General features: G+C 68.0%; 187 protein-coding genes, 1 tRNA gene, 2 pseudogenes and 1 riboswitch (2 of these 191 running past the window's edge). Of the genes and pseudogenes, 76 read left to right on the top strand and 114 right to left on the bottom strand.

The window, feature by feature from the left end; translation table 11 throughout:
* Positions 1-1487, bottom strand: the 5' portion of a protein-coding gene (locus JQX13_RS43065) for an acyl-CoA dehydrogenase family protein (RefSeq protein WP_203405211.1). It extends 175 nt beyond the left edge of the window; only the first 1487 of its 1662 coding nucleotides appear in the window; its start codon is at positions 1485-1487; its stop codon lies beyond the left edge, outside the window.
* A gap of 75 nt (positions 1488-1562) precedes the next feature.
* Here JQX13_RS43065 and JQX13_RS43060 point away from each other — a divergent pair, with 75 nt between their 5' ends.
* Positions 1563-3419, top strand: coding sequence for an ATPase (locus tag JQX13_RS43060; RefSeq protein ID WP_203405210.1), 1857 nt, complete (start codon positions 1563-1565; stop codon positions 3417-3419).
* A gap of 48 nt (positions 3420-3467) precedes the next feature.
* On the opposite strand, the gene JQX13_RS43055 is transcribed toward JQX13_RS43060, so the two are convergent.
* Both JQX13_RS43055 and JQX13_RS43050 read right to left on the bottom strand, forming a co-directional pair.
* Entirely contained in the window at positions 3468-4757 is a 1290-nt protein-coding gene (locus tag JQX13_RS43055) for a serpin family protein (RefSeq protein ID WP_203405209.1), read from the bottom strand.
* A 145-nt stretch (positions 4758-4902) separates the two neighbouring features.
* Positions 4903-5676, bottom strand: a complete 774-nt coding sequence (locus JQX13_RS43050) for a WbqC family protein (RefSeq protein WP_203405208.1) — start codon at positions 5674-5676, stop codon at positions 4903-4905.
* A gap of 111 nt (positions 5677-5787) precedes the next feature.
* On the opposite strand from JQX13_RS43050, the gene JQX13_RS43045 reads away from it, so the two are divergent.
* Positions 5788-6222: a hypothetical protein gene (locus tag JQX13_RS43045; protein WP_203405207.1), complete on the top strand. Its 435-nt coding sequence runs from the start codon at positions 5788-5790 to the stop codon at positions 6220-6222.
* Positions 6219-7148, top strand: coding sequence for a tyrosinase family protein (locus JQX13_RS43040; protein ID WP_203405206.1), 930 nt, complete (start codon positions 6219-6221; stop codon positions 7146-7148). The genes JQX13_RS43045 and JQX13_RS43040 overlap by 4 nt, the downstream gene beginning before the upstream one ends.
* A gap of 1 nt (position 7149) precedes the next feature.
* Here JQX13_RS43040 and JQX13_RS43035 read toward each other — a convergent pair whose 3' ends face one another.
* On the bottom strand, positions 7150-8247 hold the full coding sequence (locus JQX13_RS43035; protein ID WP_203405205.1) for an endonuclease/exonuclease/phosphatase family protein: 1098 nt from the start codon (positions 8245-8247) through the stop codon (positions 7150-7152).
* A gap of 378 nt (positions 8248-8625) precedes the next feature.
* Here JQX13_RS43035 and JQX13_RS43030 point away from each other — a divergent pair, with 378 nt between their 5' ends.
* Positions 8626-11022 (top strand): PAS domain S-box protein, encoded by a 2397-nt coding sequence (locus JQX13_RS43030; protein WP_239014202.1) that lies wholly within the window; start codon positions 8626-8628, stop codon positions 11020-11022.
* A 6-nt stretch (positions 11023-11028) separates the two neighbouring features.
* On the opposite strand, the gene JQX13_RS43025 is transcribed toward JQX13_RS43030, so the two are convergent.
* Entirely contained in the window at positions 11029-11820 is a 792-nt protein-coding gene (locus JQX13_RS43025; protein WP_203412477.1) for a phytanoyl-CoA dioxygenase family protein, read from the bottom strand.
* 2 nt (positions 11821-11822) lie between these two features.
* On the bottom strand, positions 11823-12887 hold the full coding sequence (locus tag JQX13_RS43020) for an aldo/keto reductase (protein ID WP_239014201.1): 1065 nt from the start codon (positions 12885-12887) through the stop codon (positions 11823-11825).
* 81 nt (positions 12888-12968) lie between these two features.
* On the opposite strand from JQX13_RS43020, the gene JQX13_RS43015 reads away from it, so the two are divergent.
* The 3 genes from JQX13_RS43015 (at position 12969) to JQX13_RS43005 (ending at position 15596) form a co-directional block, all read left to right on the top strand.
* Positions 12969-13934 carry an alpha/beta fold hydrolase gene (locus JQX13_RS43015; RefSeq protein WP_203405204.1) on the top strand — a complete coding sequence of 322 codons (966 nt, stop codon included), beginning with the start codon at positions 12969-12971 and terminating at the stop codon, positions 13932-13934.
* 69 nt (positions 13935-14003) lie between these two features.
* Positions 14004-14792: an exodeoxyribonuclease III gene (locus tag JQX13_RS43010; RefSeq protein WP_203405203.1), complete on the top strand. Its 789-nt coding sequence runs from the start codon at positions 14004-14006 to the stop codon at positions 14790-14792.
* A gap of 18 nt (positions 14793-14810) precedes the next feature.
* The gene (locus JQX13_RS43005; protein ID WP_203405202.1) at positions 14811-15596 is read left to right on the top strand and encodes a lysophospholipid acyltransferase family protein; all 786 of its coding nucleotides are present in this window, start codon (positions 14811-14813) and stop codon (positions 15594-15596) included.
* On the opposite strand, the gene JQX13_RS43000 is transcribed toward JQX13_RS43005, so the two are convergent.
* The gene (locus JQX13_RS43000; protein WP_203405201.1) at positions 15583-16119 is read right to left on the bottom strand and encodes a polymer-forming cytoskeletal protein; all 537 of its coding nucleotides are present in this window, start codon (positions 16117-16119) and stop codon (positions 15583-15585) included. The two genes, JQX13_RS43005 and JQX13_RS43000, sit on opposite strands and share 14 nt — an antisense overlap.
* 236 nt (positions 16120-16355) lie before the next feature.
* On the opposite strand from JQX13_RS43000, the gene JQX13_RS42995 reads away from it, so the two are divergent.
* Positions 16356-17504: an SAM-dependent methyltransferase gene (locus JQX13_RS42995; RefSeq protein ID WP_203405200.1), complete on the top strand. Its 1149-nt coding sequence runs from the start codon at positions 16356-16358 to the stop codon at positions 17502-17504.
* A gap of 34 nt (positions 17505-17538) precedes the next feature.
* Here the strand turns inward: JQX13_RS42995 and JQX13_RS42990 are convergent, their stop codons facing one another.
* The 3 genes from JQX13_RS42990 to JQX13_RS42980 all read right to left on the bottom strand — a co-directional run bounded on the left by JQX13_RS42990 (position 17539) and on the right by JQX13_RS42980 (position 20257).
* On the bottom strand, positions 17539-18576 hold the full coding sequence (locus JQX13_RS42990) for a threonine aldolase family protein (protein WP_239014200.1): 1038 nt from the start codon (positions 18574-18576) through the stop codon (positions 17539-17541).
* A 161-nt stretch (positions 18577-18737) separates the two neighbouring features.
* Complete coding sequence (locus JQX13_RS42985; RefSeq protein WP_203405198.1) at positions 18738-19196, bottom strand: universal stress protein; 459 nt, start codon at positions 19194-19196, stop codon at positions 18738-18740.
* A gap of 263 nt (positions 19197-19459) precedes the next feature.
* Positions 19460-20257 (bottom strand): trypsin-like serine peptidase, encoded by a 798-nt coding sequence (locus JQX13_RS42980; RefSeq protein WP_203405197.1) that lies wholly within the window; start codon positions 20255-20257, stop codon positions 19460-19462.
* A 381-nt stretch (positions 20258-20638) separates the two neighbouring features.
* Between JQX13_RS42980 and JQX13_RS42975 the strand changes: the two genes are divergently transcribed.
* Together JQX13_RS42975 and JQX13_RS42970 are read left to right on the top strand one after the other, a co-directional pair.
* On the top strand, positions 20639-21514 hold the full coding sequence (locus JQX13_RS42975) for an SDR family NAD(P)-dependent oxidoreductase (RefSeq protein ID WP_239014199.1): 876 nt from the start codon (positions 20639-20641) through the stop codon (positions 21512-21514).
* Positions 21515-21544: 30 nt separating this feature from the next.
* Positions 21545-21919 (top strand): DUF1330 domain-containing protein, encoded by a 375-nt coding sequence (locus tag JQX13_RS42970; RefSeq protein ID WP_203405196.1) that lies wholly within the window; start codon positions 21545-21547, stop codon positions 21917-21919.
* Positions 21920-22002: 83 nt separating this feature from the next.
* Here JQX13_RS42970 and JQX13_RS42965 read toward each other — a convergent pair whose 3' ends face one another.
* From JQX13_RS42965 to truD, 4 genes are all read right to left on the bottom strand, one after another.
* Positions 22003-23424, bottom strand: a complete 1422-nt coding sequence (locus JQX13_RS42965) for a polymer-forming cytoskeletal protein (RefSeq protein WP_203405195.1) — start codon at positions 23422-23424, stop codon at positions 22003-22005.
* Between the two features lie 8 nt (positions 23425-23432).
* Complete coding sequence (locus JQX13_RS42960; protein WP_203405194.1) at positions 23433-23942, bottom strand: hypothetical protein; 510 nt, start codon at positions 23940-23942, stop codon at positions 23433-23435.
* Entirely contained in the window at positions 23939-24511 is a 573-nt protein-coding gene (locus JQX13_RS42955; protein ID WP_203412475.1) for an RNA polymerase sigma factor, read from the bottom strand. Before JQX13_RS42955 ends, JQX13_RS42960 begins: the two co-directional genes overlap by 4 nt.
* A 117-nt stretch (positions 24512-24628) precedes the next feature.
* Complete coding sequence (truD, locus tag JQX13_RS42950; RefSeq protein WP_203405193.1) at positions 24629-26146, bottom strand: tRNA pseudouridine(13) synthase TruD; 1518 nt, start codon at positions 26144-26146, stop codon at positions 24629-24631.
* Positions 26147-26242: 96 nt separating this feature from the next.
* On the opposite strand from truD, the gene JQX13_RS42945 reads away from it, so the two are divergent.
* The 6 genes from JQX13_RS42945 (at position 26243) to JQX13_RS42920 (ending at position 34883) form a co-directional block, all read left to right on the top strand.
* Positions 26243-27202: a hypothetical protein gene (locus JQX13_RS42945; protein WP_203405192.1), complete on the top strand. Its 960-nt coding sequence runs from the start codon at positions 26243-26245 to the stop codon at positions 27200-27202.
* 101 nt (positions 27203-27303) lie between these two features.
* The gene (locus JQX13_RS42940) at positions 27304-28992 is read left to right on the top strand and encodes an adenylate/guanylate cyclase domain-containing protein (protein WP_203405191.1); all 1689 of its coding nucleotides are present in this window, start codon (positions 27304-27306) and stop codon (positions 28990-28992) included.
* 38 nt (positions 28993-29030) lie between these two features.
* Positions 29031-30935 carry a serine/threonine-protein kinase gene (locus JQX13_RS42935; RefSeq protein WP_430384116.1) on the top strand — a complete coding sequence of 635 codons (1905 nt, stop codon included), beginning with the start codon at positions 29031-29033 and terminating at the stop codon, positions 30933-30935.
* 169 nt (positions 30936-31104) lie between these two features.
* Entirely contained in the window at positions 31105-32004 is a 900-nt protein-coding gene (locus JQX13_RS42930; RefSeq protein WP_203405189.1) for a hypothetical protein, read from the top strand.
* A gap of 80 nt (positions 32005-32084) precedes the next feature.
* Positions 32085-33461 carry a pyridoxal-phosphate dependent enzyme gene (locus JQX13_RS42925; protein WP_203405188.1) on the top strand — a complete coding sequence of 459 codons (1377 nt, stop codon included), beginning with the start codon at positions 32085-32087 and terminating at the stop codon, positions 33459-33461.
* 165 nt (positions 33462-33626) lie between these two features.
* Positions 33627-34883 (top strand): M20/M25/M40 family metallo-hydrolase, encoded by a 1257-nt coding sequence (locus JQX13_RS42920; protein ID WP_203405187.1) that lies wholly within the window; start codon positions 33627-33629, stop codon positions 34881-34883.
* Between the two features lie 33 nt (positions 34884-34916).
* Here JQX13_RS42920 and JQX13_RS42915 read toward each other — a convergent pair whose 3' ends face one another.
* A complete protein-coding gene (locus tag JQX13_RS42915; protein WP_239014198.1) occupies positions 34917-35255 on the bottom strand; it encodes an MmcQ/YjbR family DNA-binding protein in 339 nt (112 codons plus the stop codon).
* 86 nt (positions 35256-35341) lie between these two features.
* Complete coding sequence (locus JQX13_RS42910; RefSeq protein ID WP_203405185.1) at positions 35342-36040, bottom strand: EcsC family protein; 699 nt, start codon at positions 36038-36040, stop codon at positions 35342-35344.
* A 791-nt stretch (positions 36041-36831) separates the two neighbouring features.
* Here JQX13_RS42910 and ltrA point away from each other — a divergent pair.
* A complete protein-coding gene (gene ltrA, locus JQX13_RS42905; RefSeq protein WP_203403968.1) occupies positions 36832-38169 on the top strand; it encodes a group II intron reverse transcriptase/maturase in 1338 nt (445 codons plus the stop codon).
* Positions 38170-38253: 84 nt separating this feature from the next.
* On the opposite strand, the pseudogene tnpC reads toward ltrA, so the two are convergent.
* Positions 38254-39585 (bottom strand): annotated as a pseudogene (gene tnpC, locus JQX13_RS42900) (IS66 family transposase); the annotation flags it as partial.
* A 748-nt stretch (positions 39586-40333) separates the two neighbouring features.
* Here tnpC and istA (JQX13_RS42895) point away from each other — a divergent pair.
* Together istA (JQX13_RS42895) and istB (JQX13_RS42890) are read left to right on the top strand one after the other, a co-directional pair.
* A complete protein-coding gene (istA, locus tag JQX13_RS42895) occupies positions 40334-41848 on the top strand; it encodes an IS21 family transposase (protein ID WP_203403355.1) in 1515 nt (504 codons plus the stop codon).
* A complete protein-coding gene (gene istB / locus JQX13_RS42890) occupies positions 41829-42596 on the top strand; it encodes an IS21-like element helper ATPase IstB (protein ID WP_203403356.1) in 768 nt (255 codons plus the stop codon). Before istA (JQX13_RS42895) ends, istB (JQX13_RS42890) begins: the two co-directional genes overlap by 20 nt.
* Before the next feature lie 3 nt (positions 42597-42599).
* Here istB (JQX13_RS42890) and zapB read toward each other — a convergent pair whose 3' ends face one another.
* From zapB to JQX13_RS42825, 13 genes are all read right to left on the bottom strand, one after another.
* A complete protein-coding gene (zapB, locus tag JQX13_RS42885; RefSeq protein ID WP_203405184.1) occupies positions 42600-42842 on the bottom strand; it encodes a cell division protein ZapB in 243 nt (80 codons plus the stop codon).
* Positions 42843-42959: 117 nt separating this feature from the next.
* Entirely contained in the window at positions 42960-43826 is an 867-nt protein-coding gene (locus JQX13_RS42880) for a hypothetical protein (protein WP_203405183.1), read from the bottom strand.
* Between the two features lie 147 nt (positions 43827-43973).
* Positions 43974-44651: a hypothetical protein gene (locus JQX13_RS42875; RefSeq protein ID WP_203405182.1), complete on the bottom strand. Its 678-nt coding sequence runs from the start codon at positions 44649-44651 to the stop codon at positions 43974-43976.
* Between the two features lie 20 nt (positions 44652-44671).
* Complete coding sequence (locus JQX13_RS42870; RefSeq protein WP_203405181.1) at positions 44672-45316, bottom strand: hypothetical protein; 645 nt, start codon at positions 45314-45316, stop codon at positions 44672-44674.
* Positions 45317-45324: 8 nt separating this feature from the next.
* Positions 45325-46335: a DUF4150 domain-containing protein gene (locus JQX13_RS42865; RefSeq protein WP_203405180.1), complete on the bottom strand. Its 1011-nt coding sequence runs from the start codon at positions 46333-46335 to the stop codon at positions 45325-45327.
* Positions 46332-47366, bottom strand: coding sequence for a beta-ketoacyl synthase N-terminal-like domain-containing protein (locus tag JQX13_RS42860; protein ID WP_203405179.1), 1035 nt, complete (start codon positions 47364-47366; stop codon positions 46332-46334). The genes JQX13_RS42865 and JQX13_RS42860 overlap by 4 nt, the downstream gene beginning before the upstream one ends.
* 1 nt (position 47367) lies before the next feature.
* Positions 47368-48480, bottom strand: a complete 1113-nt coding sequence (locus JQX13_RS42855) for a DUF2169 family type VI secretion system accessory protein (RefSeq protein ID WP_203405178.1) — start codon at positions 48478-48480, stop codon at positions 47368-47370.
* Positions 48468-49796, bottom strand: coding sequence for a TIGR02270 family protein (locus tag JQX13_RS42850; protein WP_203405177.1), 1329 nt, complete (start codon positions 49794-49796; stop codon positions 48468-48470). The genes JQX13_RS42855 and JQX13_RS42850 overlap by 13 nt, the downstream gene beginning before the upstream one ends.
* Before the next feature lie 45 nt (positions 49797-49841).
* A complete protein-coding gene (locus tag JQX13_RS42845) occupies positions 49842-50306 on the bottom strand; it encodes a DUF6484 domain-containing protein (RefSeq protein ID WP_203405176.1) in 465 nt (154 codons plus the stop codon).
* A gap of 694 nt (positions 50307-51000) precedes the next feature.
* The gene (locus tag JQX13_RS42840) at positions 51001-52395 is read right to left on the bottom strand and encodes an ISAs1 family transposase (protein ID WP_203405175.1); all 1395 of its coding nucleotides are present in this window, start codon (positions 52393-52395) and stop codon (positions 51001-51003) included.
* 353 nt (positions 52396-52748) lie between these two features.
* Entirely contained in the window at positions 52749-53507 is a 759-nt protein-coding gene (locus tag JQX13_RS42835; RefSeq protein ID WP_203405174.1) for a DUF6602 domain-containing protein, read from the bottom strand.
* 234 nt (positions 53508-53741) lie between these two features.
* Positions 53742-55316, bottom strand: a complete 1575-nt coding sequence (locus JQX13_RS42830; protein ID WP_203405173.1) for a sigma-54-dependent Fis family transcriptional regulator — start codon at positions 55314-55316, stop codon at positions 53742-53744.
* A 13-nt stretch (positions 55317-55329) separates the two neighbouring features.
* A complete protein-coding gene (locus JQX13_RS42825; protein WP_203405172.1) occupies positions 55330-56175 on the bottom strand; it encodes an MBL fold metallo-hydrolase in 846 nt (281 codons plus the stop codon).
* Between the two features lie 279 nt (positions 56176-56454).
* Between JQX13_RS42825 and JQX13_RS42820 the strand changes: the two genes are divergently transcribed.
* From JQX13_RS42820 to JQX13_RS42800, 5 genes are all read left to right on the top strand, one after another.
* Positions 56455-57042, top strand: coding sequence for a hypothetical protein (locus tag JQX13_RS42820; protein WP_203405171.1), 588 nt, complete (start codon positions 56455-56457; stop codon positions 57040-57042).
* Positions 57039-58094 (top strand): SPFH domain-containing protein, encoded by a 1056-nt coding sequence (locus tag JQX13_RS42815; protein WP_203405170.1) that lies wholly within the window; start codon positions 57039-57041, stop codon positions 58092-58094. Before JQX13_RS42820 ends, JQX13_RS42815 begins: the two co-directional genes overlap by 4 nt.
* 4 nt (positions 58095-58098) lie before the next feature.
* Complete coding sequence (locus tag JQX13_RS42810; RefSeq protein WP_203405169.1) at positions 58099-59157, top strand: SPFH domain-containing protein; 1059 nt, start codon at positions 58099-58101, stop codon at positions 59155-59157.
* 61 nt (positions 59158-59218) lie between these two features.
* The gene (locus JQX13_RS42805; RefSeq protein WP_203405168.1) at positions 59219-60295 is read left to right on the top strand and encodes a TIR domain-containing protein; all 1077 of its coding nucleotides are present in this window, start codon (positions 59219-59221) and stop codon (positions 60293-60295) included.
* A gap of 112 nt (positions 60296-60407) precedes the next feature.
* Positions 60408-61895, top strand: a complete 1488-nt coding sequence (locus JQX13_RS42800) for a DUF1570 domain-containing protein (protein ID WP_239014197.1) — start codon at positions 60408-60410, stop codon at positions 61893-61895.
* 15 nt (positions 61896-61910) lie between these two features.
* On the opposite strand, the gene JQX13_RS42795 is transcribed toward JQX13_RS42800, so the two are convergent.
* Genes JQX13_RS42795 through JQX13_RS42785 form a run of 3 tightly spaced genes read right to left on the bottom strand, consistent with a single transcriptional unit; the run spans position 61911 to position 64389 of the window.
* Positions 61911-62924 carry an MlaD family protein gene (locus tag JQX13_RS42795; protein WP_203405167.1) on the bottom strand — a complete coding sequence of 338 codons (1014 nt, stop codon included), beginning with the start codon at positions 62922-62924 and terminating at the stop codon, positions 61911-61913.
* Positions 62917-63639, bottom strand: a complete 723-nt coding sequence (locus JQX13_RS42790) for an ATP-binding cassette domain-containing protein (RefSeq protein ID WP_203405166.1) — start codon at positions 63637-63639, stop codon at positions 62917-62919. The genes JQX13_RS42795 and JQX13_RS42790 overlap by 8 nt, the downstream gene beginning before the upstream one ends.
* A gap of 6 nt (positions 63640-63645) precedes the next feature.
* Positions 63646-64389 carry an MlaE family ABC transporter permease gene (locus JQX13_RS42785; RefSeq protein ID WP_203405165.1) on the bottom strand — a complete coding sequence of 248 codons (744 nt, stop codon included), beginning with the start codon at positions 64387-64389 and terminating at the stop codon, positions 63646-63648.
* 206 nt (positions 64390-64595) lie between these two features.
* On the opposite strand from JQX13_RS42785, the gene JQX13_RS42780 reads away from it, so the two are divergent.
* The gene (locus JQX13_RS42780; protein ID WP_203405164.1) at positions 64596-65762 is read left to right on the top strand and encodes a phage capsid protein; all 1167 of its coding nucleotides are present in this window, start codon (positions 64596-64598) and stop codon (positions 65760-65762) included.
* A gap of 21 nt (positions 65763-65783) precedes the next feature.
* Here the strand turns inward: JQX13_RS42780 and JQX13_RS42775 are convergent, their stop codons facing one another.
* The 3 genes from JQX13_RS42775 to JQX13_RS42765 are packed head-to-tail and all read right to left on the bottom strand — an operon-like array spanning position 65784 to position 69196.
* Positions 65784-66560: an MlaE family ABC transporter permease gene (locus JQX13_RS42775; protein WP_203405163.1), complete on the bottom strand. Its 777-nt coding sequence runs from the start codon at positions 66558-66560 to the stop codon at positions 65784-65786.
* Positions 66557-67255: an ABC transporter ATP-binding protein gene (locus JQX13_RS42770; RefSeq protein WP_203405162.1), complete on the bottom strand. Its 699-nt coding sequence runs from the start codon at positions 67253-67255 to the stop codon at positions 66557-66559. Before JQX13_RS42770 ends, JQX13_RS42775 begins: the two co-directional genes overlap by 4 nt.
* 12 nt (positions 67256-67267) lie before the next feature.
* Positions 67268-69196, bottom strand: a complete 1929-nt coding sequence (locus JQX13_RS42765) for a putative metal-binding motif-containing protein (protein WP_203405161.1) — start codon at positions 69194-69196, stop codon at positions 67268-67270.
* Between the two features lie 175 nt (positions 69197-69371).
* Between JQX13_RS42765 and JQX13_RS42760 the strand changes: the two genes are divergently transcribed.
* Genes JQX13_RS42760 through JQX13_RS42750 form a run of 3 tightly spaced genes read left to right on the top strand, consistent with a single transcriptional unit; the run spans position 69372 to position 75064 of the window.
* The gene (locus JQX13_RS42760) at positions 69372-70724 is read left to right on the top strand and encodes a TolC family protein (protein ID WP_203405160.1); all 1353 of its coding nucleotides are present in this window, start codon (positions 69372-69374) and stop codon (positions 70722-70724) included.
* Between the two features lie 21 nt (positions 70725-70745).
* Positions 70746-71927 (top strand): efflux RND transporter periplasmic adaptor subunit, encoded by a 1182-nt coding sequence (locus JQX13_RS42755; RefSeq protein WP_203412472.1) that lies wholly within the window; start codon positions 70746-70748, stop codon positions 71925-71927.
* Positions 71924-75064, top strand: coding sequence for an efflux RND transporter permease subunit (locus JQX13_RS42750; protein WP_203405159.1), 3141 nt, complete (start codon positions 71924-71926; stop codon positions 75062-75064). The genes JQX13_RS42755 and JQX13_RS42750 overlap by 4 nt, the downstream gene beginning before the upstream one ends.
* Before the next feature lie 69 nt (positions 75065-75133).
* On the opposite strand, the gene JQX13_RS42745 is transcribed toward JQX13_RS42750, so the two are convergent.
* Both JQX13_RS42745 and JQX13_RS54845 read right to left on the bottom strand, forming a co-directional pair.
* The gene (locus JQX13_RS42745; protein WP_203405158.1) at positions 75134-75955 is read right to left on the bottom strand and encodes a PaaX family transcriptional regulator C-terminal domain-containing protein; all 822 of its coding nucleotides are present in this window, start codon (positions 75953-75955) and stop codon (positions 75134-75136) included.
* On the bottom strand, positions 75952-76605 hold the full coding sequence (locus JQX13_RS54845) for a GNAT family N-acetyltransferase (protein WP_239014195.1): 654 nt from the start codon (positions 76603-76605) through the stop codon (positions 75952-75954). Before JQX13_RS54845 ends, JQX13_RS42745 begins: the two co-directional genes overlap by 4 nt.
* Positions 76606-76634: 29 nt before the next feature.
* Here JQX13_RS54845 and JQX13_RS42735 point away from each other — a divergent pair, with 29 nt between their 5' ends.
* The 4 genes from JQX13_RS42735 (at position 76635) to JQX13_RS42725 (ending at position 78811) form a co-directional block, all read left to right on the top strand.
* Positions 76635-77033 (top strand): hypothetical protein, encoded by a 399-nt coding sequence (locus JQX13_RS42735; RefSeq protein ID WP_203405157.1) that lies wholly within the window; start codon positions 76635-76637, stop codon positions 77031-77033.
* 154 nt (positions 77034-77187) lie between these two features.
* A complete protein-coding gene (locus JQX13_RS42730) occupies positions 77188-77499 on the top strand; it encodes a hypothetical protein (RefSeq protein WP_203405156.1) in 312 nt (103 codons plus the stop codon).
* A 146-nt stretch (positions 77500-77645) separates the two neighbouring features.
* Positions 77646-78176 (top strand): alcohol dehydrogenase catalytic domain-containing protein, encoded by a 531-nt coding sequence (locus JQX13_RS54840; RefSeq protein ID WP_239014194.1) that lies wholly within the window; start codon positions 77646-77648, stop codon positions 78174-78176.
* Entirely contained in the window at positions 78125-78811 is a 687-nt protein-coding gene (locus JQX13_RS42725; protein ID WP_239014193.1) for a zinc-binding dehydrogenase, read from the top strand. The genes JQX13_RS54840 and JQX13_RS42725 overlap by 52 nt, the downstream gene beginning before the upstream one ends.
* On the opposite strand, the gene JQX13_RS42720 is transcribed toward JQX13_RS42725, so the two are convergent.
* The 5 genes from JQX13_RS42720 to JQX13_RS42700 form a co-directional block, all read right to left on the bottom strand.
* Entirely contained in the window at positions 78712-79419 is a 708-nt protein-coding gene (locus JQX13_RS42720; RefSeq protein WP_239014192.1) for a Bax inhibitor-1/YccA family protein, read from the bottom strand. The two genes, JQX13_RS42725 and JQX13_RS42720, sit on opposite strands and share 100 nt — an antisense overlap.
* A 17-nt stretch (positions 79420-79436) precedes the next feature.
* Positions 79437-79982, bottom strand: a complete 546-nt coding sequence (locus tag JQX13_RS42715; RefSeq protein WP_203405155.1) for a hypothetical protein — start codon at positions 79980-79982, stop codon at positions 79437-79439.
* 499 nt (positions 79983-80481) lie between these two features.
* On the bottom strand, positions 80482-82224 hold the full coding sequence (locus JQX13_RS42710) for a hypothetical protein (protein WP_203405154.1): 1743 nt from the start codon (positions 82222-82224) through the stop codon (positions 80482-80484).
* Positions 82225-82462: 238 nt separating this feature from the next.
* The gene (locus tag JQX13_RS42705; RefSeq protein ID WP_203405153.1) at positions 82463-84991 is read right to left on the bottom strand and encodes an ABC transporter permease; all 2529 of its coding nucleotides are present in this window, start codon (positions 84989-84991) and stop codon (positions 82463-82465) included.
* On the bottom strand, positions 84988-85701 hold the full coding sequence (locus JQX13_RS42700; RefSeq protein ID WP_239014191.1) for an ABC transporter ATP-binding protein: 714 nt from the start codon (positions 85699-85701) through the stop codon (positions 84988-84990). The genes JQX13_RS42705 and JQX13_RS42700 overlap by 4 nt, the downstream gene beginning before the upstream one ends.
* A gap of 92 nt (positions 85702-85793) precedes the next feature.
* Between JQX13_RS42700 and JQX13_RS42695 the strand changes: the two genes are divergently transcribed.
* Both JQX13_RS42695 and JQX13_RS42690 read left to right on the top strand, forming a co-directional pair.
* Positions 85794-86459: an arylesterase gene (locus tag JQX13_RS42695; protein WP_203405152.1), complete on the top strand. Its 666-nt coding sequence runs from the start codon at positions 85794-85796 to the stop codon at positions 86457-86459.
* Between the two features lie 1755 nt (positions 86460-88214).
* The gene (locus JQX13_RS42690; RefSeq protein WP_203405151.1) at positions 88215-90203 is read left to right on the top strand and encodes a cellulase family glycosylhydrolase; all 1989 of its coding nucleotides are present in this window, start codon (positions 88215-88217) and stop codon (positions 90201-90203) included.
* Between the two features lie 646 nt (positions 90204-90849).
* Here JQX13_RS42690 and JQX13_RS42685 read toward each other — a convergent pair.
* The 6 genes from JQX13_RS42685 to nhaA form a co-directional block, all read right to left on the bottom strand.
* Positions 90850-91059, bottom strand: a complete 210-nt coding sequence (locus tag JQX13_RS42685; protein ID WP_203405150.1) for a hypothetical protein — start codon at positions 91057-91059, stop codon at positions 90850-90852.
* Between the two features lie 104 nt (positions 91060-91163).
* Positions 91164-92027, bottom strand: a complete 864-nt coding sequence (locus tag JQX13_RS42680) for a DUF2381 family protein (protein WP_203405149.1) — start codon at positions 92025-92027, stop codon at positions 91164-91166.
* A gap of 78 nt (positions 92028-92105) precedes the next feature.
* The gene (locus JQX13_RS42675) at positions 92106-93824 is read right to left on the bottom strand and encodes a serine/threonine protein kinase (protein WP_203405148.1); all 1719 of its coding nucleotides are present in this window, start codon (positions 93822-93824) and stop codon (positions 92106-92108) included.
* A gap of 103 nt (positions 93825-93927) precedes the next feature.
* Positions 93928-94164, bottom strand: coding sequence for a hypothetical protein (locus tag JQX13_RS42670; protein ID WP_203405147.1), 237 nt, complete (start codon positions 94162-94164; stop codon positions 93928-93930).
* 119 nt (positions 94165-94283) lie between these two features.
* Entirely contained in the window at positions 94284-95972 is a 1689-nt protein-coding gene (locus tag JQX13_RS42665) for an ABC1 kinase family protein (protein WP_203405146.1), read from the bottom strand.
* A gap of 64 nt (positions 95973-96036) precedes the next feature.
* Positions 96037-97398 carry a Na+/H+ antiporter NhaA gene (gene nhaA / locus JQX13_RS42660; RefSeq protein WP_203405145.1) on the bottom strand — a complete coding sequence of 454 codons (1362 nt, stop codon included), beginning with the start codon at positions 97396-97398 and terminating at the stop codon, positions 96037-96039.
* 305 nt (positions 97399-97703) lie between these two features.
* On the opposite strand from nhaA, the gene mutS reads away from it, so the two are divergent.
* Entirely contained in the window at positions 97704-100322 is a 2619-nt protein-coding gene (mutS, locus tag JQX13_RS42655; protein WP_239015477.1) for a DNA mismatch repair protein MutS, read from the top strand.
* A gap of 387 nt (positions 100323-100709) precedes the next feature.
* On the opposite strand, the gene istB (JQX13_RS42650) is transcribed toward mutS, so the two are convergent.
* From istB (JQX13_RS42650) to JQX13_RS42625, 6 genes are all read right to left on the bottom strand, one after another.
* Positions 100710-101474: an IS21-like element helper ATPase IstB gene (istB, locus tag JQX13_RS42650; RefSeq protein ID WP_239014145.1), complete on the bottom strand. Its 765-nt coding sequence runs from the start codon at positions 101472-101474 to the stop codon at positions 100710-100712.
* Positions 101471-102961, bottom strand: a complete 1491-nt coding sequence (istA, locus tag JQX13_RS42645; RefSeq protein ID WP_203405143.1) for an IS21 family transposase — start codon at positions 102959-102961, stop codon at positions 101471-101473. Before istA (JQX13_RS42645) ends, istB (JQX13_RS42650) begins: the two co-directional genes overlap by 4 nt.
* Before the next feature lie 727 nt (positions 102962-103688).
* The gene (locus JQX13_RS42640; RefSeq protein ID WP_203405142.1) at positions 103689-103841 is read right to left on the bottom strand and encodes a hypothetical protein; all 153 of its coding nucleotides are present in this window, start codon (positions 103839-103841) and stop codon (positions 103689-103691) included.
* Between the two features lie 23 nt (positions 103842-103864).
* Positions 103865-108085, bottom strand: coding sequence for an SIR2 family protein (locus tag JQX13_RS42635; protein ID WP_203405141.1), 4221 nt, complete (start codon positions 108083-108085; stop codon positions 103865-103867).
* Between the two features lie 703 nt (positions 108086-108788).
* A complete protein-coding gene (locus tag JQX13_RS42630) occupies positions 108789-111530 on the bottom strand; it encodes a DEAD/DEAH box helicase (RefSeq protein WP_203405140.1) in 2742 nt (913 codons plus the stop codon).
* Positions 111527-113878 (bottom strand): dynamin family protein, encoded by a 2352-nt coding sequence (locus JQX13_RS42625; protein WP_203405139.1) that lies wholly within the window; start codon positions 113876-113878, stop codon positions 111527-111529. Before JQX13_RS42625 ends, JQX13_RS42630 begins: the two co-directional genes overlap by 4 nt.
* A 675-nt stretch (positions 113879-114553) precedes the next feature.
* Here JQX13_RS42625 and JQX13_RS42620 point away from each other — a divergent pair.
* From JQX13_RS42620 to JQX13_RS42565, 12 genes are all read left to right on the top strand, one after another.
* Positions 114554-114656, top strand: a tRNA-OTHER gene (locus JQX13_RS42620).
* 174 nt (positions 114657-114830) lie between these two features.
* A complete protein-coding gene (locus JQX13_RS42615) occupies positions 114831-116084 on the top strand; it encodes a tyrosine-type recombinase/integrase (RefSeq protein WP_203405138.1) in 1254 nt (417 codons plus the stop codon).
* 68 nt (positions 116085-116152) lie between these two features.
* Positions 116153-116632 (top strand): hypothetical protein, encoded by a 480-nt coding sequence (locus JQX13_RS42610; RefSeq protein ID WP_203405137.1) that lies wholly within the window; start codon positions 116153-116155, stop codon positions 116630-116632.
* 93 nt (positions 116633-116725) lie between these two features.
* The gene (locus JQX13_RS42605) at positions 116726-116917 is read left to right on the top strand and encodes a helix-turn-helix transcriptional regulator (protein WP_203405136.1); all 192 of its coding nucleotides are present in this window, start codon (positions 116726-116728) and stop codon (positions 116915-116917) included.
* Positions 116914-117165 (top strand): hypothetical protein, encoded by a 252-nt coding sequence (locus tag JQX13_RS42600; RefSeq protein WP_203405135.1) that lies wholly within the window; start codon positions 116914-116916, stop codon positions 117163-117165. Before JQX13_RS42605 ends, JQX13_RS42600 begins: the two co-directional genes overlap by 4 nt.
* Before the next feature lie 127 nt (positions 117166-117292).
* The gene (locus JQX13_RS42595) at positions 117293-119707 is read left to right on the top strand and encodes a bifunctional DNA primase/polymerase (protein WP_203405134.1); all 2415 of its coding nucleotides are present in this window, start codon (positions 117293-117295) and stop codon (positions 119705-119707) included.
* Between the two features lie 435 nt (positions 119708-120142).
* Positions 120143-120676: a hypothetical protein gene (locus JQX13_RS42590; protein ID WP_203405133.1), complete on the top strand. Its 534-nt coding sequence runs from the start codon at positions 120143-120145 to the stop codon at positions 120674-120676.
* A complete protein-coding gene (locus JQX13_RS42585; protein ID WP_203405132.1) occupies positions 120669-121196 on the top strand; it encodes a hypothetical protein in 528 nt (175 codons plus the stop codon). The genes JQX13_RS42590 and JQX13_RS42585 overlap by 8 nt, the downstream gene beginning before the upstream one ends.
* 87 nt (positions 121197-121283) lie before the next feature.
* The gene (locus JQX13_RS42580; RefSeq protein WP_203405131.1) at positions 121284-122453 is read left to right on the top strand and encodes a hypothetical protein; all 1170 of its coding nucleotides are present in this window, start codon (positions 121284-121286) and stop codon (positions 122451-122453) included.
* A gap of 328 nt (positions 122454-122781) precedes the next feature.
* A complete protein-coding gene (locus JQX13_RS42575) occupies positions 122782-123000 on the top strand; it encodes a hypothetical protein (protein WP_203405130.1) in 219 nt (72 codons plus the stop codon).
* A complete protein-coding gene (locus JQX13_RS42570) occupies positions 122987-123910 on the top strand; it encodes a hypothetical protein (protein ID WP_203405129.1) in 924 nt (307 codons plus the stop codon). The genes JQX13_RS42575 and JQX13_RS42570 overlap by 14 nt, the downstream gene beginning before the upstream one ends.
* A 111-nt stretch (positions 123911-124021) precedes the next feature.
* A complete protein-coding gene (locus JQX13_RS42565) occupies positions 124022-124231 on the top strand; it encodes a hypothetical protein (RefSeq protein WP_203405128.1) in 210 nt (69 codons plus the stop codon).
* Positions 124232-124631: 400 nt separating this feature from the next.
* Here the strand turns inward: JQX13_RS42565 and JQX13_RS42560 are convergent, their stop codons facing one another.
* The 9 genes from JQX13_RS42560 to JQX13_RS42520 all read right to left on the bottom strand — a co-directional run bounded on the left by JQX13_RS42560 (position 124632) and on the right by JQX13_RS42520 (position 131799).
* Positions 124632-125366 (bottom strand): SMI1/KNR4 family protein, encoded by a 735-nt coding sequence (locus JQX13_RS42560; protein ID WP_203405127.1) that lies wholly within the window; start codon positions 125364-125366, stop codon positions 124632-124634.
* 326 nt (positions 125367-125692) lie between these two features.
* On the bottom strand, positions 125693-125980 hold the full coding sequence (locus JQX13_RS42555; protein WP_203405126.1) for a hypothetical protein: 288 nt from the start codon (positions 125978-125980) through the stop codon (positions 125693-125695).
* 78 nt (positions 125981-126058) lie between these two features.
* On the bottom strand, positions 126059-126646 hold the full coding sequence (locus tag JQX13_RS42550; RefSeq protein WP_239014190.1) for an SMI1/KNR4 family protein: 588 nt from the start codon (positions 126644-126646) through the stop codon (positions 126059-126061).
* A 154-nt stretch (positions 126647-126800) separates the two neighbouring features.
* Complete coding sequence (locus tag JQX13_RS42545; RefSeq protein ID WP_203405125.1) at positions 126801-128036, bottom strand: DUF4150 domain-containing protein; 1236 nt, start codon at positions 128034-128036, stop codon at positions 126801-126803.
* Between the two features lie 14 nt (positions 128037-128050).
* Positions 128051-129100 carry a hypothetical protein gene (locus tag JQX13_RS42540; RefSeq protein ID WP_203405124.1) on the bottom strand — a complete coding sequence of 350 codons (1050 nt, stop codon included), beginning with the start codon at positions 129098-129100 and terminating at the stop codon, positions 128051-128053.
* Positions 129097-129732, bottom strand: coding sequence for a DUF2169 domain-containing protein (locus JQX13_RS42535; protein ID WP_239014189.1), 636 nt, complete (start codon positions 129730-129732; stop codon positions 129097-129099). The genes JQX13_RS42540 and JQX13_RS42535 overlap by 4 nt, the downstream gene beginning before the upstream one ends.
* A gap of 225 nt (positions 129733-129957) precedes the next feature.
* A complete protein-coding gene (locus JQX13_RS42530) occupies positions 129958-131004 on the bottom strand; it encodes an ISAs1 family transposase (RefSeq protein WP_203405123.1) in 1047 nt (348 codons plus the stop codon).
* On the bottom strand, positions 130971-131270 hold the full coding sequence (locus JQX13_RS42525; protein WP_203405122.1) for a hypothetical protein: 300 nt from the start codon (positions 131268-131270) through the stop codon (positions 130971-130973). The genes JQX13_RS42530 and JQX13_RS42525 overlap by 34 nt, the downstream gene beginning before the upstream one ends.
* Positions 131271-131376: 106 nt before the next feature.
* Positions 131377-131799: a DUF2169 domain-containing protein gene (locus JQX13_RS42520; protein WP_203405121.1), complete on the bottom strand. Its 423-nt coding sequence runs from the start codon at positions 131797-131799 to the stop codon at positions 131377-131379.
* Between the two features lie 748 nt (positions 131800-132547).
* Here JQX13_RS42520 and JQX13_RS42515 point away from each other — a divergent pair.
* The 3 genes from JQX13_RS42515 to JQX13_RS42505 all read left to right on the top strand — a co-directional run bounded on the left by JQX13_RS42515 (position 132548) and on the right by JQX13_RS42505 (position 137151).
* Positions 132548-133681, top strand: a complete 1134-nt coding sequence (locus tag JQX13_RS42515; RefSeq protein ID WP_203405120.1) for an ISL3 family transposase — start codon at positions 132548-132550, stop codon at positions 133679-133681.
* A gap of 415 nt (positions 133682-134096) precedes the next feature.
* Positions 134097-136169, top strand: coding sequence for a serine/threonine protein kinase (locus JQX13_RS42510; protein WP_203405119.1), 2073 nt, complete (start codon positions 134097-134099; stop codon positions 136167-136169).
* 28 nt (positions 136170-136197) lie between these two features.
* Complete coding sequence (locus JQX13_RS42505) at positions 136198-137151, top strand: DUF2381 family protein (protein ID WP_203405118.1); 954 nt, start codon at positions 136198-136200, stop codon at positions 137149-137151.
* Between the two features lie 28 nt (positions 137152-137179).
* Here the strand turns inward: JQX13_RS42505 and JQX13_RS42500 are convergent, their stop codons facing one another.
* The gene (locus tag JQX13_RS42500) at positions 137180-137935 is read right to left on the bottom strand and encodes a DUF5953 family protein (RefSeq protein ID WP_203405117.1); all 756 of its coding nucleotides are present in this window, start codon (positions 137933-137935) and stop codon (positions 137180-137182) included.
* Positions 137932-138855 (bottom strand): DUF6310 domain-containing protein, encoded by a 924-nt coding sequence (locus JQX13_RS42495; RefSeq protein WP_203405116.1) that lies wholly within the window; start codon positions 138853-138855, stop codon positions 137932-137934. Before JQX13_RS42495 ends, JQX13_RS42500 begins: the two co-directional genes overlap by 4 nt.
* Before the next feature lie 503 nt (positions 138856-139358).
* Between JQX13_RS42495 and JQX13_RS42490 the strand changes: the two genes are divergently transcribed.
* Entirely contained in the window at positions 139359-141035 is a 1677-nt protein-coding gene (locus tag JQX13_RS42490; protein WP_203405115.1) for a hypothetical protein, read from the top strand.
* Between the two features lie 574 nt (positions 141036-141609).
* On the opposite strand, the pseudogene JQX13_RS42485 reads toward JQX13_RS42490, so the two are convergent.
* Both JQX13_RS42485 and JQX13_RS42475 read right to left on the bottom strand, forming a co-directional pair.
* A pseudogene (locus tag JQX13_RS42485) lies at positions 141610-142008 on the bottom strand (thiamine pyrophosphate-dependent enzyme).
* Between the two features lie 271 nt (positions 142009-142279).
* Positions 142280-143713 (bottom strand): FAD-binding oxidoreductase, encoded by a 1434-nt coding sequence (locus JQX13_RS42475; RefSeq protein ID WP_203405113.1) that lies wholly within the window; start codon positions 143711-143713, stop codon positions 142280-142282.
* Between the two features lie 771 nt (positions 143714-144484).
* Between JQX13_RS42475 and JQX13_RS42470 the strand changes: the two genes are divergently transcribed.
* Both JQX13_RS42470 and JQX13_RS42465 read left to right on the top strand, forming a co-directional pair.
* On the top strand, positions 144485-144802 hold the full coding sequence (locus tag JQX13_RS42470; RefSeq protein ID WP_239014188.1) for a YbhB/YbcL family Raf kinase inhibitor-like protein: 318 nt from the start codon (positions 144485-144487) through the stop codon (positions 144800-144802).
* Between the two features lie 64 nt (positions 144803-144866).
* Positions 144867-148295 carry a choice-of-anchor Q domain-containing protein gene (locus JQX13_RS42465; protein WP_203405111.1) on the top strand — a complete coding sequence of 1143 codons (3429 nt, stop codon included), beginning with the start codon at positions 144867-144869 and terminating at the stop codon, positions 148293-148295.
* Between the two features lie 59 nt (positions 148296-148354).
* Here JQX13_RS42465 and JQX13_RS42460 read toward each other — a convergent pair whose 3' ends face one another.
* Complete coding sequence (locus tag JQX13_RS42460) at positions 148355-149071, bottom strand: hypothetical protein (RefSeq protein ID WP_203405110.1); 717 nt, start codon at positions 149069-149071, stop codon at positions 148355-148357.
* Here JQX13_RS42460 and JQX13_RS42455 point away from each other — a divergent pair.
* The 4 genes from JQX13_RS42455 to JQX13_RS42440 all read left to right on the top strand — a co-directional run bounded on the left by JQX13_RS42455 (position 149070) and on the right by JQX13_RS42440 (position 153090).
* Positions 149070-150743, top strand: coding sequence for a serine/threonine-protein kinase (locus JQX13_RS42455; protein WP_203405109.1), 1674 nt, complete (start codon positions 149070-149072; stop codon positions 150741-150743). The two genes, JQX13_RS42460 and JQX13_RS42455, sit on opposite strands and share 2 nt — an antisense overlap.
* Before the next feature lie 119 nt (positions 150744-150862).
* Entirely contained in the window at positions 150863-151198 is a 336-nt protein-coding gene (locus JQX13_RS42450; RefSeq protein ID WP_203405108.1) for a DUF4180 domain-containing protein, read from the top strand.
* 144 nt (positions 151199-151342) lie between these two features.
* Positions 151343-151837: a GNAT family N-acetyltransferase gene (locus JQX13_RS42445; protein WP_203405107.1), complete on the top strand. Its 495-nt coding sequence runs from the start codon at positions 151343-151345 to the stop codon at positions 151835-151837.
* Between the two features lie 110 nt (positions 151838-151947).
* Positions 151948-153090 carry a hypothetical protein gene (locus tag JQX13_RS42440; protein WP_239014187.1) on the top strand — a complete coding sequence of 381 codons (1143 nt, stop codon included), beginning with the start codon at positions 151948-151950 and terminating at the stop codon, positions 153088-153090.
* Between the two features lie 20 nt (positions 153091-153110).
* Here JQX13_RS42440 and JQX13_RS42435 read toward each other — a convergent pair whose 3' ends face one another.
* The 4 genes from JQX13_RS42435 to JQX13_RS42420 all read right to left on the bottom strand — a co-directional run bounded on the left by JQX13_RS42435 (position 153111) and on the right by JQX13_RS42420 (position 157833).
* Positions 153111-154574, bottom strand: coding sequence for an RtcB family protein (locus tag JQX13_RS42435; RefSeq protein WP_203405106.1), 1464 nt, complete (start codon positions 154572-154574; stop codon positions 153111-153113).
* 33 nt (positions 154575-154607) lie between these two features.
* Entirely contained in the window at positions 154608-155027 is a 420-nt protein-coding gene (locus JQX13_RS42430) for an archease (protein WP_203405105.1), read from the bottom strand.
* A gap of 129 nt (positions 155028-155156) precedes the next feature.
* Positions 155157-156752: an acyl-CoA carboxylase subunit beta gene (locus tag JQX13_RS42425; RefSeq protein WP_203405104.1), complete on the bottom strand. Its 1596-nt coding sequence runs from the start codon at positions 156750-156752 to the stop codon at positions 155157-155159.
* A 52-nt stretch (positions 156753-156804) separates the two neighbouring features.
* The gene (locus JQX13_RS42420; RefSeq protein WP_203405103.1) at positions 156805-157833 is read right to left on the bottom strand and encodes a mannosyltransferase family protein; all 1029 of its coding nucleotides are present in this window, start codon (positions 157831-157833) and stop codon (positions 156805-156807) included.
* A 369-nt stretch (positions 157834-158202) separates the two neighbouring features.
* Here JQX13_RS42420 and JQX13_RS42415 point away from each other — a divergent pair, with 369 nt between their 5' ends.
* The 3 genes from JQX13_RS42415 to JQX13_RS42405 are packed head-to-tail and all read left to right on the top strand — an operon-like array spanning position 158203 to position 161331.
* Positions 158203-158826: a HupE/UreJ family protein gene (locus JQX13_RS42415; RefSeq protein ID WP_203405102.1), complete on the top strand. Its 624-nt coding sequence runs from the start codon at positions 158203-158205 to the stop codon at positions 158824-158826.
* Positions 158827-158864: 38 nt separating this feature from the next.
* The gene (locus JQX13_RS42410; protein ID WP_203405101.1) at positions 158865-159932 is read left to right on the top strand and encodes a WD40 repeat domain-containing protein; all 1068 of its coding nucleotides are present in this window, start codon (positions 158865-158867) and stop codon (positions 159930-159932) included.
* 43 nt (positions 159933-159975) lie between these two features.
* Complete coding sequence (locus tag JQX13_RS42405) at positions 159976-161331, top strand: CobW family GTP-binding protein (protein ID WP_203405100.1); 1356 nt, start codon at positions 159976-159978, stop codon at positions 161329-161331.
* Between the two features lie 40 nt (positions 161332-161371).
* Here the strand turns inward: JQX13_RS42405 and JQX13_RS42400 are convergent, their stop codons facing one another.
* Both JQX13_RS42400 and ppdK read right to left on the bottom strand, forming a co-directional pair.
* Entirely contained in the window at positions 161372-163054 is a 1683-nt protein-coding gene (locus tag JQX13_RS42400) for an isovaleryl-CoA dehydrogenase (protein ID WP_203405099.1), read from the bottom strand.
* 23 nt (positions 163055-163077) lie between these two features.
* Entirely contained in the window at positions 163078-165885 is a 2808-nt protein-coding gene (gene ppdK, locus JQX13_RS42395) for a pyruvate, phosphate dikinase (protein ID WP_203405098.1), read from the bottom strand.
* 422 nt (positions 165886-166307) lie between these two features.
* Between ppdK and JQX13_RS54835 the strand changes: the two genes are divergently transcribed.
* Both JQX13_RS54835 and JQX13_RS55715 read left to right on the top strand, forming a co-directional pair.
* Positions 166308-167894, top strand: a complete 1587-nt coding sequence (locus JQX13_RS54835; RefSeq protein ID WP_239014186.1) for a cellulose binding domain-containing protein — start codon at positions 166308-166310, stop codon at positions 167892-167894.
* Positions 167891-168025, top strand: a complete 135-nt coding sequence (locus JQX13_RS55715; RefSeq protein ID WP_275424914.1) for a hypothetical protein — start codon at positions 167891-167893, stop codon at positions 168023-168025. The genes JQX13_RS54835 and JQX13_RS55715 overlap by 4 nt, the downstream gene beginning before the upstream one ends.
* Before the next feature lie 99 nt (positions 168026-168124).
* Here JQX13_RS55715 and JQX13_RS42385 read toward each other — a convergent pair whose 3' ends face one another.
* The 3 genes from JQX13_RS42385 to JQX13_RS42375 form a co-directional block, all read right to left on the bottom strand.
* A complete protein-coding gene (locus JQX13_RS42385) occupies positions 168125-172615 on the bottom strand; it encodes a discoidin domain-containing protein (RefSeq protein ID WP_203405097.1) in 4491 nt (1496 codons plus the stop codon).
* Positions 172616-172769: 154 nt separating this feature from the next.
* Positions 172770-175370 carry a carbohydrate binding domain-containing protein gene (locus tag JQX13_RS42380; RefSeq protein WP_203405096.1) on the bottom strand — a complete coding sequence of 867 codons (2601 nt, stop codon included), beginning with the start codon at positions 175368-175370 and terminating at the stop codon, positions 172770-172772.
* Between the two features lie 377 nt (positions 175371-175747).
* Positions 175748-176707: a transporter gene (locus tag JQX13_RS42375; RefSeq protein ID WP_203405095.1), complete on the bottom strand. Its 960-nt coding sequence runs from the start codon at positions 176705-176707 to the stop codon at positions 175748-175750.
* A gap of 347 nt (positions 176708-177054) precedes the next feature.
* On the opposite strand from JQX13_RS42375, the gene JQX13_RS42370 reads away from it, so the two are divergent.
* Positions 177055-177939 carry a hypothetical protein gene (locus JQX13_RS42370; protein ID WP_203405094.1) on the top strand — a complete coding sequence of 295 codons (885 nt, stop codon included), beginning with the start codon at positions 177055-177057 and terminating at the stop codon, positions 177937-177939.
* Positions 177940-178128: 189 nt separating this feature from the next.
* The gene (locus tag JQX13_RS42365; RefSeq protein ID WP_239014185.1) at positions 178129-178980 is read left to right on the top strand and encodes an IclR family transcriptional regulator; all 852 of its coding nucleotides are present in this window, start codon (positions 178129-178131) and stop codon (positions 178978-178980) included.
* Between the two features lie 29 nt (positions 178981-179009).
* Here JQX13_RS42365 and JQX13_RS42360 read toward each other — a convergent pair whose 3' ends face one another.
* The 4 genes from JQX13_RS42360 to JQX13_RS42345 form a co-directional block, all read right to left on the bottom strand.
* The gene (locus JQX13_RS42360) at positions 179010-179852 is read right to left on the bottom strand and encodes a hypothetical protein (protein WP_203405093.1); all 843 of its coding nucleotides are present in this window, start codon (positions 179850-179852) and stop codon (positions 179010-179012) included.
* A gap of 111 nt (positions 179853-179963) precedes the next feature.
* The gene (locus JQX13_RS42355) at positions 179964-181544 is read right to left on the bottom strand and encodes a DUF1501 domain-containing protein (RefSeq protein ID WP_203405092.1); all 1581 of its coding nucleotides are present in this window, start codon (positions 181542-181544) and stop codon (positions 179964-179966) included.
* 12 nt (positions 181545-181556) lie between these two features.
* Positions 181557-182585 (bottom strand): hypothetical protein, encoded by a 1029-nt coding sequence (locus tag JQX13_RS42350; protein ID WP_203405091.1) that lies wholly within the window; start codon positions 182583-182585, stop codon positions 181557-181559.
* Positions 182585-184420 carry a hypothetical protein gene (locus tag JQX13_RS42345; RefSeq protein ID WP_203405090.1) on the bottom strand — a complete coding sequence of 612 codons (1836 nt, stop codon included), beginning with the start codon at positions 184418-184420 and terminating at the stop codon, positions 182585-182587. The genes JQX13_RS42350 and JQX13_RS42345 overlap by 1 nt, the downstream gene beginning before the upstream one ends.
* A gap of 178 nt (positions 184421-184598) precedes the next feature.
* Here JQX13_RS42345 and JQX13_RS42340 point away from each other — a divergent pair, with 178 nt between their 5' ends.
* Complete coding sequence (locus JQX13_RS42340; RefSeq protein ID WP_203405089.1) at positions 184599-185396, top strand: ABC transporter ATP-binding protein; 798 nt, start codon at positions 184599-184601, stop codon at positions 185394-185396.
* Between the two features lie 94 nt (positions 185397-185490).
* Here the strand turns inward: JQX13_RS42340 and JQX13_RS42335 are convergent, their stop codons facing one another.
* The 5 genes from JQX13_RS42335 to JQX13_RS42315 all read right to left on the bottom strand — a co-directional run bounded on the left by JQX13_RS42335 (position 185491) and on the right by JQX13_RS42315 (position 190979).
* Complete coding sequence (locus tag JQX13_RS42335; RefSeq protein ID WP_203405088.1) at positions 185491-186684, bottom strand: FAD-dependent oxidoreductase; 1194 nt, start codon at positions 186682-186684, stop codon at positions 185491-185493.
* Positions 186685-186780: 96 nt separating this feature from the next.
* Complete coding sequence (locus JQX13_RS42330; RefSeq protein ID WP_203405087.1) at positions 186781-188049, bottom strand: hypothetical protein; 1269 nt, start codon at positions 188047-188049, stop codon at positions 186781-186783.
* A gap of 97 nt (positions 188050-188146) precedes the next feature.
* The gene (locus tag JQX13_RS42325; protein WP_203405086.1) at positions 188147-189727 is read right to left on the bottom strand and encodes a hypothetical protein; all 1581 of its coding nucleotides are present in this window, start codon (positions 189725-189727) and stop codon (positions 188147-188149) included.
* Positions 189724-190476, bottom strand: coding sequence for a DUF4384 domain-containing protein (locus JQX13_RS42320; protein ID WP_203405085.1), 753 nt, complete (start codon positions 190474-190476; stop codon positions 189724-189726). Before JQX13_RS42320 ends, JQX13_RS42325 begins: the two co-directional genes overlap by 4 nt.
* Positions 190473-190979 (bottom strand): RNA polymerase sigma factor, encoded by a 507-nt coding sequence (locus JQX13_RS42315; RefSeq protein WP_203405084.1) that lies wholly within the window; start codon positions 190977-190979, stop codon positions 190473-190475. The genes JQX13_RS42320 and JQX13_RS42315 overlap by 4 nt, the downstream gene beginning before the upstream one ends.
* 220 nt (positions 190980-191199) lie before the next feature.
* On the opposite strand from JQX13_RS42315, the gene JQX13_RS42310 reads away from it, so the two are divergent.
* Complete coding sequence (locus JQX13_RS42310; RefSeq protein ID WP_239014184.1) at positions 191200-192204, top strand: hypothetical protein; 1005 nt, start codon at positions 191200-191202, stop codon at positions 192202-192204.
* Positions 192205-192220: 16 nt separating this feature from the next.
* Here JQX13_RS42310 and bluB read toward each other — a convergent pair whose 3' ends face one another.
* On the bottom strand, positions 192221-192865 hold the full coding sequence (gene bluB, locus JQX13_RS42305) for a 5,6-dimethylbenzimidazole synthase (RefSeq protein ID WP_203405083.1): 645 nt from the start codon (positions 192863-192865) through the stop codon (positions 192221-192223).
* 81 nt (positions 192866-192946) lie between these two features.
* On the opposite strand from bluB, the gene JQX13_RS42300 reads away from it, so the two are divergent.
* From JQX13_RS42300 to JQX13_RS42260, 9 genes are all read left to right on the top strand, one after another.
* A complete protein-coding gene (locus JQX13_RS42300; protein WP_203405082.1) occupies positions 192947-193747 on the top strand; it encodes a cyclase family protein in 801 nt (266 codons plus the stop codon).
* A gap of 312 nt (positions 193748-194059) precedes the next feature.
* Positions 194060-194839, top strand: a complete 780-nt coding sequence (locus JQX13_RS42295) for a YgaP-like transmembrane domain (protein WP_203405081.1) — start codon at positions 194060-194062, stop codon at positions 194837-194839.
* Between the two features lie 13 nt (positions 194840-194852).
* The gene (locus tag JQX13_RS42290; protein ID WP_203405080.1) at positions 194853-196025 is read left to right on the top strand and encodes a zinc-dependent alcohol dehydrogenase; all 1173 of its coding nucleotides are present in this window, start codon (positions 194853-194855) and stop codon (positions 196023-196025) included.
* A gap of 214 nt (positions 196026-196239) precedes the next feature.
* Positions 196240-199221: a TonB-dependent receptor gene (locus JQX13_RS42285; protein ID WP_203405079.1), complete on the top strand. Its 2982-nt coding sequence runs from the start codon at positions 196240-196242 to the stop codon at positions 199219-199221.
* Between the two features lie 268 nt (positions 199222-199489).
* Positions 199490-199663 carry a hypothetical protein gene (locus JQX13_RS42280; RefSeq protein ID WP_203405078.1) on the top strand — a complete coding sequence of 58 codons (174 nt, stop codon included), beginning with the start codon at positions 199490-199492 and terminating at the stop codon, positions 199661-199663.
* Between the two features lie 64 nt (positions 199664-199727).
* Positions 199728-202637 (top strand): serpin family protein, encoded by a 2910-nt coding sequence (locus tag JQX13_RS55710; protein WP_203405077.1) that lies wholly within the window; start codon positions 199728-199730, stop codon positions 202635-202637.
* Between the two features lie 167 nt (positions 202638-202804).
* Positions 202805-203764: an NAD(P)/FAD-dependent oxidoreductase gene (locus JQX13_RS42270; RefSeq protein WP_203405076.1), complete on the top strand. Its 960-nt coding sequence runs from the start codon at positions 202805-202807 to the stop codon at positions 203762-203764.
* A gap of 551 nt (positions 203765-204315) precedes the next feature.
* Positions 204316-205383: a glycoside hydrolase family 88/105 protein gene (locus tag JQX13_RS42265; RefSeq protein ID WP_203405075.1), complete on the top strand. Its 1068-nt coding sequence runs from the start codon at positions 204316-204318 to the stop codon at positions 205381-205383.
* 140 nt (positions 205384-205523) lie between these two features.
* Positions 205524-206645, top strand: coding sequence for a hypothetical protein (locus tag JQX13_RS42260; RefSeq protein ID WP_203405074.1), 1122 nt, complete (start codon positions 205524-205526; stop codon positions 206643-206645).
* Between the two features lie 64 nt (positions 206646-206709).
* On the opposite strand, the gene JQX13_RS42255 is transcribed toward JQX13_RS42260, so the two are convergent.
* Genes JQX13_RS42255 through JQX13_RS42135 form a run of 25 tightly spaced genes read right to left on the bottom strand, consistent with a single transcriptional unit; the run spans position 206710 to position 228232 of the window.
* A complete protein-coding gene (locus JQX13_RS42255; RefSeq protein WP_203405073.1) occupies positions 206710-207486 on the bottom strand; it encodes an adenosylcobinamide-GDP ribazoletransferase in 777 nt (258 codons plus the stop codon).
* The gene (gene cobT / locus JQX13_RS42250; RefSeq protein ID WP_239014183.1) at positions 207486-208553 is read right to left on the bottom strand and encodes a nicotinate-nucleotide--dimethylbenzimidazole phosphoribosyltransferase; all 1068 of its coding nucleotides are present in this window, start codon (positions 208551-208553) and stop codon (positions 207486-207488) included. The genes JQX13_RS42255 and cobT overlap by 1 nt, the downstream gene beginning before the upstream one ends.
* Positions 208550-210028, bottom strand: coding sequence for a cobyric acid synthase (locus JQX13_RS42245; protein ID WP_203405072.1), 1479 nt, complete (start codon positions 210026-210028; stop codon positions 208550-208552). The genes cobT and JQX13_RS42245 overlap by 4 nt, the downstream gene beginning before the upstream one ends.
* Positions 210025-211077: a pyridoxal phosphate-dependent aminotransferase gene (locus tag JQX13_RS42240; protein ID WP_203405071.1), complete on the bottom strand. Its 1053-nt coding sequence runs from the start codon at positions 211075-211077 to the stop codon at positions 210025-210027. Before JQX13_RS42240 ends, JQX13_RS42245 begins: the two co-directional genes overlap by 4 nt.
* Entirely contained in the window at positions 211055-212011 is a 957-nt protein-coding gene (cbiB, locus tag JQX13_RS42235) for an adenosylcobinamide-phosphate synthase CbiB (RefSeq protein WP_239014182.1), read from the bottom strand. Before cbiB ends, JQX13_RS42240 begins: the two co-directional genes overlap by 23 nt.
* Entirely contained in the window at positions 212008-212553 is a 546-nt protein-coding gene (gene cobU / locus JQX13_RS42230; protein ID WP_203405070.1) for a bifunctional adenosylcobinamide kinase/adenosylcobinamide-phosphate guanylyltransferase, read from the bottom strand. Before cobU ends, cbiB begins: the two co-directional genes overlap by 4 nt.
* Positions 212550-213236: an adenosylcobinamide amidohydrolase gene (locus JQX13_RS42225; RefSeq protein ID WP_203405069.1), complete on the bottom strand. Its 687-nt coding sequence runs from the start codon at positions 213234-213236 to the stop codon at positions 212550-212552. Before JQX13_RS42225 ends, cobU begins: the two co-directional genes overlap by 4 nt.
* Positions 213233-214624 (bottom strand): cobyrinate a,c-diamide synthase, encoded by a 1392-nt coding sequence (locus JQX13_RS42220; RefSeq protein ID WP_203405068.1) that lies wholly within the window; start codon positions 214622-214624, stop codon positions 213233-213235. Before JQX13_RS42220 ends, JQX13_RS42225 begins: the two co-directional genes overlap by 4 nt.
* Positions 214624-215154, bottom strand: coding sequence for a cob(I)yrinic acid a,c-diamide adenosyltransferase (gene cobO, locus JQX13_RS42215; RefSeq protein WP_203405067.1), 531 nt, complete (start codon positions 215152-215154; stop codon positions 214624-214626). Before cobO ends, JQX13_RS42220 begins: the two co-directional genes overlap by 1 nt.
* On the bottom strand, positions 215151-216485 hold the full coding sequence (gene cobA, locus JQX13_RS42210) for a uroporphyrinogen-III C-methyltransferase (protein ID WP_203405066.1): 1335 nt from the start codon (positions 216483-216485) through the stop codon (positions 215151-215153). Before cobA ends, cobO begins: the two co-directional genes overlap by 4 nt.
* Positions 216475-217242, bottom strand: a complete 768-nt coding sequence (gene cobM, locus JQX13_RS42205) for a precorrin-4 C(11)-methyltransferase (protein ID WP_203405065.1) — start codon at positions 217240-217242, stop codon at positions 216475-216477. The genes cobA and cobM overlap by 11 nt, the downstream gene beginning before the upstream one ends.
* Positions 217243-217252: 10 nt before the next feature.
* On the bottom strand, positions 217253-217648 hold the full coding sequence (locus JQX13_RS42200; protein ID WP_203405064.1) for a precorrin-3B C(17)-methyltransferase: 396 nt from the start codon (positions 217646-217648) through the stop codon (positions 217253-217255).
* Positions 217649-217650: 2 nt separating this feature from the next.
* The gene (gene cobJ, locus JQX13_RS42195) at positions 217651-218484 is read right to left on the bottom strand and encodes a precorrin-3B C(17)-methyltransferase (protein WP_203405063.1); all 834 of its coding nucleotides are present in this window, start codon (positions 218482-218484) and stop codon (positions 217651-217653) included.
* Positions 218477-219616 (bottom strand): cobalt-precorrin 5A hydrolase, encoded by a 1140-nt coding sequence (locus JQX13_RS42190; RefSeq protein ID WP_203405062.1) that lies wholly within the window; start codon positions 219614-219616, stop codon positions 218477-218479. The genes cobJ and JQX13_RS42190 overlap by 8 nt, the downstream gene beginning before the upstream one ends.
* Entirely contained in the window at positions 219613-220383 is a 771-nt protein-coding gene (cobI, locus tag JQX13_RS42185; RefSeq protein ID WP_203405061.1) for a precorrin-2 C(20)-methyltransferase, read from the bottom strand. Before cobI ends, JQX13_RS42190 begins: the two co-directional genes overlap by 4 nt.
* A complete protein-coding gene (cbiE, locus tag JQX13_RS42180) occupies positions 220380-221630 on the bottom strand; it encodes a precorrin-6y C5,15-methyltransferase (decarboxylating) subunit CbiE (RefSeq protein ID WP_203405060.1) in 1251 nt (416 codons plus the stop codon). The genes cobI and cbiE overlap by 4 nt, the downstream gene beginning before the upstream one ends.
* Positions 221627-222271 carry a precorrin-8X methylmutase gene (locus tag JQX13_RS42175; protein ID WP_203412461.1) on the bottom strand — a complete coding sequence of 215 codons (645 nt, stop codon included), beginning with the start codon at positions 222269-222271 and terminating at the stop codon, positions 221627-221629. Before JQX13_RS42175 ends, cbiE begins: the two co-directional genes overlap by 4 nt.
* A 5-nt stretch (positions 222272-222276) precedes the next feature.
* Entirely contained in the window at positions 222277-223383 is a 1107-nt protein-coding gene (locus JQX13_RS42170) for a cobalt-precorrin-5B (C(1))-methyltransferase (protein ID WP_203405059.1), read from the bottom strand.
* Positions 223380-224117 carry an FAD-dependent oxidoreductase gene (locus JQX13_RS42165; RefSeq protein WP_203405058.1) on the bottom strand — a complete coding sequence of 246 codons (738 nt, stop codon included), beginning with the start codon at positions 224115-224117 and terminating at the stop codon, positions 223380-223382. Before JQX13_RS42165 ends, JQX13_RS42170 begins: the two co-directional genes overlap by 4 nt.
* 4 nt (positions 224118-224121) lie before the next feature.
* The gene (locus tag JQX13_RS42160) at positions 224122-224496 is read right to left on the bottom strand and encodes a DUF3209 family protein (protein ID WP_203405057.1); all 375 of its coding nucleotides are present in this window, start codon (positions 224494-224496) and stop codon (positions 224122-224124) included.
* A gap of 11 nt (positions 224497-224507) precedes the next feature.
* The gene (locus tag JQX13_RS42155) at positions 224508-225716 is read right to left on the bottom strand and encodes a CbiX/SirB N-terminal domain-containing protein (RefSeq protein ID WP_203405056.1); all 1209 of its coding nucleotides are present in this window, start codon (positions 225714-225716) and stop codon (positions 224508-224510) included.
* Positions 225713-226570 (bottom strand): energy-coupling factor ABC transporter ATP-binding protein, encoded by an 858-nt coding sequence (locus JQX13_RS42150; RefSeq protein ID WP_203405055.1) that lies wholly within the window; start codon positions 226568-226570, stop codon positions 225713-225715. Before JQX13_RS42150 ends, JQX13_RS42155 begins: the two co-directional genes overlap by 4 nt.
* Positions 226567-227202, bottom strand: coding sequence for an energy-coupling factor transporter transmembrane component T family protein (locus JQX13_RS42145; RefSeq protein WP_203405054.1), 636 nt, complete (start codon positions 227200-227202; stop codon positions 226567-226569). Before JQX13_RS42145 ends, JQX13_RS42150 begins: the two co-directional genes overlap by 4 nt.
* A complete protein-coding gene (locus JQX13_RS42140) occupies positions 227199-227417 on the bottom strand; it encodes a hypothetical protein (protein ID WP_203405053.1) in 219 nt (72 codons plus the stop codon). The genes JQX13_RS42145 and JQX13_RS42140 overlap by 4 nt, the downstream gene beginning before the upstream one ends.
* The gene (locus JQX13_RS42135; RefSeq protein ID WP_239014181.1) at positions 227414-228232 is read right to left on the bottom strand and encodes an energy-coupling factor ABC transporter permease; all 819 of its coding nucleotides are present in this window, start codon (positions 228230-228232) and stop codon (positions 227414-227416) included. Before JQX13_RS42135 ends, JQX13_RS42140 begins: the two co-directional genes overlap by 4 nt.
* A gap of 29 nt (positions 228233-228261) precedes the next feature.
* Positions 228262-228469: riboswitch (cobalamin riboswitch) on the bottom strand.
* 429 nt (positions 228470-228898) lie between these two features.
* On the opposite strand from JQX13_RS42135, the gene JQX13_RS42130 reads away from it, so the two are divergent.
* Positions 228899-229657 carry a hypothetical protein gene (locus JQX13_RS42130; protein ID WP_203405052.1) on the top strand — a complete coding sequence of 253 codons (759 nt, stop codon included), beginning with the start codon at positions 228899-228901 and terminating at the stop codon, positions 229655-229657.
* Between the two features lie 25 nt (positions 229658-229682).
* On the opposite strand, the gene JQX13_RS42125 is transcribed toward JQX13_RS42130, so the two are convergent.
* A protein-coding gene (locus JQX13_RS42125; protein ID WP_203405051.1) for a 3-deoxy-7-phosphoheptulonate synthase crosses the window boundary here: on the bottom strand, positions 229683-230686 show its 3' portion. The gene runs 70 nt beyond the window's last position; 1004 of the gene's 1074 nt are visible here — the last part of the coding sequence; the start codon falls outside the window, past its right edge; the stop codon is at positions 229683-229685.

Genomic DNA, 230686 nt, shown 5'->3' with positions numbered 1-230686 from the left:
AACCGTCTCGCCCCGGCCTCCACCGCCGCCGGGTTCTCCATCGCCTTCATCACCCACGTCCGCGCCTTCTCCAGCGCGTCCTGCGCCGCCGTCACGCACGGCCTCAGGCCCGCGTCCTTCGCCGTCCCCAGTCGCCGCTCCGCGTCCGTGTACAGTGCCTCCAGCGCGCCGCCCTTCGCCATCGCCCTCAGCGTGTCCAGCGAGAGCACGTTCGTCGTCCCCTCCCAGATGGACAGCACCTGCGCGTCCGCCAGCACCCTCGGCAGCCCCGTGTCCTCCACGTAGCCCGCTCCCCCGAAGCTCTCCACCGCCTCCGACGTCACGTGCACCGCCTGCCGCCCCGTCGTCAGCTTCGCCAGCGGTGTCACCAGCCGTTGCAGCAGCAGCTCCTCCTCCGTCGCCGTCCTCGCCTCCATCTTCCCCAGCAGCTCCACCGCCCGGAACGCCAGCAGGAAGCCTCCGTGGAACTCGGCCTCCAGACCCGCCAGTGTGTCCACGTGCAGAGGCTTCTCCGATAGTGGCGCTCCGAACTGCACCCGCCGCTTCGCGTAGTCCCTCGAAAGCGCCAGCGCCCGCCTCATGCTCCACGCGGCGCCCATCGCGTTCCACGTCCGCGTCACGTTCAGCATCGACGCCATGTTCCGGATGCCGTCCGTCAGCCCCGCCACCGGCACCGCCAGCGTCCCGTCCAGCGTCAGCTCCGCCGTCGGTACCTTCCTCGTCCCCAGCTTGTCCTTCAGCCGGTTGATCTGGATCCCGTTCAGCTTCCCGTCCGCCCCTCGCGTCTCCACGTAGAAGATCGCCAGTCCCTTGCCCCCGGGTCCGTTCCCCTCCGGCCTCCCCAGCGTCAGCGCCATCTGCGCCGTCGTCGCCGAGGTGAACCACTTCGTTCCGTACAGCCTCCACCCCTCGGGCGACTGCCTCGCCACCGTCTGCGTCAGCCCCACGTCCGAGCCGCCCGTCCGCTCCGTCATCCACTGCCCCGACGTCCAGAACGTCTTCGGGTCCCTCGACGTCAGGTGGGGCAGGGTGCGTTGGATCAGCTCCGGGTTCCCCAATGCGAGCAGCGTCCTCGCCGCCCCGTCCGTCATCGCCAGCGGGCACGAGTAGACGTCCAGCGACGGTTGCACCAGGTAGTTCAGCGCGAACTGGTGGATGCGCGAGCGGTCTCCGTTCTTCTGCTCGTACGCCACCGCCACCAGTCCCCGCTTCGCCGTCAGCGTCTCCGCCTCCTTCCACAGAGGCGACACCTCGATGTGGTCCACCCGGTGGCCCCACGGATCCCACTGGGTCAGCACCGGCTCGTTCAGCCGGTCCCTGAGCTGATACTCGTAGTAGTACCCGCCTCCCAGCTCGCCCAGCTCACGGAGCTCGTCCTCGAGCCCGGTCCGCATGTCCCGTGGAAGCACCCGTTCGAGATAGCTCCGGAGGAGCGCATCGTCGTCGTACTGGTTTCCAAGCCTCGGGGGATCCTGGAAGAAGCTCATACCGGGCAAGCTAGCATCGAGCGGGCTCGGGACGGCACTTGCTGCTAGACTCGGCCGCCCCAACCCGGAGCGAGCATGGCCGAGCAGCGGAGGCCGGGGGCGAATCCCCCTCCATTCGAGTCCCCCGAATTCGAGACCGACAGCGGTCGCACCGTCACACCTCGGGAGATCCCCATCACCCCCCCGGCGAACGTGCTCTCCGCGCCTCCCCGGCCTCGAGTGCCTCCCGGGCAGGCTCCCGGGGGTCCGGCGCGGCCCCCGGCGTCCCCCGAGCGCCGTCCCATCGGTCCCAGCCCGTTCCTCGAGCGTCGCGCCCCGAGCCCTCCGAGCCCCGAGGCCCGCCGCGTCATCTCCAACCTCCCCACGGAGCAGCTGCCTCCCGTTCCCGGGGAGCTGCGTCGCTCGGGTTCGCCCGTGCCTGGCATGGACCTGGCCTCGGTGCCCCTGGAGAAGCGCACGGCCCCACCGGTGCCGACCCTGGACCTGCCGTCCGTGATCGTCGATCAGCGCCGCACGGCCCCGCCGGTGCCCACGTCGGAGCTGCCTCCCGTCTCCGTCGAGCCGCGCCGTCCCACGTCCGGAGTCCCGGTCGCCGAGCGCCGCATGACCGGCACGATGCGCCGCGCCGCCGTGGGCGAGGGTGGGGGAGCGGCCGGCTCCACGGGGTTCTGGCCCCCCCAGCCGCGCACGCTCGCGGACACGGGCCTCACCGCCACCATGGTGGAGGAGCTCGTCCTCAAGGCCATCTTCTTCGCCGGCGAGATGCGGGGCATGGACATCGCCAACCGCCTCAAGCTGCCCTCCGCCATCATCGATGAGGTCGTCGAGGGGCTGCGCCGCCAGAAGTACATCGACATCCGCGGCGGTGGTGGCTCGGGCGTGGGCAAGTCCACGATGATCTACCAGCTCACCACGTTCGCCACGGACGTGCTGCGGCAGATCCTCGATCGCAACCGCTACAACGGCCCCGCCCCCGTTTCGCTCCAGGAGTGGATCGAGGTCGTGAAGAAGCAGACCGTCCGCGGCAACCGCATCACCCGCCAGCGGATGGAGGACAAGTTCGGCGACCTCATCATCCGCGACTACATCTTCGACGGCATCGGCCCGGCCATGAACTCGGGCCGCGCCATCTTCTTCTACGGGCCCCCCGGCAACGGCAAGACGGCCATCTGCCAGGGCATGGTCAACTGCTTCGATGGGGAGATCTTCATCCCCCACGCCATCCTCATCGACGACTTCGTCGTCCGCATCTACGACAGCATCCTGCACAAGCCCATCGAGGATGATGAGGGCACGCAGCCCTATGATCGGCGCTGGGTCCGCTGCCGCCGGCCGCTCGTCGTCGTGGGCGGTGAGCTCACCCTCGAGATGCTCGACCTCGTGTACTCGCCCGAGGTCAAGTACTACGAGGCTCCCTTCCAGATGAAGGCCACCAACGGGATGCTGCTCATCGACGACTTCGGGCGGCAGAAGGTCTCCCCGAAGGATCTGCTCAACCGGTGGATCGTCCCGCTCGAGAGCGACGTGGACATGCTCACGCTCCACACCGGCAAGAAGGTCCAGGTCCCCTTCGACGTCTTCGCCGCCTTCTCCACCAACCTCGAGCCGAGCGACCTCGTCGACGACGCCTTCCTGCGCCGCGTCCGCTACAAGCTCGAGGTCCAGCCTCCCGACGAGGATCTCTTCCATCAGATCTTCGAGGTCATGTGCCGCAAGCGGGGCGTGGCCTACGACGCGGACATGGTGCAGTACCTCATCGACACCCACTACAAGCCCATGGGCCGCCGCTTCGCCGCGTGCCAGCCGCGAGATCTGCTCGATCAGGTGATCGACATGGCGCACTACCGCGGCATGCCTCCGCAGTTGGAGCAGGATCTGATCGACTCGGCGGTGCGCAGCTACTTCGTCCGGTTCGACAAGGAGTCGCGCTGAGCGGGGTGAGGCGAGCCCGTCTTGATGGCGGGCCCGCCCCGGTTCATCTCAGGGGTTCACGACGCGCCCGAGGAAGAGCACGCTCTTCGTCTCCACGTCCTCGATGAGGAAGAGGAACGGGCGGTTCACCGTGGTGGGCTTGGGTGCGGAGGTCGGACCGCCGGAGATCCCGGTGGCGGCGGCGGCCTCGGTCCCCTGCTCGTCCACGGACACGAAGGCCTTATGCATCGCGCCCGTGAGCATGAGGGCCTCCTGCTGCGTCATGCCCGACAGATTGGCGCTCTTGGTGAAGGCGTCCTCCATGCCGAGCGCTTTCATGGACTTGGGGAGGTGGACCTCCTGCCTCACCTCGAACTTCGGAAACCTGAGGATGGTGTAGCTGGGCTGGAGCCCCGCCCGGACGCTGTCCAGGAAGCTCGCCGAGAGCCGTGACTCGATCTCCGAGAACCGGTCCTGGCCGGGAACGATGACGAGCATGCGGAAGGCCTGCCCCACGTAGGGGAGCGCGACGGCCTCGAAGCCATCGCCCGTCATGTGCGGGAACGAGCCCGTGGTGCTCATCATCGGGACCTGCCGCGTGCTTCCGTCCAGCAGGTGGAAGGGGGCGGGCCGGGTCGCATCGGGCAAGAAGGGCTCGCGCCACGCGCCCTTGAAATAGAGGGCGTTGGCGAGCAGCAGGCGCGTGTCGCGGGTCACCATGTCGGGGGGGAACAGCTCATGGATGCGGCCTTCCGTTCGGCGCTGGACCCAGTCATTGACGCTGTCGCGGATGGCGTCGGGCTCGGCGGAGAAGTCCACCACGCGCATCCCGGAGCCATAGTGCTGGGCGAGCACGTCGAGGAACGGAGGTTCGAACGTGAGCCCCTTCTGGCCCCAGGCGCCGTTCACCACGCGGAACGTGGGGGGAGTGCCCTTGTCCTCTCCCGGCTTTCCGGCGTGGGACTGGAGCGACAGGTCCAGTGCGTTCATGGCGGGATGGAGCCGTTCCTGGGGGAGGGTGAAATGGAGCGCCTGGGCCATCTGCGTCTCGGTGTTTCCGCGGGCGCCCGCGTACACCATGGCGAAGGCCTGGGTGATGCTGAACGGCGAGAAGAAGAGGTTCTCTCCCGGCTCGGCGATCTCCCGGTACAGAGAGGCACCGAAGTCGGTGTTCCCGGCGACGAGCGCCGCGAAGTCCTCATCCGGGACGTTCGGTGTCGTCTCCCGCTCCTTGTCCGAGGCGACGAGCTCTCCCGGCGGCTCAAGTTCCTCGTAGCCCGGCGAATTGGGGGAGGAGCAGCCCGTGAGTCCCAACACTGCGGCGAGTGAGGGGGCCAACCAACGATGAAGTGAAGTCATGTCTTGTTCCTCGACTGCGTGTGCGCGCGGCCAGGAAGCAAGGCCCATGCACGCGCCGGCAGTGAGGGACTTCAAGGACTTGGGGTGTCGAGCCCCGGGCGGGGGCCTCGGATTTCCGAGGGCGGTGCTGCGTCTTCCGCGAGGCCTACTTCGCGAAGGGCCCCCACGGGTTGGGCTCGAGCCACCCGCGCACCTCTTCCACCGGGACGTTCGACAGGACATCCACGATGGACAGGCCCACCACGAAGCGCTCCCCCTTGCGGCCCTGGTCGTAGGAGGGGTAGCGGAACTTCTGCCACAGCAGCCGCACCCCCGCGTCCCGGAAGGGGCCCGGCCGGAGGTACAGCGAGCCCACCGCCGAGTAGTACGTGTCCATTCCCAGCTGCGTGCAGTACGACGCCAGCCGCCCCGTCTTGTCCGGGTGAGAGCGGTCCAGCGTCGACGCCAGCACCACCCGCGGCTTCAGTCCCAGCGGCTCGTGGAAGAGCGCCATGCTCGAGAGCAGCGTGCGCAGCAGGGAGCCAGGCCCCCGCTCCTTCGCTGCTTCCTCGTAGAAGCCCTCCAGTCTCGGTAACACCTGGCTGCGGAAGTACGGCCTCCTCCCGTACAACGTCGTCAGCGTGGTCAGGTGCTTGCGCGTCCACGGTTGGCTCGTGTCCACCGCCAGCTCGGAGATCCGCGTGTCCCGGTGCGCTCCTTCCAGTGGAATCGTCAGCCACTGGAAGGCGGGCTCGGACGGAGGGGGCAGGGGAGTGCCCGGAGGCAATGCCACGCGTGCCCTTCGCTGCCAGCCCCGTCTCAGCCACTGCACGTTGTCCAGCACCAACAGCGTGTCCGCCCTCGCCACCTGCTCGTAGAAGTCCAGCCACGGCAGGTAGTGCGGTTGCTCGGCGACCAGGACTCCGGACGGTGCGCTCACGGGGCGTGACTGTAATCAGGGACCACCCATACGGCGTCACAAAACGCGCGAGCCCCCTCTGTCCCACGGGCGCAGAGGGGGAGGGATGACGTTCCGTTGGGAGAGACACCGATGGCGGCCAGGAAGAAGCGACAGGCAGGGCAGGGGAAGCCAGCACGCCGGGGTTCCACGACGGGAGCCGGGGCGTACCGCATCCCCCCGCTCGAGTTCGATCCGTTCACCCCGGGCCTCGAGCATCCGGAGTGGATACGTCAGCAGTATCCCGCCTACGTCGAGCACTCGCACGAGAGGCTCGCGCGCAGCGTGCGCACGCTCGAGCACCAGGGGCGCAGCATCTCCATCACCACCACGTACGAGGTGCGCGTCGATGGGCGCCCCATCACCCTCCACATGATGGTGGATGAGGAGGGACAGCTCTGGTCCCACCTGTGCCCCTACCTGACCTTCGCGTCGGCCCTGGAGCTCGTGCGCCACCTCCTCACGCGCATGCCCCACCTGTTCGAGGGGGCGCCTGAGCATGAGCACACGCACGGAGGTGCGCGATGATTCGCCGGAACATCCTCTCGGACGAGGGCGTCGGGCAGCAGTTCATCGACGGCGTGCTGGCGCTCAAGGATCCGGCCCGCTTCCCCTGGCCGGGGCAGCAGGGGCTCTCCATCTATGACTTCTTCGTGGCGTGGCACCACCAGTCGATGATGCTCTTCACGCCACCCACGCAGCGCGATCGCAACTCGGCCCACTCGGGTCCCTCCTTCCTGCCGTGGCACCGGTACTTCCTGCTGCGGTTCGAGGGGTACATGATCACCGCGCTGGGCGCCCCCGACTTCCGGCTGCCCTACTGGGACTGGTCCGCGGATGCGGCGCTCTCCGCTCCCAGGCTGTCCCCCATCTGGAGCCAGGACGCCATGGGACGCTTCATGATGCCCGACGTCTGGCAGGTCCGCATCGTCCCCTCGGAGCGCGGACTCACGCGATTGGCGCGGCCGCGGCCTCTCGAGCGCTCCCTTGGAACGCTGGGCGGTCCGCTGCCAGCGCGCGACGCGATCCGCACGGTCCTGCGCGATCAGGTCCTGTATGACGCCCCTCCGTACAACAGCTTCTCCTCGGGCTTCCGCAACTACCTGGAGGGATGGGAGGGGCCGGCGCGGATCCACAATGTCGTGCATGTCTGGATTGGCGGCGACATGGTCGACAGCACCTCGCCCAACGATCCCATGTTCTATCTGCACCACTGCAACGTGGACCGCATCTGGCGCGCCTGGCAGCTCCGCTACCCGAACGCCCCCTACGTCCCCGCCCAGAGTGCATCCAACAACCTGGCCTTCCACCGGATCGACGACACCCTCTACTCGGTGTTCCGCGAGCCCACGCCCGTCACCCCGCGCCGGGTGCTCGATCCACTCGCCCTCGGTGCTCCCTTCGGCGCCGCCAACCACTACGACTACGACTCGCTCGCGGACCTGCAGGGCTGAGTCACATCCTCAGGCGCGCCACCACTCCGGCCTGGCTCTTCGGCGCGCCGCCCACTCCATAGGCCTGCACGGGGCCGACCCTTCGGAGCCCCGGTGCGACGGGGTTGCGCACCAGCACCAGGTTGAGGCGCTCCGCCAGCGAGGGCAGCTCGAGCGGCATGTCCGCGCCGGCCCCGAGCGCGCTCCCCGGGCGGCGCGTCCACACGTCCACGTAACCGGCCAGCAGCAGCTCCCGGTAGGTGGGGGCCCCCATCAATCCCAGGTTCGCCGGCGTGTTGAAGTCCCCCACCAGCACCACCGGCAGTGACTCGCCCCGCAGGGCACGAATCAGCTCCTCGGCCTGCGCCAGCTGCACGCGCAGCCCCTCGTCGTCCGGTGCCGGCTCCAGGTGCGTGCTGACGAACCGGTACTTCCGGCCCTCCACCGTCGCCGCCACCGAGGCCCAGCCCCTGCGCAGCTCCACCGGCTCCAGTCCGGGGCGGGACACCTTCCGGTGCGCCAGGTAGTTGCCCCCCCGGACTCCGCTCACCTCCACGTCCGCCCGCGCGAGGATGATGTCGAAGTCCGTCAGCCGCACATCGTCGAACGTGGGCCCGGCGCTGGTGAGCAGGGGCACCTCCTCGTCCGCGTTGCGCACCCGCGCGACCTCCCGGTAGTGCAGCCCGCGCGCCTCCAGCTCGCCCAGCAACACGGGCAGGACGTCCAGGTACACCGTCAGCGCGGGCCGCGTGCCTCCGAAGATGGCGTCCCCCGGGCTCTGCAGCCGCACCTGGGCCACCTGCTGCAGCCCGATGAGGTGTGGCCGGGCGTACTGGATTTCATCCGCCAGCCTCCGCACCCGGGTGGAGACGTCCTCCTGGCGCAGCGCGCCAAATACCTCCGCGGCCCGTGCCGGCAGCTCCGCCGCGGTGGGGGCCTCCAGGATCCGCTCCAGGTTCCTCCCCGGAGAGAGGACCCGCGTCATGACCGTGAGGGCTCCCGGGTCGAGGAGCTCGGAGGTCGAGACCGGCTTCCGCACGTCGGCCACCTGGGGCAACGCCGCCACCTGACAGGCGCCGAGCGCCACCATCCACAGTCCCACCACGATGCCGTACTTCATCTGTGACCTACCCCCCGGCCCATCCCGCCCCGAACACCCCGTGTCTGCCCGCTCACGCACAGACACAACCCGGGTGAAATAATGGTTCTCCGCTCGTATGCCAGGGGCCTCGGCGTGCCCCCTGTTTCCGGCGACCACCATTGAGCACGTGGAGGTCGCACAAACGTTGGACACGTGGCAATAATGGGGGTCGCCCGTAGCCCCCCCGACCAGCCATGGCTCCCCCTTCGCCCCTCCCAGCTCTCCCCCATGAGGCGCGAACGAGAGTAGGCTTGCGTCCAACAGGAGAGGGGTTCCCCCGGAATCGGGTGCTCCTGGTGGACCAGAAGGGCCTCGATCTAGCAATCTTCTGTTTCCTCAGAATCCGATCCAGCCTCCATGCGCTTCCTCCTCCTCAGTCGCGACGGTGACCACCCCATCGGGGCGGAGCTCACCCGGATGGGTCACGAGGTCGTGGTTGCCTCGGGTCCCGAGGTGACGGCCGCCACCATCTCCCTGGTGGACGTGCTGGTCGTCGGGGCCGAGCAGGTCCGCGAGAAATCCGAGTGGTTCAACCGGCTGCGCGCGCAGATTCGCGCCGCCGAGGTGTCCGTGCTCGGCATGGTGGCCAACCTGTCCGATGAGGAGATCGCCCCGCTGATGGAGATCGGCGTGGACGACTACCTGACGGCGCCCTTCAACCCCGTGGACGTGCGCGCCCGTATCGCCCTCTTCGAGCGGCGCTGCTACGCCTTCATGCGCCGGCAGTCGCACGAGGAGTCCGCGCGAGGGGAGATCGAGCGGCTGGCGGCCATCATCCAGACGCAGAACGACATCGCGCTGGCGGGCCTGGACCTCGACGTGGTGATGCGGCTCATCGCCGAGCGGGCGATGATCCTCTGCGGCGCCGGTGGCGCGGCCGTGGGCATCATCGAGGGCGAGGAGATGTACTACCGCATCGCCACGGGCTTCTCGAAGCAGTTCGAGGGCGTGCGCATCCCCATCAACAGCACCATGGCCGGCGCCAGCGTGATGCGTGGCGAGGTGATGCGCACGGACGACACCGAGCGGGATCCGCGCGTCAACCTGAAGGTGGCGCGCAGCCAGAAGGTCCGCTCGATGCTCAACGTGCCCCTCAAGCGCGACAACCAGACGGTGGGCGTGCTGAGCATCGCCTCGCAGGTGCCGTATGCGTTCGTGGACTCGGACGAGCGCACGCTGGAGCTGATGGCCGGGCTGCTCGGGGCCGCCATGGGCAACGCCGCCGAGCACGCGGCGAAGCAGGCGTTGATGACGGAGGTGGCCTCCATCGTCACCGCGCTCCAGGAGAGCCAGCACCTCTTCGACTCCTTCCTCAACAACAACCCGGCCCTGGCGTACATGAAGGACGAGTCGGGCCGGCGCGTCTTCGTCAACGAGCCCTTCCGGCGCTTCTTCGGGCTGTCGCCCGGCGCGGACGTGAGCACCATCCCCGACGCGCAGCTCATGCCCGCGGAGACGGTGGCCCACCTGCAGGAGCAGGACGAGCAGGCCTTCAAGTCCGGTCAGCCCTCGGTCTCCGAGAGCATGATCCCCACGCCGGACGGCGAGCCGCGCCAGTTCCTCACCTACCGGTTCATCGCCCGCGACAGCTCGGGCCGGCGCTTCCTGGGGGGCGTGTCCTTCGACATCACCGAGCGCAAGGCCGCCGAGGAGGCGCTGCGCCGCTCCGAGGAGAGCTTCCGCGCCCTCATCGAGGGCTCGCCCGAGGCCATCTTCGTGCACCGCGGCGGGCCGCTGCTCTACGTCAACCCGTCGGCGTGCTCCTTCCTGCGCCTCAAGGGCAACGAGCTGGTGGGCCGCTCGCTGCTGGACTTCGTGCACCCGGAGGATCGCGCCGCCGCCGTGGGCATGTTGGATGGTCTGCCCGGACGGGGCGCCCACCGCGTCCGGGAGATCCGCTTCCTGCCTCCGGATGGGGGCGTGCTGACGGCGGAGATCAGCAGCCTGCGGCTCGTCTTCGCCGGTCAGCCCGCCACGCTGGTGAGCGCGCGCGACCTGACGGAGCGCAAGCAGATCCAGGCGAGGCTCGTGGTCGCCGACAGGCTGGCCTCGGTGGGTACGCTCGCCGCGGGCGTGGCGCACGAGATCAACAACCCGCTCGCGTTCGTCATCTCCAACCTGTCCTTCCTCACCGAGGAGCTGCACGCGATCGCCGGGCTGCTGCCTCCGGGGCGTCTGGACGAGCTGGAGGAGGTGCTGGAGGAGACGAACGAGGGCGTCAACCGCGTGCGGCTCATCGTCCAGGATCTGAAGACGTTCTCGCGAGGCGACGAGGAGCAGCCCACGGCGGTGGATCTGCGGCGTGTCATCGACTCGGCGCTGGCGCTGGCCCGCGGCGAGCTGCGCCACCGGGCCACCGTGGTGAAGGAGATGTCCGAGGTGCCGCTCGTGGAGGGCAGCGAGGCCCGGTTCGGCCAGGTGGTGCTCAACCTGCTCATCAACGCCGCCCATGCGATCAGCGCCGGGCAGCCGGACAAGAACGAGATCCGCGTCGTCCTGCGCACCGAGAGCAACCACGCCATCATCGAGGTGAGGGACACCGGGTGCGGCATGTCCCCCGAGGTGCTCAGCCGCATCTTCGATCCCTTCTACACGACCAAGCCGGTGGGCGTGGGAACGGGGCTCGGCCTCTCCATCTGCCACGGCATCATCACCGGCTTCGGCGGGGAGATCTCCGCCACCAGTGAGATGGGCAAGGGCAGCGTCTTCCGCATCAGCCTGCCCGCCCTCCGCCAGAAGCTGAAGGCGGTGTAGGGCGCCTCAGAGCGAGGCTCGGCGGAAGAGTGGGAAGAAGTCGCGCGGGGCCTTCTTCTTGCGCACGCAGCGCGTCTCCGCGCTCATGTAGCAGGCGGAGAATCCCCGCCGGCGCTGGCCCGTGTGGCTGGGCTTCGAGCGGTGCCACACGTAATTGTGGAGCAGCAGCACCTCGCCGGCCTCCACCGGCAGCGGCACCGCCAGGCTGTCCGCTCCTCGTGCCGCCACCTGGTCCGGTGGGACCACCCCTCCGAGCGGCGTGGCCAGCCCCCAGCGGTGGCTTCCCGGCACCACCTCCACGCAGCCTCCGTCCAGGGGCGCATCGTCCAGCGCGGTCCACAGCTGCAGCTCGGGATCCTTCGTGAGGCCCCACAGCCGGCCCCCGTCCTGGTGCCAGGGCAGCTCGCTCCCGCCGCGCTGGCCCTTGTGGAAGAGGATGGCCCGGTAGAGGGTGATGTCCCCCGGGATGTTCGCCCGGGCGAGGCGCTCGAAGAGCGGGTTCTCCATCCACGCGAGGAAGCGCGGATCCTTCTCCAGCTTCTCCAGCTTGCGGTAGTCCAGCGACGGCCCCTGCCAGCCCAGGCCCAGCGGCGCGTCCTCGTAGCGGCCCGTGGGCGCGTCCATCTGCCAGAAGAAGCCCGGGTAGCTCACCCGGCCCAGCATCAGATCATCCGCGCGCTCGCGCAGCGCCTCCAGGCCCTCCACGCTGAGCAGCCGGCCCAGGCGGGCGTAGCCGTGCTCGGCGTAGTGCGCCAGTGGCCCGGCGATATCGAAGGTCTCCGCGTCCACCGTCAGCATGCTCACCTCGCGTACGTGGCGTCCGTTCCGAGCCACTCCCGATACACCTCGTCCACGCGCGTGGCGACCGCGGGAGGCAGGGGCTTCGCGCAGGCGTCCAGCGCCGCGTCCAGGTGCTCCACCGAGCCCGGGCCCGCCAGCACCGAGTCCACCCCGGGGCGGCTCGCCAGCCAACCGTAGGCGAGCTCCACCAGCGTGAGGCCCGCCGCCTCCGCCACGTCGCGCAGGCGCCCGGCCAGCTCGAAGAGGCGCTCGGACCAGTAGCGGCGCTGGTAGAGGCGGTTGCCGTCGAAGCGCGAGCCCGGGGGGATGGGGCCGCCCGGGGTGTGGCGCCCGGAGAGCAGTCCTCCGGCCAGCGGGTTGTAGACGGTGGTGTGGATGGGGTAGCGCCTCGTGAAGGGCAGGTACTCCACCTCTATCTGGCGCACCAGCGGGTTGTAGAGCACCTGGGACAGCTTCGGGTGGGGCATGCCGCGCGCGTCACACAGGCCTCGCAGCTCCAACAACTGCCAGGCCGCGTGGTTGGACACGCCCCAGTGCCGCGCCTTGCCGGCTCGCAGCAGCCCGTGCACGGCCTCGAGGGTCTCCTCCATCGGCGTGGAGGCGTCCGGCGCGTGCAGGTAGAGCACGTCCACGTACTCCGTCCCGAGCCGCTTCAGGCTGTCCTCCACTGCCCGGGTCACCTGGGCTCCGGACAGGCCCTCGGGTTTCCCCCGGATGCGCGCCAGCCCCACCTTGGTGGCGATGCCCACCCCGGCCCGCCGCCCGCGCAGCGCCTGGCCGAGGAGACGCTCGGCCTCACCGTTGCCGTACGAGTTGGCCGTATCGAAGAAGAGCACACCGCGCTCCAGGGCCCGGGCCACGAGTCGCGAGGCCTCGGGCGCCGGGGTACGTGCCCCGAAGTTCATCGTGCCCAGGGCCACCGCCGCGGGAGGCGTTCCTGGTTCCGAGGGGCGCGGGTCCAGCCAGCGTGAGAGGGAAGGGGAGGAGTCCGAGAGGGTCATGGGGAGGAGGAGGATGCGCCAGGGCGACGCCGCGCCCGGAAGAAATCGGACAGGGAACAACACCGGAGGCACGGACCTCGTTGGCACCAAATGGTCAACATTTGAGCTTGCAACAGCCAGCGGGCATCCGAATGGTGGGCGGGTATGCCCTACCGCCGGCTCACCCGCTTCGTCACCGCTCCCGATGGCACCCGCATCGCGTACCACACGCATGTGGGCCATGCCCCGGAGGGTGAGGCGGAGCCGGAGCTCGCCTCCCGCCCGGCGGTGCTGCTCACCAACGGGATCGGCACGTCGGAGAACTTCTGGCGATACATCATCGCGGACCTGGAGCAGGACCACCGGGTGGTGCACTGGGACTACCGCGGTCACGGCCGGAGCGGGCTGTCCGCCAGGGGGGACTACGCCCTGCGCGCCCACGTGGATGATCTCGAGCGGGTCACCGAGCAGATGATGGCTCGCGGAAACGGACAGCCGCCCCACCATGTGGGCTTCTCCATGGGCGTCCGGGTGGTGCTGGAGCTCTACCGGCGCAGGCCGGAGCTGGTACCCGCCATGACGTTCATCGCCGGGAGCCCTGCTTCTCCGGATCCGAGCGCCTGGATCATCCCCGTGCCGGGTGCGCATGCAACCCTGGCCCGCGCGTTCCGGACCCTGACACCGCTGGTGCCCCGGGTGGCGCCGCTCGTCCACGAGTTCCTCTCGTCGCGGCTGGCATATCCGTTCGGGCGTGTCACGGGATTGTTACGAGCCCGTGCTCCGCGCGCGGACATCCTGGAGTTCATGCTGGCCCTGCGCCGGATGGATCCGCTGGCCTTCTGGATGATGATGCGCGGCCTGATGGAGGCCCCACCGTCCTGGGACGTGCTGCCCACCATCCGGGTGCCCACGCAGATCATCGCCGCGAAGAACGATCTCCTGGTGACGCTGCGCGAGATGGAGCGGATGCGCGAGCGGCTCCCGGCCGCGGAGTGGATGCTGGTGGAGGACGCGGGCCACGCGGGACTGGTGGAGGCGGGCACGGAGATCGCCGAGGCGGTACGTGCCTTCCGTCAGCGCTGCGGCGTCGGCCCGGCGTACCCGGCGACGTCTGGCTCCTCCGAGTCGTGAAGCGGGCGGGCGGCCGGTGCGTGTCAGGACTGGACCCCCGCGCGCCGGTCAGGCAATGAGAGCGGTACCGTGCGGATCGTCTCCTGGAACGTGAACGGACTGAGGTCGGCCCACAAGAAGGGCTTCCTGGACTGGCTGGCGGCCGAGAAGGCCGACGTGGTGGGCGTGCAGGAGGTGCGGGCCCGCGAGGAGCAGCTCCCGGAAGAGGTGCGTGCGCCCGAGGGCTGGCGCGCCACCCACTTCGTGTCCGCGGTGCGCCCCGGCTACAGCGGGGTGGGCCTCTTCGCGCGCAAGGCCCCGGACGACGTGGAGACGGCGCTGGGCGTGAAGGACATGGACGACGAGGGCCGGTTGCAGGTGGCCCGCTTCGGGCGCCTCACGGTGGTCAACTGCTACTTCCCCAACGGCAATGGCAAGGAGCGGGACAACAGCCGCGTGCCCTTCAAGCTGGACTTCTACCGTCGCCTTTTCGACAGACTGGAGAAGGGCCTGCGCGACGGTGAGCGCCTCCTGGTGATGGGGGACTTCAACACCGCCCACCAGGAGATCGACCTGGCACGGCCCAGGGACAACCGGGAGACGAGCGGCTTCCTCGCCGAGGAGCGCGAGGAGTTCGACCGGTGGATCCGCGCCGGCTGGGTGGACACCTTCCGCCACTTCGAGAAGGGGACGGGGCACTACAGCTGGTGGAGCCAGCGCTTCGGGGTGCGCGAGCGCAACGTGGGCTGGCGGCTCGACTACGTGCTGGCCTCGCCCGGGGCCATGCCCTACGTGAAACGCGCGGCCATCCACCCGCACATTCTCGGCTCGGATCACTGTCCGGTGAGCGTGGATCTGGACCCCAGGGTCCGCCGCTGATAGGCCGGGAGGGACCTCATGAACGCACTGCTCTCCATGTACGCGTGGTTGGAAACCGGTGTGGTGGCCCTGACGGGCTTCTGCATCCAGGTTCCCCTGGTCGTCACCTGGCCCTTCGACAAGCGCAAGGTGGTGACGGGGCGCGCCTTCCGGCTCATCGGCGTCACCGCGGCGAAGCTCAACCCCTTCTGGAAGTTCGGCGTGCACGGCAAGCCGGTGCGCCCCGCGGGACGCACGGTGGTGGTGAGCAACCACGAATCCAACGCGGACCCGTTCCTCATCTCCTTCCTCCCCTGGGAGATGAAGTGGCTGGGCAAGGCCTCGCTCTTCAAGATTCCCGTGGTGGGCTGGAGCATGTGGCTGGCCGGGGACATCCCCGTGCGCCGGGGCGAGAAGGACTCCGCCCAGGAGGCCATGGCCGCCTGCGCCCGCTGGCTCGACAAGGGCATGCCGGTGATGATCTTCCCCGAGGGCACGCGCTCGAAGACGGACGAGCTGCTGCCTTTCAAGGATGGTGCCTTCCGCCTGGCCATCGAGACGGGGGCGGACGTGCTGCCCGTGGCGGTGAGCGGGACGCGCCGGGCGCTGCCCAAGCACTCGTGGCGCTTCGCCACGGCGCGCGCGCTGGTGACGGTGGGCACGCCCATCTCCACCCAGGGCATGACGCTCGCGGACGTGGAGCGGCTCAAGACGATGGCCCGGGAGCAGATCCTCGCGCTCCGGGCCTCGCTGATGCCGCACACGAGCGCCGCCGGCACGGCCCCCTCCGAGCAGGAGCAGGAGCGCGAAGTCAGTTCTCGCTGAGCCTCACCTGGCAGTGGGTGGTGCCCTTGCCAGTGATGATGTGACCCACCAGATTCCGGAACAGGTCCTCCCCATTGATGTTGAGGGAGAGCTCGTTCTTGTCGCCGGCGATGGAGGCTCCCTCGTCGGCCCGGATCCGGCCCCCGATGGCGCTCACGTCTCCCGCGATGGTGGCTCCCTTCTGGATGTGGACGTCCCCGCCGATGGCGCTCACGTCTCCCGCCACCCGGGCGCCGGACTCGACCGTCACCTTGCCGCGCAGGGACACCACGTCATTGACCGAGGTGCCCGCGCGGACCACCACGTCCCCGTCGATGGCCACCGCGTCCCGGACCGCGTCCTTGCCCTCGACGATCAGGTCCTTGCCCTGGGCGACCAGGTCTCCCTTCTTGACGCTGATGGTGCACGTGGGCCGCTCGGCCTTGTCCGCCTTCGTGGCGTCGTCCTCCGCGCGGGCGGTGGTGGGCACGGCGGCGAGCAGACTGAGAATGGCGAGCGCGGCGGACAGCAGGGACTTGGACATGTTCGTGGACCCCAGGAGAGCGGCCGCTCGGAGCGGCGCATCCGGGTCTACGAAGGTCCGCCGGGACGATTGCCGGGCTCCATTCACACCCGAGACCGGGTGTCGAGCCCGATTCATGGTGCGGTGCGTCGCAATTCTCGGACTCCGTGGTATCGGAGTCGCGTTCCCGCACATAGAGTGTCCGCCCCTCGCGCCCGGCCGTAACCGATAGGACGCGAGCCTTTCAAGGAGGATGCATGGACGCTGTCACGTCGTTCCGTCTGAACCCGAAGGACCCTTCCATCAGCGCCCGCTACGGCGCCGGCAAGGTTCCCATGGCGACCCTCATCGAGGATTACATCCACCAGCGGCTCGACATCGAAGGTGACTTCCTCGCGTTCATTCGCGAGCGGCAGAAGGTCGTCGACTACAAGCCGGTGGCCGAGCACTTCAAGTTCCTGTTCACCCGCTTCCTGCCCGAGGTGGTGATCCACTCGCAGGAGCAGGATGTCCGCATCGCGCGCGAGCACTACGATCGCGGCAACGACTTCTTCGGCTGGTTCCTCGGGCCGAGGATGATCTACACCTCGGGCTTCTTCACCTCGCCCAACCAGACGCTCGAGGAGGCGCAGGACCAGAAGATGAAGCTGGTCGCCGAGAAGCTGCAGCTCAAGAAGGGCGAGCGCTACCTGGACATCGGCTGTGGCTGGGGAACGCTCGTGGCGACCGTCGCGAAGGACTACGGCGTCGATTCGACGGGCGTCACCATCGCGCAGAAGGGCGCCGCGTACGCCACGGAGCAGATCGCGCGCATGGGCGTGAGCGACCGCGCTCGCATCCTCACCGTGGACTACCGCGACATTCCCCGGGGCCCGTACGACAAGATCTCCTGCCTGGAGATGGCCGAGCACGTGGGCGTGAAGAACTTCCAGGGCTTCATGCGGCAGGTCCACGACATGCTCACGGATGACGGCCTCTTCTACCTGCAGATCGCCGGGTTGCGCGCCAAGCAGGGCCTGCTGGGCTACCACCTGGAGGATCTGGTGTGGGGCCTGTTCATGAACAAGTACATCTTCCCGGGCGCGGATGCCTCCATGCCGCTCTCGTTCGTGGTGAGCAACCTGGAGAGCGCCGGGTTCGAGATCCACAGCGTGGAGAACGTGGGCATCCACTACTCGCTGACCATCTCGCGCTGGTACGACAACTGGATGGCCAACCGCGCCGAGGTGGTGAAGACCTACGGCGAGTGGTGGTTCCGGCTGTGGCAGATGTTCCTCGGCTGGTCCGTGGAGATCGCCGCCCAGGGCTCGTCGACCTGCTTCCAGATCGTCGCCAACAAGAACCTCGACAAGTTCAACCGCATGCGGTGGGTCGGGGCGAAGAACCTCGGCGAGCGCGACCTCTAGGCGCCCGCCCGAGGTGTGACGGGACGGGCGCGGCTCAGCCGCCCACCAGCTCGCGCAGCCGGTGGGCGAAGCCGCGCACGTCCTCCTCGGTGGTGTCGAAGGATGTCATCCAACGTACCTCCGAGGTGGGCTCGTCCCAGACGTAGAAGAACGCGTGCTCCTGCAGCCGGGGGATGAGCTCGGCTGGCAGGGCCGCGAAGACGCCGTTGGCCTGGGTGGGCCGGGTGAGGCGCACCTTGGGGATGGAGGAGACCTCCCGGGCCAGCAGCGCCGCCATGGCGTTGGCGTGGCGGGCGATCTTCAGCCAGAGCTCATCGGTGAGGAGCGCCTCGAACTGGGCGGCCACGAAGCGCATCTTCGAGGCGAGCTGCATGCCCTGCTTGCGCAGGAACTTGAAGTCGGGCGCCAGCTTCGGATCGAAGACGACGACGGCCTCGCCCACCATCATTCCAATCTTGGTGCCGCCGAACGAGAGGATGTCCACGCCGCAGTCGGTGGTGATGGCGCGCAGCGGGACGCCGAGCGCGGCGGCGGCGTTGGAGATGCGGGCGCCGTCCATGTGCAGGTACATGCCGTGGCGGTGCGCCAGGTCCGCGAGCGCGCGGATCTCCTCGGGGGTGTAGACGGTGCCCAGCTCGGTGGACTGGGAGATGGAGATGACGCGGGGCTGGACGTGGTGCTGATCCCCCAGGCCGCGGATGCGCGGCTCCACCAGCGCCGGGGTCAGCTTGCCGTCCGGGGTGGGGATGTCCACGAGCTTGCTGCCGCCGGTGAGCTTCTCCGGCGCGCCGCACTCGTCCACGTTGATGTGGGCGGTCTCGGCGCAGAGGATGGCGTGGTAGGGCCGCAGGAGTGAGCTCAGGCCCAGCACGTTGGCGCCGGTGCCGTTGAAGACGAAGTGCACGTCCACGTGGGAGCCCAGGTGCTCGCGGAACTTCGCCACCGCGCGCTCGGTCCACGCGTCGTTTCCGTAGGCCTGGGAGTGGCCCACGTTGGCCCGGGCGATGGCCTCGAGCAGGGTGGGGTGGATTCCCGCGTTGTTGTCGCTGGCAAAGCCTCGCTTCGGATTCATGGGGCGCATCGCTCCTGGATCGCTGCGTTGGAGAGCGCCTCCTCTACTCGTGATTCCACCGGCTTGTCGAATGCTCTCTTGGGAGTGACCCTTCCGTGTCCTGCCCTGACAGGAGAGGGGGCGGCGAGGGCGGCTCGTGGCCCCCCCCGCGTCCGCCGCGGTTACTTCTCCTCGGTGACGTGCAGGGTGAGGACGGGGCAGCTCGCCCGGGCGATGACCTTCTGGGCCACGCTGCCCAGCAGCAGCCTGGGCAGGCCCCGGCGGCCATGGGTGCCCATGACGATCAGATCGAACCCGTCCGTCTCGGCGACACGGAGGATGGCCGAGGCCGGCTCACCCACCTCCAGCCGCTGGGTGAGGGGACCGGCGCCCTTGAACGAGCCGATGAGCGTCTCCAGCTCCTTGCGCGCCGCACCGAGCGCCGTCTTCTCCAGCGACTGGGGATTCCATCCCGGCGCGGCCACCAGGAGATCCGGCGCCACGTACTGGGGCGGCTCCCAGGTGTGGAGCACCTCGATGGACGCGTTGAACGGCTTGGCGAGCTGGACCGCGTAATCGATGATGGCTCGGGACCCTTCCATCAGGTCCACGGGCACGAGGATGCGAGTAGGCATGGGCATCGCTGTTCCCTCCGTTACCGCCCGGCTCCTGGAGTGGAGCGGGCTTCTCCACCCTTCATCGCTGGAAGAAGCGTGCCAGGGGAGTCTCCTGGGAGGAGGGATGTCCGCGTGCAAACTCTTGCGTGTGGCGGCGGGGCGGGCGCAAGCCTTGCGCCGGGTGGGGGCGCGCGAAAAACAAACGGCGGCCCCGTGAGGAGCCGCCGTCTGAGTGGGGGTGGGGGTGATGCAGGGGTGATGCGGGGGGGAAGTGGGAATGCCCGGGATTACAGGCCGATGCTCGACAGGCGCGCCTTGATGGCGGAGGCCTCGACGCCCCGGTTGTAGGCGCTGGAGCTGTAGTTGGAGCCGACGCCCACGTGGTGCAGGCCGATCACCTGGTGCGCGTACGTGGTGCCCGCGCCGCCCAGCACCGGCGAGCCCGACGAGCCGCCCAGCGTGTCCGCGTTGTACGACAGCTCGTTGCTGGTCGCGTTGGTGTTGAGCACCTTGCCGGGCGAGTACTTCTTCGTCGGCACGCAGCCCGGGGTCGCGTTGTAGTCGCAGTTCTGGTGGACGATGTACATCGCGGAGTTGTTCGCGGCGTTGCCGCTGGCCACGGTGAGCTTCCCGTACACCTGGCCGGGGAGATAGCCGTTGAGCGGCTTGCACTGGATGACCGTCATGTCCTCGGCCGTCCAGGTCCGCACGAACGTGGAGCAGTCGTACCAGATGCGGCTGGTGGAGGAGACGCCGTCCTCATAGTTGAAGGACACCCTGGCGCCCACCGCGTCCGCGCTGCTGCCGATGCAGTGGTTGTTGGTGATGACCTTGTCATCGGCCACGAGCCACGCGGTGCAGCGGCTGCCCACGGCGGGGATCGACAGGTAGCCCACCGCCTTGGACCGGGCCCGCTCGGTGCTGGTGGAGCTCAGCGAGGTGGCGGCGGTCCAGTTCACTGAACCGACGATCACGTTGGACTCGTTGGAGCCCAGCTCCGCGTCCGGAACGTCCATCGGCAGCTCGGAGGCACCGCAGCCCGTCAGACCGACCACCAGAAACGCACGAACAATCTTCAGGTTCATAGGGAGGAGGGGTTTTCCTTCGCGCGGGAGTGCGCTGGCCATGCCGGATGGCACATGTCGTGCCAACGGCTCCGCCCGCCGTTCTCCCTCTGAGGCCGCTCCCGTGACGCGCCGCGAATGGAGCACGGACGCACCTGTCTCTGGATTGCAGATGTAAAGGGACTGCACAAACCCGGGCAAAACCCGAGTCCGTTCCAGCGCTTGCCGGAGGACGTTCCCTGTCCTGGATTAGAGCACTGGATTTCTTGAATTCGTAGCCAAACGGGACGATGGGGGGGAGAACCCATGGGGGGGTGGCCCGGAGGGCGTCCGACCCGGCGCGTCATGTGGGGGACGGAGCGTGTACCTAGCTTCCCGTGTTGTCGAGGCAAGGAGGAGTGCATGCGTCCACCCATCGATTCCGGCACCATCCTCATCACGGGGGCTTCCTCGGGGATTGGCCGGGAGCTCGCACGCCAGCTTGCCCGGCGGGCCCGGACGCTGGTGCTGGTGGCACGCCGGGAAGAGCGTCTGGAGGCCCTGCGCGACGAGCTACTCGAGCGCAACCCGACCCTGGGGGTGCTGGTGGAGCGGTGCGATCTGGCCCACCCGGACGATGTGGATTCGCTGCTGGACTCGTTGTCCCGGCACCTCGTCCGGGTGGACGTGCTGGTGAACAACGCGGGCCTGGGGGACTACAGCCTCTATGAGCAGGAGAGCTGGTCGCGCATCCACCAGATGGTGCAGGTGAACGTGACGGCGCCGTTGCTGCTCACCCACCGGTTGCTGCGACACATGGTGGAGCGCAAGCGCGGTGGCATTCTCAACATCAGCTCCGGAGGGGCGCGGACGTTCGTCCCGGGGCTGGCCGTCTACGCCGCCACCAAGCACTTCCTGGATGGCTTCACGGAATCGTTACGGTTGGAGCTGCTCGGGACGGGGGTGGTGGTGACACAGGTGGCGCCCGGGCCGGTGGACACCGAATTCAGCGAGGCGGCGGGCACGCGGGAGCGCGTCGGCGGAGCTCCGGCGTGGATGCGCATCAGCGCGGCCCAGTGCGCCCGCGAGGCCATCGAGGGCTTCGATCGCTCCGAGCCCCTCGTGCACCCGGGTTTCATCTACCGGTGGATGATGCGGCTGTCGTCGCTCCTGCCGCGCGGGGTGCTGAGGGCCGCGGGTCTGCATGCCGCGAAACAGCTCCGCTACGGCACCTCGCTGCTGGAGCCCGCGCACCCGGACACCAGACAACACGTGCTGCTGGCGGGTGGACCCGAGTAACCTCGGGCCTTTCCATTCCAGGGAGGCCCCATGGCCGTCGATCCACGTGGTTCGGACCTCAAGAGCTACCTCCAGGAGGATCCGGGAGGCCCGGTCGTCATGTTGAACCTGCTGCGCTTCAAGGAGGGCGGCAGGAAGTCCTATGCGGAGTACGGACGCGCCATCCAGCCGTTCCTCGAGAAGGTGGGCGGAGAGGTGGTGTACGCGGGGGATGGCTCGACCGCGTTGGTGGCCGAGCCCGGGCAGGCCTGGGACGCGGTGTTGCTGGTGCGCTACCCGAGCCGTGCCGCCTTCAGCCAGATGGTGGCCGATCCGGGCTACCAGGCCATCACCCACCTGCGCACCGACGCGCTGCAGGAGGCGGTGCTGCAGGCCACGACGCCGTGGCCGGGCCGCCGCGGTTGAAACGACTTCGGGGGGCGACCGAAGCGCCCCGCGCCTCGTGCCGTCCCCCCGAAGGGTACTTTTTGTTTCTGGGGTGCCGCCGCTCAGGCCGGCATGTGGTCGGAGATGATGGGCTCCGGCATGCCCCGTGGGCGGTGGCCGAAGCGGGTGCGGATGACCGCGCCCAGGGCCACCAGCGTCGCCAGCGTCAGCACGATGCCCCCCAGCACCGGGATGTGGCCCACCACCAGGAGGATCAACAGCCCCAGGGCCAGCACCGTCGCCTGCGTCTTGCGCCTGCTCGGTACCGGCAGCCGGGTGCCGATCTCACTCGCCACCGCCGCGAAGCCCATGGCCGTCACCAGGGGCACCACGACGAGGAGGGCGAGCACCAGCGGGATGCCGATGATCGTCACCGTCAGCACCAGCAGGGTGGGAATCAGCGCCAGCGCCCCCAGCAGTCCCACCACGCCGTTCTTCACCGGCTGCGCCCGGACTTCCGCGCCCAGTTCCTTCATCCGCGCCGGGAAGAAGAGCTGTCCCAGGAAGCCCATGCCGAAGAGCATGGCGAACGTCAGCAGGAAGCCCGCGAAGCTGTTGCCGCCCCGCTCCTCGCGCTCCTCATCGTGGTCCTCGTCCGAGGAGGCATTCCGCCGGGACTGCTTGATGTTCTCCTTGATCTCACCGGCCACCATCCGGCCGATGTTGGCGCCGCCGAAGGACTCGGTGCTGCCCTCCACCCTGGCTCCGTCCTGCTTGATGACCTGGCCACCAAAGGACGATACGTCGCCTTCCACCGTGGCGCCCGGGCCGAGCACCACGTTGCCACCGAAGGCGTGCACGTCACCCTCCACGTGGCCGGTGACCTCCAGGTTGCCGCCGAAGACGACCGCGTCGTCGTCCACGTTGCCCCTCACCACCAGGTTGCCGCCGTAGACGACCGCGCTGTCCACCGTCTCGCCCTCCTTCACCTCCAGCGAGCGGCCGCGGGCCACCACGTCGCGCGAGCCCCGGCTGGAGCGCCGCACCTGCTTCATCTTCTCGCGCACGCGCTCCTTCACCTCGTCCTCGTCCAGCGCGCTCCGGGCCACCTCGTCGGCCACGTCCGGTGGTACCGGCGGCACGGGCACGACCGCGGGCGCGCTCGGGAGCGGCGGGGCGGGCGGCATCGATGCCGCGCTGCCCTGGGCCTTCTCGTCGGCCGTCATCGGGCGCAGGGTGTAGATGCCGCTGTCCTGATCGATTTTCAGCGAGTAGGCGCGGGCCACCGTGCGCAGGGCCTGCTCGGCGCTGACGTTCTTCAGGCGGACCTCGGCGGGGGAGTCCAGGTCGCCGGTGACGACCACGTTGAGGCCGCCCTCCTCGGCGATCTTCTGGATCGCGTCCCGCAGGGAGCCGCGGAACTGGACGTTGATGGTGTCCTGGGCGCGGGCCTCGGCGTTGGGAGTGGGGGCCGGCGTCTGCGCGAGAGCGAGGGGCGATGCGAGCAGGAGGGTGGGGAGCAACAGGCGCTTGGAGATCTTCATGGCGACACTCACGCTTCAGAAGGGGTGGGGCCGTCTCCGGCCAGCCGCTTGATTCCGAACAGGGAGGTGAACAGGAGGAAGGCGAGCACGCCCGCGACGGGAGCCGCCGCGGTACTCCACAGGGCGCGCGCTCCACTCATCAGCGCCTCGAGGCAGGCCTTGCCGTCCACCAGGAAGCGGGCCAGGCCGGTGCCGGCTCCGATCAGGGCCGCGTCGTTGGAGAGCAGCACCCCGAGTCCCGCCAGGAGCGAGGCGGCCAGGATGGACAGGCCCGTCCACAACTCGCTGCGCACGGGAGGGGGCTCGGCGGCCACCCGCGCCATCACCTTGTGCACCAGGTCCGGTGGAGGGAGCGGATCCGCCATCCGGTACAGATCCTTCTCCAGCAGCCGGTGCTCCTCGATGATGGCGGTGCACAGCGGGCAGTCCCTGGCGTGCTCCAGGGCGGGGCCCTCGCCGGCCTCCAACTCGGTGAAGAGCACCTCGAGGTCCGGGCACTCACAGGTCGTGGGGGTCATGTGGGTTCCTCCGGGCTCATCTTCTTGCGGAGCTTCTCCCGGGCGCGGAACAGGCGCGCCATGATGGTGCCGGGCGCGCAGCCCAGGACCTGGGCGATCTCCTTCGTGGTGCGCTTCTGCACGTAGTAGAGCGCGAGCACCTCCCGGTCGTCGGCGGACAAGGTGGCGAGCGCCGCCTCCAGGGACTGGCGCTCCTGGCGGGCGATGGCGCCCTCCTCGAGCGAGGCCTCGCCGCTGGGGAGGAACTCCTTCATCGGCTCGAGCTCCTCCGTCTTCACCTTGGTGCGCCGGCGCAGCAGGTCCAGGCACAGGTTGCGGGTGATGGCCATCACCCAGAGATCGAAGGGGCGCGACTCGTCGTACTTGTGCAGGTTCTGGTAGGCGCGCAGGAAGGCCTCCTGGGCGATCTCGGAAGCCTCGGCTTCGTTGCCGAGCAGGCGCAGCGCCAGGCCATACACCGGGCGCTGCACACTGCGGACGAGCGACTCGAAGGCCGAGGGATCCCCCCGCCGGGCGGCCACCACATCGGCCTTCCAGGGGGGGGCGGCGGCGTCATCGGCCGTCAGCATACCGATGGCTCGGGCGAGGTCCGCGACGTCTGCTGCGTTGAGGGCGAGAGCGTTCACGCCCTGGTCTACGGAGCATGGGGCCCCCGATTGCACCGCCGGGGAAATCGGCGGGCAAGGTCACTTCTTCTTCCGTGATTCCGGGCGCTTGGCCGCCTGCTCGCTGCGCGCCTTTTCCTTGGCGGCCTTTTTCTGGCGCTGGCGCTCGCGGAAGCTGGGCGAGGGCTGGGAGGGGCGGGTGTCGACCGCCTCGCGGCTCTGGGGACGCCTGCCCGGGGTGGGGGCGGCACCTGCGGCCGGGGAGCGGCGGGCGGCCCTGGCGGCTGGCCGGGCATCAGGGAGGGGAGGCGTGGGCGCGGGGGCCCTCCGGGGACCTCGGGGGGCATAGGCCGTGTCCGCGGTCGCTCCGTCCCGGTCCTCCACGGGGGTCCGCCAGGAGTCGCGGATCTGCTGGGGGCTCTCCTCCTGGTAGGCGAAGTGGAAGAGCCGCTTGATGACGAGCGTGGCGTAGGCACCCGGGGGCAGGGTGAAGGCGATGTTGACCTTGAGGAAGCCCCGGTTCAGGTCGTCGTTCTGGACGCGGCCGATGACGAGCTTGTGGGGGACGACGATCGTGGGACGCTCCTCGTGCTTGAAGTAGAGCATCCGCGGGGCCTCCTCGACGCGGAGGTCCGACAGGGACAGCTTCTCCCGGCCGAGCACCCAGTCCACGGCCTGCTTCACCTTCGGATCCTCGAAGTGGCTGTCCGGGGCGAGCAGGGGGAAGGTGGACTCGCGCAGGGGGTGGAGCACCTCGGGGTCCGCGTCGCGGTGGAAGAGCAGGGTGCCCGCCTGGTACTTCATGGGGAAGAGGTTCTCGCGCGGCAGCAGCAGCTGGAGGTAGCGCCGCACGCCCTCGTTCCACAGGTAGCTCTGGTAGGTGAAGAGCAGCATCGCGCGGTAGGACGCGTCGATCTGCAGGAAGGCGCGCAGGTAGTCGCCGGGGTGCTCGCGCAGGGATTTGAGGATGCGGTGGTACTTCCGGGTGCCCTCGAAGGGCACGCGCGCGTCCCACCGGCCCCAGTTCTCGCGCCAGAAGGCCTTCACCTTGGCGTCCTCGGTCCGGTCCAGCTCCGAGGGTTGGGCCAGGTAGTTGCGCAGCGCGGCCTCGAAGTCGCCGCGGATGAGATCCTTGGCGATGAAGCCCTGGCCGTGCTTGAGCGAGCCGAAGCGCTGGCTGTCGAAGTAGTTCACCACGCCCAGCCGGTTGATCTCCGCGGCGGCCTGGTTGAGGGGGCCGATCGACGCCTCCGTCAGCATGCGCACGGTGACGGCGAAGCGGTTGGAGGTGATGTTGGCGGCCGACAGGGGCTTGTCCGTGCGCCCCAGGTACTTCAGGCGCAGGTCGGGGTCCTGCATATCCACGTCCGCGCCGTCCACCGCGATGAGCTGCTCGGTACGGCCCTGCTTGTCCTTCAATCCGCAATACGAGATGGAGCCCGGCTTGAGACCGAACGCCTCGCGGATGCGGTCCGCCGCGTCAAAGGTGGACAGCTTCTGCTTGTCCATCAGGTAGACGCGGTGGCGACCGCTCGCCACCTCGTCGAAGCGGTAGGACTCCTTGACGGAGAAATCCTCGGGTTTCTGCTTGATTCGCACCAGGCTCCCTTAACAGCCAGAGCGGCCTCAGAGGAAGGAACGAATGGCCGGGGGCCTGACAACCGGACATCCGGCGGCGTAACGTTCCGTCCCGTCATGAGATTCTTCCTCCTGCTCGCCCTGCTGGCCACGACGGGCTGTGCCTCCACGCTCTCCACCCTGCAGACGGCGAAGCCGCTCGCCCGGGGCCAGTTCCAGGTGTCCGGCGCCGTGGGCGTCTTCGCCCCGGTGGGCCAGCTCGGCACGTTGATCGACGAGGGCATCGACCAGGGCGGGGCCATCAAGGAGCGCATCGAGGAGGGCCAGCCCTATGATCTGCCCGAGGCGGAGGCCCAGCGGCTGCTCGGTGTGGGCATGGCGCTCGCGGTGGCCCCGCCGGGCCCCGCCAACGAGCTGATGATCCGCGCCGGCCTGCTGGAGGCCAGCACCCTGGACGTGGGCCTGCGTCTGAGCACCACCTCCGTCCGGTTCGACGGCAAGCTGCGTCTGGCGCACGGCGGCGATGCCGAGGACTCGCTCCTGCCCGACTACCGGCGCAAGTCCTATGATCTGGCGCTCGGCCTGGGCTTCTCCCGGCACGTCTTCAAGAGCCCCGTGCTGGACGCCCTGGAGATCGTGAAGATCGACGAGTTCTCCCGGTGGGATCTCGAGGTCCCCGTCTACCTGAGCATGGACCTGGGGGACATCTTCAAGCTGTACGCGGCGCCCAAGTACATCTTCAGCCGCACCTCACTGGACGCGAAGCTGGTGGACTACTCGCAGTCCGGCAAGGACGTGACGGGCTTCGACCTGGGGCTGCCGGCCCGGGTGTCCAGCCACTTCTATGGCGCCAGCCTGGGCTTCGCCCTGGGCTACCGGTACGTCCACCTCTTCGCCGAGCTCACCGCCGGCTATACCGACTGCCGTCCGGTCATCTTCGGCCAGCAGCGCGATCTGGGAGGGGTCACCCTGTACCCCTCTGTGGGTCTCGCCATCAAGAACCCCCTGCCCCTGGGCCCCCGGACACATTCGCCGGATTCTCCGTCAAACCCGGGAAAGCGGATGCCGAGAACCTGAGCCCGCTCTCCAGGCAGGCGTCCCTGGCGGTTCCGGGACTCCCTCGGCTTTGGTAGTGTCCCGCCGGTGATGTCGGTGTTCGGACCTTCGAGGTCTCGCGCGTGAGTCAAGGCCCCACCCAATCCTCAAAATCCGCTGGTCCTCGGGGGCCGCACCTCAAGGGGCGGTTCCCGGATGGGACGACGGGAGAGTTCCAGCTCGGGGAGCTGACGACCCTGGGCCGGCATCCCTCCAACACGCTGCGGTTGGTGGACCGAGAGGTCTCCAAGGAGCACGCCACCATCGAGCGCATGGGGCGGGACTTCATCCTGCGCGACCTGGGCTCCTCCAACGGCACGTTCGTCAACGGACGGCGCGTGGCGGAGCTGCGGCTGCGCGACGGGGATGAGATCAGCCTGGGAGCCTCCAAGCTCGTCTTCTACACCGGGGAGACGGTGGTCGGGGCCTCGGCCCAGGCGACCGCTCCGGTGGGGCCGGGAGCGAACCCGGGGCGCGCCGCTCCTCGGGTGACGGTGGTGGCGCAGTCGCACTCCATCCCCGCGTTCCTCGCGCAGATGGATCAGCAGGTGCCGCAGAACTTCCGGCCCGCCGAGCAGATCCAGGAGCTCGCCACCCTCAAGCGCGAGTACGAGAAGCTGCGCATCGCCTACGAGTTCCACCGTCAGGTGAGCCAGCAGGGAAAGCAGGCGGATCTCTTCGAGCAGATCCTCTCGGTGGCCTTCCAGCTGCTGGCGGCGGACCACGGCGTGGTGCTCAAGCCGGGCGCGGACGGCCAGTTCACCCCGGTGGCCATGAAGCACCGGCAGGGCAGCCCGCCCAACGTGATGGTGTCCGACACCGTGCTGCAGAAGGTGGCCGAGACGCGCAAGGCGGTGCTCACCGCGGACGCCATCATCGACGAGCGCTTCTCCTCCTCGGAGAGCATCGTGGCGCAGGGCATCCGCTCGGCCATGGCGGTGCCGCTGATGTGCAAGGGCCAGCTGGAGGCGGTGCTGTTCCTGGACTCGCGCCAGCAGACCAACGCCTTCTCGGAGAAGGACCTGACCATCCTCTCGGGCATCGCGGCGCAGGCGGCGATCGCCCTGGAGAACGCGGCGCTGGCGGCGCAGATCCAGGCCGAGGCCGTCACCCGCGCCGAGCTCAGCCGCTTCCTGTCGCGGGCGGTGGCCGAGGCGGTGATCCGCGGCGAGACCGAGGACCTGCGGCAGAGCCGGCTGGCGGAAGTGACGTGCCTGTTCGCGGACATCCGCGGCTTCACCACCCTGTCGGAGAGCGAGTCTCCGCAGGAGGTGGTGTCGATGCTCAACGAGTTCTTCACCCTGATGGCGGGCGTGGTGTTCCGCCACGAGGGGAACCTGGACAAGTTCATCGGCGACTGCGTGATGGCCGTGTGGGGGCCGCCGCTGTCGCACCCGGATGATCCGGCGCGGGCGCTGCGCGCGGCGCTGGAGATGCAGGACGCGGTGGAGGTCCTCAACGGCTCGCGCATGGCCGCGGGCAAGCCGCCCATCGAGGTGGGCATCGGCGTGAACACCGGCCAGGCCGTCGTGGGCTACATGGGCAGCACCGAGCGCCATGAGTTCACCGCCATTGGCGACACGGTGAACACGGCCTCGCGCCTGTGTGGGCTGGCCAGGGGCGGCGAGGTGGTGGCCAACCAGAGCACCATCCAGAAGGCCGGGAGCGGCTTCGACGCGGAGCCCCTGCCCGTCACCCAGGTGAAGGGCAAGGAGAAGGGCGTTCGGGCGTATCGGGTGCACGGGCTGGAGATCACCAACTCGCGGCGATGAACACCTTGAACTGCCCCAGCTGTGCGCGTGCGCACGACGTGAGCGCTCTTCCGGACGGTCACCAGGTGACGTGTGCCTGCGGGGCCCGCTTCCCGGTGCGGATGGGGCCGGCCTCCTTCCAGGAGGATCCCGAGTTGTCCGCGCCCACGCTGGTGCGCCCCTCGTTGCCCTCGGCGGGGACGGCGCTGGAGCAGCGGGTGCTCGAAGGGGAGGGCGCGGCCGGCACGCCGGTGGAGTTGCCGGGCTACGCGCTGGAGCGCGTGCTGGGCCGGGGCGGGATGGGCGAGGTGTGGCTGGCGCGGCAGAAGTCCCTGGGCCGCAGGGTGGCGGTGAAGGTGCTGCCGCCGCGGCTGGCGAAGGATCCCGAGTTCGTCACGCGCTTCGACAAGGAGGCCACGGCGCTCGCGGCGCTCAACCACCCCAACATCGTCCAGATCATCGACCGCGGGGTGGCCGGGGAGCACTACTACTTCGTGATGGAGTACGTGGAGGGCCGCTCGCTGCGCGAGGTGATGCGCGAGCTGTCGCCTCCCGAGGCCCTGCGCATGGCGCTGCAGGTGGCGCGGGCCATCGAGTGCGCGCACGACAAGGACATCATCCACCGCGACCTGAAGCCGGAGAACATCCTGCTGGATGGGCGCGGGCACGTGAAGGTGGCGGACTTCGGGCTGGCGGGCATCCGCCGTCCGGACTCGCGGCTGCAGCTCACCGCCACTGCGGTGGCCATGGGGACGCTCAACTACATGGCCCCGGAGCAGCGCCGGGACGCGAAGAGCGTGGACGGGCGCGCGGACCTGTTCTCCTTCGGCGTGGTGCTCTACGAGATGCTCACCGGCGAGCTGCCGGTGGGGCGCTTCAAGCTGCCATCCGAGCGCGTGCCGGGGCTGGACTCGCGGGTGGACGAGATCGTGGCGCGGCTGCTGGAGAACGAGCCCGAGGCGCGCTATGCGCGGGCCGCCGAGGTGTGCCAGGCGCTCGAGGCGCTCGTGTCGAGCATCTCGCTGCCGCCGGCTCTGGCGCGGGCCGAGTCGCTCAGCCCGGTGCGCCGCCGGCTGCGGTCGGGCTGGCGCACGATGCGGGTGGCGCTGACGGTGTTGGGTGGGATGGTGGTGATCTTCGCCGGGGCGAGAAGGGTGCTGGGCCCGGCGACGCTTCTCCAGTGGGGCGACAAGAAGGTGGTGCTCGGCTCGTGGGGTCCGCGGCTGGTTGCGGTGCCGGTGGACAAACCGTGGCCGGCCAACACCGATGCGGACCTCTTCGTGACCTCGACGCTGGAGGACCTGCCGGATGGACGGGTGCGCCTGGGCGTGGACTTCGTGGTGGGCCATGCGGAGCTGAGCGCCCATGCGGGGACGTGGACGCTGGAGAACGGCCAGCTCCATGCGATCCAGGGGGGCAATGAAGCGAGCGGCGGACAGTTGATCCCCCGCGCGTACCTGTCCGACTACTACTTCTCCAGCGACGACTTCTCCGCCGAGGCGTGGATGAGCACGAGCCCGCTGGGCAAGGGCTACGCCGAGGAGCCGGACGCGCAGCACTTCGCCGAGCTGTCCTACCGGGTCAAGGGCGTGCAGGTGTCCGTCTTCGCCATCCCGGGGACGGGCATGCGGCTGGGCTGGAAGTACACCACCGCGGATGGCCAGGAGGTGGCGGGCAACAGCTCGCAGGACGTGGAGAGCCTGGTTCAGGACGAGACACCGGTGCCCCAGGGTCCCTTCCGCGTGAAGCTTCAGCTGAAGAAGAAGAAGAACGGCGTGGAGGTGAGTGCCTACCTCAACGGCGGTAACGAGCCCTTCGTGCAAAAGTTCCTGGAGGGCCTCCAGGGGCGCTCGGCGAAGGTGGCGCTGGGCTGCCGCAACCTCGTCTGCACCTTCGATGACGTGGTGGTGCGCGGCATCCAGACCGAGAAGTCCAACAGGGTGGCGGATACCCAACAGGAGTGACGGGAGCTCCTGCCCGAAAGCGGGTGAGCGTCCGGTAGTCCACGGGCGCACGGCCCTGGTGTGCCCTTGCGGCCGCGCGGAGGTGAGCGCACCTTTGCCGGGCTGGGGCCCGTCCCGAAGGAGGCGAAGGAGGGCATGGGCCTGGGTTGGATTTCGGGCAGGGGGAGCCATGGACTTGCGGTGGGCATTTGCCCCTCTGTACGCGGCGGGCCTTGGGGCGCTGGTGATCGCGGCGTTCTCCTTTGGACGCAAGGACGCCCGTACCTTCATGCCTCAATGGCCGCTGGCCTGGTTCGGGCTGCTGACGGTGCTCTTCGCGATTGTCGCGCTGCGTTACCGGGCCGGCCCCTTCACGTGGTTGTCGCCGGGAGCGATGGGCGACGGGGTGGGCTTCGCGCTGTTGGTGGCGGCGGCGGGGCTGGCGGTGGCGGGCTCGAGGGTGCGAGTGCGCGCGGATGCGCTGCGGGCCCAGGCACCTCGGAGCATCGACGAAGGCGTGGCGGCGCTGCGCCAGGGACGCTCGCCGGGGTGGGGTGTGTACCGGGGCCGGCTGGCGTCGAGTGATCAGGTGACGTCGCCGGGCGGCGTGGTGTGTGCCTTCTACGAGGCGGAGCTGCGCGGCGTGATGCCGGATGGGAGCAAGGGGCCCCTGCTGTCGATGGAGCGGGGCTACGCGCCGGTGCTGCAGGTGCGCGGGGAGCATGCGGAGGCCGCGGTGAGCTTCTCGCCGAAGCTGCTGCTGGCGCCGATGCATATCCGCCGCTGCCACATGGGCAAGCCGCTGGCGGAGACGGGGACGGGCGTACCGGCGCAGGGCTCGGTGGTGGAGGAGGCGCTGTCGTACGAGCGGGTGGGAAAGCTCGGCGAGGAGTGCCTGGTGGTGGGGGAGCTGAAGAAGGGGCCGGTGCCGGGGGTCTACGAGCTGCGCGGCAAGCAGGGGGGGCCGGCGATGGTGATCCTGGGCAACGCGGGCGAGGGGACGGGCACGGTGCTGGCGCGCCGGGCATGGAGGATGTTCGCGGTGGCCGGGGGACTCACGGTGGCCGCGGCCTGGGTGCTCGCGGGCTGAACACTCCCCCTCGCCCCCTGGGAGAGGGACGGGGTGAGGGTATCGGGGTCCCGGGTTCGGATCGTGTACCGTGCGTGGCCATGCGCACCGCTCCACTCCCCGTCGATCTCCTTGGCCTCATCGGCAACACCCCCATGGTGAAGGTGACCCAGCTCGACACCGGCCCGTGCGAGCTGTTCCTCAAGCTCGAGAACCACAACCCGGGCGGCTCCATCAAGGATCGCATCGGCCTGTCGATGATCACGGCGGCGGAGCAGTCGGGCCAGCTCGGACCGCACCAGATGCACCTCGTGGAGGCGACGGCGGGCAACACGGGCCTGGGCCTGGCGCTCGTCGCGGCGCAGAAGGGCTACCGGCTCACGCTCGTCATCCCGGACAAGATGAGCCAGGAGAAGGTCCTGCACCTCAAGGCGCTCGGCGCCGAGGTGGTGATGACGCGCTCGGACGTGGAGAAGGGCCACCCGGACTACTACCAGGACATGGCCGAGCGCATCGCCCGTGAGCTGGGGGCCTTCTACGTCAACCAGTTCGCCAACCCGGCGAACCCGCTCGCGCACGAGACCACCACGGGCCCGGAGATCGCCGCCCAGCTCGACCACCGGCTGGACGCGATGGTGTGCGGCGTCGGCTCGGGAGGAACGCTCGCGGGGCTGTCGCGCTACTTCGCCAATGCCATTCCCGGGTGCGAGATGGTGCTCGCGGACCCCGCGGGCTCGGTGCTCGCGGACTACGTGAAGACGGGCACGATGGGCAAGGCGGGCTCCTGGGTCGTCGAGGGCATCGGCGAGGACTTCCTGCCGCCCAACGCGGACCTCTCCCGGGTGAAGAAGGCCTACTCGATTCCCGATGCGGAGAGCCTCGAGACGGCGCGCATGCTGCTCAAGAAGGCGGGGATCCTCGGGGGCTCGTCCACGGGGACGCTCCTGGCGGCGGCGCTGCGCTACTGCCGCGAGCAGACCACGCCCAGGCGCGTGTGCACACTCGTGTGCGACAGCGGCAACAAGTACCTGTCGAAGATGTTCAACGAGTTCTGGATGGCGGATCAGGGCTTCCTGCCGCGCCAGGCCCATGGAGACCTGCGCGACGTCATCACCCGCCGCTACGCGGACCGGGCGGTCGTGACGCTGTCGCCCACGGACGCGCTGCTCGTCGCCTACGCGCGGATGAAGCTCTACGACGTCTCCCAGCTCCCGGTGCTCGAGGGCAACAAGGTGGTGGGGATGATCGACGAGTCGGACCTGCTGCTCGCGGCCATCAACGACGAGACGCGCCTGCGCCTGCCGGTGCGCGACTTCATGTCCACGCGGCTCCAGACCGTGGATGTGCGCACCCCGTTGCCCGAGCTGCTCACGCTGCTCGACAAGGGCTTCGTGCCCATCGTCATGGCGGGGGAGGAGTTCATCGGTCTCATCACCCGCATCGATCTGCTCAACCACCTGCGGCGCAAGCTGCGCTGAGCCACCTGCGAGTTGTTCGAAAGGCCACACCCCAAGTCATTCTCATGCATACGGAAAGTGGAATTGCTTCTTCGAGTGGGGGATAAGCCGCATTCCCAGCGAGACGGGGAATGTCCGTCCCGTGGGAATCCACTCGAGGAAGTACCCACCGCCGAGGAGCACTGTATGGGAACGACGAAGTTCGCCGCAGTTGCGTTGTGGTTGGCGTGCGCCACGCCCGCGTTCGCGGGAACACAGGACAAGGAGGTGTGGATCACCATCGGCACGGACGCGCTGGAGCCGGTGCGTGCCTCGTTCCGGGGGCGGGGACAGGAGCTGGCCGCTCCGGTGCGCGAGAAGGACGGCGTGGCGATGTTGCGCGTGCGCGAGTCCCAGCTGGATCAGCTGGCCGAGGTGATGCACTCCAAGCTCAACCGGTGCGCGGGCTTCATCGCCCATGAAACCGAGGAGCAGGCGCTGACGGCGGTGGAGACCCACAACACCGTGCAGGCCGCCCAGCCCCGGATCAGCTACACCCTCGACAACGCCACGACGGCGAACGCGCTGCTGTCCGGAGTTCAGGAGTCGTACATCCGGAGCACCATCACCTCGCTGTCCACGAAGTGGACCTCGCGCCGCCACAACCTGCAGTCGGGCATCGACGCGGCCAACTGGCTGAAGACCCAGTGGACGACGCTCGCTGGCGGGCGCAGCGACGTCACGGTGTCGCTCTTCACGCACTCCAGCACCGTCACCCCGCAGCCGTCCGTCATCCTCACCATCAAGGGCACCACGCTGCCCAACGAGGTGGTGGTGCTCGGCGGACACCTGGACTCCATCAACGGCAGCGGCTCCTCCTACAGCGCGCCCGGCGCGGACGATGACGCCTCGGGCGTGGCCTCGCTCACCGAGGTCATCCGCGTGGCCATGGCCAAGGGCTACAAGCCGGCGAGGACGGTGAAGTTCATGGCCTACGCCGCCGAGGAGATCGGGCTCAGGGGCTCGGGGGCGATCGCCGCCCAGCACAAGAGCAGCGGCATCAACGTGGTGGGCGTGCTGCAGCTGGACATGACCAACTACCGGGGCTCCAGCTACGACATCGTCCTGGTGTCCGATTACACCAACGCCGCCCAGAACACCTTCCTCACGAACCTCATCAAGCAGTACCTGCCGGGAGTGACCTCGACCACCACGCGCTGCGGCTATGGGTGCTCGGACCACGCCTCCTGGCACAACCAGGGCTATCCGGCCTCCATCCCCTTCGAGGCGCTGATGGGCCAGGACAACCCGTACATCCACACCTCGAACGACACCCTGACGCAGTCGGCCGGGAGCGCGCAGAACTCGGTCAAGTTCGCGAAGCTCGCCGCGGCCTATGTGGCCGAGCTGGCCAAGGGTACGGCCACCAGCCTGCAGCCCGCGGACGCCGACACCGGCCGGTGAGCCGGCGTTGACCTCGAGGGGAGGGGCCCTCGTTCAGGCCCCTTCCTTCCTGGAGGCGAGGAGCCGCTTCGGGGCGAGGCTCCGCCAGGCCGTTTCGAGCAGACCTCTCAGCGGCTCGCGCTGGACGGTCGCGAGCCGCACGAGCATGTACGGATGGTCCTGGTAGTGCTCCGTGATGAAGAAGGTGTCCGGGTCGGCCACCAGGAGGGAGTCGCGCACGAGGAGGTCCACCTTGAGGACGAGCGTCTCACCGTCCTCGTGCATGCGGGCCAGGAGCTTCTTGCCGACCCGGAACGCGGGCGTCCCATACGAGAACCCTTCCTCCACGCCGGGCAGCGCCAGCGCGAGCTCGCGCACCGTGTCGAGGGTCACCGCGCTGCTCCGGCGGGGGCTTCTCCGCACGGGAGATCTGCTGGACTTTCCGCTCATGGGGAAATCATCGCCGGGGCGCTGCTGATTCAGGCTGCTTCGGCTTCGTCGGGTCCCGCTTCCGGCATTTCACGGTCGATGATGAACCACTCCTTGGCTTGTGCTCCCACGTACTTCGTAAGGGCGTAGTTGGCGCTGCTGCCAATGAAGACCCCAACGCCGAATGGCAAGGCCCTTTCCAGTGCCTTTCGTGTGAAAACAATCCCTATGCGCCTGAAGAATGCCTTGACGGCCTGAAGTGCTGCCCCCTTGAGATATTGGCGTAAGAGGCGAACACCCGCTTTTGAGGCGATTTTCACTCCCAGTTCTTCGCCCGCCTTTTCCAATGCACCTCCGGCCGCGATGAGGAAGGTGAGTTCACGAGCGTCTTGCCGGTTGAGATCATAGCCGAATGCTTCGGCAAGGCAGCAGGTCATGTCGACTTGCAGCTTCATGCAAATCGCTGTGTCGGCGAGCCCACCGCCCAATGCGGCAAGTGCTGTTCCCAATCCTGGGATGATGCCAGTAAGGGCCGTTGCCCCTCCAGACATCGCAGAGAGCTTCGCATACCGGGCGATGATCTTGTCGGATACCCGCTCCTGATGCTTGGCTGCGGAGTCATTTGGGTATTTGGACTCGGACTGTTGCCTGTACTTCCGAGAGATCTCTTTGGCGTCTTCTGGGGTAATTGCCCACTTTTCGATGAACTTCAGGAGCGTCGAGCCTTCATCCTTCTCTTCATCCGCCATGTCTGTCCCCCTTCGTTGAATGCAGAGGTGTTCGCAGCATAGCCGTGTTGTCTGAAGGTTGGGGCGTGCCAGGAAGAGGACAGGAGCTCGGTTCGGTGGTCAACAGTCGATCCTTGTCGACGATGCCGCACTCATTGAGCTTCCGGCCCAGCGTGTTGTGGCCGCTCTGAAGCACCTTCGCCGCCGGTAACCGTTCAGTGCGCCAGGCGAAGCCTGGGTGAGGAGGAAACGATGCAGTAGCGACAAGCGGAGTGGAAACCTCACGAGGGACCCAGCAGGTTCAACCCCTGTCCGGTAAAGGAGGCCACCAGCCGGAAGCGAGTCTTGCGTGGTATCGGGGAAACCCGAACTGCGAAGCGTAGACAGCGAGTGCGCGGGCCGCGTGATTGAGCCTCGAAAGTTACACTCGTGCGAGAGCCGACGCCGTTGAACGAGCGGAAGGCAGCACCGTGAGGCCGCGAAGGTCTGGCCCCTCGGTCTCGCCGGGGTCGAAGAGCGGGGCACGTGTACAGAGGGTCCCCCAGGAACCTGGGAGGCCCTGACGACTCCACGTCGGAAGCCGGTTGGGGAAGCCGGTCAACAACCCTGGCCCGTGGGAGGTGGGCGCCCGAGACCCACGGGAGCGAAAGACGGGTGGCGGTGGTACCGCCGCGGCGAAGGAGAACGAAGCCGGGCGGAAGGGTCGTCAGGGAGTCGGAGCGCCTCGTAGTACCGAGGAAGCAGGGGAACGGACCCGTCCGGACCCTGTGGAGGGAAGGGGGCGCCGGAACATGGAGCCGTAGGAGGGAAAGATGGCGGGGACACCGAGCCCTACAACCGTATCAACGAAACTCCAGCGGATAGCGACGTTGGCGAGGCAGGCGCCGGACACGGCGTTCACCACGCTGGCTCACCACATCGACTTGGAGTGGCTACGAGAGGCATATCGGCGCACACGCAAGGACGGTGCAGTCGGAGCGGACGGGCAGACGGCGGAGCAATATGCGGAGAACCTGGAAGTCAACCTCCAGGGGCTTCTCAACCGCGCGAAGTCCGGCCTCTACCGGGCACCGCCCGTCAGGCGTGTGCATATTCCCAAAGGGGATGGGAAGACGACCCGTCCTCTGGGCATCCCGACCTTTGAAGACAAGGTACTGCAAAGGGCGGTGGCCATGGTGCTGGAGGCAGTCTACGAGCAGGACTTCCTGCCCTGCTCGTTCGGCTTCCGCCCAGGGAGAAGTGCGCATCAGGCACTGCAACGCCTCTGGGAGTCGCTGACGAGAACGAGAGGTGGATGGGTCCTCGAGGTGGACATCCGAAAGTTCTTCGACACCCTGGAACATGACCGGCTCCAGCAGCTCGTCCAGCGAAGGGTGCGAGATGGGGTGCTGCTCCGTCTCATCGGGAAATGGCTGAATGCAGGGGTTCTGGACGGGAAGGAAGTAACGCATCCCGACCAGGGGACCCCACAAGGTGGTGTCATCTCGCCCTTGCTGGCGAACATCTACCTCCACGAGGTTCTGGACGTGTGGTTCGAGCGTGAAGTCAAACCGCGCCTGAAGGGTAGCGCGGAACTCATCCGCTATGCGGACGACTTCGTGATATGTTTCACCATTGAGGAAGATGCTCGCCGCGTCATGGCGGTACTCCCCAAGAGGTTCGGGAAGTATGGCCTGACGCTCCACCCGGAAAAGACCCGGTTGGTGGAGTTCCGATCCAACCGCCCCAAGCCTCCACGTGAGGCAGAGGGCGGTCGGAGCTTCGACCTGCTGGGATTCACGCACTACTGGGGAAGATCTCGGCGGGGCGCCTGGGTGGTGAAACGCAAGACAGCCTCCAACCGGTTGAGCCGAGCGCTGAAACAGGTGACGCAATGGTGTCGTCTCAATCGGCACCGGCCGTTAACCGAGCAGCACCGCGTCCTCACGCAGAAGCTACGGGGGCACTATGGGTACTTCGGTATCACCGGGAACTCAAAGGCACTCGTGGCGTTTGCATGGGAGGTACGCAAGAGGTGGCACAAATGGCTATCGCGACGAACGCGGCAGGCTCGGACGACATGGGAGAAGTTCGACCAAATCGTTCGACGCTTTCCGTTACCAAAACCGCGTGTAGTTCATAGCCTCTACCGACGCGCAGCGAATCCATGAACCGAGGAGCCGGATGCGGTAGTTCCGCACGTCCGGATCTGTGGGAGCCCCGGGACGGCAACTCCCGGGGCCACCCGACCCAACTCAGGCGGTGAGAGCGAGCTGAGGTACGGGGGCGGAGGGGAGGAGAGAAGGCCCGCGCAGGCCGCGGCGGTGTGCGGCGAGGGTATCGGTCAGGAATGAGAGCACGTCACGGCCCTGCAGCTTGAGGGTGGTGGTGGCGGTGAAGATGCGCTCCACGAAACGGCTGCCCTCCTCACTCCGCGTGCCGAAGGACGTCTTCCTGTACATGACGGCGTGCCGGATGCAGCGCTCGCCGAAGTTGTTGGTGGGCTCCAGGCCAGGCACATCGACAAACGTCCAGAGGCACTTCTCCCACTTCAGGATTTCCCGGGCCATGCCGGCCGTCTTCTTCTCCGCCCGCCGCGCTGCCTTGCGCAGCAGTTGGCCGACTCTGCGTTCCACACCGCGCATGCGCTTTTCGAAATCCTCGCGTGCCAGGGTGCCGTCGCGCACGCGGTGGTACCACTTGAAGAAGCGGTTGCGCTCGCGCATGAGCTCTCGGCCTATCTTCCCGCCCCTTCCTCCCCTGTCGATGAAGCCCTGGAAGTCGCGTGTGAGGTGAGCCTGGCACAGCTGCCGCAGCCCCGCGTCCACCCACTCGTAGGCGCTCCACCTGTCAGTGGAGAGGAAGCCAGAGAAGTCCGCGCCGAGCAACTGGCGGGCCACCTTGCCGCCGCGGCTTGTGGCGATGTGGAACACCACCACCAGCGCCGTGGCCACCACCCACAGCCAGGCGCGAGCGGCCCGGCCACCCTCTCGTCCCTGCGTGAATCCCGTCTCGTCGGCGTTGACCGCCTCCGAGGCGCGTACGGAGGCAAGGGCTTCGGCCGTCGCTGGCGCGAGCGCCTGCGAGATTTCACCCTCCAGGTTGCTGACGCTGCCCACCGACAACTCCACACCCAGCATGTCCGACAAGGCGTCCTTCACCAGTCTTTTGGACAGGCGGTACTTCCCCACCAGCAACGAGGCGAGCGCCGCGAGCCGGTCGCCGAAGACGCTGCGCGCATGCGCGGGCACCTCCCCTCGAGTCACTACCCCGCAGTCAGGGCACTGCAGTGCATGGCAGCGGTACTCGGTGACAATGGCCGACAGGGGCGGCACCTCCACCACCTGATGCCGCCGGGGCGCGCTGTCCTGCCCCCGCAGCCGTCGCTTGCAACCCCTGCACTCCTGGGGCACCAACTCCACGACGTGCTGCACCTGCTCGGGCGGCAGCAGCGCGCGCTCATGCTTCTTGTGTCCAGGCTGGCCCCCGGGACGCCGGCCCGTGGGCCTCTTGCGCTGGCGCCGGGTGCCGGGTGCATCCGAGGAGGGTGGCTTGGAGGAGTTGCTCGAGTTGAGCCCCAGCTGTTGATGGTCACCAGGAAGCGCGGGTTCCTGGTCATGTGTCGCCGGGGGTTGCCTGACTTCAAGACTACTCCCAGCGATGGGTTCAGCCGAGAAGTTGAGGGGGGGTGAGTGCGTCGGTGAAGTCCACGACCGCGCGCGCCCAGAAAGACGGAAGGCCCACCAGAGGCAACTGGAGGGCCGTCCTGGAGGCGCGCCCTGGTGTGCGAGTCGGGCGGGCCGATGAGCAAGAGGTAGCGCACTCCGGGGCGCGGCGCCAGAAGCAGGCGCGTGCGAGGAGCCCCCGTTGGAGGCGCTGCGCTTCGTGGTGTGCGGCCGGCCCGAGTGTCGGCAGGTGTTCTTCCTCTGCTCCGCGTGCGACCGTGGCCAGCGCTACTGCGGGCCGCCGTGCAGTCGAAGGGCGCGAGCGGAGTCAATGCGCGCTGCTGGTGCGCGCTACCAGCGCACCCGGGACGGACGGCACGCGCATGCCGCGCGGCAGGCGGCCTGGCGGGAGCGGCGGCGAGAGAAAGTGACGCATCAGTCTCCCGCCGCCGTGGCGCCGACAGCCAGTGTGCCTGTCGCGCCAGCCCCGGCCGCCACGCAGGTGGCCGCGGAGCCGAGCGCAGCGAGGCCACTGCCGTATGCACCGCCACCATCCATCCCCGCCTGCACCTCGTGCGGGCGTCAGAGTCCCTTCCTGCGCCACACCACGCTTGCGCGCACCCACGTGGGCCGGCGCTTCAGGGCTGCCCGTCCGCCGTGAGGTGGGCCCATGATTTCCCCCGAGCTCGCCGCCCGCATCCGCCGACTGCACTTCGCCGAGCACTGGAAGGTGGGCACCATCTGCTCCGAGCTGGGCGTGCACCACGACACCGTCCGGCGCGCCCTGACGCTCGAGCGCGTCAGCGGCACGGGGGTGAAGTCCGTCAGGCCCACGCTGCTGGATGCCTACAAGGACTTCATCCAAGCCACCCTGGAGGCCCACCCACGCCTCACCGCCATGCGCCTCTTCCACATGGTGAAGGCGCGCGGCTACGTGGGTGGCCCGCTCCAGGTGCGCCGTTACGTGCGCACGGTGCGTCCCACCTCTCGCGCCGAGGCCTTCCTGCGCCGCAGCACGCTTCCGGGCGAGGAGGCCCAGGTGGATTGGGGGCACTTCGGCACGCTGCCCGTGGGTAACACGCGCCGCCCTCTGTGCTGCTTCGTCCTGGTGCTGGGCCACAGCCGCGCCCTCTACGCGCGCTTCTTCCTCGACATGACGCTGGAGAGCTTCCTCAAAGGCCACGTGCTGGCCTTCCAGGCGCTGGGGGGCGTGCCGCGCGCGCTGCTGTACGACAACTTGAAGTCCGTGGTGCTCGAGCGCGCCGGCGACGCCATCCGCTTCCACCCGCGCCTGCTGGAATTGGCCGGCCACTACCACTTCGCCCCCAAGCCCTGTGCCCCCTACCGCGGCAACGAGAAGGGCAAGGTGGAACGCACCATCCGCTACCTGCGCGACTCCTTCTTCGCCGCGCGCACCTTCAGCGGCGTGGATGACCTCAACGCGCAAGCGGCGCGGTGGGCGGCCGAGGTGGCCCACGCGCGCCACTTGCCCGGCGACGTCACCGGGCGCACCGTCGCCACGGCCCTCGAGGAGGAACGCCCGCGGCTGCTGCCCCTGCCCGCACACCCGTTTCCCACGGACGTGGTGCGCCCCGTCGCCTCTGGCAAGACGCCCTACGTGCGCTTTGACTCCAACGACTACTCCATTCCACACACCCTGGTGAAGAAGCCCCTCACCCTGGTGGCCTCCGAGACACGCGTACGCGTGCTGGACGGCTCCGAGGAGGTGGCCTCCCACCCGCGCTCCTTCGAGAAGGGCCGCACTCTGGAGCAGCCCGGCCACCTCGCCGCCCTCGCCGACGCCAAGGCCCGCGCGCACGAGCTGCGCGGCCGAGACTTGCTGCGCGCCTCCTGCCCGCAGGCAGAGGGCTTCCTCGCGGCCCTCGCCCAGCGCGACCTCTCGCTGTCACACCACACTGCTCAATTGCTGAAGTTACTGGAGCTCCACGGCGCACGCGCCCTGGATGAGGCCCTCGCCGAGGCCCTGCGCAAGGGGGCGGTGAGCGCCCCCGCCGTGGCCCACCTCCTGGACCAGCGCGCTCGCCGCCAGCGTCAACCTCCACCACTCAGCGTGGTGCTGCCGGATGACCCGCGCATCGCCGCCTCACGTACCCGCCCCCACTCCCTCGCCGACTACGACCGCCTCCTCGACAAGGACTCCACCGATGACGACTCCGCTCGCTGACCGCCTCGCCTCCCTCGGGCTGCACGCCACCTCCCAGGGCCTCGCCGACCTCATCGCCCGCGCCACGAAGGCCAGGTGGGGCGCCACCGAGCTGCTGGAGCACCTCGCCGACGAGGAGCACAAGGAGCGCGGCCGCAGAAGTCTCGAGCGGCGCCTGTCTCGCAGCCGCCTTGGCCGCTTCAAGCCCATGGCGGACTACGACTGGGGATGGCCCAAGAAGATTGACCGCGAGGCCATCGAGTCCGCCTTGCGCCTGGATTTCCTGGAGCGCACGCGCAACGTCGTCATAGTGGCCCCTCAGGGACTGGGCAAGACGATGATTGCGCAGAACATCGCCCACCAGGCCGTCCTCAAGGGGCACTCCGCTCTCTTCGTCACCGCCTCCCAGTTGCTGCTCGACCTGGGCGCTCAGGACACCAGCCGCGCACTGGACCGCCGCCTGCGCCACTACACCAGCCGCACGAGCCTGCTCGTCATCGACGAGATGGGCTACCTCGCCTACGACGCGCGCAACGCGGACCTCCTCTTTCAAGTCGTGGCGCGCAGGTATGAACAACGCTCGTTGGTGATGACCACGAATCTGGCGTTTTCGGACTGGCCGACCATCTTTCCCAACGCCGCGTGTGCCACCGCTCTGATTGACCGCGTCATCCACCACGCGGACGTCCTCGCTATTGAAGGCGAGAGCTACCGCCGCCGCGAGGCCGAGGAGGCCGCGACGACCAGGAAGGCGAAGTCCAAGCGCTGAGCCTCACCTCGGACCGGGAGGCCGGACCCCGGGCACACCTCCGGCTTCCCGGTCCAAATTTCCGCGCTTCCTCGTGAACGCCAACACCAGCCGCTCCTCAAGCTGTCGATTCTCCTCGCGCAGCTTCGCATTCTCCTCGCGCAGCTTCGCATTCTCTTCCTCCAGCTGCGCGATACGCTCCAGCGCTGCTTCCAGCCTCTTCTCCAGCTGCGCTATCTGCACGTCTCGGGCATCCACCTGCACCATGCCCTGGCTACACCACGCCAGACGTCCTCTTGTCCAGCACCACGTCTCCGGTCACCTCGTGCCCGGCTCCTCTTCAACCAGGCCAAGGCGGTGAACGGTTACAGACGCGACAGCCCCTCACCGGCTGATGGAAAGGCCTCCTCCCACTGCGACACGCGTCACGTCCCGTACTGCCGGGGCACACCTCGTGAGAATGCGCTTCCACCCATTCCTCGCCGCCGCGGCCTCACGGACGAGCTCCACCACCTCGGCCACCGACACGCGCTCGTCGGCCGGCGCCGCGCAGGCCGCATACTCCTCGGCGAGCGCCATGCGCTCTCGGGGGCTGCGGCCGGCCTCGAGGATGCGGCTGTACGCCTCGCACGCGTAGGCGAAGGTTTCGCGCTTCCGGAAGTCGATATCGAGGAGCCACTCGCGCCTGCGCGTCCCGGGCAGCCCCACCGTGCGGCGCTTGCAGTTGTGGAAGACGTGGGCCGCCTCGTGGACGAGGAAGTCGGCGAAGGGGGACTCCTCTTCGAAGTAGGCGAGGGAGACGTAGCACGTGGTGTGCTCGCTGAGGCCGAGGAGGCGGGGCGCGTCCTCTCCCAGCAGCTCGGCGCCGACGCTGAGGAGGTACAGGTTGGCCAAGTCCCAGGCGGTGCTCAGCCAGGACGACTCCGCCAGCACCTGGGACATGTTGGCCGGGGTGAGAAAGACGACGGAGCGCTCCAGGACGGCGAGGACGGCCTCCTGCTCCGCGCGAGGGAAGAGGCCGCGCACCATGGGCTCCACCTTGCGGCGGGTGAGGGCGACGACGTCGAGGCCTTGGAGCTTCTCCGGAACGTCGAGGCCCGCGGTGCGCCGCTGCACCTCCATGACGAGGGCCTGGCGGAGCTCACCGTGGGCCCGCCTCTCCCTTTCGAGGACGTCGCCCGGCCAGGCCGTGCAGTGGACGTCGTAGTCGCCGGTGCGGAGGAAATGCTCAACCTCGCTGGGAATGCTCATGATCGGCTGAAGTCCGGCCCAGCGTAGGGATGGCGGCAAGGGGGACTGCGGCCGGCGAGGAGAACGCCGGCCGGCCCGCATTCGAGGGAACTGTCGAGTCCTCTCCTCATGAGGCCTACACGAAGAGCATGCGTAGACAGAGTTGGGCTACGGCAGTTCGTACGGAACTCCGTCGAAGTAAAGCTTCCGCATGTCACTAGGAGAGCGAAGGAATGGATTCGCCTTGTAGTCCAGCTTCTTCAAAAACGCCCCGATGAGCGCAGGCGCCATTTCGAGCCTGAAATCGAAGTCCGGGTCGAGAGCTTCGCGAGGCACTGGCTCTCCGCGAGTGTCCTGTGGATTCAGTGGGTACAGGCGCTCCAGTCGAGCCACAATGCGCTCGTGCCACTCATGAAATGGCGTCGGGTCAGTCAAGACGTGGGCTGCCAAGCTGGCCAGAGACAGCGCGCCGATGTCAGGATGGTCATCGTTCTCAACGCGGACAATGGTGTCCACCAGAAGCATCACTGCGACCGCAAGCGGCTTGCGGTCAGGTCCTTGCCATTCCTCCCCGCCCGGCTCCAGGTAGTAATTAGCGTATCGCGCATCGACGACCACAGCCCATGCGGCTTCAGCATAGTCATCCAGAAGAGGGGCTTCCGACACGAGCTTGAACCGGTGGAATATCCACTCTGCACAGGAGATTGCGAGCGCAAGGATGGCTCGTTGCGAAAGCTTCTCCAGCCGAGCACGAGCCGCCCTATCGAGCGGCGTGTACACCTTTTCGTACTGCTGGTCATCCCACCTGAACCGCAGAGTCCGGTCCTGGATGCCTGCTCGCTGCATATAGGGTTGCGCAGGGAGTGTCATGGAATTGCAGAGGAGATGAGATATGGATTTCCGGACGATGCGACCTTCCGAATGCGTTGAGCAATCAAATCTCGGGCCTGCTCTGGCTTGAAGTCGAAATCCGGATCAAGCGCCTCACGCGGGACTGGGTCGCCCATTCCATCGCCCGCATAGTAGGTCCCAAGGCGACCTATCGCAGAGTCGAGCCACTTCATGAAAGGTTTCCGGTCAGGCAGCACGTGGAGCGCCATGAAATGGAGATAGACTGCCCATTCAGCGGGGTATCCGCCTTCGCTTGCCATCTCAAGAGCCTCCTTGAGAGTGCGAATTGTTACAAAAAGCGGGTTTCGAACAGGCCCCGTCCAGTCCTTTATCTTGGCTCCGTGCTTGATGTTGATGTAATTCCAGTCAGAAAGCCCTACCCATGCCGCCTCAACGTAACGGAACGGCATCGGGTCATCCGAGAGCGCGCTGAATCTGTAAACAACCCATTCGGCGCAGCCGATGCAGAGTGCGGCCATTCCACGTGAAGTGGTGACGCCGATTCGTTTGGCGAGTCGCGCGTCTTCCAGGAAAACGTTCGTTTCATCGTCCCATTCAAAACTGATGGGCGCCGAAGGGGAGACTGCGTTTCGAATATAGTTCGGAAAATCAAGAGTCATGCGAGTCGCTAGCCTTGGAATTCTGGGAATTCATCACACCAGTCCGGCGTCTTGGCCTTCCCGGTATCGTCGCAGAGTTCAATTTCGAGCCCCTTGTTCATTGCGGCACAGATGATGCGCCGACACTCCGGGCATGCCTTGCACGACATGGAGCCCTTTGCTTTTTGATGCCACTGAATGCGCAGGCGTGCCTTCCCCTTGGGATTGCCGTTTGTTGCGGCAAAGATGTCTTCAATGATTCGAGCCTCCGTGTGACTCGAGAAGGGCATGTTTGATGTCTTCTTGTATTTAAATCCAGGAATATTTGACTCGTAGGACGTGATAACTCTCTTTCGGGTGGCGATTTCTGAATACTGGAGCGTCCCAACACCCTGAGCCCAACCGTCTTTGTCGACCTGTCGGCTAAAGGCTCGCATGTTGTATCTGGTCGAATCGCCCGAATTGAAGTATTGGGCGGTAGTAAGCGTGGTGGCCTCCTCCAGCTGTCCCTCGCTGGGGCCGTTGCTCGGGTCGGCGGTCTTCCGGAGTTCCCCATTCTCGGCTTGCAGCTCATTGCAAGACTTTTCAGGCGCTTCGCCACCGCCGAGGAACATGCTGCCGGTATTGAGGGTGATAGCACCGTTCGTCGGGTTCTGGTGGTTGTGTGTCGTCAGGTCCATGTGGCGGACGATGTTCTGCCCCTCCACCTTGACGTCGAAGGACCAGGCCGCGAACTTCGTCTTCCCCGTAATGGTGTGACTGACGACGCCACCGCCAAAGTTGCGCGTGGCGGCCTCGTCGCCTTTGCTCGTCTTGTAGACGGACTGGTTCTTGAGCCCCACTTCCTTCCCATTCACGAAGACCGTCTTGCTGCCATCGCCCGTGTCCGACGACTGCGCGGTGTTGGGGTAGGGAATGGGAATGGGGCCGGCGGGCGGGCCTGGTGGGGAGAGGCACACGTCCGGCATGGCGGCCACTGACTTGTTGCCCGAGGCCTTGCCGGAGATTTCACGCCCGTTGGCGTACACCTTCGTGCTCATCGCGGACTGCTCCTCTCCTCGTACTTCATCACCAGCGCCGCCCTTTCGCCTTCGTCACTTCCAAAATGACACAGGGCCACCTCGCCGGGCGCGTAGCGTTTCTGGCCGGCATGGAGGGCCCAGGCAAGGGCGCAGGGGCCAATGGCGGCGCCCACCTCACCCACGTACTCGATGGGGTGCCACAAGTCGAAGGGGACGTCCTTCGGCTTGCGTTGCAGACGCGCGGCGACGAAGGCCGCCTCCTTGAATTTGTAGTGCTCGCCATTCAAGTCGGTGATGCGCCAGGCCACGTCGAAGAGGGTGAGGCCCGCCGCCTTGAGGGCATGCTTGACGGCTACTGTCAGCCCGTCGCCTCGGAGTGGTTCCTCGGAATGGATGGTGGCCTTCTCCTGTGCCATGCCAAGGCCCATCAGGCGCAACTCGGCCCCCGGTTGGCGGCCTGCGGGCACCACCAGCACCGCTCCACCAGCCTCGCCAGGGATGAAGCCGTTGGAGTTGTCCGGGGCGAGCACGCGCCTGCGGCGGGCGTACTCCTTCACCGTCTTGGGATTCAGCAAGCTGTCCACCCCGGCGATGATGCAGCAGGCCACTCGCTGCGTGGAGAGAATGCGCTGGGCGTCCTGGAGCGCCAATGCAACGGAGGCCTGTCCACGCGCTATTACCCGGGAGGCAGGGTGGAAGCGAAGTTCCAGGCGACTCTCTACCTCCGCCACCAGGAACTGCTCCAACCCTTCCGTCCTGAAGGGACGCGAGGGCTCCGCGACGCAAAGAAGGAGGGGGACGCTGTCCGCGGGCGCAGGAGCTGCAGCCTCCAGGCACTCACCAATGGCCGGGGCCACCAGCTCCGCCAGATTGCCGAGCCCCTCCCACCATTGCGGCAACGCCACCTTGGCCGCTTTGAGGTACTTCCCCGAAGGGGCATGCCACAGCTGGGACTCCTTCACGCCGCTGAGACCGGCGCGAATGGCGGCCAGTGAAGCAGGGGCGTTGAAGCCGACGGCCGTCACCAGGCCAGACGCCTTGATGGCCACGCTAACCATCGCGGCCCGCCTTCCGCGCGCCCCGCGCTCGCGCGAGAGCATCGAGGTTGGGGTAGTACGTCTTGCCAACGGCGTGCGCGCGCAGCCAGCCGCGGGAGCGCCCTCCCACCACCACCTGCTTCATCTCGAAGGCATCCCGCCGCAAGGGCCACGTGAGGCGCCACGTGAGAAGGAGGCGCTCGGCATCAGGCTCCACCAGCACGGTGTCCAGCGTTGCGTCCACCTGCTTCGCCGGGCCCTGGTGGGGGATGAAGGCCACAGGCACCTGGAGGCGTGGAAGGCGGAAGCGCAACGTCCCACGGGCGCAGAGGTTGATGAGGGTGACGGTTTCTCCTCCGCGCGGGTAGGGCACCTGCTGGTCCTCGGGGGCGGCCTGGAAGTACCTGTCGTCGAAGTCCTTGGGGAAGAAGGGGAGTCCCTCACTCAGCCATTGTTCGTCGTAGGTGCCCGCGTAGGCGGCACGAGGCTGCCAATTGCGGCCCAGAGCACCGAAGGCCATGGGCCGGTATGGGCCGCGTGGGGAAGTGACTGGCGTGCGAATCTCCTCCGTATCGGGCATGGGGACGCCGTCCACCTCTTCGAGGTGGTGCCGGAAGCCCCGCCCCACGGGGTTGGGGAGGAAGGCCTTGTGCCTGGAGACGTCCTTCTGGCTGGTGTCCACTCCGCCGAAGGCATTGTCGTAGCTGATGGGCAGGGAGGTGAAGGGTTGTGCCTCCGACGGACGCGGGCCTGCCACCAGGCCCTTCCGCCAGACACGTGGGCCATGCACCGCGAAGGCCTTCGTCATGCCCCCCAGGGAGAAGGAGACGGGCACCACCTTGGCGGGCTTGCCGCCGGGCGCCCATGCATTCCCGTTGAGGAGCACGTCGCACCGGGGTTTCCGGTGGGCGAAGTCGGCCTCATGCAGCGGCGCGGAGAAACCCGGCTCCCCGGTGAAGGTGTCAGCCTCTACCAGTGGAACCTGCTCGGGTGCGAGTGAGGCTTCTTCCTCACTCGCTGGCAGGCTGAAGGTGCCCTTCGCCACCACCACCAGCACCTCCCTCCCGTCTGGCTGGAAGCCCACCGTCCACCCAGCCGCCAGGGGCGTCTCATTCACGAAGTCCATGTGGCCAGCCTCCGTGCCTGGGCGGCGCCTGGCGCTCGTACTTCGAAGAGAGGCGCCTGAGGCTTGCGCAGTCCCCATTCCAGCGCTGCGGCCGCACGCTGCCGCTGCGTGCCCTGCCGCAACACGTCTCGCAGGTGGGTGTCCGAAATGGGCTTCCCCGCCAGGTAACGTGTGCCCCGCTGGAAGTCGCGCTGGTGCTGGTGCCACCACGCGGCCACCTTCTCCGCATCGGGCCAGGGCAGGTCCTCCGACTCCTTCGCGGCCGCTTCATCCTCCACGGCCACTTCTTCCCGCGGAGCCTCGCCGTCGAGGTTGTCCCACGCCAGGTCGACGCCGGTGAGCAGGGTGAAGGCCTCGCCCGCTTCACGCGCGACGGCTGGTTCTGACATCCACGCCAGCAAATCTCCCACGTGCTCGACGTCACCCAGCACGCCCGCGGCAATGGCCGCGAGCCGGCGGGTGTGAGGCGCTTCACGGAGCCTCGCATACCAGGCCTGGGCCTGGGCCGGCTGCATGCAGCGCAAGGCCGTGGAAAGGGCGCGCCTGGAGAGAGGGCCCGCTGAATCGCCAAAGGCCTGCAGCAACGAGAGGGTGGGCCCCGTGCGCTGCCCAAGGCGTACCAGCGTCCATGCGGCGGCGAAGCGGCACGCCTCGTCCCCGTGCGTCAGCGCGCGCTGCACTTTCGGCAGCAAGTCCGTTCGCGCCAGCAGCCCCACGGCTTCCAGCGCACAGGCCCGCACGGGTGCGGCCTCGTCGCCGAGGGCCGGGCCTAAGTGCGGCCCCAAGTCCCAGCGCTGCGCGGCGGCACCGGCGACGCCGAGACGGCGCACCTCCGGGGCCCTCTCCTCCAACAAGGCCTCCAGCACGGGGACGGCGTCCGCAAACGACAGCCAGCCCAGGGCGGACACCCAGGCGCGCTCCCACTCGCGGGTCTCAAGCGCCAACTTCACCACCGTGCCAATACGACTGCCGTCGCGGCTCTCGCATGCCACCACCCCCGCCGCGAACACCTCTCCGGGCCCTGGTACGTCCAGGGCCGCCACGCACTTCTCCCACCCCTTCTCGCCCGCGGTCCTCAATCCATCCAGGTGCGCCTCCAACCTCCCATCCAGCCGGACGAGGTCCTTCAGTCGGTAGTGGGGGGCATCCACGGCCCGGGCTCGCTGCGTCCAGAGGAAGGCGGCCTCCCCGGCATGCAGCGCCACCATCTCCTCGTTGCAGAGGGCCGAAATCTCTCGCGGCGCGAAACCTCTCCAGCGCCGCAGGGGCATGCTGCCCCCCTCCGGGTGGAGTCCCCCTTGCCGAATGCTGCTCACGTGTTGCCTCGTCGTATCCTGGCCCGTCGTGCGCGAGAGGCGCTCTCAGCCAATGTCCACCGTACCGCCCTTGATGCGATTGAGGCCCTCGGCGCATGTCTCGACGTAGGTGCCCTTGAGGAAGACTCGCCCGTCCTGCATCAGTCGCAGGCTGGCTTTCCCCACGCGCAGCGTGACGCCGTCCTCGTCTTCGAGGACCTCCAGGCGGGTGCCGCCGGCGCCATGCAGGCGACGGGGCACGTCCCCCTGTCGTGTCTCGTGTGAAAGGCCGACGATGACGGGACGGCGAATGTCGCCGTCCTGGAAGCGCAGTTGCACGCGCTGGCGCGACGTAACGGCCGCTTCAAGCGCGGCTCCTGCCATGGGCACCGTGGTGAGAGCGACCCGAGGGCCCGCTGGGTTCCCCTCGAAGTCGACCACCGGCCTGCCTTCTCCATCCGTCCCCGCGACATAGCCCTCGCGTGCGTCCCATACCTGCTCCGCACCGTGCTGCTCTTCGGTCTTCGTCATGCTGCGTGTCCCCCGACCAGGCGTACCTTCCGGCGTTTGGTGCCATGAGGCACATGTACATGGCCCCACGGTGCTCCGCGTACCTCTGAAGCCCAGGTCCAATGCCGACGCCGTGCACTCAGGTCAGCAGGTTTCAGGTCAGCCCGTCAATCCCCTTCGCTCGCGCCCCACTGCAAATGTGGGGGGATGGCAGACTACCTTGAGGCATGTCGAGCACACACTCAACCTGGCAGGTCCTCAGGGAGCGCCTGCAACCGGAATGCACTGAGGGAGTTGCGGCGAGCAGATGGGAAGAGAGGTTGTCGGTAGGTTGGCACACCCCCTGCTCTCCGTCTTGGGCCATGGACATGACGAAGCGGAGGGCGCTCGCGAAGCGCCTGGGGCGGGTAGAGGCGGAGCTGCAGGCGGCGTACGCGGGGCTGGACGGGAGTGCCGAATCCCGGATGCGCCTGGCACGGGCGAAGGCGGCGTGGCGTGCGGCGGAGTCAGCTGCGATGGCTGCACTGGGAGTCAGCGATGCGCTGGCGCTCACGGAGTGCCAGCTCACGGATGGCATGGTGAGTGCCGCAGAGCGCCTGCCTTCGGAGACGTACGCCTCGGGTGGACTCAGCCCGGGAGAGCAGGGTAGCCAGGGGTGTGGTTCTCACGCTGAGCACGCCCCGAGGAAGCCTCGAGTACCCTCTCGGAGAGCAGCCTACCTGCCCTTTAAGCGGGTGTTGCGTAAGCATTCGGAGTCACGATGGAATTTCGATTTCCCGGGCAGTAGGCAGGATTGATCCAAAGTCCGTAGGAGAGGTTTTGAAGAGGCGGAGAGCAAGTCCAGACATTCACAGGCAAAGAGGGAGCATCCCTCCGGACGGCGCCCGAAAGAGGGGCGCCGTGGAAGGACAGGAGTGAAGGTACACAGGCCGAACAGCCAGGGGAGAAGAGGCGCGGGAAGGCCGGAGCGGGAGCAGCTGGCGGGCGCGCAGGCAAGTGTGGCCAGACTCTCGGGCAGCACGGCCAGACCCAACAGGCCCTGGTAGAGCACCTCCATGGTGCGTGCGAAGCTTTGGGGCCGTTTGTCGCGAGTCGGCAGGTGCGTGCGCACCAGGGCCAGCAGGTTGTAGGCCAGCAAACGCAGCCAGCTGAGCACCAGGGGTGCATTGCCTCGCAGGCTGGGCGAGGCGCTGTCCTCCTCCAGCACCACGTCCGCTGTCCAGTTGGGCCCGTTCTCAATCCCCCAGTGCCGGCGTACCAACGTCAGCATCCGCTCCGGGGACAGTTGCCCTGTGGGAATGGAGGTGAGGAACAGCCGCGTCTCCACCTTCGGCAGCTCGCCGTCTCTGGTTCGCGTCTGCCTCACCCATACCCATTGCTGGGCGCCGGGAAAGTCCTCCTCTGGCGGCTTGTCCACCACCCTCAACTCCCTCTCCACCCACTCCCCCTTCGCCCTCTCGCGCACTCGCACCTTCACTGGCGCCACCGCCAGCGCCACCCACGCCTTGTCATGCAGCCGGTGGAAGTTCTCCTTGAGCGCCATCAGGTAGTGCTTGCCCGCCTCCCTCACCACCCGCGCATTGGCCGCGCTCGTCATTCCCGCGTCCACCGTCACGTACTCGAAGTGGCGCCCGAACTTCTCCACCACCCGCTTGAATAGCTCGGGGAACGCCGTCGCCTCTCCCTGCTTGCCTTCCAGCAACTTCTGGTCGAGCACCGGCTGGGCCGTGCTGCTGGTGAGACTGGCGCGCAGTGCGTACGGGTACCAGTACTCCCGTCCCTGCTCATCCTTCGTCGTGTGGCTCGGCTCGCACGGCGCCTGCCCCGGCGTGCTCTCCCCCGCCTTCCCGTCGATGCTGACGACGCCACGGGCGAAGAGCTCATGGCGTATCAACCCCTTGTCCAACCCACGCCGCACCAGCTGCTCCACCTCCTGCTCCAACCCCTCTGGCTCCAACTTCCCCAGCAGTCTGTCCAACGTCGTGTCGGACACCGGCCGCTTCAGCCCCTCGGGTGCCGTGCCTTCGCGCAGCATGTCCTCCCCCAGCGCCTCGGCATGCCTCAACACCCGCCGCCCCACCGCCAGCGCCTGCACCAGCAGCATCAACATCGCCGCCAGCGGGTGCCTCTGTCCCCGGCGTGCTCTCGGGTCCTTTACTCCCTTGAATGTCAGCCCCAGGCTCGCCATCATCCTCTGCACGCGGGAGGGGGTTTCCTGCTCGTCCTTCTTCCCCTTCCCGTTTCCCGCTTGGGGTGTGGAGGGCCCGCCAGTCCTCCCGCCCCGGTTTTTCTTCCCACTCATCCTTCTTCTCCCCGGACCTGTCCGGCCCGTCTCCGGCTCTGTGCTGGCGCTCCCCCTCTCGCGATCAGCCCGCGGCTGCTCGCCTCCGGTGGGCGCCTGTAGGCGGGACTATACTTCAGCCGTAGGCCCGGGTGGGATGACCTCTCCCGTGGGACTTTGAATCAAGCCTGGGCAGTGCTCAGTACGAGAGCCACACCCCTTGCTGCTGTGGTCAAGAATAGAAAGAGTAGTAGCAAATTGTCCGTCGCGGTATCTGCAAAGACCCATTTGGCATCGGGATGCTGTGTGCGTTTATCGTCTCTGATAAACCCAAAGGGGACGTTGTCGTAGTACATGAATCCTTTCCCGAGAACGATGACGCCATCGAGCGCAGTACTTGCTGTGGATACTCTGGCAATGGGGTCAGTCGGTAGCGCCGTGTCGGGGATGCCGTGTCTCCGATAGGTTGGACCGACCCATCCATGAACAGTCGAGATCGATGCGGGACCGTCGTATGCCACGATGAAACTGAGGATGTCTGGCGGGATATAGCCAGAACTAAAGCTCCGAATTGTATTGCGTTTTAGTGACTTCAGATAGTGTGCTGTTTTGGCGGATTGTTCAAATCCAGCCTGATCCAGAATGGACTTCACTTCGATTGTAGCAACTACAGACTCCGCAAGAAACCCGTGGATACCTCCCCCAAAAGAAAGGCGAGGGTATTCTCTTTTATATAATACTATATCAATCTGTGGGCGCGGCTGCCCAGGCTGGGAATTGGCATCGATGATTTCTCCGCTGCCGATGGCCAATCGCTCGCTCAGGTGATTCTGGAGATACTCGCGAACAAAAGTTTCGCGCGGGGTACCTTTATGAATCGAGTGACCAGTCGATGCTGGAATTCTACCGCTTGCGATTAAATGTCTCTCCATTTCTGCCATGTGTGTTCGAAGCATTGGTGTTTTCTTTTCGGAGTCTTGCGTTGAGAGTCTATCTTGCTGCGCGATGCCTGGATGCCGTCCATGGAACCACAGGAGCCTTCGTCTTTCTCTTCTTTCTCTTCGTCCTCCATTTATAACCCCTCGTTAAATGCCGAGGTGTTCGCAGCATAGCCGTGTTGTCCAATGCTGGGGCGTGTCTGGATGAGAACCGGGACTCGGTTCGATGGCGAACAATCATCCCTCGTCCGCGATACCGTACTCCTTGAGCTTCCGGCCCAGCGTGTTGCGGCCGATCTGCAACACCTTCGCCGCCGCTGTCCGGTTTCCCTTCACCGAGTCCAGCACTCTCAAGATGTGCCGCTTCTCCACCTCGGCGAGCGGTAGCAGCTCGCCCGTGGGGCCCTCGGGTATCGCCGTGTCTCCGCTCTGCGCCGGGGCGGGTGTCGTGCCCACCACCTTCGGCAACGGCAGGTGCTCCTCGAGGATCTCCCCCTCGCTCAACACCACCGCGCTCTCGATGCAGTTCTCCAGCTCTCGCACGTTGCCCGGCCACCGGTAGCGCTTCAGCCGCTCCAGCGCTCCCGCGCTCAGCTTCGGCAACGGCAGACGGTGCCGCTTCGCCGCCGCCGCGATGAAGTGCGACGTCAGCCGCTCGATGTCCTCTCCACCGCGCTCCCTCAGCGGCGGCAGCACCAGCTCCACCACCTTGATGCGGTAGTACAGATCCTCCCGGAACTTCCCCTCCGCCACCATCCTCGTCAGATCCCGGTTCGTCGCCGCCACGATCCGCACGTCCACCTTCAGCGTCTGCGTGCCGCCCACCCGCTCGAACTCACGGTCCTGCAGCACCCGCAGCAGCTTGCCCTGCACCGGCAGCGGCAACTCTCCAATCTCGTCGATGAACACCGTGCCGCCATCCGCCGCCTCGAACTTGCCCGGCACCCGGTGGTCCGCCCCCGTGAAGGCTCCCTTCTCGTGCCCGAACAGCTCGTTCTCGATCAGCGTCGCCGGCAGCGCCGCGCAGTCCACCTTCACGAATGGCTTGTCCCGCCTCGGACCGTTGACGTGCACCGCCCTGGCGAACAGCTCCTTGCCGCACCCGCTCTCGCCCCGCAGCAGCACCGTCGCGTCCGTGGGCGCCGCCTTCTGGATGAGCCGGTAGATGACCTTGAGCGGCTCGGACTCGCCGATGATCCGGTTGAAGAAGTAGCCCACCGGCGCGTGCGGCTGATCCTTCGCGCGCTGGAGCTCCTGGTACAGGCTCGTGCTCTGCAACGCCTGGCTCACCTGCGCCGCGATGGCCATCAGCCGCTCCACGTCGTCGTCCGTGAAGCGTCCACCCCCGCGCCGGTTGAGCACCTGCAACACACCGTAGAGCGCTCCGCCCGCGTCTCGCAGCGGCACCGCGAGGATCGTCGACGTGCGGTAGCCCGTCATTCGATCGATGTCCGCGAAGAAGCGGCTCTCACCCCTCGGGTCCGGCATGTTGACGGGCTCGCCGTGCTCGGCCACGTAGCCGGCCACGCCCTGTCCCAGCTTCACCCGGATCTGCGAGACCTCCGGCAGGTGCGCCGCGCGCGAGAACAGCTCGCCCCGCGCCGGATCCAACAACCACAGCGTGCCCCGATCCGCCTGCATCGTCACCGCGATGCGATCCATCAACGTCTGCAGGAACGCATCGAGCTCGACCTCGCGTCCGACGAGCCCGCCGATGGGCAGCAGCACCTGACTGACATCCGAGGAAGTAGCCATGAAGGGCAGGGGAGGAAGCGTGAAGTCCGGGGGAAGACTATCGCAGTGTGGGCCCATACGCCCCTCCCCATCACGCGCAGGCGGCACCGAGTACGATCCGCTTGCCCTCGCGCGCCGGCTCGGTGGCGGCGAAGTGGTTGCGAGCCTCCTCGGCCATGTTCTCCACCATGTCGTCGTTGTGCGCGGGATCGTGGTGGAACAGGAACAGCCGCCGCGCGTTCACCGCCGAGGCCACCTGCGCCGCATCCACCATGGTGGAGTGCCCCCATCCCTTCTTCGGGATGCCCTTCTTCCCGGTGTACTCGTCCGGGGTGTACTGCGCATCCAGGCACAGCGCGTCCGCCCCCTCCATCAGTCGCGCCACGCGGGGCTCCAACGTGGCCACGGAGATCTCCATGTCCGTGGCGTAGACGAACGAGTGGCCATCCGCCTCCACGCGGTAGGCCAGGCACCCCTGAGGATGCGGCGCGTCGAAGGGCGTCACCCGGAAGGGGCCCACCTCCACCGTCCGCCCGTGTAGCGCCGACTCGAACGTCATCCGCGAGCGCATGGTGGACAGCGGCACCGGGAAGTTCGGGGGTTCCATCTGCCGCGCGAGCACCGACCGCAGCGCCTGGGCCCCGTCCGGCCCCGGGCCATACAGCGTCAGCTCCGTCGTGGGCAGGTAGCCCGGCGTGAAGAAGGGGTAGCCCTGCACGTGATCCCAGTGCAGGTGCGAGAAGAAGAGCGTGGCCTTCCGCGGCTCGCCCTCGCGCATCATCGCCTCGCCCAGCGCGCGGATGCCCGTGCCGGCGTCCAGGATGAGCCGGTGCCCCTGGCTCGTCACCTCCACGCACGAGGTGTTGCCCCCGATCCGCGCCGCGTGCGCTCCCGACACCGCGATGCTCCCCCTCACTCCGTAGAAACGCACTTCCATGGCCGCTCCTCCTCGAAGGCTGGGGCGGTCCAGGTCGGGTCCGCCCTTCATGCCCCAGCGGTAAAGCAAGGACGTTGCCAACGCCAAATGGCCGGATTCGCTGGGATTCCGGGACGATAGAGGCGGTCGGCTGCCCCATTCCGGCGCACAGGGATGGAGCGCCCGGTCCGATCCGGATCGCCCGGGAGCGCGTGGAGTGGCCGGGCATTGTGGGGGAATGGGCGCACATGGAAGACTCGGCGCGCCGCCATCGCCGCGGCATGGAGGGGGAATCCCAGCGTGTATCCCGATCGTTTCCGGCTGCCCCAGGTCACCGAGCATGTTCTGGCGTGGCTCGAGCGGCGCCGGCCCGGTTTCGGAGAGTGGGACGCGGAGGTCGAGGCCCAGCTGTCGGCCGAGGCGCGGCTGGCCCTGGCCGACGTGTCCCGGCGCTTCGCCGAGGTGGCGGAGGATCCCGGTTATTGGGAGCGCCTGGCACACGGCATCTTCACGGTGGCGCTGCCGCGTTACTTCCAGCTGGCCCGCGAGCACCACGCGCTGCAGCGCCGCAAGTACGGCCTGTGGCGCGGGGGAGATCTGATCTCGCGTGCGGTCTACACGGGAGCGGGCATCGTCGTGGCGGTGGTGATCGCGCTGTCGCGGGTGCCGAACTGGCTCGAGCCGCTGCCGCTGGCATTCGTCCTCTTCGGCCCCTTCCTGCCGGACATGCAGGAGTCCTTCTACGAGCGCCGCTACCGGCGGCAGCTCGCCACGCTGGTGCGGGAGATGGGCGTGGAGCAGCAGCAGCTCGAGACCTACCGGCCGCTGGACGAGTCCGTCCCGCCGGCGCTCGAGTCCACTTCGAGGAATTCCAAGGAGAAGGTATGAGCAAGACGAGAGAGCGGATCCTCGCGGCCCTGAAGCAGCCGCGGACACGGGCGCTCTGGCCGGTCGGTGTGGCGCTCTTCGCGGGCCTCTTCGCGTACAACGCGTGCACCGTCTACGTGCGGCCGTACGAGATGGGGGTGAAGCAGGTCATCCTCGGAGGGGAGAAGGGCATCCGGGAGACGGTGTACGGGCCGGGCCTGCACTGGGTGACGCCGGGGGCGGAGCGGATGCACCTGTTCCCCGCGGATCTGCAGGTGCTGGAGATGGCGGACAACCCCGCCGAGGTGGGCGAGGGCGCGGATCACCGCGTGGTGCGAGCCATCAAGATCCAGACGTCCGAGGGCTACACCGTGTCGGCGGACGTCACGGTGCTCTACCGCATCGAGAACCCCTACAAGGTGATCACGCAGATCGGACCGGGGCGGCTGTACGAGGACTCGGCGGTGATTCCGCGCGCGGAGCAGGTGCTGCGGCGGACGCTGGGCGTGCTGGACTCGGACGACTTCTACAAGGGCGACCAGCGCGACAAGGCGATGGAGCAGGCGCAGAAGCTGCTGGTCACGGAGCTGGAGCCCCGGGGCATCCAGGTGACGCACGTGCTGCTGCGCCAGTACCGGTACGACACGCGCTACCAGCAGGCCATCGAGCAGCGGAAGATCCAGGACCAGTCGGTCTTCAAGAACATGGCGGAGGCCGCGGCGGCGCAGGCCGAGGCGGAGAAGAACCGGATCATCGCCGAGGGCCAAGCCACGGTGCAGGTGGAGCTGTCGCGCGGAGACGCGGAGGTGGCCAAGCTGCGCTCGGAGGCGGAGCTGTACCGGCGCACCAAGGCGGCCGAGGGCGATCTGGTGGTGAAGCTGGCCCGGGCCAAGGGGATCGAACTGGAGAACGTGGCGCTGCGTGGCTCGGGCAGCGAGAACATGGTGGGCCTGAAGATGGCGGACGTGCTCGGGGGCACGCAGGTCATCGTGGTGCCCACGGACGGGGAGGGTGGGGTGAACCCGTTGGATTTGAACGCGGCGCTCAAGCGCTTCGACGTGAAGGGGATGTGAAGCCATGAAGCGCATGGACTTGCGGATGCTGGGGCTGTTCGTGGTGCTGGCGTTGTCAGTGGTGCAGGGGTGCGCGTGCCACTCGACGGACGCGAACGAGGTGGGCGTGCTCACGCGGAAGTTCACGCTGGTGGGCTCGCGGGGCGTGCAGCCGGAGACGTACGCGCCGGGCGCGACGCACTTCTTCTTCCCGCCGTTCTCCACGGACTGGACCACCTTCGAGACGAAGCTGCAGAACCTGCGGATGCGTGCGAAGGCCGAGAACGAGAAGGGCCGCACGGACGACATCGAGTTCAAGACGGTGGACGGCAACGACATCGCCGTGGACGTGACGGTGGCGTGGCGGATCGATCCCTCGAAGGCGCCGCACCTGGTGCAGAAGGTGGCGCGCTCCACTCAGGACGTGGAGAACCGGCTGGTGAGGCCGGCGACGCGGGCACTGGTGCGCGACGCGCTGAACGTGCTGCGCTCGGAGGACTTCTACACGGCGGACAAGCGCTTCGCGGCGGCGGAGAACGCGCGCAAGCTGCTGGAGGACGCGCTCAAGCCCGAGGGCGTCATCGTGGAGCAGGTGATCCTGCAGGAGCACCGCTTCAACCCCGAGTACGAGAAGGTCATCCGCGAGAAGAAGCTGGCGGAGCAGATGGCGGAGAAGCTGCGCTCGGAGGCGCAGGCGGCGGCGGAGGAGTCCAAGCGGAACCTGGAGTCGGCCAAGGGCACGGTGTCGCAGAAGATCGCCCAGGCGATGGGCGAGCTGGAGCAGACGAAGCTGGCGGCGGACGCGGAGCTGGTGCGCGCCACCAACGAGGCGACGGCGATCCTCAAGGAGGCCGAGGCGAAGTCGAAGGGCATCGCCAAGGAGAATGAAGCGCTGGCGGGAGCGGGTGGCCGGACGATGGTGAAGCTGCGGATCGCCGAGGCGTTGCAAGGCAAGCAGATCATCTTCATCCCCAGCGGGCGCAGCGGGGCCACGCTCCAGACGATGGACATGAACCAGATCCTCACCCAGTACTCGGCGGCCAAGGTCACGCAGAACGCGAGCGCGGCGAACAGCGGACAGTGACTCTTACGTCTGCAGCACCGATTCGAAGCCATTCGTCAACTGAGGAAAACTGGGAACGTCAATGTCCAAGCCACGCATATTTATTGGATCCTCGGTGGAAGGACTGCCTATTGCTGAGTCCATTCAGCTAGGGCTGGATTACGATGCTGAATGCACGATCTGGTCTCAAGGCGTGTTCGGTTTGTCCGGAGGTACGCTCGAGAGCCTCTCGCGTGCAGTGGAGGAGTTTGATTTCGCGGTGTTGGTGCTGACGCCGGACGATCTCGTTCAGAAGAGAGGGAAAACCAGGAGCAGCCCGCGAGATAATGTTCTCTTCGAGCTGGGTCTTTTCATGGGAGCGCTTGGACGAGAGCGCACATACATCGTCTACTGCCGGGATGTGCCCATCGACCTGCCGACCGATCTGGCTGGAGTGACGGTCGCGTCTTTTGGAAAGAGAACCGACAACAACCTGCACGCCGCTCTTGGGTCCGTCTGTACTCAAATCAAGTCAGCTATTCAGAATGTGCAGCGCAGTACGCCCGCTGCTCATGCGAATTTGACGTCGGAGTCGGGGGAGCGGCTCTCCGCTGAGATTGCTGTTCTAAAGAAGGAGCTTGCAGCCCAGGCGGAGAGTATGCGCCAGATTTTGAGATCTTTGACTTCTGGAAAAGGGAGCGCGGGGGCGGCTGAAAAAGGATATTTCGGTCGCGATGCCGAGAGTCTCGATTTTATGCAAGGCGCATGGAGGGAGTTGGAGTCGGGGACGGTTGGTTATGCGCGGATTGTCAATGGCGAGATGAGGTATGTCTATTCTTTTGGTGGGATTCTCGATGCGGCAACAGGCGAGTATTATAATTTCCGACTGGTTGGGCAGTCCCTGTTGGGGCGCTTTAGATGGTTTGATGGTTCATTTGAAGGGTACACCTATCTCAAGATTGTAACGAAAGATCGATTCGAGGGGGGGTGGTGGATTTCTGATGATGAGCCTGAGCGCGCCTTGAAGCGTCTTCCTCATGAAAAGAACATGACTTCCTCTCAATGGGTTCGGGATGTCGGTGTGGCTAGGTTTCCGGATTGGGCGGAGGAGTATTTTGCGCGAATTGAAAGTCAGCAAAGGGGTCGAAAGAACGTGGGCGCGGCGAACAGCGGGCAGTGAGCTGGAGCCGAAATGACGAGCGTCGTGCCCTTCCTCCGGCCTCAATGCGTGTGTGCAGCGACATTGACGTGTCGGCTCTACCGCGCCCCCCAGTCGTAGCAGAACTCAGCGTATGAATCCTGTTCATGGTGTGTTGTTGGTGGTCATGATCTTCGGAGTGGGGTGTGCGGGGATGCGGGCGACGTGTCCCGCGGAGGGCGGTCATCCCTGGCGTGAGGTGAGGTCGACGCACTTCCGTGTGCAGACGAACCTGAATGCCGAAGCCGCGGAGAAGACGGCCCTGGAGCTGGAGAAGTTCCGGCGTGCCCTGCTGCTCGCCTGGGACAACGAGTTCGACCCGCCGGGCGAGGTCGAGGCCATCATCCTGCGCAGCCCCGATCAGCTCGAGGAGTTCACGGATGCCAAGATCGCCGGCTTCGCGGGCAGGGGGGAGAACGGCCCGCTGTTGGTCATGAGCGGGGACAGCTTCCTGATGGGCGAATCGTCCGCGGACCAGCGAATCCAGGCGCACGAGCTGGCTCACTACCTCAGCAGCTTCGTGCTGCTGCGCCAGCCCCGGTGGATCGCAGAGGGATTCGCCTCCTACCTCGAAACCCTCTACTTCAAGGGCGCCTCGGCGGAGGTCATCCTCGGCAGGCCCGACCGGTGGAAGCTCGGCTACGTGCGGGAACACGGCTGGTTGGGCCTGGAGGATCTCTGGGCCTGGCGGGCCATCAACGGCATGAGTGAGATCGAGCTGACGCGCTACTACGCGTCCTCCTGGCTGTGGGTGCATTACCTGATGAACGTGCACGGGGAGCAGTTCGCGGACTTCCAGGGGCGGCTCGCGCGCGCCGAGGAGCCACGCCGGGCCTTCGAGGCGTCCTTCCAGGGCGTGAAGGATCTCTCGGGGGGCCTGCGGACCTATGTCGATACCGGCCGCTACTCCATTCTCACCATCCTGCTGCCCGAGGTGCCCTCGAAGGTGGAGACGCGGGAGCTCGACGGCGCGGAGGTGCATGCCATTCGCGCGCGGCTGCACTTGATGGCCCCGGGGTCCGCGACGCAGGAGCAGCGCCGACAGCATTCCGCGCAGGAGATCGCCCAGGCGCTCCGCGAGGATCCGACGAATGTCAGCGCCGTCTTCCTCCAGGCGATGCTCAGCGAAGACGCGTCCCAGAGGCTCGCGCTCGCGCGGGAGCTGGTGAAGGCACGGCCCGACAGTGGGAAGGCGTGGGCGATGTTGGGGGACGCACTCAGACAGTCGGGCGGTCCGGCGGAGGAGCAGGAGCAGGCATTGCGGCGCGCGGTGGAGCTCCAGCCCCAGAACGCGACCGTGCTCAACAACCTCGCCTGGTTCTACGTGGGCTCGGAGAACCCTCAGAAGGCTTTCGAGCTGGCGAAGCGGGCCGTCGCGCTGGCGCCCGCGGATGCGTCCATCCTCGATACCTACGCGGCGGTGCTCTTCCAGTCCGGCAACTGTCCCGACAGTCTCCGGCTCCAGCGGCGTGCCCTGGACGTGTTGCACGAGAGCACGCCGGAGTCGCAGCGGCGGATCCTCCAGGACAGGCTCGACAAGTACGAGCGGGCCTGTCAGCAGTCGTCGAGCCAGAAGCCCTGAGTGCCCCTGGAGTCCTCAGTCCTTCCAGAGCACCTTCCACGGGTGCTTGCGCAGGTCGGACAGGAGGCTACGCAGATCCTCGTAGACCTGTTTGTCCTTCTGCAACGCGCCCACCGTGCCCTCTCCAGCCTCGATGCGCGTGAGCAGCCGGTCCGCTCGCGCGGCCATCTGGTCGAGCTTCTCGCCCGCCGCCGTGTAGTGCTCCAGCGCCAGCTTCAGCCGTTCGCCATCCTTCGCGTCGAGCCCGGCCGTCATCATTGACAAGCCATTGAGCGTCTTCGCCGCCGAGCCGGAGATGCCGGGTAGCTCCCGCTTCATCAGCGCCGCCGTCTCCGCCGCGTCGCCCAGCAACTGCGCCCCCTTGCCTCCGGGCTGCAGGGTCTCCCGCGCGAGCTTCGCCAGGGCCCGCAGGTCCTTCGACGCCGCGGTCAGCTCCGCCGTCAGCGTCTTCAGGTCTCCCCGGTTCTCGTTCAGCACGCCGTCCAGCGTTCCCGTCAGCCGTGACACGTTGCTCGCCAGTGTCTGGAGCCCCTGCGGATCCTCCGCGAGCGCGCCGCTCGCCACGTCCAGGAAGGCGGAGAGCTGTTGCGCCACCAGGTCCAGCCGCGGTGCATCCGTGCCTCGCAGCGCGCCGCCTGCGGGGAGGGGAGGGGCGGACGCGGAGCCCGGGTTCAGCTCCAGGTAGGGCTCGCCCAGCGGCCCCACCGTGGCCACCGTCACCCGCGTGTCCTCCCGCAGCGCCGCCAGCGCCTCGGGCTTCACCGACAGCCCCATCCGGACTGGCAGCGGCTGGCCCCGCGTGTCCCTCCGGTCCGGCTCCAGGTGGATCTCCTCCACCCGGCCCACCACCACGCCGCCCAGCTTCACCGGCGCGCCCTTCACCACGTTGCCCGTGTGGCTGAAGTCCACCGAGAGCACCGTGTCGCGGCCCACCCGAAGCTCGCCCATCAGCCACAGCAGCCCGAGCACCCCCGCCAGCGCCACGAGCACGAGCCCGCCCACCTTCATCTCCAAGCGACGCTCATCCATCCGATGCGGCCTCCAGAAAGGGCGCCGTCAGGGCCCGCAGCTCCGGCTCGGAGGATGCCAGGAACGCCTCGGGTGTGCCCAGGAAGGCGCAGCGCCCCCCGCCCACCACCAGCACCTTGTCCGCCAGCCTCCTCAGCAGCCGGTAGTCGTGGGACACCACCAGTGCGCCCAGCCCTCTCGCCTTCAGCGAGGCGAGCACCTCCTCCACCTGCGCCGCCGCTCTTCGATCCAGGCCCGTGGTGGGCTCGTCCAGCAACAGGTACTCCGGCCGCAGCGCCAGCGCCCGGGCGATGGCCGCCCGCTTCTTCGCCCCGGGTCCCAACTCGGTGGGCAGCCGCTCGGCCACCGCTTCCAATCCCACCTGTGCCAGCGCCTCGTGCACCGCGTCCGGTGAGAGACCCGGAGCCGCCATCGCCACGTTCTCCCGCAGCGTCCGCCAGTCGAGCAGCGCCGGGCCCTGCACCAGGTAGGGCGCACGCCGACGCAGGGGACGCAGGGCCCGCTCGGGCAGCGTGTCCACCCGCGCGCCGAAGAGCTCCACCCGGCCCGCCTCCGGCCGCAGCAGTCCCACCGCCAACCGGCACAACACGCTCTTGCCCGCACCGCTCGCCCCGGCCACGAAGGTCAGCTCGTGCGTGGACAGGTCCGCGCTCAGCCCCGCCAGCACCCGCCGGCCGGACTCGAAGGTCACCTCCACCTCCGAGAAGCGCAGCATCCCCGCTCACACCCCCATCGCCTGGAAGCCGAGCGCGACCACGAAGTCGATCAGCAGGCAGCCGAAGCACGCCGCCACCACCCCGCGCGTGGTGGCCTCGCCCACGGCCTCGGCGCCTCCGCGCGCGGACAGGCCCGCCACCGCCGCGGCCAGGGGAATGTAGAGGCCGCAACCCGCTCCCTTCGCGAGCCCCGCCAGCAGATCCCACCCGTCCACGTACCGCGCGTCCATGAAGGCCGTCCCGTCCACCCCGAACACCCAGCTCGCCGTGGCCACCGCCGACAGCGTCGCCGCCATCGTTCCCACCACGCACAAGAGCGGCACCCCCAGCAGCCCCGCCACCACCCTCGGCGCCACCAGGTCCGCGTACGGGTCTCCCGCCGACATCTCCAGCGCCTCCACCTGCTCGTTCACGCTCATGGTGGACAGCTCGGCGCTGTGGCTCGCCCCCGCGCGCGCCGCCGCGAGCAGCGCCGACACCACCGGGCCGAACTCGCGCACCAGCAGCTCGAAGTAGGGCGGGCCCACCACCGGCAGGTTCCCCGTCACCTTGCGTGCCTGGCTGTCCGCGAACGTCACCAGCACCGCCCCGAAGAAGGCCATGCCCGACGCCACCAGCCACGTGCTGCGCGCGCCCAGCTCATGCAACTGGTTCACGCACTCGCGCCAGGACAGCCCGTCGCGCACGCTCGCCCTCACCGCGCGCGCGAGCATCAACGTCGGGGCTCCGAGGAAGGCGAGGAGGTTCATGGGGGCGCTGGGATGCTACCAGCCATGCGCAACCCCTCGGAAGCACGGTGCCGATGGGGCTGGCTGGCTCCGTCTCCTCGCCGTCTCCCCGGCCTGGGAAGAGCTTTTTTCTTGGGACGGCGGAGGGCAGGGGCCGTCCTTTCCCTGGAACCGCCAGCGGTCCATTCGTCTCCTCGGCCCCCGCGGCGACCCAGAAGGCAGGCATCATGAACCAGAGACTTGGAGCAGTGGCTGCGTCCCTCCTCTTCACCGCGTTCCTCTCCGCGTGCGGCTCCGACGGGGACGCTGGTGGCGCCCACGAACCCGCCGTACGGAGCGAAGAAGCACTGACGGGGGCGGGCTGGACCGTCCTCCAGGCAAGCGGTCCAGCGCCCATCCGCAGCATCGTCCGCCGCTCCGACGGGTGGCTGATCGGCCCGCGCAGCTCTGGACACGAGATCGAGGTCTGGGCCAGTAGCAACGAGGGCGCGAGCTGGTTCCGCCACGGCTCCGTGGCCAAGAACGCGGCCGTCGATTTCGGCGATGTGACGATGCTCCGCATCCCCGGCACGGCCACCATCTTCTGTGCCTTCCGCGAGCATGCCAACGGGCAGTTCCGCGTCACCGTCACCCGGAGCGACAACGACGGCAACAGCTGGGTCTACGACAGCACCGTCGTGGGACCCGTCTCCCGCTTCGTCGGCGCGCCGTTCCTCTTCCTCCGGGCCAACGGCGACCTCCAGGTCTATTACGACTCCGAGGAGCTGGCCGCGGCCAGGGGCTATCCCGGCCACCAGTGGATCGCGATGCAGGGCCGCAACGGGAGGACCGGCCCCTGGACCGCGTACGGCGTCGTCACTGTCTCGCGGGAGAAGGCGGCTGGAGCACTGTCCCGCGAGGGAATGCCCACCGTCGTGCGGCTCGGCGGAGATCGCCTCATGGTGGTCGCCGAGGGCGTCGAGCCCTTCCCGACGGGTGGAGTCCGCGCCAACGTCATTCATTCCACCCAGTCGTGGGACGGCGGGAGGACCTGGGACGACTCGATGCGCCGAACCGTCTACCAGTCGCGAATCCATTCGGGCACCGGGCGGCGCTACAACGCCTACGCGCCCTACGCCATCCGGGTGGGCAATGGTCCCGTGGGCGTCGCCTTCTGCACCGACGAGGACAAGACCACGGCGCCCGATCTCTCGAGCACGTCCCCGGCGCAACGGCAGTGCCACGTCGGGTACGTCAGCACGACCACGAACTTCGAGACCTGGTCGGGCACGAGCGCGATCTGGACCGGCAGCACCCAGAACTACACGCCAGGCCTCTTCGAGCGGAGCTCGAATAACGTCATCGTGACCATCGATGCGTTCTCCGGAAACCAGCGCGTGATGCGCAGGCCGTGAGCTCACGCGGGCCAGGGGGGCTCAGCTCAGCCACATCGCCAGCGTGGTGGTGAGCACGAAGTCCAACAGGAAGATGGCCGCGCACCCCATCACCACCGCGCCCGCCGCCGCCTGGCCCACCGCCCTCGCGCCTCCCCGGGCCCTCAGTCCCACCGCCGTCGACACCAGCGCGATCGCCAGCCCGAAGGCGCTCGCCTTCACCACGCCGCCCAGGATGTCCGTCACGTGCAGCATGTGCTCGAAGCTGTCGAAGAAGGCCCGCACCGGCAGCCCCATGGTGAAGAAGGCCGCCATCGATTCGAAGAGCACCGCCACCAGGAAGGTGAGGGCGGACAGGGCCGACACGCTCGCCGTCATCGCCACCACGCGCGGGGCCACCAGCACCGCGAAGGGATCCAACCCGATGCCCCGCAGGCCCTCGAGCTGCCCGCCCACCTGCATCGTCGCCAGCTCCGCCGCGTTGCGCGCACCCAGCCGCGCCGCCATCACCAATCCCAGCAGCAGCGGGCCGAACTCCCACAGCACCGCGTAGCCCGCCGCCCACCCGAGCACCCCTCGCGCCCCGAAGCGCTGCACGTACAGCGACGTCTGCACCACCACCGTCGCCCCCGTCAGCGCCCCCGTCGCCAGCGCCAGCGGCAGCGAGCCCCAGCCGAACTCCTCCAGCCCTCGCAGCAACTCGCGGCGCTCCATCCGCGCCAGCGCCAGCACCGTCCTCGCCAGCACCAGCGCCAGCGCTCCCACGGCCCGCACCGCGCCCAGCGTCTCCTGTCCGACCCAGGCCAGCGCCGCGCTCATGCGAGCGCCTCGTCCGTCAGCGTCTCCACCTCCGGAGCCGGGGGGCCGTCGTACAGCAGCGCTCCGTCCCGCAGGTACAGCCAGCGCGCGAGCGGCAGCTCCGGGGGCACATCGGGCGCGGCGACGATCAGCGAGCCGCTCCCGGCCACCTCCAGCAGCACCCGCGCCACCTGCCGCGCCGTGCCCGGATCCAACCCCGCGAAGGGGTCATCCGCCAGCAGCACCGAGGGCCTCGCCGCCAGCGCCCGCGCGATGCCGGCCCGCTTGCGCATGCCTCCGGACAGCCGCTCGGGCAGGGCGTCCGCCGCTTCCGTGAGGCCCACCGCGCGCAGCACCTCGTCCGCGCGTGCCTCCGCCTCCTCGCGGGGCACTCGCCGGCGCTCCAGCGGCAGCAGCACGTTCTGGCGCACCGTCAGCGAGTCGAAGAGGGCATCCGTCTGGAACACCATGCCGAACGCCGCCTGCCGCGCGCGCTTCTCCGTGGGCGCCATCCGGGCCACGTCCTCGCCATTCCAGAGCACCTGCCCACTGGACGGTGTCACCAGCCCCGCGAGCGCCTTGAACAGCGTCGTCTTGCCCGCGCCCGAGTGTCCCAGCATGAGCACGCGGCTGCCGGGCGGAAGCGTGCAGCTCGAGTTCCGGAGGACGGGCCTCTCGCCTCGTAGCACCGACAGCCTGTCCGCGCGCAGCTCCATGTCACTCCGGGCTCAAGGGGAGCTCCAGCGCACCAGCGTGCCGCCCTCTCCGGCGGCCCACTGCTCCTGGGGCGCGATCGCATCCAGCGACAGGAGCGCCTGGGCCTGGGGGGCGGGCTCGCTCCAGTTCGAGCCATCGAACTGGTGGAGGTACGTGCCGCCCTTGTTGGAGAGGACGAGCACGACGGTGGGGTGGAAGGCGACCACGTCCAGCAGATCCGGCGCCGCCGCGTCATCGGGGGCCGGCAGCTTCCGCCAGGAGCCGTCGTGTCGCTCGAGCACCAGGCCCCGATCACCCACCGCGTAGGCCAGTCCGCCACCGACTCCGAACACGCCCTGGAGAGAGCCCGTGCCCACGTCTCCCGGCAGGCTCTCGCGCACCCAGCGCCCCGAGTCCGTGTCGAGCCGGAAGATCCGTGGCAGGACCTGATCGGGCCGGTAGTCCTCGGCGCCCACGGCGAACAGTGAGTCCGGGCCCTGACCGTGAATGCTCCGCAGCTTCGCCGCCACCTGCTCCATCACCACCGGAGGGGTGGGCGTCACCGGTGCGTCCGTCCACTCCCAGCGCAGCACATGGCCACCGCTCGTCACCGCGTACACCGTGGTGACGCCGTTCCGCTCGAAGCCCACCATGCCGGTGATGACGCTCGTCATGCCCTCGGCGGAGGTCGTGGCGCACTCCGCTCCCGATGCGCTGGTGGTGGTGGCGATCTTCCCCCGCGTCGAGCCGAGGAAGACACGCCCGTCGCTCGGCCTCGCCCAGGCCGCCTTCCAGTCGTCGTCCGCGCCGCAGGCGGAGATGTCCGTGACCGCGGAGCCGCTCACGTGCGCGAGCCGGCCCCCGGCGCCCGCGAGCCAGGCACTACCCGTCGTGTAGGTCGTCACCGCCTCCCAGGCCGAGCCACCGCCGACGGTCCGCGCCGTCCAGTCCTGGGTGAGGCAGGCATCCTCGTCCACGCTGCCATCGCAGTCGTTGTCCAGCCGATCGCACTCCTCTGAACCGCCGATGAAGCGCGAGGTGTCATCGCAGTCGTCCGAGGTGGGCTTCGAGCCGGGAGGCCCCTCGCAGTAGAAGGTCGCGAACGAGCCGGCGCGCCCATCTCCGTCCGTGTCCACGTACCACGTCGTCGGAGACTCGGAACTGGAGCACCGCACCCCGAAGCCATCCGCCGAGCACACCCGGACGCCCGAGCAGCCGAACTCCGTCTTGCACGCGGAGCCCAACAGGAAGTCCTCGTCCGCCGTGCCGTCGCAGTCCTGGTCCCGCCCGTCACAGAGCAACTCGGCCTGTCCCGGGTGGACGGTGGCGTCCGTGTCGTCGCAATCCCCGGCCTCCATCACCCTGCCCGCGGGCGCCACGCAGGCCCGCACCACCGGGCGTGTGGCGTCGCCGTAACCATCCCCGTCCGCGTCCACGTAGTAGCCGCGTGGGTCCGTGGCGTCGCTCTCGTCACCGGAGCAGTTGCTGTCCTTGCCGTCGCACGTCTCCGGGGCTCCGGGGTACACGGTGGCATCCGTGTCGTCGCAGTCCGTGCCCCTCCCGGGCGCCAGCGCCGAGACGAAGCCGTCTCCGTCCAGATCCTCCGCGCGCAGGTCCAGGTACACCACCGTGGAACCCTTCTCGGGAACCTGGATCCGCTGCGTGCTCGTGGCCACCTCCGGCCCCGTGCACGAGGCCTCGTGCGCGCTCGCCGTCACCCGCAGGTCGCGGCTCCAGTCCGACTTGCGGAACACCGCCACCGTTTTGCTGTCGCTGTGCCGGTCTTCCACTGTGAGTTGCTGCGTTTCGGAGTGGCTCGGGTCCGCCGCGTCCACGGCCGTCACGGTGAGACACCCGGGACGGAAGGTCGCGTAGAAGATCTCCACGCGCACGGCGCCCGCGTCCGCGCTTCGACAACCCGCCATCACCCACATTCCCATCAACAGCAGGAATAAACGCATCGCTCGATCATTCCCGGGCGCGCCGCGCCCGACGTGAAAAGTCTCCGTCCGTTTCCCAGTTAGCCCGATGTGCGATGCAGCGTCCAGACAGGCGGGTTCCCATGGCCGTGCCTGGCTGGGTCCTATATATGAGCCAGCCGTCCTCCCCCCGGATCGCCATCCCTCCCGCTCGACCATGCACCTGATCCGCTCCGCCGTTGTCGTCTCCGTGTGTGCCTGGCTGGCTCTATGTGTGCCCGATGCGCGCGCGCAGGAGCAGCAGCCCGCGTCCGGGCCGGGGCAGCCCACGCAGGAGCCACTGACGCTGGAGCGCGCGGTGTCGCTCGCGAGTGAGCGCAACGAGACCACGCTGTCGGCCCAGGCCCGCGCCGAGGCGGCCGAGGCCCGCGTGGCCCAGGCTCGCGCCTTCTTCTTTCCGAGGCTCGTCGTCAACGGCGGCTACACCCGCCGCCCCCAGGAGTCGACGCGGCAGGTGGGAGATCAGACGGTGGTGCTCCAGCGCTTCAATGCCCTGGGCGGCAATGCCATCGCCAGCATCACCCTCTTCGATGCGCGCGGCTTTCCGCTCTACCAGGCGGCGAAGCGGGACAGCGAGGCCACGGCACTGGATGCCAGGGAGGTGCGCCGTCAGGTGGCCTTCCAGGCGGCCACGGCCTTCCTCTCCACGCTGGGCCTGCAGCAGGTGGCCGAGGCCGCCGAGCGCCGGCTCGCCTACGCCCGGCAGTCGCTCGAGGAGGCCCGGGCCCGGGCCCAGGCGGGACTGGCCAGCACCAATGACGTGACGCGCGCGGAACTGGACGTGGCCACCGCGGAGGCGGAGCTGGTTGACGCGGTGGGTCAGGCCGAGACGAGCCGCCTGCAGCTGGGCTACCTGCTGGTGGTGCCCGAGGTGGGAGCATTGGCCCCGCCCGAGACGCTGCTCGGCGAGGCCTCGCGTCCCGTGGACTCCTTCGCGGGGCTGGCCGACAAGGCCCTGGAGCGCCGCCCGGACATCCTCTCCGCGAAGCTGAGGGTGGAGCAGCAGCGGGCCCTCGCGCGCGAGCCCCTCGCCCGGCTATTCCCCTCGCTGACGGCCTCCGCGCAGGGCAGCGTCACCAACGAGTCGGGCCTGAACGGCCAGACCTTCAATGGCTTCCTGGGGTTGGATCTCACCTGGACCCTCTTCGATGGCGGGGCGCGTTACGCCGAGCGCCGTGAGCGGCTGGCCCTGACGCGGGCCCTGGACCTGGACACGGCGGCGAGGGTCCGGGGGGTGGACGTATCCGTGGAGCGCGCGCACGTGTCGCTGCGCACCGCCCAGGCCGCCCTGAGCCGCAGCCAGGTGGCCATGGAGGCCGCCCGCCAGAACGCCGAGGAGACGACCATCCTGTACCGTCAGGGGCTCGCCTCGTCCCTGGCATTGAGTGATGCGCAGGTGAGGCAGTTCGAGGCCGAGGTGTCGCTCGCCCAGGCTCACTATGCATTGGGAACCGCTCTGCTGGAGCTGCGGTCCGCCGTGGGTCTCGATCCGCTGGGGAAGGAGCCGTAAGTGAAGATCCGTGTGGTGACAATGGCACTGGGCGCCGCGCTCGCCCTGGGGACGGGGTGTGGCAAGGGCTCGGGCGGCACCGGCGCGCAGGCGGAGCAGGGTGGGAAGGGGGGGAGGGGAGGAGGCCCGGGTGGCCGGGGGCCCATCCAGTTCCCGGTGGAGGTGGCGCCGGTGGAGGCGCGGGACGTGGAGTACGTCATCTCCGCGGTGGGCTCGGTGGAGGCCTTCGAGCAGGTGCAGATCACCGCGCGCGTGGCGGGCGTGGTGGAGCAGGTGCGCTTCATGGAAGGCCAGACGGTGAAGAAGGGCGAGGTGCTCGCGGAGATCGAGCCCACGCGCTACAGCATCGCGGTGCGCTCGGCGCAGGCGGCGCTGGAGAAGGCGCAGGCGGCGAAGGCGGAGGCGGAGTCGGCGGCGGGGCGGCGCACGGCGGCCAACGAGCTGAAGCCAGGGCTGCTGCCGGCCGAGCAGATCGACACCGCCGAGGCCCGGGCGCGCAGTGCCGCGGCGGACGCGAGCGCGGCGAAGGCGGCGTTGGATCAAGCCGAGCTGAACCTGCGCGACGCGTACGTGAGGGCGCCCATGGAGGGCGTGCTGCAGACGCGCACGGTGCAGACGGGGCAGTACGTGCAGCCGGGCACGGTGCTGGCCACGCTGCTGCGGCGCGATCCGCTGCTCCTGCGCTTCACCGTGGCCGAGTCGGACGTGGGCCGGCTGAAGACGGGCATGCCGGCGCGCTTCACGGTGCGCTCGGACGGGCGCACGTACACGGGCCGCATCAGCTACGTGGCGGACGCGGCGGATCCCGCCAGCCGCATGGTGAAGGTGACGGCGGAGGTGAGCGGCCCGGAGGCCAAGGCGCTGCGGCCGGGGGCGTTCGCCACGGTGTCGGTCCCGGTGGAGACGGCCCGGGGAGCTCCGGTCATCCCCCAGACGGCGGTGCGCCCCAGCGAGCGCGGCTTCCTGACCTTCGTGGTGCGGGACGGCAAGGCGCGCGAGCGCGTGGTGGAGCTCGGCCTGCGCACGGCGGACGGGCTCGTGGAGGTGCGCGAGGGGCTCGAGCCCGGCGAGCAACTGGTGGTGCGTGGCGGGGAGGCGCTCAAGGACGGTGCCGCGGTGCGCATCGCCGAGGGCCCCAAGCCCTCCTTCACCGGAGAGCCGCGCCGTGAGACGGACGGCGGCAATGGAGGCGCGGCGCGATGAACATCACCGATGTCTGCATCAAGAAGCCCGTCTTCGCCTGGATGCTGATGGCGGCCACCATCGTCTTCGGACTGGTGGCCGCCCAGCGCATCGGCATCAGCCAGTTCCCGGACGTGGACTACCCCGTCATCGGCATCAGCGTGACGTGGGAGGGGGCCTCGCCGGAGGCCGTGGAGAACGACGTCATCGAGCCGCTCGAGGAAGCGGCGATGCAGGTGGAGGGCGTCAAGTCCATCACCTCCAAGTCGAGCCAGGGCGGTGGCAGCATCTCCGTGGAGTTGGATCTGTCGCGCGACGTGGACCAGGCGCTGCAGGACGTGACGTCCAAGGTGAGCCAGGCCCAGCGGCGGCTCCCGCAGGACATCGATCCGCCGGTCATCTCCAAGAGCAACCCGGAGGATCAGCCCATCATGTGGCTGGGGGTGTCCGGGCCCTTCTCGCAGCAGTTCCTCGCCGACTTCACCCGCTACCGCGTGAAGGAGGTGCTGCAGACGGTGCCGGGAGTGGGCGAGGTGACGCTGGGCGGCTCGCTGGAGCGCAACGTGCGCATCTGGGTGGACGCGCAGAAGCTGGACGCGCGCGGGCTCACCGTCACCGACGTCATCTCCGCGCTGCAGCGCGAGCACGTGGAGCTGCCCGCGGGCCGCATCGAGACGGAGGGCCGCGAGGTCAACGTCCGTGTCATGGGCGAGGCGCTGAACCTGGAGACGCTGCGCCACCTGGTGGTGCGCGAGGGCAACGGCTCCCCCGTCTACCTGTCCGACGTGGCGCTGGTGGAGGACGGCTTCGAGGACGTGCGCCGCCTGGCCCGTGTCGACGGCCAGCCGGCCCAGGGACTCGGCATCCGCAAGCAGCGCGGCGCCAACGCGGTGGCCGTGGCGCAGGGCGTGCGCGCGAAGCTCGCCGAGCTGCAGAAGGACGCGCCCGAGGGCCTGGACCTGGGCGTCAACTTCGACTCCACCCGGTTCATCGAGGAGAGCGTCCACGAGATCGAGTTCGAGCTGCTGCTGGCCTGCCTGCTGACGGCGCTGGTGTGCTGGGCGTTCCTCGGCTCGCTCTCCAGCACGTTCAACGTGATCCTCGCCATTCCCATGTCGCTGCTGGGCACGGTGGCGGTCATCTACTTCCTGGGCTTCACCCTCAACACCTTCACGCTGCTGGGCCTGTCCCTGGCGGTGGGTATCGTGGTGGATGACGCCATCATGGTGATGGAGAACATCTTCCGTCACGCGGAAGAGGGGAAGGACCGGGTGAGCGCGGCGCGCGAGGGCACGCACGAAATCACCTTCGCGGCCCTGGCGGCCACGCTGGCCGTGGTGGCCATCTTCCTCCCCGTCGTCTTCATGAGCGGGGTCATCGGCAAGTTCTTCCTCCAGTTCGGCGTGACGCTGTGCGTGGCGGTGCTGCTGTCCTACGTGGAGGCCATCACCCTGGCGCCGGCGCGGTGCGCGCAACTGCTCAAGACGGGCCGCGAGGGCCGCAGCAAGGTGGGGGTGCTCGTGGACCGGGCCTTCACCTGGCTGGAGCACCACTACGGGAGGGTGCTGGCCCAGGGGCTGAAGCGGCCCTGGTGGGTGCTGGGGGGCGCGGTGGTGCTGCTGGCGCTGTCCGGCTTCGCCTTCAAGAGCCTGTCGAGCGAGTTCGTCCCCTCGCAGGATCAGGGCCGCGTCATGGTGCGGCTGCAGACGGCGGTGGGCAGCACCGTGGAGGAGACGGACCGGCTCTTCCTCAGGGCCGAGGAGTACCTGAGCAACCGGCCCGAGGTGACCCGCCTGTTCTCGGTGGTGGGCGGCGGTGGCAGCGGGGTGAACGGCGGCATGCTGTTCATCACCCTGGTGCCGCCGGAGCAGCGCATGCCGATGTCGGACTTCAACCAGATGGTGCGCAAGGAGCTCAACTCGTACCCGGGCCTGCGCGCGGTGGTGATGGATCTGTCTCAGAGCGGCTTCACGGCCTCGCGCGGCTTCCCGGTGGAGTTCAGCGTGCGCGGCTCGGACTGGGAGCGGCTCATCGAGTCCAGCACGGAGATGCGCGACAAGCTCCAGGCGAGCGGCACGGTGGTGGACGTGGACACGGACTACCAGCTCGGCATGCCGGAGCTGCGGATTACGCCGGATCGGGCGCGCGCCGCGGACCTGGGCGTGTCCATGCAGGACGTGGGCTCCACCCTCAACGCCCTGGTGGGCGGGGTGCGCGTGGGCAGGTACAGCACCGGCGGGCGCCGCATCGACGTGCGGCTGCGCCTGCTCAAGGATCAGCGCTCGCGGCCGGAGGACCTGGCGATGCTGAAGGTGCGCACCGGCACGGGCGAACTGGTGCCGTTGGCCTCGCTGGTGACGCAGGAGGAGCGTCCGGCGCTCCAGGCCATCACCCGCAAGGATCGTGAGCGGGCCATCAGTATCTTCGCCAACGTGGCGCCCGGGGCCACCCAGCAGCAGGCGCTGGAGACGGTGGAGCGGCTGGCCCGGGAGCTGCCCGGTGGCACGCGCGTGGTGTTCGGCGGCTCCAGCGTGGCCTTCCAGGAGTCCATGAGCAGCCTCCTGTTCGCCCTCATCCTGGGCATCGGGGTGGCCTACATGGTGCTCGCCTCGCAGTTCAACTCGTTCCTGCACCCCGTCACGGTGCTCACCATCCTCCCTCTATCGGTGGCGGGAGCGGCCTTCGCGATGTGGGCCACCGGCACGACGCTCAACATCTTCAGCATGATTGGCCTGCTGCTGTTGATGGGCATCGTGAAGAAGAACTCCATCATCCTGGTGGATTATGCGCTGCTGCAGCGTGAGCAGGGAGCGGACGCGGTGGAGGCGATGCAGCGGGCGGGCCCGGTGCGCTTGAGGCCCATCCTCATGACGTCGCTGGCCACGATGATGGCGGCGGTGCCGGCGGTGCTGGCGCTGGGGGCGGGCAGCGAGACGCGTGCCCCCATGTCGGTGGCCGTGCTGGGAGGCCTCTCCGTCTCCACCGTGCTCAGCCTCCTGGTGGTGCCCGCCTTCTACGTGGTGGCGGATCGGATGAAGACGCGGTTGGACCGGCGGCTCCACCGCCGCTCCGGTGGCCCTGGCGAGCATGGCTCGGGCCCCGGTGGCCACGGCGCTCCCGTCGCCGAGGGAGAGAAGCCCCGGCTCGCCGGCAGCTGACGCCAGGGCTTCGGGGAGAAGCCCTCCATGGAGAGGCGCGCTAGAGCACGCACTCAGGTGGGGCGGGCCTCAGTACCGGGTGAACAAGCGCGCCGGTCCGGCATCGGCCGCCAAGGTCTCCCAGGTGGCGCGGAAACGGGCGCGGATCTCGGTCGGCGGCCACGGGACGGGCCGCAGCTCGGGGGGCAACAGTGGATCCGTGAGCAGGGCATGGTCGAACGCCACGGCCAGGTGCAGGGCCAGCGCGATCCGCTCGGGCTCGTCGGCGCCCCCGGTGTCCGCGCCCCCGGCTGCCACGTCGTCGAGTTGCGTGGCCAGGGGACGGTAGGCGGCCAGAACGGGCTTGGCCGGCCACAGGCGCGCGGCGATCGCGCGTGGGTCGCGCAGGTCGCCGATGCGCAGGTCGGCCGTCGTCGCACGGGTGAGCAGACCGGAGCCGTCGATGTCCGCCGTCTCCGCGTCGATCAGGGCATCCCAGTCGTGTGCGCTCACGTACAGCCCCGGCCCGAGTGCCGCACCGCCGAGCCGGACGAGGGTCGCGCGCAGCGCGTCGCGGGTGGGCCGGCGGGCCTCGGGAACGGAGAACGCGCACAGCCGCCAGAGCCCATCCCAAGGCGCCTCGCCGGCGTCCTGCCGATACGCGTGGTGCACGAAGGCGACGTCGTGCCGATCGCGCACCCGGGCCGCCGGACTCAGGCGCAGCGTGCCGCGTCTCCCGCGTCCGTGCTGCTCGGCGTCCCCGGCCGCGACCATGCGACGGATCACCAGCCGCACCGGCTGCTCGCCGAGCCCGAGGGCGACGGCCACGTCGTAGACCCTGCCGAGATCGGCCACGCCGTCGGCATCGACGAGCGCCTCGATGACGAAACGCGGGGTGACCTCCGCGCTCACGTGCCCTCTCCCTGCTCGGAGACCTCGAGCGTCATCTCGGTGACGCTCCGGAAACCGTAGAGCGTCCCGAGCAGCGACACGTCCTGCGTCCGCCCCGCGACGAACCCGCAACGCTCGTACAGCGCCCGAGCGCGGGGGTTGGTGTCCACGACGCTGAGTCGTACCCGTCGCAGCCCGGCTCGGCGCGCCAGATGGGCGGCATGCGCCAGCAGTCGGGTGCCGATGCCCCGGCCACGCGCCGCCGCGTCGACCGCGATTCCGTCCAGCAGCAGTTCATCTGGCCGGGCTTCGCGGTGCAGCGGCATCAGGAGCAGGGCCCGCCAGGGCGCGCTCCACGGAGAGAAGTGCCGCAGCAACGTCTGGAAGCGCAGGTCGATGGCCCCGCGAGCGGCCAGGTGGTGCCCGAGGACCCCGAGGACGGTGCCATCGGGCCCGACGGCGCAGCTGAGCCGGTCCGAGGCGAGGGCCTCGCGGAGGGCGGGGACGCCGTGCTCGGCATCGCCGAGGCCGGGGCGGAACTTGTGGGCGAACGCGGTCCAGTACAGCCGGGCAACCGTTTCCGCCGCCCCAGCGGGCACGCCGTCGAGCACGCGGACGTCCGGCGGAGGCACGGCACTGCCGCGGGGGTCGGGTCGGGTCGGTGTCGTCATGACTCGAATCTATCATATATAATACGGTCGTGAATGAATCGATAGATGCTGACACCGTGAGGCCGGCTCACTCCCCACGCCGCCACGTTGTCCGGTGGGTACTCACGGCGCTGGTCGTCGTCGGCGCGCTGCTCGCGGCCGTCGCGGGGATCGCGGTCATGGGTCACACGTATGACCTGGACGAGCGGCGGATCGCGATCCCCGGCCCGGCCGGCGACCTCGACGGCGTGCTCGCGCTGCCGCCGGGCACCACGCGACCGGTCGGGCTCGTCGTGTTCGTACACGGCGACGGCCCGGTGGACGCGACGAGCGACGGGTTCTACCGACCCATCTGGGAGGCGTTCGCCCGCGCCGGCTACGCACCACGGCAGGTGTTCGTGCCTGGGTACCTCGACGTGCAGCGGGCCTTCCTGGCGGCTTTGCCCTGACATTTGCCTCCGCGAGCGTCCAAAGGGGGAGCTCCTGGAGAAGCGGTGGCGGATTCAGGAAGAGTGCTTTGGAGGGAAGCCCGACCTGAGCCACGAGAACGCAATCACCGAAGTAGATGTCCATGACGAGCTGGAGCCCACCCCCGAGGGCTTCATGGCGTATCTCCGCGACCCGCCGCAGGTCCGCCACTGGAAGGAGAAGATGCGGGTGCAGGGCGTCCCGCTGCCTGTCAGCAAAGCCCCGGGCGTCCTCTTCGCGGACCTGCTTCAGCAGATTCTCCGCCGGATCGCTGGAAAGCTTCGGGGGCTGTGCGTCAGCGGCCTGGTCCGAAGCCCTGCAAGGTGGCGACGTCACGGTAGACGGTGCGCCGAGGCCTTCCTGCAACTTCTCGAGCCGGAGTCCGCCCACATCCAGTTCGGCACGGTGCTGGGCTCGCGAGGAGACGGCAGGCGGAGCGCGGCCTGATTGCCGCCGCCTCCTCGCGTGTCAGGTCCCCATGACTGCTCGAGGGCTCACGGCCTCCACGTGTACGGAGGCGGCGCCGTCACTTCGACCACGGGCGCGGTCCGATTGGCCCCGTGAACTCCGTTCCCACGCGAGCCGAGCCCGGCGTGACCGTCGATCCGGGCATTCCCGCTCACCGTCCCGCCGAGCACCTGCGCGTGGGGACCGACAGGCGTCCTTGCAACGTGCACTGCGCACCCGCGCAATTCTTCCTCCGTGGCTTCTACCGGCCAGAGGCACCGACCCGCTTCTTGAAGTCGACCATGAGCCTGATGAACTGCTCGGGCTTCTCCGAGTGGAAGGAGTGGCCCGTGTCGACCTTGTGGAACTCGACGCCCTTGATCAGCGAGCGCGCACGGTCGGCGTCCTCGCCACTCATAATCACCGGGGAGATCATCGAGAAAGGCAAGGACGTCGAGTACCTGGAGCTGGGCGATCTCGTCACGGTGCCCTTCAACGTTGCCTGCGGACGCTGCCGCACGTGCCGGGAGCAGCAGACGGGCGTGTGTCTCAACGTCAACGCGTCACGTCCCGGCGGCGCCTATGGCTATGTGGACATGGGCGGCTGGGTGGGCGGGCAGGCCCAGTGGGGCTCGCCGCCGCGGCTTCGGCCCACCTGCTCGGGGCAGCGGTGGTGATGATCGGCGACATCAACCCGGAGCGGTTGAAGCACGCGAAGTCCGTCGGGTTCGAGCCCATCGATCTCACGAAGAGCGACAAGCTGGAGGAGTTGATCGCCGCGGTTACCGGTGTGCCCGAGGTCGATGCCTCCATCGACGCGGTCGGTTTCGAGGCGCGCGGCCACGGTGCCCAGCATGGGACGGAGGCACCCGCCACGGTGCTCAACTCGCTCATGGCCATCACCCGGGCGGGTGGATCCATCGGCATCCCGGGGCTCTACGTCACGGAGGATCCGGGCGCGAAGGACGAGGCCTCGCAGCAGGGTAACCTGCGCATGCGCTTCGGGCTCGGTTGGGCGAGGTCGCATCGGTTTCTTCACCGGGCAGACGCCGGTGCTTCGTTACAACCGCCAGCTCATGCAGGGGCTGCTCGAAGAGCAGCCGTTGGAGCAGAGCGGCAGCTGTGCGCCATACGGCGCCCGCGGACGGAAGGAGGGCCCGGTGCCGCACGAACGCGGCCCCGAGCCCTCCTGAAACCAGGCTTCCGCTCGCTTCAGCGCCGGTCCGTGAAGATCCGGAGGATGTACCAGAACAGGAGGGCCACGGCCGAGAACAGGGCCAGCGCCGCCGCGACGTGGGAGCCCACCGGGTAGTGATGAAGGACGTTGGACGTGTAATAGAGGATGTACCCGGCGGCGACCACGACCATCACGGCCGCGAAGATCGTCCCCAGGGTGAAGCCGAAGAGCAGCGAGACGACGATCAAGCCGAGGGCCGCGAACCCGGCGATCGTCAGCGCCGGACGGAGCCACGAGAAGTCGCGCCGGGTGAGGAGGACCGTTCCCGTCAACCCCACGAAGACGAGCCCGGTGAGCACCCCCGCCTTGGCGATGATGTTCGGGTCCCTGGAGAAGTAGGCCGCCACGTACAGGAGCGGGAGCATGATGATGGCTTCCGCCACCACGTAGAGACCCAGCCCGAGGTACTGCATGGCGGGGGAGCTCGCGGACTGGGCCCATCGATCAGCCACCCACCCCACGGCCATGAAGGCGGCCAGGACGATGAGCCAGCTCATGCGCCCACCGAGCATCGTCTGCACGATCGGCTGTGCGAGCGGTGAGTTGAGGAGCGCCGCCTCCAACGCGATGAAGGCCAGCACCGCGCCCCCCAGGTGGAGGTACGTCTTCCGGATGAAGGCCACCCGCTCCGAGACCGGAGCTTCGGCGGCGATCATCCCCCCAGTAGCAGTGTTCCAAGCCATGTCTCGTCCCCTATCGGTCACAAGTCGAAGTCGCCCAGGTCATCCCCGTAGCCAGCGTCGTCTTCCGCGGCCACGTCCTCCGTCTGGGCGGAGTCCAGCCCGGCCTCATCCTCCCAGGATCCGCCGTCGAAGTCGCTCAGGAACTGGTGGGCGATCGCCGAGCCAATCACCGTCCCGGCGATGCTGCCCAATAGGCTCCCAGCGAACATTCCGCCGAGGCTCATCCCCCCGAAGGAGCGCTCCAGCGTCCCGGGCCGACGCATCTCGGCCCGTGTCGCCATTCGCGCCAACGCTCGGGGCTCCGGGTCATTCGAGGCCGCGGCCCTCCGTTCCGCCGGAGGCAGGTCCTCGCTCAACTCCCGCAGGGCCCGCGCTCGTTGCGCGGGCGTCAGTTGCGCGAAGGCTTCCGCATGCGCCTGCTCGATGGCTTCCGGCGGCGCCGTCCGCAGCAGATACCGGTAGCGGGCAAGCGCCTGCTCGTCGGCGGAGGGAACCGCCCCTCCTCCCCGGTTCGGCTGCATGGAGCGGGAACCCCCACCGAGGATGCGGTCTAGAAGTCCCATGGTCGTCACACAGTGGAGATGGGGCGTCCGCTTTGCTCGGCAGCATGGCCGCCCCTCGGGCAATGCCCCAGCCCCTGGGGCTTCCCATGGGGCAAGGGCCTGGAGCGCCGCTTGCTGGTAGCGGCATGCTCCACGCCAGCACCGGCTGCCCGGCACCATTCATCGCCAGCACCGGGATGAACAGCAACCGGGGACTTGTCACCGGGCGTCCCGCATGTCCCTCCACCGCCTTGGCCCCGGCCAGAAAACCTCTCAGGTCCAACGCCTCCACCGCCGCCGCCACTACCCGCACCGGGTGCTCCGGCTCCACCAACTGCTCCGGCATCTGCTTGAACAGCCAGCCTTGCGACCTGTCCGGCTCTTTCGTCCGGACTCTTCCCTCTGCTGCCCGCGCTTTCTTCTGGCTCACTCCCCCTGCCTACTTCACATGGTACCTCTTGCACCCGAACCCCAGGGGTGGGGCTTTGCCTTCCCCACCCACCTTTGGATCACCCAGCTTTCACTTCCTGGGATTTATCGAGCGCTCTTGAGCGGCCGAGCGGCTCGTCGTATCGGGCGTCGAGAAGGCCACGGCGCTGGCATCGAGCACGTTTCCATTCGAATCAACCCGTGCTCCGTAGAAGGTGGAGCTGGAGTTCTCCTGCTGTGGCCACACCACCAGGAAGTCATTCGCACTGGCGCTGGCGGCGATTGAAGCGTTGTCCACCAGGGCCGCGGGGCCGGTGGCGATGGGAATTCCCAAGGCATCGAGCACCTGCCCATCCCCGGCACGCACCCGTGCGCCATAGACGTCGCCGGAGGCATCCGTGCGCCGATCGTTCCATGCCACGAGGAACTGGCCCGCGGTGAAGGCCACGGCGGGGGCGAGCTGGGCGCCCGTGGCGGTGGAAATGGAGAGGGGGGTGGTATCGAGGACCTGTCCATCCGACGCCCTCACGCGCGCGCCGTAGATGTTGGAATCCCCGGTTTGTTGTGGATCGGCCTGCCAGGCCACCAGGAAGTGGCTTCCACCAAAGGCCAGCGAGGGCTTTCTGGGCACCCCCTCCATGGAGGATATGGGAATCTCCGTGGTGTCGAGAACCTGTCCATCCGACGCCCTCACGCGCCTGCCTCTGAGGACCGAGGTTTCGTACACCTTATCCCCCACGATCTTTCTCTCGACACGGCTCCACGCCACGAGGAATTGGCTTCCGTCGAAGGCGACGACGGGCTCTTCATGGCTTCCCGGAGTGGAGGAGGACAGGGTGCCAACGGATTGCACCTGCTTCGTCGCGCCTCGCACGAGTACGGCCTGGATGGACGCGTGGAAGCCTGGACGAGCACCCGAGAAGGCCACCAGGAAGTCGTTCCCCACCGAGGCCACGGAGAGCTTGCTGACCCGCTGCTCCGAGCCCTGCACGATGAAACCATTCGGGTCGAGGAGAACCCCGTCCACGGCTCGTACACGGGTGGCATGGATCATGTCCGTGTCGCCGAAACTTCTCAGCCACGTCACCAGGTAGATGCCTTCACCCGAGGCGACAGCACCCGAGTTCGTAGGGGTTCCCGGTGGAGCGGGTACGGGCTCATCCGCGCTGATTTCCGGGGAGATGATCGGAGCCAGCACCGCCGGCCAGGTTGAATCCTCCAGGACGCGCGCGGGCACGCGCATCACCAGGACGCCCTCTTCGCGGACGGTCTGTACGGGAGTCCGCACGCCTCTCGCGTCCACCCACGTGGCCTGTCCGTAGCGCACCCCGAGCCGCGTCTGGGGATCTACGTAGTGGTGCCCCTGGGACGTCTTGCCCACGTACTCGAGCCCGGCCAGTTCCACTCGCACGTCCAGATCGCCCGTGCCCTCGGGGCGGATGGCCATCTCCCAGCGTTGCGCAAGGACTCCGTCGCCGTTTCGCAGCACCTCCACCACGGGACCCCGCTGCACGGCCAACGCGCCGTCCTCGCGCACCGACACGCGCGGCGCCTGGGCCAGGGGACGCTCGCCCCGGGAGATCGACACCGTGCGCACCTCCAAGGGAGCTCCCTGCACCGCGGTAGGGGAGGGGGTGGCGGACGCGTGCGCTTCCCGCCAGGCGCGCGGCGAGAAGCGGATCGTGCCGTCCTCTCCCACGCGAACCGCGTAGGTGTCCTGGTCACCCGTGAAGAAGCCTTCCTGGGAACGGAAGGATTGTTCCACGCGGCGGATGACGGCGTGGACGTCGAAGGGGGGCGAGACGTCGACGGCGGCGGAGGGCGCTCCGACCACCGGAATCTCCTTCGCCTCTTGCGCGGGTGCGCAGGCCATGACGAGCAGGAGCCCACGGACGAGCCAGTGGGAGAACGAGGAGCTTCGTGAAGGATGTGTCATGAGTGGAGTGGCGCGGCGGACCCCCCGCCAGCCGCCAGCGCTCACCATAGCCCAGGAGGAGAGCGTGACATGACGAGCATGAGTGGCCCTCGTCGCGCATCGGCTCCACCTCGCTCGTCTCGAGGTGCTCTCGGGCTCAGCCCTGCAACTCCCGCAGCGTCACCGAGGGTGGCGCGTCCAGCACGCGCCGGGTGGCGAACATTCCCGCGCTCACCGCCGCCAGCACCCCCAGCCCGCCACCCACCCCCACCAGCCGCCAGTCCGCCTGCCATGGCAGTTCGAACACCTGCGTGGCGATGACCCCGGCCAGGATGGAGGCGGCGAACGCCGCGGTGAGGCCCGACAGCAGGCCAATGGCCGCGAACTCCGAGGCCTGCGCGAGCCGCAACTGCCGGCGGCTGCCGCCCAGCACCCGCATCACGCCACCTTCCAGCAGGCGCTCGTCCTGACTGGCACTGACCGCGGCCATCAGCACCAGCAGGCCCGCGAGCAGCGAGAAGTAGAACACCACTTCCACCACGGTGGAGACCTGGTCCGCGGTGCCGCGCGCCTGCTCGAGCAGCGCATCCACATCCACCACCGAGAGGTTGGGGAAGCGGGACACCAGCTCCGCGGTGAAGCGCGTGCGCTCGGGGGGCACGTGCATCGCGGTGATGTAGCTGGCCGCATAGCCCGCGAGCGAGCCCGGCGACACCAGCACGATGAAGTTCGGCCGGAAGCTCTCCCACTCCACCTCGCGCAGGCTGGTGACGGTGGCCTCGAGCCGCTGGCCCGCGATGTCGAAGGCCACGCGGTCTCCGAGCTTCCAGCCCATCGCGGAGGCGAAGTCCTCCTCCACGGAGAGCTCCGGCTTCTCCGGGCGCCGCTGTCCCCAGAACGTGCCCGCGGTGATGCGGTTGTCGTCGCGAAGCGTGGTGACGCTGGAGAGGTTGTACTCGCGGTCCCTCCGTCGCCGCCCGCGACGCTCCTCCTCGGTGTTGGCGGCACCCTCGGCGGGCGTGGCCTTCACCGGCTCGCCGTTGTGCGCCACCAGGCGGCCACGCACCATGGGGAAGAGGTCCGGCGCGGGCAACCCCTGCTCGGCCATGAACGCACGCACCAGCTCGAGCTGATCCTCCTGCACGTTGACGATGAAGCGGTTGGGGGCCTCCCTGGCGAGCGCCACCTGCCAGCGGTCGAGCAGGTCGGTGCGCACGAAGGTGAGCAGCAGCAGCGCCATCAGCCCCAGGCCGAGCGCCGACACCTGCGCGACGCTGGTGGCCGCGCGCCGGCTCACGTTGGCCAGCCCGTAGCGTAGGCTCCCGCGCAGCCGCGAGCGCAGCCGCCGCACGACGGAGATGAGCCCCCACGCAAGGGCGGCCAGCACGCCCAGCGTGGCGACGATGCCGAGGAGCATCGCGGACGCCAGCCCCGCCGAGCCGGCCTTCCACCACAGCAGCGCGGCCAGCCCCGCCACGCCCGCGAGCCCCACCAGCCAGGAGCTCGGCTCGGTCCGGTCGAGGTCCCTCCGCAACACGCGCAGCGCGGGCACCCGGCGCAGCGCGAGGATGGGGGGTGCACCGAAGGTCAGCAGTACCACCAGCCCCACCCCATACCCCTGCACCGCCGGCACCCAGCCGGCCGCCGGGATGTCCAGCTTCAGCGCCTCGGAGAGCCACCTTCCCACCAGCCACTGCATGAGGAAGGCGAGCAGGACGCCGATGGAGCTCGCGATGAGGCCGGCGAGGAGCAGCTCGCCACCGTGGGTGGCCACCAGCGTGCGCTGGCTCGCGCCCAGACACCGCATGACCGCGGTGCTCGACAGGTGCCGCTCGCTGTGCCGGCGCGCCGCCATGGCCACGGCCACCGCCGCCAGCACCACCGACACCAACGCCGCCAGGCTCAAGAAGCGGTCGGCCCTGTCGAGCGCGGAGCGCATCTCCGGACGCGCGTCCTTCACCGTCTCCAGGCGCTGGCCACGCGCGAGCCCCTCACGCGCGGTGCGCACGAAGCGCTCCACCGCGTCCGGCTCTCCGGCGACCACCAGGCGGTAGCGCAGCCGGCTGCCCTCCTGCACCAGCCCCGTCGCGGGCAGGTCGGCGAGGTTGAGGAACACCCGGGGCGCGATGTTGAAGTAGTCGATCGCCGCGTCCGGTTCCCTCACCACCAGCGCGGAGAGCCGCAGCCGCGACTCGCCAATGCCAATCATGTCCCCCAGCCTGGCATCCAGCGCGTCCGCGCCCGCGCGGCTCAGCCACACGCTGCCCCGCTCGGGAATGCCCGTGGCGTCGCGCTCGGGGCCGTCCACTGAGTCCACGATGCGGAAGCGGCCTCGCAGGGGAAAACCCTCTCCGAGCGCCCGGAGCTCTCCGAGCTTGAGCCGCTCATCGTCCGCGTCGCCGACCCGGATCATGCTGGGCAGCTCCTGCGTCTCGGTGCTTCGCAGCCCGGGCGCCTTCGCCGCCTCGCGCACCACCCCATCGAAGGGCGTGTCGCCGAGCACCACCGCGTCTCCGCCGAGCAGCCGGTTGGCCTCGAGGGCCAGCGCGCGCTCGGCGCGGTCGGTGACGAAGCCGATGGACGTCACGGCCAACACCGCGAGCACCAGGGCGGCGAGGAGGATGCGGAGCTCTCCGGCGGCGAAGTCACGGCGCAGCTGGCGCCAGGCCATCCCGAGCAGTCTCATGACGCTTGCCGCTCCTCGGAGACCAGGCGGCCCCCGTCGAGCCGCAGCCGCCGCCCGCAGCGCGCCGCGAGGTGCTCGTCATGGGTGACGAGTACCAGGGTGGTGCCGGCCTCCGCGTTGAGCGAGAACAACAGCTCGACGATGGCCTGGCCGGTGCGGGTGTCGAGGTTGCCGGTGGGCTCGTCGGCGAAGAGCACCGCCGGCCGGGTGACGAAGGCGCGCGCCAGGGCGACACGCTGCTGCTCTCCGCCGGACAGCTGGCGCGGGTAGTGGCCCAGCCGCTCCCCCAGCCCCACCTTCCCGAGGATGGCCCGGGCGGGCGTCTCCACGTCCGCGTCTCCGCGCAGCTCGAGCGGCAGCATCACGTTCTCCAGCGCCGTCAGCGAGGGCAGCAACTGGAAGCTCTGGAAGACGAAACCCACCTTCTCGCCGCGCACGCGCGCACGGCCGTCCTCGTCCAGGGCGGACAGCGGCTCGCCGTCCAACAGCACGCTCCCGCTGCTGGGCGTGTCCAGCCCGGCCATCAGCGACAGCAGCGTGCTCTTTCCCGAGCCGGAGGCCCCGACGATGGCCACGGTGTCGCCATGGGAGATGGAGAAGCCCACCCCCTCCAGGATGGTGAGCGCGCCGGACGGCAGGGACACGCGTTTGCCCAGTTCCGACACCTGGAGGGCCCACCGCCGCGGGTCTGGCTGGACTTTGGTGTGCATCGCGAGGTCGTGGGGCATATTTGGGTTCTTCGTCAGGGGAGCGCCTGTTCGCGGAGCAGGCTTGTAACGGCGGCCCGGAGGAGTTGCAGCGGATGAGCCAAGGATACAAGAGGGATCACACCCGGACCGCCGGTGTGCTCGGTTGCCTGGTAGTGGCACTGGCCGTGGGGCTGGCCACGCTGGGAGCATCGGTCGCGGAGGCCGGGCCCGTGCGGACGGTGCTGGTGATGGGGGACTCGCTGTCCGCCGCCTACGGGCTCGCGCCGGAGGAGGGCTGGGTGGCGCTGACGGCCGAGCGGATGGCCAAGGAGACGCCTGGATGGCGGGTGGTGAACGCCAGCGTCAGTGGAGAAACCACCGCGGGCGGAGCCGCGCGAATCGAACGAGAGCTCGCGCGCAACCAGCCAGCGGTGGTGGTCATCGCCCTGGGCGGCAACGACGGGCTGCGGGGCCTGTCGCTCAAGCAGACCCGGACCCACCTGGAGAAGATGGTGAGCGCGGCCAAGGCCTCTGGCGCCCGGGTGTTGCTGGTGGGCATGCGCATGCCGCCCAACCTGGGGAAGGCCTACACGGAGGGCTTCGCGGCCAACTACCGAGCCGTGGCCGAGGCGCACAAGGTGTCCCTGCTCCCATTCCTGCTGGAGCCCATTGCCATGGACCGCGCCTCCTTCCAGGCCGACAACATCCACCCCGTCGCCGCCGTGCAGCCCAAGCTGCGCGACCATGTCTGGCCCGCGCTGGCTCCGCTGCTGAAGTGAGGCCCCTGGCGCATCGAGCCCGGGGCTCCACACGCGGAGCCCGCACCGGTTGGGGATGACGGCGGTGAAGTACACGCCGTGAGCCGTGACCCTGGGTCCCGCGTGCTCAGGGCGTCGCCGTCAGTGTCAGTTCCTGGAGCCGGGCCACCTCCGGGTCCAGGACGGCCGAGAGTCCCTGGAGGTATGCCTCGGGCCCGCTGCAGGTCCACCCGGGCGGCGGATCCGCTGAAGTCGGGCAGGCCCATGCGGACGAGCGGGTTCCACGACCGCACGGCCTCCTGGCCCAGCGCGTCGAAGGGAGCCTTGCGTTCCGCGAGCGGAAGATCGACGAGCGGCATGACCTCCCCCGCGAGGCGCATGAACTCGACGAGGGCGTGGTGCATCAAGGCGGGGGTGAAGAAGGGGATGTCCACCAGGTCGGCCTGGCCTTGCCCCAAGAGGGCCCGCGCTCCGGCCGGAAGGGCATGGAGTTGCTCGGGGGCGAGCACCTGGCCGAATGCGCTCAGCGGCAAGAAGAGGCGCTCGGTGCGCATGGCGGACGAGAGGGGGCTCAGACCCTCACGGATGCGCCGCAGGGCCACCGTGGCCTGCTTCAGGCTCGCGGGCGAGGCGTGCTGGAGCACATCCGCACAGGGCCGGAAGAGGATTGTGTTCCCGGCCACGGAGATCATGGCCCCGATCAGGCCAGTGCCGTGCCCCATGTCTCGCGACAGCGCGAGCCCATCGATGCAGTGCTCCAGGGCGGCGTCGGCCTGTCCGCTCTCGAGCTGGAAGCGGATCTCGAGCGCGGTGAGCTTGAGGACGTGCTGGAGCGCGATGAACCCCCGCTGCTGGTAGGGGTGGTTGGGGTCATCGAGGGCATGGAAGCCCTCGGGCAGTCCGCCTTCTTCGGTACGCGAGGCCCGCAGCGCGCGCTGCATCAGTGGACGGCCCCGCTCGAGGGACTCGCGGCACACCCCGGGCAGCTCCGTGAGGGGGCGCTTTCCATCGCGGACCTCCCGGCACCGGACGTTGACCGGCTCCTCCAGCCTGGGCTCGGCCTTCTGGAGAATGAGGAGCTCCTGCATCAGGGGCCCGAGCGTCTGGGCGAGCGAGCCGGGAGTGGGCGCGTCCGTATGCGCGGGGCGCACCACGCGGAGGGTCTCGAGGGCCTGGACCTCCGCGATCAGCTCATCCCCCGCCTTCCGGGCGCGCTGGTCCAGGCGCCAGAACGCACCCGCGGCGAGTGCCAGCAGGAGCAGCAGGGAGCCCGCTACGATGGTGAGAATGGTCCGGGCCCTGCTCGTCGCCGTGTCGCTCATGCCCGGCATTGTGTGGAGGTGGTAGGTCCGGCCGCAAGGCCACGGACCACTTCACGGTGCTACCGCTTCCTCGGCCAGGGAAGCACGGTGGAGCGGCTCGAGGAAAGCGGGCGCATTTGGCTCCGGCGCTGCTCTACAATCCCTGACATCGCCCGGCCGACTTCGAGCTTCGCGTCGGAATGAGCCAACCACGAGCAGACTCGCCAGCAATGTGAGTACCTGCCCGTGGTTGGCTTTGCTTTTTTATCAAACTCCAATAGCGATATGTCCGCGCTGGGGGGCGCTTTTAATAACATGGAATTCATGTTATAGCGGCGCAACCGCCTTCTGTTGGATTTCTGGTGGACGCCTCGAGGAGTCCCTGGCGACGGGCTCCGGATCGCTTCACGCATGAGGCACGCGGTGTCGCCATGTGTCCTGCGCGTCAGTGCGCCTGAGATGGAGAGGTGTAACGTTGCATCTGCGTGCCATTCATTGGGTTCTTCTCTCGTCGATTCTCTTCCTCGTGGGCACGCCGCTGCCGGCCAGTGCCCTTACCTTCGTGAACCGGGGCGCCCAGGCCGGGCCGAGGGACGTCCCCCCGGGACAAAGCGTTGGCTTCTTCATCGGCATTCAGTCGCCGGAAGCCGTGTCGAACGTCACCATCACCTTCGAGATCCGGCCGTACACGACCTCGGGTGGCATCTCTCCTTCCGCGGTCCACAAGCAGATCGTGACGGGGCAGAACTTCATCGCCGGGGAGACGAAGCAGTACACCCGTACGAGTCCCTCCAACCTCGTCCCCGGTGACTACCTCTGGATGACGAAGGCGACCAACGTCGCGGGCACCGTCGTCTACTTCGAGGCCGGGAGGGTGGTGGACAACTACACGTTCCACGTGAACAGCGGGCCCCTGCGCTACCGGCGGGGCATCAACCTCATGGACCTGGGTAATGCCGGCCACGTGCTCCCCGGAATCCCCGGGACCACGTATTCGGCACCGAGCCTCGAGTCCCTGCGATACCTGAAGAACCGCGGCCACGACGTCGTGCGCATCCCCTTCATCTGGGAGCGCATCCAGCCCGACCTGAACAAGGGGCTGAACACGGACTACAAGAACCTGCTGCTGCAGACGCTCCGCTACGCGAACTCGGTGGGCCTCAAGGTCATCGTCGACATGCACAACTACGGCCGCTACACGTCCGGCGGGGTGACGCGTGCCTTCGGGGAGGCGGGCGGGCCCACCAGCACCCAGTACGCGAACGTCTGGAGCCTGATCGCCGCCGCCATCAAGGCGGACGCCCCGGCGTACTCGGCCGTCTACGCGTACGACATCATGAACGAGCCCCATGACCTGCCCGCCGTCGAGGGCACGCTGTCGAGTGCCGTCTCCATCTCGAGCTTCGAGTCGGGCCTCGATGGCTGGGTGGCCCAGGGCACGGAGGGCGTCATCCGGGAGGCCCGCGGTGGCCAGGGCTCGATGAAGATCTCCGGCGTCGCCACGGCGAAGGAAGGCAAGAGCAATATCTTCGGCGCGCGGTTGTACTCGAGCACGAAGTCCACCTCCATCACCCACGGGAGGACCTTCCAGGCGAAGGTCTTCGTGCCCACGTCGACGCCCGGCTCGGTTCGTGCCCGGATGGTGATGTCCTCCATGGACTGGATGACGAACTACTTCAGCGATGAGTTCCCCATCACCAAGGGCATCGAGAACCGGGTGTACTTCAACCCCGACGAGGCACTGTGGGCCAGCTACAAGGTCATCGGCATCCAGTTCATCGTGGACGGGACGACTGCCGGCACCTCTCACGTCTTCTACGTCGACCAGGTGAGCCAGGGCACCCGGACCGGTGAAATCAAGCCTCCACGGCAGTGGGAGATCTACTCGCAGGCGGTGGTGGACAAGCTCCGCTATACGAACAACGACAGCACGCTCCTCATGGTGGAGGGCTATTCGTGGAGCTCGGCGGAGAAGTGGCCGAGGAACCACCCGCGCAAGTGGATTACCGACCGCTACAACAACATCATGTATCACGCGCACATCTACATGGACGCCCTCGACTTCCCCGAGTACGAGGGGGACGGCGGCGGGAAGTACAAGTCACATCACGACGTGTATCTGGCGGAGGCCCGGCTCAAGGGTCATGCATCGGTGGGCGCGTACACCATCGCGCGGGTGAAGCCCTTCACCGACTGGGTGGCGGCCCAGGGCACCCAGGGCTTCATCGGTGAGTACGGCTGGCCCAGCACGCAGATGCACCCGAACGACAAGGGCGCCTGGGAAGCGGACGGTGAGGAGTTCCTCGCGTTCCTGGACGGCATCGGCATGGGCGCGACGATGTGGGCCTCCGGGAGCTGGGAGAAGCTGCCCGCCTGCAACATCCTGAACGCCTACGAATTGGATCCGGTGTTCAAGCCGCTGTCGCAGGCCGCCGTCCTCGAGCGGCACCGCGGGAATCCCTGAGCGGAATTCGCCGTGTGGCGGCTCCGGGCCTCATGCCCTGGAGCCGCCCGCTGTTGATGAGGGGGCGTCATTGACACGTCATTGAAGTGCCAACGGCGCCCCGTGACACATCATCCGGGTTGGGGCGAGGGTTCCGCCTCCTCCTCCCGGATGAACGGGAACGTGGTGTGCAAGACAGGGCATCCTCCTTTCGAATCATCAGGAGCGCTCATGTCCGATACAGCCGTTCCCCCGGACGGCATCCGCTACCGGGGTCGAAGCCGCCGTGTCTGGAGGGAGGGACGTTCCTCCCGGAAGCTCGCGCTGCTTCTCTGTCTCATGCTCACTGGCGCCTGCGCGAACTCGGAGCCACCGGCCGAGGAGGAGCCGGACGCGCCGGGTGAAGAACAGCCGGATCCCGATTTTGGCGACCTCGAGTGGGAGCCCCATTTCGAGCCGGACTACAACACCCTACAGCCACGACCCGGGGTGGAGGTCGCCACCGAGACACAGGCGCGAACGGTCGTCGTCAAGCCGGACAGGTTGCTCTTCCCGAAGGCCGACAACCCGGAGGTGCTCCAATGGGACGCCGGCAAGATCGTGGTGTCGGCGCCCAGTGATGGGCCGGGCGCCAATCCCCTGGGCTTCGCCCGCCGGGTGGTGTCTGTCACCGAGCCCTGGGAGCGGCCGCCAGGGCGGTGGCCGAAGCGGCGACGGCGAGCGGGAGCACCTGCTCGCTGGGTTCGGGGGTCCGGACGGGATTCTGGGCGAACACGAGCGCGCGAGGCGCGGGCGCCTTGGAGGCAATGGCCCCCGTCGGGTGCGCCGTCACGACAACAACGCCGAGCGCGTGGAGAGAAGAGCTCACCAAGGTCATGCGTTTGGACCCGCCCCGGGCTTTGGAACGTCCCGCGCTCATCGCCTGCATCATCATCTGGTACCATGAAGGCCCCGGGAGGAGTTCGCCCGGGGCCCTTCGGCTCAATTGTGGATTTCGCGTACTGTCTTCTCGAGCTCCGGGAACACCACTCCTGGAATGGTGACGGTACGCGATCTCTGATCCCAGAGTTTCAGCACCATGGTGCCTTGTGCCTGCCAGGCCGAAACTCCGGCTTCCACATAGACGGGTCGGCTCTCCGAGGGCTGAATGGGCGCATCGTGTCGAAGGATCAATCCCGGCAATTCCTCACCTCGAGAATCAATGAGCGACGCCCCCGTTGCCATCCACGGCGTTGTGGTGGTGTTGTTGATCGACACCCACACGACCACGAACAGCTTCGCCCGGAGGAATGTGGCTTTCGTGTAGGAGATCGTATCTGGCGCTGGGCCGCCATCCTTCTGAGCAGGCGTGCCCCGGATTCCCCTTTCGTCCACGAGCCCGCTGGCAAGAAGGCTTCGCAATCCATGCTTCTCTTCGAGCTGGGTCCATAACCGCTGGAGCTCCTCGCGGAGTTTCTGGTTGTTGGCGCGCTCCTGCTCCGCCTCCTGATAATAGGATTCCCGGGTTCTCCTGTCGCGGTACACCTCCACCTGCCGCGTGGCGAGTCCCCGGTGGGCTACGAGCGTGAAGGTGACGATTTCCTCGGACGACCCATCTCCGGAGCGAGCCGTGAGCCGGAGGCGCTCTCCGATCGCCATGTCCCGTGGAGGCATGAAGCTGATGCCACTCCGTCCACGCAGCACTTCCACGAAGCGCATTTCGTCCTGCAACTCCAGGAAGACACGCGTGTCGAAGAGAAAGCCCGTCATGATTCCCGGGCTGACACAAATCTCCCGGGTTGCTGCCGTGGCGGGTGATGACAATTCGATGCGCCGTGAATCCTCGCAAGCCGAAGCCGCTTCCACAACGGTGGTGATTTGAAGAAGAACCAGGGCCAGGAGGGTGGGGGTAGGGGGGCACGGGAATGTGTCTCCAGCGCGGCTCTAGAAGCCGAATCTGTGCACCACGCTGGCACGGAGGAGTCCCCGCACGATGGCTTTCTCCGGGGTGCTACCCGGATGCACCGACACGCCGGTCGCGGTGCCGATGTTCATATTCAACCTCCTGTCGGTGACGATCTCGTCGAGCTCGATGCAGATCGGAAGGAACTCCTCGCTCCCCTTCAATTGGAGCTTCGTGAAACGGCCGTAGACACGGTTGTCTCCGAACAACAGCTTTCCGTGGAGCATGCTCCTGTAGGGGAGGAGCCTTTCCGGCAGTATCTCCTCGAGCCAGACGCTGATGCCTCCCTCGGAAACGGGCACCATCCCCTGAATGGGTAGCTGGAGGCTGAGGTACATGCTCTGCCCCACGAGAATCCCGAATCGCTTGAGGGTCTCCTCCGATCCGGGGGGGCACGCCTCCTCCGGCGGTGGCTGACGCCGCTGGACGCTCGCGCAGCCGGGGCCCACGCAGGTAATCAGGGTGGCCGCGGCCAGGGATCGAGCCTTCTTGGATGTCATCATCTGGGTTTCCTCGTTGGACGTCGCCGGGGCGACGGGCGCGGGGGTGGGTGACTTCTGAGGTCCCGCGTCAGGGACAACTTCTCCCGTCACCTGGGTGGAGGCCAATTCCTGGCGAGTACTGGCCTGCTGCGGTGGGGGCGGGGAGGGTGACTCCGGAGGTTGGGTCGGCGTTGTCGCCAGCAAGGCCAGGGCCATGGTGAGGACGGAGCTGGCGGCCAGCCACTGTCTCCTGGGAGGCTGTCGCTCGGGCCTCGCCAGGGATGGGGCGGGGCGCTCCTCGTGCCCGGCTCCCGGGAACAGCGGCACGAGCCAGGATCTATCGGCCCGGGCCCACTCCGTCGCCAGGGCCTCCGCGAGCTCCCGGGCACTGGCGAACCGGGCGCCGGGCTCCTTCTCCAGCATCCGCAGGCACAGCTCGCTCAGGGCCAGGGGTACGCTCGGGTTGAGCGCATGCGGGGCCGGGGGGGGTTCATGGAGGATGGCCCGCACCATCCCCGGGTCACGCCGGTCCCCGAAGGGCAGTCTGCGCGTCAGCACCGCGTAGGTGACGACGCCCAGCGCCCACAGGTCATCCCCGGGCCCGGCCGGGTACGGTTCGCCCTCCCACTCCCGGGCGAAGCGCCACGCCTCGGGGCCGCGGTACTCCGGGGTGCCCGGGGGCAGCCGCAGCGTCAGGCGCGGGGTGTCCTCGAGCCCCGCCGCGCCGAAGTCCACCAGGACCGGGAGCCCGTCTGCCTCGCGCATGACGATATTGGGCTCCTTGATGTCCCGGTGCACCACGCCCGCGGCGTGCACGTCCGCCAGCGTGAGCGCGAGCGGCAGCAGCACCTGGCTCACCAGCTCGAGCGCGGAGGGGTTCTCCTCCCGCGCCCAGACGTCCAGCGGGCGGCCGTCGACGAGCTCCAGGGCCAGCACCAGGGCACGCGGCTCGTCGTCCGGCCAGAAGCCATACCCATGGAAGCCCACCACGTTCGGGTGGCGCATCCGGCGCAGGGCGTCCACCTCCCGGTCTCCCCGCGGGTTCCTGGGCACCAGCTTGATGGCGAAGAGCTGTTCCCCCCGTCTCGCCCGGTACACGGCCCCGGAGCTACCGGTGGAGATCAGTCCTTCGATGGTGAACCCTGCTACCACCGTGCCAGGGGTGAAGCCCGGCCAGTCACTTCCATTCCTACCGTTTCCACCGCTTTCGTCGCGCATCCCGTCGCCTCCGAAAGCGGCGCAGGTTACCAGAGCGGTAGGTCATCTTCCCGAACGTGACAGGTAGGGTGGGTGATGGGTGAACAGGAGGGGGCCCGCGGGCTCACCTGGAGGAGTGGAGCTCCTTCGCGTACTGCACCAGGCCCTCCTCCGCCTCGGAGCCGGTCCACCCGAGCGGCACCATGCGCTCCAGCTTCTTTCCGTTCACCGAGACGATGAAGTAGCGATCGCAGCGGTCACCTTCGCCATAGGCGATGCCCAGGCGCATGCCGAGCTGCCGCGCCCGGGTCTCGAGCCGGGCCGTGGTGGATGTCGAATAGAAGCGTGGGAGGATGAGCACGGAGCGAAGGGGGGAATGTCCGCTCCCGGTTTCAACCAGAACGAGCCGCCCCTTTGAAGGACCACCTGGGGTGTCACCCGGGTGGACCACCCGCCACGGTGGGCCCTCGACGCAGGCGCCTACCGGGGGCGCCTCTTCGCCAGCCAACGGCTCACGCGCACCTTCCCGAAGCGCTTGCCGAACAGGTACCAGGTGAGGCTCGCCCCGAAGAGCGCCGCCGACAGCGCCACGCCCAGGATCCCCAGCACCGGCACCCCGTGGTACTGCCACTGCGTCTGCGCGAACGAGATGAACGCCCCCACGATGAACCCGCAGGCGCACAGGCCCAGGAACATCACGATCGCCGCGCTGCGCAGGTTCTCGTTCAGCTTCTCGAACTGCTCCGCCCGCACCGTCACGCTGAACTTCCCCGACTCCAGGTCCAGCAAGATCTGCGACAGCTGCGTGGGCAGATCCTGCGCCAGCGATTGGAAGCGCAGCAGCGTCCGCATCAGCCCCCCCTGCAGCTGGCTCGGATCATACCGGTCCGCCAGCAGCTCCTTGGCGTACGGCATGGCCACCTCGAGGATGTTCAGATCCGGGTACAGGCTGCGCATCATGCCCTCGGTGGACACCGAGGCCCGGCTCAGCAGCGCGTACTCCTTGGGAATGCGGATCCGGTACTTCACCGCCAGATCCAACAGCTCGCGCATGAGGCTGCGCGCGTCCACCTCGCCCAGCGTCGTCGGCAGGTGGCGCCCGAGCAGGCCCTCGATGTCGTTGCGGAAGCCCATCAGGTTGGCCCGCGCGTCCGGCACGCCCACCCGGTAGAGGATGCGCGCCACCGAGTCGCTGTCCTTCAGCGCCACCGCCAGCACCAGCATCACCAGCGTCTCCTGCATGGCGCGCGACAGCCGGCCCACCACCCCGAAGTCCAGCAGCGCCAGCCGGTTGCCCTCCAGCACCAGGATGTTCCCCGGGTGCGGATCTCCATGGAACAGCCCGTCCTCGAAGAGCTGCCGGAAGCTCGCGTCCAGGATGTGGCCCGCCACCTCGCGCCGGTCCTCCTGCGACAGCTCCGCCTGGCTGATCTTCACCCCCCGGATGAACTCCATCGTCAGCACCGTCCGGCTGCTGAGCCCGGCGTACACCCGCGGAATCTTCATGTACGGCCGGTTGCGGTGGTTCTCGAGGAAGGCCCGGATGTTCGCGGCCTCGTGCACGAAGTCCAGCTCCTCGTGGATGGCCCGGTCGAACTCGTCGATGATGCCGGTGGGCGAGTAGATGCCCGTCTCCTCCACCACCGCCTCCAGCAGCCTCGCCAGCGAGCGCAGCACCACCAGATCCGAGTCGATCCGCTCGCTGATCCCCGGCCGCTGCACCTTCACCACCACCTCGTCCCCCTCCAGCGTCACCGCCCGGTGCACCTGGGCGATCGACGCCGCCGCCAGCGGCTGGGGATCGATCTCCTTGAAGAGCTCCGTCGCCTCCCGGCCCAGCGACTCGCGGATGCGCGCGTACACGTCCTCCAGGGGGATGGGCTCCACCTGATCCTGCAGGGTGGCCAGCTCCTCGACGAACTCGGCCGGCAGCAGGTCCGCGCGCGTGGAGAGGATCTGCCCCAGCTTCACGAAGGTGGGGCCCAGATCGTTGAGCAGCATCCGGAAGCGGTGCGCGGTGGAGGCCCGCTGGGACTCGGGTGAGACCTCCACCTTCTCCCGCCGCCCGAGCAGACGCCACACCCCCGCCCGCTCGAGCCACTCGCCGAAGCCGTGGCGCGCTGCGATGACCCCAATCTGCCGGACGCGGTTCAAATCCTGGAGGAGCACGGGGCCGGCACCTTTCCACGGGCCCGCGCGGCCCGCAAACCCCAAGAACGGCTCCTGGGTCCGGTCAGGCCGCCCCGGAAGCGGGCTCGGCGGACGGCTGCGTCCCGGGCCGGGGCATGGGTCCAAAACGCAACACCAGGTAGCCCACCACCGCGGACAACAGGGAGCCGAGCAGGATGCCCAGCTTCGCCTCCGCCAGCAGCAGCGGCTCGTTGGCGAAGGCCAGCCCCGCCACGAACAGCGCCACCGTGAAGCCGATGCCGGCCACCACCGCCACCCCGTGCAGCTGCAGCGCCCGCGCCCGGCCCGGCATATCCGACAGCCCCGCCTTCACCGCCACCCAGGTGAAGAGGAAGATGCCCACCTGCTTGCCCAGGAAGAGGCCGAGCATCACCCCGAGCGGCAGCGGCTCCAGCAGATCCGACAGGTGCATCCCCTTCACGGAGATGCCCGAGTTGGCCAGCGCGAACAGCGGGACGATCGCGTACGCGGACCACCCGTGCCACAGGTGCACGAAGCGGGTGAGCGGCGGCTCGATGTCCTCCAGCTGCTCCTCGATGTGCAGCAACTGGCCGGTGCGCACGGCCTCGTCCTCGGGCTCGCGCAGGAGCTGGCCGATGTAGCCGTGCAGCTCATCCAGGACGTCCCGGCCCCGGCGCGAGGGCTTGGCGGGGATCATCATGCCCACCACCACGCCCGCGATGGTGGCGTGCACGCCGCCGTGGTGCATGGCGTACCAGAGCGCCCCGGCGAGCACCGCGTACACCAGCCCGTTGCGCACGTAGTACTTGTTGCAGGCCGCCAGCACCAAGGTGATGGCCAGCGCCCCCAGCAGCCAATCCACGTGCAGCCCCGTGCCATAGAACATGGCGATGACGAGGATGCCTCCGATGTCGTCGAAGATGGCCAGCGCGGTGAGGAACACCACCAGCCCATGGCTCACCCGCCCCTTGAGCAGGGTGAGACACCCGATCGCGAAGGCGATGTCCGTGGCCATGGGGATGGCCCACCCCTTGAGCGCTGGCGTCCCCGCGTTGAGCGCCGCGTAGATGCCCGCCGGCACCACCATGCCGCCCACCGCCGCCACGAGCGGCAGCAGCGCCTTGGACAGGCTGCGCAGCTCCCCGGCCGCCAGCTCGCGTTTGATCTCCATTCCCACCAGGAAGAAGAAGATCGTCATCAACCCGTCGTTGATGAATTCACGGAAGGTGAAGTGGAAGAGGGTGCCCCCCAGCCCGAGCGCCAGGGGCGCGTCGAAGAGGGCCACGTAGCTGTCGGCCCAGGGGGAGTTGGCCCAGATCATGGCCACCACGGCGCAGAGCGCCAGGAGGATGCCGCTGCCCGCCTCCAGACGGAAGAACGCCTGGACGGGCGCGACTGCGACCTTGAAGAGCTTGGGAACGGGAGGGACGGTTCGAGTCTCCATGGCGCGCGACAGGTTGCACGTCAAAGCGGCTTCGGACCACCGTTTTCGGCTGGGAGGTGACGATTTTCCGGGCCCACGACGGCTGGATGTCAGGGGGGCGTGCTAGCCATCGGCGGAGTAGGAGCGGACGGGTGGACTGCGGAAGTCATGTGTTCTGTTGATCCAGGACCGGACGCATGACACAAGGGGCGGCGATGGGCGCGACGCAAGCGAAGGCAGGCAAGGGACACGGGGACGAGGCCGAGACGCCGGCGGAGACGGCGGGCGAGCCGTCCGGGGCGCGGGAGATTGGCGCGCTCACCCCGATGATGCGGCAGTACCTCGAGACGAAGGCGCTCAACCCGGACGCCATCCTCTTCTTCCGGCTCGGGGACTTCTACGAGATGTTCTTCGAGGACGCGGTGCGCGCCTCGGAGATCCTCGGAATCACCCTCACCGCGCGGGCGAAGAACGCGGAGAAGGTGCCCATGGCCGGGGTGCCGTACCACTCGGCGCGCCGGTACATCGCCAAGCTCGTGGAGCACGGGCTGAAGGTGGCCATCTGCGAGCAGGTGGAGGACGCGGGCAGCGGGCCGGGGCTCGTCAAGCGCGAGGTGACGCGCATCATCACCCCCGGCATGGTGCTGGACGAGGAGGCGCTCGAGCCGCGGGCGAGCAACTTCCTGGCCGCCATGTACCCGGGGGCGGAGGGCTTCGGGGCGGCGCTGCTGGAGGCCTCCACGGGGGAGTTCTTCACCCTGGAGGCGGAGACGACGCAGGAGCTGGTGGAGGCGCTGGCCCGGGTGGAGCCCCGCGAGCTGCTGGTGCCCGAGGGGGAGAAGGACTCCCCGGACGTCTCCTTCGTGTTGACGCGGCTGGCGAGGCCTCCGGCGGTGGCGGAGCTGGAGAAGGCCGCCTTCGAGCCCTCGCGGGCCTCGCTCTACCTGCGCAACCACTTCGCGGTGCAGTCGCTGGAGGCCTTCGGGCTGCAGGACGCGCCCCTGGCCACCGGAGCGGCGGGCGCGGCGCTGCGCTACCTCAAGGACACCCAGAAGACGCCCGCGGCCCACGTGGACAGGCTCAGCCGCCAGCAGCGCGGCGGCCACCTCCTCATGGACGAGGCCTCCCGCTCCAACCTGGAGGTGTTGCGCACCCTGCGGGACGGGGGCCGGCGGGGCTCGCTATTGGGCGTGCTGGACAGGACGGCCACCGGCCTGGGCGCGCGCAAGCTGGCCCGGTGGTTGGCCGCGCCCCTGTGCTCGCTGCCGGAGATCAACGCCCGCCTGGACGCGGTGGAGGAGTTGTCCCAGCGCAGCGTATGGCGCGAGGAGATGACCGGGCTCCTCAAGGAGGTGGGGGATATTGAACGGCTGTGCGGCCGGCTGTCGCTGGGCGCGGGCAACGCGAGGGACTTGAGGGCGCTGGGGCTGTCGCTGGCACAGCTGCCGAGGCTGGGGGCGGTGCTCGCGCGCTGCGAGTCCGTGCTGCTCAAGTCCTTGGCGGGGCCGCTCGGGGCGCTGCCGGAGCTGACGCAGCTGCTCTTGAGCGCGGTGGTGGACGATCCGCCCACGAGCCTCAAGGAAGGTGGCTTCATCCGCGCGGGCTTCCACGCCGAGCTGGACAAGCTGGTGGAGCTGTCCACGTCGGGCAAGGACTTCCTGCTCAAGATCGAGACGCGCGAGCGGGAGCGCACGGGCATCGGCTCGCTGAAGATCCGCTACAACAAGGTATTCGGGTACTACCTGGAGGTGACGAAGGCGAACCTGCACCTGGTGCCCTCGGACTACATCCGCAAGCAGACGATGGTGGGCGCCGAGCGCTTCATCACCCCGGAGCTCAAGGAGTACGAGGAGAAGGTGCTCACGGCGGAGGAGCGGCGGAGCACGCTGGAGCTGGAGCTCTTCGAGCAGTTGCGGGCCCAGGTGGTGAAGGAGGCGCCGCGGCTGCGCTCGGCGGCGGAGGCGGTGGCCACGGCGGACGCGCTGCTGTCGTTCGCGCGGTGCGCGGCCGAGTACGGCTACGTGCGGCCCGTGGTGGACGAGTCCGAGGTGCTGTCCATCACTGGCGGGCGCCACCCGGTGGTGGAGCGCATGCTGGGGGCGGGGGAGGCCTTCGTTCCCAACGACGTGCGGATGGACTCGGGGGACGAGCAGATTCTCGTCATCACCGGACCCAACATGGCGGGCAAGAGCACGGTGATGAGGCAGGTGGCGCTCACGGTGCTGATGGCGCAGGCGGGCAGCTTCGTCCCGGCGTCCTCGGTGCGCGTGGGCCTGTGCGACAGGATCTTCACGCGCGTGGGCGCGGCGGACAACCTGGCGCGAGGGCAGTCCACCTTCATGGTGGAGATGACGGAGACGAGCCACATCCTCCACCACGCCACGCGGCGCAGCCTGGTGGTGCTGGATGAGATCGGCCGCGGTACGTCCACCTATGACGGACTCTCCATCGCCTGGGCGGTGGCCGAGCACATCCACGACAAGGTGGGAGCGCGGACGCTCTTCGCCACGCACTACCACGAGCTGGTGGATCTCTCCCGGGAGAAGCCCCGGGTGAAGAACATGTGCATCGCGGTGCGGGAGCAGGGGGGCAAGGTGCTCTTCCTGCGCAAGCTGGTGCCGGGTGGGGCCAACCGCTCCTACGGCATCGAGGTGGCGAGGCTGGCCGGCCTGCCACCAGAGGTGGTGACGCGGGCAAGGGACATCCTGCAGAACCTGGAGTCCGGCGAGTTCGATGACAGTGGCCGGCCGAGGCTGGCACGGCGGACGTCGCGTGCGCCGTCTCCGGGGCAGCTCGGGCTGTTCGGCGGAGTGGCCGAGCCCGGGCCGAAGCTGGAGCCGAGCCACCAGAAGGTGGTGGAGGCGCTGAAGACGCTGAAGGTGGACGAGATGACGCCGCTGGAGGCGCTCAACCTCCTGGCGAAGCTGCAGCGCGAGCTGAAGTAGGGAAGGGCGGATGGGGGGGGGGCGGACGCGGGTTCGATTCCCGCCGCCTCCGCTCTTCAGGGCCCCAGGTTCTCCGGAACCTGGGGCCTTTTGTTTTTCCGGGGAGCATCGGTGCCCAAGGGGCCGTTCAAGTCCTTTGGCACCTTCTCTGGGATGCTTCCTGGTCTTTCAGTATAGGTGCGTGTGCACGCCCCCATGCGCGAAGCCGATGATGTCGGCGTGGCCGTCGCCATTGTGTCGCTGAACATGAAGAAGCGCGGGAAAATGAACCAGCCGGTTTGGGGGCGAGGAGCGGCGGGGCTCGCGCTCCGAGGAGGCCCGCACCGCAGTTGGGGGCGGGCCGGAGCGGAGCCACAGGGGGACTGGGGGATGTAGTCCCCCAGGGCGTCAGCCGGAGCGGCGGGAGCGGCGAGACTCCAGAGAGGCTTCGGCTTCGCGGCGGCGGTAGCTGTCGCCCTCTATGGAGACGATGTCGCAGTGGTGGATGACGCGGTCGATGAGGGCGGTGGCGCAGCTGGCGTTGGGGAAGATGGTAGGCCAGTCGCTGAAGGCCTGATTGGTGGTGAGGACGAGGCTGCGTTTCTCATAGCGCAAGTTGACGAGTTGGAAGAGGAGGTCGGCGTTGCGCGCGTCGTAGGAGAGGTAGCCCAGCTCGTCGATGATGAGCAGGCCCACGCGAGCGTAGTGGCGCAGGCGGGACTCCAAGGCGCGGGAAGAGTCGCGCGAGCCGAGGTCGAGTAGCAGCTGGGAGGCGGTGGTGAAGAGGACGGAGTGGCCGGAGCGCAGGGCCTCGTGAGCGAGGTTCTGGGCAATCATCGTCTTGCCCAGGCCCTGGGCGGCGAGCAGCACGACGTTGCGAGCGTCCTGGAGGAAGTCCAGACGCAGCAGGCTCTCCACCAGGGGCCTGTCTATGGACTTGGGCCAGCTCCAGTCGAAGTCGGCCATGGGCTTGAAGCGGCCCAGGCGGCTGCGCAGGGTGCGGCGCTCCAGGGAGCGGCGGGCGCGCTCGTCGGACTCCAGTTGGACAATCTGCTCCAGCAGCTGGGTGGGAGAGAGGCGGGCCTTGGTGGCGCGAGCGACGAGGTCATCGAGCTCGGCGCTGGTGCGGTGCAGGCCGAGCCCGGAGAGGGAATGAGCCAGGGAGGAAGTCACGGGGAGTCCTTTCGCAAGAGGGCGTCGTAGTCGGAGAGGGAGTGGGGCTGGACGCGGGCAGAGCGCACGCGGGGGTCGTCGGGGAGGGAGACTGAGAGGACGGGAGGCAGGTGCTGCTGGCGGCGGGAGTGCTCCAGGAGGTGGGCGACGGACTCGGCGCCGATGGCACCGCGAGAGAGCGCGGTGGACAGGGCGGACTCGAGGGCCTCGGGGCCATGGGCGTCGAGCAGCTTGAGCAGGCGCGAGGTATGGCCTGCGAGGTGGGCGTTACGCGAGGCGAGCGCGGCGATGAAGGCGTCGGCGCTGGGGCAGGACTGGCGCAGCCTGTCGCGTCCGCGCAGCTCGTGGGCGTGGCGCTTGTGGGCGGCGAGGGCGGCCAGGTGCTCCTCGCATTCGAGAGTCTTGCCCTTGTCCCAGCAGCGCGTGTGGCGGGCCACCTCCCGGGTGCCATCCAGCAGGCGCACCAGCGAGTCACTGGCCACCAGGGTGAGAGGCTTTGTCACCAGGGTGTGGGGAATGGAGTAGTCGTTGCCGTCGAAGCGGACGTAGGGCGTCTTGCCGCTGTGGAGGGTGCGCACCACGTCGCAGCTGAAGGCATTCCCTGGCAGGGGAAGCAGTCGGGGCCGCTCCTCCTCCAGGGCCTGGTGCACGCGGCGAGAGGTGTCCTGTGGGAGGGGGCGTGCGTGGGCGGTGTCCTCAATCCAGCGCGACAACTGGGAGTTGAGGTCATCCAGAGAGGAGTAGGTACGTGCGGCGAAGAAGGAGTGGCGCAGGTAGTGGATGGAGCGCTCCACCTTGCCCTTCTCGTTGCCGCGGTAGGGAGCGCAGGGCTTGGGAGCGAAGTGGTAGTGGCCGGCGAATTCCAGCAGCTTGGGGTGGAAGCGGATGTGGTCGCCCACCCGCTCCAACACCACGCTCTTCAAATTGTCATACAGCAGGGAGCGCGGCACCCCGCCCAGCGCCTGGAAGGCCAGGGTGTGGCAGCGCAGGAAGCTCTCCAGGGACTGCTCCAGGACGAAGCGCGCGTAGAGAGCGCGCGACCAGGAGAGCACCAGGACGAAGGCGCACAGGGGGCGCTCGGCCCCGCCAATGCGCAGCCGGCCGAAGTGGGCCCAGTCCACCTGGGCCTGCTCACCCGGCAGCGTGGACAGCCGCAAGTAGGCCTCGGCCGAGGACACCGGCCGGTGCCGGGCCACGTAGCGCCGCACCTGGAGGGCGCTGCCCTGGTAGCCGCGAGCACGGAGCATCTCGTACAAGCGCGTGGCGCGCAGCTTGGGGTGCTGCGCCAGTGTCTGGGCAATCAAATCCCGGTAGGGGTCAAGCATGGTGGGCCTCACCCGGGCGGTGGTGCGCACGAAGCGCTCCACCTCCAGGGCTCCCCTCACGGTGTCGTGGTGCACGCCCAGCTCGGCGGCGATGGTGCCCACCTTCCAGTGCTCGGCGAAGTAGAGGCGGCGGATGCGGGCGCGCTGCTCGTCAGTCACCATGGCGCCCTCCTGGCCCGGGGCCCGGGGCGTGGCTCCCAGGGCCCATGACGGACGAAGTCCGCACGGCATCCGCACACCGCGCAGCGTGCACCGCTCCCGGCACTGGCAGGGGCTCGCACGCTCGCCACAGCGCCCTCGCCAGCCCGTCCCTCGTCCGCCTCGGCACCGGGCACTCGCCCGGTGTCCTTCTCTTCCCGTCTGTCCGCATCAGTCGGCTCCTGGCCGACGCGAAAAGTGGTGGCCTCCAGGGCGACCTCTGGCGTCGGCGGCGCCAAGGTGCCCGCGCCCTCCAGTGGCGGGCTACCCTGATGCGTGACTTTCCGTGCTCGCCGCTCACGGCTCCGGGCCTGGCGCCTGGCCGCGGCCCACCGGCCCGCGAAGCCGCGAGCGTAGCGTCGCCCCGACTCCCTCTGGCTCTGGCGCCGCGCCTGCGCACTACACTCACGCGAGCAGTAGCGCTGGCCCCGGTCGTGCCGACGGCACAGGTAGAAGAGTGCCCGGCAGGTGCCGAGCGCGCACTGCGCCATCCGCAGTGAATCCACGCGTCCCCAGGCTCGAGACGCCTGGAAACTGGACCGCCTCACGGCCTCGTGCGAGCGTGCTCCTCCCGCATCGCGTCCCCGTGATTCGGCCTGAGGGTCCGGAGGTACCAGCTCCGGGCCCTCTTCTTTTTGGCGCCCTCGTCCCGGCTCTCTGCGCTACCTCCTCCTACCTCTGCCCGCCAGTTTCAGGCCGCCACGCTCGGCTCGTCCAAATTCCCGCGCTTCTCGGTGATCATCGACACATTGACGTCCGCCGCGGTGCGCGGGTGGTACTCCACGCGCCAGCCCTGGTTGTAGCCAAACCCCCGGTTCGACAGCGCGTCACCATAGAGTTGCACGACGCCCGCGATATCCGTCGCGCTCAGTTGCCCGTTCCCGTCGTGGCGGCATGGCTGAGTCCGTCGAGAATCTGGGGAAGCAGTGCATGGTCGTCATAGGGGAGCACTTGGACGTTGTAGTCGTTCAGGTAGCGCTCCCACTCTCGCTGGTCTCTCACCGGGTCGTCGGACTTCTTTATGAGGGCGTAGTGCATCCGGGCCGCGGTCTTGAAGGCGGCCGCGTTTCCTTCCAGCGCCAGATCGAGGTCCAACGGATCATTCATCCCATAGCCAATGAACAGAAAGGCGTGCGTCTGGAGCAGAAGACCTAGCACTTTCTGGTACGAGTCGTTGGAGTGCGCCCGCATGTACTCGCCCTCCGTCATGACAATGGACTCGTGATGCTCTGCTGAGCCGTGCACCTTGAGGAGGAACCTGCGGCTCCCATCCAGCTCCCCGAGGGCCTTGGGCGCGTCCAGCCAGGTATAGGGCTGTCGGCGAGGCTTCTCCGGGAGAGACTCGATGAGCTGGTCATAGTTGGTGGTCAAGATGGTCTGGACCCCTAGCTTGGCCACGGCTTTGTGCGCCTCGCCGGGCTCTGATTCGTCATGGGGGCGAAAGATTTCGTTGAGCACCTGTTGGTACTGCTGACCCAGGATTGTTCGGAGCGTGCCCAGTTCCGCGAGCATCTCCTTGAGCGACATGCTTTCCTCGAACATCTCACGCTTCAGTTTGAGCCTTGGGCCGGAGAGCTTCCCGAGTTTTTCACAGGCGTCGAGCAGACGCTGAGGGAGCTGGGTCCATGATGGGAATTTGCCTTTGACATCCTTTCCCATTGAGAGACCGGACCCGATGAACAGAGCAAGCTTCTTGGATTGACAGGCGCTGACGAGCGGCTTGGGAAACGAGAGGCTCAAGGGGGCTCCTGGCGGAGAAATGGGCTTGTTGTCTTGTTTTGTCATGGGTGCACCGAGCTTAGGCTCCATGAACCAAATGTTCCCGAGCGCATCACCTGCACAGATGAGCGTCGATGTGACGACGATCGCGGAAAAACCGCCATACCCATAGAGCGTGTGTAGGCACTCACCGGAGCTCAGGTCCCATACCTTGAGCGTGTTGTCGTCGGAGTAAGACACCACCAAGAGGCCGTCCAATGTCATCGCGCATCCGGCCACGGTCCATGGGTGACCCTGGAGTGTGGCCACTTCCCGCCCAGTTTCTAGCTCCCACACCCTAAGCGTCCTGTCCGACGAGGATGACACAACAAGGCGGCCGTCCGGCGTCACCGCATATCCATTCACATACAAGCGGTGGCCCTTGAGCGTGGCCAGATGCCGCTTGGTCTCCAACTCCCACACCTTGAGCGTGTTACCCTCAGAGGAGGACACTACGCGGCGCCCGTCCGGCGTCACCACTAACCTGGACCCAAATGAGCGGTCGCCGTGGAGCGTGGTCAACTCCCGCCCTGTTTCCAGCTCCCACACCTTGAGCGTGTCATCTCCAGAGGAGGACACTACATGGCGCCCGTCCAGAGTCACTGCGCACCCGGTCACGGTCCACGGATGGCCCCGAAGCGTGGCTAACTCCCGCCCCGTTTCCAGCTCCCACACCTTGAGCGTGTTGTCGTCAGAGGAGGACACCACGCGGCGCCCGTCCGGCGTTACCGCGCATCCGGTCACCCGCCTGCTGTGGCCCTCAAGCGTGGCCAACTCCCGCCCCGTCTCCAGCTCCCACACCTTGAGCGTGTTGTCGTCAGAAGAGGACACCATGCGGCGCCCGTCCGGCGTCACTACGCACCCAGTCACACTCCCCCCATGACTTTGGGGCGTGACCAGTGTCCGCCCCGTCTCCAGCTCCCACACCTTGAGCGTGTTGTCCCAGGAGGAAGACACCATGCGGCGCCCGTCCGGCGTCACTGCGCACCCAGTCACCCGCCCGCTGTGGCCCTCGAGTGTGGCTAGCTCCCGCCCCGTTTCCAGCTCCCACACCTTGAGCGTGTTGTCCCAGGAGGAGGACACCACGCAGTGTCCGTCCGGCGTTACCGCGCACCCGGTCACACTCCAGAGATGGCCCTGGAGCGTGGCCAGTTCCCGCCCCGTCTCCAGCTCCCACACCTTGAGCGTGTTGTCCTCGCAAGAAGACACCACGCGTCGTCCATCTTGCGTCACTACGCACCCGGTCACATTCCAGGGGTGGCCCGCAAGCGTTGCCAGCTCCCGTGCCGTCTCCAGCTCCCATACTTTGAGCGTGTTGTCCCAAGAGGAGGACACCATGCGGCGCCCGTCCGGCGTCACCGCGCACCCGGTCACATACGAGTGGTGACCCCGGAGCGTGACCAATTCCTGCCTCGTTTCCAGCTCCCATACCTTGAGTGTGTTGTCTCCGGAAGAGGACACCACGCAGCGCCCGTCCGGCGTCACTACGCACTGGGTCACCCGTCCGCTGTGGCCCTGGAGCGTGGCCAGTTCCCTTCCCGTCTCCAGCTCCCATACCTTGAGCGTGTTGTCGTCTGAGGAGGACACCACGCGGCGCCCGTCCGGTGTCACTGCGCACCCGGTTACCGGCCCGCTATGGCCCTGGAGCGTGGCCAGTTCTCTTCCCGTCTCCAGCTCCCATACCTTGAGCGTGTTGTCGTCTGCGGAGGACACTACGCGGCGCCCATCCGGCGTCACTGCGCACCCGGTTACCCGCCCGCTGTGGCCCTGGAGTGTGCGAGTGCTGCCGTCTGTCCTTATCGGTCTTCTCAATCGCAGTGCGGGAAGTCCCGTTGGAAAGCACAGCACCCCCGCAACCTCCTCCGCACTCCAACCCATACACAAGAGCCGATTATGAAGGCTCCTCGCCAGCACCGTGGGATCCTTCCTCAAGACGTGGGATTCCGCCTGAATGGCTCGCCGCAGGTCTCGTGGAATGTCTCTCTCCGCTTGAGGAACCCGCTCTGCGGCTTGGCCCAGATCCTCCTCCAGCACGAGCACTCCTGCCACTTGGCACTGCGCGGTCAGGTAGTCCACATTGGTGTAAAGCTTCCGAGCCGTCTGCCACCGGCCAGCGTTCAGCCAATGTGTTACCCCATGCCTCAACGCATAGCTTCGCCGCCAGTCATCATCCCCCTCGTCCCCAGGCCACCTGCACAAATGCTCCGCCAGCCGCTGGTGCAGCTCCTTTTCCCTCTCCCGCCCCAGCATTCTCAACACGTAGCTTCGCAAAGAGTCATGGTGAGGCCGCCACGCCACCTCGCCCCCACCTGAAATGGGCTTCTCCAGCAAATAGGGGCGTGCCTCCCGCAGGAATTGAAGCTCATCCCCATACTGACTCCAGCCCGCCACCCTGGCGATCACAGACAGCGGCAAGGCCTCGCGCGCCGCCGCGACAATCCACAGCCCATCCATCACGACTCGTCGCAACTCCTGGGGCAACCGCAACAGCCGCGCCCACATCTCATCCAGCAGCTTCTCCAGACCCTGCGGTAGCACCTCCGGCCCACGTTCAAGCAACCGGGCTCGCCACTGCGCGGCGTCAGGGCCTGTCAACCGCGCCGCCAGCTTCACCGTGTACAGTGCGTTCCCCTCCGAGCGCTTCACCAGCCCATCGAGAAAGGCCTGTGAGCATAGCGCCGTGTCGCCCCGCGCCGCTCGCATCCAGCACTTGCGGACCACCGACGCATTCGAGCCTTGCCAGACCTCTCCATCCAGGTCGAGCGTGCGAGCCTGCGCGAGCCCCTCCAGCCAGCTCAGGTACGGATACGTGGGCCTCGATGCACACAGCACCAGCACGCCCGGAGGCAGGAAGTCCGGGAGAAAGCGTGGCAGAGGATTTGAGCCGTCCGGGCCGACCTCGGCCTCGTCGAGCCCGTCCACGACCAGCACCAGCCGCTCCCCACTTGGCTCCAGCACCTGCCGGGAAACACGTTGGAGTAGCTCGCGCAGGCGAGACTCGGGCCGAGCCTCCGGGTCGGCCTCCGAGGGGTAAAGCCTCTCCACCTGCGCCGCCAGGTTGCGCCTTACCACCTCCGGCCGCTCCCATTGCTCCTCCCCGCGCCGCAGGAAGTGCTCCGCCATACCCAGGCCCGCGCGCCCCGCGTTGCGCTTCCTCCACTCCACCAGCAGCGCGCTCTTGCCCAGGCCTGGCCCTCCCTTCACCAGCACCCAGCCCCGTGCCCCATCCCCCAGCAGAAGCTCGTTCAACTTCGACAGGATGTCCTCTCGGCCAAGGAGATCCTCGTGCCGCTGCACCTCCGAGTCGAAGTCGATGATTTCGCCGACCATGCGCGGCTCCAAATCCTACTGCGCTCTGAAAGGGCGCACCATGTCCGGTCTGAAGGTGGGCGCCACCGGGTGCTGCGCCTGGAGCATAGGAAGGATTGAAGGCCTATTGAGAGGTGGCGGACTGGAGCGGAGGGGCTGAGGAGGGCCGCTGACGGGGGTCGCCCGAGAAGTGCGCAGTGCTCCAGGGCGGTGCACAAGCCGCGCAGCCCCTTTGGGGTACACGCCGGCCCTGGCCGCCCTCCCACGAGGTGTGCGGCAGGGGCAGGGGCTCTCTTGACTGGGGCGGCTTGAGCCTCAACACCACGCGGCCTTATGTGGCCCTCGCGCCGGGGCCAGGCTCGCACCTGCCGTGGGCAGGCCCAGGTGCTCCAAAATCGCGCGCCCCCCTCCCCCTTCCTTCACATACGCCAACACACTCCGCCTGCCTCCACTCCTCACGCAGACGAACACGTCGAAGTCGAACGTCCTCCTGAGCACCGCCGCCCAGTCCACTCCCGATGTCCTCTCCTTCATCGGCTCCTTCCTGGCCGCTGTCTCAGGCGCCACGCTCGCCCCCTCGTCTCCTGCTTGGGGGAGCCGGGATGCCCCGCCCACTCCCGGGAGAGGGGGCGGGGGGGATGTTTCCTCAGCGCACCACGTGCTCGCGGTGCTCGCCGAAGACGTCGCGCATGGCGTCCGAGATTTCGCCCAGCGCCGCTTTTGGTTAGGCCACGAGCACTGCAGCGAGGATGGGCCAGACAACGTGGCGGATTCCGTTATGGAGGTCGGTGTCACTCGGCTGCCGGAGTTCGCGTGAACGCTGCGACTCGACACCCTTGATGGCGCCAGCCAGTCCGGCATCGACGGTGGGGTCCTTGACCGCGACGGTGCCGCGCAGTTGCCGCAGGAGTTCCGCCAGCTCGGCCGTCGGGAGTTGATGGGCACCATCGGGGTGGATGAGGCTCCCCTCCAGCTCGAGCCGGTGCTCGACCCACGCGCCTTGCTGCTGCCGGAGCGACTGTCTGACCAGGACCACGAGCCCGAAGGCGCCGGTTCTGGCGGGGAGCGGTCGGCCCGTGGGCCAGCGCAGGACGGCGGCACCGCTCGGGCGCTCGGGGAAGGCGAGGCGCCGGAGCATGGCGGAGAACTCCGGGCTGTTGATGCCGATGGGCTCGGCTGAAGCCCCGCTCCTCCCAGTGACGGGCATGCCGGAATAGTCGCCGCAAGCGCGGGGGCGGCCGGCTATCTCGAAGACCCTCGCGGCTTCGGAGGCTTCGACGACCTCTTCCTCGCTCGTGCGGAAGCGAAGGACCTCGAAGTCGGGCAGTGGGCAGGCCTGCAACTCTTGGGTGAGCAGCGATTCGAGATCACTCCAGCGGGCCTGACCGGGATCGAGCGCTCTGACGTTGCGCTGGTTCCCCGCGTACTGGTCATGAAACCTGCGCCATTGCTCGAAACCCTCGGTGACGAGCGCGTTGAGCCGATCGGTTTCGTTCCGGTCGAGAGGACCCAGGGGACGCTCTCCCATCAGGTCCTGGAGTTCCTCCGGAGGGACGAGCGCCATTACCCGGGAATAGAGTTCCTCGAAGCGCTCGGGGGCCACGACCGTGCGGGCGATGCTGCGCAGCTTCTCTCGCGCCACCCGGTAGGTATCTACCTCGCGGCTGTCCTTCACCACGAGCGTATCCACGAGGATGGTGCGCCTGGACTTGAATCGATGGACGCGACCGACCCGCTGCTCCATCTCCATCGGGTTCCAGGGCACGTCCACGTGGACGAGGCGCCTGGCCACCTGCAGGTTGAGGCCCTCGCCGCCGGCCCGGGATGACACCAGGAACTGCGGCCCATCGGGGCGCCAGAAGGATTCGATCTGCTCGGTACGCAGGTGCTCGCTCTGCGCGCCGATGATCTTCGCCGGACGCTGGCCCGTCTTCCGCTCGATGTAGCCGCACAGCGCCGTGACGGTCTCGATGGGCTGGGCGAAGAGGACCACCTTCTCTTCACTGAGATCATGGAGGACCTGCTCGAAGAGGATTTCCCACTTCTTGTCGGGATTCTGTTCGAGAAGGGCGCAGCCTTCTTCGAGGAGGCTCGAGAGCTGGTCGAGGTGCACCACGGCGGGGTGCTCGGGGTCGAGTGCTTCGAGATCCTCCAGCGAACACGTCTGCTCTTGACGAACGAGATCGCGCTTCATCCGTTCGAACAGGCGCGAGATGGGCTCGTCGGGCTCTCCATCCCGATAGGGACGGAGCAGCTCCAGGGCTCGCCGGAGCCCCCGCATCTTCTGGGTCGCGCCGCTGCGGAGGGCTTGGCGCACCAGGAACCCGAGGCCCGCCTGGATACTGGAGGTGGCCCACTGCAGGGCGAGCCCGCAGCGCCACGTCGCGGCCCGCTGTCTGGCATCTTCCGGCCGGTCGTTGCGCTCTGGCTCGAAGAAGTCATGGATGTTCTCGAGCCAGCGCCGGTGGGCCCCTCCGAGGTCCACCGCGACGGGTTCCCGAACGCGGCGGAGCGGAAAGAGCGGTCGCTCGTCCCAGTCCCGGACGTCTTCCTTGGTGCGGTAGATGACCCGGCCGCGCACGGCATCTATGGACTCGCCAGGGCTCTTGAGGAGCTGGAGGATGTTCGCGAAGCGGGCCGCGTGCCCCTGGTGCGGCGTGCCAGTGAGGAGGAAGAGCCTGCCTTCGGGGCTGAGCTGGCTCACGAGCTCCTGCACCAGCTTGTACTTGCGGACGGGGCTGCCGCCGCCTTCCGCCCAGTCCGAGAGGTGGTGAGCCTCGTCGACGATGATCACGTCCCACCGGGTGCGCGACACCTTGTCCATGTGGCTGGGGTGGACGGCCCGGTGGATGCTCGCCACCACGCAGGCATCCCCGTCCTTGCCGACCAGGCGCGCGTCACCGTCTTCTCCCGCCACCCAAGCGCGGAAGGGAAGCGCGAGCCGCCGGAACTCGCGCATCACGTTGCCGACGAGTCGAGCGGGTGCCAGGTAGAGGATCCGGAGCGTCGGCTGCTGCTCAAGCAGCTCGCCGATGATAAGGGCCGCTTCGATCGTCTTGCCGAGGCCGACCTCGTCGGCGATCAGGACGCGCCGCAGGTTCGCTTGGTCGAGCACGTGTCTCACCAGGCTGGCTTGATGGGCCAGGGTCACCACGGGGCGGACATCGAGCCGTCGTTGGGGATCCTCAGCGAGGAGGAACCAAGCGAAGGCCGCCGACACTGACCTGCGGCTCCGGGAAAGCCAGTTGTCCCCCTTGTCGGGCGGGAGTGCGAGCAGCTCGGCCGGGGTGGGGAGGGCGGTGACCCGGCGCGCATCGACGCTGGAGGTGAGGAGCGGGAGCTTCGTCCCCTCGTCCCCCCAGAAACGCCCGGGTGCCCGGGCGAGATCGAGGGCGCTGATTCCGAAGTCGTCGACCTCGCGCAACAGCGCCATCGGCACTCCGTCATGCCGATAGAGCCGGGTCATGCGGAACCTTTCGGGCAGGCGTCGAGGATCTTGTGGCCGCGGGCGAGGACGACCTTACGCCGCTGGGCGTCGCTGCGGCGCACGTGCTCCTCGTGCGAGTCGACGAGTGCGCCCACTGCCAGCTGGATGGGATTGGCGCGCTGGCGGAACACGGCGCGGATGTCGTCACGCACCTTCTCGTAGTTGTGCAGGAGGACCTCCTTGGCCTTGGGCTTCGCGGCCTCCACCACCGACGGTCCGAGATTGTCGTCCAGGAATTCGATCATCCGGCTGAGCACGCCGGCACCTTCGGCTTCGCCGCTCTTGACGAAGGCCTGGCAGCGGCTGCGAACCGCCTTCTCCACCTGCTTGTAGAGCTCGAGCTTGACGGCCTCCTTGAGCTCGTCGATGGCCTCCTTCCCCACCTGACCAAGAGCGGCCGTGCCCGTCTTGAGGTCTTCGTGGAGGGCTTCCACCATCCGCGGCTTCACCCGGGCGCCCTGGTTCCGAGCCCATCCCACGATGGGCTCCACGAGCTGGACGTGATTCTCGCCCATCTCCTTTGTCCGCCGACGGAGCTCGACGAGCAGCTTCTTCGACCACACCACCGCCAGGGGCTCCTCGAACTCGAGGGTGATCTCCACGGGGATTTCGACCTTCTTCGCACCGTGGAAGGTCCCGCCCCGTTTGATCGCCGCCTGCAGGGTCCTATAGTTGAAGTTCCTGTACTTGCGCAGCCGCGCGCGGATCGCCTTCTCGGCCTCCTGGGCAGCACGCTCGAGCTCGGCCTCGATCATCGAGGGCATGGTCTCGCTGAGAAAGTTGCGAAAGGCCCCCTCCCGGTTGGCGAGCTCGGTTCGAAGGCTGCTGGAGAACTCCTCAAGCTCCTGCTTGAGGCGTTGCGCCTCCTCCTCGGCCCGGTTGTCCTCCTCCCACTTCGCGACGACCATCTCCACAGCGGTGCGCGCCTGGGAGAGCCACAGCCCCTCCTGGGTGGAGATCCGGGCCTCGAACTTGTCGAAGCGGGAGGCCGCCATCGCGCGGAGGCTCTCCTGGAAGGCGGGAATGCCGGACTCCTCGATTCGCTTCAGCCGCCTCGGGACGTCGTCGTCCTCGAGGAGGAGGGCACGGTACTCGGTGGCCGAGAGGGGGTATACGGAGAGCCCGGCCACCACCCGCTTCACCACCTCGTCGCGGGCATCGCGCGTGGCCAATGCGCCGTCCTCCACGAAGGAGACCAGCTGGGTCTCCACCTGGTTGCGCATGACCTCGACGGCGCGGCGGCAGACATCCTCGAAGTAGTGCAGGAAGGGCTGGGCGCTGCCGGGATCCAGATCCTTGAGCCGCTGCCGCTCCTCCGCAGCGGGCTGGTCGAGCTTGGTCGCCACCACGACGAGCCGCGCGGAATCCGGCTCGTCAGGCGAGTCGTGGAGGAGGCTGTTGAGGAACGTGGTCTCCTTGAGCAGGTCCGCACTGGCCTTGGTGAAACCAGCGCGATCCACCACCAGCACGACCGCCCGGGCCTTGCGGATCCACTCGGCCGTGACCTCCTGGTACTCGTCGTTCGCCACTCCGACGCCGGGCAGATCGACGAGGATGAGGCCACTCTTGAGGATCGGGCTGTTGTAGCCGACCTCCAGCTCCCGGATCACCGGGGCCAGCGCACCGGCGGCATGCTCGTGGAGCTCCCGGTAGAACGCGGCCTCGGCACCCGGAGTGAGCTCGATCCGACGGGTCCGATCCGGACTGGCGAGAACCTCGGCAAGGCGCTCGATGCGCCGGAGGTCCTCGGGCTCGAGGGTGGCGTTCCAGCGCGGCTCCGCGCCCAACACCCGGCGAAGTCCGTCCATCAGGTAGGACACGTCCTGATTCTTGAATTGATCGCCCCGGATGAGGAGCGCGGCGAGCTGGGTGTAGGCGTTACGCTTCTCGGTACCGGCGCCTGCGGACGCGGGGTCGCCCTCTCCGTTGTCCTTGGTGGCCGCGGCCCCGTCCGAGGTGAAGGCCCGTTCCAGGGCGAAGAGCACCTGGTTGACCTTGTCCTTTCCGTGATAGCGGGCCTCGAAGAACGGCTTCTCGGCGAAGGCAACCCGCGTGGCGAGCGCGGTGAGGGGTCCCACGCCGCCAGCGGGGAGGAGAGAGCGGGTTCCGCCCACGACCGCGTTGAGGAGCGTGCTCTTGCCCACGCCGGCGCCCCCGAGGAAACAGACCGGGAGCGGATCCTTGCGCAGCGCTTCGAGGGTTTCGATTCGCTTGAGGCCGGCGTCGAGCAGCTCGACCCGGTCTGGCGCGTGCTCGGCGAGGAACTCCCGTAGCCCGTCCTTGCCGTCGAACCAGCCCCTCAGGGCTTCAAGTGTCCTCTTCGTCATGATGACCCCCTCGCGGTGGATGCCGTGCACTCAGAGGTCTCTACGTTACTGAGAGTTCACGCCAGCGACCACCAAGTCCCCGGGCGCCTGGAAGACGTCCACCAGCACTGCGAGTGAATACGCGGTGGGTCCCGCCAGATGCGAGACCCGTCGCCGTCGACCCCACCGTAACGAGGGAGGAGGGCGCCCTGACCGAAACCCTGGCCGAACGGGCGCCCGAAGAAGACGGGTCCCTCAGAGCACCACGTGCGAAGCCGTGCGCCAGCACCCCGCACTCCAGGTACCTGGCGAAGTCTCGCTCCACGTACCTGGGCAGTCCGCACCCCAGCTCGCCTGCCTCCGCCAGCAGCGTGGCGAGGTTGTTTCTCACCGCCTCGTACAGCACCGTCCCCTCCGGCTGCCTCGGTAGGTATGCCCACCCGCGCTTCTCCACCTGCCCCTCCCCGGCCACACCTCGCCAGGGCACACGCTACCGTCAGCCCCCCACGGGCTTCCGTGGAGCCCCTGGCTACTTGTGGGGTTCAGGGTTTACGAGAAGCAGGATGCGGAGGAGCGTCGCAGCCCGCGCCGGATTGCCCTCTTCCAGGGCATCCACCGCCGCCGCGACGTGCCTTGCTACATTGCTACAACAGGCCCGCGCTGGAGCGCTCTCAACACAGTTCGGAGTGGGGCAGGGGACGGCGTAACCGGCCGGAACTCCTACGAAAACCGCTCTCGACCGTGCTGGAGCGCTCTGGCCGGACGCCTCCGGACGCGGGTTCGATTCCCGCCGCCTCCACATGAAGGACGTCCACGGGCGTCCCGCAGTATACAACGGCATCCGCAAGGGTGCCGTTTTCTTTTTATTTCAGGGGTTTAGGCGTCCGGGGGCATCTTGTCCTGTCCGGCTGCATCCGGTTACGGTGGGGGTACGATTGGGGTACTCAATCGAAATCGAACTGGAGATGCATGCATGGCTGGGGGTATCGCGGCCCGAGGGACGGACAGGCTCACCGACCTGGAGATCAAGGCCTGGATCAAGGCCGGCTCGAACGCAGCAACGAAGAAGCTCTCCGATGGCGGTGGGCTGTTCCTGATGCGTACCCCGGCCGGCACGCCTGTATGGCGAGTGAAGTACAGGTATGGGGGTAACGAGCGCCTCTTCGCGATCGGCTCGTACCCAGAGATCGGGCTCAAGGCCGCACGGGCAGAGCGCGCGGCCGTGAAGGACCGCCTGCGGATGGGTAGTGACCCGGTGCAGGCTCGCAAGCTGAGCCGAGCAGCGGCCGTCGCGTCTTCGGGCAACACCTTCGCGACCGTTGCTCAGGACTGGCTTGAGAGGAAGCGCCAAGGCTGGAGCCAGATCCACTTCGACACGACGAGCCGGGCCATTGAACGGGACGTGCTCCCCCTCTTGGGGTCTCTCCCCGTGGCCGACATCACCCCGGCCATGGTCGCGAAGGTGGTTGAGGAGATCGTCAAGCCGCCGCGCGAGGCCATCGACACTGCGGGCAAGGTGCTCTGGAGCGTCGAGAGCATCTTCCGGCTAGCTCAGGCACGGGGCCTATGTCGCGAGAACCCTGCGGTGCCGGTGCGCGAGGTGCTTCCCCGGAAGAAGCAGGCCGGGAGGCGGCCTGCGTTCCTTGAGTGGTCCCAGCTCGGAGACGTTTTGCGCCGGGCTAACGTGGTGCGGCTCTCGCCTGCAGTACGGATGGCGCATCGTCTCTGCGCGTTCACTGCGGCGCGAATAGGGAACGTCATCCGGGCGGAGTGGTCCGAGTTCGACCTGGACGCCGAAGTCCCCCTGTGGGTCATCCCGCGGGCGAAGATGAAAGCGCAGGACCGGCACCACGATCACAAGATCATCCTCGGGCCCGCCATCGCGGCCGAGCTCCGCACCTGGCGCTCGCTGAGCGGTTCCATGGGGTACGTGTTTCCTTCTGTGTCGGGGGAAGGGCAGCACATCACGCATGAGTCCATCGAAAAGGCGTACCGGGTGACGCTGGGCCTCAAGGACAAGCACTCGCCCCACGGCTGGCGCGCGGCGTTTTCCACGCTCGCCCGGGACGGAGGTTTCGAGCGCGATGTGGTGGAGATCGCTCTCGACCACATCCACGACAACGACGTCGTTCGCGCCTACGACCGCGGCGAGCGGCTCGAGGGGCGAATCAAGCTCGCGAACTGGTGGTGTGAACAGCTCGTGCGTGCTGAGCGGGGTGCACTGTGAGGCGCGAACCGAAGCGGCCGAAGGCGAGAGGGCTGGGGCCGCATCAGCGCAAGGCGCTGATGGACCACTTGAGCGACGGGCTGCAACTCGCGGAGATCCGCCGGCTGATGGTTGTCATCGAGGAACAGTTGCCGTTGGTGGGTCTGATCGAGGTGCCGTTGGACGATGAGCGGCGCGACATGGCCAGGGTGGCGCGCGCCGCGAAGGCACTACAAGCCGCGCTCGACAAGGCACGCCCATTTATGGGGGAAGATGACGATGGAGTGGAGACCTTCGGGTGGGGGAAGTTCGACGCCATGCTGGCGGATCTCCACAAGAGCGCCACGTTCTGGGCCAAGCAGCAACCGGCTAGGCGCCGCGGTCGCCCGCGTAAACAGGCGTGGCGTGACGAGCTGATCACGGTCGTCTGGAACGCCTACCCCGCCGAGCACCGGAAGAAGACGCGGGACGGGCACTTCGAGCGCACCATCGAAATGCTGCTCCGGTTCCTTGGGGCACCCGTTGAAGACGTGCACCTGGCGGTGATCTCTGCTCTCACTCGCCGCTAGGTGGCGTAATTCAGCGCGACGCGTGGATTTGCGCCACCTGACCGTCATCGTGGCGAGCTGTACAACAGTGGGTGTCAACGCTTGGAGACGCCCATGAAAGACCAACTCCCCGAACCAGCCCGCTACTCGGTTCCCGCAGCCTGTCGTGTTTTCGGGTACAGCCGCTCGACCTTCTACGATCGTGTCCAGAAGGGGCTGATCAGGCTTACGAAGGATGGTCGCCGGTCCTTCGTCTCCCGCGAGGAACTCGAACGCTATCTGAAGGCCTGTGAGGGCCAGTCATGAGTGGCCCGCTTCTCTGCAGATTCAGAGAAGCCGCCCGGACGATCGGCCTGGGACGGAACAAGGCACTCCTCGAGCTGAGCCGCCGGGGCCTCCTGCGACCGGTCACCATCCTGGGGCGGCAGTACATCCCCCGCGAGCAGCTCGAGGAGCTTGCGCGCCGCGGAGAGGTGCCGGCTGCTTCCGGAGCCCCGAGCGTTCCGAAGCGGCAGCGGCGCGCTGGCGGCTCGATCGCAGACATCGAGCTCTGAATAACGAAGGGCGCCGACCCCGATGGAGCAGCGCCCTCTTGCACTCGCGATTCCCGGTCAACGAATGCAACACCAATCTACCGCAAACCCAGACGCAAAAGCAACCGCCATTTCCAAGCTCGGGCGCGTGGCAGTCATCTACGCAAGCAAGCTCGGTTGGCGCGTCGTGCCGCTGCACTTCGTACAATCTGGTGGCGCGTGCTCCTGCCCCAAGGGGGACGACTGCCGGAGCGCCGGCAAGCATCCGCGCCTGAAGGACTGGACGACAGAGGCCACGACGGACCCCGAGCAGATCGCTGCGTGGTGGCGGATATGGCCTGACGCCAACGTGGGTGTGGTGACCGGCTCGCAGTCGGGAGTCTTTGTCCTGGATGTGGACCCCCGCAGCGGCGGGCGCGAGTCGCTCGCCGCGCTCGAAGCGGAGCATGGGCCTCTGCCGCTTACTGCACTACAGGCTACGCCCTCGGGCGGTTTCCACTACGTGTTCAAGGCCGTCCCGGGCCTCACGAACAGCGCGGGCAAGCTGGGCCCCGGCCTGGACATCCGCGCCGAGGGCGGACAGTTCGTCGTCGCGCCCTCGCAGACGACGGCGGGGCGCTACCGGTGGGTGCGCCCGCCATGGGAGACGCCGCCGGCCGACGCTCCGGTCTGGTTGCTCGAGCGACTACGGCGCATGGCCCCGGCTCAAGCTCCAGACGCTGACCTCCGGCGCGGCTACTTCCCGCCCGCTTCGCCCGAAGTGCTCGAGCAGGCCCGCGAGGCCCTGGCGCAGCACGGCCCGGCCATCGTGGGCCAGGGGGGCGACACGCATACGTTCATGGCCGCGGCAATCCTGACGCACGACTTCGCTCTCACGGACGACGAAGCCTGGCCGCTTCTGTTCGAGTGGAACGAGACGTGCGTCCCGCCGTGGGACGAGACGGACCTACGCGCGAAGCTCCGGGGCGGGGGCAAGTACGGCAAGGCGGAGTACGGCTGCCGGCGCAAGCCCGCAATCAATCTGGTGGCCGGCAAGCTCTCAGAGATCGCTACGCAAGCGGAGCTGGCCCTGGTCGGCGCGGGCGTTCCGGTGTTCTCGCGCGGCGGAGCTCTCGTGCGCCCCGTGGTGGAAGAGGTGGACGCGGCCCATGGTCGGCGCACCAAGGTCGCGCGCCTGGCGAAGCTTGATGCGACGTACACGTGCGATCTGCTGTCGCGGCATGTCTGCTTCCAGCGGTTCAACGCGAAGTCGGGCGAGTGGCTCACGGCCGATCCGCCGCAGGTCGTCGCGCAGACCATTCTCTCGCGCGTCGGCGAGTGGCGGTTCCACCCGCTCGCGGGGGTCATCACCACGCAGACGATGCGGCCGGACGGGACGATCCTCGACCAGCCGGGGTTCGACCCTGCCACGCGGCTCGTCCTGATGGCGCCGCCCCCGATGCCCGCGATCCCGAACGCCCCAACCCGCCGAGATGCAGAGCAGGCGCTCAGGCTCCTGTCGGCGCTCCTGGAGGAGTTCCCGTTCGTCGACGACGCGTGCCGGAGTGTTGCCCTGAGCGGGCTGATCACCCCTGTGGTCCGCGGCGCGTTCTCCGTCGCGCCGGGGCACGCTGCCAGCGTCAGCACGCCGGGCACCGGCAAGAGCTTCCTGTGGGACACCTCGGCGGCGATCTGCATCGGCCAGCCGATGCCCGTCATGGCGGCCGGACGCACCGAGGAGGAGTCCGAGAAGCGGCTCGGGGCGGCGGTCATAGCCGGGCAGCCCGTCGTCGCTCTCGACAACGTGAACGGCGGAATCGGCGGTGATGCCTTCTGCCAGGTTATCGAGCGCCCCGTCGTGGACGTGCGGATTCTCGGTCGCTCTGAGCTCGCCCGCGTGGAGTCTCGGGCGACCGTCTTCGTCACGGGGAACAACCTGCAGATCCTCGGCGACGCGACCCGCCGTGTCCTGCTCGTCCGGCTAGATGCGAACATGGAGCGCCCCGAGCTCCGGCAGTTCAAGAGCAACCCGGTCGCCACGGTGCTCGCCGACCGCGGGCGGTACGTGGCCGCTGCTCTGACCGTGGTACGCGCCTTCGTGGCCGCCGGGAGTCCGGGCCGGGCACCGAGGCTCGCGAGCTTCGAGGGGTGGAGCGACACCGTCCGGAGCTCGTTGATCTGGCTGGGCTGCGCGGACCCGGTCGCCACCATGGAAGCTGCCCGGGCTGAAGACCCGCTGATGGCCTTGCTGCGCGCGGCGCTCGGCAGCTGGGCGGCTCACTTCGGAACGGGACGCGCGACGGCGAGGACTGCCGCTGACGTGCTGCGCATCGCCGAGGGGTTCGACGCTGCGGACACGTTCCCGGCACTCAAGGAAGCCGTCCTGGCGGTGGCCAGCAATCGGGGGCGTCCGGATGCGCGCACCTTCGGCAAATGGCTGTCCCGACACAAGGGGCGGATCGTTGCAGGCTTTCGCCTGGAAGGGGAGGCGGATGCTCACGGCCACGCGGCACGGTGGTGGGTTGAACGGCACGGAACTGCGGTTGATGCGGTTAGTGCGGTTGATTCTGAACGCAGACTGTAGCGATCAAAGTTTTTCTAAAGAGGGTCATTCTCGGAGAAAGGGTCAAATGAAGGTGTCATCAAAAAACAACGGGCCGAAATCAACCGCAGATACCGCAGTAACCGCTACTCGTCGCACGCGGAGCCGGAAGGCTGTACAGGCGGAATTCACGGCAGATGTGGGGCTCCTGCTGCAGCTGTGCCAGGCGCGTGCCACTGGGTGCGTGCCTCCTGACCGGATTGGAGCCCTCATCGCCAGAACGGCCACTCGCATCGATCGGCTCGCTGGTGAGCTGCTCGAGAGCGACCTGTGAGGGCTGGTCAGTGTCCTACATCCCCCCCCCCCCGCGCGTGTGGGTCCTTCCGGGAGGGAGGGGAACGTGAGGGTGCGCAGACCGCGACGTTCAGCCAGACAAAGGTCCGAAAATATTAGGTCACGAGTGAAAGGTCGTGCGGCATGAAACAGACGAAAGCCCCGTCGCTCCGGAGCGTGGCGCGACAGCTGGGGGTCTCACTCTCCTCGCTCCAAGCGGCCATTGCCAGTGGGCGGGTGACGGCGACCCCCGACGGGAAGGTCGCGGATGTCGAGACCGCGCGAGCGGAATGGATTCGGAATACCCGCGCGGAATATGGCCCGGCCCCCTTGGCAGGGAGAGGCGCGGCGCTGGAGGTCGCACAGGGGGAGAGCCGTGCGGAGGCTCTGCGACGACGCGCGGTTGCGGACGCCGACCTACGAGAGCTCGAGGTCCGGGAGCGAAAGGCGGAACTGGTGCCAGCCGCGGACGTGCGCGGAAAGCTCGAGGACGTGTTCAGGCGCTGCCGGACCAAGCTCCTGGGTGTGCCGAGCCGCGCACGCCAACTCTTGCCACACCTTACCGTGGCGGACATCGGCGAATTTGACCGGCTCATCCGCGAGGCGCTCGAGGATCTGGCCGGGGAGGGGGCGAATACAACACGGGAACAGGGAGGGAGGCTTGAACCACATGAGTGACGTTGAAGTGGAGATTGCCCGTGTCGAAGCGGAAATTGCCCGGGACCGAGCCGCGCTGCTGGACCGGCTGATTCGCACGGCGCTGGCGGAACTACGACCCCATCCGCGAGATGCTGTCACGGGCAGTAGTGCTCCCCCGGAGGCGCAGTTGCCTACGAGCGTGCATTCACTTGGCCCGACCGGCTTCAGCGGCATGGTCATGCAGCTCCGTGACACAGTGGCTTCGGGTGATGTCAGCCGCGGTCTTGGGGACGCGCTCCTCGCGTTCCTCTTCAGCCGAGCCACTTCGTCAGAACGCCTCGAGGTCCGAGATCAGCTACTTCTCCAGGCCGCAAACGTGGCGGGTGGCACGACCTGGGCGAAGGCGAAGCGCCTGAACGCCGAGCTCGCAGCGCTGCGGAAAGGGCGAATGCCGGACTCGGAAAACCCGGTTGGTGTGCTCGTGCGGGACGCCATCACGTACGGACCGAACGGGCGCTATCCAGGCCGCAGGCAGGTGCTCCGTATCCTGACCCGGTAACTAGTGTCATCTCCCCCCGTCTTGCATGTCACTACGGGGGCCGTGCGAGAAAGACAGTCACAGTCAAACAGCACGAGAGGCAAAATCATGTATTCGCATATCGAAGTGACCGACGACGCGCAGGATAAGTTCATCCGCGGAACGGGCGCATGGCTCATTCGCCGTTCCGGGCACGCTTCCGAGGTCGAGCGTGCAGCGAAGCTGGGCGCCTACGGGTCCGCGGGAATCGAGCTCGATCCCGGTGAGTTCCGTGGCATGACGCTGGCCGACCTGGCGCGCGAGTGCCTCGAGCGGCGCGGCGTCGACGCCCGCCGGATGCAAAGGTCCGAGCTATTCAGTCGGGCTCTCAACCTTCGTACCGGCTACCAGACGTCCAGCGACTTCGCGCTCGTCCTGGAGAACGCGCTGCACAAGCTGCTCCTCGGTGCGTACGCGCTGACTGCGGACACCTGGAAACGGTTCTGTCGGCAGGGCACCGTCAAGGACTTCCGCGCGTCCGGCCGCTACCGCACGGGATCGTTCGGCGTGCTGGACGACGTCGGAGAGAGCGGCGAGATCAAGAACAAGGCGATTCCCGACGGCGAGAAGGTCGAGATCAGCATCGGCACGAAGGGCAACATCATTTCGATCTCGCGCGTCGCTCTCATCAACGACGACATGGGCGTCTTTCAGGACCTGGCAACGAAGTTCGGCCGCGCCGCCGCGCTGACCATCGAGGAGCACGTCTACAGGGAGCTGCGGAAGAACAGCGGGTTGGGCCCGACGCAGCCCGATGGGAACCCGTTCTTTCATGCCTCCAGGAGCAACATCAACGCGACGAGCTCCGCGCTGAGCGTGGCCGGCATCAACGCGGATCGCGTGGTGATGGCACAGCAGAAGGACCCGAGCGGGAACGAGTTCATCGACCTGCGCCCCGCCGTTCTCGTGATCCCCATCGGTCTGGGGGGTGATGCCCGCGTCATCAATGACGCGCAGTACGACACGACCGCGAACACGTTCCAGAAGCCCAACAGTGTTCGCGGTCTGTTCCGCGACATCGTCGACACGCCGCGCCTAGAGGGCACGCGCCGCTACCTGTTCGCGGATCCGAACATCGCCGCGGCAATCGAGGTCGCATTCCTGGAGGAGAGCGGCTCGGAACCGCGGCTCGACATGCGGAAGGGCTTCGAGGTCGACGGCATCAGCTGGCGCGTCGTCCTGGATTATGGTGTCGCCTTCATTGACCACCGCGCCGCTGTCACGAATGCGGGCGCCTGACTTACGGCGGCACGCCTCAAGCAAGAACCCGGGCAATCCGTGACGCAGCTGGGGCTGTGACCAGAAGCAACGCCCGGAGCGGCTGGGCGATCCAGGCGGCGGCGAGCGCCGCACCCACTGGCGCGGTCCTCCTCTCGGGCTCGGCGAGCTGAGCCCCAAGAGCCCGCGAACCCCTGGCGGGCTCCAATGATTTTCGAGCGGGGACACTCCGTAGGGGGCGCGTGGCGGCGCCCTTTCGAGCCTTCTATCCCGTCCCCGGCCTGGATTGCTCCCCAGGTGCATCAGGGAAGGAGGCGCCGCCACACCTTTTCTTTCGGCAGGGATGCATATGACCTCACAGACCAAGACGACCGAAGCAACCGAGACGACTGCCAACGCCGATCAGCCGCGCCCGCGAACCGGGAGTGTCGGCCAGGTTGGAAGGCCGATTCACCCGCTGGTGAAAGGCATTCTCCGCGTCGGGTTCCGCGCGGGTGACTTCCTGGATGGCTCGAGCCCTGCGCAGCACACCGCGCAGACCGAAGAGGTGAACGATGTTCAGGACTGACGCACCCGATAACGTCAATGGGATGTACTACGGCGGGGATCCCATCACGCCCACCCCCGCCACGGTCATCAGCCCGGACCACTTGAATGCTTTTCAAGAGGAGATCATCAGCCCCATCGAGGCTGCGGGAATCCCGCTCGACAAGAACGACAACACGCAGTTGCTCCAGGCGCTGAAGGTGCTGTTTGGGCGCCTCGCCACTGCGAACACCTGGGCGGAGCTGCAAACCTTCGCGAAAGGCATCACCGTCCAGGGCGGTGCCGACTTCTCGGGGAAGGTTCTGGCGGAGAACGATCTCCAGGTGGATGGCGCGTTCACCGCGGGCGGAGGCGCGTCGTTCGCGAAGGGCCCGCGCATCACCGGGACCGGGGAGGATTACGGCTTCTCGACGGCGAAGGCGCACGCGATCTACACGCCTGCAACGGCGTTCGCGTGCACGGTCTCCACCGGCGCGACGGGTGGCCCGGTGATGGTCATCAACTCCGGCAACGGCCGGCCGTACTGGCGAGCTGGTGACTCGACGTCCGCGGAGATCGCCACCGTGGTTCGCCTGCCGGAAGGCGCGACCATTACCGAGATCCGCTGGCACATCGCGTCCATGAGCGGCACGCAGACGCAGACGGTCTATCCCAACGGCTGGTTGGTGAGCCAGAGCGTGGCAACGAACACCGAGACCCAGGCGCAGATTCACCTGTCGGGTTCCCCGGGCTCCACGTTCACGGTCGCGGGCAGCTCGGGGTTCGCGTGGTACCAGATGCCCCTGGCACCGGGCCCGTTCATCATGCCTACGAGCGGCTACCTGCACGTCGCGTTGACGTTGCCCCCGAGCATCAACGGTGCGGGAGCCGGTCTCCAGGTGCGCGGTGTCCGCGTGGGCTACACCATGACCGCAGTGCGCCCATCCGTGTGACCTGCGACCCCCCTGGAAGCGAGAGGGGCCCGACACCTTCCGGCGCCGGGCTCCTCGTGCACAGCATTACCACCTAACACTTTGTCGCTGTACTCCCACGAGGCATAGAACATGACGACCTATCTCAGCAGTGTTCGAGCCATCAAACAAATCACCGACGAGGGCCGCATTTGCGCGCAGCCGGGAGAAGTCGGCGTTGTGCTCGATCGTGAGCGCTACGCGGACGGCTGGGCGTTGACTGTGACGTTCCCGAACGCGCCATGCGCTACGACGTGCTTCCTCGGGGATAACGTCGAAGCCGCGCCTACCTGGAAGGCGTAACTCTCCAGGTGGGTGCGTCAGGGCAGGGATGTGCTCGCGACGTCGGTGGGGCACGTAGCCGCGTCGCCCGTCTCCTGGGGGCCTCCTGGCCCGCCGTCCTTGATGGTGTGAGCGCGTCGGCGCCCCAGCGCGTCACGCCACGTGGAGGTGATGCTGCTCCCGGCGCTGGTGGCAGCCACGGCAGACGGCATCCGCTCTTTCTTCAGCTCTGCCCTTGCTGCTATCTCAGGCGGCTCTCTCGCCTCTTGCTGCTTCGGCTCCGTCCCCGCTCCCGTGAAGCCCGAGAACGACTGGGGGAAGCCCGCCTCCTGGTGCATCACCGGCTGAGCCTCGACGTCCGGTAAGGGGCTCAGGTCCGAGGCCAGCTGCTCCCCGGTGGCACAGAATCTGCCCCCTGGAATCACTCGAGCGGCGGCGTCCACTCGGTGACTTCGACATTCAGCGAGGACGCCGCTGCGATTTCACCCAGGATCTTCCTGAGGACTCCGGCGTCGCTGCCCCCGAAGGAGAAGGACCGCGCCTCGTCGAATCCATGCCTCGGCATTCCCTTGCAGATCATGGCCGCATCAGCTCGTTCATACAGTCCGCAGAAGGGGCCAGTGGAGATCGGCTGCTTGAAGCCAAGGCTGCTCATCACCGGCTCGACGAGGGAGAGGATGTCTGACTGGTCGCCACTGAAAGTGCCACCGCACCGCTGTGGCATCTTGCCCAGTCGGAACTGGAACAGCGCGCCCCACGCCAGCATCTCGCGCAAGGTCTCGAAGCTTTCGTAGAGCTCACCGTCATCGGCGCCTTCCTCCTTCGTCACCACCAGCGCATCGCCGCGTGCTGTGTCGTCGAGGTCGTAGAACAGGGACGTGGGCATCATCTCTTGTGAGTCATGCGCGATCAGCAGGAGCCGGGGATGAGGCTCGACCCACTCCTCGGCGTAACGCTCGAGCACACGCTGCGCCGAGAAGTCGAGAGTCGGATAGGCCAGAGGTCCCATGCTCTGCCCCATGCGGCTGAGGAACCAGCGATAGAAGGGCGGCAGGGGGCGGCCCGCAATCCGCTCGATTTGGGCGATCTCGTCGGGTGTGGCGCCCTTCCACTGCTGCGCGAGTCCAGGCACGACTCTGAGCAGCAGTTCTTCCATCGCGGCCTCTACGCCTTGCTCTTCTGGTGCTGGCATTTCTCTTCCCCTTCCTTGCCTTTGGTGCAGAGCATCAAAGGAAGAATGATGTTGCAGGAACCGCACGGCGGGACGCTCTCTCCGTGGCCAAAGGATTTGGTGATGGGCGCCTCCCGGTCACTCCGGAAATGCTCGACCTTTCCTTCGGTCCGCCTCTTGCCGCTGTGGAACCACCGCTCGGTGATGCCACTGAGCAGGGCCCCATCTTCCAGCGCCAGCGCGAGGGCCTTGGGGCCAGCACAGACCCCTGGCGGAAAGCGGACGGGGAGTGAGGGATCCCCGGCCTTGCGTCACTCATCGAAGAGACGGTCAGCCTTGTTCCATTGTTTCTTGAGGAGCTCCGGGTCGTTGCCTTGGTCAGCGCAGAGCTTCTTGGTAAACTCCTCGACCTTCCTGACCCGGACGTTTTCTTTCTTCCCGGTTTCCTTGTTCAGGACGGCAATGGAGGTGTGGGTGCCACCATCCTGCGGCACGTGCCATCCATGCTCCTTCTTGACGAGCTCGCGGAACACAGTCTCCGTCCCGCCCGAGTGGTCTGCATACGTCTGATCGCAGATGCACCGGACCACGCCGAGCATCCTCCCCGAGTCATGCTTCCCCTTGGGGAACTTCTTGGCCGGTGCAGCACCCTCATTGCACTCACCGGCCCTGGCACGTCACGACAGCGCCGGAGTCCATTCGTCGACTTCGACATTCAGCGAGGACGCCGCTGCGATTTCACCCAGGATCTTCCTGAGGACTCCGGCGTCGCTGCCCCCGAAGGAGAAGGACCGCGCCTCGTCGAATCCATGCCTCGGCATTCCCTTGCAGATCATGGCCGCATCAGCTCGTTCATACAGTCCGCAGAAGGGGCCAGTGGAGATCGGCTGCTTGAAGCCAAGGCTGCTCATCACCGGCTCGACGAGGGAGAGGATGTCTGACTGGTCGCCACTGAAAGTGCCACCGCACCGCTGTGGCATCTTGCCCAGTCGGAACTGGAACAGCGCGCCCCACGCCAGCATCTCGCGCAAGGTCTCGAAGCTTTCGTAGAGCTCACCGTCATCGGCGCCTTCCTCCTTCGTCACCACCAGCGCATCGCCGCGTGCTGTGTCGTCGAGGTCGTAGAACAGGGACGTGGGCATCATCTCTTGTGAGTCATGCGCGATCAGCAGGAGCCGGGGATGAGGCTCGACCCACTCCTCGGCGTAACGCTCGAGCACACGCTGCGCCGAGAAGTCGAGAGTCGGATAGGCCAGAGGTCCCATGCTCTGCCCCATGCGGCTGAGGAACCAGCGATAGAAGGGCGGCAGGGGCGGCCCGCAATCCGCTCGATTTGGGCGATCTCGTCGGGTGTGGCGCCCTTCCACTGCTGCGCGAGTCCAGGCACGACTCTGAGCAGCAGTTCTTCCATCGCGGCCTCTACGCCTTGCTCTTCTGGTGCTGGCATTTCTCTTCCCCTTCCTTGCCTTTGGTGCAGAGCATCAAAGGAAGAATGATGTTGCAGGAACCGCACGGCGGGACGCTCTCTCCGTGGCCAAAGGATTTGGTGATGGGCGCCTCCCGGTCACTCCGGAAATGCTCGACCTTTCCTTCGGTCCGCCTCTTGCCGCTGTGGAACCACCGCTCGGTGATGCCACTGAGCAGGGCCCCATCTTCCAGCGCCAGCGCGAGGGCCTTGGGGCCAGCACAGACCCCTGGCGGAAAGCGGACGGGGAGTGAGGGATCCCCGGCCTTGCGCCACTCATCGAAGAGACGGTCAGCCTTGTTCCATTGTTTCTTGAGGAGCTCCGGGTCGTTGCCTTGGTCAGCGCAGAGCTTCTTGGTAAACTCCTCGACCTTCCTGACCCGGACGTTTTCTTTCTTCCCGGTTTCCTTGTTCAGGACGGCAATGGAGGTGTGGGTGCCACCATCCTGCGGCACGTGCCATCCATGCTCCTTCTTGACGAGCTCGCGGAACACAGTCTCCGTCCCGCCCGAGTGGTCTGCATACGTCTGATCGCAGATGCACCGGACCACGCCGAGCATCCTCCCCGAGTCATGCTTGCCCTTGGGGAACTTCTTGGCCGGTGCAGCACCCTCATTGTGCTTGGTGAGCGTTTTCGCAAGCTGCTTGGCATCCGCCCGAGTCTTGTCCGTCTCTTTCAGCGCGCCCTTGGATTTATGTGCCTCCTTGCAAAGGGGGCATTCCTCTTCCCCCGTGACGAGAGTGACCATCCAGCCGGGGGCCTGGATGACCCCCATCAGCGTTGCCGCGTTGGCCGGGCTGCCGCTCGGTCCGCAGTTGTTGAGCATGGGGTCGCCGAGCAGCTGGACGTTCTTCCCCTCGATCTTCACGTTCATGGAGCCAGGGCCCACGAAGCTCGTGGGTCCTTCCACGTTCGAGGAGACGATTCCGCCTCCGGTCCCCTTGCTGGCCACGTCCCCCATGGAACCGAAGGTGGCGCCCCTGATCGCCACCCTCTTCCCTCCGATCGTGACGCTCTTGGAGTAGTTCTTCGGGTCAGTTCCGCTCTTGCCGATGTTGGGCAGCGGGGTCGGGACAAACGGAGCCGGCGGCCCCGGCATCTTGCAGACGTTGGGAACCGTCGCCGCGGCGACCCCGTTGCTCCCCTCGGTCACCGGGGTCTTCGGACCATTCACTGTGACTTTCGACATTGGGACTTCCCCCCTCATGGAACCTGCGGAGCCTGCAGGAGCATCGCACCCCGCAGCCCGGAATCGGAACCGGCCATCACCAGTGCCCGCGGGCCCCGCGCGTAGCCTCTCGCGAAGGCCCGGACCGCCAGCACTCCCCCGAGGGCCCCAAACGCGGCGCCCACGTCCCCCCAGCAGTCGCTCGGGGCCTTGTACCTGGCTGATCTCCAGACCGACGGCGCCCGCAGCGCGACGAAGCCCCACTCCTCGCTGCGGTAACGCTCGCCATTGATATCCGTGTACAGCTCATCGACGCCCTCGCGCGGAAGGTCGAGCCCGGCGACGGCGCCCTGCACGGCCTGCGTCATTCCAACACCGAACGAGCCTGTGTCACTGTCGCGCAGGAGTCGTTCCTGTGCGGTGCGCGCCCCTCGCACGATGGCCAGTTGAGGGAGGCGCAAGCGACGGCGCAGCCCCGCGCTGATCAGTGCGAGGCATCCAGCTCCCTCGCCAGGGGTGAACCCGTTGCGAATCCCCGACTGTGCGAACCGGCGGCTGCGCTCCAACCACATGAACGTGTCCGCGTGGTGGTAGCTGTCAACGCCAACCACCAGGAAGAGATTGTCCCTGCTTTCGGAGCACTCCCGCACCACCTGCTCGACTGCCCGAATCGCCCCGGCGTGTCCACGTCCGGCAATCTCGACGCGCGCGCTGGACGTTTTCGACCGGAGGCGCGCGGCCACCGAATCCGCCACCCAGGCCGCGTCTTCTTCGGAGAACCCCGGGCGGGTTTCCGGAAGCGCGAGCAACACGCTGAGCTTGCCCCCGTAGAGGATCTTTTGATCGATCTTCGCCTCGATCTCCTCGAGAACACTCTGGGCCATGGGTACCAGACGATCTCGTCCCTCAAGCTTGGGCTCGAGCAGCCGGTCGGCGGAGACCACGACCGGCTCGCCGCGTGGGTCGATGAAGGGATACTCGGCGTACCGGCAGATGCCCGCGCGCACGGAGGCCGCGCTGCTCTCAGCGGTGAGGCCCACAGGGGTCCGCGCAGCGACAGCCACCACCTCGACCTGGGCGTTCACGTCGTGCCCCCTCGTTCGACGATTTCCGTCTCGTCGAGATAGTCCGCCTCGGGGGCTCGAACGCGCAGCACGCTCTGCCATACCAAGGACAGGCGCTTTTCTTCAGGCTCCACGAGCACCGTCACCAGGCGCGCGCCGTGCTGCTCGCGCCGTGTGCCGATGCGCGTGGTGAAGTCGAGCGACATGCGCGGGAGCTCGAAGCGCAGGACACCCTCGGGGGTCATGTTCAGGATCTCGACACGCTCTCCGCCGACGAGGGGCTTCTCTGTTCGCTGGTCCGTGGGGGCACTCAGTGCGAAGGCGGGCTCGTAGTCATCTGGCAGCAACGGCTTCTTCGATTGCTCCCACCGCGCGTCGTATGTTCCGGCGAGCTTCCGCCGTGGAATCCACGAGGAATCGATGGGGCCGAACCCCGCCGGCCCCATCTCCGCTGGCTCGCCACGTGGATACTCTATCGCGTGGGCCAGCTCCCCAACGACGTGAGCTGCTCGTCGCGCGAAGCCGCGCCCGATCGGGTTCCGCTCGTCGATGCGGTGCTTCTGGGGATCAGGGTCGGACAGATCGCTGCCACCGAACGCGAACTCGTATCGAATCGGGCGCGTGGTGAACGGCTGCGGCCGGGTCACCGTCACGCTGAGCAACCCCCGGTCGTAGAGGCAGGATTGATCCAAAGTCCATAGGAGAGGTTTTGAAGAGGCGGAGAGCAAGTCCAGACATTCACAGGCAAAGAGGGAGCATCCCTCCGGACGGCGCCTGAAAGAGGGGCGCCGTGGAAGGACAGGAGTGAAGGTACACAGGCCGAACAGCCAGGGGAGAAGAGGCGCGGGAAGGCCGGAGCGGGAGCAGCTGGCGGGCGCTCAGGCAAGTGTGGCCAGACTCTCGGGCAGCACGGCCAGACCCAACAGGCCCTGGTAGAGCACCTCCATGGTGCGTGCGAAGCTTTGGGGCCGTTTGTCGCGAGTCGGCAGGTGCGTGCGCACCAGGGCCAGCAGGTTGTAGGCCAGCAAACGCAGCCAGCTGAGCACCAGGGGTGCATTGCCTCGCAGGCTGGGCGAGGCGCTGTCCTCCTCCAGCACCACGTCCGCTGTCCAGTTGGGCCCGTTCTCAATCCCCCAGTGCCGGCGTACCAGCGTCAGCATCCGCTCCGGGGACAGTTGCCCTGTGGGAATGGAGGTGAGGAACAGCCGCGTCTCCACCTTCGGCAGCTCGCCGTCTCTGGTTCGCGTCTGCCTCACCCATACCCATTGCTGGGCGCCGGGAAAGTCCTCCTCTGGCGGCTTGTCCACCACCCTCAACTCCCTCTCCACCCACTCCCCGCTCGTCCGCTCGCGCGTGCGCACCTTCACTGGCGCCACCGCCAGCGCCACCCACGCCTTGTCATGTAGCCGGTGGAAGTTCTCCTTGAGCGCCATCAGGTAGTGCTTGCCCGCCTCCCTCACCACCCGCGCATTGGCCGCGCTCGTCATTCCCGCGTCCACTGTCACGTACTCGAAATGCCGCCCGAACTTCTCCACCACCCGTTTGAACAACTCCGGGAACGCCGTCGCCTCTCCCTGCTTGCCTTCCAGCAACTTCTGGTCGAGCACCGGCTGGGCCGCGCTGCTGGTGAGACTGGCGCGCAGCGCGTACGGGTACCAGTACTCCCGCCCCTGCTCATCCTTCGTCGTGTGGCTCGGCTCGCACGGCGGCTGCCCCGGCGTGCTCTCCCCTGCCTTCCCGTCAATGCTGACGACGCCCCGGGCGAAGAGCTCATGGCGTATCAGCCCCACTTCCAGGCCTCGGTGCACCATCTGGTGCACCTCCTGCTCCAACCCCTCTGGCTCCAACTTCCCCAGCAGCCTATCCAACGTCGTGTCGGACACCGGCCGCTTCAGCCCCTCGGGCGCCGTGCCTTCGCGCAGCATGTCCTCCCCAGCGCCTCGGCATGCCTCAACACCCGCCGCCCCACCGCCATCGCCTGCACCAGCAGCATCAACATCGCCGCCAGCGGGTGCCTCTGTCCCCGGCGGGCCCGGGGGTCCTTTACCTCCTTGAATGTCAGCCCCAGGCTCGCCATCATCCTCTGCACGCGGGAGGGGGTTTCCTGCTCGTCCTTCTTCCCCTTCCCGTTTCCCGCTTGGGGTGTGGATGGCCCGCCAGTCCTCCCGCCCCGGTTTTTCTTCCCACTCATCCTTCTTCTCCCCGGACCTGTCCGGCCCGTCTCCGGCTCTGTGCTGGCGCTCCCCCTCGCGATCTGCCCGCGGCTGCTCGCCTCCGGTGGGCGCCTGTAGGCGGGACTATACTTCAGCCGTAGGCCCGGGTGGGATGACCTCTCCCGTGGGACTTTGAATCAAGCCTGGGTCGTAGAGGCGTTCTCCATGTACGAGCAGCTCCTTGTGGAGCTGTCCGACACGGAGCGAGACCGGCACCGTCGGAGCAGGCCTCCCATGGGGCGCGTGTGCGTGCGCGATGACCAGCACGTCCGTGCCCGGCTTCGCCGCGAGGAGATCGGAGTCGTAGCGCAAGCTCGACCGGCCTGGTTCGCCGAAATACTCTGGCGCCAGCACCGGGGGTAGTTGCTCGTCCGCCAGGATGAGCCGTCCCCCGGGAGCGATGACGAACGTTGCCCTGACCGCGACGAGCCACCAGTGCACCCCGTCCTTGTCGCGCGTCCAGTTTCGTTCCGCAGCGTAAGCCGTGCGGTTCCTCAGCCCCCACATTTGCTCAACGTTAAGAAACTCCAGACGAATGTGTCAAACAGAGAGGTCGCGCTCCCCCAAACGAGACCTCACGCGAGCACGAGCGAGACCCAATGCGGCACGTCCGGAAACCCTCCGCCTTCTGCAGCTCGCGCTGCAGCTTCGCCAGCAGGTTGAGCACTTCCCGTGGGGTCGTCTCGTCCAGCTTCACCGCCCGCAGCGCCATCCGATGGCCCGGCTTGAGCTTCGGCCGGGCTTGGCCACCTCGCCGAACACCTCTGGCGACGGCGCCCGCGACGTCCTCTGGGCCTGCCTCGGCCGCCGAGCGCAGCTGCGGCGCCACCGTGCACGTGGCCCCGCACGCCTGGCAGCGGTAGCGCCGCACCTGCACCTCCTGCTGCCTGGGGGTACCCCCTGGCTCCTCGGGCCCAGCACCTGCCGGCTTCTCTTGCCGTGCCCGTGCAGCACCACGCCCCCTCCCACCGGATGGATTGCTGCGCCGCACCGGATCTTCTGTAGCTGAGATGGGCGCTCGTCGATGGACGGAGGGTCTCCGGTGAGAGACAGGAGAGGGGCAGTGCGGAGAGGTGGCTGTCACTCTCGCAAGAGCCCTGGTCGCGGAGTTGCAGTGCGTGCCGCCCCTGCGAGTGCTGGCGGGGAGGCGGGGAGTGGCGGGGCCGAGTGTGGGGGAGGTGATGGGGCGCGTGCTGCGCATCCAGGGGATGAGCGTGCGCGGGGTGCAGATGGGGCCGGGGGACTGGTGGTGCAGGTGCGCCCCCGCCAGCGCAAGCCGCGCTGTGGAGTGTGCGGCCGGCCCGCCCCAGGCTACGACACGAAACCTGGGCGACTGTGGCGGCACCTGGCGCTGGGAGAAACCATCTTCTGGCTGCGGTACGCCCCGCGCCGGGTGCGCTGCCGGGAGCATGGAGTGAGGGTGGAGCGGGTGCCCTGGGCGGCGCACGGCTCGAGCTTCACGCACGCCTTCGAGGAGCTGGTGGCCTGGCAGGCGCAACGTCTGGACAAGTCGTCCATCTGCCGGTTGCTGGGCATCAACTGGCGCACGGTGGGCACCATCATCGAGCGACTGGTGGAGGAGCGCCTGTCGCCTGGGCGCCTGGAGGGGCTGCAAGTCATTGGGGTGGACGAGCTGGGCTGGCGCGCCGGGCACCAGTACGTGAGTCTGGTGGTGGACCACCTGCGCTCGCGAGTCGTCTGGGTGGCGGAGGGGAAGAACGAAGAGACGCTCAACGGCTTCTTCGACGAGCTGGGAGAGGAGAGGACGAAGGAGTTGACGCACGCGACGATGGACCTGTCGGCGGCCTTCAGCAAGGCGGTGGGCAACCGGGCCCCACACGTGCGCAAGGTGTTCGACCGCTTCCACGTGCAGAAGCTGGCGAACGAAGCGCTGGACACGGTGCGCCGGCAGCAGGTGCGGGAGCAGGCGGGGAGCCAGGAGGGCAAGGCGCTCACGCACAGCCGTTGGGCGCTGCTGAAGAATCCGTGGAACCTGACGGTGGGCCAGGGAGAGAAGCTCAGCGAGTTGAAGAAGACGAACCAGACGCTCTACCGGGCCTATCTGCTCAAGGAGAGCCTGGCACGGGGCATGGACTACGTGCAGCCCAAGCGGGCCTCGGAGCACCTGGACAAGTGGTGTCAGTGGGCCAGCCACTCCAGGCTCGCCCCCTTCGCGAAGCTGGCGAAGACAGTCCAGCGGCACAAGGACGGCATTCTCGCCTATGTCGAGACGGGGCTGAGCAACGGAGTGGTGGAGGGAATCAACAACAAGATTCGAGCCCTCACCCGTCGCGCCTATGGCTTCCGCAATCCCAAGGCATTCAGGGCGATGATACTGCTGTGCTGCGGAGGCATGGAGTTCACTCCGCCTCTGCCAGTAGCGGCGTAGCCCCTCGCAGTAGAAGCAGGCAGCTGGGGACCGAGCTCCGGAGCGCCGACAGATTCGACTGCAACCCGGCCAGCAGGGCAGCGGAGCCAGGCGCCCTGTCATGCACAGCCGCGGCTTTCTGGCACCCCAGGTCGTGCCCCTGTCTCATTCATGCCTCGAACTCTCGCGGGGACTTGCGTCCCATGGCCATCGCGCGGCTCCGCACACCCTTGAACCCCAAGTCCTCCCCGTGCGCACGGCCTCGGTTCCTCGACCCTGCCCACTCGACGTACCGAAGACCCGTGCAATATTTGTTTCCGACTTGTTTGGAGCGGTCGCGAGCTTTGGAGGGGTCCACCTGCCGCCCCGGTCCCGCCGGGAAAGCCGCATCCTTGCGGTCATGGTACGCTCCCCCATCTACGAGGTGAGGTAGAGCGTGGGACTGACACTCAGGCACCCGGACATCGGCGAGATGATCGGAGATTACAAGGTCGTGGGGTTCTTGGGCGCGGGGGGCCTCGGCATCGTCTACAAGGTCGAGCGCGGGGGCTGCTTCTTCGCGTTGAAGCTCCTTCTAATCCCCAAGCTGGACGGGCGGGGCAAGCGTGAGATCGGCATTCTCATTCACCTGGAGAACCCCGGCGTCGTCCGCTACGTGGGTTCGGATTTCTGGCCGGACCCGGTTATCGGCCATCCCTATATCGTGATGGAATACGTGCCGGGGGACACGCTTTGGACGTTTGCCTACAAGCGAAACCCATCGGCGCGGAAGGCGACGCGCATCATCCTGGACGCGGCATTGACGCTCGGGGAGGTACACGCGGCAGGTGTGTTTCATCGCGATGTGAAGCCGGAGAACATCGTCATTCGGGAAGGGAGCGAGCGCCCGATCCTGATTGATTTCGGGATTGGTTCTCTGGCCAGTGCCCCGACTGTCACCGGCTCGCAGCTCCCGCCCGGGACAGAGGAATTCCGCTCTCCCGAGCAGATACGCTTTCAGCGCGCCAACCCGGACGGCACGGGTCAATACGAGTACGGGCCCGCTGATGAGATGTGGGCATTGGGCGTGACTTATTACTGGCTGCTGACGGATGCGCTGCCCTTTGGCGAGCGCACGGATGAAGGGCGCCTGGACGGACTGCGCGAGCGTATCTTGACTCAGCGGCCCGAAGCGCCGCACGTCATCAACCCCCGCGTGCCGCTGGCCGCCTCGCTGCTGTGCATGAAGATGCTCGCGGAGCAGCCAGAGGACCGCTTCCCGCTGGTTGCGACACTGTGTGCGGCTCTGAATGAGTCCCTGTCCAACGCTGAGAACGCCGCTACTTGGGAGCCGCCGCTCGTGGATCCGCTTGATCCGCAGACGACCACGACGCTCGATGACCCGGCAAAGCAGGAGCCAAACGAACAGCGGCGCATGTTTCTAAAGCTGGTGAAGCGGCGCCCCCGGCGCGGGCAGCCCTCGCCGAACGCGGCACCCGTGCTCGTCGTGCCTGCTGCGGTAGCAGGCCCCCGGCCCCCGGCCGCAGCCGCGAACCAGGACAAACGCCCCAAGGTGGACGCGCCGCGCGTGGACCCGGCTCCAGTGGAGCACGAGCCGCCCGTAATGAGCGCCCCGGTGCCGCCAGCACGCGAACTCGAGCCTGCAGCAGATCCACCCCCTCAACGCGCAGCGTGGCGTCTCGGGGTCGTTGGGGCAGTGTTGACGGTGGCCGTCGTTGCCCTGTCCGTTGGCGCGGACTTGTGGGGGCCTGGCTCTTCGAGCCGCATGAGCGAGGCGCTACCGTCCACGTCACCCGCCCCCATCTCGACCGACGCAGGCTTGAGCGGTCGTGAAGTGGCGCCCGATGCAAAGCCGCTGGAATCTCTCCCTGGAGGAGACGCGGCACCCGTTGGGGCTCAACTTCCCGCGTCTACCGCTAACGCTATGGCTCGCACGTCCGCTCAGACGCCCAAGAACGAAACGACGAAAACGCAGACGCAAGGTGCAGGGTTCCGCCTGCCGGTGAAGCCCGCAGCCGTGGCGGTCTGTGCGCTGCTCGATGGGGGATGCACCGCGCCCGCTTCCCAGGTGCGCCCCGAGCCCCCCGCGATTTCCTGCCCCGAGGGTTGGCAGGAGACCCACGAGAGGCTTCACGTCAAGTCACGGGGGCTTGCCACGTTGAAGGGGTACAAGCACGAGCCCGGGGAGGTGGCCAGGGTCAAAGAGGGTCCCGCTACCCTCCGAGTGGAGAGCGTGGATGGGTTACCCGAAAACACGCTGCTTCTTGGCACGTTGCAGCTTGGGGAGGAGCGCCTCTTCGGTACCTTCACCCAGGCGCAGATTCCCGGCGCGGGGACTGTGCCCGTGTGTCTGGTCATTGGCCTGGATCTTGAGACGCCCTTTGTGGACGAACGCGGCAAGATTTACGTTTGCGGCTCTGGCTTGGGCGTCTGCCTCGACCCCGGAAGCAAGCCCGGCAATGCCAAGGTATACCCGCGCTTTCAACTCCACTGGCCGACCCGGTTCTAGGCTTGCCCCGCTCTGAGGCTGAGATCCCATGCTGCCCTCTTCTCCCGCTGCCGTCCTGGTGGTCTCCCTGCTCGCTGGCGCCGCGCAAGCCGCAGAACCGCCCCCCCGTCCCCGCTGCGCAGCGACAGCTCGCTTTGACTTGGCGGCAGCGGCCCCGGAGGGAGCGCCGGAGGTGTGCGCTAGCGCGGACGAGACGACGACCTTCGTCTTTGATTCCCGCGTTGCTGTGGGGGCAGTGGAGTTTCAGCCAGGGGAACGCCTCGCGCATTGGGCACTCGGGCAAGACGGGCTGAGTCTCTACGCCACTCCCAAGGCGGACTATCTGCCGGGGGAGCGGGTAAAGGTGACGGTGCGCTTCGCGGATGGCGCGGCACCGGCGAGCGCGAGCTTTTGGCTCGTGGGTCATGCGTCAAGAGGGACGCGCCGGGTGGTGGTGTTCCGGCAGCCGCGCCCGCCCGACGTGCTCAAGAATGAGCGTGACGAGGCACAGGCCGAAGCGCGCCAGTGCCAGGAGGACAAAGCGCGGCTTCTGGCCGAGCGTGAGGAGCCGGGGGGGCTCATGGGGGTCGCATGGCTGGAGCGTGCCGGGACCCTCGCATCGAGGCCGCTTTTCGGGTCGGTGAGGGAGCAGCCGGGAAACGCGCTCGGGTTGGAAGCGACGAAGAGCTTCAGCTACACGCTCAGCGACGAGACCCGCCCGGTGAGCGTGGCTGTGCGACTGGCCCTCAAGAACCCCGGTGCCGAGCCCTGGACGCTCGCAGGGGCGGCGCTGGTGGACAAGGCGGGGGAAGAGGTGGAGCTTGCCCGGTGGCAAGAGGCGCCCATTCCCGCGAATGGGGCCGGTGCCGTCGTGGTGGGCATCGAGGGGGAGCGCGCGCAGCTCGGCTGCCCCTGCACCCTCAAGCTGTGGGAGGCAACCGGGCCGCGCACCGTCACCCTTGAGAGCGTCACGTTCCCCGAGGGCAAAGCGAAGGGGCCCTGAGCACGGCCAGCGCGAGCCGTGCCGAGCCTCAAGGGGCTGCGCGCCCGCCGATCTCCGGGAAGCGCTCGTAGGCCCGTTTAAGCGCGTCCAGGTGAGCAGGGTTGTCCAGGTCGAGCGGCGCATCGGTGAGTTGCACGACCCACCCGCCCGTCGCGGTACGCCGTGCGCGTGACAGCAGCTCCGCGTCGCGGGCCGGGTCCGGAAAGCCGATGGCTTTTGCGGAAGCGGGCGACCAGTAGTTCAGCCACCCGAGGTAATAGGGAATTTCGGGCGAGCGGATCTGTTCTGGGAGCTTGAGGGCAGGAAGTCCCCGACGTGGGGACGGCGGCCCTTCCAGCGTGGGGGCTGTCTGGTGCGCGATGTCCCCCGCAGCGTCGTCTGGCGTCGCACGCCCCCAGAATGCACAAGCACCCTCCGCTATGCCCTCCAGCATCTCCGCCGCTGCCGCGATAACGGCTGCGTCTAGTGGCAGCTTTGCGTGGACATCGAGCAGCGGTTGACCGCCAGGGGAGTGGCGGGCGGATGTTTGTAACCCATAAACCGTCACCGGAAAGCTCTCATCGCCGTTGCACACCAGAGGGAATTCCCCGTCCTTGGTCCCCTCAATGAGCCATGTATCGCGCTGCGGCAACGAGATGAGGCGCCCATCTTCAGAAACCTCCCACTCCATGCGTAAATCGGGGAGCGCTCGTTCCATTCCCTGGACAATAGCGAGCGTGCGACTGTCGTTGCCCACTAGAGCAGGAGCATAGACGATAATGCCGAGTTTCTTTCGCGTAGTCATCGTTTGCATCCTGTGACGACGATTTTAAGGAACTGATCCTCTCGCAGCAGCGCGGCCTTATGCTCCTCGGTGCTGACCCCAACAACGAAGTCGTATCCGCAGTCTCGCGCAGCGTCGCGCTGCTTGCGTAATTGCTTCATTTCCTTCTTGATTTCCTTGTCTTGAATGAAGTCAGGGTATGCGTCAAATCGGTGAGTCTTGATCTCCCACAGCACACGCACGCCGACTTGCAGTGCATCGAAACTCACGCCGCCCACGAACACATCCATTCCGGGATAACGGTTGGGCGGAAATTGGTCGGCGCACCTGTTATGCGCGTCATCCTCGCCCGCATGCGGTTCCGGTATGGGCTCGCACCTGCGACGTCGCTCTCGTTCAGAGATGTCGGTTGGCCCCACGGGAGGGAAGTCCGGCCCTTTGGGCTCCGGCTTGGGCCTTTTTTCCGGCGAGGGTTTCTGCGGGGCGGGCGCTGTTTCAGGCACGGGCCGCGTTTCTGGCGCGGGCCTTACCTCGGGGTGGCCCATATCCAGCGCATGCGCATCCAGCGCCTCTTTGATGGCGAATCCCACCACCACCACGCCCGCGACGATCACCGCTCCCACGATGATCTCCGGTGCCGCCAAGACACAGAGTCCGACGCCCACTGCCGCACCTGCGGAGGCGACGGCGCATCTGCCCGTGATGTCCCGAAACCGAACCCGGTCATGGTCGAGGGCATAAAAGCACCGCTCCGCCAGCACGGGCCAGGGCTCAGAAGCTTCGCGGACGGCACACTGTCCCCCGTCCGTCCAGGGCAGCTTCGCCGCTCGCTGGAGGTTGGCGAGCCTCGGGTCGCGGGCCGCTGGCTCTCTTGGGCTTGGGGGGGTCGTCGTACAGGCTGAGAGAAAGAGCAGAAGTGCGAAGCACGCTCGGAGACGCATGGCCGGTCCTCCCTTGGAGCTAGGACCTAGCGGGTCCTGGTGGGGCCGGTCGGAGTATGACAGCGCGCCCCGATAGCTACGAACGAGCGCGCCGGGGGCACGGAAGGGGGACGGGTGCCGCAGCCGCAGCTCGGGCCAGGGCGAGCGCCAACGCAGCGGGCAGTTCATCCTCGCGCGTGGTGCAGGCAACAGGGCGCTAGGTTGTACGCCCCGTGTCCCGGGCCGGTGAAACGGTGAGGCGCGCACCTGGAGCGCGCCAGGCGCCCCAGTGGCGCGGCTGCTGGGGCTCGGGACAATGCGGGAGCGGCACACGGCAGCCGCAGCTCGGGCCTGTGGAGGACTCGCAGGGCGGTAGCGGGGCCAGCGGGCGCGCTCTCGCGGGCAACGCTGGGACATTCGACCGCAGAGCCTCGCCAATTCTCACTCTTCGATGCACAATCGCCCAAGAAGACGCCAACTGACGACCAGGCTGTACCTCCCTGTTTGCACAACGAGTGGTCATCATGAGCATTGAAGACGACAACAGCACGATTCAGAACATTTTGGGCGTCGCCGTGGGCCAGTCGCGACCCCACAAGAACTTAACGTACGAGGCTTTCTCCGACGCCATCGCAAGGAGAGATAAGACCAGTCTTTTGCTTGGCGCATCCAAAATTCTCTGGACTTTGTGGAAGGGCGAAGCCCCCCCTAAAGGAAGAGAAAATGATTACTACATCGGCCGAGCGTACCTGGGAAGAATCTCAGCAATTGCGGCAGGCCTCTGTCAGGCCACGAGCGATCGAGTCGCAATCACGGACGATGAACTTCTTGAACTTGCCGGGGAATTTCTAGGCGTCACGGACAGTGTGTCTGACCCAGCCTTCTTCAACCAGGAAGAGTTGCCACGGTTCACCAATGCTCTTCAGAACGATGAAGATTTCAAGAGCCACATTCCGCCACCCGAAATCATTCGCGGACATGCAGCAAGGTTGACGTTCATACGCACCTTGCGTTCTCAGTGGGATTTCAAGTCAGTGGATTTGAAAGGCGTACTGCGCACCTGGATCCTTGCTCAGCGTCTCGACGAGAAGTACGGCAGAGGGTTGCTAGATCGCCTTCGGCGTGCGATGAACATCGAACTGAGGGATCAACTGCGTGCTGGCTTTGCCATCCTCGCCACAGGGGACAACAAGACTCCTGGCCTCATAAGCGAGCAATCCCTCCTCGTTGATGCCGAGGTCGCGCGAACTCTCAATCTCGACACTGATGCACTGGCTCTCGTCACCAATAGAGTCTCTCGGGGCTGCACAGGCTTCACTGATTGGCATCGAGGCGTGTTGAGCGATTTCCCAGAGCCGTACCGAAAGTACGCTCCCCACCCCCTTGTGTCTCTCCCTTTGATACAGCTAGACACTTCCTTTCGTGGCTGGCCAACGTCTGCCAAAGGCTATCTCTGCCCGTCGCCGCCTCATCTGCTTTGGAGGATTCAATCGTCCTGTATTGATGCCATATGCGGCCTCGCTCCTGAGCAGGGGAAAGATCCTCGCGCAGATCTTGGAGATTGCCTATCCGACTACATCTTTGACTTCCTGACGCTGACGTGCGGGAAGGAAAATGTCTACAAACTGGATGAAATTGCAGATGGTTCCAAGAAACATGCCGACTTTATTGTGATGGCGGGCGAGGTCGCAATCGTCATCGAGTCGAAGACATCGCTGGGGAGCGCTCTTGCCAAGTCGGTTGTATCCCCGGAAGATCTTGTTGAAATTTGGTCGCGAATCTACTCAGCCTATCGGCAATGTGCGCACACGATCAGTAGCGACATATGGACCAAGACCCCAGGTCTCTCAAAGGCCAAAAAGTTCGTTTCGATTGTCTGCTTCGACGAGATCTTCTGTCCCGATGGGGCTGCTTTCAATGATTACGCCGAGCATGCAGGCCTACTGCAAGAGCTTGGGCTTGGTCCGGCAGAGGCAATTAGTCTTCAGAATCTTGAGATGTTTTTTGCCACGCTGAAGGCCCCTCAACTCGCATTCCTAATTCAAGCGAAGTGGTATTACAGGAAGCACGGCGAGATGCTGGAGACATTTATCCGCTCGCAAGCTGTAATTCAGACGCCACCCACTCTGGAGCATTTGCGCCCTGCCGCCGAGAGTTTACTCCCAGGCATCGACATGGCTAAATTCATTTCCTTGCATTGATGAAGACTAGGTTCGTCCGCATCTAGTCACCGAAGCGTCCCTCTTCGGGGTTGGTGCACTCGCCGGCCACCCCAAAGAGCGCCTCCATCTTTCCTAAGAGGCTGTTGGACACCTCTCGGAGCCGCCGGTCGCGCCAATTCCAGGTCCAGCATCCTGCGACTGCTCGGCTGTTGGGGAGGCACATGTCCCCCTGCCGGAATTGGCTCGTGGCGTTATCGCATGCCCGGGTGAGCGTCGGGCCCGACACATCCCCCGTTTGCGTCCTGGGCGGCTGACCGGTTCCCGCAGGGGCCTGCCATGTTGCACGTATGTCGCAGGAGCGTGCGGAATGGGCCGGAACGGGGCGGGACAGGAGGGGACGCGGCGGGATATCGACTCCCAATCATTCCGGGCGGTTACGGGGTAAGGGCGCGATTCTGCTGGAAGTTTCGCACCGCCCGGCGTGGGTTCGATTCCCGCCGCCTCCAAATAGAGGTTGCCCGCCGCGTTGATGTCGCTCAAGGCGGGTGGGACGGGCCTCAAACCTTGTCCAGGCGGCGGACCGTGCGCACCGTACTCCGAGCGGACGCGCCACTCAGCCTCCGGCCTGTTGCAGCATTTGCCGGGTGATGTCGTCGCGGGGAATTTTGAGCGCGATGAGAGAGCGTTGTCCCGTGTTCGCCTTGGCTCTCTCCAGGGCGGCCTCCAACTCCGGCATCGTGTGCACGGTGGTGCCCCAGCCTCCGCCAAGGACTTCGGGAAGCTTGGCGTAGTTCCACCCGTGCAGCAGATTGAAGTCCTCCGGGGCCTCGCGCCGAGTGAAGAACTTCACGTTCACGAAGGCCTGTTCGATGCCATACAGCCCATTGTCGAAGATGAAGACGATCGTGCCGTGCCGGGCGCGCACCACGTCGGAGAGCGCCTGTCACACCATCTGGAATCCTCCATCCCCGGTGAACACCACCGCGCGCCGGGTTGGATCCCCGAATCCCACGCCGAGGCAGGCCCCGGTGGTGTAGCCGATGGAGTTCCAGGCCGCCTGAGCTCGGGGTTCAGCAGGTAGGGCACCTTGGCCGGGTCATTCAAGTCCTTCACCCGGAGCTGCCGGTGCCGCAGGTACATCAGGTTGTTGCTCCCGCCGTCGGCCTCCATGGGGAAAATGCGGTTGCTGTACTCGAACAGCGCGATCTTCTTCTCCGGGTAGGCCTGCTTGAGGCGCCACGCGGCGTACACCCCGGAGAGGTTGGCTCACAGGGGGGAGACTGTTACCGCGAGCCGTCCGGCTCTCTCGGAAGGGGCGGGATGCTCTGCGGGAAATCGAAGACATTGTCGGGATCCACCTGGGTCTTGATCTCCCGGAGCCGCTGCACGTTCCCGCCGTAGTACAGCTCCAGGTAGGGCTGCTGGGCCTTCTCCTTTCCAGGCGTGGAGAGGCTCAGGTCGATGAAGTTGACGTACGTGCCCCGGGTGTACTCCGCCAGCGCGCTGCGGAAGCCCTCGGCCCACCGGGCACACTTCATGCCCAGGAGCGTGTCGGGGGTCCAAGCGCCCACGTACTCCTGGATGAAGCGGGCCTTCCGGTGGAAGAAGGCGGTGTCCTCGGGGGCTGGGTCCGCGAAGGCGCCCCCGAAGCTCTGCATCCAGAGCGCACACTGCTTGCTGGGAGCATTGTCGAGGCGGTCGACGATTGTCTTCAGCGATTCCTCTGGCAGGTTGTCGTACACGAAGGCACCGGTCGTCTTGAAGGGGTGCGGCGCGCTGTCGAAGGCGGCGAAGAACTCGGTGGTTTCATGGAAGCTCTTGCGCTCCATGAGGGGGTAGCCGTCCAGCGGAGGCACGGTCTCGACCCAGGGCTCGAGCAGGTTCGCCAGCGCCTCGGGGCTCCCGATGAACAGACCCTCCGAATGGACCTCCCGTGGCTTGCCGTTCTCGTCCAAGGTATCGCGGGGCTCGAAGGTGAGCTGGCAGGTCAGGTTACGGTCGGTGTCAGGCGCCCACTGCTGCCAGTAGCGCATGACGTCGATGAACTGATCATACTTCCAGCGCATCTCGTAGACCGTCAGCTCCGGGACCTGGTGGAGCTTGAAGGTGTACGCCGTGACAATGCCGAAGTTGCCACCACCTCCCCCGCGCAGGGCCCAGAACAGCTCCTTGTCTGGCACCGGGGAATCGGCGGTGAGCACGGCGATTGCTCCGGAAGGTTTGACCAGCTGGATGCTCACGATGTTGTCAAGGGTCAGACCGAAGGCCCGGCTCAGCATGCCGATGCCGCCACCCTGGGCGACTCCAGACACGCCAACGCTGGGGGCGGTACCCGCGGGGAAGACGAAGCCCTCCGCGCTGACGTGCTGGTAGACCTCGTCCTGCCGCATCCCCGCGCCGACGACGGCGTAGTTGCCTTGCTCGGTCTGGTTCACCTTGAATTGCTTCAGCTTGCTGACATCGATGATCAAGCCATCGTCCATGAGCGACAGCTCTTCGTAGCTGTGCCGTCCGCTGCGGACGCGGAAAGGCATCTGGTTCTTCCGCGTGAACATGAGCGCGGCACTCACCTGCTCGGCGTTCTCGCAGAAGGCGATGGCGGCGGGATAGCGGCTGAATCGGGTGTTGTAGTTCCTCCGGGCCTTGCCGTACTCCGCGTCGCTCTTCGTGACGACCGTGATTCCAACATCTTCAAGCTGTGACCAGGCACTGGACATGGGCGTGCGCTCCCAGGCTAGGGGTGACGAGGTAGGGCGCATGTTGAAAGCGAAGGGGAGTGCTGTCTGTGATCCTGGTCACTCTGCGGCGGTGAGATGACCGCTAGCCGCAGGAGCCCGCGCAGAAGACGTAGCAGCACGGGTCATCCATCATCGTGGGGCCGCTCTGCGCCTTCTCACAGCAGGAGTTGGATACTTCCTCGCGTACCTGGCACCCACTCATGTCAACCGTCGCCGGGAACTTCGAGCCCTGGAGGAGCTGTCCAGGTGGAATGCACTCAGTCTGGATGCGGCCTCCCTGACACCTCACGTGCTCCTCCTGGCGAGGCATCTTCTCGCAGGAGAGCCCCAGCAGAAGGAGTACGGTCCAGAGCGAGGAGCGACCTCCTCATCCGGAGCTGATGGGCCAGGTACGGGCCCTCGGACTGGGAACGGGGCCCGTCCCAGTGTCGTTGCTGGATGGGTTGCCCCACCACCACCACGACCGCCCCGGCGGCCTTTCCCTACGATGTTCGCTGTTTCATTCATGCTGGTCGCCGCGTGCACGAGCGCGTGCACCGGCCTCAACCCAGGAGGCATCCCCTTGAAGACGAATCCCCATGCGGCCCTTCCCGCCGCCGCGAGCTTCACCCTGCGGAGCACGGACGTCCGTGACGGTGAGCCGATGCCCGAGGCACAGCGCAGCGGCATCTTCGGCGGTGGGGGGCAGGACGTTTCCCCTCAACTGTCGTGGAGCGGCTTTCCGTCAACACGCGCGGCTTCGCTGTCACCATGTACAATCCCGACGCGCCCACGGCGAGCGGCTTCTGGCACTGGGCCGTGGTCAACATTCCCGCGAGCGTGACGAGCCTTCCCACGGGGGCCGACACGGAAGACGGCTCGAAGTTGCCTCCGGGTGCGTTCCAGCTTCCGAACGATGCGCGGATGAAGCGCTACCTTGGAGCGGCACCGCCTCCGGGGAGTGGTAAGCACCGTTACTACATCGTCGTCCACGCGCTGGACGTGGAGTCGCTCCAGATTCCTCCGGACGCGACGCCCGCGTTCCTGGGCTTCAACCTGCTCGGCCATACGCTGGGCAGGGCCATCTGATCGGCATTGGTGCTACGTTGCGCGCCTGGCTCGAACCGACCTCGTTTCACCGGGGGGAAAACCGATGTGCTTCACGTCCCGGCCGCTGCTCGCGGTCCTCTGCGGAATCACCCTGTTCGCGTTCGCGTGCTCCTCCGACGGAGGCGACGACGCCTTGTGCGGAAACGCCCTTATCGAAGGCGGAGAGGCGTGCGACGACGGCAACCGGCGCGATGGCGACGGGTGCGACGCAGCTTGCAGGGTCGAGGCGCCGGCCACGGATTGCGCCGGCGTCGCGGGCGGCGAAGCGGTTCGCGACCACTGCGGCCGCTGCGTCGGCGGGACGACGGGTGAGGCCGCGTGTGTGCAGGACTGCGCGGGCGTGTGGGGCGGCACCGCTTCCGTCGACCAGTGTGGCGCGTGCGTGAGCGGCACCACCGGCCAAACCGCGTGCGTGCAGGACTGCGCGGGGGTCTGGGGCGGCACCGCCTCCGTCGACCGCTGCGGCGTGTGCACGGGCGGCACGACCGGCCAGACCGCCTGCGCGCAGGACTGCGCGGGCGTGTGGGGCGGCACCGCCTCCGTCGACCGCTGCGGCGCGTGCGTGGGCGGCACCACCGGCAACACCGCCTGCGCGCAGGACTGCGCGGGGGTCTGGGGTGGCACCGCCTCCACTGACCAGTGCGGCGCGTGTGTGGGCGGCACCACCGGCCAGACCGCCTGTACTCAGGACTGCGCGGACGTGTGGGGCGGCACCGCCTCCGTCGACCGCTGCGGCGCGTGCACGGGTGGTACCACCGGCCAGACGGCCTGCACCCAGGACTGCGCGGGCGTGTGGGGTGGCACCGCCTCCGTCGACCGCTGCGGCGCGTGCGTGGGCGGCACCACCGGCCAGACGGCCTGCGCGCAGGACTGCGCGGGCGTGTGGGGCGGCACCGCCTCCGTCGACCGCTGCGGCGTGTGCACGGGCGGCACCACCGGCCAGACCGCCTGTACCCAGGACTGCGCCGGGATCTGGGGCGGCACCGCGCAGGTGGATACCTGCAACCGGTGCACGGGAGGAACGACGGGCCGCGTGGCGTGCTCGGGCCGAACGTGCCCCCTTGGCGCGGGCGAGACGGTGCAGGCGCTCGTCGACAACCCGGCGTGCGAAGTCGTCGCGCTGCCGGAAGGCCTTTTTCGTGGCCCCATCCGCGTCGAGCTCGCCCGGATGGGCGGCAAGAGCGCCGTGGAGGTCCGGGGCTCGTCCCTCGACGGCTCCGTGGTCGAGAGCGGCGGACCGCCAGCGTTCCAGATCGAGCCCAGCGCGACGCTGCGCATCACGAGCCTCACCATCCGTGGCAACGCCGGAGTGCCCGGCGCCCCGGGATTCGCCGGCTCCGCCGTCTACAACCGGGGAACGGCCACGCTCGACGGCGTCGCCGTCACGCGGAACATCGGACTCAACACCGGCGCGATCATGAACGAGCATCGCATGGAGATTCGCTCGTCGATCATCTCCGAGAACGTCAACCGCGGCGGGCCCCGTGCCTTCGGCGGCGCGATCTACAACTCCGGAGAGCTCTATGTCGGCGGGAGCGCGATCACGGGAAACGAGGCGAGCTCGACGGGCCTCAACTACGGCGGCGGCGTCTGTAACGACGGCGGCAGCGTGACCATCGAGGACAGCGAGATCGCCGGTAACCGGGCGTCGAATGGGAGCCGCGTCGCCGGCTCGATGGAGGGAGGCGGCGTCTTCAGTGCCGGCGGTGCGATCGACGTCCGCCGCTCCCGCATCCACCAGAACCGCGTCGAGAACGCCGGGAGCGGTGCCCACGGCGGCGGCATCGCCGCGTGGGGCTCCACCGTGACCCTCTCCGCGGACTCGGAGGTCTCATTCAACGAACTCGTCGCGGAGTCGGAAGCGTACGGCGCGGGCATCTACCTCCAGGAGCACGCGCAGCTCCACGCGGACGGGGTCACGTTCGAGGGAAACGTCGGCAAGGCGGGGATCTGGGTCGGCGGGGCAGCGGTGATGGCGAAGCAGACCTCGCTCCGTCTCGCGGGCAATCGCCTCGCGAACAACCGGCTCGAGGTCACCGCGTCTTCCGGCGGCCAGCTGCTTGGCGGCGTTCTGTACGTCCGCGAAGGCACGCTGAAGATGTCCGGTGGGCAGCTCATCGGGAACACGATGCGGAACGGGTGGGTCCAGGGCGGGCTCGTGCGCGTGGACGAGTACGCGTCCCCGTCCGAGGTCGACGAGTCGCTCGAGCTCGAAGACGTGACCATCGCCGAGAACGTCGTGACGACGAGCGACAACCTCGACGGCGGGCTGCTCTCGGCCGTCCGGACGCTGCGGCTCAAGGACTGCGACATCCACTCGAACGCCGTCACGTCGGCCGCGCAGTACGGCTCGAAGGGCGGGCTGGTGCACTTCTACTGGAGCCGCGCGACAACGACGCCGCTCCTGCCTGGCGCGCTTGCGGTCGAGGGAACGCGCGTGGAGGGGAACACCGTTGCCAGCACGAACGGCGTGTCCGGAGGGCTTCTCTACGCGTATCTCGCGCGGACCTCGCCCGTCGTCGTCACGCTCGCGAGCTCCACGTTCGTGGACAACGCCGTTGCCAGCTCGCGAGGCCTGACGCAAGGCGGATTGTTCCATCTCGAGGAGGCCCGACACGTCGCGATCGTGGACTCGGTCCTGCGCGCCAACACGATCACGTCCGGCGTCGACGGCGGGTCGACGATGAATCCGGGCGTCGTCCATGGCGGCCTGCTCTACCTGGCGTCCACGTCCGGATCTTCCGGTGACCCGGATCCGGACGGCGAGATCGCGTTCGTCCGCACGGACGTGAGCCGCAACCGCGTCGGGACCTCGCTCGCGACCGACGCCGTGCAAGGCGGTCTCTTCATGCTGTACGTGCCGAGGCACGCCGCGGGACGCCTGTTCACGCTCTCCGCGACGAACAGCACGATCTCCGAGAACGTGGTTCAGGCCCGGTCGGCGGTGAACGGCGGGATCCTGAACCTGTTCAACCGCGATGGGAGCGACGTGCTCGTCGACCTGAGCAACGCGACGCTCGCGCTCAACCAGACGAACGGACCGCTCGGAACGATCTTCGAATTTGGCGAGCCGCCCACGTCGCCATCCTACCGGGCGGCCGTCGTCCGGTTGCGGAACACGATCCTCGCTCGGAACGACGCGCCGGGCGGTGCGGACTGTCCGCTGCGGGGGCCGCTGTCCACGACGACGTCGTCTGGCCACAACCTGTTCGGCGATGTCACCGCGTGCGTCGGGATGACGCTCGCCTCGACCGACCTCGTCGGGCACGATCCCCTGTTCGGCGCATCCGGAGACCACGGCGGTCCGGTCCCGTCGCTGCCGATCGAGCCGGAGAGCCCCGCCGTCGACGGCGGCGATCCCGCGGGGTGCGTCGATGCAACCGGCGTTCTGCTCTCGACCGATCAGCGCGGGCTTCCGAGGCCGTCGGGCGCGCGGTGTGACATCGGCGCGTTCGAGCTCCAGCTCCCGTAGGCCCGCTTTGGGCACACGCCCGCTCAGGCCGCGGGCGGGGAGGGCGGAGGGCCTCCCACTCAGAAGGCGAGCCGGAGCCGCAGGCCGACGTGGTGGGGCGCCATCGCCACGCTGACGTGCCAGTCGAGCGCGGCCTGGCCCTCTTCGGAGAGCGCCTTTCCCTCACGGTAGGCGCGGAGCGCGTCCTGGGCTCCGGTGGGCTGCGTGAGAATCATCACCTCACCGAGCAGCCACCCGGTGGCGGCGGTGATCGCGGCGGAGGGCCAGCGGTCGAAGAACAGCCCCAGCACCAGCCCGGTGAGGACGTTGTAGAGGACGTTGGCTCCGTGCATCACCCAGCTCCGTCCCTCTTCTTCGCTCCGGGCACTCCGGACGAGCAGCCGCTCGGCCTCGGCGAGCACCTCGCAGTCCACCGGCCCCTGTTGCCGCGCGGCCAGTGCGTCGAGCGTGGGCGAGTCCTCCATCACGGCCAGGGGCACCGCGAGCAGCGCCGCCACGCCCCCCACCGAGGAGATCGCGCCCACGTAGAAGTCCGGCTGCTCCGCCGGAGCGAAGAGGGGAGCCAGCGTGAGCTGGCCCAATGTCAGCACGGAGTAACTGGCGCCCCATGCGCCCGTCCAGATTCGCGCCCGCCGCGCGTCCTCGTGCAGGTGCGATTGGATGAAGGCGAGCCGCCGTGAGGGCTCCAGCTCTCCCACCGCCGCGCTCGCCCCCCGTGCCACGGAGGGACAACACTCGCCTTGCCGCCACGGCTGCAAGATAATGCGGTCCCCCATGCCTCACTCCGCCCCTCCAGGTAGCGCGGCGCCGCTCGGTACGCAGTTGCTCGCCGAGCACTTCCGGGCGGACGCCGTGGCCCGCGAAGCCACGGTGACCCGGTTCATCAGCCGGGTGTCCTGCATCTTCGTCGTCTCCACGCTCGGGATGACCCCCCTCATCGGCTGGCCCCGCGCCCTGTCCGTCGCGGGCCTGTGTGCCTTCTTCGCCGTCTATTACGGGGGGCTGTCCCGGTTGCTACGGCGAGGCTGGTTCCACCCCGCCGTCCACTGGGTCAACATCGGCCTGGAGACCACCACCGGAGCGTTCCTCTTCGTCTGCGACACGCTCTTCGCGACCGCCGAGCAGGCGCTGGGCAACCCCATGTCCGTCCTCTGGAGCGCGACCATCGTGCTCGCGGCGCTACGTGGCAAGCGCAGCCTGGCCATCTTCGCCGGTGGTCTCGTGGCCGCCCAGACGGTGCTGCTCTACTTCCTGCTGGCCTGGCCCCGGCTGACCGAGCCCGTTCCCCTGATGCTCACGGCGCCGCTCGTGGTTCTGCGGGCCGCCTATTACTTCATCATCGGATGGCTGGCGGCGCTCGTGGCCGGCTACCTCACGCACAGGGCCGAGGAGGCACTGCACGCCGTGCGGGAGAAGGATCTGGTGGGCAAGTACTTCCTCCACGAGCGGCTGGGGGTGGGAGGCATGGCGGAGGTGTTCCGTGCCACCTACAGCCCGGAGGGCGGCTTCGAGAAGGTGGTGGCCATCAAGCGCATCCTCCCGGCCTACGCCGAGGACGAGGACTTCGTGACGCTGTTCCGCCGGGAGGCGGAGCTGGGCTCGCTGCTCAACCACCCCAACATCGTCCAGGTGCTCGACGTGGGCCGGTTCGGGGACACCTACTTCATGGCCATGGAGTTCATCGAGGGGCTCTCCCTGCGCGAGCTGATCAAGCGCCACGGACCGCTGCCGCTGGCCGTGGTGGCCTACATCGGGGCGGAGATGGGTGAGGCGCTCGACTATGTCCACCGGCGCACCGCGAGCGACGGTGTGCCGCTGAACCTCGTCCACCGGGACGTGAATCCGCCCAACATCCTCTTGTCACGGATCGGCGAGGTGAAGCTGGGGGACTTCGGGGTGGCGCGCGCGGCCATCCATGTCCGCCTCACCCGGGCGGACCGGGTGCGCGGCAAGCTGGGGTACATGTCTCCGGAGCAGGCCCGGGGCCACGCCTTCGACGGGCGCGCGGATCTCTTCGCGCTCGGCCTCACGCTGCACGAGGCACTCACGGGACGGCGCGTCTTCCAGGGGGAGGATGCCTCCGACACGGTGCGCAGCTCCCCGCCGCCCTTCCTCGTGCCGCCCTCGGTCCACCGCCCGGACGTGCCGCCCGCGCTGGATGCCGCCATCATGGACCTGCTCCAGTGGCAGGTGGCGGACCGCACGGACCGGGGCCAGCGGCTGCGCGAGCAACTCTGTGCCCTGACGGGAGAGCTCGCGCCCCATCCCCATGGACAGCGGGAGCTGGGCCGCCTGGTGCAGGAAGCCCTCGCGCTCAAGGGGGGCCGGGTTCCTCCGCGGAGCGCGGAGCAGGGGACCCGGCTGGAGCACATGCCCTCCCAGGCGGGAAGCGAGGAGCCCACGGCGGTGCTGCCGGGGGGAAGCCCGCTCGCGAACGGCTCACGGTAGAGCGTCGAAGGAGGACTGGACGTAGCCGCGGAGCCGCGCCAAGCGGATTCAGCCGCCGGAGGTTGGCCCCGTCCGCTGGATCGGTCATTGATCCAGACCCGTAGCCGAGAGGAGAACCCATGAGTGAAGAGCGCCGAGTCGTCGTTGCCTCCGAAGCAGGCATCACCATCCGAACCGTCCGGGACGTGACCGACGCCGTCGGCGCATGCTTTGGGGCGGAAGGAATCCTCTTCACCGAGGAGGACCTCTCTCCGGAGTTCTTCAACCTTCGCAGTGGGTTGGCGGGCGAGTTTCTTCAGAAGTTCGTGAACTACCGGCTGCGCGTGGCGCTCGTGGTGCCCCATCCGGAAGCCCACGGCGAGCGCTTCAAGGAGCTCGCCTACGAACATCGATCGCACCCCCTGGTGCGGTTCGTTCGTTCCCGGGCGGAAGCCGAAGCCTGGCTCCGTGCTTGACGCGTTCATCGGGCAGGGCTCCATTCCGAGCGGGATTTCCGAGCGGCGGTCGCACGGCTACCTGGTGTTGGGTGGCCGTGTTCTTCGCCGATCCCGACTTTTGAAGAGCTGCCCGTGACGGGTCCCGCCAGGTGGGAGGTTTGCATGAACCAGCCTTTTGACATTCGTCCATTCCGGCCGGCCGACTTGCCGGCCATGCAGGAGCTCAGGCAGCTCGCCTTCAGGCCGGTCTTCCAATCCTTTCGAGACATCGTCGGTGAGGAGATCGGCGAGAGGGCCTTTTCGGACGCGGACGCGGAGCAGTCCCGGCTGCTCGAGACGCTATGCGGCACGGGTTCGGGTCATCAGGTCCTCGTGCTCACGGTCAGCGATGAGGTCGTGGGCTTCGTCACCTTCTCGCTCGATGAGAAGAAGCAGGTGGGCGAGATCGGCCTGAACGCCATGCATCCGGCTCATGCTGGCCAGGGCCTCGGCGCCGCCATGTACGCATTCGTCCTGGAGCGGATGAAGAGCGCCGGCATGAAGGTGGCCACGGTGAGCACGGGCGGCGACCCCAGCCATGCCCCGGCCCGGCGCGCCTACGAGAAGGTCGGGTTCGGCCACGCGCTGCCATCGGTGTCGCTGTACAGGTTGTTGTGAGTTGCCGTCCTCGGGCGCGTCCCGAGGCCCCAGGCTCCAAGTCCCTGCCGGGTGACCCGAGTCACCACCTGGTGACTGCAGTCACCAGGGCGGAGCTCGCCGCGAGCTCCGTGGGGCGGCGCCCGCACTGGAAGATCAAGGACTTCCACCGCCCGCTGCGTGGCATGCGCTCTGCAGTCGCGCATGGCCAGAAACCGCAGGCAATGCGCCTCCGCAATACTGAACTGGGTGGATACATGTACATCATCAAATCTCAGGGCCCGAGCGCGTTGATCGCCAGGGCTCGACTGGCCTCGAGTCCGGTCGATTCAGCCGCCAGGACTCAGCCCTCCTCTCCGGAGGCCCCGGGAATCGCGCGGGCGGTGGATTCCGGTGGCTCCCTGGGCGCCGCTGCGCGTCTTGGCAGAGTGGTGGATGGGTTCGATGCCGGTGGCATCCAGGGTGGAAGTTCCGGCATACCCGCGGCCGCGAAGGAGGATTCATTTGATGAATCCTCCAGCACCGCGGCCGATGGGACGAGAATCCCCGGGCCCAAGGACACGAGGCCGCCGGGGGACACCCGATCGGCGGCGGATATCGTCAAGGACACTCCCGTCCTGTCGAAGCTTGGCCGCCAGAAGGACATCAAGTTCGAGCAGCTCTGCAAGCAGACCGGAGTCGACCCCAAGATCGCCCTGACGGACTCTCGTCAGAATCCCGATGCCGTCTACCGGCTGGCCAAGGTGCTGGAGTACATCGACAGCTCCATGACCGCCGACGGTGAGGATCGGTCGAACAAGGTCCGGGACGGACGGGGAGACGGCAATATCGAGGGCATCACCAAGGATGGAGATGCCAGGCATGGAACAGAAGCCGGATTGCTCAAGGATTTCGCTGAGAAGGGTTACGGCGCTCTGAACGCCGAGCATCGGCTGGATGTCACGTCCGACACCCATGTCAAGAAGGACGGGAGCAACAAGGACAACTTCCAGTGGTTCGCCGGGGAGGTTGGCAAGAAGCTGTGGTTCATCCCGGGTCTCAGCAATGTCCTGACTGGGATTGGTGACTCGGAGGGTGGGTTCCTGGGGGCCCTCAAAGGGGGATTTGGCGGAGTGCTCAAGACCTGGAAGGGGGTCGCCGAGGGCGTTTTCGGGGCCCTGAAGGGTGGCAGGATCAATCCCTTCTCCATGGCGCTGGGCGCTTACACGGGCGCGCTCGGAGAGACCAAAGCCGCCCCCAAGGAAGTGAAGGATGTCGTCAACCTGTTGCCCTGACCCACACGACACCGGGACCTTCAGCCCTTGAGCACCGCAAGGGGCACCAGCCGTGCCACCTTCCGGGCGATGCCCGCGGCCTCCACCGTGTCCACCACCCGATCGACGTCCTTGTAGGCGGTGGGGGCCTCCTCCGCGAGCTCCGCGTTCGAGGGGCATTCCACGATGATGCCCCGGGCATTCAGCTCCTTGCGCAGCTCCGCGCCGACCACCTGCCGCTTCGCGGTGGCCCGGCTCATCCGCCGGCCCGCACCATGGCAGGCGCTGCTGAGCGAGATGGCTCGCGACTCGCTCCGCCCCGCCAGCACGAAGGAGGCCGTGCCCATGCTGCCGGGGATGAACACCGGCTGGCCGACCTGCTGGTAGGCCGCGGGCAGCTCCGCGTTCCCCGGGCCGAACGCCCGCGTCGCGCCCTTGCGGTGGACGCACAGTCGCTCCCCTCCGTACGTCTCCACCTTGGCGATGTTGTGGGCCACGTCATAGACAATCCGCGGCCAGCACTCGGGCTGGGAGCCGAGCCTCCGGCTGAATACCTCGCGCACCCGGTGGGTGAGCACCTGCCGGTTGCACCAGGCGAAGTTGGCCGCGGCGCACATGGCCGCGTAGTAGTCCTGTCCCTCGGGTGACGAGAACGGTGCGCAGGCGAGCTGCCTGTCCACGAGCCGGATGCCTTCCCGGGCCAATGCCCGATCCATCTCCCGTACGGCGTCCGTGCAGACCTGGTGCCCCAGCCCGCGTGAGCCGGTGTGGATGAGGACGGTGAGCTGCCCCTCGAACAGCCCGAACGCCTCGGCCGCCTCCCGGTCGTAGATGCGCTCCACGCGTTGCACCTCGATGAAGTGATTGCCGCCCCCGAGCGTCCCGAGTTGATCATGCCCCCGTTCCCTTGCCCGGACGGAGATCCTGGACGCATCGGCGCCGGAGAGGTGGCCGCCCGCCTCGATGTTCGGGAGGTCCTCCCGGGTCCCCAGTCCCAGGACGTCCACCACGTAGGGGACCCCTTCGGCGAGGACCCGCTCGAGCTGCTCCAGGTCCAGGGACAGCCGGCCGTGACGACCAAAGCCCGTGGGAATGCTCCGGGCCAGGTCGTGGGCCAGGGCTGGTAGGAGCGCCTCCACCTCTCCGTGGAGAAGCCCGGTGGAGAGCAGCCTCACGCCGCAGTTGATGTCGAACCCGATTCCACCTGGCGAGATGACCCCATGGGGCAGCAGGGTGCTCGCTACGCCGCCCACGGGGAAGCCGTAGCCCTCATGCATGTCCGGCATGCCGATGGCGAAGCCCTGGATGCCCGGCAGCGTCGTCACGTTGACGAGCTGGAGCATGCTGTGGTCCTGGGACATCTCCCGCAGCAGCTCCTCGTCGGCGACGATCCGGGCCGGCACGCGCATGTCCTCACGGAAGCTCGGGTCCAGCTCGTAGAGGGCCGGGCCGATCTGGCGAAGGAGCGGTGAGAGCCGCTGCTGGACTTCGACGGTGGGTTCCATGCTCGCCTCGAGGCGGCCGGGGCCGCGATGGGATCAGACGTCGAGCACGACGGTGGCGATGAAGCACTCCTCGTGCTCGTGGATCTCCAACCCATGGAAGGTGGCGGCCTTCACCGCGGTCTTGAGCACCGGGGGCGTGAAGCCGCGGATGCGGGCGTGCAGCTTCCGCTCGGAGAGCTCGTCCACCGTGAAGTCCGTGTAGACCTGCTTCCGCGCGTCCGCGCGGGAGATGAGCTCGTTGAGCCAGTCGACGAGCAGGGCCTCGGTATCCGACGCCTCGAGCGTGACATGCTCCTCCTGCGCGTCGGGCGGTGTCTCCGGCCGTTCCTCGCCGAGCATGAGCTCGGCCAACGCATACCCCGCTTCCTCGAAGAGATCGGACAGGCTGAAGCCCTCGATGCGGATCCGGACCTCCCCGGTGTGCGGCTCGAACTGGTAGGTGCCCGCCTCCACGGACCACCTCCCTGGGTAGGGGACTCCCTTCTCAACGTGGAGGCGCCCGCGGTTGGGAGCAACAGGGTCCGTGCGCACGGGCGAGCCCTCTCCCTGGCTGCCATCGGGAAGGGCGGGCGCGCGTCCTCCTCACCAGGTGTCGATGAACCTGCGCCGCCCCTCGCGCACCGGACGGGGGACGGAGCGCAGGCCCCGGAGGAGCCAGGAGCGGGTCTCCGCGGGGTCGATCACCGCGTCGATCTCCAGGAGCGAGGCCATGTTGATCGCCCTGCCGCGCCGATGGGCCTCGGCGATCATCGCCTGGGCCATCTCCTCGCGGGCCGCCGGGTCCTCGATCGCCTCGAGTTGCTTGCGCATCCCGACGCGGACGGCCCCCTCCAGGTTCATCCCCCCGAACTCGCCCGTGGGCCAGGACACGATGAAGAACGGCGCGTGGAAGTGTCCGCCGGCCATCGCCTGCGCTCCGAGCCCGTATCCTCGCCGCAGGACGACCGTGAAGAACGGGACCGAGAGGCTGGCCGCGTTCACGAACATGCGGGAGACGTGGCGCACGAGGGCGGTCGTCTCGGCCTGCGGTCCCACCATGAACCCGGGGGTGTCACACAGCGACACGATGGGGAGCCCGAAGGCGTCACACAATTGGAAGAAGCGCGCGGCCTTGTCGGAGGCGTTCGCGTCGATGGCGCCGCCGAGGTGGAACGTATCGTTCGCGATGAGCCCGAGCGGCTGTCCCTCGATTCGCACCAGCGCCGTCACCAGGCTTCGCCCGAAGTCACGGCGCAGCTCGAGCACGGACCCCGCGTCCGCCAGCGTCTCGATGATGGGCCGGATCTTGTAGGCACGGCGACGGTTCTCGGGCAGGGCCTCTCGCAACGTCGACTGGTCGGCACAGGCGCCCGGGGAGATCGGGCCCTGGAAGTAGGAGAGGTATTGCTTCGCGACGGCTACCGCCTCCGCCTCGTCGCGCACGCGGATGTCGATGACACCGTTGCGGGTCTGGACATCCGCCGGGCCAATCTCCTCCGGTGCGAACGTCCCGAGCCCGCCTCCTTCGATCATCGCCGGGCCCCCCATCCCGATGTTGCTGTTGTCCGTCGCGATGACGACGTCGCAGGAGCCCAGCAGCGCCGCGTTCCCGGCGAAGCAGCGCCCGGAGGCGATTCCGACACGGGGGACGAGCCCCGAGAGCGAGGCGAAGGCCAGGAAGCTGGGCGTGTCCAGTCCCGCGACGGTGTGCGTGTCCGTGTCGTTCGGGCGCCCGCCACCGCCCTCGGCGAAGAGCACCACGGGCACGCGCCACTGCGCGGCGAGCGCGAGCATGCGGTCGAGCTTCTGGTGGCCCATGAGGCCCTGGGTGCCGGCGAAGACCGAGTAGTCATAGGCCATCACCAGGGTGCGTGCGCGCTCGTCATCGAAGAGGGCGCGGTTGACGGTGCCGAGCCCGCAGACGAGGCCGTCCGCGGGGCTCGCCCGGATGAGGTCCTCCAGGGAGCGGGTCGAGCGTTGCGCCGCGAGCGCGAGCCCTCCGTACTCGACGAAGCTCCCCGGGTCGACGAGGTCGTCGATGTTCTCCCGGGCCGTGCGCTGGCCGGTCTTGCGCCGCCGGGCGACCGCGTCCGGACGGCCGGCGTCCGTGGTCGCCGCGAGACGCTCCCGGAGCTCCGCGAGCTCGGGGCGGACCTCGCCCGTGGATGACCTGCGGCCGTCGCCGTTCGTATCGCTCATGGGCGCGGGATGATGCCTCGGGAGGCCCGTGGGCACCAGCGCGGGGCGTCCCTCAATAGGCCCATTCACCCAGGCCGTAGTGCCGCGCGGTGGACACGTTGAGCAGGAACAGGACCAGCACCGCGATGAATTGGAACCAGCGGGGACGCCGCGCGCATCCGTCTCCGAGGAAGAAGAACAGCGGGAAGACCGGGGCCGCGAACCGGAAGGTGTTGACGAACTCCCCCTGGAGCAGTTGCACCAACAGGCAGAGCACCGCGTAGATGCCCAGGGCCGGCTGCCGACGCGCGAGCATCACGGCTCCAACGAGGAGGACCCACCACGTGACGTACCAGAGCACATTGTGCGGATCGGTACTCTGCCAGGGATTGCCGAAGACGAGCGTCCTCAGTGCGCCACCGAGCGATTCCACGTGCGTCCACCCCTTCTGGGCTTGCATGAAGGCGAAGGGCGAGCCCGCGACGACGGTCTGGAACGTGAGGAAGCCCAGCACCCCGAGCAGGCTGAGGCCTCCGGCGACGAAGAACGCACGGACCCGGCGGGCGGGCACCGTCTCGACCCAGGCCGCCAGCAGCGCGGTCATCGCTCCCACGAAGACGCCCTGGTTGCGCGTCATGGCGCAGAGTGCGCCGAAGAGCCCTCCCCATGCGGGCCTCTTCGTCCCGCTGAAGAAGAACGAGAGGAACGACAGCAGCAGGAACAGCGCCTCGGTATGGTGCGAGTGGAAGATGTAGCTCGCGGGTGAGAAGAGGAAGAAGAGCCAGCCCAACCGGCTGTTCGGCGTCAGCCTCGCCGGAAGATCGTCCCGTTGGGAAACCCGGACGCAGACGAAGACGAACAGGGCGAACATCACGGTGGAGAACGCCGCGCCCAACCACTGTATCTCGGTGACGCCCAGGAGCTTCGCGAGAGCCCCGACGGTGAGCGGATACGCCGGGTAGAAAGCGAAGAGGTTACCGCTGTACCCATCGCGTGCGATGGCCGTGTAGTAGTTCGCGTCCCAATAGGTGAGGAGGTGCCCGAACGGCTGATGGCGCCGGAATGCGATCCACCCCCAGATGGCCAGGTGCATGACCACCATGGCGACGGCACTCACGGAGACGAAGCGAAGGGTTGCGGGGCGCGACAAGTCCGGAAGGAAGGGGCGCTCGGGTTGTGACGTAGACAGCGGAGGCTCCAGGTCGAAGTCGGACGGGGTTGCTTCGCAGCCCGCTTGGCTCCATGTCAACGAGTACTCGACAGGGCCCCCCAGGACCGGGGTGACCTGGTGCCCCAGGAGCACCCGCCGGAGCTCCTCGTCGAGCCGGTGGCTGAGCCCTGGTAGCCGGTGGCGGGCGCCGAGTGGCCAGAGGAGGCTGCCGCCAGCGGTGCATTGGATTGTTGATGTAATCGAGTTGCAATAGATTGTTGGGTGCGATAACTGAGGTGTCCCTCTCGCCTCGGAACTCGCATGCTGGAAAGTGCCCTGAGCCTCGGGTTGGTCCTCGGGCTTCGTCACGCCTCGGACGCGGATCACGTCTGCGCCATCGCTTCGCTGTTGAGGTCCGGGCAGGGCTTCCGGGCGGCCGTGCGCACGGCGCTTCTCTGGAGCCTGGGCCACTCGTCCACCTTCTTCGCGGTCGGGGCGGTGCTCGTCGGCGGGCGGCTGTCGGTGCCGGACGCCTGGGAGCCGGTGATGGAGCTCCTCGTCGCCGTCCTGCTGGTCGCGCTGGGGGTCGTGCAGTGGCGCCATGCGGACTGCCCGCTGCCCGAGAGCCCCGAGCACACGAGGCCTCACTCCTGGCGTGTGGTGCTGGTGGGCGTCGTTCACGGTCTGGCGGGCTCCGCGGGCATCGCGCTCCTCGCGCTCACCACCGTCCGCGAGCGGCTCGCCGCCTTCCTGTTCCTCCTCCTGTTCGGCGTGGGGGTCTCCGGGGGCATGGTGCTGCTCACCATCCTCTTGTCACTGCCCCTGGGCTTCGTCGTCCGGAACTCGGAGCGCTGGCGCTCCCGCGTTCTCAAGACGACCAGCGCGCTCGGCATCGGGCTCGGCGCGTGGATGGGCGTGTCGGGGCTGCGAGCCCTCGTGGGCTGAGCGCACGGGGCACGAACGTGAGGTCGGAAAGGGTGGCCATGGCATCCACGAGAGGCAAGCGCGAGGGGGCCCGCGGGCCCATGCGGCTCTTCGATATCGAGCTCCTGGAGGGAATCAGCGCGGTGGCCTTCTCGCCTGAGGGGCTCCGCATCGCGGCGGCCACCTTCGGCGGCCCGGTGGTCCTCGTCGACGCGAGGTCCGGCGCGCTGCTCCGGGAGCTGCCCGGACATGAGGGCGGAACGCTCGCGGTGAGCTTCTCACCGGACGGCGAGCAGCTCGCCACCGGAGGATGGGACGGCCGGGTTCGCGTCCACGACCCGGATTCGGGGCGGGAGCTCCACGCCTGGGACGCTGGCGGCGCCTGGGTGGAGCACGTCCAGTGGTCGCCGTCGGGAGGCCACCTCGCCGCGGCGGCGGGGCGCTCCGTCCGCATCTGGTCCCGCCGGGGCACCCTGAAGGGCGGCTACGAGCAGCATGCCAGCACCGTCACCTCCATCCAGTGGAGCGCGAGCGGCACGGGCATCATCTCCTCGTGCAACGGAGGACTCCACCGGCTCGAGGCGGGCCGCAAGCGGCCGCTGGAGACGCTCGACGCGGAGGGCGCGGTCCTCGCCGTCGCCATCAGTCCGAACCGCCGGTACATCGCCGCGGGCAAGCAGGACGCGAGCATCCGGCTCTGGGCCCTGCGTTCCTCCAGGGTCGACTCCTATGACATGCCGGGCTACCGGGCGAAGGTCCGCGCCCTGGCGTGGAACTCCGCCAGCAACCTCCTGGCCACCGGGGATGGCGAGCAGGTCGTCGTCTGGGAGTTGGGCGCCCGGGTTCGCGATCAGCAGCGCCCGCATCTCCTGAAGGCCCACTCGGAGCGGGTGACGGGGCTCGCCTTCCTCGAGGACGGCGCGGGCTCCGAGTTGTTGCTGTCCACCGGGCAGGACGGGCAGTTCTGTGGTTGGAACCCCACCCGGGGGCGGCGTCCGCTCTGGGCGCTCCGCGCGGACGTGGCCCTCGAAGGGCTGACGCTCTCGCCGGACAAATCCATCGCGGCGGCCATCGGAGCCGACGGACGTCTGCTGGCGTGGAGCTTCGCGTCTTCCGTGCGGCACTGACTCCACCTCCTGGCTGTACCCGCGATTTCAAGGAGACAAAGCCTTGGCGACTTCGGAGAAGAAGATTCCTGTCACGGTCCTGACCGGCTTTCTGGGCTCGGGCAAGACGACGCTCCTCAACCGCATCCTGACGGAGCAGCACGGCAAGCGCATCGCCGTCATCGAGAACGAGTTCGGGGAGATCGGCATCGACCAGGCGCTCGTCATCAACGCGGACGAGGAAGTCTTCGAGATGAACAACGGGTGCATCTGCTGCACGGTGCGGGGAGACCTCATCCGCATCCTCGGCAGCCTCATGCGCCGCAAGGACAAGTTCGACCATGTCCTCGTGGAGACCACGGGCATGGCGGACCCGAGCCCCGTGGCACAGACGTTCTTCGTCGATGACGAAATCGGCTCCCAGTTCCAGCTCGACGGCATCGTCACCCTGGTGGACGCGAAGCACGTCTCGCTGCACATCGACGACAGCGACGAGTGCAAGGAGCAGATCGCCTTCGGGGACGTCATCATCATCAACAAGACGGACCTGGTGACGCCTGAGGAGGTCGAGCGCGTGGAGCGCCGCATCCGGAGCATGAATGCCCTGGCCCGTATCCACCGGACGGTGAGGGGACGGATTCCCATCGAGAGCGTGCTCGACGTGGGCGGCTTCGACCTGGGGCGGGCGCTGCGGCAGAAGCCGGCCTTCCTCGAGCCCGAGTACCCCTTCGAGTGGGGTGGTGTCCATGCGCTCCAGCCGGGCCAGGCCAGTCTCGTCCTCGGGGAGGGTCCGGACGCGTCGATGGACGTCGCCCTCGTGCCGGTGGACTCCGACGATGAGGCGGGGCTGAAGGCGGGCGCGGAGAAGGCCGTGCGCTTCTGGTCTCGCTCTCCCTCGCGTCGCGTCTCCGGAGGTGCGCTCGCCGCGGGAAACAGCCACTTCCAGCTCGACTTCTCGAAGGACCGGGGCCGTAAGGTGTACCCCCTGACGGTTCCTCGCGAGGGGCTCTATGCCCTCTTCACGGAGCATGGCCCGGAGGAGTACGCGCTACGGGTGGAGGATGCCGCGGGAGGCGTCCTGAAGTGCCGGGTGGAGCAGGCCTTCGGTGCCGGCCACTCGCACGACGAGACGGTGACGTCCGTGGGCATCCACCTGGAGGGGGAGGTCGACCCGCACCGGCTGAATGCCTGGCTGGCCAAGGTGCTGCAAGAGCAGGGGGCGGACATCTTCCGGATGAAGGGCATCCTCGCCATCGCGGGCCAGAAGAACCGCTATGTCTTCCAGGGGGTGCACATGCTCTTCGACGGGCAGCCCGACAAGCCCTGGGGGAAGACGCCCCGGGCGAACGATCTCGTCTTCATCGGCCGCAATCTGGATCGGGAGGCGCTCACGGAGGGGTTCCGCAAGTGCCTCGAGTGACCTGTTGCGGACCCGGTAAGGACGGGGGCCTGGCCAGCGCCTACCGCGGGGTCTCGGCTCCTTCCGCGAAGGCGCGCTGGATGAGCGCATGCATCGGTGCGTGGGCTGGAAGCGTGCCGAACGTCTGTCCGTGTGCACCGGCCAGACGCGACTCGCAGAAGGTGTCCGAGACCTGGGAGTTGCCGGCGCGGATGAGGATGGAGGCCTGCAGCGCCAACGCGAGGCGCTCGACGATGAACCGCGCACGCGACTCGAGCGTGCTCAGGTCATCGAATTCCTTCGCCAGTCGCGCGGCTTCGGCGTCGAGCGCCGGATGCCCACCCCGGGCGGCGAGGATCTCCTCGAACAGGGCGTCACGGCTGGCCGGCTCGCGCGTGGCCGCGCGCAGCATGTCCAGACACTGGATGTTGCCGCTGCCTTCCCAGATGGAGTTCAGCGGGGCCTGCCGGTACAGCCGCGCGAGGTTCGACTCCTCGACGTAGCCGACACCGCCGAGGCACTCCTGCGCCTCGTTGATGAAGGCGGGAGCACGCTTGCACACCCAATACTTGCCGATGGCCGTCGCGATCCGGCCAAAGGCCGCTTCCCGGGCGTCCCGGTGGCTCGCGTCGACGGCCCGAGCCACGCGCGCGGTGAGCGCGGTATGTGCTTCCGATTCGAGCGCCAGATCGGCGAGCACATTGAGCATCAGCGGTTGATCGATCAGCCGCTTGCCGAAGGCCTTGCGGTAGCGTGCATGGTGGATCGCCTGCACGAGCGCCTGGCGCATCTGGCCGCTCGAACCAATCATGCAGTCCTGGCGCGTCAGGGCCACCATCTCGAGAATGGTGGCGACGCCGCGGCCTTCCTCGCCCACCATCCAGGCGGTGGCACCCTGGAACTCGACCTCGGAGCTGGCGTTGCTCCAGTCACCGAGCTTGTCCTTGAGGCGCTGGATGCGGATGGCATTGCGATCGCCGTCCGGCGTGAAGCGCGGCAGGAGGAAGCACGACAGCCCACCCTCGGCCTGCGCGAGCACGAGGAACGCGTCGCTCATGGGGGCCGAGAAGAACCACTTGTGGCCGACGAGCGCATAGGGCTGCCCGGGCCCCCGGCCGCCGAGCTGATGCGCACGCGTGGTGTTCGTCCGGACATCCGAGCCGCCCTGCTTCTCGGTCATGCCCATGCCGAGGGTGGCGCCCCGCTTCTGCGCCGCGGGGATGAACCGCGAGTCATAGGTGGCGGAGCTGATGCGTGGCATCCATTCCCGGGCGATCTCGGGCTGGCGGCGCAGCGCGGGCACGCTGGCGTATGTCATCGTCAGGGGGCAGCTCGTTCCCTGGTCGGCCTGGTTGTGCAGGTAGAACAGCGCCATGCGGGCCACGTGTGCACCGGGTCTGTCCTCGTGGCGCCAGGCGAAGTTCGGCACCCCATGGGCGATGGCCAGCTCCATGAGGCGGTGGTAGGCGGGGTGGAACTCCACCTCGTCCAGGCGGTTGCCGTACCGGTCGAACGGTCTGAACTTCGGCTTGTTCTCGTTGGCGGTGAAGCCGAGCTGCATCAGCTCACCGCCCACGAGGGGGCCGTACTTCGCGAGCTCGGCTTCCGCCCAGGCGCCCCCTTCCCGGGCGATGGCTTCACGCAACACCGTGTCGGTGGCCCAGGCGTCATAGGTGAGCGGCGGGGCCTGGTTGGTGACCTGGTGCGTGATGAATCCTTCGGCGACGGAGCGGTGTTCGTTCATGGGCGCGGAGCATAGCTCGGCGCCTACGGCGTGGGGGCAATCGCCGCATGGGCCGCGGCCAGGCGCGCGATGGGCACGCGGTAGGGCGAGCAGGACACATAATCGAGCCCGATGCGGTGGCAGAAGGCGATCGTCTTCGGGTCACCGCCGTGCTCGCCGCAGATGCCGATGTCCAGCCCGGGCCGCGTCTTCCGGCCGAGCTTCACCGCCATCTCCATGAGCGCTCCCACACCCCGCTGGTCGATGGTGGCGAAGGGGTTCTCCGGGAGGATGCGCTTGAGCAGGTACTCGCCGAGGAAGCCCGTCTCCGCGTCGTCGCGCGAGATGCCATAGGTCGTCTGGGTGAGGTCGTTCGTCCCGAAGGAGAAGAACTCCGCGTCCTGGGCGATCTGATCCGCGGTGAGGGCCGCCCGGGGAATCTCGATCATCGTCCCGAACTGGTAGGCCACCTTCCGGCCCTGCTCCTTCATCACCGCCCGGGCCTCGGCCTCGAGCGTCTCCTTCTCCACGCGCAGCTCGTTGCTGTGCGCGATGAGCGGAATCATCACCTTGGGGAAGACCCGCACGCCCTCGCGGGCGCATTGGCAGGCCGCCTCGAAGAGGGCCCGTACCTGCATGCGCACGAGCGCCGGCAGGTGGATTCCCAGCCGCACTCCGCGCAGGCCCAGCATGGGGTTGGTCTCGCGCATCGAATGCACCGCCTCCAGCATGTGCCGCTTGCTCGCGAGCGTCGCCTCCATGCCGGCGGCCTCGGACCTGTCCTTCATCAGCTCCAGCCGGGTCTCCAGCTCGGTGACGTCGTGCAGCAGTTCGTCATGGCTGGGGAGGAACTCGTGCAGGGGAGGGTCGATGAGGCGGATGGTGACGGGCTGGCCATCCATCGTCCGGAACAGCCCGAGGAAGTCCTCGCGCTGGAAGGGCAGCAGCCGCGCGAGCGCCTCGTCCCGCTCCTCATCGGTGCGCGCGAGGATCATCCGTTGCACGTGCGGCAGGCGGTCCGTTTCGAAGAACATGTGCTCGGTGCGGCACAGCCCGATGCCTTCCGCGCCGAGCTCCCGGGCCCGCTGCGCGTCCCGCGGGTAGTCCGCGTTCGCGTACACGCCCAGCTCGCGGAAGCCATCGGCCCACTCCAGCAGCTTCAGGATGTGCGGATCCTCCAGGTCCGGAATGACGGTCTCGAGCGGGCCCGCGAAGACCTCGCCGGTGGTGCCATCGATGGAGACGGTGTCTCCCTCTCGCAGCACGCGCCCCGCCACGGAGAGCTGCCGCTTCTCGCAGTCCACCTCCATCTCCGACACGCCCACCACGGCCGGCTTGCCGAACTGCCGCGCCACCAGCGCCGCGTGGCTGGTGCGCCCGCCCCGGCTGGTGAGGATGCCCCGGGCCGCCAGCATGCCGTGCACGTCGCCCGGCTTCGTCTCGGGCCGCACCATGATGACGGCCTTCTTGTCCTCCTTGCTCCAGCGCTCGGCGGTGTCCGCGTCGAAGGCCACCACGCCACTGGCCGCGCCCGGCGACACATTCAGCCCCTTGGCGAGCAGGTCCCCCCGCTCCCGGGCCGCCTGCTTGTCGGCCGGAGCGAATTGAGGGTGCAGGAAGAAGTCGATCTGCTCCGGCTTCACCCGGAGGACGGCCTCCTTGCGGTTGATGAGCTTCTCCCCGGCCAGCTCCACCGCGATGCGCACCGCGGCCTGGGCCGTGCGCTTGGCGTCGCGCGTCTGCAGCATCCAGAGCTTGCCCTGCTCGATGGTGAACTCGACGTCCTGCACGTCCCGGAAGTGCCGCTCCAGCTTCTGGCAGTACCGCTCGAGCCGGGCGTACAGCTTCGGGTGCAGCTCCTTCAGCGCGGAGATGCGCAGCGAGGGGCGCGTCCCCGACACCACGTCCTCGCCCTGGGCGTTGGACAGGTAGTCGCCTTCCATCTCCCGCTCGCCGGTGGACACGTTGCGCGTGGTCACCACGCCCGTGCCCGAGTCCTCGCCCCGGTTGCCGAACACCATGGTGACGATGTTCACCGCCGTGCCCAGGTCATGCGCGATGCCGGCGGCGTTGCGGTAGTCCACCGCGCGCTTGCCATTCCAGCTGCGGAAGACGGCCTCGGTGGCGAACCGGAGCTGCTCCACGGGCTCCTGCGGGAAGTCACGGCCGGTCCTCTCGCGGACGATGGCCTTGAAGGCCTCGGTGATGGCCTTCAGGTCCTCGGGGGGCAGGGCCGCGTCGTTCTCCAGGCCCCGCTGGCGCCGGTGCTTCTCGAGCACCTGCTCGAAGGGCTCGTCTGGCACGCCGAGCACCACGGTGCCGAACATCTGCACCAGCCGGCGGTAGGCGTCGTAGGCGAAGCGTGCATCCCCCGTCCGGGCCGCGAGTCGCTCGGCGACGGCGTCGTTCATCCCGATGTTGAGGATGGTGTCCATCATCCCGGGCATGGAGAACCGCGCGCCGGAGCGGCAGGACACGAGCAGCGGATTCTCCGGGTTCCCGAGCGAGCGGCCAGCCTGTTTCTCCAGCTTGCGCAGGGCGGCGAGCTCCTGCTCCCAGAGGCCCTCGGGGAACCGGCTGCCCGCGGCGAGGAAGGCGTTGCAGGCCCGGGTGGTGACGATGAAGCCCGGTGGCACCGGAAGTCCGATGCGGGTCATCTCGGCGAGGTTGGCGCCCTTGCCTCCGAGGAGGTCCTTCATGTCCCCCCGGCCTTCGTCGAAGAGGTAGATCCACTTCTCCCGGGAGGCCGGGCGGGCACGCGAGCCCTTGGGCGCGCGGGTGAGCCGGGGACTGCTGGCACGAGCGCGGGAGCCGGTGTGGTGGAGCGGAGTCTTCCGGGCACGGGTAGGCATGGTGCAGCTCCGTGAAAAGGCGTGGAGACCACGCGAGGGAGCCACAGCATTCGTCGTGCCAGAGGGCTTCCGAGGGAGCGGTACCGCCCGGCGCGCGATTTTCGCGGCCCCGTCCCTGGAAGGTGGGGGGAGGGGGCTCGGCCGCGCAAGATGCTCCGGTTGGTCGGTGTGGGCGCGGACTGGGGAGTGGAGGAATCCGACAGGCCGAGCGCTCATCGACCCGCTGAGCGCTTGGATGGCGCGGAATTTCCGCGGAGCTCGAACGGAATCGTCTCTTCTCATTTTTCGAGCGGACCGTTCTCGCATTCCAATCGGTCGATGCATGCTGATGATCGATTGCGGGAAATAACTACTTGCAATCAAATATCGAAGACAGGATAAACAAAGAATCCAGTAAACCGTGTTTTCGAAAGGGACGATCCATGAGTTTGAGCTGGAAGCGCCTGGGAGTCGTCGAGCGAAGTGAGCAAACATGGCAAGGCAAGCTCGGTCTGCGCCGCGCATGTGCGACCCTGCTCTCCGCGGCGTTCGTGGTGTTCCCTCTGGGAGAGAGCTTCGCCGGGACGAATGACTTCACCGTGCAGTATCAGAATATAAATAGTGACGGCCCCAATGACGACATCGTCGAGGCCGAAATCAAGTTTCGCAATAACACCTCGGCCTCGATTCCGCTGAGCAGCATCGTCGTGCGCTACTGGTTCACGAAGAACAATGCTCCGAGCGCGACGGTCGCATGCTGGTATTGGAATGGCTCTGCTGCCTGCCCCAATCTGACGGTGACGTCCGGGACCGTGTCCTACACGGGTGCTGATCGGTACGCGGAGATTCGCTTCACCAGCGGCGCGGGGAGTCTGGCCCCTGGCGCGTGGATCAGCCCCATTGATCTCGGGGTGATGTTCGGCGCCAACACCAACGAGACCGACGATTACTCGTACGGCAGCCACAGTACCTTCATCGATTGGAGCCGGATCACCGTGCACGATGCGGGTTCCTCGCCCACCGGTGGGCTGCGGGGTGGAACACCTCCCTCGGTGGGAGGCAGTGACGGCGGAGTGGGTGACGGCGGAGTGGGTGACGGCGGAGTGGGTGACGGCGGAGTGGGTGACGGCGGAGTGGGCGACGGCGGAGTGGGCGACGGCGGAGTGGGCGACGGCGGAGTGGGCGACGGCGGAACGATCACGACCGAGTTCTTCGACGACTTCAGCTACACGGGGACCAGTGACTCCAATTTCAGGAGTTGGTGGAGCGTACGAAACGACTCCAACTGGTCGGGCCCTGGGCCTCAGCCGAACTATGGCGCTCCGTGGAGCTCGGCCAACGTGTCCTTCATCGCCGACCCCTCGGCGTCCGGCAACAAGCTGATGCGGCTCCAGGCGAGCACGCGCGGCACCAATGGGAGCACGTTGCAGGCGGAGGTCTCCTCCAATGCGAGGAAGTTCAAGTTCGGCACCTATGCCGCCCGGGTGAAGTTCAACAACACCCCGCTGTCGGGGACCCGCTACCTGGCGGACAAGCCCGTCGAGACCTTCTTCACCATCACCGAGTACGTCCAGAATGATCCGAACTACTCGGAGCAGGACTTCGAGTACATGCCCAACGGCGGCTGGGGAGAGGGCGACCGCAGCACGATCTGGATGACCTCCTGGGAGGACACGAGAGCCAACATCCAGGAGTCAGACAAGGTCTCGAACCATCTCAACGGGGACTATGCCTCGCAGTGGCAGACGCTCGTTCTCCAGGTCTCTCCATCGTCCATCCGCTATTACGTCAATGGCGTGCTGCTGACGATGCACAGCGACCTCAAGTACCTCCCCGAGACGGACCAGTTCATCTATTTCAACATCTGGTTCGATGAGCTGGACAGGTCCAAGACCACCGCGCGGACGTATCACCAGGATGTGGACTGGGTCTACTTCGCCGAGGATGCCATCCTGTCGTCTTCCGAGGTCACCGCGAGGGTTTCCGGCTTCCGGACGTCCTCGACGACCCGCAGGGACACGGTGAAGTGATAGGGACCGTCTTCATCCTTGACGCCCGTCCCGACGATGCCGCCTCCCTGTGGGCGTTGCAGCAGGCCGCAGAAGAGAAGCCCAAGGTGAGCCGCCTGGGCATCGACAACAAGGTGACGCAGGCGCGCTGACCACGCTGGTTCAACACCCGGTCATCGACCAACGTTGGGGGCGGCCCCTCGCGAGGCCGCCCCTGTCTTCACCCTGCTCGGGAAGCGCTACCCGTCAGGCTACTTCGTGAACGAGATGGGGCCGTTGGACTGCGTGCTGTTGTTGGCACCGTCCACGGCGCGCACGCGCCAGGTGTGGCTTCCGGCCGCCAGCCCGGTCAGCGACGTCTGATGAGTGGCCAGGCCATACACCTCGAACTCCCACAGTGAGTAGCCAAACTGCGTGAAACGCTTCACGCCACGCATCCGCACGAACCGACCCACCCCACTCAGGTTGGAGAGGTCATCGATGCCGCCGTTGCCAGCGGTCTCCGTGTAGAGCGGCTTCCAGGTGGTGCCATCGAGCGAGGCCTCCACCACGTACTGGGAGCCGTACGCGGTCTCCCAGTTGAGCACCACGCGCTTGAGCGAATAGACGGCGCCGAGATCGATGGTGATCGACTCGGTGTCCGGGTTGGCGGTGTCCGCGCGGCTGGACCAGCGCGTGGCGGTGTTGCCATCCACCGCGTCGTTGGCGCTGCCGAACTCGTTGGAGGTTGCGGTGACATTACGGCCGCGCGCCAGGTTGACGGTCGGGGCCGTGTAGGCGCCGGCGGTGATCGCGGGAGTGCGGTCCGTGCCGTCCACGGTGAGGATGTACTGGGCGACGCCCGCGCCCACGTCGCTCGTGCGCTCCCAGATGAACTGCGTCGAGCTCCCGGGAACCGACGAGCCCGCCGCCGGAATGAGCGCGGAGAAGGCCGCGGGCGGCGTGGTGTCATTGAGGGTGAACGTGAACGTGGCCGAGGTCGTGGTCACGTTGGCCCAGTTGGTGGCCTTCACGTACCAGGTGTGCTGGCCGTTGGAGAGCTTCAATCCCTCGAGCGCGGCGGAGGTGGTCTTCGTCCTGCCCCCCAGCACGGCCTGACCGTCGATGAAGATCTCGTAGTACTGGATGCCCGTCTGCGGATCACTGCTCGCCGTCCACGAGAATGGAGGCCTCGTGCCGGTGATGGTGGTTCCATTCGCGGGCGTCTGCAGGGTGAACGTCGTGGGCGGCGTGGAGTCGGTCAGACCGAAGCCCTGGATGCCATCGCCGTAGCGGTAGAACGGGTTGCCATAGATGGGCTGCACGGGCAGACCCTTGGCGATCCGGTCGCGGATGGCGGTGCGCTCGGCCTCGGTGGCCCCGAGGTCGAACGGCAGATCCCAGCGCTCCTTCTGATCCGTCTCCACGTCGGTGCCGATCTGATCCAGCGAGCGGGGCAGATCCCACGGCAGCTTGCCCCGGGGCAGCACGTCGCCGAACAGCACGTCCGCCAGTGCCACACCACCCAGGTCACCGGGCCGGTAGACGACCACCAGCGCGTTGCTCTGCGGCGCCACGTTGGTGAGGATGTAGGGCCGCGGCAGGACGACCACCGTGGTCGTCGGGATGTTCTTCGACTTGAAGCTGGTGATGATGCCGTAGTGATCGCGGGGCTCGTCCGGCCTGGAGAATGCGGTGTGCGGAGGACCCGCCGGGTCACCCGGGATGTAGGGCTTCTCCTTGTCCCAGGCGGTGCCGTGCGTGAAGTAGCTCTCGCCCACCACCACGATGGCCGCGCCAGGCGTGACACCCGCGGGCGCCGCGTCCTTGTACACGGTGATGCCCGCCGCCTCGGCGCGCTGCTTGATGGCCTGGTAGATGGTCAGGGCTCCGAACTCCGTGTTGTGGAAGTCCGAGCGCCACGTGACCATGCAGGATGGGTCATCGGCGCGCGGGCCGGCGACGACGATCGAGGAGCCCGCGCCCATGCGCAGCGGCAGGGCGCCGTCGTTCTTGAGCAGGGTCATCGACTCCTGGGCGGCCAGGCGGGCCGCGTTCTTGTTGTTGGCCGTGTGCCACTCGGCGGTTCCCGCGAGACCCTTGCGATAGGGGTCCTCGAACAAGCCGAGCCGGAACTTCAGCTCGAGGACGCGGCGGGCGGACTCGTTGACGCGGGCATCGGTGACCCGGCTCTCGAAGTCACCCATCTGTCCGGGGTCGGCGCCGCCCATCACGTCGGAGCCGGCCATGAGCGAGCGGACCCAGGGGTCGCCCGCGGGCAGCCAGTCCGTGCAGATGACGCCCGTGTAGCCCATGTTCTGGCGCAGGTAGTTGATGATGCCCGGGCTGTCTCCCGCGCCCCACTGGCCCGGGGCCAGCAGCTTGCTGCCGGCGTAGCCGGGCATGATGCCGCTGGTGCCCGCCTCGAGCGCGGCGTGCCACGGACGCATGTGGTAGTGGATGGTGGTGCCGTCGTAGGTGATGCCGCCCTCGCCACCGGCGCCCTGGCTCGGCCAGTGCTTGGTGGTGACCCAGACGGAGTGGGGATTCACCTCGGGGCCGCCCTGCAGACCGGCGATGAGCGCACGCGTGAAGCCCGCCGCCACGTCCGCGTCCTCGCCACTGCCTTCCTGGATGCGCGGGTAGAGGATCTTCGTGCCCACCTCGGCCAGGGGGGATAGGGTGCCGCGGCTTCCCACGGCCAGCTGCTCGCGCCGCTGGATGTCTCCCATCTCATAGGCGAGCTGCGGATCGCGCGTGGCGACCAGTCCTGGCTGGGTGGGCCAGCTCGTCTTGAAGCCGTGGATGGAGTCACCCGCGTCGATGTAGGGGATGCCCAGGGGCGTGGCCGCGGAGGCCTTCTGGAAGGCAACGATGTCCTCCGGCGCCAGCGGACCCATGGTGAAGCCCGCTTCAGGGTATTCCTTGGCGTTGAAGAACAGCTGCATCACCTTCTGGTGCCGCGTCATCCGGCTCATCAAATCGTTGACGCGTGTGGCGATCGGGTGGTGCCAGTCCTCATACGGCTCGATGGTGCCGTTCTTGTTCAGGTCGCGCATGCCATTGATGAGCGGCACGCCATCCGCGACGGTTTCGACGACCGGGAGGTAGACGCTGAAAGTGCGCAGGTCCGAGCGGCTGGTGGCTCCGCTCGCGAGCGTGGCGACGACGTACCACTTGTACGTCCAGCGATCGACCAGGTCCTGGTCGATGGTGAGCGAGGTGCCGGTGGTGGAGCCCACCTCGGTGAAGCGGTTGATCAGGTCCCCGGGCGCCATCCAGTCGTAGTCATTCCGGGTGATGTTGACGAAGAGCTTGTAGTGGGTGGCGCCGGTGACGGCGGCCCACTGGAACGTGGGGCGGCGGGTGTTGGTGATCATCGCGCCATTGGCGGGCGCGGTCACCGCGAACGAGCCAGTCGTCGCCGGAGGAGGCACCTTCACGTACGGGTCGGGGATGATGGGGCCGGTGGGTTCGCCGGGGTTGGTGGTTCCCGTGCTGTAGATCTCCACCTGCCACACAGCGTCCTGCACTGCGAGCGCGGTGACGGACTGCGCGCGCTGGGTGGTGCCCGTGTAGTCCGTGACCACCAGGCGGATGTCGGTGTTGGGCTGGGTGGGGGAGAACTGGTTCTTGGACATCGTCACCGTGGTGTTCGGCGGGAACGTCACCGAGTAGGTGACCACCTTCGCCGGGTTGCGCACGGAGGGCGTTGCGAGGCCTTCTTCTGGAACGGGCGACACGGCCAGCGGCGTGGGCGAGATGCTCACCTTCGCATAGGCCAGGTCGGGGAAGACGAGCTTGACGGTCTGGTTGGTCGTCTGGGTAGGAATCTGCGGGGTGCCACCGGGCTTGTAGACCTCGAAGGACCAGAGCGAGTAGCCATAGCCCGTGCCGCGCTCGGTGCCGTGCATGCGCACGTAGCGGTACGTGCCCGACACGGGGATCTCCCGGATACCCACCGTGCCATCGCTGATGGTGGCCAGGGTCGTCCAGGAGGCGTCATCGTTGGAGCCATCAATGGTGTACTTCTTGGCGTAGGCGCCTTCCCAGTTGAGCACCACCTTGCCCAACTGCTGGGGCGAACCCAGGTCGACACGGATCGACTGCGGGTCTATCGCGGCGGCGGAGGACCAGCGCGTGTTGGCGTTGCCGTCGAAGGCGAAGGAAGGCCCGAGGTTGACGTCGTTGTTCTCAACGCTCGTGGCCGTGGCGGAACGGCCCCGGGCGAGGTCCGTACTCGGCGATGTGCCGCCCGAGCCATACACCTCGAACTCCCACAGCGAGTAGCCGTAGCCGATGGCCCGGTGCTGTCCTCTCATGCGGATATAGCGGCCCGTGCCGGACACCGTCCAATCGTCGATGCCCCCGTCGCCGTTGGTGACGGTTTTCAGCGGCGACCAGTTCGTCTCGTCATTGGAAGACTCGAGCGTATAGTCTTTGCCGTAGGCCGTCTCCCAGTTGAGGACCACACGGCCAATGGACACTGTCGACCCGAGATCGATGGAGATCCATTCATTGTCGGAGAAGCCACTGCTCCAGCGGGTTCCCGGATCTCCGTCGACCGCCGAGGGACCCGAGAACACCCCGTCCGTCGACGACACCTTGACGGGCTTGCCTCGGGCGAGATTGGTATTGGTTTGAGCGTGCGCGGCAACGGGCCAGGCGGCCGTCATGCCCACGAGCGCGAGGCTCGCGCAGGCAGACGCCCACCGTGTCCAGGCGCTGCGCGCGCCGTGGAAGAGAGAAGCGAGAGGATTCATGGGGGAGGGGGAGGCAGCGATTGATGAATGTCAGACAACGACAGCCAGACAACGCCATTCATACGGCAACAGCTGACAACGACAACCTGAACGAATGAGGGACCCCTTCCGGCGAAAATCACCGGAAGGGGTCTCGTGTGCTGCTTTGGGTCTGCTACTTCAGATCGAGGTAGTCGACCGAGAAGATCCAGCCGTTCGGGTGCGTCAGACCCGCCAGGCAGAGCGTGCCCGTGCCGCTCGCGGAGACGGCGGTGGTGAGGTTCGTCAGGCTCGGGCTGCTCCAACCCCCGCTCGCCGTGCTCATCGTGAACGTGCCGAGCACCGTGCCATTGAACTTCAGCTGCGCCTGGCCACCGGTGTACGGGGCGCCCACGTGAGCCGTCGCGGAGGTGATGCCAGACATGTTCACGTTGCTCCAGCAGATGGTGTCATTGCCCTCGAAGGCGACGACCTTGCCACCGCTGTCACCACCGGCCTCGGCGAAGCATCCCGTCAGCGTGGCGCTCTCCGCCTCCAGACGCACGGGCGTGGGGCCCGTGCCGACGCACTGGCCCGAGCTGTTGCACGTCGTCCCGGTGCCGCAGGTGCCGCAGGTGCCGCCGCAGCCGTTGCTGCCGCACACCTTGCCCGAGCACGAGGGCGTGCAGGTGCTGGTGCACTGGCCCGAGCTGTTGCACGTCTGCCCAGTGGCGCAGGTGCCGCAGGTGCCGCCGCAACCGTCGCTGCCGCACACCTTGCCGGAGCACGAGGGCGTGCAGGTGCCGCCGGACGCCACACACTGGCCCCAGCTGCCGCAGGTCGTTCCGGTGCGGCACGTGCCGCAGGTGCCACCGCAGCCGTCGCTCCCACACAGCTTGCCCGTGCAGTCCGGCTGGCAGGCGTTGGTCGTGGTGCCGAGGTACATGTCGTCCAGGTAGAGCTGCGCGCCGGTGTAGGCGGAGCCACCCAGGGAGATCTCGAACTTGTAGGTGTCCGTAGCGGACGCGGTGAAGTTCGGCCCGGTGCACGTGGTCCACGAGGTGCCCACGTTACAGTTGAAGGAGGCGATGGCCGTCCACGGATCGTGCGCCTGGACGATCTTGATGGGCACCGTGCGCGCCGCGTTCGACTTCAGGTCCACCTTCCACTTGTACGAGGTACCGGCCTGCAGCTGGAAGCCCTCCTGCCGCACCTGCACGCTGTGGGTCGCCCAGCCGCCGTTGTCCACGCGCACCCACTGCACGTAGCCGCGCGTGCCGCCCTCGTTGATGACCTCGGTGAGGCCCGCGCCACCGTCGAAGAACAGGTCGCTGCGGTGGTAGGTGAAGTCCTCGTTGAAGCCGCAGTTGCGGATGAGGTTGTCGGGCACGCCGTTGCCGTCGATGTCCTGGCACGAGGCCCGGGGCGCCTGCGGATAGCCCGAGTTGCGGTGGTACCAGCGGATGTAGTCCACCTCGAGCTTGGCCTTGTCACCATGGGCCGCCCAGTCGATGTTGATGCACGAGGCCGCCGTCTCCTGGCACTTGCCATTCGTGCACGCCGCTCCGTTGGCGCACTGCGCGCTCGAGGTGCAGGCGCGGTCCTTCCAACCCAGGCAGCCCAGCTCGCCACCCACGGCGTTGTTGAGGATGAGGTACATCGGCTGACGGAACTCGGTCGCGCCGTCACCAATGGTGAAGGTGCCCACGGGCTGGCCGCCGTTCTGCGGCAGGTTGTCGATGTAGATCTTGAACCCGTTCTCGTCCCACAGGAAGCCCCAGGTGTGCCACTGGTGGTAGTCGATCGTCTTGCCGTTCCAGGTGGCCCGCGCGCCGCCCACGTCGCCGTCGCACTTCGCGTCACCATTGTTGGGCCAGGAGCTGCACGCGTTGGGCTCCCATCCACCGGAGTTGGCCGCCAGCTCGCCCGCCTCGGGGTACTCGCGCCACAGCACGTTGTAGCCCATGGCCTCGTTGGACGGGTAGAGGGCCTTGTTCTCCTTGATCTGCGTGTACTCCATGATGTCGATTTCGCCATTCATGGGCCAGCCCGCGCTGTCGTCACGGCCACCGTTGGTGATGGCTCCGTTGGCGCCGAGCATCCAGATGGCGGGCCACATGCCATTGGGCGGCGTGGCGCCGGCGGGCAGATCCGCGAAGGGCATGCGCGCGCGGAACTCGATGTAGCCGTAGCGGTACTCGACCTTCTCGTCGCTCTTGATGCGGCCCGAGGTGTACTTCGTCCCGTTGGTCGGTGCGTTGGCCGTGCCATTGAACGGGGCGCACTCGTCGTGATCGTAGACACCGTTCTTGTTCTGGTCGTAGACGCAGTAGCCGGTGGCCGCGCACGTGCCGTTGGTGCCGCATTGGCTGGTGCTGGTACATTGCTGCCAGACCACGCAGTCCAACGGCTCCTGCCTCGCCAGCAGCGTCAGCTTGCCGTTCTCGACGCAGTAGTTCCAACTGTTGGGATTGTTGGGACACTCCCGGTTCGTATAGGCCTGCTGCTCGAAGTTGACGCCCAGGTTCTCCTTGGTCCAGTACTGGGTGTTGAGATAGGACTTGGGCTGGCCCTTGTTCAGGTCGCCTCCAAAGTCATCCTCCCAGGTCAGGCCGAAAGTCTGTCCACCAATGGTGAGCGTCTTGGATCCGTTGGACTCCAGTGTCGCCTCATACCCGGACTCCGCGGCGTCCTCGCTGGTGGCCACCGCGCAGCCCACTCCCGCGACGACTCCCACCGCCCAGAAACCTCCCGCCAGCGCGAACTGCTTCCAGGACGAGCTCCTGCTCCGTTTCATTCTTTGAACCTTTCCACGTCACCTGAATACGAGAAGAAAAAGTAAAACGGGGAAAATGGAATTTTTATACCAATCTCCAGCCCCGGGAAACGGGAAAGTGTTGACGCGACGCGGCAGGCCAGACGAGGTCTGGTGTGTCGAAACGATTCGATCCGTGGCTTCGTGACGGCGCAGGTAGGGACGGGGACGAGGTCCCACGAAGCCCGAAGTCCCCGAGATGACAGGGGGCGTCGGACGCGCCACGTCATGCGGCTCCGCGCGCGGAGGCGGCGCGACGGCGGAGACGTCTTTCAGTGCACAAACAAGAGGGACCACGGGCCCATGGCCCCGGGCGCCAGAGGTGGGCCGGGGTCATCTTTTACGCGGGCGGCTCCACGTCAGAAGAAGTGGGTGAAGCGGATCTGGTAGGCCTGATTCCTGGAGGCGCCACCAGTCGCCTTGAAGTCCCTCTGGTATTGCAGCATGAGCAGTGACGAGGGATTCAGCCGGATGGTCGGCGAGAGGCGCACGGTCTGGACGGTCTGCTTCTCCGACAGGATCAGGTTGAGCTGCTGTCCCCCCAGATCGGCCCGGAGGTTCTGCTTCCCGTTGGCTGTCAGGAAGTAGGAGAGGGCGATGTAGAAGCTCTTGGAGAGATCGACCGCGAGGTGCCCCTCGAACGCGTAGGACAGCTCGCGGCTGTTCTCGAACTGGACCACTGCCGGAGGGGCACCCGCGGGTGCCACGTTGAGGCGGAAGTCATCATTCGTCGTGGTGAAGCCCACGTTCCCACTGAGCTGCGCGGTGAGGATCTTGTACCGCTGGTAGATCGAGAGCTGTGGCCGGAAGACCCAGCGGTTCTGCCCGATGTTGAACGGGCCTCGAGCAGGGTCGTACTCGCCGACGGGGATGGTCACGTACAGGGTGCCCGCGAGGGCCGTGGGGTGGTCCGTTTGCTCGTTGAAGCCGTACCCGACGGTCGGCGCGTAGATGGGGTCGGAGATGCCCGTCATGCCGACCTGCTGGCCCCCCGTCGCGGCGCTCGTGATGTTCACGTTCGCGGCGGCGAAGATGACATCGATGGGCGCCAGGCCGATGTTGCCGTACTTGAGCAGGTAGGTCCCGCGCAGGACCATCGTGGTCTGCGAGGCGATCTGCTGGTCCGACGTGGCCGAGTGGCGCAGGTAGGCGTTGAGCATCAGGGTCTTCGAAGGCAGGTAGATACCCGCCTCGTAGTCCCGAGCATCCGTCTGTGCGATCGCCCTCTGCGGCAGCAGGAGGAAGAGGGCCAGCATGCAAGAAATCACGAGCGGCATCGCGTGAGCGCGCCGCGCGATCCTGGGGGAGTCGTTCATCATGGTTCGGGGATGTCCTTCCTGTCTCCGCGGGTAGCGGGAGCTCCAGATGCGCATGAATCCTTATCCGAGATCATGGTGCGTTGGCATGACGCATCCCGCCAATCAATGCCATGCGAATATTGCCGGGATGCTGGTGTCGCGGCCCCTTCCGTGAGACGCGCCTTCGAACGCCGTGGATCCATTTCGCATGGCGAAATGAACTGTGAATCATGGGTTTGTTTCGCATGGCGGAACGGGATGTGTTTCAACACCGTTCTGGCTGTCATGGCTTGATTTTCCGTCTTTCATCGGTAGTGTATCTGATTGTCTGGGAATGCGGTCTGCCCCCCCAGGCAAAGGGAGAAGTCATGAAAGCGACGGCAGGTTCGAGGATCCTCGTTGCGCTGCTCTTGTCCATGGCGTGGAGCGCCTCCGCCCTGGCCCAGAGTCTGACCAGCTTCACTGCGACGTATCGGGGCGGTAGCGGCGCCATCTGTGGCACGACGTACAGCATCAGAGGCAGGGAGCCTTTGTCCTCACAGAGCAGATACCCGGTGTTCATCTACACGGTGGGAACCACGGAGGGGTACGATCACGCCTCGGCGATGGCCGCCGTCGAGGAGATGGCGAGCCGTGGCTATGTCGCGGCCACCGTCGAGTATGACAACGCCACCTTTGGCACCTGCTCCACGCTCGAGAGCCGCGCCAGGTGCATCTTCGATTCGACCCGCTCGACCAGCGCCATCAACACGATCTGTTCGCGCGCCAAGGCGGATTGCTCCAAGGGTGTCGTGGTGGCCGGCTTCAGCCAGGGGTCCATCATGGCCATCCTGGCCAAGAACTATGACAGCCGGGTGCAGGCCGCCTATGGGCTGGGCGCGGGCGTCGAGTACTCCATCTATGATCTCCGCTCCTGCGTCGCCAACGGCAACCGCGCACTGCCGAGCGACCGGCTCCGGGTCGTGAATGGAGAGAACGACGCGTTCATGGGCTCGACCGAGCTCACCGTGCGCAGCCAGGTCCAGGAGATGACGGGGCTGTCGTGCCCGTTGGCGACCTCCTGCTCCCGTAGCAACAACAGCGGTTGGTACATCGTGGAGAATTCCGAGGCCTCGGATGGTGACGCCGATCACTGCTACATGCGTCAGGGAAGCTGCATTGGCCTCACCCTGGATCAGAAGTGGCGCACTGGCACCTACGGCTGGTCATTGAGGACCAACCTGAACTGGCTGACGCAGTTCACCCAGCAGTAGCCACGAGGACGGCGTGGGCTCCTCCTCGGTGTTCGCGCTCCTGGAGGAGCCCGCGAGGCTCTGGGACACGCTCCGGGTTTCGCCTGGCGAAACGGAGTTTCGCCCACTATGCGAAACCAGGTTCCGCCCACGTTGACCCGAAGTGTTTGGCCCTCCTATCGTCCTGACACCCGAAATACCAGGACGGCCATGCTCCGTTTCTCCGACCTTCCCGTTCCCCTGAAGGACTCCGCGGCACCCGACGTGGGGCTCCTGCATGAGCCAGACGAGGAGGACGCCAAGGACCGCCAGTTCGTGACGGCGCTGGCGCGCGGGCTGGAGGTGCTCCGCGCGTTCACGCCTCACACTCCGCAGCTCGGGAACCGGGAGCTCGCGGCCAGCACCGGCCTGCCCAAGCCGACCATCTCCCGGCTGACCCACACCCTGACCCGGCTCGGCTATCTCAAATACTCGGAGCGTTCGGGAAAGTACCAGCTCGGCACGGGAGTGTTGTCGCTGGGCTACGCGGCGCTCTCCAGCATGAACGCCCGCCAGATGGCCAGGCCCCTGATGCAGGAGATGGCCGACCAGGTCAACGCCATGGTCTCCCTGGGCACCCGGGACCGGCTCAGCATGGTGTACGTCGAGCACTGCCGCTCCAACTCGGCGGTGACCGTGCGCCTCGACGTCGGCTCACGCATCCCGTTGGCGACCACGGCCATGGGGCGGGCGCTGCTCGCCTCCCTGCCCGAGCTGGAACAGCGTGTCATGATGGAGCGCATCGCCAGGCAGGACCCGGACCAGTGGCCGCGCATCCGCGATGGCATCGAGCAAGCCCTCGAGGAGTACCGGACCCATGGGTTCACGCTCTCCATCGGCGAATGGACCTCGGACGTGAATGCAGTGGGCGTTGCCCTCATCCCGCCCGATGGTGGTCAAATCCTGGCGTTCAATTGCGGCGGCCCATCGTCCCAGCTGCCTCGCGAGCGGCTCATGAGTGAGCTCGGTCCCCGTCTGGTGGACCTCGTCCGCGGCGTCGAGGTGGGTCTGCTGCGCCGCTGAGAGACGCGGCCAGGTGCCCGCCTTCACGGTCAGGGCGCAGGCGGAGCGTAGGTCCAGGCGAGGAGGTCGGTGCGCTGCACGGATTGCCCGTCTCGCAGGACCTCCAGCGAGGCCTCGCCACCCGCCCGGAGCACATAGGCGTAGGCGCCATTGCGGAAGGTGAAGACGGAGCCGTCCGGGGTGCGCTCCTCGGTTCCGCCCTGGACCGTCTGGGTTGCCGGGGTCGTGTGGCCATAACCCTCGACCCGAAGCTGCTGGGCCTTGGCGGCCTCGGCGAAATCGAAGGAGCGGTAGGTCAGTGTGTTCGCCTCCTGGGTGACGAGCACGCTGCGCCTTCCATCGAAGCCCATCACGCGCACCCCCAGCATCCAACGGCAGTTCAGGTCCACCTTCCGCGCCACGAGGCTCACGAAGGGAGGAATCAGCGCGCGGGAGGGCTCGGGCAGCATGCCGGGGTTGATCGCATGCAGGGCGCCGACCTCCTGGTTCTCCTGAAGCAGGGGGAAGAAGCGCTGGCCGGCACCGGCGGAGACCTCTCCCAACGCATAGGTCTGGTGGGTGGGTGGAGTGCCCTCGCGCTTCTCGACCCAGGTGAGCGTGGCGGTGGAGCCACCCTCGTCACGCTCCACGACGGCGATCCGTGGCCGGTTGGTCCCGTCACAGAGAAACCAGGCGGGACGGAGCGAGCCGCTCAGGCGTGAGAAGGTGCGGCTCGACGCGGCGGGATCATCGCTCCGGGGACGGGTGGCGGGCGGCGTGGCCACGGGCGGAGGTTCGGCGGCGGGCCGCTGGGGAGACGGTGCTTTCTCGTGGCAGGCGCCCAGTGCGAGGAGCAGCACGGGCGCGAGACGGGAACCGGTTTGGAGGAGCATGCAGCCCCTCTAGCAGACCTCCCGTGGAAGAGGTCCAGCTTCCGGTGAGGCGGGGAAATGCCAGGGCGGAGTTCCCGCCCGAGCGCAAGCGCACCCGGCACCGCTCGCGGCCTACGCCTTCCGGATCCCCGTTACCTCTCCGTAGCCGCCGGGGATGAAGAAGTCGTGCGTGCTCATGCCCATGATCCGCAGCGCGGTGGTCACGGCGTCAGCGGCTCTGGGCACGCGCTTCGAGGGCTGACCGTTCTCCTCGATGATGTCCACCGGAACGCCGAGCCCGCGCGGGGTGTACGAGCCCACCTGCCGGTTCGCCGCCACGTTTCCGCCCGCGAAGCAGACGGAGGTGTACGGGTGGTGGTCATCCGGCAGGGAGTAGGTGCCATCGCGTCCGCGTGAGGCCCAGCTGCGGCCGAACTCGCTCATCACCAGCACGAGCGTGTCATCGAGCAGCGTCTTGCCCGGCTTGCCGGGAGCAGGCGCGGCCTTGAGCTCGCCCAGGAAGCGCGCGACGCAGTCCATCAGTCCGCGGCCGTGCGCGCAGCTGTAGCCGTGTCCGAAGGAGTTGTGCGTGTCGAAGTCGAGCTGCAGCGAGACGTGCACCGAGGTGCAGAGGTCCGACTTGAGCAGGCGCAGCGCGAGATCCATCCGCGGATCGAGCCCGGTGAGGTGGAAGTTCGCGAGGCCGAACGAGTACGTGAACGACTGGTTCCCGAGATAGCTCGCCAGGTACGCGGGACGGTTCGCCGTCAGCAGATCGATGCCCTTGGTGCTCTCCAGTACGGACACGACATCCGTCGCGAGCACGCGCGAGACCGACGACAGTGAGCCGTGCAGGCCCTCGAGGTAGCTGTCCACCTTCGCCGTCGAGCGGCCCATCATCTGCGGGGTGCGCGAGAGCGAGAAGCGCTCCAGCATGTTCGTCTTCAGTGTGCCGCCGGTGGGCTGACCTCTCGCGTCCAGCTCGGGACCCTCGGTGCGCGCATCGAGCCCCGTCCACCAGGGATTGTCCGAGGGCTTCGCGGACAGCTGCGGCTTGAGCGCTTCGATCGATGGAACGCGAACGGGCGAGGCATGTGAGGGCAGCCCCATCCCGAGCGGCGTGCCGCGCTCCCCGGCGACGACCACGAACGGCAGTGGCCTGCTCTCGCGGTACTTCTCGAACAGGTGGTTGGCGATCACCGAATGAACGGCGGGCGCCCGGTAGTCCGCACCGGCGACACCGCACATCGACGCGATGAACGCACTCGAGTGATCGTTGGAGCCCTGGTCGATGCCGTGCAGCACGCTCAGCTGTTCATGCAGCGCGAAGTGCGAGAAGCCGTACATGAGCGGGCTGAAGGTGCCCCGCTCAGCGGGGTTGGAGGGGTTCCACGACTGCCAGGTCCGGAGCGGCTTGTAGGGACCGTTCGGGGGCGCGAGGTCCACCACCTTGCTCGCGTCGAAGAAGACGGGCTCGCCGCTGTAGTTGGAGGACGCTGGCACGCAGAGCGGAATGTCCGCGTCGTCCATGGGGGTGAAGTAGTACGCCGGCCGGAAGCCGCCCGGGATGTAGAGGACCACGAGCCGGGAGGGGACGTCGATGTCCGCGGCGCGCGCGGCGCTCGAGCCGAGGAGGCCCGCGCGTTCGAGGAGCGCGAACTGTCCCGCTCCGAGGGCCCACTTGAGCAGTGTGCGGCGAGAGGTGTTCATCATGGTGTCCTCGGCTCAGTAGGTGATCCACAGCGGGTGACGGATGAGCGACGCGCAGACGCCGATCCAGCCGAGGCGCGTGCTCCGCGCCTCGAGCGGTACATAGACCTGTTCGTACAACTCCTTCGCTTCCGCATCCGAAGGCGGCTGTCCGAGCATGCGCAGGTAGAGCGCGCGCAGGTTCTTCTGCACCGCGTCCGGGTTGTTCGCGGAGGTGTCGGCGAGCGTCACGTAGCGCAACACCGCCGTGTTGCCCTTCTTGTCCACCGCGCGCGCGCACCAGGCCTGCGACATCTGAACCAGCGTCTGCGCCGCGGAGGGACCGAAGCCCACGTCCTTCTTGCGGTACAGGAGCGAGTTGCCGCCTCCGAGTGCCTCGAACCGCTCGACGCTGCGTGAGTCGGAGACGTACTCGCCCGAGATACCGGGAGACCATTCACCGGGCCATACGAAGAGCTTGCCGCCATTCACCACGTACGCCTTGTTGCGCCAATCGGGATCGCTGGTGCTGACGAAGTCCTCGAGCGTGAGCCCGAGCTGATCCATCAAGCTCACGACCATCTCCTCGGCGGAGAGCCGGCGGACGGAGAATGCTTCCGTATCTGGAGCCTCCAGCCGCTCGGGCGCGGGAGGCAGGTCGCGAATCCAGGCCTTCACCTGCTCGATGGTCAGCGTGGTGCGGCCGTTGGCGACGAACTCTTCGTAGGGCTGACCCGGCGGCATCTGCGGGTAGCTCCCGGGAGCGGTTCCCTCCAGCATCTGGACCAGCATGCTGTTCTCGGGATCTCCGGGCTTCACGTACTTCGTGTCGTACACGAGCCCGTTCTCGAACGCGGTGAGCGAGGCGAAGAACGGCTTGTTGCCATTGAGGTGGCAGCCCGCGCAGGCGGGTGCGAGCCCGAGCCGGATCTCGTCGTTCCTGCCCGAAGGTGAGCAGGTCTGGCCGTCCTTCGAGTCGTCGGTGATCTTCCCGGTGCAGGCCCCGGCGGTGAGCACGAATGAGGCCAGCGCGGCGGCTCCCAGCATCGAACGCAGCATGCTCATCACAGGCCCCTCCGCATTTCGGGCTGTTCGTAGAGGTATCGGATGAAGGACCGGAGCTTGCGGTCGCGTGCAACGAACTCCCTCGCGAGCTTGTCGATGAAGCCCTTCTCGGTGGCCGGGTTCAACTCACGGCCGATGAACATCGCGTAGAGCTTGCGCGCGGCGCAGCGGTCGAACTCCCCGGAGCGGACGAGGAGCTTCCCGAACCCGAGCGGGCCCATCGTGCCGTCGCCTGGCATGCCGAGCAGCGTGTACGTCTCGGGCATCGTGTCGAGCAGCACCGCTTCCGGATTGGCGGTGATCTGCTCGGGGGTGACCGGGGTCAACACGGTGTTGGGAAGGAACGCGTTCTTCCACCGGTAGCCCGGCGCGTTACCGGTGTACGGATATCGACCGGACAGCCAGTCCTTCGTGACGCGGTAACGGCCCACGCCCGGAATGAAGGGCCACGGCACGTAGTAACTCGGGGTTGGATTGAAATCCCAGCGCTTGAACGAGATCGCCGCGGGATCGAGCGTCTTGTGGCAGTGCAGACATGTTCCGCCGGTGGCGGGATCGACCTCGTACGGAGGGAAGTGCACATCCGCGGGAGGAGGCGAGAAGCTCTGGCAGGCGAAGATCTCGAGGAAGCGCGCGGCTCGGACGCGCTCGCGTGGGAACGAGGACATCGCGCCGATCATGGTGAGCACCCCGGCGGTGGGGAGACCCTTCGGCGCCTCCGTCGTGGTGCGGGGATCGAATCTGTACGTGCGATCGAGACTGCCGGAGCGCGCCCGGTTGTCGGTGAGCGCGAGGTGGAAGGGCTCCAGGTCCTCGACCACGAACTCGCGCCACGCCTGCGGATCATTCGGCGCCGGGTGCAGCGGATCGCGAGGGGCGTTGTCCGCGTCCGGGCGCCACCAGGTCGTGTTCGCGTCCAGCGCGTTGCTGCCCATCTGCCGGCCGAAGCGCACGTACAGCGCGCGCAGCCAGTTGGTTCCGACCGAGTAGTTGCCGAGCACGAGATCCGAGAGCGGCCGGTCGTGCCACGCGAGGTGCGCGAACAGGCGCGCGGGTTCCTCGTACGGATGGCGTCGTTGTACGCGGAGATCGTTGTTGCTCTTGGTATTCAGGCCGACCAGCGGCGCGCACCACACCAGGTTCGGCCCGCAGCCGCACCCGGCGGGCAGCATGGGATCGTAGTAGCCGCCGCCCGCGATGCCGCAGTCGAGCGTCTGGCCCTTGGCGTCGACGACCTGGGTGACGTTGGAGCCGGCCTTCCCGAGCACCTCGACCCGCGTTCCCGGCGCCCACCAGGGCTCGACCGAGTGCACCTCGGGCACCGCGGTATTGCCGTCCGCGTCCTGGTCCTTGCACTGCCTGGCCGGATCGCCCGAGCCGAACTCGTTCACGTGGTAGTACGCGCCCGGGTGCAGGCTGTCCGCGGGGCACTTGAAGAGGTGGCCGGACATGTCGCCCTGGTACGCGTCGCCAGCGGCGCCCGTGGTGTACGCGCCCACCGCGATCCACTCGTGTCCGAAGCGCAGCATCCGCTCGTAGAACTTCGGCGAGGCGAGCGCCTCCTCGAGCGCCGACCGCAGGATCGCTTCTCGCTCTTCGGGCGTGGCCGCGGCCCCCATCGCTTCGTATTGCTCGAGGGTCGGCGTGGTTCCGGTGAGCCCGAGCACGATGCGCCGCAGGAGCCGCGTGTCGCTCATCCGGTCGTTGAGAGGCTCGGCTTCTTGAGGAGCCTCGGGACCACATTGCTGGGCGTGCGCGTCGATCCCGACGAATCCGGAGATCGTGATCATCACGGCCAGCACGGCCGCGCTCTTCGAATGCAGGTGCCAGTGCATTCGCGGAACGCTACCGAGTCGGCTATTTCAATGTAAAGGGATTTTTCTGGTTTGTGGTCTCCCAAAGCTTCTTGCCAGCGACGCTGTCTTCCGGGAGGGTCCGGGTCGAGGAGGAGAGACGCATGAGGACCTTGACGAACGGGACGAACTTCGGACGCGCGCTGGTTCGGGTGGGGTGATGAGCGACACGAGCGGCGGGTCGGCACGCAAGCTGGCCATCGAGGTGAGGGATCTCCACAAGACCTTTGGCGACAACGAGGCCCTGCGGGGCGTGGACCTCGTGGTGCCCGAGGGCACCACCTGCGTGCTGATGGGGATCTCCGGTTCGGGCAAGTCGGTGCTGATGAAGCACATCATGGGCCTGCTGCGGCCGGACCGGGGGACGGTGCTCGTGGAGGGCCAGGACGTGGCTCGGATGGACGAGGCCGCGTTGGATCAGATGCGCCGCAAGCAGGGCATCCTCTTCCAGGCCAACGCCCTCTTCGACTCGCTCACCGTCTTCGACAACGTGGCGTTTCCCCTGCGCGAGCGCACCCGCATGTCCGAGGCGGAAATCGAGGAGACGGTCAACAAGACGCTGGCCAAGGTGGGGTTGTCGCATGCGACCACCCGCTACCCCGGCGAGCTGTCGGGCGGCATGCAGAAGCGCGTGGGCTTCGCGCGCGCCACCATCCTCCAACCCCGAATCCTCCTCTATGACGACCCCACGGCCGGTCTGGATCCGCTCACCACGGCCGCCGTCAACGAGATCATCACCACCGGCAAGCAGCAGCTCGGGGCGACGTCGCTCGTGATTACACCGGATGTGGCCGCCGCCTTTGGCATGGCCGACAGCCTCGCCCTCATGCACGAGGGCCGCATCGTCGAGGCGGGCCCGCCGGACGTGTTCCGCGAGTCACAGCACCCGGCCGTGAAGGCCTTCATCCGCAACTGGCTGGCTCGCCGTTCGCAACACCGCAAGCCCCACGGCGGATGAGGCGGAGGGGTTGGCACGTAACTTCCATCAGGAGTTGAGCCAGTTGCCGGAGATACGTCTCCAGACGCGGGGACTTCCTGGCCACCCGGCCCGTCTACCCGCGGGCAAGCGCGACGAGCCGTTCGCTGCCCATCCGTGCGCCGGAGATGTTGCGCGAGGCGGGGCCGATCTCCAGCTCGGCCAGGGGCCCCATCACGTGCAGCCCCGGTGTCCAGGTGAGGTGACGATCCACCAGGGGATAACCGCAGGGCGCGCAGGACAGCGCCATGCTCTGGATGGTCTCGTCCAGCCAGCGGCCACCCGGGCGTGAGCGCGAGAACCCCGTGGCGAGGATGATCCGGTCCGCCTCGAGGGTCCCCGCGTCTCCAGCCAGCTCCAACCGCAGGCGCTCGCGGCTGGACTCCAGGTATTTGTGAACGGCCACCACCTGGCCGTGCTGGTGCGAGAGCGTGTCCTTGCGCAGCGCTCCGCGCAGGGCCGCCGCCACGTCGGGCGGAATCGAGCCCCGATGCCGCGCCTCGAGGATGGTGCGCCGCCGCTGGCGGGGGCAGCGCTGGCCGTGGAATGCCGTCAGCAGCCGAGGCCCGAGCCAGCCGGGATCGCTGTCGAACTGATGGATGCGCATGGCGTGGGAGCTCAGCAGCGTCACCCGTCCGGTGGCGCGGGCCGCGAGCGCCAGGGCCAGTTGCACGGCGGTGATGCCTCCACCCACCACCACCACGTCCTCCTCGGGAGGAATTCGCTCGCGGTGGAAGCCTTCCGAGAAGATGTGCTCCACCCGGCCGCCCTCGGCCTGGGGGGTGGTGGCCCAGTCCGGCCACGCGGGATGATCTCCCGCGCCCAGGGCCAGCACCACTCGCCGGGCCTCGAGCGCGCCCTGATTCGTCTCCACTCGAAGGCCTCGAGCCGGCAGCCGGCTCGCGCCACGTGCCACGCCCTCGAGCCGCACCTCCTGCAAACCGTGGGTGCGCACCAGGTGGTGCACATGGGCCTGGAAGAGCGCGAGCGCGGGCCGGTCATAGGGCCACGCATAGGGCTTCTTCATGCGCCGACACTCCGGGCCCTTCGCGAAATGTTCCAGCGCGAAGGGGTGCACATCCAGGTGGTGCACGGAGGGGGAGCGCAGGAACTCCATCCCCGTGCTGGCGGTGAAGCGTCCCCAGCGGGCGAGGGGCCTCGAATGAGGATCCAACACCCGCAGCCTCTCCCGACGCACGCCTGCCTGCAGGAGGTGATGCGACAGCAGGGTGCCGTGAACACCTCCACCGATGATGAGCCAATCGAGCATGCCTTGTCCCCGTTCCATGTCCGGGTGGATGAGTCCAGAGGGTTATGGGAACGGGAATGTATTTGCAACTATGTTGCGATATAATGTGACGGCGGGCTACGGCGCGAAGGTGAACGTGTGCTCTCTCACCAGCGCCACCGTCACCAGGGCCTGGATATCGAGCGAGCGGATGCGGGCCTCCACCTGGACAGTCCCTTCGTGCCCCGCCCCCGTGGTGTCGAAGGTGTGCGAGAGCGCGCCCTCGCCGACGATGGTGCCGCCGCCCGCGGTGCCCGAGGACAGGCGCACGTAATATTCGGCGGCTCCCTGGGAGGCCGTCCATCGCAGCTCCAGGGGCTGACTCGCGCTCACCTGCTCGTCCGCGGTGGGGGAGGTGATGTCGAAGTCACCGGGCACCTGGAAGGTGCGGCGGATGGACTCGCCGCCCCCGTTCACCACGAGCTCGAAGCTGCCTCCGGGTGCCAGCAGCGCCGTGTCCTCCTCTTCGAGGACATAGGCCTCGCGCTCCGCGTCATAGGGGAGGGTGCGGCCCGCGAGCGTCACCGCCGCGTCCTGGAGCGGCGTGTTCTCGAAATCAACCCTCAGCTCGACCTTCGCCTTCGAGCCCTCGAGGACCACCCGGCCACCCACCGCGAGCTTGATCGGCTCGAAGATGCCGCCACCGTCCAGGCCACACACATCGAGGAACAGGAAGGTGAGCCACCCGGCCTCGCAGACGAGCGCGTCGTAGAAGGGGCCGCCCTGGGTCAGGGTGAGTGGCATGTGGGTGTCCAGAGGCACCACCGCGCTGTTCTCGGAGTTCACCGCCTGGATGAGGTTGAAACCGGGCTTCAGGCCCGTCTCCGCCGGCTGCTCCGTGGTCACGTAGATGACGGTGAAGGCGGCGGAGGTCGGATCGGTCAGGAGCGAGGAGCCGATGATCCGGTCCACCGGCGCACCGTTCGTGGCGATGGTGTCGAGCTTCGCGTTGCCGTTTCCGTCCTGGTACGCCAGGAGGATGCCGAAGGCGCCCTTGCCTCGAAGGCCCTCGCCGAGTGGCTCGAGCACGCTCTCTGGCGGCGGGTTATAGATGTGGAAGCTGTAGTTGGCCGGGAAGCTGCCCTCGTAGACCACGTCCTCGGTGACCACGTCCACGGGCCCACCCTGCGAGCCGCCCGTATCCTCCGCGGCCAACCACTGCGGGTACCACACGAATGCCAGACGCACCGGTCCGGTGACGCGTGCGTCCGGCGTGGTGTTCATCTGTCCCCGGATCGTGACGAGGGGCTCGCCCGGATGGTTGGGACCCACCACGTTGCCGCAACCCGCGAGGGTGAGCAGCAGGGAAAGCAGAAGGAATGGAAGGCTGGGAAGTTGCCGAGACATGTGTCCCCCTCCGGGGAAGTCAGGTGGAGCGGCCCGGGATGGGCGCTCATGAAGGAAGACCGGCCCGGCGTCCGAAAATGGGAACCGCGCTTTTTCGCTAGAAGCGCCAGCCAGCGCCCGCGGAGACGTGCGCCGCGGGGAGCAGGGCGGGCTGCTCCGTGCTCGGCAGGTAGCGCAGGAGGAACTGCGCCTGGAGGAGCGCGAAGGCCTGACCGGGCAGTGGCACCTCCACGCCCGCGACTGGACCCATGCCCAGGCCCAGTGCCCGGCGGGGCGGCAGGGGTTCGACACCGAAGGTGTCTTCGATCTCCTCCTCCCGCTCGCGCCGCAGCCGCTGCTCCAGGCCGGTGAGCTCCACGCTCAACCCCACGTAGGGCACCAGCGCCCATTCCAACCAGCGGTAGCCGGCGGTCACCCCGGCACCGAGGGCGCGCTCGCGCACCTCGAGCTCCACGGCCGGGTAGCCCGCCTGGCTGAAGCTGACGGTGCCCAGCGCCCACCAGGAGCCCCAGCTGTGACGGTAGCCGAGCCCGGCGGCGAGGCGTGTTCCCGTGCCCCGCACCGGTGCGCTCTCCATCCGCGCGAACCCCAGCAGCGCCGAGCCGCGCAACTCCACGTGGCCACCCTTGAGCGCCACCTCCGTGTAGGGGCGCCACTTCAGCTCCTCCTCGCGCACCAGGCGCTCACCTCCGTAGGGCAGCTCCAGCTCGAGCAGGCCGGTGCTCGCGCCCGCGCGCTTGCGCAAGAGGTAGCGGCCCGGTGGCACCGCCAGGCGCAAGGGGCGCCCCGGTGCCTTCTCCACCTCGGCCACCACGTCTGGCCGCGGCTGGCTCGCCACCACGTAGCGGCCGGCGAGCGCCGCGGGGAAGACGAGCGCGCTGCGGGCCGCCTGGGGCTCGGTGAGGATGAGCTCCCCGGTGCCCGACAGCTCCCAGGCATAGGCCGGGTGCTGACCCGCGCCGGCGGCCCCCGCCACCGTGCGCCGGTAGGCGTGGGCGTACGCCTCGGCGAGCGACACCCGCCCGTCTCCCTCCACGTCCGCGTCCCCGCGCAGACCCGTGAGCAGGTGGTGGGTGAAGAGCGAGCCCTTGAGCGAGTCCCACTCCTCGGAGCTCTCGCCCGGGCCGCTGGAGGAGATGACCACCTGGCCGTGCAGCGGAATCTGCTCGAGCGACACCGCGAACTCCGGCCCGGCTCGGCCTCCCTTGCGCCGCGCCAGGGTGCCGCTCTCGCACGCGTCCACCAGGAGCACGCTGAGCCGCGCACCCGACTTCTGCGTGCTGTCACGCAGCTCGGCGAGCGGCAGGTGCGTTCCGCCCAGGTGCAGCACGCCGCCCTTCGCGTGGGCCGAGACGTACACGATGAGCACCGCGTCATCACCCGAGGCGCGCAGCTCGGCGATGCGGCCGGTGACCTCGGCCAGCCGCTGGCGCACCACGGAGGCGGGTTGATCCACCACCAGATAGGAACGATCGGCGCGCACCCCGCCCAGCTCGACGAAGAGCTGCCGCACGCGTCCGGCGTCATCGTCCGCGAAGCGGAGCACGGCGTCGTCGGGATCTCCCACGTTGGCGCCGATGGCCACCAACAGGCGGACGGTGGCCGCGGCGGCTCGCGGGGGGCAGAGGAGCAGCGGCAGCGCCGCGAGAAACAGCCAGAGCGGGCGGGGTGGAGTCATGGGCGCTTCTGGAGGCGGAGCATACTCACGCTGCAGTCGGGGCAGGAGAGGGTGGGCTCGGCGCGTCCCGCCTGCGCGCGCAGGGTCTCCAGCAGGGGCGCGGCTTGGAGCGGGCGGGGCGAGAAGACGGCGAGGAGCCACTCCGGGCCGGGCGCGTCGTCGAGCACCACGCTTCCGGGAAGGAAGTCGCGCTGCCCGGCTGGCTGGGGCGCGGAGGTGGCCGAGCCATGCGGGTAGAAGACGCTCGCTGCGCCCCTCCCATCCAGCTCGAGTACGAGCAGGTGCCCTGGCTCCTGTGCCTCGTAGGAGAAGCGCAGCGCGTCACCCGTCCGGACCTGCGCGTCGGGGCCCAGCAGCTCCGGGGTGCCTCCAGCGCGCGAGACCACCACGCGGAACGCACCTCCCTTCAGGAGCACTCCATCCTCTCCTCCCAGCCGCGGCACGAGCACCAGCAGGGCCAGCAGCGGCACGCAGGCGCCGAGCACGGGCAGCAGCCAGCGCGGGCCCGGGCGTGGCCTGGCGGCGGCGCGCCGCTCCAGCTGGCGCAGGAAGAGCTCGGGGGGACGTGCGCGGACGAAGGCCTCGCGAGCGGTGGTGAGCGCCTCGAGCTGGCCGCGGCAGTCGGCGCAGCCCTCCACGTGGGTGCGCGTGGCCTCGGGGGCGGCCTCGCCAGCGCTCATCGCCTCGAGCAGGGCGGCCGGCGGACAGTGGGAGCCGCGAGGAGAAGGGGGCAGGGGAGTGGTGCTCATCGTGTCTCCTCGAGGCCGGCGCGCGCCTGCCAGAGCTGTCGGATGCGATCCTCGAATTGTTGAAGCTTCTTGCCGATGGTGCGGCGCGAGTAGCCGGTCCGCGTGGCGACCTCCTCCTGGGTGTAGCCGTCCAGGAAGTGCAGCACGCCAATGGTGCGTGTCTTGCCGTCGAGCTGGCGCAGCGCCAGGCCGAGCATCGCCCGGCGGTCGGCGTCCGCTGGTGAGCCTTCACCCCGCTGCTCCAGGGCCGCGAGCTGCGACTCCTCGGCGGGCGGCTCCCGGCCGCTGCGCTCCATCAGATCGAAGCAGCAGCGCTGGGCGATGGTGTAGAGCCATGCGAGGGTGGCGCCGCTCTCGCGCGGGGCGCCATGGCGCTTCACCCGCAGGAAGGTCTCCTGGAGCGCGTCCTCCGCGTCCTCGGGTCGGCGCAGCAGCTGAAGACAGCGGCGGTGCACGAGGAATCCATACTGCGCGTACAGCTGGGCCAGCCAGGCGTCATCCAAGCCGTGACCCTCCGCTGACGTGTCGTTGTGGGGTTGTCGGGCTCAGGGCGCTCTCCTTCAGAGGAGAGACTGGCCGAGGCCCGGAAAATGGGAACCGGGAAATGACATGAAGTGGGCACCTCGCCGGCCTCCAGGGAGGGAGCTTCCTTGCGGCCAGGAGGGAAGGTGCCCACCTTTACCTCCAATGGGCCGGTGTGCATCTGCATGGGCAGTGGCGCTCATGGTGGCGTTCCGGGTGCTCCCGGCCGCCGCGGAGCCCCTCGAGCTGCACCAGCGGATGGTTCCGCCCACGGACCTGCCAGATCGCCCCGCGTTCGAGGAGCTCCTCTGGTACTTCGCGGATCCGGGGCGTGCCCTGCAGGGGGGCTTCACCGTGCCGTCCCTCTCACTCGCCGTGCGTGCGCGGGCCTGGGCGTTCATTCCGCCCGGGATGCATGAGCAGCGGGAGGCCCGGGACGCCTTCTCCCTCGCGACGCAGGACGTCACCCTGTCGGAAATCCCCGCGGGAGGCCGTCTCGCCAGCTTCCTGGAGCTCGGTCCCGAGGGGGAACGCTTCCGGGTACGTGACCTGGGCCCCTGGCTCAGTGGGCCCCAGAGCCCGATCCAGGCCGCCGTGCGCCCCTGGCTCGAACGCCTGCCCGGACAGGAGACGACCGCGGTGATCGCCGCGGGCGTGGCGGGGCTCGGGCTGGCCTACCAGTTCGGCACCGCGCGTGCGCAATCCCTGGGGCTGACGCCCGAGGTTCGCGGCACCCTGTTCCAGGGACGCCTCCACGCGTCCGTGCGGTTGCAGACCGAGCCCTACTTCAAGAACGCACGCGCGGACGTGGGGGCGCGCCTGCTCCTGCCGGAATGGCTGCGGCTTCCGGTGCTCGATGGCCGGATCGATCAGCTCGAGGTGGGGGGCTCGGCCGCGCGTGGCCCCGAGGGACTCCTGCTCGATTCGCGGTGGGCCACGCTGCGGGGCCGACTGGCCTGGCTCGAGGTGGCCCTGGGGGTTCACTCCAACCACGCCGAGCCGTACATCTGGACGGATCTCGAGACGTGCGTGCGGCGCGAGCGCTTCGATGTGCGTGCCGTGTTCAGCCGTCAGTGGATGACCCTGCGGACCTCCACCACGGCCACGGCCACGTTGCGGACGGGGCCTGTGCTGTCCGGGCTGTTCCTCGGCATGCAGGGGTCCATGAGGCGCACGTTCGGGCTGGTGGGCATGGGCTCGTTCTAGCCGGGCGCGTCCTCCGTCACTTCGACCACCGGTTCTCCCAGACCAGCTCTTCCAGCGGCCGGCGCGAGTCCCATCCCTCCAGCTCCAGCATCGGCCGCTCATAGAAGGCATCGACATGGCCGAGGCACAGGATGGCGATCGGCTCGCTGCCCTCCGGTGCCCCCAACACCCGTGCCAGTCTGGCTGGCTCGAACAGCGAGACCCAACCCATGCCAATCCCCTCGGCCCTCGCGGCGAGCCAGAGGTTCTGGATGGCGCAACTCGCGGAGGCGAGGTCCATGTTGGGCATGGTCCGCCGGCCGAAGACATAGCGCTCACGTTGATCGGTCAGCGCGACGACCCAGAGCTCGGGGCACTCCCTGATGCCCTCGACCTTGAGGCGCATGAATTCCCCGCCGCGCGGGCCCAGCGCCTCGGCGGTACGCAGGCGCTCCTGCTCGACCATCTCCGCGATCTCATTCCGGAGTGCCCCATCGGTGATGCGAATGAAGCGCCACGGCTGCATGAAGCCCACGCTCGGCCCCAGGTGCGCCGCATGGAGAAGACGCGCGATGATCTCCTGATCGATGGGCTCGGGCCGGAAGTGGCGCATGTCACGGCGCTCACTGATCGCACGGTAGACGGCTTCTCGTTCCGCGGGAGAAAAGCGGTGGTTCGTCATGGATCGTCGGGCCCCTGCCAGGACATCTGCCGGGGCGCTCCATAGTACATTCCGCGCTTCACCCCCAGCCGGAGTGCACGAATGACGAATCGTTCACCCTTCCTGCTCGTCCTTCCCCTCGTGGTCTGCGCCTGCGCGACGACGGCCCCCCGTTTCCCTTCGGGAGCGGTCGTCGACATGACGTATCCGTTCGACGAGCAGACCATCTTCTGGCCCACGGAGGAGGGCTTCCAGCTCAAGAAAGAGGCCTACGGGCACACGCCCCAGGGTTACTTCTATGCCGCCAACAGTTTCTCCTCGGCCGAGCACGGCGGAACGCACTTCGACGCGCCCATCCACTTCGCGGAAGGGCATCCCTCGGTCGACCAGATCCCACTCGAGAAGCTGATGGGAGAGGCCATCCTCATCGACGTGACGCGGCAGTGCACGGCGAACCCTGACTACCAGGTCACCCGGGAGGACTTCGAGGCCTGGGAGAAGGAGCACGGGCGGATTCCGGACGGAGCCATCGTCCTGTTGAGGACCGGCTATGGCGCGCGCTGGCCCGATCGCAAGAGCTACCTGGGCACGGACGAGCGCGGCGCGGAGGCGGTCGCGAAGCTCCACTTTCCGGGGCTCCACCCCGAGGCCGCCCGGTGGCTGGTCGGCAACCGCTCCCTCAAGGCCATCGGCCTGGACACGGCGAGCATCGACTACGGCCAGTCCACCCTCTTCGAGAGCCATCAGGTGCTCTTCGCACACGACATCCCGGCCTTCGAGAACGTCGCCAACCTGGAGCGCCTGCCCGCGAAGGGCTTCGCCGTCATCGCGTTCCCGATGAAGATCAAGGGCGGCAGCGGAGGGCCGCTGCGGATCGCGGCCCTCCTGGATCAGGGGTCCTGAGCACGCGCACGAGCAAACGCCCGATCCTCCGCTCGCCGCAGCTCCGGCGTCTCGAGCGCCCCAGGTGCGGCTCGCTCCCTGGCGGAGTGTGAACCACCGGGCTTGTTCCACTGGGAGTGTCTCCCAAGCTTCTCCGGACGAACGACCCGCGTCGTCTTCCAGACAGGCACAGAGGAGACACTGCCCATGACAGAGAAGTCACAAGAGCCATTTGCCCCCACGCCACGTGGCGCGCGAGGTCCGGTTCCGAAGAAGGGAGCCTCTCGTAAGGGAATTCTCGACGAGTCCTCGGGCGCGAGAGGCAAGCGAGCAGTGAGCCGGAAGGAAGGACATGGGGCCAGCGCCCCACGGGAGCCGGCTCCTTCCTCCTCGAGAACCAATGTCGGCACCGTGGAGCGGGTGGCCTCCACGGTGCTCGGCGGGACGCTCCTGACGCTCGGAGTCGGGCGTCGCTCCCTGGGTGGGGCGGCCCGGGCGGCCCGGACGATCGTCGGAGGTGGGCTCCTCTACCGGGGCGTCCGCGGATACTGTCATCTCTACCAGGCGCTCGGCATCAACACCGCGAAGGGTCGCGAACAGGGCGAAGCCGGAGTGGATGCCAGCCCCATCGAGCTGCAGCGCTCCATCACCATCGGGAAGCCCGCGGACGAGCTCTACCGCGCCTGGCGCGAAGCGCGGAACCTGTCGCAGATCCTGGGTCACTTCGCCGAGGTCACCGAAGTGGGCCCGGATCGCCAGCATTGGAAGGTGCGTGGTCCGGTCGGGAAGGGCCTCGAATGGGACTCGCGGATCGTGGATGTGCGCCCCGGCGAGCTCCTGAGCTGGGAGTCGCTCCCGGGAGCGGATCTGCCCAACGATGGCTCGGTGAGCTTCCGGCCCGCCCCGGGTGAGTGGGGCACCGTGGTGACGCTCCACCTCCGCTTCAACCCGCCGGGCGGCGTGATTGGCGAGGCCGCGGTGAAGCTCCTGGGCATCGTGCCCGACACGCTCGCGTTCACGACGCTCCGGCGATTCAAGAGCCTCGTCGAGACCGGTGAGATTCCGACGACCGCGCACAACCCCTCCGGCCGCGCGAGCGCCCACACCCACTGAGGAGGACACATCGATGCGAGCACTCTGCTGGAATGGGATCAACGACCTGCGCGTGGAGACGGTTCCCGACCCGGAGATCGTCAACCCGCATGACGTCATCCTGCGCGTGACGATGTCCGCGACCTGTGGCTCCGACCTGCACTTCATCGACGGGTACCTCCCAACGATGCGCGAGGGAGACGTCATCGGCCATGAGTTCATGGGCGAGGTCGTCGAAGTGGGCCGCGAGGTGAAGAAGGTGAAGAAGGGAGATCGCGTGGTCGTCCCGTCCTTCATCTGCTGCGGCAACTGCTGGTACTGCCAGCACGACCTCTGGTCGCTGTGTGACAACACCAACCCGAAGGCGGAGCTCCAGGAGCCGGCATTCGGATATGCGACCGCCGGCATCTACGGCTACACCCATGCCTTCGGAGGCTACGCGGGAGCGCATGCGCAGTACGTCCGGGTGCCACATGCCGACAATGATTGCTTCCTCGTCCCCGAGGGGGCGACGGACGAGCAGATCATCTTCCTGTCGGATGCCGTTCCCACCGGCTACATGGGCGCCGACTTCTGCAACATCCATCCCGGGGACACCGTGGCCGTCTGGGGTTGCGGGGGGGTGGGGTTGATGGCGATGAAGAGCGCCTTCCTCCTGGGCGCCGAGCGGGTGATTGGCATCGACCGCTTCCCCGAGCGACTGAAGATGGCGCGGGAGAAGGTGGGCGCGGAGACCATCAACTACGCCGAGGTCGACAGCGTCCTGGATCTGCTGAAGGAGCTGACGGGTGGGCGCGGCCCGGATGCGTGCATCGACGCGGTGGGCATGGAGGCCCACGGGACCGGGGCCGAGTACGCCTATGATCGCGCGAAGCAGGCGCTCCACCTGCACTCGGACCGCGGCGAGGCGCTCCGGCAGGCGATCCGTGCCTGCCGCAAGGGCGGAACCCTGTCCATCCTGGGTGTCTACGGGGTGATGGACAAGTTCCCCATCGGCGTCATCATGAACAAGGGCCTCACCGTCCGCACCGCGCAACAGCACGGACAGAAGTACCTGCCGCGCCTCCTGGAGCACGTGAAGCGGGGTGAGCTGGATCCCTCGTTCCTCGTGACGCACCGGTTCTCGCTCGAGGACGCGCCGCGCGGGTACGAGATGTTCAAGAAGAAGGAAGACGGGTGCGTGCGAGCGGTGTTCCTGCCCTCGTGACGACCCGCGCCCCTGGGGCGTGAAGGTGCTTCCCTCCGAGCCGTCCGTCGCGCCGCTCTCGGCACTTCGGACGGCTCGGGTTGCCCGCTCACGCGCCGGTCGTGCCCCGCCTCCGGCGACCGCCTCAAAAAGCCTACTGCTTCACGCGGAGGGGACCTTCCGCACCTTGAAGCCGTTTACACCCGGTGGGGAAGCGTCTAGATGGCGCGGCAAAATGACCGGACTCACGCGGGACAGCTCAGGGGACATCATCATCAAGGACATGGCTCGCAAGGCCCTCGTCTCCAGTGGGCGGGTGTCGCGAGTCATGCGCGTCTGGAGCGCATGGGGACTCGCCGTCCTTCTCGCGGCCGCGCCAGCGCTCGCGCAGAAGACGACGGCGGCCATCCGGGTCGGCCTCAGCTCGCTCCGCGAGCCGGTCACCGGTGTGACCGTGCTCGCGGTGAACACCCACAGCGGCTTCTCGACGAAGGGGATCGCGCGCGCGGATGGCTCCTTCTTCCTGACCGGCCTGGAGCCCGGCGAGTACGTCATCACCGTCACCCGGCCCGGCGGCAAGGAGGTCTACCGCACGGTCTCCGTCCAGGTCGGCCAGACGGTGGACCTGAACATCAACGTCGAGGAGGACGTGGCACTTGAGCTCGGCCAGGGCGAGACCCTGCTCGTCCAGGGCAAGGCCCCCGAGAGCTCGACCTCCGAGGTCGCCACGAACGTCAGCCGCGAGGAGATCGCGAACCTGCCCCAGAGCAACCGCAACTTCCTCAACTTCGCGGCCCTCGCGCCCGGCGTTCGCGTCTCCAACGATGAGTTCAACAAGAACTTCTCGTCTGGCGCGCTCGATGCGCGCGGCACCAACGTGTTCGTGGATGGCGTGAGCCTCAAGAACAACGTCATCGAAGGCGGGCTGGTCGGCCAGGACGCGAGCCGCGGAAACCCATTTCCCCAGCTCGCGGTCAGCGAGTTCCGCGTCATCACCCAGAACTACAAGGCCGAGTACGAGCAGGCCAACAGCGCGATCATCTCCGCGGTCACGCGCTCGGGCGGCAACGAGCTCCATGGTGACCTCTTCCTCACCTACCAGAACCAGGAGCTGATGGCCCGGGATCACTTCGCCCTGCTGCGCGGCGAGCTGGAGCGACCCGAGCTGTTGCGCTCCCAGTTCGGGGCGGCGTTGGGGGGCCCCGTGGTGAAGGACACGCTGCACTTCTTCGTGACCTATGAGGGCAACCTGCAGGACCGCTCGAATTCGGTGACGATCGGCAATCCGACGGAGGAGAACCTGAGCCGGTTCGGCCAATTCCAGGGCAGCTTCGGCAGCCCCTTCCGGGAGCACCTCGGCTTCGCGAAGCTGACCTGGAGGCCGGCGGGCAACCAGACCGTGGATGTCAGCGCCAGCCTCAGGAAGGAGACCGACATCCGCAACTTCGGTGGCGTGTTGAGCTTCGAGAGCGCCGAGGACGTGCGAAACGATGTCCTCACCGCCTCGGCCAGGCATCAGCTGCGGCTGGGTTCGCTGACGAACGAGGCCACGTTTCAGTACCTCGACTCGCGGTTCAACCCGGTCGCCACGCTCACCGACGTGGTCGGGCGGGACTACGAGGGCGTCATCCGGCTGGGCGGCCGCGACACCAGCCAGGACATCCGCCAGCGGGCGTTCACGCTGCGCAACGACACGACGTTCGCGAACTTCGATTGGGCCGGCCAGCACGTGGTGAAGGCGGGCGCCAAGCTCTCCTTCCAGCGATACCAGCTCGAGCGCACGCAGTTCGGCAACCCCGTGTTCCGCTTCCGCCAGGATGCCGAGAACGGCCTCGGCTACGACTTCCCGGCCGAGGCCTCCTATGGCGTCGGTGACCCGAGGGTCGCATCCAACAACACGCAGGTGGGCGTGTACCTCCAGGACGATTGGGAGATCGCCAGGAGGCTGACCCTGAACGTGGGCCTCCGGTGGGATGTCGAGACCAACCCCCTGAACAACGACTACGTGACTCCCGCGGAGGTCCGCGCGGCGGTGGAGGAACTCGCCGGCATCGTCGCGCGGACGAATGGGCCCGACTTCTTCCCGGTGGAGAACTACCTGACCAACGGCAAGCAGCGCCCTGTCTTCCTGGGCGCGGTGCAGCCGCGGCTCGGCGCGGCCTTCGACGTGATGGGCAACGGCCACACGGTTCTCTTCGCCGGCGCCGGGCGCTACTACGATCGCACCCTGTTCAACACGGGCGTGGACGAGCGGTACCGTCTTCAGTACCAGGTCCGCACGTTCTATTTCTCGCGGGACGGCGCCCCCCGCTTCGGGCAGCCGACCATCGCCTGGCGGCCCGAGTACCTGAGCCGGGAGGGGCTCGATTCGCTGATCAACAGCGGCGTGGCACCCGCCCCGGAGATCTTCCTGCTCGAGAACGACACCCGGCCGCAGTACAGCGACCAGTTCAGCGCGGGCCTCCGGCAACGGGTTGGCCCGGTCAACACCTCGCTGACGCTCACGCACATCCGCAGCAGGAATGGCGTCGGCTTCTATCCCGCCAACCGCCTGTCGACAGGCTCCCGCGACTACATCCCCACGCCGGGCGGCTTCGGCAATGTCCTCATCTCGGTCGACGACCGGACCTCCGTCTACAGCAGCGTGCAGCTCTCCGCGGAGAAGCCCTTTTCGAGCGAGCTCTCGGCGGGGGGCGTCATTCCGTGGGGAGCCTCCCTGGCCTACACCTTGGGGGTCGCCCGGCAGCGTGGGTCGGATTTCAACTTCGACTACCCGACCATCAAGGACAGCCCCATCACCCCCACCGCCAGAGACGAGCGCCATCGGCTCGTGCTCTCCGGCATCGTGGGGCTGCCCCTGGAGTTCAAGCTGTCCACGCTGATCACCCTGGGAAGCGGCTTGCCCTACACCATCTCCGATGCGTCCAAGGGCTTCGGTCCCACCGAGTTCGTGCTCCGCACCAATGGAGGCCGGGCGGAGGGCTTCATCCAGTTCAGCCAGGTGGATGTCCGGTTGGCGAAGGACTTCACGATCTCCAAGGGCAACCGGATCAGCGCCTTCGCCGAGTGCTTCAATCTCTTCAACACCAAGAACTTCGGCGGATACGACGGGTTCATTCCACCGGAGACAGAGCCCGCGAACCCTCATTTCGGCAAGCCCACGATCCTGGTGGGGCCGCCGCGCAGCTTCCAGTTCGGCATGGGCTATAGCTTCTGAAGAGAGACGGGACCTCCAGTTCTGGACGCGGCGGACCTGACACAGGGGGCCCGGTGTGCTCCAAGCAGATCCGGCTACCAACAGGGCTGGGTGTTGCAGTCGCGGCACAGCCCGTTCACGCACGTGGTGGTGCCGGGGCAGGGACGATCAATGGGGCAGGCGTACTGCGCCTCGACCTCCGGGGTGCTGGGAGTCGATTCCGAGGGCCAGCACGGCGATGGCCCCCCGCACGAGCCGCGGCGGGGCCTCGCCAGAAGAGGCTGAGCAGGTGATAGAGAAAGCCGACGACGAAGAGATCCCCCAGCGTACCGCGTGTGAAGCGCCCGCCGGGGCCTCGGTAGACGAGGACGAAGAGGCCCGCGATCAGGAAGGCGCATCCGGTGGCGAGGTGGAAGCGGCGGAAACCGTCGAGTCGTTGCTGCATGGGCCTTGCCTGCCATGAACTTTGCTCGGGTGGCAAATGAAGGCCCTTGCCGGGACACGGGTGCTCGCTCACGCTGGCGCCCATGAGCCAGCCCGTTGAGCTGAGAGACGTACTCACCTGGGAGGTGGAGCGGATTCGCCGGGACGCGGCGGCCCTCGTGCTGCTGGTGAACGCCGCGCTGGAGGCACCCGAGCCGGAGCGGCAGCGGACCGTCGCGAAGCTGCTCCAGGTGGTAGAGAGCACGGTGACCCGCCATGTGTGTCAGCCGCTCTCCACGCAGTTGGTGGAGCTGCTCGAACGGCCGGACGCGGATCGGCGCTACATCGGCGCGCGGCTGTTGTTGACGGCGGGCGAGGTGCCCGCGGCGCTCGCCGGCCTGCGCCGGGGATTGGGAGACGCGGACGCACGGGTGCGCGGGGCGTGCGTCCAGGTCCTGCGGGCGGCACGGCTCGAGCCCGAGGCACTGCTGCAGCACCTGCGCTCCGAGCGGGAGGGAGAGCGCCAGGCGGTATTGGAGCTGGAGGGGGCTTCCCTGCGCGCGGAGGCAGTCCACGGATTGCGCGTGCCAGGCCTCCGGGACGAAGCCGTGCCGGTGCTGCTCGACGCGCTGAGGACGGACGCGGAGGCGGCGGTCCGGGAAGCAGCGGCGGAGGTGCTCGAGGAACTCGCGCCCGTGAGGCCCGAGGTGGCGCAGGCGCTGGTGGATGCTCTGATAGATGTTGAGCCCCAGGTGGGGGCGCGGGCGGCGGCGTCGCTGGCCCGGCGCGGCCCCACGACGGAGGCCGTTGTCCCCAGGCTCTTCGCGGCGTTGGAGGACCCGGGACTGAGGGATGTGGTGCGAGGAGGGGTGGCGCTCACCCTGGCGCGGCTGGGGGAGCGCGCGGTAGTGCCCGTGCTGGTGCGCCTGCTGGGACTGCCGGACTCGGCCTTCGGGGAGGGCATCGACGAGGTGACGGGGCTGCCCGCCCCGCCGCTGCTCAAGCTCGAGCTGGTGAGGGCCGTGGACGCGCTGGGGCCCCTCGCGGCGGAGGCGGTGCCGGTGCTGCTCCAGTGCGTGCGGACGGGCCTTGGCATGCTTCAAGTGGAGGCGGCGGAGGTGGTGGGGCGGATGGGCACTGCGCGCGCCGAGTTGGAGGCCCTGCTCTGCGAAGTGCTCCCTCAGGCGGAAAGAGGGGTCCGGCCCAGCCTGCTGGAAGTGCTCGCGCGGCAGAAGCCCGAGGGAGACGGAGCGCTGCGGGAGCTGGTGAAGGCGCTGGAAGACGAGTCGCCGTGGGTCCAGGACTCCGCGCACGTGCACCTGTGGCACGTCGTGGGGGAGCGGCCAGAGCTCATCGAGCGCCTCCTGGCCTTCTCCCGTGACGAGGACCCGCGGGTCCGCAGCGCGGCGCACGAGGCGCTGCGGGTGCTGCGGCGGCCCACGGCGGAGTCGCTGGCTCGGCTGGCTCGGCAGCTGGAATCGGCGGCGGAGGACGCGCGGGAAGCCGCCATCGTCGAGCTCCGGATCCTGGGGCTTCGGGCGGGCGGGCTGCTGCCGGAGCTCTTGGTGCGGCTGCCGGGCCTGGGGCCCGAGGCTCGCGCGGCGGTGCTATCGGTGATCGGTCCGTTGCGCGGCGGGACGCTGGATCCGGCGTTGCGTGAGGCGCTCGTGGCGGGACTGGAGGACGCGGAAGCCCGGGTGCGCGAGGCGGCGGTGTGGGCGCTCGGTGATCTCTCCGAGCGGGATGCGCAGCTGCTGCGGCGCGCGGAGGCGCGGCGGACGGACGGGGAGCCGAAGGTCCGCGAGGCCGTGGAAGCAACGCTCCAGGCGCTGGGGGCCGGGCCCGCCCAGGAGCCTCCAGACGCCGTGACAGGAGCCCCGGAGGACGCGGCGTGGGCTCTACGGGAGCTTGCCCTCACGCTGTACGCGGCGCTGAGAGAGGGCGAGGGCAACCGCGTCTTCTCTCCGCTGTCGGTCTTCACGCTGCTGGCGCTGGTGCTGCGCGGCACGAGGGGCCACACGGAGGCGGCCCTGCGGCGGGCGCTGCACTGGGCCGCGGAGCCCTCGCTCCTGTCCGCCGCCCTACGAGCCCTCACCGAGAGGCTGCACGTGTCCGCGTCCCAGGAGTCTTCCCCCCAGGCGGGGGACGAGGGGTTCGCGCTGGTGTCGGCGAACGGCTTCTGGCCCCAGGAGGGCCATCCGCTGCGACAGGAGTATGTGGCGGAGCTGGCGGAGGCATTCGGCGTCAGGCCCACGCCGGTGGATTTCGCGGGAGCGCCGGAAGCGGCAAGCCAGGCCCTCAACGCGTGGGTGCACGAGCAGACCCGGGGGCGCATCCCGGCCATCGCCCCACCCGAGGGCCTGCCGAGGGCCACCCGGTACGTGCTGGCCAACGCGGTGTACTTCCGCTCTCGCTGGGAGAAGCCCTTCGACGACGACACCCGGGAGGCGCCCTTCCACCTGCTCGACGGGCAGCAGGTGACGGTGCCGATGATGGGCCGGGAGGGGTGCTTCGGGTACGCCCGGGGGCCGCGGTGTCAGCTCCTCGAGCTGCCCTACCGGGGACGCCAGACTTCGATGGTGGTGCTGTTGCCGGAGGCGGGTTTCTTCGAGCGCTTCGAGCGGCTGCTGAGCGGCGAGCGCCTGGAGACGCTGCTGGCACAGCGGACGTGGGAGAGCTTCGTGCTGCGGATGCCTCGCTTCGGCTTCGACCAGCACGTGGACCTGACGGGGCTGGCGGAGCGGCTGGGGCTTTCCGCGCTGTTCGAGCCGGACGTGGACCTGTCAGGGATGACCCCGACGAGAGAGCCCCTGACGGGCAGACTGATGCACGACGCCTCGCTCACGGTGGATGAGAAGGGAGCAGAGGCGGCGGCGGCGACGCGCGTGTTCCACATCGGGGGCATGCCCCAGGTGGTGGAGGTGAACCGCCCGTTCCTGTTCCTCATCCGGCACGTGGAGACGGCAGCGGTGCTGTTCCTCGGGCGCGTCCTGGACCCGAGGCCTTCGCGCTGACAGTTCAGACGACTCCGTCCAATGCGGGGGGCGCGTCCGGTGGTTCGCCAGGTCCTGGAGCGGACGAGCCTCTGAATCCGGCACGGCGCTCCTCCGGCAATCCCACCCACCCTAGCGTCTCTGATGGAGCGGGGTGCGTGGGTCACCTCGGGTCTGGAGCGCAAGCCATGTGGGATGTCATCGTCGTGGGAGGCGGTCCGGCCGGTCTGAGCGCGGCGCTCATGCTGGGGCGGGCCTGCCGCAAGGTGCTGGTGCTGGACAGCGGCGAGTATCGCAATGGCGCCAGCCACGCCGCCCATGGCTTCCTGACCCGGGACGGCACCCCGCCCGAGGAAATCCGCAGGCTCGCCCGGGAGGAGCTCGCCCGCTACGACGTGGAGGTGCGACAGGCCAGAGCGGTGGACGCGCGGCGTTGCGAGACGACATTCGAGGTGATTCTCGATGATGGCTCGCGGAAGGTCTGTCGCCGTCTGCTGCTGGCCACCGGCGTGGTGGACGAGCTGCCGCGCGTCCCGGGAATCGAGCCCCTATACGGACGAAGCGTCCACCACTGTCCCTACTGCGATGGGTGGGAGGTGCGCGGCCAGCCCCTCGCCGCCTACGGCCGGGGTCACGAGGCGGCGGAGCTGGCGCTGGCCCTGACCAGCTGGAGCGATGACGTGATCTTCTTCACCGATGGCCCTTCCCGGTTGGGCGAGGAAGATCGCCTCCTCCTGGCGCGCCACCGCATCCAGGTCCGCGGCGAGCGGGTGGCTCGGCTCGAGGGACAGGATGGACTCCTGGCGGCGGTGGTGCTGCGCAATGGAGAGCGCGTGCTCCGGCGGGCCCTCTTCTTCCATGGTCCCACCCGCCCGCGCGCGGATCTGGCCGAGCGGCTGGGGTGCCTTTTCAACCGGAAGGGCGCGGTGAAGACGGGGAGGCTGGAGGGGACGAACGTGCCCGGCCTGTGGGTCGTGGGGGACGCCTCGCACGACGTGAAGTGGGTGATCGTGGCGGCGGCCGAGGGTGCGAAGGCCGCCATGGCCATCAACAAGTCGCTGCGCGGAGAGACGACGGCCTCGCTGGTCGGCTACTCCCGCGCGCTCGAGGCCGTGGCTCCGGCCGCCCTGGAGGCGCCGCTCGGCTGAGCGGTAAACGGGCGCTCCACCCGTGCGGGCGAGCCTGCTCTCCCTCATCTGCCCATCAGGCAGGAGTGAGCCCGCATGCTTGCTCCTCCCGCCGGCTTGTGCTTCCGCTCGAGCTGTGTCAGCAACGCATTGCACTATCAACGCATTGCGTCGATCCTGGATCCGCGCGCTCGGTCACGGACCCGCGCGGTCGGCGGGATCGATCGATTCACGAACGGCATTCATCGATGCGGACTCTGAGTTAGACGGGAACGGCTTTCCCTCTCATAGTCTGGCATTCCGTCCACCCCGCCATGTCATCACAAGGCGGGGCATTGTCTGGGCTCGAGAGGAAGTGATGGTCGGAACAGCCCTGATGACGCTTTCAATGGCGGGCCCCATGATTGCGAAAGGCCTGAAGTTCACGTGTCACGAATAGGGGGTAGACAATGGTTGCGTCGAGAGTGTCATTCCAGTCCCTGGCGTTGATGGGTGTATTGGGCGCTGCCCTGGCAGGCACATCATGCGCTCCGGATGAACCTGCTCCTCCGAGCGGTGCTCCGAGCGTCGGCGTGGCACTGGCCAATTCCATCATCAAGGAGTGGCCAGACCCGGACACGATTACGACCAAGCGGTGGGAGTACACCAACGGCGTGCTCTTCGTCGGGTTTGCCCGGCTCCATGAGAAGACGCAGGACCGGCGGTACCTGGACTACATCAAGACATGGGTGGACAAGTACGTCGACAGCAACGGGAACATTCCGTCATATCCCGACGAACACAACCTGGACCTCATCCAGCCCGCCAATCTGTTCTTCCCTCTGTACGAGGCCACCCAGGATCCGAAGTACAAGCTCGCGGCGGCGAACATCCGCGCCAGGTACGCTGACTTTCCGGTGAACTCGGAGGGTGGATTCTGGCACAAGACCAGGTATCCCAACGAGATGTGGCTGGACGGCATCTACATGGCGGGGCCGTACATCGCCCAGTACGGTGCCGAGTTCGCGACGTCGGAGGAGGCACGAACCGAGTCCTTCGATACGGTGGTCAAGCAGATCAAGCTCATCCACCAGCACACCTACAATCCCACGACGAAGCTCCACTTCCATGCATGGGATGCGGATCGGAACGTCGCGTGGGCAAATCCTGATACGGGAGTCTCCCCCATCCACTGGAACCGCAGCATGGGGTGGTTGGCGATGGCCCTGGTCGATACGCTCGAGCACCTCCCCAGCGGCCATTCCGACCATCAGGACATCCAGGACATCTTGCGGAACGTGGCCGAGGGTTTGAAGAGCACGCAGGATCCGGTCACCGGCTTGTGGTACCAGGTGCTCGACAAGGGAGATCAGCCGGACAACTGGCTGGAAACCTCGGGCAGTGCCATGTTCGTCTATGCTCTGAAGAAGGCCGTGACCCTCGGCTACATCAGCGACGATTACGCCCGTGTGGCCCAGAAGGGGTGGGAGGGCGTGAAGTCGAAAATCACCTACGGACCGGACGGGCACGTGGTGGTTCGCGACTCCGTTCAGGGCATGGGAGTCCAGGTCGACTACGCCAACTACGTCAACAAGGAGCGCGTGGAGAACCTGCCCCAAGGGATGTTCGCCGTCATGCTGGCCTCCACGGTGATGGAGTAACGGGAGTCGGCGGTCGCACGGCGTGTCGGTGCCTGGGCGGTGGCGGGGTACACGGCGCGTGCGCCACTGCTCATGTTTGACATGGCGGGCCCGCGCTTCCCGACCGCGGGAGGACTCACGGGGCCCAATTGGAGGTGATCATGGGGACCGCGACGGCTTCATCGGGATCTGGCACCCATTCCCAGATGGGCACCTGGTCCTGGGGACAGCGAGCGCTGGCCCGCATCGCCGAGCTGAAGGCGCTCTGCGAGGACAGCAAGGCGCATAAGGACGCGGCCCCCAACGCGCAGACGCTCGCCAGGGAGGCGAATGATCGTCTGGATGCCGCCTGCCGCGCCGCCGACCAGCGGCGGTTTCCCTGGGGCCGGAGTGGTGCGTTGATCGACACCGTCGAGACGAACATCCACGCGGCGTACTGCCTGATGCTGCGGTACATGCCCCTCGCGGATCTGGAAGCACGGATACCCGAGCTCATCGCCACCCTCCGGGAACATCTCCCCGCGCGGGATCCGCGCAGGCTGGCGGTCGAGGGACTGGTGAAGTCATCCGTCACCCCGAAGCTGGCCGAGGCGAACCGCGAGACCGTCATCACCGCGCTCCAGGCCGCCCTGCTGGCACAGGAACGCGAGTACGTGCGCGTCCGCAGTTTCCGCAACATCGTGTATGGCATCTCCCTCTGCCTCATGGTGCTCGCCGTCACTCTCGGCGTCGTCATGGCCATGAGTCCGAATCTCATGCCCCTCTGCTTCCAACCCGAGGGCAGGGTCGTCTGCCCGACGGCGAGCGGGACGGAGGGCGCGAATCCCTACGGGCTCACGAGCAGCTTGGACTACCTGCTCGTCGAGCTGATCGGCCTCATCTCCGCCGCGTTGGCCGCGGCCGTGTCCCTGCGGCAGCTCCGGGGCACCGTGATTCCGCACAGCGTCCCCCTGGCCCTCGCGCTCCTCAAGCTGCCCACCGGCGCCCTGACCGCCGTCCTGGGGCTCCTCCTCATGCGGGGCGAGTTCGTTCCAGGCCTGTCCAACCTCGATTCGTCGGCGCAGATCATCGCCTGGGCGGTGATCTTCGGCTACGCCCAGCAGTTGTTCACCCGGCTCGTCGACGAACGCGGTCAGGCCATTCTCAACGCGGTCGGCGGCGCGGAGTCGGCCACGCTCATGGACCAGCGGATATCCTCGGTATCTGGCCCGAAGACCCAGGCTCCGGCCGCGGAGCCCGCGGCTCCGGTCGCGAGTCCCATGGCTCCGGCCGCGAATCCCTGACGGAAGACCCGGTTCGCGCGTCGCACCACGTCCGCCAGGGAGCCCGTGTAGAAGGAGCCTCCCGTCAGGCCGCGTCGCCGCGTGTCAGCGCCAGGACGAGCAGGAGGCTGCATTCCGCTATCTGTTGCGTGGCTCCAAGGAAGTCTCCCGTGATGCCTCCAGCGCGCACCCAGAAGCGCCAGCCACACACGAGCGCCGTGAGGCCGGCCGCCGCCAGGAGCGCCCACGCCGTGGTCGTCTCCAGCCAGCCCGTCCAGAGGAACGCGCCCATCATCACGATGGGGCAGGCCGTGGCCAGCATCGCCTGGGCGCCGGTGATGCGTGCCACGTTCTGGCTGCGTGAGGTCGTATTGCTCGTCACGTAGGGGAGGGCGACCATCAGCCAGATGGGCGGGGTTCGTGCCAGGCACCCGGTGAGCACGAGGGCCAGGGGCGCGATCGCCTGGAGTCGCGCGAGCAGCGCGATGCGTAGCACCAGTACTACGACCAGCGCCGCCGCGCCGAAGGAGCCGATGCGACTGTCCTTGAGGATCTCGAAGAGGCGCGCACGCTCGTACGCCCCACCGAGCGCGTCCGCGGTGTCGGCCAGCCCGTCTTCGTGGAATGCCCCCGTGAGCAGCATCCCCATGCCCACCACCAGCGCGGCGGCGGCGAACGGTCCCGCGCGCTCGACGGCCAGCCACACCAGCGCCAGCAGCCCACCGAGGCAGGCTCCCACCAGCGGAAACCACCCCGAGGCCCACTGCCAGTCGGCCGGGCTGTAGGGAAAACCTCCGACGGGAATGCGGGTGTAGAAGGCAAAGGCCGCGCGGGCCCCCCGCAGCACGGGAGGAAGTTGCATCAGCCCTGCCCCCGGTCCGGGACTCCGGCTTCCTCGAAGGTGGCCATGCCCGCATGCAGTGCGCACGCGGCGTCCACCAGCGGCAGCGCCGTCAGCGCGCCACTGCCTTCGCCCAGTCGCAGCCCCAGGTCGAGCATCGGCCTCGCGCCGAGTGCCTCCAGGACGTGCCGGTGGCCCGCCTCGGCCGAGCGGTGGGCGAACAGCATCCACTCCCTCGCGCCCGGTGCCATCCGCTCCAGCGCCAGCATGGCCACCGAGACGATGAAGCCGTCCACCAGCACCGCCTTGCGTCGCTCGATGGCTCGTGCCGCCGCCCCCACCAGGGCCGCGATGTCCCTTCCTCCCGCGGATTGAACGGCGCGCTCGGGGCCAGCACCCTCGAGCCGCCGCACCGCGTCACCCACCACCTCCACCTTGCGCGCGAGGCCCGCGTTGTCCACCCCCGTGCCCCGGCCCACCATCTCCTCCGCCTTGCTCCCGAGGAGCAGGGCCGCCACCGCCGCCGCCGCGGTCGTGTTGCCGATGCCCATCTCTCCCAGCATGACGAGGCGCACGTCGTCCGGGAGTTGGTCCACCTCCTCGGCCCCCGCCGCCAGCGCACGCCGGAAGGTGGCCTCGCTCATCGCGTCCTCCACCCGCAGGTCTCCCCCCGGCTCGTCCGCCACCGGGTCGCGCCGGAAGGAGACACCCTCGTCAGGGGGTCGCGCGGGCGGTCGCAGCACGCCCACGTCCACCACACGCAGCGGTACGCCCAGTTGTCGGCACAGGACGCTGGAGGCCGCCCCCCCCCGCAGGAAGTTCTCCACCATGGCCGCGGTGACGGCCGAAGGGTAGGGCGAGACTCCGTGGCGGGTGACGGCATGATCCGCCGCGAAGAGCAGGGCCGCCGCGGGCCGGCTCCGGGGCAGCGGCGTGCCTTGCAGGGCGGCCAGCTTCACCGCGACCTCCTCCAGTACTCCCAGGCTCCCCGGAGGCTTGGTGAGGCGCGACTGCCTTTCATGCGCACGGTCCGCCGCCACCTGGTCCGGTGCCGGAATGATCCAACTCGCGCTCGTCCGTCCGTTCACAGCCCCACCATCCGGTCGAGGTAGGCGAGGTCCAGGGCCTTCTCGAAGTGGTCGGCGAGCACCTCGTAGGGATCGGCCCGTGATGCGCCCGCCGTCACGCCGAGCTCCGTCAGCACCGCTCGCCGCACCGACTCGTTCTCGAAGAGGCCGTGCACGAGGGTTCCGGCCACTGCGCCTCCAGCCGCGACGCAGCCCTCGGCTTGCTGGCACGCTTCATTCCCGCGCTGCAACCACGTGCCGAAGGGCCGCGCCTCCGGCGCCACCGTTACCCGGCCACAATGGATTTCGTATCCCCGCACCTCCATGCCTCCGGCGGTGCGCATTCCTGGCAGTCCCTCCCCGAGTCGCAGCGACACCGGCGAGGTGGCCTTCTCCTTCTCGAAGCGCGTCACCACCGGCAGCAGGCCCAGCCCCGCCACGTCCGGCTCCGGTGACTCCACGCCCAGCGGATCCAGGATGCGCTCGCCCAGCATCTGGTAGCCACCGCAGATGCCCAGCACCGGCTGCCCGGCGTGCACCCGCTGCACCAGCGCCCCCGCCAGTCCGGTGCGCCTCATCCAGCGCAGGTCGTTCGCCGTGCACTTGGTGCCTGGGATGATGACGAGCCTCGCGCCCTCCAGTTCCTCGGGCCGCTCGCACCAGCGCACCTCCAACCCTGGTTCGCGCATCAGTGGCTCGAACTCATCGAAGTTGGACAGGCGCGGCAGCTTCAGGATGCTCACGAGTGCCCCGCCGTTCGCCTCTCCGGGCCGTAGGTCCAGTGAATCCTCGCTGGCGATGCCCGTGTCTCCCAGGTGGGGGATGACTCCGGCCACGCGGATGCCACACTTCTTCTCGAGGAAGCTCACGCCTCCCTGGAAGAGGGAAGGGTCACCGCGGAACTTGTTCACCACCAGGGCTCGCACCCGCTCCCGCTCGGGGGGCTCGAGCAGCTCCAGCGTGCCCACCAGCGCCGCCAGCGCTCCGCCTCGCTCGATGTCCGTGACCAGCACCACCGGGGCGTCGGCGCGCTCGGCCACCCACATGTTCACGAGGTCGCGGTCCTTGAGGTTCACCTCCGCCGGGCTGCCCGCTCCCTCGATGATGACCAGCTCATGGCGCTCGCGGAGGGTGTCCAACGCCTGGCCCACCACCTCGCGCAGCTCGGGTTTGCGCCGGTGGTAGTCACGGAAGTGCATGCTCCCCAGCACCTTGCCCATCACCACCACCTGCGAGCCGGACGTCGTCTCCGGTTTGAGGAGGATGGGGTTCATCTCCGCGCACGGCACCGCGCGCGCCGCCTCGGCCTGGGCATATTGGGCGCGGCCAATCTCCGCCCCATCCGGCGTCACCGCCGAGTTGAGCGCCATGTTCTGCGACTTGAAGGGCGCCACCTTGAAGCCCCGCCGCGCGTAGATGCGGCAGAGGGCCGTCACCAGCAGGCTCTTGCCCACGCTGGAAGCAGTGCCTTGGACCATCAGGGTACGGGCCTTCATTCGAATGTCTCCCGGACGCGCCGCCAGGCGGAGCGCAGAAGGGCATGGTCCGACTCGGGTCTCACTCCGAGGCGGATGTGGTGGGGGAGGCCCAGGCTGGTGCAGTCGCGCACCCGGATGCCGGCCTGGACGGCGGCGGCGGCGAAGGGGCGGGCCTCGGGCACCCGGCACAGCAGGAACGTGCCTCCGGTGGCGTCCACCTGGGCGCCAGCCTCGGTGAGGAGCGTCTGCTGTGCTCTCCGCAGCCGGCTGATCTCCGTGCGCACCACGTCCACCTGCCCGAGGCACTCGAGTGCCTCCCGGCCCGCCGCCAGCGCCGGGGCCGACACGTTCCACGGTGGGAGGGCTGCTTGTACCGCGCGCACCAGCCGAGGCTCTCCCAGCAGGTAGCCGAGCCGCAGCCCCGGCAGGGCGAACACCTTGGTGAGGGAACGCAGCACGACGATGTTGCCTTCCGGGCGCATGGGCTCCACGCCCTCGAAGAGCGGCTGGTAGGCCTCGTCCACCACCACCAGGGTTTCGGGCGCGGCGGCCGCGGCGGCGCGTATTGCCTCCAGCGGGAACACGGCGAGGCAGGGATTGCTCGGCCGACACACGAAGAGGAGGGAAGGTTTCTGGCGGCGGAGCGTGGCGAGCAACACCTCGAGATCCCACTCGAAGGGCGGCCCCTTCGCGGCCAGCGTTTCCACCGAGGCTCCGCTGGCGCGCACCGCCTGCGCGTACTCCCCGAAGGCAGGGGTGAGCACCAGCGCGTGACGCCCCGGGCCCGCGAAGGCGCGAGCCAGGGCCCAGATGAGCTCCACCGAGCCATTGCCCACCACCACTCCATCGAGCGGCAGCCCATGGAGCCTCGCGAGGGGCTCCCTCAGGGGAAGGGCCGTGGGGTGGGGGTAGCGCCGCACGTCGGCGGCGCGGAAGGCCTCGAGCACCGCCTCCGGAGGCGGCAGTGGGGAGACTCCCGTGCTGAAGTCCACGCACCCTGGCGCGGCGTCCCCTCCGTGCGGAGCGGGCTCCAGGTGCTGCAACTCAGGGCGAGGCAAGGGCAACACGGAATCCCTCCCCGCCGACATAGGCGGCCGTCAACGCAGCGGCCAGCAGCGAGGCCGCGACCATGAGGAAGACCGCGCGGCGGATGTCCTCCGCTCGCGGCTGGCGTCCTCCCGTTCCCAGCCGGTAGTGCCCCACCTTCTCCAACTCCACGCCCAGGCCCCCGGCCACCGCCGCCATGGGACGGCCGGCGTTGGGGCTCTCGGTGGCGGAGCCGTCTCGCCACCAGGAGAGCACCGCCCGGGCGGGAGAGGCACCACACAGCGCGCACGCCAGCACGAGGAGCGCCGCGGACAGACGCGCCGGCACCAGGTTGAGCACGTCGTCCAGCCGGGCGGCGGCCTTGCCCAGCCACTCCAGCTCGCCGCGATATCCAATCATCGCGTCCAGCGTATTGGCCGCCCGGTAGGCGAGCGCACCGGGAACTCCCGCCACCGCGAAGAAGAGCAGGGGAGCCACCACCGAGTCCGAGGTGTTCTCCGCCACCGACTCCACCGCCGCCGCAGCCAGCAGCGGGGGCTCGAGGCCCGAGGTGTCGCGCGACACGAGGCTGCGTAGGGCCAGGCGCGCCGCCGGATCATCCCCCTTGTGCAGGGCGTGGAAGACGGCCAGTCCCGCCTCGGCCAGGGCCCGCACCGCGAAGGCGCTCTTGAGGAGGTACACCTCCAGAGCGATCTGCAAGAGAGGCCAGGGAGAGACGAGGTGGATCAGTGCCCAGCTTCCGAGTCCGAAGACGACGGGTCCGGTGATCGCCATTCCCAGTCCATGGAGGAACGCGGGAAGGGGCGCACGGGGTGCCAGCCGGCGCAGGCGCCGCTGCAGGCGGCCCATCCACACCACGGGGTGCACCGGCGTGGGCGGCTCGCCCCAGATGAGGTCCACCGCGAGCGCGAGCCCCAGCACCAGCGCCGCGTGCGTTCCTCCGTCCAGCATCATCCGGCGGCCCCCACCACCAGGCTCCCCGGCTTCAGCCGCAGCAGCAGCCCGAGCGCGCCGAAGTACACCTCGTCCGCCGCTGCCGCCAGGCGTTGGTGCGCTCCACCACTCACGTCGCGGAAGGTGCGTCCCAGCGGCGACTCGGGGACGAGTCCCATTCCCACCTCGTTCGTCACCAGGATGGTGGCGCTCCGCCGCCGCTGAAGCACGCCCACCAGTCGATCCACCTCGCCGAGGATGGCCTCCGGTTCATCCCCCCGGAGCAGGAGGTTGGACAGCCACAGCGTCACGCAGTCCACCACCGCCACGTCCGCCGTGTCCGCCTCCAGCACCTCGCACAACCGGCGCGGCTCCTCCACCGTCTCGAAGCGGCCCGTCCTCTCCTCACGGTGGCGACGCGCGCGCTCGCGCATCTCGTCATCGAAGGGCTCGGAGGTGGCGACGAAGGTGCGCCGTGGTCCCATCGCCTGCGCCAGCTCTAGGGCGAAGCGGCTCTTGCCGCAGCGCACACCGCCGCCCACCAGGATGATTCTTCCGCTCACCGGACACCTCGCTCTTCCAGCCACCGGCGTATGCCTCGCGAGGTGGCCTCACGCACCGCGCCACCCAACAGGCTGCCGAGCCGGGTGTGCTTGCCCACGTACGTCTCGCCTCCGGGCCCCTCCGGCGCCGCCACCACGATGCAGTCGGTGCCCGTTCCGGTCGCCGCCCGCAGTGACCGGCGGCTGGGGACACGTGCCTCCATGAGAGCCGCCGTCCGGGCCTCGGCCGCCAGCGCCACCGCCTCCACCAGCGCCCCCTCAGACAAGGGACGGGACAGCTGACACAGGAGGTTGATGGTGCCCACGCTGCGCAGCGGCCCGGGCTCATCTCCGGCCGCCAGCGCGTTGCCCAGGCCCACGGTGGCCACGCAGCGCGCCGAGAGCGCACCGGAAGCAAGGCGCACGTCGTCGAAGGTGGACACGTCTCGCGAGGTGAGGAGGCCCACCGTCTCCTCGGACGACTCTCCGAGACTCGCCGCGAGCAGGGCCACCGGATCCACTCCCGGGACGAGCTCGTCATCGCGCACCTGCCGCCACACCACCGCCCGTGCGCGCCGACGGCCTCCGTTGATGACGGCCCAGGAGAGGACGGCGTGCGGACGGTCGAAGCGCACCACCAGCAGTCGCCCGCCTCCCTCCAGCGAGGGCGCTTCCACCTCCGGCGTGGCGACGGCGGCCTTCATGTCCGCTGCTCCTTGAAGGCGCGCGCGGAGCTCACGAGCCCCTCGGCGACCAGGGGATTGGAGGCCCAGTGGGCGTGGACGTAGGAGGCCAGCACGTTGGGCGGACCGAAGCCCTCGGTGTGCGTGACGCCGCCGCGACGCCGACGGATGCGCAGGGTTCCGCCGTGGGTGGGGACTCCCTCCAACGTGGAGTAGCGAAACTGGTGCCCGCGGAAGCGCAGCCCCGCGCCACCCAGTACGGTGCGCACCGTCGTCTCCACCTCCACGTAGCCGAGCGCCTGCAGCTTGGGCGCCATCACCGCCACCCCGGGCACCAGCCCGACCATGGGGTAGTCCTGGCCATCGAGCGTGCGGAGACCCTGGCTGAGGTACATCATCCCTCCGCACTCGGCGTAGATGGGGCCGCCTCGCGCGGAGAACTCGGAGATGGCGCGGCGCATGGCATGGTTGTCGGCCAGCTGTCGCGCATGCAGCTCCGGATAGCCGCCTCCCAGATAAAGGGCATGCACGTCCGGCGGAAGTGCCGTGTCCGAGAGCGGCGAGAAGGGCACGCACCGCGCGCCGAGCCGCTCGAGCCGCCGCAGGTTGTCCGCGTAGTAGAAGTGGAAGGCGGCATCCTGCGCCACCGCGATGCGGCAGGTGACGGGGGCCTGCCGGCGTTCTTCCTCCGGTGCCTCCGGCAGCGCGGGGGCTTCCCCGGCGAGGCGCAGGAAGGTGGCCGCGTCGTTCCACTCGGAGAGGAGCGCTCCCCAGGCGTCGAGGCGCTGCGTGGGAATGCTCTCCTCGGAGGCGGTGAGGAGACCCAGGTGGCGCGCGGGGAAGGTGAGCGCCTCCTGCTCGGGGAGCCCGCCCACCACCGGAACTCCCGTGCCGAGCGCCGCGCGCTGGAGCAGCTCCAGGTGGCCGCGGCTCCCCACGCGGTTGGCGAACACGCCCGCCAACTTCAGCTGCGGATCGAAGGCCGCCAGCCCGGTGCCGATGGCGGCGATGGTGCGCGCCATGCCCGAGGCGTCCACCACCGCGAGCACGGGCGCCGCCAACCACTTGGCCACCTGCGCCGCTGACCCTTCCTCCGAGTCAGGCGAGGCCCCGTCGTAGAGCCCCATCACGCCTTCGATGAGGGCCACGTCGCAGCCCTGGCTGGCATGGCGGAAGGTGGAGATGACGGCATCGCGGCCCATCAGCCAGCCGTCGAGGTTGTGGCACGGCGCCTGGGTGGTGCGCGCGTGGTAGCTCGGATCGAGGTAGTCCGGGCCGCACTTGAAGGTGGCCACCTTCAGGCCGCGTGCCTGGAGCGCCCGGGTGAGGGCCACCATGACCGTCGTCTTGCCCACGCCGCTGGCGGTGCCCGCGACCACCAGCCGGGGAATGTGAGGAGTGCCGTCCATCAGAAGTCGAGCCCCACCTGGGCGGGAACGCCCTTCTCGAAGGGATGGCGCACGCACTTCATCTCGGTGACGAGCTCCGCGGCGGCCATCAGCGGCTCCGGGGCGGAGCGGCCGGTGATGATCACATGCACGTGAGAGGGCCGTGCCGACAGTGCCTCCAGCACCTCCTCCACGGGGACGAAGCCGTAGTTGATGACGTACGTCAGCTCATCGAGCACCACCACCTCGTGCTCGCCGCTCGTCATCAGGCGCCGGGCCTCGGCCCACGCCTCCTGGGCGGCCCGCTTGTCCCGGGAGAGGTCCTCGCTCTCCCAGGTGAAGCCCCGGCCCATGGTGAGGAAGACGAGGCCCGGCAGCGTCTCCGCGAAGGTGCGCTCGCCCGTCTTCCACTTGCCCTTGATGAACTGCACCACCGCGGGCTTCATGCCCCGGCCCAGCGCGCGGAACACCACCCCGAGCGCGGCGGTGGTCTTCCCCTTGCCATCCCCCGTGTAGACGACCAGCAATCCCCTGGGTGTCTTCGCGCTCATGTCCCGCTCCCGTGTGCTCGCCGCTCGAACCAGGCGAGGCGCTCGCGCAACCGAACCACGTCACCGACCACCACCAGGGCCGGAGGTCCCAACGCGTTGCGCTCCCGCACCTGCGCGGCGAGCGTTTCCAGCGTGCCCACCAACACGACCTGCTCGGGCGTGGTGGCCGAGGCGATGTAGGCCGCGGGCGTCTGGGGGCTGCGTCCACACTCCACCAGCCGGGCCAGGTTGGCCTCCAGCTTCCGCGTGGCCATGAAGAGCACCAGCGTGCCTCCAGCGGCGCCCAGCTTCTCCCAGCAGGTGTGGCTCCGGGGCCCCTCGATGTCGTGCCCGGTGACGAAGGAGACGTCGGAGGCGTGCTCCCGGTGCGTCAGCGGGATGCCGGCGTAGGCCGCGGCTCCGAGCGCGGACGAGACGCCTGGAACCACCTCGTAGGGGATGCCCGCCTCGAGCAGCTCCTCCGCCTCCTCGCCACCCCGTCCGAAGATGAACGGATCTCCCTGCTTCAGCCGCACCACGTGCCGCCCGGCACGGGCCTGCTCGAGCACCGCCGGGTGCAGCCGATAGCCGGCCTGGGTGGCGCCCTGGTTGCGGTGGCCCACGAGGATGCGCTCCGCCTGGGGGCCGATCTCCGCGAGCACCGCCGGAGGAATGAGGGCGTCGTAGGCCACTACTTCCGCCTGTTGCAGCAACGCCTTCGCGCGCACGGTGAGCAGCCCCGGATCTCCCGGCCCCGCACCGACCAGGGTCACGAAGCCGCCCCGCTCCTTGTCCGGCGAGCGCCCGAGGGTCTCCTCGCAGAAGCGCACCCGCTCCTCCAGAGAGGTGCAGGAGTCCGGAATGAAGTGCAACCGCGACGCGGGGATGGAGCGGCGCAGGAGCGACTCGAGGACGAGCTGGTAGCGCAGCTCGTCCATGGGGCTGTCTCCGCGGACTCCGTCCCGCTCGTAGGGCAGGGCGCCCCAGGGAAGGACGAAGACGGCGTCGTAGTGAGCCACGAGGGCCGGCGTCTGGGAGAAGTCCGGGAAGAGCTCCGAGCACCCATGCTGGAGCGCATAGGCGGCGAAGTCCGCGACGCAGTTGTCCGCCACGAAGCCCTCGCGCCGATCCGCCTCTCGCACCCGGCGCGTGGACCACAGCTCCCGGAGGACGTTCGCACGCTCGGGCATGGGCAGCTCCTCCAGACGCTTCCCGGTGCGAGTGATGAGCTCTCGCGTCTCCTCGGGGACGACAGGCAGCCCGAGGCGGAGGCTCAGCGCGTGCACCAGCGTCGTCTTTCCCACGCCGGCCGAGCCGGTGATGGCAATGCGCCGTGGACGGTCAGCGTGCATCGTCCGTTCCCCTGCGGAAGCGGTGGGTGAAGGTCGGGTCGTACAGGCGCGAGTTGGCGAAGTCCTTCGCCTCCAGCACCTCGCCCACCAGGATCATCGCGGTGGCGTTGATGCGCTCGGCGCGCACCTTGTCACCGATGTCCGCCAGGGTGCCGCGCACCACCTTCTGATCCGGCCAGGTGGCCTTCTGCACCACGGCGACCGGGCAGTCCGGCCCGTAGGAGGGCAGCAGCCGCTCCACGACGTCGCGGATGAGCCCCGCGCTGAGGAAGAGCGCCAGGGTGGCACGATGGCGCGCCAGGTCCTCCAGCTTCTCTCCCTCCGGCATGAGGGTGCGTCCCTCGGCCCGGGTGACGATGACCGTCTGGGACAGCTCCGGCAGCGTCAGCTCCTTGCCCAGCACCGCGGCCGCTGCGGTGAAGGAGGAGACGCCCGGGATGATCTCGTAGTCGATGCCGAGCTCCTGGAGCCTGCGGATCTGCTCGGCGGTGGAGCCGAAGATGGAGGGATCTCCCGTGTGCACGCGGGCCACGTCGTGATCCGCCGCCTGGGCCTCCTTGAAGACGTCGATGATCTGATCGAGCGTCATCGACGAGGAGTCGAGCACGCGGGCCCCAGGGCGGGCGCGGGCGATGACGGCCTGCGGAACGAGCGAGCCGGTGTAGAGCACCACGGGGCACTGCTCGACGAGCTCCGCCCCGCGCACGGTGATGAGCTTCGGATCTCCAGGTCCCGCACCGATGATGTAGACCTTCATTGTCTTCTCCTCAGGAGCAGCGCAGGACGGAGTCGCGCACCAACTCCCAGACGTGTCCGGGGACCTGCGCCAACCAACGAGCGTCCGTCTCCGGCCGGGCCTCGTGCTCGGTGACGAGCCGCCACAGCCGCTCCGACACCGAGCCATTGCGGCGGATGACCAGACGCTCGAAGAGCAACCGCGCCAGGGCCTCGCCCTCGAGCTCCACCACCAACAGCGGCGGAGCCACCTCCACCGGGCGCACCGGCGAGAGGCGCACGAAGGGCAGCTCCGCCCCGGGAACTTGAGCAGGGGGCTCGAAGCCCGCCTTCGCCCAGTCACACGGCTCCTTGAGATCTCCCACCAGGAAGAAGGCTCCCTCGGTGGAGGCGAGCAGCGCTCCGGCCAGACGTCCCACGCGTGCCATGACTAGACCTCCTCCTTCTGGTTCTGGAGAACGAGCGAGCGGCCCGGCATCTGTCCCGGCAGCACGTCTCCCTCCAGCGTGTACTTCCGCGTGTAGCCTCGGGGCGTCACCATGTAGCCCTCGAAGAGGAACGTGTGGGAGTTGCCCACGATGACGGTGGTGAGCATGCCGATCTCGTAGTCCAGGAAGTGATCGAGATCGGTCATCACCACCTTCTCCGCCTCGCGGTAGGCGCCCTTCACCAGCGCCACCGGGGTGGTGCCCTCGCGGTAGCGGCGGATGATGGAGTGGGCCTCCACGATCTGCCGGGTGCGCCGCCCACTGGCGGGGTTGTAGAGGGAGATGACGAAGTCGGCGGATGCGGCCGCGTCGATGCGTTTGGCGATGACGGGCCAGGGGGTGAGCAGGTCCGACAGGGAGATGGTGCAGCTGTCGTGGACCAGTGGGGCCCCCACGCGCGACGCGCAGGAGTTGGCCGCGGTGATGCCGGGGATCAGCCGGAGGGTGGGGGCATCACCACGCTTCCAACCGATGTCCCGCAGCACCTCGAAGACGAGCCCCGCCATGCCGTAGACCCCCGCGTCTCCCGAGGAGATGAGCGCCACGTTGGCACCGGCCCTGGCGCGCTCCACCGCCGAGCGGGCCCGGCCAATCTCCTCCGTCATGCCCGTCTGCACCACCTCCTTGCCTTCGATCAGGTGGCGCACGAGCTTGACGTAGGTGCGGTAGCCCACCACGACCTGGGCCTCGCGGATGGCCTCCAGGGCGGCGGGGGTGGCGTGGGCCCCATCGCCGGGGCCGATTCCGACGAGGGACAGGACTCCTCCGCTAGACATGGACGGACTCCTTTCGGGGAGAGTGGGGGATGCGTGCGACGGCGAACGTCATGGAGCGTCCGGCGCCGGGCTCGGTGTAGATCTGCTTGCGCACGAGCAACTCGGTGGCCCCGGAGGCGAGCAGTGCCGACGGCTCGGCGACGCCACGGGTGCCCACGTGCTTCTTCACCGTCTCCGATGGAGTCGGGACGGGTACCGCGTCCAGCTCGGCGGCCGTGTACGTCTGGAGCGCCCAGCCATGTTTCTGGCACAGCGCCAGCAGTGCCGGCTCGTCCGCCTTCAGGTCCACGGTGGCCACGGCCTTCACCGAGGCGGGGGACAGGAGCGCCTGGGCGAGCAGTTGGGTCACGCCCCGCTCCACCAACTCCTCCGGGGTGCCACGATCGCAACCAATTCCCAGCACGAGGCTGCGAGGCCGGTAGATGACCGCGTTCTCCCAGTGGGCACGGTGGGTCTCGCGGATGTCCCGATCGGTGGCGATGAGGAGGATCTCCCATGCCTTCGGGTCCACGCCGTCGAGGCTCCGCGCATACCGCACGCCCGGAGGCAGCGGCTTGTCCTCTGGCCACCACGTGGGCTCGCCGGCCTCCTGGACGAAGAGCACCGGGGTCTCGTTCACCACCGCGGCGCAGCCGCGCGTGACGTTGCGCTCCAGGTCATCCAACCGCCAGCCGAGCTCCCGCCCGAGGATGTCCACCGTGAGGGTGCCCCGCACATCCGAGGCGGTGGTGACGACGGGAGTGGAGCCGAGCACGCCAGCCACCCGCTCGGTGAAGGCATTGCCCCGGCCCACGTGTCCCGACAGCACGCAGATGGAGAAGCGGGCGGCGTCGTCGACGCACACCACGGCCGGGTCCACCTTCTTGTCCGCGAGCAGCGGCGCGATCATCCGCACCACCGCGCCCACGCTGATGATGAAGACGTGGCAGTCGTAGGCGGTGAAGGTGCGCGACAGGGTGGGCCCCATGGGCAGCGGCATGGGCAGGGCGCCCGCGGGAGCCTTGGCCATGAGCTTCTCGGAGACGTAGAGCTCCGCGCCGGGCAGTCCCGCGAGGAGCCGCTCGGCGATGCCCAACCCGTGCAGGGTGATGGCGTAGACGGCGTAGGGCTTGCGTGCCGGGGGGTGACTCACCGGGCCACCTCCGCCGTCTGGGTCTGGGCGAAGCGGCCGGCGAGCACGCCGCTGCGATCCTTCTTCGCCACCATCACCATGGAGAAGTAGTCGCACTTGTCGTTGCGGATGCTGCGCAGGTCGCGAACCACCTTCTCCTGTCCGGTGGACGCGCGAGACACGTAGACGGCGCGATCGAGCAGACCCTCGCGCTCGAGCGCCTCCACCACCTGCGCCATGACCGAGCTCACCTTCATCAGCAGCACGGTGTCGAAGTCACGCAGCACGCGGGTGAGGTCCTCCACGCCGTAGGTGGCGGGCAGGACGGCGATGCGCTCCTGACCATCGGCCACGGGCACCTGCACCGCCGCGGGCACGGCCGTGATCGACGAGACCGCGGGCACCACCTCGGTGCGCGTCCCGGGGAACCGGTGGGGAACCTCCGCCAGGAGGTAGATGAAGGTGCTGTAGACGAGCGGGTCTCCTTCCGTGATGAAGGCCACCGTCTTGCCCGCCGCCAGCCGCGGGGCCAGCTGCGCGTACGCTTCCTCCCAGGCGGGCCGCAGCCGCTCCGGATCCTTCGTCATCGGGAAGGTGAGGAAGAGGCGCTCCTGCCCAGGCACCTCGCCCACGTTCTCCTTGGCGATGCGCCAGGCGAGCGACTCGTCATAGACCGAGCGCCGGGGAATGGCGATGACGTCCGCCTTCCGGAGCGTGTTCACCGCCCGGAGCGTCATCAGATCGGGCGCTCCCGGGCCCACGCCCACGCCAATCAACAGGCCACTCATGATTCTTCTCCCTTTGCCGCCGCCGGCCGGGTGGCCGCGAAGATGTGGATGGGGTTCTGCGCCTCGTACCGGAGGTAGTGCGCGAGCGGCTCACCGCGTGACACGTTGAGCAGCGTCACTTCCGGCGTCACACCGTGAGCCTTGAGGGCCGAGTAGGCCTCGGCCACGTTGTCCAGGGTGATGGCGTTGACCACCAGCCGGCCTCCCTCGCGCAGGCGAGAGAAGGCCACGTCGATGATGTCGCGCATGCTGCCCTTGCTGCCGCCGACGAAGATGGCGTCCGGGGCCTCGAGTCCCTCGAGTGCCTCCGGAGCGCGCCCCGCGATGACACGCAGGTTGTCCACGCCGTGGGAGAGCGCGTTCTCCTTGCACAGGGCCACGCCCTCCGGGTCCACCTCGATGGCGTAGACGCGGCCCCTCGGGGCGAGCAGCGCGGCCTCGATTCCCACCGAGCCGGAGCCCGCGCCGATGTCCCACACCACGCTGTCGTGACGGATCTCCAGTTGCGCCAGGGACAGCAGGCGCACCTCGCGCTTGGTGATGAGGCCCTTCTTGGGCATGCGCCTGGCGAAGGTGTCCTCGTGGAGGAAGGACAGGCGCGGGGGAGGGCGCCAGCTCGGATCCGTCCGCACGAGCACGAGCACGTTGAGGGGCCCGATGTCCGTGCACTCCGCGAGCGCCTCCAGCGAGAAGGGCCGGACGCGCTCCTCCGGATTGCCGAGGCTCTCGCAGACCCAGGCCGTGAAGCCGCGCTCTCCATGCTCCAGGAGGTGTCGCGCCAGCACGGGAGGCGTGTTCTCTCCGTCGGTGAGGAGGGCCACCTTGGCCAGGAGGCGCAGCCGCGTGCACAGCCCCTCGCGCGGACGGCCGTGCAGGGAGATGACCTCGGCATCGTCCCAGGACACGCCGATGCGGCCGAAGGCGAGCTGCACGGACGAGGGGTGGGGGATGAACTCCACGTGCTCGGCGCCCACCTTGCGAGCGACCTGTGCGCCGATGCCGAAGAAGAGCGGATCTCCCGAGGCGAGGACGCACACCTGGTTCTCATGGGCGAGCTCGGCAATCCGCTCCAACGTCGGGCCGATGCCCGCGCTGAACGAGAGGCGCTCCCCGGAGAACTGGGGGAAGAACTCCAGGTGGCGCTTGCCGCCGACCAGCACCTGGGCCTGCGCCACCGCGTTGGCCGCGCGTGCCGACAGGCCCAGACAGCCGTCATCTCCGATGCCCACCACCACCACCGGCTTCATGCCTTCTCCCCGTCGGCGCTGAGCATCAGCAGCGCGTGGATGATGGACACGGCGATGGTGCTGCCTCCCTTGCGTCCCCGCACCGCGATGTACGGCACCGGCAGCTCGAGCACCGCCTCCTTCGACTCCGCCGCCGATACGAAGCCCACCGGCACGCCGATCACCAAAGCCGGGCGGGCCCCTTCCTCGCGCACCAGCCGCGCTACCTCGAGGAGTGCCGTGGGCGCGTTGCCCACCGCCACGATGGCGCCGTTCAGCAGCCCCAGCTTGTGCGCCTTGCGCATGGACTCGATGGCGCGGGTGGAGCCCGCCTCGCGGGCCGTGGCGATGACGTCCTCGTCGGAGATGAAGCAGTACGTCCGGCAGCCGTAGGCGGCGAGCCGATCCTCGTTGAGGCCCGCGAGGATCATCTTCACGTCGGCCAGCACCGGGCTGCCGCCACGCAGGGCGCGGATGCCCTCGGTGATGGCGTTGGGGGAGAAGCGGACCAGCTCCTTGAACTCGAAGTCCGCGGTGGCATGGATGACGCGCCGCACCACCTGCCACTCACCGGGCGAGTAGGAATGCGGACCGGCCTCGTTGTCGATGATGGAAAAGCTCTCGTCTTCGATGCGACGCCCGAGCGTCGTCATCTGCCGCATGTCATTCACGCTGCATGTCTCCTCTCCGGGTACTGCCCGAGCAGGGTGCCGTTGAAGTCGACGAGGGTGGCGTGGAGCTCGAGCGGGCCACCCGCGTGACGGGTGAGCTGCTCGACGACGCGCTGGCACACCAGTCCGGTGATGTGGGTGAGGCCGCTGGCCGCGCACAGCTCGAGCACGTGGCGGGCGGTGTTGGCGGCCCGGATGTCAGCCACCAGCTTCTCCGAGGCACCGGCCTCGGCGGCCAGGTTGGCCAGCAGCTCCATGTTCACCTCGGAGCCGGCCGCATGTGTCTGCATGCGCCCATCGGCCATCTTGGACAGCTTGCCCATCATGCCCACCACGTCGACGCGGGTCGCCTGGCGCCTGGCCGCATGGCGGATGGCCACGCCGATGAAGTCACCCACCTGGATGAAGCACTCCTCCGGCAGGTGGGGTAGCAGGCCCATGGCGTACTTCTCCGACTTGCCGCCGGTGGTGAAGACGAGTTCGGTGTTGCCTCGTGCCCGGGCCACGTCGATGGCCTGCACCACGCTCGCCTTGTAGGCGGCGGTGGAGTAGGGCCGCACGATTCCGCTCGTTCCGAGGATGGAGATGCCGCCGATGATGCCCAGGCGCGCGTTGAGCGTCTCCTTGGCCATCTCCTCGCCCCGGGGGACGTGGATGGTGACGATGGCGCCTCGGCCCTCGGGCAGCTCCTCCTGCACCATCTCGGTGATGTTGCGGCGAGGCACCGGGTTGATGGCCGGGCTGCCCACCTCCAGGCCCAACCCGTCCTTGGTGACGAGGCCCACGCCCTCGCCCCGTTCGAGCACCACCTGCCCGTCGTCCGTCAGCCGCACCTCGGCGATCAGCTCGGCGCCGTGGGTGCAGTCCGGATCGTCTCCCGCGTCCTTGATGATGCCGCAGCGCACCTTCTCCCCGTCCCACTCGCAGCGGTGCAGGGCGAACGTCACCTGCTGCCGGTTGGGCAGCGTCGTCTCCACCTGGGTGAGACGCTCGCCGCGCACCAGCACGCGCGTGGCTGCCTTGGCGGCCGCGGCGGCACAGGCCCCGGTGGTGAAACCGGTGCGCGAGCCGCGCTTGTCACGGGCAGGAGGCGCGTCGCTCATGCCGCTGCCTTCCGGGCGGGATTGTTGAAGAAGGACTCCAGCCGGATGGCACCTGCCTCCAGCCCGGACTCCACCAGCGCCTGCTTCAGCGGGTGCAACACCGCCCCATCTCCGGCGAGGTAGACACGCTCGGGCGCATGGGCGCGCGCGGCCTCCAGGGCCAGCGGCAGGGCACTCTGGGAGCGCTCCGGATGGCCCGGTGGCGGGCAGTCGTGGTGCTGGAAGTGGCAGCCCAGCGCCTCCACCTCCGCGCGAACCTGCTCGGAGGGCAGGAACACCGTGGGCGACTCGGAGAACCACAGCAGCCGGGTCCGTGCCCGCTGTGGAGCGAAGGCCCGGCCGTGCAGCAGCCCCAGCGCGGCGGTGATGCCACTGTCTGTGGCCACCACGAGCGTGTTCCGAGGCGTGGAGTCGTCCGGAAGGAAGCTGCCCCACGGCCCGCTGAACGGCAGGTCCGCGCCCACCGGGGCGTCGTGCAGCATCGCCGAGCCGGGCCCCTGGGCCAGCCGGTAGACACAGATGCGGAAGGTGCGCTGATCCGCGTCGCTCGACACCACCGAGTAGGCGCGCTTGTGTGCCTTGCCGTCGGCACGAGGCACGCCGGTGTTGAAGATGAGGTACTGGCCCCCGGTGAAGCCGAGCTCGTCCTCGCCCTGCAGTTGCAGTTCGAGGAGCCGCCCGCGCTCGCCCACGGGCACGGAAGAGAGGATTCGCGCGGTGCGGGAGACGGCCATGGCGCTAGTCCCTCGGGTAGATCTCGTGGGTGAAGTCGTGCACTTCCTCGAGGTCGCGCCACAGCCGCTGCATCGACTCGGTCTGACGCCGCAGCTCCAGCTCCACCGACTTGGTCAGCACGAGGAGCGAACGGTAGTAGGACATCTTCGGATCATCCGGCTTCGTCGAGGAGACGCGCTCCTGCAGCTCCACCAGCGAGGCCTCGAAGAAGCGCTGCAGGCTCGCCAGGTCGCGCGCCTGCATCAGCGAGCGCACCGGACCCGGCGTCTCCGCCGCGCTCCCCAGCTCGGCCAGCTCGTGCTGCCGCTCGGCGGGATCGTCCACTCCCAGGATGTTCATCAGCGCCAACCGCAGCGCCGCCAGCTCATGACAGGCCATGTGTGTTCTCCTCACTGCATGATGTTGTCGACCAGGCGGGACACGAGACGATCGCCCACCAGGTGTTCGTCCACGATTTCCCGGGCGTCCGCTTCCGTGACCCCGCGGTACCAGATGCCATCCGGATAGACGGCCACGGTGGGCCCCTCGCCGCAGCGGCCCATGCAGGCGGTCCGGGTGATGCGCACCGTGCGCCCCTTGCCGACCTCCTTGAGCTTGCGGCGCAGCGCCTCGATCAACGCCACGCTGCCGCGATCCGCGCAGTCGGCGTTGCCGCAGACCAGCACGTGCTTCTCCATCGCGCGGTGGGCGTGCGGGTGGGGCGCCGCCTGGGTGTGCGTCTCGCGGTGGCGGATGCTCCAGAGCAGCGCCTTGAGGCCGCCCACGTTCTCCTGCAGGCCCGCGAGCGGCACTCGGTACTGGCAGCCGTCGCACGGCAGGGGAACTCCGCCCGCGAGTGCCTCCTCGATGCGCCGGTCCACGTGTTCCACGAGCGGCAACAGGCTGCCGTCGGCCAGGTGCGGTGCGACCTCGGCACGGAGCCAGGGGTAGCGCTCGGCGAAGAGGGCCACCTGGGCGTGCATCTTCTGGAGGAGGATCCCCGTGAAGAGGAGGTAGGGCATCACCAGGATGCGCTCCGGCCGGGCCCGGGCCACCCACTCCAGCGCCTCCTCGAGCGAGGGCTTCGCGATGCCGGCGAAGGCGGGCTGCACCTGGGCGAAGCCCTTCCGCTCCGCGTAGAGGCGGGTCAGCTTGTAGAAGTCGCCGTTCGCGTCCGGATCCGACGAGCCGCGCCCCAGCATCACCACCACCGTGCGTGCCGCCTCCTGGGGGGAGAGTTGCCCGGTACGGGCCTGGGTGCGCTCGAAGGCCAGCTGCGCGAGGTCCGGATGGACGCCGAAGGCCTTCACCGCGAGGAAGCGCACGCCCGGGTGATTCTTGCGCGCCGTGGCGAGCGCCAGCGGGATGTCGTTCTTCACGTGCTTGGCGGTGAAGAGGAAGAGCGGGACGACGAGCACTTCCTCCACCTCGGAGGCGATGGCGTCCAGTGCCTCGGGGAGCGCCGGTTGGGTGAGCTCCACGAAGCCCAGTCTCACGGGCAGCTCCGGGTGGGCCTCACGGTAGGCGTCCACGAAGCGGTGCACTTCGGCGATCGCCTGCTCATCGCGGCTGCCGTGTCCGATGAAGAGGATGCCGCGCCGGGTCTGAGGGGTGCTCACGGATGCACTTCCTGGTGTGAGGGGGCGAGGAGGGGAAGGAGGCGGCTGGCGGCCTCGGCCACGGTGAGGGGCGGGGACGCGCCGAGCCCGGGAAGCAGGGGCGCCAGGTGGGCCCAGAGCTCGGCGACGGCTGGTGCGCGCAGACGGGCCCGCGCGAGCAACGCCGCGTCCCGGAAGACGTCGGCGGGGGCTCCGAAGGCGAGCAGCCGCCCCTCTCCGAGGATGGCCACCCGGTCGGCGAAGAAGGGCACCTCGTCGGTGGCATGGGTGGAGACGAGCAGGGCCACTTCGCGCTCGCGGGCGAGGCGCCGCAGCAGGCCCGACGTCTCGCGCTCGCCCACCGGATCCAACCCGGCCGTGGGCTCGTCGAGCAGCAGCACCGCTGGATGCATCGCCAGCACGCCCGCGAGACAGGCCCGCTTCTTCTCTCCGAAGCTGAGCGCCTCGATGGAGCGGGCCGCGAGGTGCGTCAGACCGGTGGCCGCGAGCGCCTCGTCCACCCGTGCCCGCACCACATTCGGGGCATGGCCCTGATGCAGCGGACCCATGGCCACGTCTTCCCCGACCGTCGCGCCGAACAGCTGGTCATCTGGATTCTGGAAGGCGAGCGCCAGTCCCGCCTCGGTCCGGGCCACCGCTCCGCGCGGTGCTTCCCGGCCGCGCAGCCACACCTTGCCGGCATGCGGTGGCACCAGGCCCGCGATGCCGCGCAGGAGCGTCGTCTTGCCGCACCCGTTGGCGCCGAGCAGCGCGACCACCTCACCCGGCCGCACCTCCAACGAGAGGTCGGAGAGGATGGCCGCGCCGCCAGGGTTTCCCACCGCGAGCGCCTCGAGCACGAGCGCCGCCTTCATGGATCGTCCCTCCGCGGTGGAACGAGGGCGCCCCGGCAGCCGCGAGCGGCCATGGCCTCGGCGGTGGCATGGGCCTGGTCGAAGGCGCGCACCAGGGTGAGACCCCCGAGCGCTCCGAGCGAGTGCAGGCCGCGGCGAACGTCCCGGTAGCCGAGACGGAGGATCTGGGCCTCGCGCGCGCTCTGGGCCGATCGTTCCAGAACGGTGGCGTAGCGCACCGCGAGCGCGAGCACATCGGCGAGCGGGGCCGGCACCCGCCACGAGCGCAGTGCCCCCACGAGCTCCCAGGGAGGGGTGAGCGCGATGAGGAGGCCGAACACGGTGGCACCCGCGGCGACCCGCGTTCCCAGAATCAGCCCGGGCACCCAGGCTCCGGCGGCCTCCGGTTGCAGCAGGAGGTGCAGGACCCAGACGGCCAGTCCACTGAAGACGGCGAGCCCGAGGCGGCGTACCAACGCCCTGACACGCTCGCCCGCCGCGAGGGAGGCGAGCAGAGCCAGACCCGTCACGCCCAGGGCGGTGTGCGGTGCGGGCCCGGCGAGAGTCACCAGCAACGCGAACAGTGCGCCCCCCAGCTTGAGGCGTGCATCGAGCCTCGCTGCCCGCTCTCGCAGCTGGGAGGTACGGCTCACGTCTGTTCCCTCGTCTCGACGAACAGGGCGCGGTAGAGGTAGCCGAGGAAGAATCCCCCCACGAGCCCGGCACAGAGGAAGGCGAAGAGGAGGACATCCCCTTCAATCGGGATCAGGGGCGGCTGTGGGGTGCGGCCAGCGGCCTCGGCGAACGGGAGCACCACGTGCTCGTCGACGCCCGGCCAGCCCGTGGCGGTAGCGAGCAGTGGCGTCATGGCGTGGCGGGAGCGGGAAGTGCGTGGAAGTGCAGGAGGGCGGGCCGGCGGCGGGAGATGAAGACGACGGCTCCCGCGGTGAGAGCCCCCTCGAGAATGCCCAGCGGAAGTTGCGTGGGGAGGAACGAGAGCAGCAGCGTTCCCAGGGCGCTGCCCAGGGGCTGCGAGCCGTGCAGCGCGGAGGCCAGCTCGAAGGACGTCATGGCGTAGGTGGCCCAGTCGGACAGCATGCCGGCGGCGAAGGCGGCCACCGCGAGGGGGGCTCGCACCGCGCGCAGTCCGTGGAAGACGCCGTAGCCGACGAAGCCGCCCACCACGCCCATGGACCAGATGTCGGCGCCCAGGGTGGTGAGCCCGCCGTGGGCGAGGAAGAGCGCCTGGAGCAGCAGCGCCACGAACGTCACCAGCACCGTCATCACCGGGCCGATGAGCACGGCGGCGAGCCCCGTGCCGCACGGATGCGAGCAGGTGCCGATGATGGGGACCGGCACCGGCATACACGAGACGACGAAGACGGCGGCGGCGAGCATCGCCACGAAGGGTGAGTAGAGCGGGTTCTGCGCCACGCGCTGTCGCAATCGTGTGACACCGAGCGCGAGCAGGGGAAGGACGGAGATGGTCCAGCCCAAGGCCCATCCGAACGGAAGGAGTCCTTCCGCCAGGTGCATGGCGTGCGCGGGGTGGGGAAGTAGCAGGAGGGCCGCGAGCAGCCAGAAGCGGGAGGGGGCCCGAGTGGCGTGGAACGCTGGCTGGAGGAGGGCCTGGACGCGATGCCACGGTGCGGCACCACACCCACGCCCGGAGATACCCGGCATGGTAACCTCGCTCTCAATCCGCGGAGAGGTGGGGTCGAAAAGCCTGGGTAGGTCTCCTGGCTCGTGGATTCAGAACGCCTGACGACGTTCAGCGCCGCCTCCACCTTCCCCGACGCGAGGGCGTCGAGTGGTGACTTCGGAGGCTGCTCTCCACTTACAGTGGCGGGACCGCGCCGGATTCACACCGGCTTCCCTGTTATGCCCGTGCTGGCGGGCACCCATGGCTCGAATTCAGTTGTCGGGGCCAAGTACCGGAGGGGATGGGACCCTGTCAATGGGATGCGCACGCCCGGGCGGATTTCCAACGAGAGATCTCTTTCAAGTAGGGTGCGCGCGGAATGTCTCCTGAGACGCTTGGCTCCTGGCCTCTTGCCTCACGTGATTCAAGAAGTTGGAAACTCCTGGCGGCCTGCTGCGGCGTGAGCCTGTTCGCCGCGAGCCCTGCGCTGGCGCGGGAACCGGAGGAGGGTGCGTCGGCCCCGGCCTCCATCCCCTCCGAAGTGAAGCCTGCTCCTCCCGCCAACGCGCTCGTCATCGAGCCGATGTTCCTGGTGGCGGGCTATGCGCGGCTCGAGTACGAGCGCCGCGTGAGCCCTTCCCTCTCATTCACCGTCACGCCCGGCGGAGGAGAACTATCTCAATCCGGGCCTCATGGGTCCCAATGCCATGCCACCCCAGCCCGGTGAGGAGCCGTGGGTGGGCAATCATTGGATCGCCCAGGTGGGCCTGGCCTTCCAGCAGACGGACTATCCGGGAGGCGCGCGCGACTTCTCGGCCATTTCGCCCTTCCGTCTGTCCTATCCGTTCGCGGGCCGCGTCGCCCTCATCGTGGAGGGCACACCCCTCGAAGCCTGGGTCGTCTCATGGCAGACCCAGGACGCATGGCGGCCCAGGCGTTGGAATGGTCTGACAAAGGGAGACATTCGCATCGGCGCCAAGTTCCTCCTGTACGGTGGCAGGGGATGGATACCCGGGGTGGCCCTGCGTGCGTTGACCAGGACGACCACGGGCAAGGACGTGGAGGACCGCCGGTTCATGAACGCGCCCGGCTACCTCTTCGACCTGGTCTTCGGCGAGCGCTGGAGCCTGTCACCCGAGGTCGGGTTGGAGGCCTGGCTGAGCGCCGGATTCCTGGCCTGGCAGCAGGCGGGCTTCGGGCAGAACGACGCCTTCAATTGGAGCGCCACGACGCTGCTTCACCTGCCGCGCGCATCCGTGCGCCTCGAGGCGCGTGGTTACCAGGGGTGGGAGCAATATGACAAACCCCTGGTGTTGATGGCCGGATTGGAGCTGCCCATCAGCTCGAACTTCCAATTCCTCCTCACCACCCAGCGCACGCTGCGCGACCCCGAGGTGTTCGACGTGCGCGTGGGGCTGCGCTTCAGAGGCTCGACCGAGGTGGACAAGAAGGACGCCAGCCCGTAGCACCACGCCGTTCGCCAAACGTCGATCACGCCGCCTTGCGCGCGGAGAGAACGCCGCGCAGGGCCTGGTGGGCACCGCGCAGCACCTCCTCGGTGGTCTTCCAATCCACACAGGCATCGGTCACCGAGCAGCCGTAGCGCAGCTGGGAGAGATCGGCGGGGATGGGCTGGTTGCCGGCTTCGATGAAGCTTTCGATCATCAAGCCAACCACCGAGCGGTTGCCCTCGCGGATCTGATGCACCACGTCGCGCATCACCAGTGGCTGCAGCTCCGGCTTCTTCCAGGAGTTGGAGTGTGAGCAATCCACCACGACGTTGCTCGGCAGCTTCGCCTTCGCGAGCGCCTGCTCGGCGAGGGAAATGGACACCGTGTCGTAGTTGGGCCGCCCACCGCCGCCTCGCAGCACGAGGTGGCCATGGGAATTGCCGCGCGTGCGGATGATCGCCGACGAGCCGTTCTCGTTCAGCCCCAGGAAGCTGTGCGGGCGCGAGGCGGAGAGGATGCCGTTGACCGCCGCCTCCAGGGAGCCGTCGGTGCTGTTCTTGAAACCCACCGGGGTCGAGAGGCCCGAGGCCATCTCGCGATGCGTCTGGGATTCCGCCGTGCGCGCGCCGATGGCTGTCCAGGAGATGAGATCGCCATAGTATTGCGGCGCGATGGGATCGAGCGCCTCGGTCGCCGCGGGCAGGCCGAGCTCGGCCACGTCCAGCAGGAAGCGGCGGCCCCGCTCCATTCCTTCCTCGATGTGGAAGGAGTCGTCCATCCGCGGATCGTTGATGAAGCCCTTCCATCCGGTCGAGGTGCGCGGCTTCTCGAAGTACACCCGCATCACGACGTGGAGGGTGTCCCGGACCTCCTCGGCGAGCGCGCGCAACCGGCGTGCGTAGTCGATGCCCGCCTTGGGATCATGGATGGAGCAGGGACCCACGACCACGAACAGGCGAGGGTCCTTGCGATCCAGGATGTCCATCAAGGCCCGTCGGCCGGCGAGCACGGAGCCGGCCGCGCGTTCGGTCATCGGCACGCGCT

It is taken from the genome of Archangium violaceum (genome assembly GCF_016859125.1).
GTDB classification, from domain to species: domain Bacteria; phylum Myxococcota; class Myxococcia; order Myxococcales; family Myxococcaceae; genus Archangium; species Archangium violaceum_A.
Note: the sequence above shows the minus strand (reverse complement) of the source record. Positions and strands in the feature narration are given on the sequence as shown.

Excerpts from the sequence above, each read along its gene's own strand:
- JQX13_RS42470 (WP_239014188.1), top strand. The coding sequence starts at position 144,485 with ATGTACAATCCCGACGCGCCCACGGCGAGCGGCTTCTGGCACTGGGCC.
- JQX13_RS42330 (WP_203405087.1), bottom strand. The coding sequence starts at position 188,049 with ATGTCTCGGCAACTTCCCAGCCTTCCATTCCTTCTGCTTTCCCTGCTG.
- JQX13_RS42955 (WP_203412475.1), bottom strand. The coding sequence starts at position 24,511 with ATGCTGACGGCCGATGACGCCGCCGCCCCCCCCTGGAAGGCCGATGTG.
- JQX13_RS42635 (WP_203405141.1), bottom strand. The coding sequence starts at position 108,085 with ATGGTCGGCGAAATCATCGACTTCGACTCGGAGGTGCAGCGGCACGAG.
- JQX13_RS42970 (WP_203405196.1), top strand. The coding sequence starts at position 21,545 with ATGGCCGTCGATCCACGTGGTTCGGACCTCAAGAGCTACCTCCAGGAG.
- JQX13_RS54835 (WP_239014186.1), top strand. The coding sequence starts at position 166,308 with ATGAGTTTGAGCTGGAAGCGCCTGGGAGTCGTCGAGCGAAGTGAGCAA.
- JQX13_RS42815 (WP_203405170.1), top strand. The coding sequence starts at position 57,039 with ATGAGCAAGACGAGAGAGCGGATCCTCGCGGCCCTGAAGCAGCCGCGG.
- JQX13_RS42575 (WP_203405130.1), top strand. The coding sequence starts at position 122,782 with ATGACCTCACAGACCAAGACGACCGAAGCAACCGAGACGACTGCCAAC.
- JQX13_RS42130 (WP_203405052.1), top strand. The coding sequence starts at position 228,899 with ATGCCACCCCAGCCCGGTGAGGAGCCGTGGGTGGGCAATCATTGGATC.
- cbiB (WP_239014182.1), bottom strand. The coding sequence starts at position 212,011 with ATGATGCTGGACGGAGGAACGCACGCGGCGCTGGTGCTGGGGCTCGCG.
- nhaA (WP_203405145.1), bottom strand. The coding sequence starts at position 97,398 with ATGGAGACTCGAACCGTCCCTCCCGTTCCCAAGCTCTTCAAGGTCGCA.
- JQX13_RS42960 (WP_203405194.1), bottom strand. The coding sequence starts at position 23,942 with ATGACCCCCACGACCTGTGAGTGCCCGGACCTCGAGGTGCTCTTCACC.
- JQX13_RS42545 (WP_203405125.1), bottom strand. The coding sequence starts at position 128,036 with ATGTCGAAAGTCACAGTGAATGGTCCGAAGACCCCGGTGACCGAGGGG.
- JQX13_RS42475 (WP_203405113.1), bottom strand. The coding sequence starts at position 143,713 with ATGTCCAGTGCCTGGTCACAGCTTGAAGATGTTGGAATCACGGTCGTC.
- JQX13_RS42865 (WP_203405180.1), bottom strand. The coding sequence starts at position 46,335 with ATGAGCACGAAGGTGTACGCCAACGGGCGTGAAATCTCCGGCAAGGCC.
- JQX13_RS42530 (WP_203405123.1), bottom strand. The coding sequence starts at position 131,004 with ATGCTGCGCGAAGGCACGGCGCCCGAGGGGCTGAAGCGGCCGGTGTCC.
- JQX13_RS42410 (WP_203405101.1), top strand. The coding sequence starts at position 158,865 with ATGGCATCCACGAGAGGCAAGCGCGAGGGGGCCCGCGGGCCCATGCGG.
- JQX13_RS42715 (WP_203405155.1), bottom strand. The coding sequence starts at position 79,982 with ATGGGACTTCTAGACCGCATCCTCGGTGGGGGTTCCCGCTCCATGCAG.
- JQX13_RS42800 (WP_239014197.1), top strand. The coding sequence starts at position 60,408 with ATGAATCCTGTTCATGGTGTGTTGTTGGTGGTCATGATCTTCGGAGTG.
- JQX13_RS42705 (WP_203405153.1), bottom strand. The coding sequence starts at position 84,991 with ATGAGACTGCTCGGGATGGCCTGGCGCCAGCTGCGCCGTGACTTCGCC.
- JQX13_RS42975 (WP_239014199.1), top strand. The coding sequence starts at position 20,639 with ATGCGTCCACCCATCGATTCCGGCACCATCCTCATCACGGGGGCTTCC.
- JQX13_RS42585 (WP_203405132.1), top strand. The coding sequence starts at position 120,669 with ATGAGTGACGTTGAAGTGGAGATTGCCCGTGTCGAAGCGGAAATTGCC.
- JQX13_RS42880 (WP_203405183.1), bottom strand. The coding sequence starts at position 43,826 with ATGAGCATTCCCAGCGAGGTTGAGCATTTCCTCCGCACCGGCGACTAC.
- cbiE (WP_203405060.1), bottom strand. The coding sequence starts at position 221,630 with ATGAAGCCGGTGGTGGTGGTGGGCATCGGAGATGACGGCTGTCTGGGC.
- JQX13_RS42695 (WP_203405152.1), top strand. The coding sequence starts at position 85,794 with ATGAGCCAAGGATACAAGAGGGATCACACCCGGACCGCCGGTGTGCTC.
- JQX13_RS43025 (WP_203412477.1), bottom strand. The coding sequence starts at position 11,820 with ATGCTGACGGTGGACGCGGAGACCTTCGATATCGCCGGGCCACTGGCG.
- JQX13_RS42160 (WP_203405057.1), bottom strand. The coding sequence starts at position 224,496 with ATGGCCTGTCATGAGCTGGCGGCGCTGCGGTTGGCGCTGATGAACATC.
- JQX13_RS42615 (WP_203405138.1), top strand. The coding sequence starts at position 114,831 with ATGGCTGGGGGTATCGCGGCCCGAGGGACGGACAGGCTCACCGACCTG.
- JQX13_RS42765 (WP_203405161.1), bottom strand. The coding sequence starts at position 69,196 with ATGCGTTTATTCCTGCTGTTGATGGGAATGTGGGTGATGGCGGGTTGT.
- JQX13_RS42175 (WP_203412461.1), bottom strand. The coding sequence starts at position 222,271 with ATGCGGCAGATGACGACGCTCGGGCGTCGCATCGAAGACGAGAGCTTT.
- JQX13_RS42830 (WP_203405173.1), bottom strand. The coding sequence starts at position 55,316 with ATGGGCCCACACTGCGATAGTCTTCCCCCGGACTTCACGCTTCCTCCC.
- JQX13_RS42920 (WP_203405187.1), top strand. The coding sequence starts at position 33,627 with ATGGGAACGACGAAGTTCGCCGCAGTTGCGTTGTGGTTGGCGTGCGCC.
- JQX13_RS42220 (WP_203405068.1), bottom strand. The coding sequence starts at position 214,624 with ATGGACGGCACTCCTCACATTCCCCGGCTGGTGGTCGCGGGCACCGCC.
- JQX13_RS42165 (WP_203405058.1), bottom strand. The coding sequence starts at position 224,117 with ATGGCCGTCTCCCGCACCGCGCGAATCCTCTCTTCCGTGCCCGTGGGC.
- cobJ (WP_203405063.1), bottom strand. The coding sequence starts at position 218,484 with ATGTCTAGCGGAGGAGTCCTGTCCCTCGTCGGAATCGGCCCCGGCGAT.
- JQX13_RS42750 (WP_203405159.1), top strand. The coding sequence starts at position 71,924 with ATGAACATCACCGATGTCTGCATCAAGAAGCCCGTCTTCGCCTGGATG.
- JQX13_RS42870 (WP_203405181.1), bottom strand. The coding sequence starts at position 45,316 with ATGACTCTTGATTTTCCGAACTATATTCGAAACGCAGTCTCCCCTTCG.
- JQX13_RS42385 (WP_203405097.1), bottom strand. The coding sequence starts at position 172,615 with ATGAATCCTCTCGCTTCTCTCTTCCACGGCGCGCGCAGCGCCTGGACA.
- JQX13_RS42285 (WP_203405079.1), top strand. The coding sequence starts at position 196,240 with ATGACCGGACTCACGCGGGACAGCTCAGGGGACATCATCATCAAGGAC.
- JQX13_RS42425 (WP_203405104.1), bottom strand. The coding sequence starts at position 156,752 with ATGAGCGATACGAACGGCGACGGCCGCAGGTCATCCACGGGCGAGGTC.
- JQX13_RS43040 (WP_203405206.1), top strand. The coding sequence starts at position 6,219 with ATGATTCGCCGGAACATCCTCTCGGACGAGGGCGTCGGGCAGCAGTTC.
- JQX13_RS42775 (WP_203405163.1), bottom strand. The coding sequence starts at position 66,560 with ATGAGCGCGGCGCTGGCCTGGGTCGGACAGGAGACGCTGGGCGCGGTG.
- JQX13_RS42875 (WP_203405182.1), bottom strand. The coding sequence starts at position 44,651 with ATGCAGCGAGCAGGCATCCAGGACCGGACTCTGCGGTTCAGGTGGGAT.
- JQX13_RS42340 (WP_203405089.1), top strand. The coding sequence starts at position 184,599 with ATGAGCGACACGAGCGGCGGGTCGGCACGCAAGCTGGCCATCGAGGTG.
- istA (WP_203405143.1), bottom strand. The coding sequence starts at position 102,961 with ATGGTGACTGACGAGCAGCGCGCCCGCATCCGCCGCCTCTACTTCGCC.
- JQX13_RS42590 (WP_203405133.1), top strand. The coding sequence starts at position 120,143 with ATGAAACAGACGAAAGCCCCGTCGCTCCGGAGCGTGGCGCGACAGCTG.
- JQX13_RS42980 (WP_203405197.1), bottom strand. The coding sequence starts at position 20,257 with ATGAACCTGAAGATTGTTCGTGCGTTTCTGGTGGTCGGTCTGACGGGC.
- JQX13_RS42675 (WP_203405148.1), bottom strand. The coding sequence starts at position 93,824 with ATGCGCGACGAAAGCGGTGGAAACGGTAGGAATGGAAGTGACTGGCCG.
- JQX13_RS42525 (WP_203405122.1), bottom strand. The coding sequence starts at position 131,270 with ATGAGTGGGAAGAAAAACCGGGGCGGGAGGACTGGCGGGCCATCCACA.
- cobI (WP_203405061.1), bottom strand. The coding sequence starts at position 220,383 with ATGAGTGGCCTGTTGATTGGCGTGGGCGTGGGCCCGGGAGCGCCCGAT.
- JQX13_RS42835 (WP_203405174.1), bottom strand. The coding sequence starts at position 53,507 with ATGGCAGAAATGGAGAGACATTTAATCGCAAGCGGTAGAATTCCAGCA.
- JQX13_RS42460 (WP_203405110.1), bottom strand. The coding sequence starts at position 149,071 with ATGGGGGACCGCATTATCTTGCAGCCGTGGCGGCAAGGCGAGTGTTGT.
- JQX13_RS42755 (WP_203412472.1), top strand. The coding sequence starts at position 70,746 with ATGGCACTGGGCGCCGCGCTCGCCCTGGGGACGGGGTGTGGCAAGGGC.
- JQX13_RS42490 (WP_203405115.1), top strand. The coding sequence starts at position 139,359 with ATGAGCATTGAAGACGACAACAGCACGATTCAGAACATTTTGGGCGTC.
- JQX13_RS42810 (WP_203405169.1), top strand. The coding sequence starts at position 58,099 with ATGAAGCGCATGGACTTGCGGATGCTGGGGCTGTTCGTGGTGCTGGCG.
- JQX13_RS42270 (WP_203405076.1), top strand. The coding sequence starts at position 202,805 with ATGTGGGATGTCATCGTCGTGGGAGGCGGTCCGGCCGGTCTGAGCGCG.
- JQX13_RS42415 (WP_203405102.1), top strand. The coding sequence starts at position 158,203 with ATGCTGGAAAGTGCCCTGAGCCTCGGGTTGGTCCTCGGGCTTCGTCAC.
- JQX13_RS43045 (WP_203405207.1), top strand. The coding sequence starts at position 5,788 with ATGGCGGCCAGGAAGAAGCGACAGGCAGGGCAGGGGAAGCCAGCACGC.
- JQX13_RS54845 (WP_239014195.1), bottom strand. The coding sequence starts at position 76,605 with ATGACGACACCGACCCGACCCGACCCCCGCGGCAGTGCCGTGCCTCCG.
- JQX13_RS42550 (WP_239014190.1), bottom strand. The coding sequence starts at position 126,646 with ATGGGACCTCTGGCCTATCCGACTCTCGACTTCTCGGCGCAGCGTGTG.
- JQX13_RS42335 (WP_203405088.1), bottom strand. The coding sequence starts at position 186,684 with ATGCTCGATTGGCTCATCATCGGTGGAGGTGTTCACGGCACCCTGCTG.
- JQX13_RS42260 (WP_203405074.1), top strand. The coding sequence starts at position 205,524 with ATGGGGACCGCGACGGCTTCATCGGGATCTGGCACCCATTCCCAGATG.
- JQX13_RS42380 (WP_203405096.1), bottom strand. The coding sequence starts at position 175,370 with ATGAAACGGAGCAGGAGCTCGTCCTGGAAGCAGTTCGCGCTGGCGGGA.
- JQX13_RS43030 (WP_239014202.1), top strand. The coding sequence starts at position 8,626 with ATGCGCTTCCTCCTCCTCAGTCGCGACGGTGACCACCCCATCGGGGCG.
- JQX13_RS42945 (WP_203405192.1), top strand. The coding sequence starts at position 26,243 with ATGAGATTCTTCCTCCTGCTCGCCCTGCTGGCCACGACGGGCTGTGCC.
- JQX13_RS42150 (WP_203405055.1), bottom strand. The coding sequence starts at position 226,570 with ATGAAGGCGGCGCTCGTGCTCGAGGCGCTCGCGGTGGGAAACCCTGGC.
- cobA (WP_203405066.1), bottom strand. The coding sequence starts at position 216,485 with ATGCACGCTGACCGTCCACGGCGCATTGCCATCACCGGCTCGGCCGGC.
- JQX13_RS43035 (WP_203405205.1), bottom strand. The coding sequence starts at position 8,247 with ATGAAGTACGGCATCGTGGTGGGACTGTGGATGGTGGCGCTCGGCGCC.
- JQX13_RS42500 (WP_203405117.1), bottom strand. The coding sequence starts at position 137,935 with ATGACTACGCGAAAGAAACTCGGCATTATCGTCTATGCTCCTGCTCTA.
- JQX13_RS42925 (WP_203405188.1), top strand. The coding sequence starts at position 32,085 with ATGCGCACCGCTCCACTCCCCGTCGATCTCCTTGGCCTCATCGGCAAC.
- bluB (WP_203405083.1), bottom strand. The coding sequence starts at position 192,865 with ATGACGAACCACCGCTTTTCTCCCGCGGAACGAGAAGCCGTCTACCGT.
- JQX13_RS42560 (WP_203405127.1), bottom strand. The coding sequence starts at position 125,366 with ATGGAAGAACTGCTGCTCAGAGTCGTGCCTGGACTCGCGCAGCAGTGG.
- JQX13_RS42790 (WP_203405166.1), bottom strand. The coding sequence starts at position 63,639 with ATGCTGCGCTTCTCGGAGGTGGAGGTGACCTTCGAGTCCGGCCGGCGG.
- JQX13_RS42825 (WP_203405172.1), bottom strand. The coding sequence starts at position 56,175 with ATGGAAGTGCGTTTCTACGGAGTGAGGGGGAGCATCGCGGTGTCGGGA.
- JQX13_RS42350 (WP_203405091.1), bottom strand. The coding sequence starts at position 182,585 with ATGAGCATGCTGCGTTCGATGCTGGGAGCCGCCGCGCTGGCCTCATTC.
- JQX13_RS42435 (WP_203405106.1), bottom strand. The coding sequence starts at position 154,574 with ATGGAACCCACCGTCGAAGTCCAGCAGCGGCTCTCACCGCTCCTTCGC.
- JQX13_RS42625 (WP_203405139.1), bottom strand. The coding sequence starts at position 113,878 with ATGACGAAGAGGACACTTGAAGCCCTGAGGGGCTGGTTCGACGGCAAG.
- JQX13_RS43055 (WP_203405209.1), bottom strand. The coding sequence starts at position 4,757 with ATGACTTCACTTCATCGTTGGTTGGCCCCCTCACTCGCCGCAGTGTTG.
- JQX13_RS42700 (WP_239014191.1), bottom strand. The coding sequence starts at position 85,701 with ATGCACACCAAAGTCCAGCCAGACCCGCGGCGGTGGGCCCTCCAGGTG.
- JQX13_RS43005 (WP_203405202.1), top strand. The coding sequence starts at position 14,811 with ATGAACGCACTGCTCTCCATGTACGCGTGGTTGGAAACCGGTGTGGTG.
- JQX13_RS42565 (WP_203405128.1), top strand. The coding sequence starts at position 124,022 with ATGACGACCTATCTCAGCAGTGTTCGAGCCATCAAACAAATCACCGAC.
- JQX13_RS43000 (WP_203405201.1), bottom strand. The coding sequence starts at position 16,119 with ATGTCCAAGTCCCTGCTGTCCGCCGCGCTCGCCATTCTCAGTCTGCTC.
- JQX13_RS42450 (WP_203405108.1), top strand. The coding sequence starts at position 150,863 with ATGAGTGAAGAGCGCCGAGTCGTCGTTGCCTCCGAAGCAGGCATCACC.
- cobM (WP_203405065.1), bottom strand. The coding sequence starts at position 217,242 with ATGAAGGTCTACATCATCGGTGCGGGACCTGGAGATCCGAAGCTCATC.
- JQX13_RS42730 (WP_203405156.1), top strand. The coding sequence starts at position 77,188 with ATGGCGTATCTCCGCGACCCGCCGCAGGTCCGCCACTGGAAGGAGAAG.
- JQX13_RS42910 (WP_203405185.1), bottom strand. The coding sequence starts at position 36,040 with ATGGCGGATGAAGAGAAGGATGAAGGCTCGACGCTCCTGAAGTTCATC.
- JQX13_RS42200 (WP_203405064.1), bottom strand. The coding sequence starts at position 217,648 with ATGGCACGCGTGGGACGTCTGGCCGGAGCGCTGCTCGCCTCCACCGAG.
- JQX13_RS42445 (WP_203405107.1), top strand. The coding sequence starts at position 151,343 with ATGAACCAGCCTTTTGACATTCGTCCATTCCGGCCGGCCGACTTGCCG.
- JQX13_RS42520 (WP_203405121.1), bottom strand. The coding sequence starts at position 131,799 with ATGTGGGGGCTGAGGAACCGCACGGCTTACGCTGCGGAACGAAACTGG.
- JQX13_RS42685 (WP_203405150.1), bottom strand. The coding sequence starts at position 91,059 with ATGACCTTGGTGAGCTCTTCTCTCCACGCGCTCGGCGTTGTTGTCGTG.
- JQX13_RS42855 (WP_203405178.1), bottom strand. The coding sequence starts at position 48,480 with ATGGACTTCGTGAATGAGACGCCCCTGGCGGCTGGGTGGACGGTGGGC.
- JQX13_RS42400 (WP_203405099.1), bottom strand. The coding sequence starts at position 163,054 with ATGAACGAACACCGCTCCGTCGCCGAAGGATTCATCACGCACCAGGTC.
- JQX13_RS42930 (WP_203405189.1), top strand. The coding sequence starts at position 31,105 with ATGGACTTGCGGTGGGCATTTGCCCCTCTGTACGCGGCGGGCCTTGGG.
- JQX13_RS42845 (WP_203405176.1), bottom strand. The coding sequence starts at position 50,306 with ATGACGAAGACCGAAGAGCAGCACGGTGCGGAGCAGGTATGGGACGCA.
- istB (WP_203403356.1), top strand. The coding sequence starts at position 41,829 with ATGACGACTCCGCTCGCTGACCGCCTCGCCTCCCTCGGGCTGCACGCC.
- JQX13_RS42360 (WP_203405093.1), bottom strand. The coding sequence starts at position 179,852 with ATGCTCCTCCAAACCGGTTCCCGTCTCGCGCCCGTGCTGCTCCTCGCA.
- JQX13_RS42420 (WP_203405103.1), bottom strand. The coding sequence starts at position 157,833 with ATGGTGGTCATGCACCTGGCCATCTGGGGGTGGATCGCATTCCGGCGC.
- JQX13_RS42495 (WP_203405116.1), bottom strand. The coding sequence starts at position 138,855 with ATGCGTCTCCGAGCGTGCTTCGCACTTCTGCTCTTTCTCTCAGCCTGT.
- JQX13_RS42990 (WP_239014200.1), bottom strand. The coding sequence starts at position 18,576 with ATGAATCCGAAGCGAGGCTTTGCCAGCGACAACAACGCGGGAATCCAC.
- JQX13_RS42320 (WP_203405085.1), bottom strand. The coding sequence starts at position 190,476 with ATGAGCACCACTCCCCTGCCCCCTTCTCCTCGCGGCTCCCACTGTCCG.
- JQX13_RS42770 (WP_203405162.1), bottom strand. The coding sequence starts at position 67,255 with ATGGAGCTGCGCGCGGACAGGCTGTCGGTGCTACGAGGCGAGAGGCCC.
- JQX13_RS42555 (WP_203405126.1), bottom strand. The coding sequence starts at position 125,980 with ATGCTCGGCGTGGTCCGGTGCATCTGCGATCAGACGTATGCAGACCAC.
- JQX13_RS42370 (WP_203405094.1), top strand. The coding sequence starts at position 177,055 with ATGAAAGCGACGGCAGGTTCGAGGATCCTCGTTGCGCTGCTCTTGTCC.
- JQX13_RS43060 (WP_203405210.1), top strand. The coding sequence starts at position 1,563 with ATGGCCGAGCAGCGGAGGCCGGGGGCGAATCCCCCTCCATTCGAGTCC.
- JQX13_RS42720 (WP_239014192.1), bottom strand. The coding sequence starts at position 79,419 with ATGGCTTGGAACACTGCTACTGGGGGGATGATCGCCGCCGAAGCTCCG.
- ppdK (WP_203405098.1), bottom strand. The coding sequence starts at position 165,885 with ATGCCTACCCGTGCCCGGAAGACTCCGCTCCACCACACCGGCTCCCGC.
- JQX13_RS42570 (WP_203405129.1), top strand. The coding sequence starts at position 122,987 with ATGTTCAGGACTGACGCACCCGATAACGTCAATGGGATGTACTACGGC.
- mutS (WP_239015477.1), top strand. The coding sequence starts at position 97,704 with ATGATGCGGCAGTACCTCGAGACGAAGGCGCTCAACCCGGACGCCATC.
- JQX13_RS42580 (WP_203405131.1), top strand. The coding sequence starts at position 121,284 with ATGTATTCGCATATCGAAGTGACCGACGACGCGCAGGATAAGTTCATC.
- JQX13_RS42300 (WP_203405082.1), top strand. The coding sequence starts at position 192,947 with ATGACGAATCGTTCACCCTTCCTGCTCGTCCTTCCCCTCGTGGTCTGC.
- JQX13_RS42630 (WP_203405140.1), bottom strand. The coding sequence starts at position 111,530 with ATGACCCGGCTCTATCGGCATGACGGAGTGCCGATGGCGCTGTTGCGC.
- JQX13_RS43015 (WP_203405204.1), top strand. The coding sequence starts at position 12,969 with ATGCCCTACCGCCGGCTCACCCGCTTCGTCACCGCTCCCGATGGCACC.
- JQX13_RS42985 (WP_203405198.1), bottom strand. The coding sequence starts at position 19,196 with ATGCCCATGCCTACTCGCATCCTCGTGCCCGTGGACCTGATGGAAGGG.
- JQX13_RS42965 (WP_203405195.1), bottom strand. The coding sequence starts at position 23,424 with ATGAAGATCTCCAAGCGCCTGTTGCTCCCCACCCTCCTGCTCGCATCG.
- JQX13_RS55710 (WP_203405077.1), top strand. The coding sequence starts at position 199,728 with ATGAGCCAGCCCGTTGAGCTGAGAGACGTACTCACCTGGGAGGTGGAG.
- JQX13_RS42465 (WP_203405111.1), top strand. The coding sequence starts at position 144,867 with ATGTGCTTCACGTCCCGGCCGCTGCTCGCGGTCCTCTGCGGAATCACC.
- JQX13_RS42255 (WP_203405073.1), bottom strand. The coding sequence starts at position 207,486 with ATGCAACTTCCTCCCGTGCTGCGGGGGGCCCGCGCGGCCTTTGCCTTC.
- ltrA (WP_203403968.1), top strand. The coding sequence starts at position 36,832 with ATGGCGGGGACACCGAGCCCTACAACCGTATCAACGAAACTCCAGCGG.
- JQX13_RS42785 (WP_203405165.1), bottom strand. The coding sequence starts at position 64,389 with ATGAACCTCCTCGCCTTCCTCGGAGCCCCGACGTTGATGCTCGCGCGC.
- JQX13_RS42355 (WP_203405092.1), bottom strand. The coding sequence starts at position 181,544 with ATGATGAACACCTCTCGCCGCACACTGCTCAAGTGGGCCCTCGGAGCG.
- JQX13_RS42805 (WP_203405168.1), top strand. The coding sequence starts at position 59,219 with ATGTCCAAGCCACGCATATTTATTGGATCCTCGGTGGAAGGACTGCCT.
- JQX13_RS42795 (WP_203405167.1), bottom strand. The coding sequence starts at position 62,924 with ATGGATGAGCGTCGCTTGGAGATGAAGGTGGGCGGGCTCGTGCTCGTG.
- JQX13_RS42600 (WP_203405135.1), top strand. The coding sequence starts at position 116,914 with ATGAGTGGCCCGCTTCTCTGCAGATTCAGAGAAGCCGCCCGGACGATC.
- JQX13_RS42375 (WP_203405095.1), bottom strand. The coding sequence starts at position 176,707 with ATGATGAACGACTCCCCCAGGATCGCGCGGCGCGCTCACGCGATGCCG.
- JQX13_RS42170 (WP_203405059.1), bottom strand. The coding sequence starts at position 223,383 with ATGAGCGACGCGCCTCCTGCCCGTGACAAGCGCGGCTCGCGCACCGGT.
- JQX13_RS42840 (WP_203405175.1), bottom strand. The coding sequence starts at position 52,395 with ATGTTGATGCTGCTGGTGCAGGCGCTGGCGGTGGGGCGGCGGGTGTTG.
- cobO (WP_203405067.1), bottom strand. The coding sequence starts at position 215,154 with ATGAGCGCGAAGACACCCAGGGGATTGCTGGTCGTCTACACGGGGGAT.
- JQX13_RS42505 (WP_203405118.1), top strand. The coding sequence starts at position 136,198 with ATGCTGCCCTCTTCTCCCGCTGCCGTCCTGGTGGTCTCCCTGCTCGCT.
- JQX13_RS42325 (WP_203405086.1), bottom strand. The coding sequence starts at position 189,727 with ATGACTCCACCCCGCCCGCTCTGGCTGTTTCTCGCGGCGCTGCCGCTG.
- JQX13_RS42780 (WP_203405164.1), top strand. The coding sequence starts at position 64,596 with ATGAACCAGAGACTTGGAGCAGTGGCTGCGTCCCTCCTCTTCACCGCG.
- JQX13_RS42140 (WP_203405053.1), bottom strand. The coding sequence starts at position 227,417 with ATGACGCCACTGCTCGCTACCGCCACGGGCTGGCCGGGCGTCGACGAG.
- JQX13_RS42245 (WP_203405072.1), bottom strand. The coding sequence starts at position 210,028 with ATGAAGGCCCGTACCCTGATGGTCCAAGGCACTGCTTCCAGCGTGGGC.
- JQX13_RS42135 (WP_239014181.1), bottom strand. The coding sequence starts at position 228,232 with ATGCCGGGTATCTCCGGGCGTGGGTGTGGTGCCGCACCGTGGCATCGC.
- JQX13_RS42995 (WP_203405200.1), top strand. The coding sequence starts at position 16,356 with ATGGACGCTGTCACGTCGTTCCGTCTGAACCCGAAGGACCCTTCCATC.
- JQX13_RS42455 (WP_203405109.1), top strand. The coding sequence starts at position 149,070 with ATGCCTCACTCCGCCCCTCCAGGTAGCGCGGCGCCGCTCGGTACGCAG.
- JQX13_RS42365 (WP_239014185.1), top strand. The coding sequence starts at position 178,129 with ATGCTCCGTTTCTCCGACCTTCCCGTTCCCCTGAAGGACTCCGCGGCA.
- JQX13_RS42760 (WP_203405160.1), top strand. The coding sequence starts at position 69,372 with ATGCACCTGATCCGCTCCGCCGTTGTCGTCTCCGTGTGTGCCTGGCTG.
- JQX13_RS42225 (WP_203405069.1), bottom strand. The coding sequence starts at position 213,236 with ATGAAGGCCGCCGTCGCCACGCCGGAGGTGGAAGCGCCCTCGCTGGAG.
- JQX13_RS42310 (WP_239014184.1), top strand. The coding sequence starts at position 191,200 with ATGGTGGCGTTCCGGGTGCTCCCGGCCGCCGCGGAGCCCCTCGAGCTG.
- JQX13_RS42605 (WP_203405136.1), top strand. The coding sequence starts at position 116,726 with ATGAAAGACCAACTCCCCGAACCAGCCCGCTACTCGGTTCCCGCAGCC.
- istA (WP_203403355.1), top strand. The coding sequence starts at position 40,334 with ATGATTTCCCCCGAGCTCGCCGCCCGCATCCGCCGACTGCACTTCGCC.
- JQX13_RS42345 (WP_203405090.1), bottom strand. The coding sequence starts at position 184,420 with ATGCACTGGCACCTGCATTCGAAGAGCGCGGCCGTGCTGGCCGTGATG.
- JQX13_RS42290 (WP_203405080.1), top strand. The coding sequence starts at position 194,853 with ATGCGAGCACTCTGCTGGAATGGGATCAACGACCTGCGCGTGGAGACG.
- zapB (WP_203405184.1), bottom strand. The coding sequence starts at position 42,842 with ATGGTGCAGGTGGATGCCCGAGACGTGCAGATAGCGCAGCTGGAGAAG.